We start from the raw sequence: 227959 nt of genomic DNA, 5'->3' as shown, positions 1-227959 counted from the left end.
CGAACGTCACGCGGCCGCGTCCGGCGTTACCGTTGGCGTCCTTTTCCATTGCGGCCCACACGGCGTCCCAGGAACCCAGGTCCGACCAGCCGGCATTCAATCCGACCACGACGCCGGCCGGTTGCGCCGGCGCGTTTGCGGCCGCACCGTCCGTCGAGTCCGGTTCGGCCGTCTCGGTCAGGCGCTCCATCACTGCGTAGTCGATCGAATTCGCGGGCGCACTGAGGAACGCGTCGACCAACGGCCGGAAATACGCGCCATCCTGGTGCCCGCCGGTGAATGCGCGTTCACAGGCCGCGTGCATTTCGGGTTGCAAACGCTTCAACGTATCGAGCCACACGCTCGCCCGGACAATGAAGATGCCGCTGTTCCACCAATACATGCCCGCCGCGACGTACTTCGCCGCGAGTTCTTCTGCCGGCTTTTCGACGAAACCGTCGATCGCATGGCCGCCGCCTGCCAACTCCGCACCGATGCGGATATAACCGAAACCAGTGTCGGGGCGCGTGGGCGGCACGCCCAGCGTCGCGATCGAACCCTGTTCCGCGTAGCGCGCGGCCAGTTCGAGCGCAGCCTGCAACGCGGGCACGTCGGCGATCGAGTGATCCGCCGGCATGACGACGAGAATTGCGTCGCCACTGTCCGCGCACGCGAGCGACGCCGCCAGCGTCAGCGCGGGGGCCGTATCGCGTCGCGCCGGCTCGACAATAAGACGAGCGTCGACGCCGTTTTCATGAAGTTGTTCGGCGATCACGAAGCGATGTTCTTCACCGCACACGATGATCGGCGACGCTTCCACTTGCCAGCCCGCGGGAAACCCGTCCATGCGTCGCGCGGTGGCTTGCAGCAGCGAGTCGGAACCGACTACGTCGATCAGTTGCTTCGGAAAGTTCTCGCGCGATACCGGCCAAAGCCGCGTGCCTGAACCGCCCGCCAGAATGACCGGGACGATGCGCGCGCAACGCCCGTGCGCCACTGCGGCACCCGCACCGTTAGGTTCGACCGACACGGCGCTCACAACTCCCTGAGTCAACATATTCGCATTCCTTATAATTCTCAAAGATCGGCGGAAATTCTGACCGGCTGCCGTATTGCCACACGGCCCCCGGCTGGCCCCGTCGCGCTATTCGCCGACCAGTCGGCGGCTTTGAATCCGAAACTCGGTTGGCGAAATTCTCATCCGCTTGCGGAACACCTTCGCCAGACGGTCGCCATTGCCCATGCCGGTGCGCCGCGCGATCTTGTCGACCGGCAATTCGGACTCGGTCAACAGGCTGCAGGTCACCGCCAGACGCTCGTGCAACAGAAAACTCGAGGGCGTAATACCCATTTCCATCTTGAAGCGGCGCAGAAAGTTGCGCTCGCTCATCGCGGCGAACTGCGCGGCGTCGGCAATCGAAATCGCCTGCTGGCAATTCTCCTGAAGCCAGCGAGCGGCCGCGCGCACCTTGTCGCCAGGGCTCAGTCCGCCGTCTTCACCTAGCAGCGGCGCGAGATTCGAGCACGAATCGGCCAGCAGGCGCTCGGCAACCGTGCGCGCTGTAGCGCTGCCCAGATCGCGCTTGATCATGGCGAGCGCGCTTCTCATCGATTCGAGGCGATCGCCCGCGTCGGCACCCTGTTCAGGCTGGCGCGCCTGCGCGGACTGTCCATTCAGGTCGGCGCTGTCCTTGCTGTCTTTGTTCTCAGGCACGTACGCGGCGTCGAGCAGCGCCCGGCCTTCCGCGATCGGCCGGATCATGCCGGTGTTGCGGCGCACGCGGCGCAGCCAGGCAATCAGCCGCTCGTCGCTTGCGGCGGCGAATGCGCCTTTACCGCCCGCCACGTACAACGCATCGAAACCGCCGTAATGCCGCGCGTCGAGTCCGTCTGTCCAGACCCGCAGCGCGGACGACGAAGTCACCATGCCGCCGTCGGCCGACAGGAACGAAACGTCGTATAACCAGCCGCCCGAACCGGACGAAGCCATTTCATTCGCGGCCTGGAACACCTCGGCAACAACCCCTGCTCCCTGCAGCGAGCAGTCGTTGAACATCAGTATCGCGATGCGACGCATACCCTTGTTCGGAGCGTGCACCCAGCGCAGCATTGCAGACTCGAGACTCGCGCAGGTCATAGTCATCCTCTCACCAGAAAACGGATCTACTTTTCACTCTCGGGCGGTCACAGAGAGGCCTCCTCTGTGCGGCGCATCATAGTCACCGGCAATCAAGCATTTAGCCGCCATGACCGAAAGCGCGTACATGTTGGCGTATTGACAGGGTGACCACCCAGGGATTTTCGGAACAACCCCGCTACCGCTGTCTTTTCAACGAATTAATTGCCGATTCCACATATGAATGAATTGGCATTCTGCGAATGTTAATGCAAATAAAACCGCGATTTCGTTCGGCACCGCACACACGGCGACTACTCGAAAAAGGCCGACTTACCAATCGAACTACCCAGCGCCAAACCGATTTGAAGTGACTTTTCCCCGCCGGAACGTCAGAATGAGCGCAGCTGGCTTCGCTATACCGGCACCTGCTCTGCGGGAACGCCAGACCGGCTATCTTCTGACGATAAATCTTCGGAGTGGCAATAAGTAAAACGAACAACCAATATAAGCACTTGAAGGCGGGACAAAATTATTTAATTCGTTGTAATTGGATCGCATGAATATAAAGCTGGCGATTAATGTTTCAAACGTGAAACACCGGAATAAGACAACTTTAGACCGAGCGGCAATAGACGGGCCAGTGGCGGAATCTGTCGAATGAGAAACGGGTCTTTTCCGCCAGGGGTTTGCGGAAATACACTATGCGGTTTCCGCAACACATTGCCTGAAGAGGTGCCACAAGGCGGGTCTGACCTGGCGAACTAGCAAATGGGCGACGCGTTTGTCGTCCGGGGGTAGTACAGCGAACGACACGGGGAACATATGTCGAATGTACGCGAACAGCGCGCGCTGCGAAAGCGCGCCGGCGGCTTGTCCGCCTTGCGTAGAGGACTGCGCATCAGCATGGTCGCCTCGGCGGCGGCCTTCATCTTGCTCGGCGTTTCAACGGTTCGATGCGCGGCGGCAGAGGCTGCACCGCAAGCGAATGGTGTGAGCAATGCCGAGTTCTCCGCGGACGGCAGAAAGTGGACACCGTGCGCGGCCGAATACGGTACCTGTCGGTTCAGTGGCACGCGCGACGTGCTGTATGGCACGCCGCAACAGCATGTCGTCAAGACGTTCTCGAATAGCGCCGAATGCAACAACGGCGTATTCGGCGATCCGGCGCCCGGTGTCGAGAAGCGCTGTGCAATGGCGCCCGCCGCAGTGGGCAGCACCCTCGCGCCTGCCACGAAGCCCGCCGTCAATAACGACATGGCATCGAGCGCCGCGGCGCAATCCGCCGCCCCTTCCGATCTGAAGGCGCCGCCCGGCCAGGGCTTGCGTTGCTCGGCGCCTTCGTCACAGGTGCCCACGGCCGCGAACGGCGATGTGCTCGAAGCCGACACGCCCAGCGACGGCACACGCCTGTTCGCCGTGGCCAAACCATTCGCGCTGGTTTTCACCTCACGCCCGAAGCAAAACGACACGCTCAACTGGCAAATACGCGACGCGTGGAATGTCGTGCGCGCCAGTGGACGCTTCCCCGTTGCGGCCGGCGCGACCCTGTCCACGCTCAGTTGCGCTTCCAGCGTCGCGGGCTACTTCGCGGTATCCGCGTCACTGGAGCGTGCGCATGGCCAGCTCGAATCGCGCGGCACACGTCCCGCGGGCATCGCGACATTCGGCGTGTTGCCCGATCCCTCCGCGGCGTTACCCGCCGTCCGTTTTCCGTATGAAGATCTGCACCGTTTCGGCGGGCAGGGCGCCGCCTATCTCGCACCCGGCCAGCACTGCTGCGACGGCGACGGTTACCGGCCGGTCTACACCGCGCTCGGTCTGACGTGGGTCAACGACAATCGCAACTGGTATATGGAAGAGCCGAAAAAAACCGGCACATTCGACCCCGCGGCCAAACAGCTCACACCATTCTTCCGGCGCGGCGACCTCTTGCGATTGATCCAGCTCGACGGGATTCCCCAATGGGCGAGTCCGACCGGCAAAGAGACGCACAGCTATGTGCCGACTTCGCTTGCGCAGATGAAGGACTACATGGCCAAAGTCGGCGCCGAATCGAATCGCGTTCGCACGACTTACTTTCCCAAACAGCGCGACAACTACTATCAGGTGACATGGGAGCCGGACGCCGACGGCGGTCTGCCGTGGCGCGACACCGACGCGAATTTCGTCGCCATGTACAAGGCGGTCTGGGAAGGGATCCATCAGACGGATCCGCATGCGGTGGTGATGGGGCTGACCTATTCCTCGGTGCAGGGCAATGTCACGTGGATGCGCAAACTCGGTCCGCTTGGAATCGGCCGCTATATGGATGGCATGACGATTCACGGTTATTACGACATCGGCACGACACCCTCGCATCCACCCGAACGGGTTGCGGACACCGGCAATCAGGGCACGGTGCCGGGCGCGCTGCCCGCTGCAATGCGGGCGCTGCGCCACGAGATGCGTCAATACCTGAAACCTGGCGCGCCTTTGTTCGTCACCGAAACAGGCATCAGCTACGACATCGGCCAATCGTATGGCAAGAACTATCCCGGCGCGAACGTGTTGTATGCCCAGGCGGCGGTAACGGCGCGCACGCATCTGATCCTGCTAGGCGAAGGCGCCGACATGACCTACGTGTTCTATCTGGCGGACATGCCGGACGCCGCGCCGGGCTACGGCATTTTCTTCGAACTCGATCATCCGACCGGCGCTTATGGTCCGACTCGCATCAGCCCGAAGCCCGCGGCGCTCGCGGTGGCGGCGATGACGCGCATCATCGACGGCACTGTGACGCTCGGCCCGCTCAAGGGCGTGCCCAAGGGCGTCTACGCGTACGCGTTCCGCCGGCTCGGCGGCGGCAAGATCGTGACCGCGCTGTGGACGCATGACAACGACGCATGGAGCGCGAAAACCGGTTTCGACGCGAGCCGGAGCGTGGACTATCGGCTGCGGGTCGATGCGCCGGGCACTACGGGCGAAGTGACGGTGTTCGACATGATGGGCAACGCGACGGCGTTGCCCTATCGCGACGGCGTGGCGAGCCTGAAACTCTCGCCCGCACCCGTTTATGTCGTCTCCGGCAACGCCGACGTCTTCAAGGAAGCGGTGACGACACCCGAGGGTTACGTGGCGCGCTAGCGGCGCGATGTGACGATACTTCGGCGTGATGTGACAGGCTCTGCGGCGACTGGCGCACATAGCATGCAGACGGGGGCACGTTAGCATGCCTATCAGCACGCTGGAGCCGAACGCCGGAGCGGATATATGAGCGGCCTTGCATGGACGATGCTGATACTGGCCGCAATGATCGGTGCGTTTCTCTTCGCGACGGTCGGCGCGATTCTGCTCGCTCTTTTTCTGGCGAGCGTGTCGCGCCAGCTCACACGGAACGATGACCATCATCGCGACTACTAGCGAATCGTGACGAACGCTCGATACCGCTTTGGGATCACGCCGATCGGGCACGTTCGAGCGGCGCAAAAAAAACCGGGGGAAATGACATGCTGACCGAGATCGATTTTCTGGACGTAGTCCGTCTCACACCGCTGGTCGCATTCGATCTGATCGTCAGCGATGCCAAAGGGCGCGTGCTGATCGGCCGCCGCCGCAATCGCCCGGCCCGTGGCACCTGGTTCGTTCCCGGCGGCCGCATTCACAAAGACGAAACACTCGACGCGGCATTCGCGCGCATCGCCGACGCCGAGCTCGGCATAGCGAATCTGGCGCGCTCGACGGCGCGCTTCGAAGGCGTGTTCGAACATCACTACAGCGACAACTTCGCGGGCGAGCCGGACGTATCGACTCACTACATCGTGCTCGCCTATGCGCTGACGCTCGCGGGCACGGCGCCCCTCGGACGGCCCGAGCAGCACAGCGAATATGCGTGGCTTACGCCGACGGAACTGCTCGCGCGCGCGGACGTCCACGACAACACCAAAGCCTATTTCCGCTAACGCGCGCGAGCAGACGCGCAAGCAGACGCGCGGGCACGATTCCGTGCCGGGCCGCATTCTGCCGCTGACTGTGAGTTCGGCAACGTGGCCGCCAGAGCCGCTACAGTATGATTCGAGCTCACCGTCAGGGCTCGAATCACTATGCGATCATCGGCAACCCGGCTCGTTCGCGATTCCATCATTGCGTGTCTCGCGCTGCTCTTCTTCACCTGCCTAACAGCCTCCGCACGCGCGGCCGAATGTGGCGCCGGCACGCTGGTCACCGTGGTCGCGCACCTCGACGACGATCTGCTATTCGTGGATCCCGCCATCAGCGAGCGTCTCGATGCGGGATGGTGCATCACCACCGTCCATCTGATCGGCGGAGCCAATGGCGCGGACTTCGCTTACGTTCAAACCCGCGAACGGGCTTCACGGCTCGCCTATGCGCGCATGGCAGGCGTGCCCGACGAGTGGCTCGAGTCCAACGTGACGATCGCCGGCAAGCTCGTGCATCAGATGCTGCTGAAGGCGAGGCCGCAAGTGCGCCTGCTGGAGCTGCGCCTGCCCGGCGGCGCCGTGCGCGGCGGCCGTGTGCCGCTCGGCCTGCTGTGGGAACAACACGCCACGCTCTCGACTTATCCGATGAACGCGGACGGCTCCGCGCGCGTGAAGTACGATCGCGATGCCTTGTCGGCCACATTGAAAGCGATACTCGCGCCGGCCACGCTGATCTATACGCTCAACCCGGATACCGTGCCGTTCATCGAGCATCCCGATCACATCCTCTCCGCGCGCATTACTCGCCACGTCGCCCAGACGCTCGGCAAAGGCGTGCCGATCGTCTATCACGTCACCTATCCGACCGGCAGTTGGCCGGGCAATCTGCCGGCCGCCGAAGTGCAGCGCAAGCGCGACATCGTCGCCAGCTATTTTTCGATCGACGGCAGCGAGTCGTCGCATGTATTCGGTGAATTTCAGTGGGACGGCAACTGGATTTCGCGCCGCTATGCCTTTGCCGACCGTACCGATCGCCGCGTGCCGGACTTCGTGTCGCATCCGATTCAGCTCTTCAACGCGGCGGCCAGCCGCTGTCTGAGCTCGGCTGGGCCCGGCCGTGCGCCAACGCTCGCGGCGTGCACGGACTCGCCGGTCCAGCAATGGCGCTGGGATCCGTTGAGCGTCTATCCGGGCAATACGCGCAACGCCGCGCTCGTGAGCGTCGCGACTTCGCAATGCATCGCCGAACGCGACGGCTATCTGATCGCGGAGACCTGCGATCAGTGGGACGTGGCGCAGCGCTGGACGCCGTGGGATTTCGGCCTCGTCTATACGCCAATGCGGCATTGCCTCGGCGAAAACGACGGCAAGCTGACCATGCGCGGCTGCACCGCGCTCACCACGCGCTATCGTTGGGCCACCACACAACACACGCAGGCGAACGATCTGCGGCTCGCCACCGTGATGGCGGGCGACGTCGCCGGCTCGGGCGAGCAGTCCGCAGTGTATGTCCAGCGGCAACACGACGGCCCAGGATTCAACGTGTATGCCGCCTCGCTCGCCAAGGTGTCGCCGCCCGCGCTGTGGTACGCGAGCGTCGTCCCGTTCGATCCGCGTGCCACCGCGGCAAGTTGCGCTGGCGACAAACTGTGCTTCGATAGCGTGCGCTTTCTGCTCGGCGATTTCGACGGCGACGGCAAGGCGGATCTGATGATCGTCGCGGCGCGCCAGGGCGGCACCGCCTTCTGGTTGCTTCGCAGTGCTGGCGACCACTTCGAGGCGCCGCGCCTCTGGCTGCAAACCAGCAATGCGTTTAGACCTGAACTGACGCAGCAATATGTGGCTGGAGACTTCACCTCATCGGGGCGGGCCAGCGTGCTGATCGCGCAAAAACGGGCCGACAGCGGGCTTGATCTGTGGGTCGCGTCGGCGCAAGGAGCAGGAGCCTCGGTGGCGTCAGCGCCCGCGCTCTGGGCACAGGCCAGAAACCTGCCGCAGAACGTCAATCTGCTGGTGCGCGAGACAGCCGGCGCGCGCGCCTCGCTGATCGCGGTGGACGGGGCAAACGGACGCCTCGCGCTCACTTCCATCGCCAATGAAGGTGCGCGCTTGAGCGTCGGCGAGCGCAACGTCTTGCCGGCGAGTTTCGTCCCCGGCTTCGTGAAAGTGACAATGGGCGCCGTGCGTGGCCGCGACAGCAACACGCTGATCCTGCTGACGCCGCATCTCGACGAAACGAGTGAGGAAGCCATGATCGATGTCGCCACGCTCGACGTGAGCGGCGCGACGAGTTCGCCGGTGCGGGCGGCGACATTGCACGATATGTCGTGGTCCGATGTCTTTCCGGCTTTCGCGCGCGACAAGCAGGGGGCTGCACTCGTGCTGTTTCGCCGGACCGACGCCACCCTCGGCGATTTCTATTTCACCGGCGGAGCGCCGGCGTTGTCGCGCTATCCATCAGGAAACGGACTCGCGCTGGGCGAAGCTCAGGAATTCGGCAACCTGCCGGGGCTTTTCTCGGAGACAGTGCGGATCGACCGGCTCGCGCAATAGCACGCGAGCCGGCCGGTCCGATTGGCGTCAGGCCGAAACCTGGAGCGGTTGAACGAACTTCCGCGCGATCGTCATGTAACGATCCGCCGTGTCGTGCAGCGTGTAGCCGGCTAGTTGCCGGTTCGCGCGCGGTGTGCCGAGCGCGCTCAGCAATGCGCCGCCGTAGGCTTGCGGGTCGGTCGTATCGACGAGGTTGACGCCGGCAAATGCGCTCGCAAAGCCAAAAGACGGAATCCGGCTCGCCACGACAGGAATACCCGAGGCAAGCGCCTCGAGAAAACCGATGCTCTGCGCTTCGAAACGCGACGGCATCGCGAAGACACGCGAGGCGCGCAGCAGCGCGGCCACGTCGGAACGCGGTCCGTTCACCGTCACCTTGCTTTCCAGACCCAGCTGACGGACGAGCGACAGGACCGCACGGTGATAGTCGAGGTCTTCGACGACCCCACACAGCAAGAGGCGCGCATCCGGTTCCGATTGCAGCACGCGTTCGAACGCGCGGATCGTGTCGAGCTGGCTCTTGCCTTCGATATACCGGCCAAGCTGGACGATCTGCTTCGGGTGCGCGTCGATATCCGGCGCGCCCGCGTCGCTGGCCTCGGCGAACAGCTGGGCATCCACGCCGTTCGGAATCACGACCATGGACGGATGGCGGCCGATCTCGCGGAGGTAATCGTCGATGTTCTGCTGCGACACGCCGATGATCGCCCGCGCCCGTCGCGAGAGCAGGCGCTCGGCCCGTTTGAGCGCGCCGTTTTCGAAGTCGTTGACGCCGGAATGCATGACCCAGGCAATCGGCGTATTCACCGGCAGAAGACGCACATACAGTGCGGCAAGCGTTGCGTGAGCCACGATGAAGTCGGGGCGAAAGCGCCGCACCACGCGATACAGGTACAGCAGCTTGCCTACCCTGCCGTAGCGCACATCGGGAAACAGACAGGTCACGCCCGCCGCCTGAAGCTCGGCGTGAATGTCGGCGAAGTCGTCCTGCTGCGGAAGCAGCGATGTCATGCAGACTTCATGGCCACCGCGCTGATGGTGAATGGCCAGCCCTTTTACGAGTACTTCTGCCCCGGACAATCGCGGTGCATGAACCAGTTGAAGAATCCTCACGATTGATCTCTCAGCCTTAACTGCCTTTTTGCGCAGCGGACGGGATGCCGCCCCCGTTATTGCAGACCCCAAATAACGTCGGCACCCATCTTCGTGTATGGCGCGCTCCTTTTTGCGGAGCGCATCAATGTCTCCGTAAAACAGCGACAGTTCCGCCGCGAACTCCATGTCGCGAGGAAACCTTACACCCAAGACCCAGCACTATTACGCCAAGCCCAAGACTTTTTCGGCTGAGCCATGAGCGCTAGCGCCCATTTCTCAGTCGATTGACGCTGCCGGATAGTTAGGCATCCATTTCAAATAATTACGACCCCAATTCACAGTGGCGGAAAAAGACTGGTCTTACCTGACAGATCTTTTTCATTCGATCAATGTAATTAGTACTGCATTAATGATCATACGTAACGACTCGTTACTTCTTTTAAGCACACTAATGCGTATTGTTGCGGTCGATTCTTCCCAAATTGAGCATTTCTAGCTTACGGAACAGTAAAAAGTTCATCGGCTAGCGCCGTGAACTCAAGTACTGCGATCTGAATCGCGCTGTTCCTCAACACGCTGGCCGGTTCGTCGTACGTTCTCAGGTCGCCCGATTCCGCCAAAGCCGCTCGCGTCAGCGGCCCGGTTTCGCGCGACAAGCGTTTCTCTGCAGAGAAATGCGTTCGAGGCCGACAACCCGGGAAGGCATCACCTTCGCGCAGCCGGAAATGCTGCGCATCCAGGACGCCAGTGTCGAAGCCTCGGTCATCGGCTGGCTTGCAAATGAACCCCGATGTTCGCTCCACCTCCTGACGCGCTTTGCGCGAGGAGCCGGACGAATGATCAGCCAACGCATTGCTTACAGATTGATGAAATCGCAACTACTCCTACTCTCGACACTGTCCCTCGCACTCGCCGCATGCGGCGGCGGCGGTGGCAGTAACGGCACCGTCAGCAACGCGGCATCCCAGTCCAACGGCAGCAGTGGCACCAGCAGCCCGGCCAGCGCGGCCACCACGTCCGCCGCTGGCAACGCCAGCACCGGCACCGCTGCGCTGAACGCCACGGGCGGCACCGCGGCCATGACCTGCGCCTCGCCGACCACATCCGCGGGTTCGGGCAGCGCGACGATTGCGGCGGATACGCCCAGTGCCGACGGCACGCGCATCTTCGCCTCCGGCAGCACGTTCCAGATCGCCTTCAACACCAATGCACCGAGCGCGGACACGCTGAACTGGGCCGTCACCGACACGCTCGGCCGCGTCGCCGCGAGCGGCACCACCGCCGTGGCGAGCGGTGCGAAGACCATCACGTTCAATTGCACGTCGACGCTCGCCGGTTATTTCGCGGCAACGGGCACGCTGGCCAAGAACGGCGGCCAGTTGCCGCAGGCCGGCACACGTCCGGTCGGCATCGCGACGTTCGGCGTGACGCCGAACCTGTCCGGCGTCGTGCCGGCCGTCACGTATGCGCGCCAGGAGCAGCATCGCTTCGGCATGCAGGGCGCGAACGACAACGGCCCGCTGCTGGCCGCGCTGGGCATTTCGTCGACCATCGACGACCGTCAGCTCTCGACCATGGAGCCGAACGGCCCGAACACCTTCAACCCGTCGGCCGACAATCTCGATCCGTTCTACAAGAGCGGCAACGTGATGCGGCTGATCCGCCTCGACGGCATTCCGGCCTGGGCGAGCAGCACCGGCGCCTTCCAGGACGACACCACGCTGCCGACCGATACGTCGTACTACCAGAGCTACATGAGCCGCGTCGGCACCGAATCGAACGCGATTCGCGCCGCGTACTTCCCGACCCAGTCGGCAAACTACTATCAGGTGACGTGGGAACCGAACCAGATGTGGACGGATACCGACGCCAACTTCGTCGCGCTGTACAAGGCCGTCTATCAGGGCATTCATTCGACCGATCCGCACGCGATGGTGATGGGCCCGGCCGATGCTTTCCCGAGCCTGACCACTTCGCACCTGAAACGCCTCGCGCCGCTCGGCTTCGGTCAATACATCGACGCCGTCGCCACCCACGGCTACTACGACGCGGGCACGTCGCCGTCGCATCCGCCTGAGCGCTACGACAGCGACCCGTCCACCGCCGACGGTTCGTTGCGCGGCCAGATGCGAAACCTGCGCGCTGAAATGGCCACCGACTACCGTACGGGCATGCATCTGTTCTCGACGGAAGCGGGCATCAGCTACGACCTCGGCTCGTCGTACGGTCCGAACTATCCGAGCGCCAACGTGCTGTACGCGCAAGCGGCGGTCGCCGCGCGCATGCACATCATCACGCTCGGCGAAGGCGCGGATCAGACCTACGTGTTCTACGGCGCGGACTATCCGGATGAAGTGGGCTACGGCACCTTCTTCGACCTGAGCGACGCGCAGGGCGCATTCGGCGCGACCAACATCAGCCCGAAACCGGTGGCGATGGCGATCAGCGCGATGACGCACACGCTCGACGGCACCACGACGCTGGGCCCGGTCAACGGCACGCCGACCGGCGTCTACGCGTACGCGTTCCAGCAGGTGGGCAACGGCGCGGTGATTACCGCTCTGTGGGCGCACAACAACAACGTGTGGAGCGCGAGCGCGGGCTTCAGCTCGACTTATAGCGTCGCGTACAGCCTCAACGTCGATCAACCGGGCACGAGCGGCACGGTCAAGGTGATCGACATGATGGGCAACGCGACCAATGCGAACTACAGCAACGGTGTGCTGACGCTCAACCTGACCGAATCGCCGGTGTATGTGGTGTCGAACAACGCGTCGGTCGCCAAGGCCAATGCGACGACGCCGGTCGGATACGTCGGCATGTAAGCCGCGCGTTCAAAGTACCCGGATTCGGGTACTGCGGCCGACATGAAAAACGTCAGCCGGCTCACGGGCCGGCTGACGTTATTTTTTTGGGCGTTCAAAACCTGCATCGCAAGTGCAGTGCTTCAACTCTCTCCCAACTGCCCCTCCATACCGCGCAATTCGCTTTCGCGTTCCGTGGACACCTTGCCGATCGGCGGCCCGGCGAAGCTCTTGCGCACGCCCGCGCCATACCAGATCGTCAGCAGCACCGCGAGCAAACCGGCAATCACGTAGACCACTTTCTGATTCGGCGGCTGCATGCCGACATACGCGAGCACCAGCGCGCCGATCACCGCCGCCACCGCGAACGGCTTCGACAGCATGCCCAACTGGAACGGGCCTTTCTCGTTCCACGTACGGCCTTCGGCGAAAATGCCCGCCGCGATCGGCATGGCGTACGAGATGAACAGGAACACCGCGCTACCGGCGCTCAGCACCGTGAAAGCGTCGCCATAGAGCGTGACGACGATCGCCAGCACCGCCGAGGTCCAGATGGCGGCGCCCGGCGTGCGATGCGCGGCATTCACTTTACGCAGCCACTTCGATGCGGGCAGGCCGCCGTCGCGAGCAAATGCGAACATCATGCGCGACGTGGAGGTCACTGCAGCAAGACCGCACACGTAGTTGATGAAGAACATCAGCAGTTCGATGACGATGCGCAACGGCCCCGGAATCGGCGCGAGAATCGCTTCGAAGAAACCCGTGCCCTGCTTCACGGCCGCGCCGATATCCGGCATGACCAGCACGAACGCGCACACCATCACGTAGCCGAAGGTCGTGGACCAGAACACCGAACCGACGATACCGCGCGGCACATTGCGCGCCGCCTGATGCGTCTCCTCCGAGGTATGCGCCGATGCGTCGAAGCCGGTAATCGTATAAGCGGTCAGCAGAAGGCCGGAGAGAAACGCCATCGCCATGGTCTGCTTCGGCCACGCGCCGCCGTCCACACCCGTAAAGTTGGTGAACGTGTAGAGCCGCGACAGATCGATCTTGACCGGCGAATACACCAGCAACGCCCCGACCAGCAGGATCGTCACCACGAAGATCAGATAGCCCGACAGGTCGGTGATCCTGCTCGTGATACGAATGCCGCGATGATTGAGGAATGCTTGCGACGCGGTGATTACGGTCAGAAACAGCGTCTGCTGCCACCAGCCGAGCGACTCGGGCTTAACGCCGAACATCGGCGCGATCAGCGTGCGGAAGAACGGATCATAGGTGCCGAAGTTGATCGCGGCGACCACGAACACGAGGCCGAGCAGATTCAGCCACGCGGTCAGCCAGCCCCACGTTTTGCCGCCGAGAATCGAACTCCAGTGATAGAGGCCGCCCGCAGTGGGATACGACGAGGCGATCTGCGCCATCGCCGCGGCCACCACCAGCGCGAACAGCGAGCCGAGCGGCCAGCCGAGTCCGATCGACGCTCCGCCCGCCGCCGACAGGCCCATCTGAAACGACGTGATGCCGCCCGACAGAATGCAGATCAGCGAGAACGACACCGCGAAGTTCGAGAACGCCCCCATGCGCCGGGACAGTTCCTGCGCGTAACCCATCTTGTGCAACAGCTTGACGTCGTTGTCGGCGGATTCCGCCGACGGCAAGGCCGTGTTGATGTCCATGACGCGATCCTTTGAACAGGGTTATGACGAAGCGGCCAACCGGCGAGCCGGTTCAACGGCGTGGCCGCGCCAGGCAAAGCGGCTCACGCGGCCGTGAAACAGTTATCGACGTACAGGTGTGCGCCGTTGACGAAACTCGCGTCGTCGCTCGCGAGAAAGAGCGCGGCGCGCGCCACTTCCTCCGGCGCGCACAGGCGGCCCTGCTGCACCGACAAGGCGGCTTCGCTCGCATCGAAGCCGTACTTGGCGAGCGCGCTGATTTCGCGGCGCCCATGCGGCGTGTCGATGAAACCAGGGCACACGGCATTGCAGCGAATGCCCCGGTCGCGATACTCGACGGCGATGGCACGCGCAAACATCGCGCATGCGCCTTTGGTGGTGCAATAGAGCACTTCGAGCGGCGTCGCCGCCACCGACGAGATCGACGCCGTGCAGACGATCGAGCCGCCGCCCGCAGCGAGCATGTGCGGCAGCACGGCCCGCGTCATCATGAACATGCTTTTCACGTTGACGTTCATGAGCCAGTCGTAGTCTTCGTCGGTGGTATCGACGAACGGCTTCACGACAATGCTGCCGGCGTGATTGAACAGCACGTCGATACGTCCGAAGCGCGCCATGATGCCGGCCACGGCCGCATCGACCGCCGCGCGCTTCGACACGTCGGCGGCAAACAGCTCGGCGCTGCCGCCTGCCGCGCGAATCCGCGTCACCACTTCCTCACCGGCATCCGTATTGATATCGACGACGGCGACCTGCGCGCCTTCCTGCGCGAACAGCAACGAGGCCGCGCCGCCCGCGCCCGTCGCGCCGCCCGACACGATTGCGATCTTGCCTTCCAGCCTGCCTGCCGATCTGCTCATACGTCACTCCCTTTCCTGTGCATTGCGTGATGCACAAAGTAGGGGCGGCAAAAAGTGGCGACTATCCAAAATTGGCAAAAAGATAAAAATCCCGTAAAAATTCCGCCTCCTGACAAATGCATTACGAAGGCTTCCAGCCGCGCAGAAGGTAAGCAAAGACGCTGCGCGCCAACCCTACGGCAGGGCTTTTTTTTCGCATACACTGGTCGGCACGAGGCTTTCGGGGAGCGCCATCAGAATCGGGAGAAGCTATGCAGGCGGTCAATCAGACGAGCGGCGCGGTCGAGATTCGTTGTTGCCGCAACATTGACGAGCAGGCCATGTTGCTCGACGCATGGAACCAGAGCTACTGCCAGATCTCACGCGGCGCCTTCGACGGCTCGGTGAGTTCATGCCACGCGGGCGGCGTTCGCGTGCTGGTCGAGCGCCTGAACCGCACGGTCTATCAGCGCGGCCAGGTAGCGGCATCCAGGGTCGCGGTGGGCATTCCGTTTCAACTCGAAGGCCATGCGTTGTTGTGTGGACAGACGAGTCATCGCGACGGCTTGCACGTGTTTTCCGGCGATGGCGGTTTCGAATTTCTGTCGCCCGACAAGCATGTGGTGGTGAACCTCGAAATCGAGCCGGGCGCGATCGGCGACCCGCTGTTGCGCTCGCAACTCCACGAAATAACCCTGCTGCTCGGCTCGAGACCCGGCGTATTGAACGTCGATCCCGCGAGACTGCAGGGCTTTCGCGAGGTGCTGAAGCAGTTGCTTGACGCCGTCGCGGCCACCCCCACTTTGCTCGACGACGCCGCAGTCGCCGCGGCGTTCGAAAAGTCGGTGATATTCGGTCTTGCCAATGTTTTGCAGGACCTGCGCGATGCCGATCCGCACGGGAACGTCGAGGCTCGCACTGCGCGCAACTGGCAACTGGTGCGTGGGGTTCGTGAGCTGATCGAGGAATCGCCGCAGTGTCCGCTTTCCGTGGCGGAGTTGTGCGCGCGGTTTCGCGCCAGTCGGCGTACGTTGCAATATGCGTTCGAAGATACGCTCGGCGTCAACCCTTCCGCTTATATGCGCGCCGTCCGGCTCGATCACGTGCGCCGTGAATTGCGCGGCTCCGCTTCAGTGACGGAGGTCGCCACGCGGTGGGGGTTCTGGCATTTCGGGAATTTCTCCAGCGAGTATCGCGGGCAGTTCGGCGAGTTGCCGTCCGAGACCTGGAGAAGGAGCCGGGCCGTTTAGATTGTTTCCCTGCGCGGACAAAAGTGGCGCACACTTGCCTACTGCTCCTATGCGGAGCAAAAACCGCCAATTGGGAGTCCATCATGGCAAAAGGTCAAATGCGTAGTAACCGCGAAGTCAAGAAACCGAAGCAGGCGAAGAAACCGCAGCCCGCCACTTCGCCATCGGGCGCGCCGCCGATCCGCGTAGCACCAAGCGCCTCGGCCACCGCGAAGAAGCATTAAAAGGCAAGACCGATTGAGCACGCCCGCCGCATCGAGGCGGGCATTCATCCAAAGCGCATTTCCTGCAGCGCCCCATCCCGCATCTTCGGCCTGAGCGTCCCGACGGCCATCCTCATCCGCACTACCAACGCCATAGCTCCGGGTGTCGCTACGCCTGCTTCGTTCATGGCGCGGCGTTTCCCACATATCACGCTCTTATTTCCGGGCTCATCAGCAACGCTATAGAAATGCGAGCCTGCGCGACTCGATCGAGCACGCTCCTCATGCGCGGACTTGCCCGGCGTTTCCGGTCTGGCTATGCTGAAGGGCTCGCCGATACCACGCGTGTCAGCGACACACGAATCGCAACACGAAACAGAACAATCGATCCAGGATAGCCATGTCCACCACCAGTCTCTTCTTCACCGCCGCGGGCGTTGGGCTCGCCATTGCCGCGCCGGTCGGCCCGATGGGCATGCTGTGCATTCGCCGCACGCTGACCGGCGGTCCGCGCGCGGGGCTCGCGATCGGCTTCGGCATCGCGACCGGCGACGCGGCCTACGGGCTGATCGCGGCGCTCGGCCTCGTCAGCATCTCGCAGTTCATGCTGGCGTATGACCGCCCCTTGCATCTGCTGGCCGGGTTGTTCCTGCTGTATCTGGGCGTGCGTACGTTGCTGCAGAAAGCCCCGGCCGACGCAGCGGACAGCACCGCAAACGGCGCGTCAGGCAGCAACGGCAAGCTCGCTCAGGTGGGCCGCGCCGGCGCGCTGCGCGCGTATGCGAGTTCGTTGCTGCTCACGCTGACCAATCCGCAGACGGTCATCATGTTCGCCGCGCTGTTCACAACACTCGCCCCGCGCGGCGCGTTTTCATCGAGCATTGCGCTGACCACCGTGGGTGGCGTGTTCTGCGGCTCGATTGCATGGTGGTGTTTCCTCGTGACCGTGGTGTCGCTCGCGCGCCATGCGATCGGCAGCAAAATGCGCGTCGCCATCGACCGGATTGTGGGCTTCACGCTGGCGGCGTTCGGCGTCGTGGAGATTCGCCGGGCGCTTTGAGGGCGCGTCGCGACCTTGGGGCTGGCCGAAGTTGCGCTTTCAGTCTCACGAGCGCCCGCGCAACGCCACGACCGCCTCGCCGGCAATCGCCCGCAGCGCAACCGGCAAAGAACCGGCAAAGCTTGGGCGCCGCCAGCCAGGTCACGTGAAAACCGCCCCGAAGTCCTTGCGCTGATCGACCGTATGCGGGCAGCGCAGCACACCGTTTCGTACGCGAACGCGGCAGTTTTGCGACAATAGCGGCTTTCGCCGCGCCGCGGCGGCCTTCCCGCCGCCCTTCACCGACTGTCGAAGGCAGGCGCACCGGCCTTGCGGCCTGATCCGTCCAACCCACCCGACCGTCAGCGGTCCGCTCAATGGCTCTTCCCCACATCGATCTGCTGTACTCCGTCTCCGGCCTGTTCGTGGGCTTTCTGGTCGGACTGACGGGCGTCGGCGGCGGCTCGCTGATGACCCCTATTCTCGTCCTGCTGTTCAACGTGCATCCGGCCACGGCCGTCGGCACCGACCTGCTGTACGCGGCGGCCACCAAGGCGACCGGTACGCTCGTGCACGGCCTGAAGGGCACCGTGGACTGGCAGATCACCCTGCGCCTCGCCGCCGGCAGCGTGCCGGCCGCCACGATCACGCTGATTCTGCTGCATCGTTTTGGCATGGATACGCCTGGTGCGAGCCGGCTGATCCAGATCGTGCTCGGCGCGGCGTTGCTGGTGACGGCGGTGGCGCTCGTGTTTCGTCCGCAACTCGCGGCGCTCGGCGCGCGCCGGCAACGCGCGCCGCGTCAGGGACGCACGCTCGCGCTGACCATCCTGACCGGCGCGGTGCTCGGAGTGCTGGTGTCGCTGACGTCGGTGGGTGCGGGCGCGATCGGCGTGACGGTGTTGTTGTTGCTCTATCCGCTTCTGCCGACCACGCGCATCGTGGGCTCCGACATCGCGCATGCGGTGCCGCTCACCCTGCTGGCGGGCGCCGGCCATTGGTTGCTGGGCTCGATCGACTGGTCGATGCTGCTGTCGCTGCTGGTGGGCTCGCTGCCGGGCATCGCAATCGGCAGCTTTCTGTCCTCACGCGCGCCGGACGCGCTGCTGCGCAACCTGCTCGCCGCCACGCTCACGCTGGTCGGCGTGCGCCTCGTGCTGGCCTGAACGGGCGCGCAGGCCGGCGCCGCGTATTGCCAAGCCACGCCTTGCCGCTCAGGCTCAGGGTCGACTCAAGCTGGCGGCTGCTATTTGAAGAACCGGCAGGTCAGATCGGCCTCGAACTGCCGGACCCATTGACCTTGACGGTCGTGATAAGACTGCGCCCAGCCGCCGCGCCGGATGGTGACGAGGCGCTCGTGCGCGGCATCGCTCGGATCCGCGCAGGCGCTGATGTCGAAATGCGCCGGTGCAAAACCGTGCCGCGCGCACACCAGTTCGAAGGCCGCCCGATCGCTGATGGGCAGATCGGTATAGCGCAAAAGCGAGGTTTCCATGGCGTTGACTCCGGTTCCCTACGCATCACAGTACGCTTCGGGTCGCGTCAGCAATGTGTCACAGCGCACAGTCGCACAGCGGCGGTTCCGCCGTGCTGCTTGCGACTGCCCGGACCCATCATCACCGCTTCAAAAATCGCCAAATTAAAATAAAAAAGGCTCCGGTTTTTTTGCCGGAACCTTGGTGCACAACTGCATCACGATGGCGCAAGGCGGCTTGGCGCCGCCCTCGCCTGATGCGACAGCCTGCTTACTGCTGCTGGACGTTCAGCTTGTTCGACACCGACGTCACGCCAGCGACGCCCTTGGCGACTTCGCCGGCAGCGTTGATCTGGCCTTGGTCAGGCACCGAGCCCGTCAGCGTCACCGCGCCGCCACGAGCGCGCACGGCGATGTTCGACACGTCGATACCTTGCGCCTTGGCGAGCGCGCTACGCACCTTGCGGCCCAGCTGGCTGTTCGCCTTCTTGGTCGACTTGGCGCTGGCAGTCGGCGCGGCGGTCGTGCCCGTTGCCGTTGCGTCGCTTGCCTGAGCGTACACATTGCACGCGACTACCATTGCCACCACCGAGCCCAGCGTTTTCAGAAAACCGACCGATTTCATACTTTTCTTCTCCTTAGCTTCACATTGGACCGCATATACAAGCGGCTTCGTACGACTTCCGGCAGCCACGCTGGACGCGCGACAAGGCGCGGCCCAGCGACGGCCGACTATGGCTGCAACACGGTGTGCGAGAGGCGAAGAGGCTGGCTGACATTGCCGCATGCGATGACAGGCATGCAATGCGGTACGACAGACCGGCAAGCCGTGAAGTCCGCGAGCGCGCCCAGTTCTTGTGTGTCTTGCCGGGTCGCGCTGCGCAAACGTCTGTTCACGGCAGCGATGCACAATTTAATCTAGCCGGGCCAGAAGCGCAAAGGGTTTAGTCATACGCGAGGGCTGAATCGCGTCGCCCGCACTGGTGTCACACGCCGTTCACGATTTGTTACGGCTTTGTCGGTGAGCGCAGCGGCCATGCGTGCCGCCGTGCGGCGAATCTCAGGTACCATCGGCGCGACGCGCGCTGCCGCGTGGCTCGCGCGCCATTCGCGGCAGCCGCCGTGGCGCGGCGTGAGCGCTTCACCCCGGTTCGCGCGCCGCAGAGCGCCGCCCCTGTTCACTTTCGACCGTAGCCGTCACGTCATCCGATGAAGCCAGCCACCGGCCGCAAAAGCCCTCCCCGTCTCGTCGCCCGATTCGTCGCGATCTCCTGGCGCGATCTCGCCGTCTCGTTCGGACCGATCCTGCTGATCGCCGCCGTCGCGATCTGGGTCGCCGTGCGTCTGATTCAGCCCGCGCCGCCCAGCACGTTGACGATCAGCGCCGGTCCGGAAGGCAGCACCTTCTGGAATGCCGCCCAGAAGTACAAGGAAATTCTGGCGCGCAACCGCATCACGCTGAATGTGCTGTCCTCGGAGGGCTCGCTGCAGAATCTCAAGCGCCTGTCGGACCCGAGCTCGAACGTGGATGTCGGCTTCGTGCAGGACGGCGTCGCGCCCGGCTCCGCGTCCAACGGCCTGATGTCGCTCGGCAGCGTGGCCTATGTGCCGCTGGCGATCTTCTATCACGGCCCGACTATCACGCGTCTCTCCGAGTTCAAGGGCGAGCGGCTCGCGGTCGGCGCCGAGGGCAGCGGCACGCGCGAGCTGGCGCTGGCGCTGCTCAAGGCCAACGGCATCGTGCCGGGCGGCGCAACCAAACTGCTGCCGCTCTCCGGAGACGACGCCGCCGACGCCCTCGTCTCCGGCAAGGTCGACGCGGCGTTCCTCGCCGGCGATTCGGCGCAACCGGCGGTGATGGGCAAGCTCTACCGCACGCCGAACGTGCAGTTCTACGATTTTTCGCAGGCCGACGCCTACACGCGCCGCTTCCCCTATCTGACACAACTCACGATGCCGATGGGCGCGTTCGACCTCGGCAAGAACCTGCCGTCCGCGCCAATTCATATGGTGGCGCCGACCGTCGAACTGGTAGCGCGCGACTCGCTGCACCCCGCGCTATCCGATCTGCTGATCGAAGCCGCGCGCGAGGTGCACGGCAAGGCGAACATCCTGCAGCGCGCCGGCGAGTTTCCCGCGCCGCTCGCGCACGACTTCCCCATCAGCGACGACGCCGCCCGCTACTACAAGTCGGGCAAGAGCTTCCTCTACCGGATCCTGCCGTTCTGGCTCGCGAGTCTCGCCGACCGGCTGCTGGTGGTCGTGGTGCCGCTGATCGTGTTGCTGGTGCCGGCCTTGCGTCTCGTGCCGTCGTTGTATGCATGGCGGGTGAAATCGCGAATTTACCGCTGGTACGGCGCGCTGATCGCGATCGAGCGCAGCGCCCTCAGCGACCATTCGCCCACCGAACGCGCGTCGCTGCTCGAACGGCTCGACGCGATCGAGGAATCCGTCAACGGTCTGAAGATGCCGCTGGCCTACGCGGATCAGTTCTACGTGCTGCGCGAGCACATCGGCTTCGTGCGCGCACGGCTCACGCAGGCTCGCGACGCGCAACGCGACGGCGCCGCGGATGAAGCGCCGGGCGTCGATAACGGGCGCGGTAAAGCACAGGAAGCTGGCGAAGCAGGCGCGGCGTCCGCATCACCCAATCCGTCCGGTCCATCCGCCGCGAACGAAGCGGCCGAGATCGGCGAAACGCCCAGCGACGACGCGGCGAAACCATATTGACGGATGCAAGCCGCGGCTGCTCCGCGTAAGATCATTACAATTTCGGCGGTCCGCGAGACGGGCCGTTCGGAACAGCAATCCGGGAGACATTTATGACCGTTGGCATCGACGCCAGACAACCGCTGTGGTTTTACGACTTTGTCTCGCCGTTCACGTACCTGTTGCTCGAGCAGCACGACAAATGGCCGGGCTTCGACTTCGTCTTCACGCCGGTCGTGCTGAACGACCTCTACCGTCACTGGGGACAGCGGCCGGCTTACGGCGTGCCCTCCAAACGCACCTTCATGTACCGGCACGCGCTGTTTCGCGCGGAACAGCTCGGCATTCCGTACAAGATGCCGCCCGCCCATCCGTTCGATTCCACAAAGCCGCTGTTGCTCGCCACCGCAGCGAACGGCGACGTCAATTTCGTGCGCGAGATTTTCCGCTTCATCTGGCGAGAGGGCCGCGATCCGTCGACCGACGTGGCCTTTGCGGAACTGTGCGAGCGCGTCGGTGTGCCCGACGGCCCGGAACTCATCAAGAGCCCGGAAGTGAAAGCGCAATTGCAGCGCAACACGGCGGACGCGATCGGCCTGGGCGTCTACGGCGTGCCGACCTTCCGTCTGAACGATCAGTTGTTCTGGGGCGAAGACGCGCTGCCCATGGTGCTGTACTGCGCGCGCACGCCGAACTGGCTCGAATCGAAAGAAGTCAAACGCATCAGTACGCTGCCTTCGGGGCTCGTGGACCAGCAGACGTAGGCGAGACGTAAGCTTGAAGCGGGCGCGGGGCGCGTCCCACGGCGCTTTCGCCGGTTCGTCGCGGTAAAACAGCCCTGCTGATGCCGGCCATACCTTGCCTGCTATGCCGCTACACCGCAAACCGGCCTAAGGTTATGACCTTTGCTTCGTGCGCGTTGGCGCCCCGCTCTCGCCGGCGGCTCCGTACGGCGCTTCATCGGATCCGGTCCGCTTGCCCCGCCTCGCTTAAATCATGGACGACACCGCCGCCTCCCTCGATATCTGGCTCGTGCGCGTGCTGCGCACGCTGCTGGTCGAGCGCAGCGTCACGCAGACCGCGCTGCGTCTGAATCAGACCCAGCCGGCTATCAGCACCGCGCTGCGCAAACTGCGCGAGACGCTGAACGACCCGATTCTGGTGCGCGGCAAGTCGGGCATGGTGCCCACCGAATACGGCGAATCGCTGCTCGCCTCCGCGCAACGCGTGCTGCGCGAGGTGGATTTTGTCGCGACGCCGCATGGCGACTTCGATCCCGGCCGCTCGCGCCGCACCTTTCGCGTGGCCGCGCCGGATTATCTGAACGACTTCTTCATGCCGACGGTGATCGCGCAATTTCGCGAGGCGGCGCCGCACGCGCGGCTCGAAATCGATTCGCTGAGTCCGATGCTCGATCATTCCGCCGCGCTCGATGCCGGCGAACTCGATCTGGTGATCGGCAACTGGCCGAAGCCCGACCCACGCTTCGAGCGCAGCGACCTGTTCTCCGATACGGTCGTGTGCATGATGCGCGCCAATCATCCGCTCACGCGCGTGCCGCTTACGCGTGAGGCGTATCTCGCCGCCGCGCATCTCGCGCCGACGCCGTATAGCGGAGCGAGCAGCGGCGCCATCGACATGGGCTTCACGCGGGCTCGCGCCGAGCGCCGCATCGTCGCCACGCTGCCCTACTTCGGCCTGGTGCCGCAGACGCTGCTGCAATCGGACCTGATCTTCACGACGACACGCCGTTTCGCGATGCACTACGCGGACATGCTGCCGCTCGCGGTGGTCGACGTGCCGATTCCGTTTCCGCGCATCAAGTGCTACCAGCTCTGGCATCCGCAGCCGGATCGACCGAGCGACGTCGGCTGGCTGCGTGCGCTGATGTCCCAGGTGTCGGACGGGCTGGTCGCGCAGAAGGTGCGGCGCGCAAAACGGGCGCCGAAAAAGGAAACGTCAGCCGCGACGGGCTGACGTTTAAGGTTGTTTGCGGTTCACAGGACGCTGCTCATGCGTTGCTTGTGCGTTGCTGGGGCGCTGCTTGAGCGCACCGTCCCGGCCGGCTGATTTCCGCCCATCAAACAGCCGCGCAGAGCTTCTGCGTTGCCACCTGCGCCACGACCTGCCGCGAACGGATCTGCAGCAACTCCGCGCATACCGCCACGGCGATCGCCGCAGGCGCCTTGTCGACGATACCGGCCACACCGATCGGACACGTCATCTCCACCAGGCGGTCCAGATCCACGCCGCGATCGAGCAAACGGCGCTCGAATTTCACGCGCTTCGTCTTCGAACCGATCATGCCGAAGTAGGTGAAATCGCGCCGCCGCATGATGCGCGCGGCCAGCGAGAAATCGAGCGCGTGGTTGTGCGTCATCACCAGAAAATAGGCGCCGGGCGGCGCCGTGTCGACGATCGCATCCGGCGTGTCGGTGGCTTCGACCTGCACGTTGGCCGGCGTTTCGTCGGGGAACAGCTCGTCGCGCTCGTCGACCCACTGGACCACGCACGGCAAGCTGCCGAGCAGCTTGACGATCGCATGCCCGACGTGCCCCGCGCCGAATAGCACGATATGCATCGGCGCCGGACGCGGCGTTTGCACGCCGCTGCGCCGGCCGATCTGAACGGACGAAAAATCGTTCATGGCGATCATTCCAATTCCAGTGAGTGTGTTGTTCACGCGTTGCTGTTCCGGCTCATTGCCGCGCCTATTTCGGTCCGCTGATTGATGCGCTTATCGATCCGCTTACTGCCGTGCCGCCGCGGTGGCGGCACGCACCGCGCCGACCGCCTTGAGGATTTCCTCGCTGGTCGCGGGCGCATTCAGCGGCGGATTGACCTTGTGGTCGCCCACTGCCGACACCGCGTCACGCACCGCGAAGAACACCGAGAACGGCAGCAGCAGCGGCGGCTCGCCGGTCGCCTTCGAACGATGGATGCTGTCCTCCGCATTGCGGTTCTTGAAGAGGCGCACGCGGAAGTCGGGCGGCGTGTCGTTGACGGTCGGAATCTTGTAGGTGGACGGCGCATGCGTCATCAGCTTGCCGCCCGCGTTCCACCACAGTTCTTCGGTCGTGAGCCAGCCCATGCCTTGAATGAACGCGCCTTCCACCTGGCCGACATCGAGCGCCGGATTCAGCGAGGCGCCCACGTCGTGCAATGCGTCCGCGCGCAGCACGCGCATTTCGCCGGTCAACGTGTCGATCACCACTTCCGACACCGCCGCGCCGTATGAGTAGTAGTAAAACGGCCGGCCTTGCAGCTTCGATTGATCCCAGTAGAGCTTGGGCGTCGCGTAGAACCCGTCCGACCAGAGCTGAATACGCGCGACGTAAGCCTTTGCGATGACTTCTTCAAATGGCACGACGATTTCGCCGACCACGACCCGGTCGTGCACGAAGCGCACTTCCGACGCGCTCACCTGCCCTGCGCCGAAGCGCTCGGCGGCAAACGCCGACAGGCGTTCGCGCAACTGGCGCGCGGCGTCCTGTGCGGCCTTGCCGTTCAGATCGGAGCCCGTCGAGGCCGCCGTCGCCGACGTGTTGGCGATCTTGCTGGTGTCGGTCGCGGTGACGCGAATGCGGTTGAAGCCGATGCCCAGTTCATGCGCGACGACCTGCGCGACCTTCGTGTTCAAGCCCTGGCCCATTTCGGTGCCGCCATGATTCACCAGCACCGAGCCGTCGGTGTAGATGTGCACGAGCGCGCCGGCCTGGTTGAAGTGGGTCACGTTGAACGCGATACCGAACTTGACCGGCGTGAGTGCCATGCCCTTCTTCAGTATTTCGTTGTTCGCGTTGAACTCGTTGATCGCGGCGCGCCGCGCGCGATATTCACTCGTTGCTTCGAGTTCGTCGATCAGTTCGTGAATCACGTTGTCTTCGACGATCTGGCCATACGGCGTCTGGTTACGCTCGGTCTTGCCGTACAGATTGCGGCGGCGCACGTCGAGCGAATCCTCGCCCACCGAGCGCGCCACGTTGTCCATGATGTATTCGATCGCGAACGCGCCTTGCGGGCCGCCGAAGCCCCGGAACGCCGTGTTCGACTGCGTGTTGGTCTTGCCGCAGAAGCCGTCGATCGTCACGTCCGAGAGCCAGTACGCGTTGTCGAAGTGGCACAGCGCGCGCGTCATCACCGGACCGGACAGGTCGGCGGAAAAGCCGCAGCGCGAGGTCATGTCGACCGTGACGCCGTCGATCACGCCCTTGTCGTCGTAGCCGACTTCGTACGTGTAGTGGAAATCGTGGCGCTTGCCCGTGACCATCATGTCGTCGTCGCGGTCCGGACGCAGTTTCACCGGGCACAGCAGCTTCCATGCGGCGAGCGCCGCGCAGCACGCGAACAGACCCGATTGCGATTCCTTGCCGCCGAATCCGCCGCCCATCCGGCGGCATTCGATCAGCACGTTGTGCGACGCCACGCCCAACGCGTGGGCGACCATGTGCTGCATTTCGGTCGGATGCTGCGTCGAACAGTAGACGTGCATGCCATCGTCGTCCTTCGGCACCGCGTACGAAATCTGGCCTTCCAGATAGAACTGCTCCTGGCCGCCGAGCAGCATCTCGCCGGCCTCGCGACGCGCGGCGCGGGCGATCTTGTTGCCGGCTTCGCCGCGCGCGAGTTTCATCGGCGGCAGGACGTGCTGGTTCGCGGCGCGCGCCTGCTGCGCGGTGAGAATCGCCGGCAATTCTTCGTAGACGATTTCCGCGCGGCGTGCCGCGAGACGCGCCGTTTCATGCGACGTCGCGACCACGATGAAGATCGGCTGGCCGACGTATTGCACGAGGCCGTCGGCGAGAATCGGATCGTCGCCGTGGATGATCGGACCCACGTCGTTGACGCCCGGGATATCGTCAGCGGTGAAGATCGCGACCACGCCAGGCGTGGCGCGCACCTTGTCGAGCGACATCGAGACGATCTTCGCGTGCGCTTTCGTCGACAGGCCGAGCGCGGCGTGCAGCGTGCCGGCGAGCGTCGGAATGTCGTCGGTATAGGTAGCTCGGCCGCTTACGTGCAGATGCGCGGACTCGTGCGGACGCGAGATGTGGACCTGGGTGAAGTCCTCGAGATCCTGAAGGTCTTTCAGGAACGGTTCGGCGTGCTGATTCATTGTTGTGTTCTCCGTATCCTTTCGTCGTCTCAGGCGCCGACCGGCGCGCAGGCCGCAGCGACCGCGCGCACATCCAGCGCGCTCTTCGGCAGCGGGTTGTTCGGACGCGTTTCGAGCCAGAATCGGTACAACGTGTTCTTCGCCGATTCGAGGCGATAGTTGCTGGTCGCTCGCATGTCCGACAGCGGCGCGTAGTCGTTGCCGAGCGCGAGCATCGCGGCCTGCGCAGTGGCTTCGTGCCATTCGGCGTCGCGCAGCACGGCTTCCGCGTGGGTCGCGCGCTTGGACGTGGCGGCCATGCCGCCGAACGCGATGCGCGGCTCGCGGATCAGGTTGCCGTCGGCGATGAACGCGAACGCGGCACACACCGCCGAGATATCCGAATCGAAACGCTTCGACAGTTTGTAGGTGCGGAATTGCAGGTTCCGACGCACGCCGGTGCGCGTCGGCACTTTCAAGCCGACGACGAACTCATGCTCCGCCATATCCTTCTTCTGATACGCGAGGTACAGGTCCTCGAGCGGCATCTCGCGCTCGATCTCGCCGCCGCGAACGATCACACGTGCGCCGAGCGCGATCAGGCCGGGCATCGAATCGCCGATCGGCGAGCCGTTGGCGATATTGCCGCCGAGCGTGCCGGCATTGCGAATCGGCAGCGACGCGAAGCGTTGCCACATTTCGTTCAATTCGGGATATTGCTTCGCGATCTCCGCGTACGCTTTTTCGACGCTGACGCCCGCGCCGATCTCGATCCATTCGTCGTTGGTCTCCAGCTTCTGCAACTCGGCGATCTGTCCCACGTAGACGATATTGCCGAGCTCGCGCATCTGCTTGGTGACCCACAGGCCGATGTCCGTGCTGCCGGCGAGAATCCGCGCGGCCGGTTCGGCTTCCTTGATCCTCGCGAGTGCTTCGACCGTGCGCGGCGCGTCGAACTGCTGGCCGGCGTGCTGGTAGTGGAAGGTGTCTTTGCGCTCGAGCGTGGCGAGCGTCGTGGCGAGCGCCTCGACATTGACCGGCGCTTTCGGCGCGGGCGCTTCGAACATGCGCACCGCCGCGTCGACGATCGGGCGGTAGCCCGTGCAGCGGCACAGGTTGCCCGTCAGCGCGTTGCTGATCGCCTCGCGCGACGGCACCGTCTTGTTGGCGCAACTGTGCTCGTGACCGTGCTTTTCGTAGAGCGACCACATCGACATGACGAAGCCCGGCGTGCAGAAGCCGCACTGCGAGCCGTGACATTCGACCATCGCTTCCTGCACGGGATGCAGCGACCCGTCCGGCTGGCGCAAGTCTTCGACGGTGAAGAGCGCCTTGCCGTCGAGCGTCGGCACGAACTGAATGCAGGCGTTGACCGCCTTGAAGTCGACGCCGCCCGCTTCGTTGCGCTCGCCGATCACGACCGTGCACGCGCCGCAGTCGCCTTCGGCGCAGCCTTCCTTCGTGCCCGTGCAATGCGCGTCCTCGCGCAGATACTGCAGCACGGTGCGGGTGACGGGCGCGTCCTTGATCTCACGGATCGCGTTGCGGTGATAGAAGCGAATCGGCTCAGTCATGTCTCGTTACTCTCGAATGTTCTGTGTCCGTGGGACGTGCAGCAGGGATGGTTCGAAAACTATCACCGTCAATAAATACAACCCATAGCGGCGATCGCATGCGGGACATATCCGCAGAACGATATAGAGATGGGTTTGAGGGGCGGCTGACTTATGGTGATCTGAACTTTTTGCCGTACTTTAGACTTTTATACGGAGTAAAAGCCAATCTGAGTTAGCGCGTGTCGGGCGGACTTGCTGAAAAAATAGGCGCCGAGGGGTCGAAAATGTCCCACTATGGAGTTCCCGGAAGGCGTTTTTGTCGGATGAATTATTAAGCAAGTTCTGCAAGAAAACCGGTTCCATGGGAAAATCACGCCTTCCCGCCGAATTCAAGTCTCGTTTTCCCCATGTCCACCGACTCAGCGACACCTCGCAGCGAATTTGCGACGACCATGCAGATCATTCCGGTCGTCTTTTTCACGTTTCTTTGCTATCTGACGATCGGAATTCCGCTTGCGGTGTTGCCGGGCTACGTCCACGACGACCTCGGTTACAGCGCCGTGCTGGCTGGTGCCGCCATCAGCGTGCAGTATCTGGCGACGCTGGCGTCGCGGCCGCTGGCTGGCCGTTCCGCGGACACGTTGGGGCCGAAGCGGACGGTGACGATTGGTTTGATGGGGTGTGGCGCGAGCGGGGTTTTGCTGTTGCTGGCTGTGCTGTGCGGGCGCTGGCCCGTGCTGAGCCTGGGGCTGCTGGTCTGCAGCCGGCTCGTGTTGGGATTCGGCGAGAGCTTGTGCGGCACGGGTGCGATTCTGTGGGGGATCGGCCGGGTGGGCACGAGCAACAATGCGCGGGTGATCTCGTGGAACGGTATCGCGACGTATGGCGCGCTGGCGATCGGTGCGCCGCTGGGCGTGGCGATTGAACACACGGTTGGGTTTGCCGCGTTGGGAATTCTGGTGATTCTGCTCGCGGCGCTCGGGTTTTATCTCGCTCGTCCGATTGCGCCGGTGCCGATCGTGCATGGCGAGCGGATGTCATACCGCAGTGTGTTTACTCGCGTGCTGCCACATGGGATTGGGTTGGCGCTCGGGTCGGCCGGGTTTGGGTCGATCGCGACTTTCATTACGCTGTTTTATGCGGCGAAGCATTGGCCGAATGCGGCTCTGTCGTTGACCGTGTTCGGAACGCTGTTCATCGGGGCGCGGTTGCTGTTTGCCAATACGATCAAGACTTATGGCGGGTTTCGCGTCGCGATTGCTTCGTTTTCGTTTGAATGCGCCGGGTTGTTGATGTTGTGGCTGGCGCCTGAGCCTCATGTTGCGCTTGCTGGCGCGGCTTTGACTGGCTTTGGGTTTGCTTTGGTGTTTCCGGCTCTTGGGGTCGAGGCGGTTGGGCTTGTGCCGCCCGCTAGTCGTGGGGCGGCTTTGTCGGCTTATTCGGTGTTTCTCGATCTCTCGTTGGGGATTACTGGGCCGTTGGCCGGGTATATCGCTGGTGAGTTTGGGTATGGGTCGGTGTTTCTTTTTGCGGCGGTTGCCGCTGCTGCGGGTGTTGGGCTGTCTACTCTTCTTTATCTTCGGAATGCTAAGGTCACTAATTTGCCTGCGGCGCTTTGAAGGGGTGCGATCGGCACGGTTTTGTTGTGGGCCTTGGGTGGTGGCCTTTCCTTGATTTGTTTGTGGTCTATTGGCGTTGCCCCTGTGCGGGGCGGCACCTACTTTCTTTGCCGCGGCAAAGAAAGTAGGCAAAGAAAGCCGCTTTGAACCGCCAACTCATAAGCGGGTCCCCCGCACAGCCGCAGTAGTGGTCCATCTGGAATCAGGGTTCTCGCGCATTCAGACTCAGTGACAAGGCCGTCATACCTCCCGCCTCGCGCTTCGCGCTCGTCGGAACGGTCGGCTTCCGGCCCCTGGCCCTTGGCCCTAGCCCTGACTCCGGTCCGGTCCGGCAGTGTTCCGTGACTCTCAATGCGCAGTCGCTCTCGTTCGAGCGATCGTTTTGAATCGTGCTGGTTCGCGGTGCTTGGCTTGCGTTTCGTTACGGTCTTCTCGGGTTTCGGATGCCCTCCGCGTCGCTTTGGCAAGAACCTTCGCTGCATGGCGCACTGTGATCCGGCTTTGCACCACTCCCCTCGCGTCCAGCGCAATGACCTGATATAGCTCACGGTCAGTCTCGACTTCGTATTGGTAGTCCTCAACGGTGTCCAGCAACAGTTCCAGCAATCGTCGCTGGCGATGTCTCTCCTCCATTGTCACAGCCGGACTCCTAACTATCGAGGCCACAAGCGTCGCCAATTTGTCTAATTGGCTTAATTGCCGTTCGATCAATCCGAATGCGGACAGCGCCAGTTTCTCGTATTGAACCGCGTCAACAGGCGGCCGCGTTGTGGTCCGTGAACGTTTGACAGATTTACTCATGGCGCGATCTCCCTAAACTTGTCTGGATCGCTCACCACGCGCTAGCACGGTGGTGAGCGGGCACATTGACGGGATTCGCAGACCGGCACACAGAACCAAGAACCGGCGAGCCGTAGGGCTCCCCCGCCAAGGCCCGCCCATTGTGATCAGGCGTGCAAAGGCAGCCGCGCACTTGCTAGTGCAAGCATGCGAGTTCAGTGTGAGGCAGGCTGCGAAACCTGTTGTCGTGAAGTACACGACAAAACGAGTTTAAACATATCGCGTTGCGAGCGATCACCCGAACGAGCTAAAACGCGTACGCGGCAACCAATTCCGAAATTGCCCAACGCTCTGCCAGAGTAAAAGACTACGACGCAGAAGAAACTTCCGCAAAAACTGCAGCGAATGATTCGCGAGGCGTGTGCCCAATCCGATTAGCGATATGCATGATCAATTCATGCCCGACGACATTTCTGGGAGGCGAGATGCGTCCAGTTGCCTTCAACAATCAGCGACCATTCATGGACCGACGTGCGCTGCTGAAGTACGAGCCACGTTTGGCGCTCGGAGCACATTGAGCTTTACCGTCCGCGTGACCTCTGCGAGTCGAAGCCGACGGCCTGCGGGCACACAAATTGGCATGGGCCATCTCAATTGTGCTGAAATGAGAGACGCGCTTGGCGCGCGGGGCGCTTTGAAGTTTATCGGCCGAGCGCCACCGCCGAGACGAAGCCGACAGTCCGGCCGCGCACAAATTGATGATGGGCCGCCGCGGTCCTGCTGGAATGCAAGAGGCGTTCGGCGCGCGGAGCGTACTAAACCTCACCAGCCGAGCGCCATCGCCGAGGCGAAGCCGACAGCCCCACGCGCCCCCCACGAAAACCACTGGTTTTGAAAAGCCCTTCCGGCGAGCGCGGAGCGCGAGGCGGGAAGTATGACGCCCTTGTCACTGCCGCCGAGTGTGCGAGAACGCCGATTCCAGATGGACCACTACCGTGACTGCGCGGGGGACCCGCTTCAAGGCTGGCGGTTCAAAGCGGCTTTCTTTGCCTACTTTCTTTGCCGCGGCAAAGAAAGTAGGTGCCGCCCCGCACAGGGGCAACGCTAATAGACCACTAAGAAAGCAAGAAAAGGCCAAAACCCCAAAACCACCCAAGCAAACCACCAAGCCGAGCAGGCAAACAAACCTTCACCTCCCCCCCGACAACCCTCTCTCCAAAGCCGCAACCCCTGCCGGCAAATCCACCTTAACCCCAAGATCAACCATAGTCCGCCCGAGCGCATGCACAGTCCGAAAAAGATTATGTTCCCGACACTGCTCCCCCATCTGCCCGACGCGAACAATCGGCAACCCAAACGACCCAGAAATCTCCACCTGATGCATCCGCGAGATATGCGCACAAACATCCGCAGGACTGAGCCCATCAGGCACCTCAATCCCGACAACAGAATTCAACCGACAAGCCTCCGGCGCATACAACCGAAGCCCCATCGCCACCACCCCATCCTGCAACGCCAGCGAACACCTCAAATGCCGGGCAAACCGCTTCTCGAGCGTCTCAGCACACACCAGCCGCAAAGCCTCATGCAAAGCCAGAACTCCAGAAACAGGCGCCGTATAGTGATACCCAGCGTTATGCCAAAAATTCTCAGCAAGCCTCGCATCCAGACACCAATGCGCGTTCGGCGCCGTGCGCCCCTTAACCCTCTCCCACGCCGCATCTGAAAACGCAATCAACGACACGCCCGGAATCGACGACAACCCCTTCTGCCCACCCGTAATCACCGCATCGATCCCCCAGGCATCCATCTCCAGCGGCATCGTGCTCAACGTGCAAACCGCATCGACGATCACCAGCGCGCCGGCCGCTTTCGCCAACGCGGCAATTTCCTTCAGCCGATAATTCCACACCGTATTGGACGTCTCGCCTTGCACCACCGTCACGATCTCGGGACGCTCGCGCCGGATCGCCTCGGCAATCTCTTCGAGGCTCGCCACCGTCCGGTCAGCAACTTCGAGCGTGCTCACCCGCGCGCCGACGCGCCGGCCCATCTCCGCCATCCGTTCGCTGAAAAAACCGTTCTTGATGGACAGCACCCGCGTGCCTTCCCACGCCAGGTTCGAGATCGCCATCTCCATCGCGGCCGAGCCGGGTCCGGCCACACCCAGCACCCATTTCGAATTCGTCTGGAACACATAGCGCGCCATCGACTTCACCTGCCCAATCACCTTCACCATCGTTGCGCCCAGGTGATTGATCACGATCGCGTTGGCCTTCGCCACGGCTGCGGGAATCGGCACGGGGCCGGCGCCCATCATCAGGAGCGGCTCTTCGGGAAGAATGGCGTCGAGCGACTCGACAACCGGACAGGGCACTGCGAACGAGGCGGATGTGAATGATGAAGTCGGCATGATGATCGGTACGTGAATGTCAGGACGCGAAGGAGCAAACGGCCCCGCCAGCATGGACGCTGGCGAGGCCGCCGGTTCGATCATTCACCGATCCGCGCAGTTGCGCAAGTTTTTTGACTATGCACGACGCCGCGATACCGTCGGCAACGCCGTCATTTCACCGCGGTCTTGTCGAGTTTCTTGCCGGTCGCCGCGTTGAAACGCTCGACATACTCTTCGATCAGCTTGCGCAACGCGCGCCCGATCTGACGGTAATCGGCCTCGTTCAGGTTCGCCAACGACACGCGCCCCGACGGATGCTGCGTGCCGAAGCCAAGGCCCGGCAGCAGCACGACCCGCGCCTCGCGAGCGAGGCGGAACAGCATTTCGGATGGCTGCGTGTTCTTCAGCAGCCAATCGACGAACTCACGCCCGAACATCCGCTCGCCGAGGAACTCGACGTCGAGAATCGTGTAGTAGTCGACCTGATTCGGATCGTCGTCCTCGAAGGAAATGCCGACCTCTTCGTAAAGCGCCTGCTTGCGCTTGCGAATCAAACGCTTCAACGCGTTCTTGTAGGCGTCCGGCGTGTCCATCAGCGAGAACAGCGAAAACAGCACCATCTGCACCTGCTGCGGCGTCGACAGACCCGCGGTGTGATTCAGCGCGACCGTGCGGCTGTCGGCCACCAGCCGGTCGATGAACTTGAGCTTGTCCGGCTCCGTCGTGATCGATTCGTAGCGCTCGTGCAACTGCTTCTTCGTGTCTTTCGGCAACTCGGCAATCAGCTTGTCGAGCACGTTGTCGCGATGCGTCGCGATCGTGCCGAGGCGCCAGCCGGTCGCGCCGAAATATTTCGAGTACGAATACACGAGGATGGTGTTCTTCGGCGCGAGCGCGAACAGCGACACGAAGTCGTCGGCAAAGGTGCCGTACACGTCGTCGGTCAGCAGGATCAGATCGGGCCGTTCCTTGACGATCTCGGCAATGTATTGAAGGCTTTCGTCATTGATCTTCACCGAAGGCGGATTGCTCGGGTTCACGAGAAAGAACGCCTTCACCTTCGGATCGCGCAGCTTGTCGAGTTCCTTCTTCGAATACTGCCAGCCATTGGCCACGTCGGCTTCGAGATTGACGACGTTCAACCGGTAGTCGTTCAAGCGCGGAATCTCGATGTACGGCGTGAAGATCGGCATGCCGAGCGCGATCGTGTCGCCCGCCTTGATCAGGTGATTCTCGCGCAGCGTGTTGAAGATATACGTCATCGCGGCCGTACCGCCTTCCACCGCGAATATGTCGAATTCGCCGACAAAAGGATGGTCGCCGATCATCTCCTTGCGCAGATACTGCCCGACGATCAGTTCGGACAGCTTCAGCATGCGGTCCGGCACCGGGTAGTTGGAAGCGAGAATGCCCTCGCACATTTCATACAGAAAGTCGCCGGCCGAGTAACCCAGCTGATCGCGCACGTACGACACCGCACCGCGCAGAAAGTCGATGCCGGCCACGCCCTTGTTCTCGCGCAGGAATAGATCGAAGCGTTCCTCGAGGCCGTCGTGCCGCGGAAAGCCGCCCACGCCCTCAGGCATGTAGGCAAACGAGCGCTCCGATTCGCGCATCGCAAAGAGACCGAGTTGCCAGAAGCCGTGGCGCGGAATCGTCGCGAGAAAATTCGGGTTGCCGCGCCCGGCGTTGAGCATCGACGCATTGGCGGGACGTTCCACGGCGCTGCCACCCGCCGCCTTGATCAGTTCATCCTTCAACTCGAACGGGCTGAGTGCCGACATGCCCGGTTGCGCCATATCCGCACGTTTCTTGTCGCCCTTCTCTTTTGCCATGATGCGTTCTCCAATGAGCCTGGTGAAAGATGCCGGCGCGGCGAACGATCGCCCGTTAGCGCCGGCGTAACAGAGATCGATAGACGCGCGCTACACGAGCCCGACCACGAGCGGGCCGAGCAGTGTCAACGCGACGTTCGCGATCGCGTACGTGATCGCGAACGGCACGGTCGGCACGGCGCTTTCCGCCTTGTCGAGCACGCCGCCGAAGGCCGGATTCGCACTGCGCGAGCCGGTTAGCGCCCCCGCGAGAATGGCCGCGTTGTTGTACTTCAGCACGTAGCGGCCGAACAGCATGGTGAGCAACAACGGAAACAACGTGACGAACACACCGAGCAGGAAGATCGTCAAGCCGCTCTGTTTGACGGTGACTACCGCCTGCAGGCCGGAGTTCAAACCGACCACCGCCACGAAGGCCGCGAGGCCGAAGTCCTTCAGCAGTTGCGAGGCCGCCGTCGGCATCACGCCATACATCGGATACTTGCCGCGCATCCAGCCGAACAGCAGACCGGCCAGCAGGCAGCCGCCACCCGAGCCGAGCGTGAGCGGAATGCCGGCGACATCGACGACGATCAGCCCGATCAGCAGACCGAGTACGAGGCCGACGCCCATGTAGATGAAGTCGGTCTTGTTGGTGTACGGCAGCTCGTAGCCGGCTGCCTCGACAGCGCGCTTGGTGTCTTTCGGCGAACCGTAGAAAGTGATGACATCGCCGTGCTCCAGGATGGTTTCCGGCAGGACCGGCAGTGGCTGACCGGCACGCGAAATACTCTGGATGTAGACGCCGTGCCGCATATCGCGATCCACCACTTGCCGCGCGGCGGCGATCGTCGTGTGATTCATGCCCTTGCGCGTGAACACACCTTCGCGTGTCTGCATGACGACGCCGACATCTTCGACGGCGGCAACCTCGCCGCCGGCCGCGCCGAATTCGACCACGGCCTCGCGGCGCCCCACCACGAGGACCACGTCGTTGGGCTTCAGCACCAGATCGGGCGCCGGGTCGAGCGGCTGGCCGTCACGCTTGATCCGTTCGATCGTCAACAGGTCTCGATGCTGCGTCTCGACGGCTTTCACCGTTTTCCCGGCGCTGACATCGATCGTGTACGCGCGGCCGACCATCTCGGGCAGCGCTGAGAGTTGCCCCGGCCCGCTGGCCGCCGCACCCGCGGTCAGTTCGCGTTCCACTTCGAGCGAGGCATCGCGCAAACTTTGGCCCATGAATTTGGGCAGGATATTCACGCACACGATGATCGCGCCCAACGAGCCGAACACATAGGTCACCGCGTAGGCGATCGCCACGTCCGATTGCAGCGACTTGACCTGATCGGCGGGCAGGCCGAGACGCGCAATCGCGTCGCCCGCCGTGCCGATAATCGCCGATTGCGTCAGCGCGCCGCCCGCGAGTCCGGCGGCGAGCCCCTTGTTGAGGTGGAACAGCTTCGCGCACACCACCACGGTGATCAGCGCGGTGACCGCCAGAAACACGGCCATGGCAATCTCACGCAGCGTCTTGCGGTTCAGCGAGTTGAAGAAGCCCGGGCCGGAGTCGTAGCCGACCGCGTAGATGAAGACGGCGAACATGACCGACTTCACGCCGTTGTCGATCGTCACGCCCGCCTGACTGATCACCACCGCAGCCAGCAGCGAGCCGCCCACGCCGCCCAACTGAAACTTGCCGAAGTTGATCTGTCCGATGAAGTACCCCGCCGCGAGCGACAGAAATAGCGCCATCTCCGGAGATTTCTGAAAAATGTGATGTAGCCAGTCCATCGTGCCCTCGCTGGATAGTTTGCGATACTGAGTACTGGTTGCTGCCTGCGCAGGCAAAGCGCAATCGTGTCGCGCCGCGCGTGCCGTCTGCTGCATCGGCCAAACGTGGCATGGCATGGCGCGCCACGTCCGGCACATCTGGCCGCCTAGTGGAATTTCCCGGCGAGGCCGACGACCACCGGCCCCATGAGCGGCAACAGAATGTTCGAGAGTGCGTACGTGATCGTGTAGCCGATCACCGGAGTGGAGTTGCCGGTAACGCCCACCAGTGCACTGATCGCAGGCGTGCTGCATTGCTGGCCGGCAATCGCGCCGAGCAGCATGGGCGCCTCGAGCTTGAGAAACATGCTGCCGATCCAGAGCGACAGCAGACCGGGCACGAGCACCATCAGAATTCCGGCCACCGGCAATGCGAGTCCGTACTCGCGCACCAGCTTGATGGCGTCCGGTCCCGCCGACAAACCCACCGCGGCGATGAAAGTGGCGAGACCGAAGTCCTTGAGGATTTGCGCCGCCGCCGAAGGCAGCGAGCCGATCACCGGATAACGCGAACGGATCCAGCCGAACAGCAGCCCCGACAGCAGACAGCCACCGCCCGTGCCGAGCGCGATCGACACGCCGCCGACCCGCCCGCCAAGATGACCGATCGCCATGCCGACCAGCACGCCCAGCCCCAGATAAACGAAGTCGGTCTTCTGAGTGGCCACGACCACGTAGCCCAGACGCTTCGCGCCGCGCAGAACATCCGCCTTGCCGCCCACCAGCGTGACCACGTCGCCGCGATTGAGTTCGGTGCCGGGCAGCGCGGGCACTGTGGTCTCGAGTCGCGTGACCGCCGCGATGTAGACGCCGCGGCCGTTTTCGGGCGTCGCCTGCTCGCGCACCTGCGCGACCGTGAGTCCGTGCAGGTCGCGGCGAGTCAGCACGACGTCGAGCTTCTCGGCCATCACCTGGCCGAAGTCCGCGCCGTCCACTTCGGCACCGAGACCCGCGGCGGCCGCCACGATCGCTTCGCGCCGCCCGCCCACCAGAATGACGTCGCCTCGCGCAAGCGTGAGTTGCGGTTCGGCGGGCACCTCCGCGCCATTGCGCCGGACCCGCTCGACCGTCAGGTTGAAGCCGTACTGCTGTTCGAATGCCCGGAGCGTCGTGCCGGCCGCCGCGCCGACTTCGAACGCGCGGCCCACTAGCGCCGGCGCGGCAGCGCGCTGACCCTCGCCATACGCGCCGTCGCCACCGAGCTTGCGCCACACGCGCTCGGCTTCGTCGCGCAGATTGACGCGCAACAGCAGCGGCGCGAACTGGCTCGTGAAGAGCACGATGGTGATCAGGCCGAACAGGTAGCTCACGCTGTACGCGGTCACGATGTTGGCCTGCAAGCGCAGCGTTTCGGAATCGCTGAAGCCGAGCTTGGAAATCGCCTCGGACGCCGTGCCGATCACGGCCGATTCCGTCGCCGCGCCGGCCAGCAGACCGGCTGCCGTGCCGGCGTCGAGCCGCATGACGACCACCGCGATCATGATCAGCGCCAGCACGGAAACGATCTCGACCACCGACAGCAGACCGTAGCGCCAGCCGCGCCCGACATTGGCGAAGAACTGCGGTCCGCCGGTGAAGCCCAGCGCGAAGATGAACAACGCGAACGCGATGTTCTTCAGATCGGGAGCGAGGCGTGCGCCTGTCTGGCCCAATAGCAACGCGACGATCAACGTGCCGCACACGCCGCCAAGCTGAATGGGCCCGATGCGGAACGAGCCAATGAAATATCCGATTGCAAGGCTTGCGAACAGCGCGATCTCGGGTTGAGATCTCAGCAATTCACCGATCATGTTGGTTCGCCGATTTTTGGGTTGATTAGCAGGATGCCGAAAGATTCATTCCCCAAATACCAATGAATTCATTTTCACCCAGTATGTCGCGCCACATTACTCAACCGGCATAGCGACTGAGTGAAAACACAATTTATGGCAATTGAATGACGCGAATCGCGTCCAAGGGGAGATGCCGCATTGCAACGGCGACCGTGGCGGTGGAACGGATTTTCGATAGCTCGACAGTCACTCTTTCCTCGCGAAGTAGCCCAACGCCGTGAAAAAGACTTAGTCTGCTGATGGCCAATTATTACAGCATGAGTGAACATGCTTTCTTAAGACTGCTTTTTTAATAAATATTGTAGTTCGGCGAAGCTGTCAATATTATTTTCAACTCCTGGCCAATTCATCTTCGCAAAAAATGATCTTTAGCATTGGCACGCCATCTTCGGAGTCCGACATGCGCATCATTCTTTTCAGCAGCCGCCAGTACGACAGCGACACGTTCAGCGAAGCCAATGCGTCACACTGCTATGAGCTGCATTTCCAGGAATCACACCTCGACAGCGAGACCGCCGTCCTCGCCCAAGGCTATGAAGTGGTGTGCCCGTTCGTCAACGACAGCGTCGATGCGGCGGTACTGGAGAGGCTCCATGCCGGCGGCACGCGCATGATCGCGCTGCGCTCGGCGGGCTTCAATCACGTCGATCTGGCCGCGGCCGAACGCCTCGACATCACCGTCGCGCGGGTGCCCGCCTACTCGCCGCACGCCGTGGCCGAGCATGCGGTCGGCTTGATCCTGGCGCTGAACCGGCGTTTGCCGCGCGCCGCCGCACGCACGCGCGAAGGCGACTTTTCGCTGCATGGACTGCTCGGCTTCGATCTGCACGGCAAGACCGTGGGCGTGATCGGCACCGGCATGATCGGTCGCGTGTTCGGCCGCATCATGGCGGGCTTCGGCATGCAGGTGCTCGCGCACGATCCCGGCACGCCCGCCGACGACCTGCTCGCGCTCGGCGCCCGCTATGTGCCGCTCGACACGCTGCTCGCCGAGTCCGACGTCGTCAGCCTGCATTGTCCGCTGGTGGCGGGCACGTACCACCTGATCGACGCCGCCGCGCTCGCGAAGATGAAGCGCGGCGCGATGCTGATCAACACGGGCCGCGGCGGTCTCGTCGAAAGCAATGCATTGATCGGCGCGTTGAAGGACGGCCAGCTCGGCCACCTCGGGCTCGACGTCTATGAAGAAGAAGGCGGCCTGTTCTTCGAGGACCACTCGAACCTGCCCTTGCAGGATGACGTGCTGGCGCGCCTGCTGATGTTCCCGAACGTGATCGTCACCGCGCACCAGGCGTTCTTCACCCGCGAGGCGATGAGCGAGATCGCCCAGACCACGCTCGCGAACGTCGCGGCGTGGCAGGCCGGCACGCCGCGCAACGTGGTGCGCGCAGCGGTTTAGATTCCACTGCTGTTGTTTTGCGGTGTCGCCTGGATTGCCATGCGCACGCCCGCTTAAACTCCGCCGCTGCCGTTCAGCGGCGTCGCGCGGACCGCCGTGCGCGCATCGTCTGCCGCGCCGCAAAGCTCACGCAGCAACATCGCTTCGCGCTCGTGCACTTCCACCGGAAACCAGCGCGCGCCCGCGTCGGCCAGATAGCGCGCGCGATGCTGGCCATTGCGGAAGGCCACCACGCCCTCGCGCTCCAGCCCGAACCAGCCGAGCAGACCCGGCCCGCGACGCGTCGAGATCGTCACGTACGGCATCTGCGGAATGCGCGGGTTCTCCGGATCGAGAAACTCGCGAATGCCGCGCACCTTGCCGGAATGCCATTCGGCGACCGGCTTCAAAACATAATCGGTGTTGTCGCGATCGGCGCACACGAGCAGCTTGCGCACGTCGACGAGAACGACCTGATGGCGCGTGCCATCCGTGACGAAGACGCGTTTCAGGCGCACATGGTCGTACCATGAATGCTCTTGCAGCGGCACGGTCCAGACCGTCTCGGCACAAGCCGGCGCGGCGGTTGACGATGAATTGGACAAGGGCAAAGGCAGGCTCGATAAGCCAGCGAAATATCGCCAGCGCGTTAGGAGAGCGCTAAAGCTACGAGCCGATTGTGAAAGAAGCATGACAGGCCACGGTATTAACTACGCTGCATGAATACACCGCGCGAAAACCCGAATGAGCAGGTAACGCGGATCGATACGGAGACAACGATGGTAACCACGCATAATTTCAATGACCACGTGCGCATCGAAGCTAATCAGGATATCGGCGTCGCCACGATCGTTCTTGAGCGGCCCGCGCGTCGCAATGCCGTCGACCGTCCTGTCGCGCAGGCGCTCAGCGCCGCGTTCGCCCGCTTCGAAGCGGAGCCGGCCTGGCGCGCGGCGGTGCTGTTCGGCGCGGGCGGCACCTTCTGCGCCGGCGCGGACCTGACCGCTCTCGCCGACGACACCCGCCGCAACGAGCTACACGCCGACGGTCGCGGCCCCGGCCCGATGGGACCGACGCGCACGAGCTTCAGCAAGCCGGTCGTTGCCGCGATTGCGGGCTATGCGGTCGCGGGCGGTCTGGAATTGGCCGCAATGTGCGATCTGAGAGTGGTCGAAGACGACGCGGTGCTCGGCGTATTCTGCCGCCGCGTGGGGATTCCGTTGATCGACGGCGGCACGATCCGCCTGCCGCGTCTGATCGGGCTGTCACGCGCGCTGGACCTGATTCTGACCGGCCGCGCGGTGAGCGCGCAGGAAGCGCTCAGCTTCGGCCTCGCCAACCGCGTCGTAGCCAAAGGCACGGCGCGCGCGGCAGCCGAACAGCTGGCGGCGGAGCTCGCCGCGTTGCCGCAGGCGGCGTTGCTCGCCGATCGCCGCTCCGTGCTGGAAAACAGCATGCTGGATGATTTCGCGGAAGCACTGCGTCGCGAAGGCGCGGGCGGCTATCACGCCGTCTTCGAAGAAGGCGTGGCCGGCGCGGCGCGTTTCGCCGGAGGCGCAGGCCGCCACGGCAACATCTTCGATACCGGCGACGGCCCGCGTTAGCCAAAAAGCGAGTTCGAGCCGCCGCGGTTTTCAGCGAAAAACAACAACGGCCCTGACGGTCAGCAAGGCTGTTTTGACTTAGGTAGAATCCCCTACTGCTTTGCCCCTTGTCCGGCGCACGCGTTCTCGCCCCGAAAACGCGCGCCGGCCGCGCGACGCTCCCCCGTCGCGCCGATTCACGCTCCTTCATCATGCCTTTGCCTCTGCTCGCCCTTGCCGTTGCCGCTTTTGGAATCGGTACCACCGAATTCGTGATCATGGGGCTGCTGCCCGATGTCGCGCGTGACCTGGCCGTGTCGATCCCGGCCGCCGGCATGCTGGTGTCGGCGTATGCGCTCGGTGTCACCATCGGCGCGCCGATCGTCGCGATCGCGGTTGCCAACATGCCGCGCAAGAAGGCGTTGATGAGTCTGATCGGCGTGTTCATCGTCGGCAATCTGCTGTGCGCGGTTGCGCCGGGTTACGCGGTGCTGATGGCCGCGCGCATCGTCACGGCGTTCTGCCATGGCGCGTTCTTCGGAATAGGTTCGGTGGTGGCCGCAGGCCTCGTCGCGCCGAACCGCCGCGCGCAAGCCATCGCGCTGATGTTCACGGGCCTCACGCTCGCCAACGTGCTGGGCGTGCCGCTCGGCACCGCGCTCGGCCAGGCGGTGGGCTGGCGCGCCACCTTCTGGGCGGTGACGGGCATCGGCCTCGTCGCGGCAGCCGCGCTCGCCGTGTGCCTGCCGGCGAAGATCGAAATGCAGAAGGCGAGCCTCGTCCGCGAATTCAGCGTGTTGAAGAACCCGCAAGTGCTGATGGTGCTCGGCATCAGCGTGCTCGCATCGGCGAGTCTCTTTTCCACCTTCACGTACATCACGCCGATTCTCGAAGACGTGACCGGCTTTACGCCGCATGCCGTGACCCTCGTGTTGCTCCTGTTCGGTCTCGGCCTGACGGTGGGCAGCACACTGGGCGGCAAGCTCGCCGACTGGCGGCTGATGCCTTCGCTGGTGGCGTTTCTGCTCGCCATCGTCGTCATCCTGACCATCTTTGCCGGCACCATGCATGCCGAAATTCCGGCGATGATCACGATTTTCGCCTGGGGCGTTCTGGCTTTCGCCATCGTGCCGCCGCTGCAAATGCTGATCGTCGACCGCGCGAGCCATGCGCCGAATCTGGCTTCGACCTTGAACCAGGGCGCCTTCAACCTCGGCAATGCGACGGGCGCGTGGCTCGGCGGCATGGCGATCGGCGCGGGCGCGCCACTCACGACGCTGCCGTGGGTCGGTGTGGCGACCTCGATCGGCGCGCTCGTGCTGACGCTGTGGTCGGTGTCGATCGACCGGCGCGCGCAACGGGTCGCCGTGGCGGGCTGATTGGCCTGATCGGCGCCCTTATCGCCGCTTATCCGTACCCTGCGCGACGACTCACGGCCACACTCGTGCCGGCGAGTTGGCGCAGCAACGGCTCACATCGCAACCTCGATCCAGACTGCGCATGACTCGCGGCCGTAGTAGCATCTCGGCCGATGAAAGTCATCCTCACTCGCGATTTCCTCGCTTTGATCCTCAGTGTCGCCGTTGTCGGACTCGGCAGCGGCGCGACACTTCCCCTCACGGCCCTCGCGCTCACGCAAGCCGGCTATGGCACCGACGTGGTCGGTCTGCTGACGGCCGCGCAAGCGGGCGGCGGGCTCGTCATCGTGCCGCTCGCCGGCTGGATCGCGGCGCGCTTCGGCGGCCGCCAGGTGATCGTCGGTGCCGTGCTGGTGGTGGCGCTCGCCACCGCGCTGATGCAACTCACCGCGAACCTGTGGCTCTGGGCCGTGTTGCGCGTGCTGTGCGGCGCGGCACTGATGCTCCTCTTCACGATCGGCGAAGCCTGGGTCAACCAGTTGGCCGACGACGCCTCGCGCGGCCGCGTCGTCGCCATCTACGCCACCAACTTCACGCTGTTCCAGATGGCGGGGCCGGTGCTGGTGAGTCAAATCGCGGGCTTCGCGCACTGGCGCTTCCTGCTGTGCGGCGCGATCTTCCTGCTGGCGCTGCCGATGCTTGCCGCGATCCGCACGACGCCCCAAGCCTCCGACGACGAGCACGCGGCGCACGGCAGCTGGCGTCGTGTCTTACCGCAGATGCCGGCGCTCGTGATCGGCACCGGCTTCTTCGCGTTGTTCGACACGATCGCGCTCTCGTTGCTGCCGCTCTTCGCGATGTCGCACGGCATCACGAGCGAGGTGGCCGTGCTGTTCGCCTCGGCTCTGCTCCTTGGCGATACGACGATGCAGTTTCCGATCGGCTGGCTCGCCGACCGGCTCGGCCGCGAGCGGGTGCATATCTGTTGCGGTGTGGTCGTCGTAGCGTTGCTGCCGTTTCTGCCTTGGGCGGCCACTTCACCGTGGCTTTGCTGGCCGCTGCTCTATGTGCTTGGCGCGGCGGCAGGCGCGATCTACACGCTCTCGCTGGTGGCCTGCGGTGAACGCTTTCGCGGTGTCGCGCTGGTGTCGGCCAGCTCGCTGGTGGGCGCCTCGTGGAGCGCGGCCAGTTTCGGCGGCCCGCTGGTGGCCGGTGCGCTGATGAAGAGTGTGGGTAACGACGCGATGGTCGGCGTGCTGCTCGCTGCGGCGTTGGCGTTTCTCGGCGCGGTCTGGTGGGAGAAGCGGCATGCGCCGGTGGGGGTTGCGGGGTGATTGGCGGGCTTTAGCGCGATAACGGTGCCATGGTCGAACCGTCATATTTGGTGAGTGGTTGACGAATGTTGGGCTGTTTTCCTACGTCATGCGCAGGCGCAAATGGAGAGCGGCACGTCATTGCGAAAACTAGCAGGAATTTGAGGAAATTTCGGATCTTCCGTTCATTGCGGTCCCTATAGGGTAACTGGGCTTGGAGAAAGCACAACCCATAGGGAGGACTATGAGCAGAAACACAACTGATGGGAGACCAGCGGAAGTGGTGGGCCGCCTGGTGGCAGCGCTCATGCTGCTGATGATTGCATTCGGGGCGAACGCCGAAAGCGGGGACGGAGTTTGCGCCCCGCTTTACGCGAGATCAGGAGCAATACAAGGAACCGCAACCTGCTTCGCAAACGCGTGGGGTAATACGCCCATCAATTTATCGAACCACTATTGCGTCAATGAGCCGTCTCGAATCACGAGGTGGTGTGGAATGCCACCCGACGACGCAAGTGCGGATAACAGTTGTTCAGTGGCCGATCCGGTCTACCCGGGTTCGGGTGCAACGACGATCAAGGAAGTCGATTTTCATAGCGGTGACGACCGCCCTTTTATATTCAGTCGTACCTACCGCGCTCGCCCGATTACTCGTCCGGATTCCGGCTTCGGCTCGCTCTGGTTTCACAACTGGCAGCGCCAGTTGAATCTTGCGGGCGTGAATGGTGTCCCGTCACGGGTAACCGCTTTCCGAGAAGACGGCCACCCAGCGACCTTTGCCAAAGGTTCAGGAGGATGGCGCTCCACCGACGGAACGCCGTTATCGTTGACTCAGGGATCGTCATCGTGGACGCTCGATGACCTGACCAATGGCAGCCGGGAAGCCTATTCCGCACAAGGCGTTCTGTTGTCCGTTACGGAACACGATGGCCGGGTCGCTACGCTTTCGTACAGCGATGCGAATACCCCAGGATCGGTGGCGCCTGCAGCGGGACTGCTCGTCGCGGTTACTGATCATGCTGCAGGATCAAACTCAAACTACGATCTTGCCATCCGTCTGACTTACGATGCGAAGTGGCGCGTTACTCAACTTGCAGATTCGACCGGCAATGTCACGAAGTACGCTTATGACGGAAATAACAACCTTATTTCCGTCACTTGGCCGGATGGGAGCATCCGCCGTTATGCCTATGAGGACCCGCGGTTCAACAGTGCTCTGACTGGCGTGATAGACGAGAGAGGGGCTCGTATCGCTACCTGGTCATACGATGCGATGGGACGTGCGACGTCAGTAACCCATCCGGACGCACAGCGGAACGTGACGTTTTCTTATGGCGCTAATGCATCGACCATAACCAGCAGCCAGCGCACGACAACGGTGAACTATTCCGGGATCGCCGGAAGGTTGCGCGCGACGGGAAGCGACGCCGGCTACAGCATGACCTGGGACGCGGGGGGCAATCTGACCAGCGATGTCGCGCCCTACGGGAAGAACATCCAATACAAGTACGACGACAACAATCGTCCTGTTCAAGCAACTTCTATCAGTGCTTCGGGCGGCACGGCGATCACGTCGGTACGCTACGCTGACTCCGTCAGTTTGCGTCCCTATATGGTCGCATCGCCAGGATGGCTCCGTACGTATGTTTATGACGCGAACGGCAATCCGACTGGCATCAGCGAACGAAGGACAACGGATGCGACAGGCGCCGACGGTTTTGCCGCGCTTCTAGCTCCCGGACCGAGCCGTACTTATGGGATGGTGTTCAACGCATCAAATCAGTTGACGTTCGCGCAGATGTATGACGACGGCCAGTTGACCGGAGAATGGGGGATAACCCAAGACTTGACAGGCAACCTCCGGTCGATCGTCGACCGGAAGTCTGGAAAGGTCTTTACGATCGAGCTTCGGGATTCAGCGCACCGGGCAATCCAGTTCGGCAGCAGCGGCTTCACCGCGAACCCCTATTACGATTCACGTGGAAGGGTGTCCGGTTTTCAATATTTTGAGAACGCAAGCCCGCTCAATGGCAATGTGAAGCGCGCGTTTAAAGTTAACTATACCTATGCGGACGATGGAACGCTGGTAGCGCGCGCCGGCACTGTGTCGACCAATCTCGGCCCCGACCTGTCCGTCAGCGATGACGAAATTGACACTTGGATTGACAACTTTGAATCCGCGGTCGTACCAGCTGGGCCAGCGCCTAACCTTATAGGCCCGAATAAGCTGTTGCGGTCTGCACAGGAAGCGGGACTAGCGCCCGTATGTCCCGAGTGCGCGATTTACGCGGGCGCTCGGTTTGCGTGGCTCGTGTTCCAACTCGCACGGGACCCGATGTGGACGGCGAAAAATGGTATTCAACAAGCGACCGAGGCAAAACAGTGCAAACCGTCCGGTGCCAACAGTACGCAAGGTATTGCATTCAAGCGCGACCACTATATCAACCGCGCGAAAGCTGATAATTTAGATTTGGATAAGGCTGAGGGTATGGTGGCCGACGAATTGAGCGCGACGCGTTCTGATATGGTTCCAGGAGAGAACAAACTGGGGCGCATAGAGGTGGATGGCAGACCGGTCCAATGGAGAGCATACATGCTGCCAAACGGCGAGATTAATGTCGGAACAATCTTTGTGATTAAGTGACATGAGACGGGAACTAACTGACAGCGAGAAGTCGTTTATCCGCGACGTGGCGGCACGGCTTGCCCCCACGAATGCAGCGAGGCTTTTAGATGACCTGACGAGTGCTCGCGCCGAGCCCATGCTGGATGACGGCTCGTTAGTCTTATTTCATATCCACGGTCACGATCGCCCAAATGAGCGAGGCCAACATACTTATCCGTATGAAGGCACCCTGAGAGATGCTGATGGCGCGGTGGTGGATGTTCTCCTTTTTGCTGATCCTTCGGATCGCCTGTTTCAGCTTGAATTCCTACGTTGGGGGGATGGACCTCTGCTAAAGCCAGACTGGACGACACTGAAGATCGTGCACGTCAGCGAGCGGGGAAAGCCAACCTGAATCTCGATACTTTTGAGACTTGCCACTCATCTGCATAGGGACAACCCCGCAGATTGCCGCTGGCCAAACCATCCGGCATGCGGGCACGCACCGTATTTTGATTGGCTTCGTGGGCAGGGTTAGATACAGCGCCGCTGCATAGTGACCAGCGCACAGCAAAACGGGGAAGCCACACTCAATGGCTTCCCCGTTCTTTATCGTGCGCCTTCCGTCCTCCCGGCGCGCATTTTCAGCGTCACTTCAACGCCGGCAAAATCTCCCCGGCGCACACACCGAAGCCCACTCGATAACCCTCGCCCTGGCACCAACCCGCGAGCGTCAACTCGTCGCCGTCTTCGATAAAACTGCGCGTGCCGCCTTCCTGCAACTCCAGCGGCTTCTTGCCGTTCCACGTCAACTCGAGCAGGCTGCCGAACGAATCTTCCGTCGGCCCGCTGATCGTGCCCGAGCCCATCAGGTCGCCCACGCGCGTATTGCAGCCCGATACCGTGTGATGCGCGAGCTGCTGCGCCATCGTCCAGTACATGTGCTTGAAGTTGGTCCGCGTAATCGTGCTCGCCCGCTTTGCCTGCTGCGGGCGCAGCGTTACTTCCAGCGTGATGTCGAAAGCATGCTCGCCGTCGTGGCGCAGATAGTCGAGCGGCTGCGGATCTTGCGCCGGCTGTGCGACGCGAAACGGTTCGAGCGCGTCGAGCGTCACGATCCACGGCGAGATCGTGGTCGCGAATGTCTTCGCGTTGAACGGCCCGAGCGGCACATATTCCCATTGCTGGATATCGCGCGCGCTCCAGTCGTTCAGCAGCACCATGCCGAAGATATGCGCTTCGGCATCCGCGCACGCAACCGGCTCGCCCAAGGCGTTGCCAGCGCCGATCACGAAGCCCGTTTCGAGCTCGATATCCAGCTTGCGGCACGCGCCGAACACCGGACGCTCCTGATCCGGCAGCTTCAACTGTCCGTTAGGACGACGCACCGGCGTGCCGCTCACCACCACCGACGACGCGCGTCCGTTGTAGCCGATCGGCATCTCCGACCAGTTCGGCAGCAGCGCGTTCTTCGGATCGCGGAACATGGAGCCGACATTCGTCGCATGCTCCTTCGACGAATAGAAATCGGTGTAGCCCGGAATCCGCACCGGCAGATGCAATTGCGCGTCGGCCTGCCGGATCAGCGCGCGGCTGCGCAGCTCGGCGTCGTCGCGCAGCGTCGCGTCACTGCGCGACAGCAGCTTGCTCAACTGAATGCGCACGCTGCGCCATGCGTCGCGTCCCAGTGCGATGAAATCGTTCAACGTGTCGCGTACGAACACGCTCTCGCCCGCACCCGATGAAGGCACGCTCAGCAGACCCGCGCTTTCGAGCGCGGCCAGATCGACGATGCTGTCGCCGATCGCCACGCCCACGCGACGCGTCGCATTCAGAGCGTCGCTGAAAATGCCGAACGGCAGATTCTGAATCGAAAAATCGTTGCTCGGCTCATTGGCCGACTCGACCCAGCTTTTGCGCGACGGATCGAGCGTCGCCTGAAGATCGCTCAATGCGTTCATCGTTGCTCCGGATTGAAGTGTTTCTTGAGACCTTGCCAGCACTCGTAGTAATGCGCCTGCAATTGCGCGGTTTCGAGCGCGAAGCGGGTCGGCTTGATCAGCGTGCGCGTCTCGAACATGAAGGCCATCGTGTCGCCGACTTTCATCGGCTTCGACGTGTCGCCATGTGAGGCTTTTTCGAACGTGTCCGCGTCCGGGCCGTGACCCGTCATGCAGTTATGCAGACTCCCGCCGCCCGGCAAGAAACCCTCGGCCTTCGCGTCGTACACGCCGTGCACGAGACCCATGAACTCGCTCGCGACGTTGCGATGGAACCAGGGCGGGCGGAACGTATCTTCGGCGGCCAGCCAGCGCGGCGGGAAGATCACGAAGTCGATCGCATCGACGCCCGGCGTGTCGCTTTGCGATTGCAGCACCAGAAAGATCGACGGGTCCGGATGGTCGAAGCTGATCGAGCCGATCGTGTTGAAGCGGCGCAGATCGTACTTGTACGGTGCGTAGTTGCCGTGCCACGCCACCACGTCGAGCGGCGAATGGCCAATGTCCGCGCGCCACAGGTTGCCGTTCAGCTTGGCGACGAGTTCGAACTTGCCTTCACGATCCTCGTAGGCCGCATGCGGCGTGAGGAAATCGCGCGGATTGGCAAGGCCGTTCGAGCCGATCGGGCCAAGATCCGGCAAACGCAGCAACGCCCCGAAGTTCTCGCAGATATAGCCGCGCGCCGTACCATCCGGCAGGCTCACCGCGAAGCGCACGCCGCGCGGAATCACCACGATCTCGAACGGCTCGACGTCGAGCCGGCCCATTTCGGTGGCGATATGGAGGCGCCCTTGCTGCGGGACGATCAGCAATTCGCCGTCGGCGCTGTAAAAGAAGCGGTCCTGCATCGAGCGGTTCGCCGCGTACAGATGAATCGCGCAACCGCTCATCGATTCCGCTGCGCCGTTGCCGGCCATCGTCACCCAGCCGTCGACGAAGTCGGTCGGCTCGGCGGGCATCGGCAGCGGGTCCCAACGCAACTGGTTCGGCGGTGTCGGTGGCACCTCGGCGAAGTTGGCGACGAGGCGCTCCGAAGGCAGCGGCGTGAACGGCTTGTGCACAGCCGCCGGACGAATCCGGTACAGCCACGAGCGGCGATTGTGACCGCGCGGCGCAGTGAACGCCGTGCCCGACACCTGTTCGGCGTAAAGACCATAGGGCGCGCGTTGCGGCGAGTTGCGGCCTTCGGGCAACGCGCCGGGCAGGGCTTCGGTCGCGAATTCGTTCGCGAAGCCCGACTGATAGCCCGGCTCGATTTCAAGCCGCGAACTGGCGGTGTTAGGCGTACGTGTTTGGGTATCCATGCAAGGTTCTCCGTTGATACTCGATCTCGTCAGCTCACGCGGTCCGCGCCTCGGACGGGCGGCCGCGTTGGCGCGTCGCCGCAGCCAGCGCGATCACCAGCAGCGCGGAGCACAGCACCGGCACGGCCGCCGCATGAAACAGCGACGCGTTCGACCAATTGAGCGCAATCAGTTGACCGCCGATTAGCGGCCCGATCACCGAACCGATCCGGCCAATGCCGAGGCTCCAGCCGATCCCGGTCGAGCGCAGCGTGGTCGGATAAAAATGGCCCGCCAGCGCGTTGACCGCCGGCTGTCCGCCGACCACGCAGAAGCCGCCCGCGAACACGACGATCAACAGCCACGGCAACGCATGCGCTACCGTGCCGATCGTGCCGACCGCCAGCGCCGCGCCCACAAAACAGACGAACAGCACGCGCACGAAACCGAAGCGTTCGATAAACCAGCCGAGCAGCAAGGTGCCGACCACGCCGCCCGTTTGCAGCACCGTCCCGACGATCACCGCCGTGCTCGGCGAATAGCCGGCGTCGCGCATCACGGTGGGCAGCCAGTTCGACAGGAAATACAGATCGATCAGGTTCATGAAGCTGATCGCCCACAGAATCAAGGTCACCGGGCCACGGCCGGCGCGGAACAGTTCAGCGACCGGCGCGCCGTCGTTGCCCTTCTCACGCACAACGAGACGCGTGTTCGCATCGATCGTCAACGCAGGGTTGAACTTCGCGAGCCAGCGCAAGGCGCGCTCGCTGCGGCCCTTGAGCACCAGGAATTGCAGCGACTCCGGCAGCGCGGCAAGCATGGCCAGCGCGAGCAGCAACGGCACTGCGCCGCCAACCCAGAAGACCGCGCGCCAACCGTAAGCCGGAATCAGCGCGGCGCTGATGAAGCCGCCGAGCGCCGCACCCAGCGTGAAGCCGCACGACACCAGCATCATGCGCTTGACGCGATGCGCGGGTGTCGAGAATTCGCCGACCAGCGCCATCGCGTTCGGCATGATGCAGCCGAGTCCGAGCCCGGTGATGAAGCGCAGTGCGATCAAGGCAGGGATCGTCGTGACAAAAGGCGTGGCGAGCATCGACAGCGCGAAGAAAAACGTCGAGCCGATCAGCACCGGACGGCGGCCGACGCGGTCAGCCAGCACCGACAGCCCGAGCGCGCCGAGCAGCATGCCGAACAGGCTGGCGCTGAACACCGGACCGAGCGCCGCTTTCGACACATGCCATTCGCCGATCACGCTCGGCGCGACGTAGCCCATGGCCTGCGCGTCGAAACCGTCGATCACGAGGCACAGCCCGCATAAAACGAGCAGCATCAACTGGAATGCCGGGTGATGCGTTTCGCCGAGCACGCGCTCGACTTCGATGACGTTCGCGGCGGCCGCCGCCGGTTTAGCGCTCATTGGATCGTCTCCCCTCTTGCTCATTGGGTGGTTGGGCGGCGGTGCGGCCGAACCGGCCCAAAAGCGCGCGTGTCCGGTACATGCAGGCCACGCGGCACAAATATTCCCGCCATCGCAGGCGCGCTACGATTTACGTATGGTAAAACGAATTACGGATAGTGAAATTAACGTATACCCTGAAAAACCGCTGCGCAAACGCGCCGTGGCCCGTAGATGCAAGCGTTCGGCGGATAACGTTATGAGCAATTTGTTCATGTGAGCGCGGTGCGGACTGCTACCATCAATGGATGCGGCAACCGGATTGCGTTGCCGCGCGCCTCTCCATCGCCATCCATACGTCTACATGATTCCGCCGACCATCCCCGCTCTCATTGCCCGCGCCGCCGATCATCCGTTTCTCGGCGCGCATCTGGCGATGGGGCAAGGCCTGCATCACGACGTCGCACTGGCGCGGTTCGAAGAGCTGGAACTCGCCAGCGCCTACGAGCCGATCTTCGATATCAGCGTGCATGCGTTGGCGCAGTCGCTTTCGTCCGGGGCCGAGGGGGTTGACCGGTTCGGCGACGAGCTCGGCTTTCAGGCTGTCACGCACCTGCTCGACGCTGCGCCGTCCGACGTGTTCGATCCGTTCGACCGGATCGCCGACGATCGGGAGCTCGTCGAACTCGACCGCATGTCACGCGCGCTGCACGCCATCAATTTCTTCGGCGCGCAGCGGCATGGGCTGCTCTTTCTTCGGGTACACGAGCGGCTGCTCAAGAGTGTGAAGTACGACCACGGGCGGCATTTTTCGACCGTGCTGGTGTCGTTCGGATTGAACCCGTCGCGGGTGGTGATCGAGTTGCCGGCTGCGGCGGTCGCGCACAAGACTTTTCTCGGCTATCTGACCAAGAGCTATCAGCACTATGGCTTCAAGGTGGCGGGCAATCTGTCCAACGCGGGGCAGATTCTGTCGGTGTCGGAGACCGCGCGGCTCGACTTCCTCAAGATGGATGCGGGCACCGCTTTGCGCGATGCGACGGTTAAACCGTTAGTGGGTTATGCCGGCCGCTTGCGGATTCCGCTGATCTTCAATCGTGTGGTGGATGAAGCGCAGTTCGATGCTTTGCAGCAATACGACGTGCGCTTCGTGCAAGGGCCGTTGTTCAACGCGCATTATCACGACCGGGCGGTTTGAGGCGGTTGGGCGGTTGGGCGGTTGGGCGGTTGGGCGGTTGGGCGGTTGGGCGGTTGGGCGGTTGAGCCGTTGAGCGGTTGAACTGGTTGATCTCGTCGAGCCCGGTCGAGCAGACGTACGCCAAGTCACGTAGCCGCACCCGCCGCTTCAGCCCGTATCGCCCAAACGCCGCGCGAGCGCCTTAAGCCGCGGCGCGACATTGTCACGAAACACCTCCTCTCCCATCGACGAAGCCGGCCCGCTGCAACTCAGCACCAGCCAGCGGCCTTCGCGCGGCTCGCGAAACGGCACCGCGACCGCATTGACATCCTCGTGCCACGCGCGGAACGAATAGCAGCAGCGGTGCGCGGCGAAGGCAGCGATTTCTTTCTCCGCATCGGCGACCAGTTCGTCGCCTTCCTTGCCCGCCGCCTTCCGCAGTTCGGCCAGCAGCGCGGCGCGCACGTCGAGCGGTTGCACGGCGAGATAGGCGCGCCCCATCGAACTCGTCAACATGGATAGTTTCGAGCCGGAAGCGAGTCCGAGCGTCAACGCGGTTTCACTGCGAATCGTCTCCAGATAAATCATGTCGAGCCCATCGCGGCAACCGAGCGAAACCGCCGCGCCCACCTCGCGCGCGAACGTGCGCATGTGCGGGCGAGCGAGTTCGAGCGTGTCCGTGCCCGAGAGCAGCGCGAAACCGAGCGACAGCACTCCGGCGTCGAGCGCATATTTGCCTAGGGTTTCGTCGAGCCGCAGATAGCCGAGCACCGTCAGCGTGTAGGCGAGCCGGTTGACGGTCGCCTTCGGCAAGCCGGTGCGTTCGACGAAATCGCGGTTGCCGAGCATTGTTTCTCCCGGCTTGAACGCGCGCAGCAAATCCAGCCCGCGTGCGAGGGCGACGACGAATTTGCGCTCGTCGAGCGGTTCGGTGGGAGTGGATGCAGGCGTCATGGGGTGATACACTCGGACGTGGTTTGCAAAACATTGTTTCGCATAGCGGAACTTAAGTCAAGCTTCACGCACGTTTAGTCAAGCAAGGAATCAGGAGATAAGCCATGGCCGAGGCCGCGCAGTTTCACTGGGAAGACCCGTTGCTGCTGGATCAGCAGCTGACCGAAGACGAACGCATGGTGCGCGACGCCGCTGCGGCTTATGCGCAGGACAAGCTGCAGCCGCGCGTGCTCGAAGCGTTCCGGCACGAGAAGACCGACATCGAGATCTTTCGCGAGATGGGCGAACTCGGCCTGCTCGGCCCGACGATTCCCGAACAATACGGCGGCCCCGGCCTGAACTACGTCGCGTACGGCTTGATTGCGCGCGAGGTGGAGCGCGTCGATTCCGGCTACCGGTCGATGATGTCAGTGCAATCGTCGCTGGTCATGGTGCCGATCCACGCATTCGGCTCGGAAGCGCAGAAGCAGAAATACCTGCCGAAGCTCGCCACCGGTGAATGGATCGGCTGCTTCGGCCTGACCGAACCGAATCACGGCTCCGATCCGGGCAGCATGGTCACGCGAGCCAAGAAGGTTGACGGCGGCTATTCGCTGTCGGGCTCGAAGATGTGGATTACCAATTCGCCCATCGCCGACGTGTTCGTGGTGTGGGCGAAGCTCGAAGAAGACGGCAAGGACGCGATTCGCGGCTTCATTCTCGAGAAAGGCTGGAAGGGCCTGTCGGCGCCGACCATCCACAGCAAGGTGGGCCTGCGTGCGTCGATTACCGGCGAGATCGTGCTCGACGAGGTGTTCGTGCCGGAAGAGAACCGCTTCCCGGAAGTCAGCGGTTTGCGCGGTCCGTTCACCTGTCTGAATTCGGCGCGCTATGGTATTGCCTGGGGCGCGCTCGGCGCGGCCGAAGCATGCTGGCATACCGCGCGTCAGTACGTGCTGGATCGCAAACAGTTCGGCCGGCCGCTCGCCGCGAACCAGTTGATCCAGAAGAAGCTCGCCGACATGCAGACCGAAATCACGCTCGGACTGCAAGGCGTGCTGCGTCTTGGCCGCATGAAGGACGAAGGCACCGCGGCCGTTGAGATCACCTCGATCATGAAGCGCAATTCATGCGGCAAGGCGCTGGACATTGCGCGGCTCGCACGTGACATGCTCGGCGGCAACGGCATCTCGGACGAGTTCGGCGTGGCGCGGCATCTTGTGAATCTGGAAGTCGTGAACACGTATGAAGGCACGCACGACATTCACGCGCTGATTCTTGGCCGCGCGCAAACGGGCATTCAGGCTTTCTTCTGAAACCTGCGGTGCGCTGATGCCGCCGATCGTGGGGGCGTTTGCGCAAGACGATAAAAAAGCCAGTTCATATGAACTGGCTTTTTTTGTTCGACGCAGCACGCCGCAGTGCACGGCGCGCTTTGTCACTCACCGCCGCTTACTTGTTCGGCTGCGGCGTCATGCGCAGATACGGGCGGAGCGCCTTGTAGCCCTTCGGGAATTTCTGCTTGATGACTTCCTCGTCCTTCAGCGACGGGACGATCACCACGTCATCGCCCTGCTTCCAGTTACCCGGTGTCGCGACCGAGTGATTGTCGGTGAGTTGCAGCGAATCGATCACACGCAGCACTTCGTCGAAGTTGCGGCCCGTGCTGGCCGGATAGGTGATGATGAGACGCACCTTCTTCTTCGGATCGATTACGAACAGTGAGCGGACGGTCAGCGTTTCGTTCGCATTCGGATGGATCATGTCGTACAGCTCGGAAACCTTGCGGTCGCCATCAGCGAGAATCGGGAAGCCGACATTGGCGGCTTGAGTCTCGTTAATGTCTTTAATCCACTCCTTATGCGACTCGGCGCTGTCGACCGACAACGCGATGGTCTTCACATTGCGCTTCTCGAATTCATCAGCCAGCTTCGCCGTCAAGCCAAGTTCGGTCGTGCAGACCGGCGTGAAGTCAGCCGGATGCGAAAACAGCACGCCCCAGCTATCGCCCAGCCATTCATGGAATTTGATCGGGCCGACACTCGACTGCTGCTCGAAATCCGGCGCGATATCGCCAAGACGTAGACTCATCATGCATCTCCTAAAGGTTTGGATATTGCCGCGACAGCATTCACCGACGGCGCCCCGCAAACATAAAGCATACGGGAGCGACGGTGTATGACGAACGAACATCGCGTCACTACTTTATGCGTTTTTGTAATTTTCACTGTTTTAGTGGAAACTTTGCGGGACAGATCAACTCCATTCTAAGCAAACTTTGCCGCATATTGTTCGGGCGGCGGGGGTTTTGTCGTTATGCTTCAACCGGGAACGGTTCGTGCGAAGTTGTGAACCAACCGAGCCCTGCGCTCGCCAGCGGCCGTTTCTTTGGTTACGATTCACGCGTGGCGTGAGACGAAGGGGAGCTGTCAATGTCGGAAGTCAACAAGGAGAGATTGATGTCGGATATCAAAACCGTCCTCGCGGACGCTGAAGATCTGCTGAAACAGGCCGCGAGCGCCACCGGCGAGCGCGCTTCGGAACTTCGTGAAAGGGCGCTGACGCGCCTGAAGCAGGCCAAGGAAAAAGCGGCTGACGTTCAGGTCGTAGTTGTCGAGAAAGGCAAGAAAGCGGCCCGCGCCACCGACGACTACGTGCATGAGCACCCGTGGGCATCCATCGGCATTGCCGCGGGCGCCGGCGTGCTGCTTGGGCTGTTGATCAACCGCAAGTAACACTGGCGAAGGCGTCGGACTTATCCGTCCGGCGCATCAGCGAATCGAGTTGACCGGCGCAAGCCTGGCCGGTCCGCTTCTTCTGGCGCGCGTGCGCGCCGGTTAGGCCTTCACGCGCAACGCCCACAGCCATGACGATCGACACACAATCGCAGCGCGGAGAACATAGTCCTTTGCGCCGCATCATCGGTTCCGTGTTTGCCATTTTGCAAACGCGGCTGGAACTGGTCGGCATCGAACTCGCCGAAGAAAAGGACCGTCTGCTCGGCGTGCTGTTTCTCGGCCTCGCCGCCATGATGCTCGCCACAATGGCGCTGATCGCGCTCACCGCGCTGATCGCCATCGCATTCTGGGACACCTACCGCTGGCAAGCGCTCGCCGGCATCACCGCGGTCTATGCGATTGCGGGCTTAGCCTGTGCGCTGAAAGCGCGCAGCGGATTGCGCAATGCCCCGATGGTGTTCGAGGCGACCATTGCCGAGTTCGAAAAAGACCGCGACGTATTCCGCAAACCGTGATCCGGAAGACGCAACGGCGTGCCCTGCGTCTTCCTTAAGAATCTCGCGCGATTTGCAGCGCCGTTCTACCGCCCCACCTTCACTGCCGCCGACACGCCATGAGCCAGATCCATTCCGATACCGCCTTCCGTAACAAGCGCCACCAGGCCAAAGATCTGAGCGCACCTCATTTGCGCGCGCTGCGCAAGGAACTGCTGCTCGTGCGCGCGGATGTCGAGCGCATGGAACTCGCTCAGGCGACTATCGAATTGCGGCAGGCAGTGACGCACTTCAGTTGGCTCAAGTTCATCTTGCCGGGCTTCGGTGGCATGCGTGTGGGCCAAGGCTCGAAGGCGAGCTTTATCAACGCCGGAAGCATCGGCGCCCTCCTCAAACAGTATCCGCTCATCAGTTCGATCGCTTCGATCCTCCTCGCCAAGCCACTGCGCGCAACGGTCGCAGCGGGCGCTAAACCTGTGCTCAAATGGGGCAGCCTCGCCCTTGCCGGATGGGAAGCCTATCGGATCTGGCAACAGATGAAGCAGGATTCCGCTGCGTCGTCTGACGACAGGGCCGACTCGACGAATAGCGGTTATTGAGGCGTGACGCTGATTGCCGGTTCGCTAGCTTGTATTCCAGCAATCGCCGCTAGCGGTTGTCGAACCGTTTGTTCCGCTGTTTGCACCGCCGGTTGCCCCACTCTTGTTGTTGCGTAATCCTGTCGCATCGAGCGTGAAAATGCCGCAGGTGTCGTCGTGCATCGGACCTGATTCGCTCGGCGCCGCCTCTATCGTGTAGCCACCGTTCGCATCGTCGCCAGGCAGAACATGCAGGCGATAAACGGGTGTGCCGAATTGCGGCGCCTGATCGAGACCTGGGGGCAATGCCGACAAGTTGTCGCTCGACGCTCCCTCGACGAATTGGGCCGCGCGATACAGCGCGGCCGCCGCATCGATTCGATGAGTTCGCGCGACATGGCTGCGGTACGAAGGCACGGCAAACACCGCCAGCGCGGCGACAATCGCTAGCGTGATCATCAATTCGAGCAGCGAGAAGGCGGATGTATGCGGCTTCATGACACCTCCAATCAAAAAGGTCGCGCGGCGACGCGGCGCCAATGACGTTCGATCTTCTCTCCATCGATTACCAGTTCCATCTGCAACCACACCTGCGACGCATTCGTCCGGCCGAAGCCGCGCGAAGTCAATAAGTACGCTCGAGCATCGGCGCGAGTTGCCAGGCGCCAGGCCTCGACCAGACATTGCGGCGCTCGTAGCGATCCGGGCCATTGCGCTACGGGCGTAACGGCGCCGGCTTCAAACGCGGCTTCGAGTTTCCATTGAATCGGTTCGCCGGATACGGTCGGCAGCGGCGCCGCGCTTTGGGTGGTTGCCCTCGCGATCACACTTCGGGTACACAAAGTCAACGCCGAATCCGCAGCATGGAAAGCCTGCAGGTATTCGCGAACGTTGGTGGCGCCACGCGCTGCCGCAATCGATGTCTCGAACCAGGCCGCGGAAGTGGCCAACATCATCGCTGAAATCAGCAGGACGATCGGCAGGATTGCCCCCAGTTGCCGAATGCGTGAACGGTTGTTGCGGGTCACTCGACTGAAGCACGGAAAGCTTTCCACTTGATTCCGACGCCTAACGCATCGCCTGACTGCCAGGTGCTGTTGCTGTTCGATTCGTCGTTTCGTCACGACCCATCCTCCGCGTGATTGCGTATCGCAACACGCCGCGAGAACGCCTGACGCGGACGCGAATCGCTAGCAAGAGCGCTGACGCCGTCACAATCGACATAGCGCGAACGCTGTCCTCGTGGCGCACCGCGCACGAGCACGCAGAGATCGACGGCGACGACCCTTGCCCATTGGTCGGCCGTCACGGCCGACGCGTCGCTTGCAGCCAGCGCACCGGCCAACCAGTACTTCACCCGCACGCGCTCGACACCTTCGACCAGCGGCTGCGCGGACCCCGTCTTGCCGTTGCCCTCGCAATAAAGCTCCGGCTCCCCGGTCGAAGCACTGACTCTGGCGAAGTACCGGTTGACGACCAGCACGCCCTTGTCGCCGAGCGCCGCGTTGCCGCCGGTTACGGCCTGCCCGAGGCAGTCGGTTGTTTGCCCGCTGGAAGACGGCCATGTGGACACGTTGTCACCGACATAGCGGACCGCGAAGCCGTCTGAATGACTGGGCAAGGTCTCGCAGGCAAGGCTATCGTCAGCGCCGGTCGGGCGGCCACCCGAGCATCCGAACAACGGTGCGGGAGTGTTGTACCGTACAACGTCCGCGGGTACGAAGCCGGCCATTTGCAATTGCTGGCCGATCAGCGTCAGTGCAATGAGGCCGGATTCGCGGATCCGCATTGCATCGCTCGCGTGTTCGAATGCGCTGCGCTGGGCCGTATATAGCGAGACAGCACCCGCGGTCACCAGCAGTCCCAACGCCATGGCAATCGCGAATTCGATCAGCGTGTGGCCGCGAGAGGGATTCGATCGCCGCATCATTGTGCAAACGCCAGCGCTACGCATGACGACCCCACGGGAAGATCCGCTCCGCCGCAGGGCACGGGCTTGTCGATCACATCGTCGGAATGCGGCATGTCGTGCAGCGCTGCCCACGTAACACGCGCAAAGGACACACCGCCGTTCTCACGCACCGAGGCTTCGCCATGCGGCAAAACTACCGCTGCCAGCGCGCTCCATTGCCTGATTGCGGCGTCGCCCGCGGAAGGCGCGTACGTCGCCTCCACAACGGAGTCGCCTATCCAGGCGGCGTGTTCGCGCATCGACATCGCGCGGGCTTCACGCACGGTCCACAATTGCCCGGCGATCAAGCCCAGCGCTGTGACCGCCATTAACGCGACAGCCAGCATGACCTCGATCAATGAGCTGCCACCACACGCCGACCCGCAACAGCGCGAGTAACGGTTCTGCGGGTATCGGTTCATGACGCCGCTCCGCAAGCGCCTTCGGCGATCCGCGCGCGACCGCCCGCTGCAATACGAATGCAGCGCCGCCACGTGGCCCCTTGCATGGCCTTGGACGGCGCACGCGGTGCAATATCAAAACTGCGGAAAGTGCCGATCAATTGCCCCGCTGGCGGCGTGAACGTGAGATTCGTCTGCGTGCCGGTGATACTCACCGCTGCAAAGAGAGGCTGCGCGCGCAATAGCGATGACGATCCGCCTCGTTCAGCGAGGACCGCCCAGCCGCAGGACCAGTCAGCCACACCATTGCCGCACGGCTGCCCCGCCGCAAGACAATGCCGGGCCGCATCGGTCCGACAGACGGTGACTCGCGCGCCCTGGCGCAACGCTTCACTACGCGCATAGGCAAGCGTCGAGGCAAGCGCCTTCGCGCGGGCGTCGACCTGATCGCGCACGTACCACGCGACGAACGAGGGCGTACCCATTACGGCGATCACGGCAAGCAGCGCGAGTACGGCCAGCGTTTCGACAAGCGTGAAGCCGCGGCGTCGCGGCGGACAGACTGCATTCCATTTCATCTGCATCCCTGATCGATTCGAAGAATGCAGCCAATCTAACGATTTGCAAATCGCTCAACAATCGGCCGAATGGCCAGGTGGCACTCAGACGCTATCCCGCGCAAGAATGCACGCGACGAACCATAACGGCAACGGGAGATGCGGATGCGCGAAACGACGCAGGGGAAAACGGCTATTCAGACGCAACGCGAGATGCGACTGCGTTCAGCGTTTGCGGGGAGGCTTGGGAGGAGAAGAGGCGCGGCGAAATTCTTCGATCACGTCTTCGAATTCGGAGACGTCTTCGAAGCGCCGGTAGACAGACGCAAAACGAACGTAGGCAATGGTGTCGAGCGCACGCAACTCGTTCATCACGAGCTCGCCGAGGCGCTCACTGCGCACCTCGCGCTCGCCGCTGCCGAGCAACTGATACTCGATGCGGGCAACCGCCGCGTCGATCGCGTCTGCGGCCACCGGGCGCTTGCGCAGCGCCAGTTGCATGCTCGCGACGATCTTGCGGCGGTCGAATTCCGTGCGGCTGCCATCCTTCTTGACGACCGACGGCAACGCCAGCTCGACCCGCTCATACGTCGTGAAACGTTTGTCGCAGGCCGGGCAGCGGCGGCGCCGGCGAATCGTTGCGCCGTCTTCGGATACGCGCGAGTCGACAACCTGCGTATCGGCGTGACGGCAGAAGGGGCAGTGCATGGCGGCTTAGCGGTAAACCGGGAAACGCTGGGTCAGCTCGGCGACTTGCGCGCGCACGCGTTCGATCGTGGCGGCGTCTTCCGGGTTGTCCAGCACGTCGGCGATCAGGTTACCTACCTGCTCGGCTTCCTTGACACCGAAACCGCGCGTGGTCATGGCCGGCGAGCCGAGACGCACGCCGCTCGTCACGAACGGCTTTTCCGGATCGTTCGGAATCGCGTTCTTGTTGACCGTGATGTGAGCAGCACCCAGCGCGGCTTCCGCAGCCTTGCCGGTAATCTTCTTTGCGCGCAGGTCGACGAGCATCACGTGGCTTTCGGTGCGGCCCGACACGATGCGCAGACCGCGCTTGACCAGCGTTTCCGCCAGCACGCGCGCGTTTTCTACGACTTGCTGCTGGTACGCCTTGAACTCGGGCGACAGCGCTTCCTTGAACGCGACGGCCTTGCCGGCGATCACGTGCATCAGCGGTCCACCTTGAATGCCCGGGAAGATGGCCGAGTTGATCTGCTTTTCGAACTCGGCTTTCATCAGGATCACGCCGCCGCGCGGGCCGCGCAGGCTCTTGTGCGTCGTGGTGGTAACGAAATCGGCGTGCGGAACCGGGTTCGGATAGACGCCCGCGGCGATCAGGCCTGCGTAATGCGCCATGTCGACCATGAAGTACGCGCCGACCGACTTGGCGATCTTCGACAGGCGTTCGAAATCGATACGCAGCGCAAACGCGGAGGCGCCCGCCACGATCAGCTTCGGCTTGTGTTCCTGAGCGAGCTTTTCTGCGGCATCGTAGTCGATGTCTTCAGCTTCGTTCAGGCCGTAGCTCACCACGTTGAACCACTTGCCCGACATGTTGACCGGCGAACCGTGCGTGAGGTGGCCACCGTGCGCGAGGCTCATGCCCATGATCGTATCGCCCGGCTTGAGCATGGCGAAGAACACGCCCTGGTTGGCCTGAGAGCCGGAGTTCGGCTGCACGTTGGCGGCTTCGGCACCGAACAGTTGCTTCACGCGGTCGATCGCCAACTGCTCGGCAATATCGACGTACTCGCAGCCGCCGTAGTAGCGCTTGCCCGGATACCCTTCTGCGTACTTGTTCGTGAGTTGCGAGCCTTGCGCAGCCATGACGGCCGGGCTCGTGTAGTTTTCCGACGCGATCAGTTCGATGTGCTCTTCCTGACGGCGGTTTTCCTGCTCGATGACCTTCCAGAGTTCAGGATCGACATTGGCGATGGTGCTTTGGGCTCTGTCAAACATACGGATTCCGTTGAATGTGTTCAGGTTGACCGGATCGTGCGCCGAATCTTGCGTAGAGGGTACGCAGCGCTGCTGGCGGCTGGGCCAGCCCTGACGTGGCGGATGGAGAGTCGCCGCACACGCGAGGCAGGACAGCCACCGCCAGCGCAGATCAATGCGCGCGGATCACGGCTGCCCAGGCGAACGGCAAAACGGCACCCTGCGCTTCACGGTGGGTTGCTCCACCTTGAATCCGATTGCTTGAACCGGTTCTATCGCCAGTCACGCAGGGATGAGCGCGTTAGTTTATTGGAAGAGGATCGAATAGGCAACCGGCTTCCGGCCGCCGCCGGAGGTGCCGGCCGGACGGCCCTCAGCACCGCCTTGTGCAGCGCGCAAACGTCTGACGGAACAGCGCCGGTGAGCCGCGGCGCGTCCCTTCCAAAGCCTCTCGTACGGCTGGTTTACCCTTGCCGCAGCGCGGCAATGGAAGTAGGCTTGGGGCCTTTCTCTCCTACCAGCCAGGGAATCACAGCAATGATCGTGTTCGTCACCGGAGCGTCCGCGGGATTCGGCGCCGCTATCGCTCGCGCCTTCGTCAAGGGCGGCCATCGTGTGGTCGCCACAGCTCGCCGCAAGGACCGTCTGCAGGCACTCGCCGATGAACTCGGCGACGCGCTTCTGCCGTATGAACTCGACGTACGCGACCGCGCCGCCGTCGAGGCCGTTCCTGCCTCCCTGCCGGCGGAATTCGCCCCAATCGACGTGCTGGTCAATAACGCCGGCCTCGCACTCGGCATCGAACCGGCGCAGAAGGCGAGTCTCGACGAGTGGAACACCATGATCGAGACCAACTGCACAGGTCTCGTGCAGGTCACGCACGCGTTACTGCCGGGCATGGTGGAGCGCAATCGCGGCCACATTTTCAATCTGGGCTCGGCAGCCGGCAGCTGGCCGTACGCGGGCGGCAACGTCTACGGGGCCACCAAAGCGTTCGTGCATCAGTTCAGCCTGAATCTGCGCGCCGATGTGGCCGGCACCGCGCTGCGGGTGACGAACGTCGAACCCGGCCTGTGCGGCGGCACCGAGTTCTCGAACGTCCGGTTTCGCGGCGACGACAATAAAGCCGCCAAAATGTACGAAAACGTGCAACCGCTCACACCCGAAGACATCGCGGACTCGATCTACTGGATCGCCACGCGCCCGGCGCACGTCAATGTCAACACGATCGAGTTGATGCCCGTGGCGCAATCGTTCTCCGCTTTGTCCGTTCATCGCGGCTAACGCCCGCCAGACGGGGCGCACATCTTGAAACAGACCTTGGGGTGTGCGTTCCGGTAAAATGCGCCGCATGAATATGTCGACCAGCCAGCCCGGCACGGAAATCGGCTACACGTGGCCCATCCGCGTGTATTACGAAGATACCGACGCCGGCGGCATCGTGTTTTACGCGAACTACTTGAAATTTTTCGAACGGGCGCGCACCGAATGGCTGCGCGCGTGCGGCGTCGACCAGAATCGGCTCGCGGAAGAGTCGGGGGCGATTTTCATCGTCCGCAGCACCGCGGTCGATTACCGGGCGCCGGCCCGGCTCGACGACGTGGTCAACGTGGTCAGCCGGATCGAGCGCCTCGGCCGCGCTTCGGTCGATTTCGCGCAGGAAGCGTGGCGGGACGGCACGCTGCTTGCTACCGGTTCCATCCGGGTCGGCTGCGTGGACCGCATCGCGCTGCGGCCGGCCGCGATTCCTCCGCCGGTTCTCGCCGCCTTGCGGCGCGGCCCGGGCGTGAGCGACAGCGGCGTGTCAACGGACAATGACTGAACCCCGTTGTTACGGGGCCAGTGAACTCGTAACGATCAAGCAACACAAAGCATGGTTCGGCTTGCAATATCGCCGATGCTTCCGTTTTGCTCACGGCAAGCTTCGAGCGGCCTTGCAGCCGGACGCCCCCTTCCGGGACGTTAAAACGAACCTTTATGAACACTACACAAGATCTGTCGATCGTTTCCCTCGTACTCAATGCGAGCCTGCTGGCGCAGGCCGTCATGGCCCTGCTGCTGCTGTTGTCGCTGTTGTCGTGGACCTTCATCTTCCGCAAGTGGTTTGCGATCCGTCGAGCGCGCGCGCAGACTGAACGTTTCGAACGCGATTTCTGGTCGGGTGGCGACCTGCAGGCCCTTTATCAAAGTGCCGCGAACAACCGCCACACGATCGGCGCCCTGGAGCGGATTTTCGAGTCCGGCATGCGCGAGTTCCTGAAGGGCAAGGAAAAGCGCCTGAATGATCCGGGCGCGATTCTCGACGGTGCGCGGCGCGCCATGCGTGCCGCGTTCCAGCGTGAAATGGACGTGCTCGAAGCCAATCTCGCGTTTCTCGCGTCGGTCGGCTCGGTCAGCCCGTATATCGGTCTGTTCGGCACGGTGTGGGGGATCATGAACGCGTTCCGCGGCCTCGCCAACGTGCAGCAGGCCACCCTGGCGAATGTCGCGCCGGGCATCGCCGAAGCGCTGACGGCTACCGCAATTGGCCTGTTCGCTGCGATTCCGGCCGTGGTTGCCTACAATCGCTACGCGCACGACATCGACCGTCTGGCGATCCGCTTCGAGACCTTTATCGAAGAATTCTCGAACATCCTGCAGCGTCAGGCACAGTAAGGAGTCCACGATGGCAGGCTCTCGCTCCTCCAGCATGCGCGGCAGCCGCTCGCGCCGCGCGATGGCCGACATCAACGTCGTGCCGTATATCGACGTGATGCTCGTGCTGCTCGTGATCTTCATGGTGACCGCGCCGCTCGTCGCGCCGTCGATCGTCAATCTGCCGACCGTCGGTGGCGCAGCGCCGCAGCAGCAAACGCCGCCCGTCATCGTGAACATTCGCGCGGACGGCAACATGAGCGTCAAATACAAGGACGATTCGGGTGCGCAGCAGCAGGAAGACATGACCAAGGCCGATCTGAACGGCTTCATCGCCGAGCGCGCGCAATCGCATCCGGATCAGCCGGTCGTCATCGCCGCCGACAAGACCGTGAAGTACGAAGTCGTGATGAACGTGATGTCCGAGCTCAAAGCTCGCGGCGTCAAGCGCGTTGGATTGCTCGTCAAATCGCAATGATCCGCAAGAACTCCGAATACCCGCTCCAGCCACCGCGTGAACGCGGCACCGGGCGAGCCTTTGCGTTCGCGCTGGTGATGCACGCGCTGCTCGGATTCTTCCTGTATCACGGCATTCAGTGGCAAAACAGTACGCCTGAGGGCGCTGAAGCGGAACTGTGGACCGAAGTGCCCGACGCGGTGATCCCGCGTCCCGTCCCGCCACCGCCCGCGCCCGTGCCGGTCGCCCCTGCCCCGCCGGTGCGCGACGAGCAGGCCGACATCGCGCTGCAGGAAAAGAAGCGCCAGCAACAGGAGGCGGCTCGTCAGGCTCAGTTGGCCGAGCAGCAACGTCAGCAGAAGCTGCAGGCCCAGCAGGAAGCCGAGGCGAAGCGACAGCAGCAACTGGCGGCCGAACAGGCAGCGCAACTCGCGGCGCAAAAGGCTGCCGCAGCGAAACAGAAACAACAGCAGCAACAGCAGCAGCAGGAGGCCAACAAGCTGAAGCAACAGCAATTGGCCGAGCAGCAAAAGCAACAGCAGTTGAAGGAACAGCAGCAGGAACAGCAAAAGCAAGCCGAGGCTGAAGCGCAGAAGAAGGCCGACGCGCAGAAAGCCGCGAAGGCCAAAGCGCAAGCCGACGCGGCGGCGCAAGCGAAGAAACTGGATGCGGAACGTCGCGCACGCCTCGCGCAGATGCAAGGCCTCGCGACCGGCGGCACCGGCTCGACCACCAGCGATGGCCTCGGAAAGAGCGGCACGGGCAGCGGCTCGGGCGGCACGGCGACCTCGCCGGGCTACTCGGACAAGGTGCGTCGCGCAGTGCGCCCGAACATCACGTGGGGCGGTGAGACCAGCGGCCTGGAGACGGTCGTCTCCGTGCGCTGCTCGCCGACGGGCACCTTGCTTGGCGCAACGATTTCACGCAGCAGCGGCAACGCAGCGTGGGACGACGCGGCGCTGCGGGCCGTCCAGCGTACTGATCCGATGCCTCAGGACATCAATGGCAAGACACCGACCAGCTTCCTGATTACGTTGCGCCCGGCCGGTTGATTGCAGCAGTTCGACAGTCAGTCGACAGCAGACGCAGCGCCCCGCCGATCGGGGCGCGCTCGGGAACGAATTAGTTGTTTTCGGGTCTGTCTGCTGTCTTGAAGCGTTAGTAAAACCGTTTTTGGGGAATCCATACAGCATGAGTTTGATGACCAAGCTAGGCCTGCGGACACTTGTAGCGTCGTGCCTGATCGCCGTAGGTGGCGCCGCCAACGCACAACTCAACGTCCTCGTCACGGGCGTCGGGTCCACCCAGTTTCCGATCGCAACGGCGAATTTCGCCAATGAAGCGAACTCGCCGCAGCAGGTCAGCACGATCGTGCGTCAGGATCTGCAGCGCAGCGGCAAATTCACTAACATCGACGCGGGTTCCACCCCGGTCGCCGAAACGGATTCCGTCGACCTCGGCAGCTGGAAGGCCAAGGGCGCCAACGCGTTCGTGTCGGGCAGCGTGAACCGCCTGCCGAACGGTCAATATGAAGTGCGCTTCAAGCTGTACGACACCGTCAAGGGCGAAAGCCTCGGCGGCCTCGTGCTGGTGAGCCCGGAAAGCGGCTTGCGCATGAGCGCGCACAAGGTTGCGGACTACATCTACGCGAAGCTCATGGGCGGCCGCGGCGTGTTCGCCACGCGCCTGTCGTACGTCATCAAGACGGGCGGCCGTTATCAGTTGCAGATCTCCGATTCGGACGGCCAGGACGCGCACATCGCGCTGTCGAGCCCCGAGCCGATCATCTCGCCGGCATGGTCGCCTGACGGCACCAAGGTCGCTTACGTTTCGTTCGAAAAGAAAAAGCCGATCGTCTACATTCACGATCTGCCCACGGGCCGCCGCATCGTGGTGTCGGACCAGAAGGGCAATAACAGTGCGCCGGCGTGGTCGCCGGACGGGCGTACGCTGGCGGTCGCGCTCTCGCGCACCGGCAACACGCAGATTTTCGCCGTCAATGCAGACGGCAGCGGCCTGCGCCGTCTCACGCAAGGCAGCTCGATCGACACCGAACCGTGCTTCTCGCCTGACGGCCAGTCGATCTATTTCACCAGCGACCGTGGCGGCCAGCCGCAGATCTACAAGATGTCGGCCCAAGGCGAAAACGCCGGCGCCGCACAGCGCGTCACGTTCACGGGCAGCTACAACACCAGCCCGCGCGTGAGCCCGGACGGCAAACAGCTCGCTTATATCTCGCGCGTCGGCGGCGGCTTCAAGCTTTATATCCAGGACCTGCAAGGCAACACCGCCACAGGCCTGACGGACACGACACATGACGAATCGCCGAGCTTCGCGGCGAACGGTCAGTACATTCTTTACGCCACACAGGTGAACGGCCGTGGCGTGTTGGCCGCAGTATCGACCGACGGTCGCACTCGGCAGGTCCTGTCCGTTCAGGGTGGCAGCGTACGCGAGCCGTCCTGGGGCCCGTTTATGCAATAACGTTTATGCAATAACACAAGGAGAGTAACCAAATGATGTCAAAACTTCGCTTCGCTTTTGCTGTATTGATGGTCGGTGCGCTGGCCGCATGTCACTCGGGCGTCAAGCTCGACGAGAACGCTAACAAGGGTGGCACGGTTTCGGCACAGCCGAACCCGAACGATGTCGCGACGGTCAACGTCGACCCGCTGAACGATCCGAACAGCCCGCTCGCCAAGCGCAGCATCTACTTCGACTTCGACAGCTACTCGGTGAAGGACGACTACCAATCGCTGCTGCAACAACACGCGCAATACCTGAAGAGCCATCCGCAACGCCACGTCCTGATCCAGGGCAACACCGACGAACGCGGCACCAGCGAGTACAACCTGGCACTCGGCCAGAAGCGTGCTGAAGCTGTGCGCCGTTCGCTGTCGCTGATGGGCGTGACGGACTCGCAAATGGAAGCCGTGAGCCTCGGCAAGGAAAAGCCGCAAGCTACGGGTCATGACGAATCGTCGTGGGCACAAAACCGCCGCGCCGACCTCGTATACCAACAGTAAGTAACGGGTGATGAGCCGAATGACGCATCGTTTCTCCTGGCTGCGGCTTGCCGCAGCGGCCTGCGTCGCGGGCACGGCCTTCACGGCTGTGCCCGCGCATGCGGGCATCTTCGACGACGATCAGGCCCGTCAGGCCATTCTCGATCTGCGCTCGAAGACCGATAGCCTGTCGAGTCAGTTGTCGGCCGCGCAACGCACGATCCTCGATCAGTCCAATCGTCTCGACCAGCTCAATCAGCAGGTCGCGACGTTGCGTGGACAGAACGAGGACATGGGCAATCAGCTCGCCACGCTGCAAAAGCAGCAAAAGGACTACTACACCGATCTGGATACGCGCCTGAAGAAATTCGAGCCGCAGCAGCAAACGGTGGACGGCGTCCAGGGCGAGGTGCAGCCGGGTGAGACCGAGTCGTTCAATGCGGCTTCGCAGCAGTTCCGCAACGGCGACTTCAAGAATGCGGCGGCGTCGTTCCGCACCTTCATCTCCAAGTTTCCGAACAGCCCTTACCAGCCGACCGCGCAGTACTGGCTGGGCAACGCGTTGTATGCGTTGCGCGACTACAAGGGCTCGACGGCGACCTGGCAAGGTGTGGTGCAGAAATATCCGCAGCATCCGCGGGCGCCTGAAGCATTGCTGGCCATTGCGAACAATCAGCTCGAGCAAGGTCAGAAGGCCGCGGCCAAGAAGACGCTTGAGCAGATCGTCGCGCAGTACGGCGGCTCGGATGTCGCGCAATCGGCCCAGAGCAAGCTCTCGCAGATCAAGTAGCTGGCAGTAACGCGCAGTGTCCGAAGTCATAGCCACGCGCGCCTCTCGCTGAAAAGCCCGGGTAGTGATACCTGGGCTTTTCACTATCTGAAGTTGTGATTGCTGACGTAGGCTCGATGGGTTGACAGCTCGCCGCGGCTATCGCTATAATTTCGCTTCTCTTTTGGGTCGTTAGCTCAGCTGGTAGAGCAGCGGACTTTTAATCCGTTGGTCACAGGTTCGAATCCCGTACGGCCTACCAAAAGATTCAAGGGCTTGCACGCGTCAGCGTGCGAGCCCTTTTCTTTTTGCGGCACGGTTTCTTTACGCTATGCGTCCCCGCGTTGCGTCGCGGTCGGCATTTAGGGTTTCCGTACCGTCTCTTCTGTCCCTCCCCCGTCTTTCCGCCCATCACTTCCGGTCTCAGCCCCATGACGCGAAACCCGCCGCGCCCGGCCTGCGATGACCAGTCACTTACACGGCTCGTCAATCCACACAACTACCCTCGCACCAATTTATATCACAATCACATATAATCTCACCCACCGCAGCCTCGCTGCCCATCCACTGAACCCTCGCGCCACCCCACAAACCCTCACCCAACGCAACCGACCTTGCCCCGCCCTACCCTCAACCGCTGGCTCGCCCGCCTCGCACCACCGCCCGTCGCTCTCGCGTGGAAGGAGCGTTTGCGTTCGTGCGTCGGTGCATTGATAGGCATTGCGTTCACTGCCGCCATCACGCATCTGCTGCTGGGTTCGGGCGGCAATATCCCGTTGCTGGTGGCGCCCATGGGCGCTTCGGCCGTGCTGCTGTTCGCGGTGCCAGCGAGTCCACTTGCGCAACCGTGGTCCATCATCGGCGGTAACCTTGTTTCGGCGACGGTCGGCGTTGCTTGCGCAAGCTGGATCGGCGATCCGCTGCACGCGGCTCCCGTCGCCGTCGCCGCCGCAATCTGCGCCATGTTCGTGCTGCGCTGCGTGCATCCGCCATCCGGAGCGGTCGCGCTCACGGCCGTGCTGGGCGGACCGGCCGTGCATGCGCTCGGCTACCGCTTCGTGCTCGAGCCGATCGCGCTTCAGTCCGCGGCGCTCCTCGGCGCCGCAATCGTGTATCACGCGCTCACTGGCCACCGTTATCCCCATTCGGCACGGCCAGGCGCTAGCAAATCAGATCCGGACGCTCAGCCGCGGCCCGGCTTCACGCGTGCGGATCTCGACGCCGTGCTCAGGCGGCAAAGCGAACTGCTCGACATCGCACCTGACGATCTGGAATCCCTGCTGCGCGCCTTGCAGTTGCACACCTACGCGCGCAGCTTCGACGAGATCACCTGCGCGAACATCATGTCGCGCAACGTGATCACCGTCTCGGCGCAGACGCGCGCAACGACCGCGTGGAGCATCCTGCAACGTCACGGCATCAAGGCGCTTCCGGTCACGAACGAAGAGCGGCACGTGATTGGCATCGTCACGCGGGCCGACCTTGGCGGCGCGCGGCAAGCGGGGGCGTTCACACGGCTTCGACACCGGTTGTTCGGCCGGCGCCGCGCGAAAGAACCGACCGTCGGCACGCTGATGACAACCCCCGTCCGCACGGTCGACACCACCACGCCGATCGCGAACCTGGTGCCACTATTCGCTGACTTTGGACACCACCACATTCCAGTGCTGGACAGCCAGACAAGAGAACTCGCGGGGATGGTGACTCAGGCAAATCTGATCTCCGGTTTATACCGCCAGCCTCGCATGCCACAGCAAGCGTCGCAGCGCGCGGCCTGACAGCCCGTCTCGACTTGCGCCATCGTCACGCCCAAATACATCACGTTGTGATATAAATAGCATTTCCCGATAAAGCCACGCTTCAATGAAAACCCCACGCCGCGAACTGGAAAAGTCCGATTTCGAGCAGTTGTCCGAGTTCCGCTATCAGATGCGCAGATTCGAACGCTTCTCCGAACAGGCCGCCCAAACCGAAGGCATCACGCCTTTGCAGTATCTGCTGCTTCTGCACATCAAAGGCTATCCGCGGCGGGACTGGGCGACCATCGGCGAATTGGCCGAACGGCTGCAAGCCCAGCATCACGGTGTCGTGGCACTGGTATCGCGATGCGAAGCGCTCGGCCTCGTCAAACGCAAGGTCAGCGAGACCGATCGCCGCCAGGTGGAAGTACACCTGCAAAAGCCCGGCGAAAAAACCCTGGCCAAACTGGCCGCGCTGCACCGCGCCGAATTGAAGTCGCTCGAAGGCGCGTTCAACGTGCCGCAAATCGATCTCTAGTCCGCGCCACGCCGCTCACTGCCCACTCACCTCAATCTCGTCCCGATCATGACAGCCGACACCCACAAGCGCGACTTCGCCGAAAACCGCCGCTTGCCCGGCATCGCCTTGCTGGCGGCGTGCATCGGCGTGATCAGTACGGCGGCGGCTTTCGTACTGCTGAATCTGATCCACCTGTTCACGAACCTGTTTTTCTTCGGCACGCTTTCGTTCGCGGATCGATCGCCAGCGCACAACACGTTAGGCATGTGGGTCGTGCTGGTGCCGGTGGCGGGCGGCCTGATCGTCGGCCTGATGGCGCGCTACGGCTCGGAGAAGATTCGCGGCCACGGCATTCCGGAAGCCATCGAAGCGATCCTGTTCGGCAAGAGCCGTATGTCGCCGAAGGTGGCGATCCTCAAGCCGCTGTCATCCGGCATCGTGATCGGCAGCGGCGGGCCGTTCGGCGCGGAAGGTCCCATCATCATGACGGGCGGCGCTTTGGGTTCGTTGATCGCGCAGTGCGTGCGCGTGAGCGCGGCGGAGCGTAAAACGCTGCTGGTCGCCGGCGCCGCAGCCGGCATGACCGCGGTGTTCGGCACGCCGGTCGCGGCAGTGCTGCTCGCGGTCGAGTTGCTGTTGTTCGAATGGCGGCCACGCAGTTTCTTGCCGGTCGCGCTCGCCTGCGCGGTGGCAGGCTTCGCTCGCGGCGCACTGTTCGGCGCGGGGCCGCTGTTTCCGCTCGAAACGGCGCCGCCCGGCGCGTTGTCGCTGTTCACCTGCGTCATCGCCGGCTTACTGTCAGGCGCGCTGGCAACGGGCCTCTCCGCCGCGCTCTACAAGACCGAAGATCTGTTCGGAAAACTCAGTATCCATTGGATGTGGTGGCCCGCGCTCGGCGGACTCGTCGTGGGAATTGGCGGCTTTATCGAGCCGCGCGCGCTGGGTGTCGGCTACGACGTCATCGGCGACCTGCTGCATCTGCATCTGGCACTTCAGGTTGCGCTCGCGCTACTGCTCGTGAAGGCCGTCATGTGGGTCGTCGCGCTCGGCTCGGGCACCTCGGGCGGCGTGCTTGCGCCGCTGCTGATGCTGGGCGCCGGTCTCGGCGTGGTGTTGAGCCATCTGATGCCGGGCAACGATCCGGCGCTGTGGCCGCTCGTGTGCATGGCAGCCACGCTCGGCGCGACCTTGGGCGCTCCGCTCACCGCAATCGTGTTCGCCTTCGGCCTGACCCATGACAGCAACGCGTTATTGCCGCTACTCGCCGCCACGCTGGTCGCGCACGGCTTTGCGACAGTCGTGATGCGCCGCTCGATCATGACGGAAAAAATCGCGCGCCGTGGATATCACATCTACCGCGAATATGGTGTCGATCCGCTGGAGCGCCACTACGTCGACGAGGTCATGACGCGTGACGTCGAAACGATCGACGCGCACGCGACTATCGACGACATACTGGCACGACACTTCGGCCCGGCGCAAAAGCATCGAGCCTATCCGGTGATTCGGGACGGCGCGGTGACTGGGGTTATCGACCGCGCGACCCTCGAGCGCATGAGTGCCGCTCACGACGTCGAGCACGCCGCGGCAACGCTGCTTGAACTGATGGGAACGCACACACCCGTGGTCGCATTGCCGGGCGAAACCTGCCGCCTCGTTGCAACACGGCTCGCCGTTCACGGTCTGGAGCGCATGCCCGTCGTGGACGACGTCAACACACGGCGACTCATCGGCATCGTGTCGCGCAGCGATCTGGTGAAACCGTCGCTTGCCCACTTCGAAGAAGAGCATAAGAAGGAGCGCTTCCGGCGTCTGGGTACGCGTGCAGCGAAGCGACGCCTTTCGCCGCTTCGCTGAGCCGGTTAGCGTGGCTTGCGAAGCGCCGTGTCGATCGAGAGAGATTGCAATGAGGCGAGGCAATGTCGAACTACGTGGCAACACGTGATCAAAGGATATTTCCGACAGCCTTTGCCGCCATTTCGCGCGACTTGACCGGCATTTTCCGTAGCCAATTTCACGGCTCAGCCAGGAAACAACGGACTCCGAACCTGAACATTTATTGAGACATAAAGACGTGCAATGATCGCCGCCGGTCCAGCAAGACACGCTGTGACTCTGCGTAAGCAGACGCTTTGACAACGCCGCAGCCCCGCGCTTTCATTCCACCCATATGACCAATTTTCTGTTCGATCTCCTCTCGAACCTGGCTCTGCTGGCTTTCGTGCTGGCCGCCTGTCATCTGTGCAACCGCCGCATACCTGGCGCGTCGCTCGATGGTTCACACATTTTCGGCGCGTTGGCGTGTGTCGCGTTCCTGCTCGATGCCGCGCTGACCTTCCTGGTGTTCGCCGACTCGCAGAGCCGCTATGGCCACCTCAGCACATCGATAGCGTTCTTCGAGCGCGCCTGCGCATACTGGCTCGCGATCATCGTCGCGCTCGCCTGGCGCCATGTGGCACGCCGCTCGCACTTCGCGAAAGTCGGTACCCGCGCGACCCTTGTCATTCAAACGTCCCCGTATTCGAAATCCCATCTGCCGATGTAGCGGGCACCAATCACAATCGCTGTGAACGCGTCCGCCAAAGCGGCCAACTTTTCCCGCCAGACAAGCCTTATCGAACCATCAGGGAACTGGAACGGTCCTTGCGGATGCGCGCGCCGTCGCCTATAACTTCCGAACACCGAGTGTTACCGTTTGCGCCCGCCGCCGGGCATTTGCCGCTGTATTGCACCACCGTTGTTCAATCAGTCGAAGGCAACTTACCCAACGAGGAACATCTTGGATCTCGAAACCGTTCGCGTCTTCATCATGACCCGGGGCATCGACCTCGGCACCAAGGTCGTCGGGGCGATCGTCCTGTGGATCGTCGGCCGATGGCTCATCGGCCTGATCACTGGCCTGCTGCGCAAGGTGCTGGCGCGCAACGGACGGGTCGATCCCACGCTGGCGCATTATCTCGGCTCGATTCTCGGCGCACTGCTGAACCTGCTGCTGATCCTCGCGATCCTGCAGGTGTTCGGTGTACAGACCACATCGTTCGCCGCGCTGCTCGCCGGCTTAGGCCTCGCGATCGGCACCGCCTGGGGCGGCCTGCTTGCCCACTTCGCCGCGGGCGTATTCATGCAGGTGCTGCGGCCGTTCAAGGTCGGCGATTTCGTCACCGCGGGCGGCGTGACCGGCACGGTCTCCGAGTTGGGTCTGTTCGGCACCACCATCGTGACGCCGGACAACGTGACGACTATCGTCGGCAATAACAAGATCTTTTCCGACACGATCTCGAACTACAGCCTCTTGCCCGTGCGCCGCGTCGAGTTGACAGCGAAGATCGCCAATGGCGTCGATCCAACGGATGCAATGAACCGGCTGAAGGCGGCCGTCACGCAAATTCCGAACGTGGCCGAGAGTCCCGCACCGGACATCGAAGTGCTGAGCTTCACGCCCGAAGGCCCGCTGCTCTGCGTGCGGCCCTACACGCACAATGAGAACTATTGGCAGGTCTACTTCGACACTAATCGCGCGATCATCCAGACGTTCAAGGAAGCCGGCTACCCGACGCCGGAAACGCCGCTCGCGCCGCGTGCAGTGAGCTGAGCGTTGCCGCGCGACGAGCATCGCCACCGGCTGAGACGGCGCGGATTAATCGCATTGCCAATTGTTAATTGTCAAATCCGTGCGATTCAGAAAGACCAAACAAAAACGGCGTCGCGAGATTCGCGACGCCGTTTTTTTATCGGGCTAGCCCTGCGGTAAAACCTCAGCGGCTTCCCGCATTCGATGCGTTCTTGCGCATCATCTTCCACAACGCGCCGAGCACGACCGGTACAACCGCAGCACCGATACCCACCAGCACGATCACATTCAGATACTGACGGATAAACGGAATGTTGCCGAAAAAATAACCGAGCAACGTCAACAGCAGCACCCAGAAAAAGGCGCCGGCAAAATTGAACAACTGGAACCGGCTCACCGTCATTTCGGATGCACCCGCAACGAACGGCGCGAAGGTGCGCACCACCGGAATGAAACGCGCCAGCACGATAGTCTTGCCGCCATGCTTCTCGTAGAAGTTGTGCGTCTTCTGCAGCGCGCTGCGATCGAGAAAACGCTCGAGAAAAGGAATGTGCGAATTGAACACTCGCGGCCCAATGGCCCGCCCGATCATGTAGTTGACGGTATTGCCGCTGACGGCCGCCACGAGCAGCAACACGATCAGCAAGCCAATGTTCATTTCTCCGGTCGCACAGAAAGCCCCGCCGATGAACAGTAGCGAATCGCCCGGCAGAAACGGCAGAATCACGAGCCCGGTTTCGCAGAACACGATCAGAAACAGCACCGCGTAGACCCAGGCGCCGTACACGTGAATAAAGTCTCCGAGGAACTTGTCGATGTGCAAGACAAGGTTGACGAAATGTAGCAACGTGTCCAAAGAGAATCCTTTATTAAGCGAATGTGACGGTGGCGGAAATGGCCGTATGGGCAGACCAGCTGGCGATGGCGACAAACGCTCACTCGCCGCGGCAAATTGACCGCGTCATGATACAGAAAGTGCCCGGCGGCGATTAAAAATCTCCCGTGCTCCGGCGCGATCGGGCGCATCGCGAGCCTGCCGCGCCGAATCGCTATAATTTCGCCATGTCCGAATTCTCCGAAACGCCTGCCGGCCTCGACGCCGCGACCGCGGTTTCCGCCACCGCGCCCGCACCACGCCCGTTGCGGGCGATCCAGCCCCTTCCCGATCAGCTGATCAGTCAGATTGCCGCCGGCGAAGTGGTCGAGCGACCGGCGTCGGTCGTCAAGGAACTGCTGGAAAACGCGCTCGACGCGGGCGCGCAGTCGCTGCGCATTCTGCTCGACGAAGGCGGCGTGAAGCGCATCTCGATCACCGACGACGGCTGCGGCATCCCCGAGAACGAACTCGCGCTAGCGCTGATGCGCCACGCGACCAGCAAAATCCGCTCGCTTGCCGAACTGGAAGCAGTGGCCACGCTGGGGTTCCGCGGCGAGGCGTTGGCCTCGATCGCTTCTGTCGCGCAGATGACCATTACGAGCCGCACGGCCGACGCGGCGCACGCGGTGCGCGTGGATGCGCAAACCGGCGTGCTGAGCCCCGCAGCGGGCACGCAAGGCACCACGATCGAAGTCCGCGAGTTGTACTTCAACACGCCGGCGCGCCGCAAATTTCTGAAGAGCGAGCAGACCGAACTCGGCCACTGCCTCGAACAGATCCGCCGCGCGGCGCTGGCACGGCCGGATGTCGCGATTTCGGTGCTGCATAACGGCAAGGCCGTCGAACACTGGAACGCCAGCGAGCCGCCCGTGCGGGTCGCGAAGATTCTCGGCGACACGTTTGCCACGGCGCATCTGCCGCTCGACGAATCCGCCGGCCCGCTGGCGGTCTACGGTTGCGCGGGCTTGCCGACCGCGAGCCGCGGGCGCGCCGATCAGCAGTACTTCTTCGTCAATGGCCGCTTTGTGCGCGACAAGCTGCTCACGCACGCCGTACGCGCCGCCTATGAAGACGTGCTGCACGGCGAGCGCTATCCGTCCTATGTGCTGTTTCTCGATCTGCCGCCTGAAGCGGTCGATGTGAACGTGCATCCGTCGAAAATCGAAGTACGGTTTCGCGATTCGCGCTCGATTCACCAGTTCGTGTTTCACGCCGTGCAGCGCGCATTGGCGCGGCATGCGGGCGCGTCGCCGGAAACGACAGCGGGCGGGCATGCGGCGCATCTGGCGCCATCCGCTGGCGGGCCGGCTTCGTTCGGCGCGACGCCGCTCGGCGGTGCGGGCATCGGCGGAGGCAGCCCCGGTGCGGGTGCAGGCGGCTTCGGTAGCGGTTTCGGTGGTGGATCAAGCGGTACATCAGGCGGCTTCGGATCGTCGCCACAGTCCGGCAATACCTGGATGCGCCAGGCCCGCATGACGCAAGGCACGCTGCCGGTTGCCCAACCGCTCGCGTTCTACGACGCGCTCTTCGGCCGCAAAGACACGCATGCCGGCACAGCGGAAGGCGCCACGCTTTTCGAGGTCCGCGATTCGGCCGGCGAAGCGCCGTCGCCGTACAACGCATCTGCGCCGTACTCCACGCCCGCTTTCCACGCCGCCGACGAGCAACCGCTCGGCTTCGCGCTCGGCCAGATCCACGGCATCTACGTGCTGGCGCAGAACGCGCACGGTCTGGTGATCGTCGACATGCACGCCGCGCACGAGCGCATTCTGTACGAACAGTTCAAAAACGCGTTGGCGGACCGCACGATTGCCGTGCAACCGCTACTGATCCCGCTGTCGATGCAGGCCGACCCGATCGAAATCGGCACCGTGGAAGAAGAGCGCGACACGCTCGACGCACTCGGTTTCGACCTCGCCGTGCTGTCGCCGACCACGCTCGCGATCCGCGCCGTGCCGGCGTTGCTAAAAGACGCGGATCTGCAGGCGCTGGCGCGCGCGGTCCTCTCCGACCTGCATGCATTTGGCGGCTCGCGCGTGTTGACCGAACGTCAGCACGAACTGCTCGGCACGCTCGCGTGCCATCACGCGGTGCGTGCGAACCGGCGCCTCACGCTCGATGAAATGAACGCGCTGCTGCGTCAGATGGAGGCGACCGAGCGTGCCGATCAATGCAATCACGGACGTCCTACGTGGTATCAGTTGACGCTGTCCGATCTCGATCGGCTGTTCATGCGTGGTCAGTGACGTGACGCTGCCGCGACACGCGACCGCCTGGCCTATGACTTCACGCATACCCACGACCGTCCCTTGCCTGCTCGGGCCGACCGCGTCCGGCAAAACCGCCGCCGCGCTGGCGCTGGCCGCGCGGCGTCCGGTGGAAATCATCAGTGTCGATTCGGCGCTGGTCTATCGCGAGATGGATATCGGCACCGCCAAGCCAACCGCTGAAGAGCGCGCGGTGGCGCCGCATCATCTGATCGATATCGTCGATCCGACCGACGCCTACTCCGCCGCGCAATTTCGCGCCGACACCTTGCGGCTGACCAGTGAGATCCACGCCCGCGGGCGTTTACCGGTGCTGGTCGGCGGAACCATGCTGTACTACAAGGCGCTCACCCAGGGGCTCAACGATCTGCCTGCCGCCGACGCCGACCTGCGCGCCACGCTCGATGCCGACGCCGCACGCGAGGGTTGGCCGGCCATGCACGCCCGGCTTGCCGCGATCGATCCCGTGACGGCCGCGCGCCTCGCACCGAACGATTCACAGCGCATTCAGCGGGCGCTGGAGGTTTTCATGCTGACCGGGCAGGCCATGTCCGCCTTGCTGGCCGCGCCGGCCCGAGTGGATGACGCCGCCGCCGCATGGCGCTTCGTGCCGATTGCGCTGGAGCCGTCGGATCGCGGTGTGCTGCATGCGCGGATCGAGAAGCGCTTCGATGCGATGCTGGCCAGCGGTTTCGTCGATGAAGTCGTGAAGTTGCGCGAGCGCGGCGACTTATTGCCCGAGATGCCGTCCATGCGTTGCGTGGGCTATCGGCAGGTCTGGGAATATCTGGATGGCGCGGTCGATTATTCGACCATGCGCGACAAGGGGGTCTTCGCAACGCGGCAATTGTGCAAGCGGCAGCTCACATGGCTGCGCAGCATGTCGGAGCGAGTGGTGGTGGATTGCTGCGATCCGCACGCGACAGCGCGGGTGCTTGAGGCGATTGAAGCGTTGGATTGAAACTTTGATGCTTTGATGCGTTGATGCTTTGACCCGCGCGGCGCACTCTGAAAGCGCGCCGCGCAGACTCCGAAGCCTTTAGACCACTACGGTCTGAGCCTCACCGGCCGCGCTTTCGCGAATCACGCCGATCTTCCAGACCTGCTCGCCGGCGGCGGACAGCAAACCGATTGCAGCGTCAGCATACGCAGCCGACACGACCACGGCCATGCCGATACCGCAGTTGAACACACGGTGCATTTCCGCATCCGCCACGCCGCCGTGCTTTTGCAGCCACGAGAACAGCGGCGGCAGCGGCCAGGCGCGATGGTCCAGCTCAGCCGTCAAACCTTCACGCAGCACGCGCGGAATATTCTCGACCAGCCCGCCACCCGTGATGTGCGCCATACCCTTGACGGCGACTTGCTGCATCAGCGCCAGCAGCGGCTTCACGTAGATATGTGTGGGCGCCATCAGCGCGTCGGCGAGCGAGCGGCCGTCGAAATCCGCGTTCAGATCAGGCTGCGCGCGCTCGATGATCTTGCGCACCAGCGAAAAACCGTTCGAATGGATGCCGCTCGAAGCCAGACCGAGCACCACGTCGCCCGGGGCAATCGTGCTGCCGTCGATAATCTTGCTCTTTTCCACCGCGCCGACCGCGAAACCGGCCAGATCGTATTCGCCGTCGGGGTACATGCCCGGCATTTCCGCCGTCTCACCGCCGATCAGCGCGCAACCGGACAGTTCGCAGCCGTGCGCGATACCCTTCACGACCGTTGCCGCCGTGCCGACGTCCAGCTTGCCGCAAGCGAAATAGTCGAGGAAAAACAGCGGCTCGGCGCCTTGCACGAGAATGTCGTTCACGCTCATCGCCACCAGATCCTGGCCGACGGTGTCGTGTTTGTTCAGTTGAAAGGCGAGGCGCAGCTTGGTGCCGACGCCGTCGGTGCCGGACACGAGCACCGGCTCTTTATACTTCTTCGGCACTTCGAACAGCGCGCCGAACCCGCCGATGCCGCCCAGCACGCCGTCGCGCATCGTCTTTTTGGCAAAGGGCTTGATCGCGTCGACAAGGGCGTCGCCCGCGTCGATGTCCACGCCGGCGTCGCGATACGACAACCCTTGGGCCGAACCAGTTGAATTCGGGGCGGATTTCGGTTGATTCATGGGGACGAGCTCGAAGGTCGGTAAAATGCGATTTTACCCGATGCCGGCCGACTGGCTGGAATTTGAATCATCCGGTCCCGAACGACACCTGGGAAACAACTTTGCAAGAGAACTCCTCGATTACGACGCCTGTCCAGCGCCGCGCCTTCACCTGGCTTGCCATTGCGCTAGGCATCGGCATACTGCTCTGGCTGCTGAGTCCGGTTCTCACGCCGTTTCTGCTCGGTGCGATTCTCGCGTACATTCTGCAGCCGGGCGTCGCTTGGATGGTACGCCGGCGCGTGCCGCGCGGTCTTGCGGCGTTGCTCATGATGCTGCTCTTCACGCTGCTCATGACCTTGCTCGTGCTGCTGGTGCTCGCCGTCATCCAGAAAGAAGGGCCGCAGTTGCGGCAGCAGGTGCCGGTGCTGTTCGCGCACGTGAACGCCTGGCTGCAACCCAAGCTGGCCATGCTGGGCCTCGCCGATTCGCTCGACTTCGCCAGCATCCGCGATCTCGTGATGGGGCAGCTCGAAGGCAGCGCGCAGACGGTGGCGATGTATGCGTGGACCTCCATCCGCACGAGCGGCAATGTCATGATGACGGTGGTCGGCAACGTGGTGATGGTGCCGCTCGTGCTGTTCTACCTGCTGTACGACTGGAACCGCATGCTCGCCCGCATACAGGTCGTGGTGCCGCGCCGCTGGCTCGACAAGACGCTGCAACTCGCGCGCGACATGGACCAGATGCTGTCGCAATATCTGCGCGGCCAGTTGCTCGTCATGGGCGTGCTCGCCGCATACTATGCGATTGCGCTGAGCCTCGCGCGCTTCGAGATCGCGTTGCCGGTCGGGATCTTCACGGGGCTCGCGGTGTTCATCCCGTACATCGGGTTTGCCACAGGTCTCGCGCTGGCGCTGCTCGCGGCGCTGCTGCAATTCGGCGACTGGTACGGCTTCGGCGCGGTCGCGCTGATTTACGGTGTCGGCCAGATCCTGGAGAGCTTCTTTCTCACGCCGCGTCTGGTGGGCGAACGGATCGGCCTGCACCCGCTCGCGGTGATTTTCGCATTGCTCGCGTTCGGGCAGCTCTTCGGCTTTTTCGGCGTATTGCTGGCGTTGCCGGTCAGCGCGATCCTGTCGGTCGCCATGCGCGAGTTGCGCCAAAGCTATCTGGCGAGCACGCTTTATAAGAACTGACTGCTTGTTGACTATTCCGGCCCGCGTGACGGGCCATTTGCGGCTTGGCCTCATTTTCGGCATTAACCTACTGTGCTTCGTCAACTGACGCTCGATCTCGGCACCCCGCCGCCATCGACATTCGACAATTTCTTCGCCGGCGCCAACGCCGAGCTGGTCACGCGCCTGCGCGAGCTCGAAAACGCGCTCGCCGCCGGGCCGGTCGCCGATCGCACCTTCTACATCTGGGGCGAGTCCGGCAGCGGCCGCACGCATCTGCTGCAGGCGCTCGTGCACGAAGCGTCGCCGGGGCACGCGCGTTTCGCCGGACCGCAGAGCAGCCTCGCCGCCTTCAGTTTCGACCCGCGCGTCGCCCTGTATGCGATCGACGATTGCGACGCACTCTCCGCCGCACAGCAAATCGCCGTTTTCAACCTGTTCAACGAAGTGCGCGCGCATCCCACCAGCGCACTCGTCGCCGCGGGCAACGCGCCGCCCATCGGTATGACGGTGCGCGAGGATTTACGCACGCGCCTCGGCTGGGGCCTCGTGTTCCATCTCGCGCCGCTGCCCGACGAAGGCAAGGCCGCGGTCCTCAAACACGCGGCGCGTGAGCGCGGCATCATGCTCGCCGACGACGTGCCGGCCTACCTGCTCACGCATTTTCGCCGCGACATGCCGAGCCTGATGGCGCTGCTCGACGCGCTCGACCGCTTTTCGCTCGAACAGAAACGCGCGGTCACGCTGCCGCTGTTGCGCACCATGCTGGCCTCGCCGGACGCCGAAGAACGGCGTGCCGCGCCCAACTCGGCGAGCTCATCCGCTTCATCCGCCGCTTCAAGTAAAATAGGCCCCCATGGCTAACCTCGCACTCTTCGACCTCGACCACACGCTCATCCCCACCGACAGCGACCACGAATGGGGCCGCTTCATGGTGAAACACGGCATGGTCGACGCCGAAAATTTCGCCCGTGAAAACGACCGCTTTTTCGCCGACTACAAAGCCGGCCGGCTCGACATTCACGCCTATCTGATCGCCATGCTCACGCCGCTGTCGAAGTACACGCGCGCGCAACTCGCCGACTTTCACGCGCAGTACATGCACGAAGTCATCAAGCCGGCGATCTTCCCCGTGGCGCAGGAGTTGGTGAAGCAGCACCAGGAAGCCGGCGACCTGTGCTGCGTGGTCACCGCCACCAACGAATTCATCACCCGCCCGATCGCGCAGGCATTCGGCGTCGACACGCTGATCGCCTGCGAAGCGGAAACCGTCGACGGCGAGCCGCATTCGCCGTACACCGGGCGCCCCACCGGCACGCCGAGCTACAAGGAAGGCAAGATCGTGCGCACCGAAGCGTGGCTCGCCTCGCTCGGCAAGACGTGGAGCGACTTCGAGCACAGCTATTTCTATAGCGATTCGCACAACGACATCCCGCTGCTCGAAAAAGTCACGGACCCGATCGCGACCAATCCCGACGACACATTGCGCGCCCATGCGCAGGCCAAAGGCTGGCGCATCCTCGAACTCTTCCAACCCTCGTGATCAAAAAATTTATCCGCAAGCTATTCGGCCAGGACGCGGCACCCGCTGACGACACCCTGCCCGCCGAAGCCGAAGCAGACGACACCGGCAACGCGCCGGCGCGCACTCCGTCAGGCGCGAGCAAAGCGCGCCGCAAGCCCACCCGCGCCAGCGCGCCCGCGAAAACCGTACGCGACCCGGACGTGCCGGTCATCATTCCGCACGACGTGCACGGCATCGACCAGTCGCTGATCTCGCGGAACGCAATTCGCGTGACCGAGGGTCTGCAACAGGCCGGGCACCGCGCGTTCATCGTCGGCGGTGCGGTGCGCGATCTGCTGCTCGGCATCAAGCCGAAAGACTTCGACGTCGCGACCGACGCCACGCCTGAACAGGTGCAGAAGCTGTTCCGCCGCGCGCGCATCATCGGACGGCGGTTTCAGATCGTGCATGTGCAGTTCGGCCAGGAAATCATCGAAACCTCCACGTTCCGCGCGTTGGTCGATCCGCCCGCGGCAGACGCGGCGCCGCCGCGCCGCCTGAAGCGCGACGAACTCGACCGCCGCACCCACGCCGTGGATGCAAGCGGGCGCGTGCTGCGCGACAACGTGTGGGGCGAGCAGCACGAAGACGCCACGCGCCGCGACTTCACGATCAACGCGATGTACTACGATCCGGCCACGCAAACCGTGCTGGATTATCACAACGGCATGGCCGACATGCGCGCACGCCTGTTGCGCATGATCGGCGACCCGGCCACGCGTTACCGCGAAGATCCGGTGCGCATGCTGCGCGTGGTGCGTTTCGCGGCGAAGCTCGACTTCGAGATCGAGGACAGCACCCGCGAGCCGATCGCCAACATGGCCGATCTGATCAACAACGTGCCCGCCGCGCGCCTGTTTGACGAGATGCTCAAGCTGATGCTCTCCGGCCATGCGCTCGCGTGTTTGAAACGCCTCCGGCAGGAGGGCCTGCATCATGGCCTGCTGCCCTTGCTAGACGTGGTGCTCGAACAACCCATCGGCGAGAAATTCATCACGCTTGCTTTGAACAACACGGATGCCCGCGTGCGCGCCGGCAAACCGGTGTCGCCGGGCTTCCTGTTCGCCACGTTGTTGTGGCACGACGTGCAGCAGCGTTGGCAAAAATTCGAAGCGAACGGCGAATATCCGGTCCCCGCCTTGCATCGCGCAATGGACGACGTGCTCGACATGCAAACCGAGAAACTCGCGATCCACAAGCGCTTCTCATCGGATATGCGCGAGATCTGGGGTCTGCAGTTACGCCTCGAGAAACGCTCGGGAAGAAGCGCGCTGAAGCTGCTGGAACACCAAAGATTTAGAGCGGGGTATGATTTCCTCCTGTTGCGCTGCGAATCGGGCGAACTCGACGAGTCGGTCGGTGCGTGGTGGACGGAGTTCATAGACGGAGACATCGCCGCACGTGAGACATTGCTCACGCAAGGCGGGAAGGACCGAAGCCCCAGAAAACGACGGCGGCGCAGCAGTGGCGCGAGAAGCCGCAAGCCGGGCGACGGATTGGAGGGCGGCACGCCAGCCGAACGCACAGCCGACGAAGCAGGCCATAACGGCTCGCACGAAGACTGACACAGCGTTGGCTGTTGCCGTCGAACGATAGTTGCAGGAAGTTATGCCATGACGGTTGCTTATCTCGGCCTCGGCGCGAATCTCGGGGACGCGCGCCAGACCCTGAAAGACGCGGTGGTGTGCCTCGCACAACAGCACACCATCACCGTGCTCGCCAAGTCGAGCCTGTATCGCACTGCCCCGATCGACGCGGGCGGTGACGACTATTTCAACTGCGTCGTGAAGGTCGATACGACGCTCCCCGTGCGGCATCTGCTTGCGCTATGCCACAAGATCGAACATCAGTTCGGCCGTGAGCGGCCGTTTCGCAACGCACCGCGCACGCTCGATCTGGACATTCTGCTGTTCGGCGATCAATCGATCGACGAAGCCGATCTGATCGTGCCGCATCCTCGCCTGACTGAACGCGCCTTCGCGCTGGTGCCGCTCGTCGAGATCGACGCCGCACTGGTCATTCCGCAACATGGCCGCGCCGAGGCGCTGCTCAGCGGCGTGAGCGATCAGCGCATCGAGAAGGTGAAAGGGCCTTGCCAGTGTCCTATGCTCAATGCATTGACCGCCGGTGAAGGCACTGCCGGCAAGGGCCCCTGCGAATGAATTCATCGCCGCTCACCGTCACGGCACCGCAACTGCGGCCGCCGTTCGGCTATCTCGCGATCGAAGGGCCGATCGGCGTCGGCAAGACGTCGCTCGCACGGCGCCTTGCGCAGCGCTGGTCGATGCATGAACTGTTCGAACGGCCGCAGGACAATCCTTTTCTCGAACGTTTTTACCGCGATACCGCGCGTTACGCGTTACCCACACAACTGCACTTCGCGTTGCAACGCGCGCAGCAGGCTCAGGACGTAAGCGCGGCGCACCTGTCGGGCACGCCGCTGATCGCCGATTTCATGACGCAGAAGAACGACATCTTCGCGCGTCTGACGCTGCAGGAAGACGAGTGGCAGTTGTACCGCGCGCTTGCCGCGCGTATCGAAGCCAGCGCGCCGGCGCCAGACTTCGTCGTCTATCTGCAGGCGAGCCCTGAGGTGCTGTTCGCGCGTATCCAGAAGCGCGCCGTGCCGATGGAGCTGCAGATTTCCGACGCCTATCTGCACGCCCTGTGCGATGCGTACAACGAGTTTTTCTATCACTACGACCGCACGCCCGTGCTAACGGTCAACGCCGAACACCTGAATCCGCTCGACTCCGACGCGGACCTTGCGCTGCTCGCCGAACGCATTGAAACCATGCGCGGCCGCAAGGAATTCTTTGTCAAAGGCACGTCGCTCTGAGCGGCGTGGCCTCCTCTTTTTCTCAACGGATTGACCCATGACCTATTTGCAGGAAGCGAGCCGGAACGCTATCACCGTGCCGAAACTGCAGGCAATGCGCGACGCCGGCGAAAGAATCGCCATGCTCACCTGTTACGACGCGAGCTTCGCCGCGCTGCTGGACCGCGCGGGCGTCGACGTGCTGCTGATCGGCGACTCGCTTGGCAACGTGCTGCAAGGCCAGACGACCACCCTGCCCGTGTCGCTGGCCGACATCGCGTATCACACGGCTAGCGTGGCACGCGCGCGGCCCGCGGCGCTGATCGTGGCCGACTTGCCGTTCGGCACTTACGGCACGCCGGAAGAGGCATTCAGAAGCTCGGTTGAATTGATGCGCGCCGGCGCGCAGATGGTGAAGCTCGAGGGCGGAGAATGGCTCGCGGACACGGTGCGCTTCCTCGTGGAGCGCTCGATTCCCGTGTGCGCGCACGTCGGCCTGACGCCGCAATCGGTGCATGCGTTCGGCGGCTTCAAGGTGCAAGGCAAGACCGAAGCGGGCGCGACGCAGTTGCTGCGCGACTCGCTCGCCGTGCAGGCGGCCGGCGCGCAATTGATCGTGATGGAAGCGATCCCGACGCTGCTCGCAAGCGACGTCACAAAGCAACTGCGCATTCCGACGATCGGTATCGGCGCGGGACTGGATTGTTCGGGTCAGGTGCTGGTACTGCACGACATGCTGGGCATTTTCCCCGGCAAGCGCCCGCGCTTCGTGAAGGATTTCATGCAGGGGCAGCCGAGTATTCTCGCGGCCGTGGAAGCTTATGTGGCTGCCGTGAAGGACGGTTCGTTCCCTGGGCCGGAGCACACGTTCTGAGTTTCGAGCGTTAGAGGATCGAGCGGAACGGGCCGTTTCGTGCCCGTTGTCGTTCGCTTTGGCGCGTATCCGATATCGCGTTCAAACGCATACAAGGCCGGTTATCTTTCTCTGGCGACCGGTCGACCTGTCCCAGCCAGTGGCGGCGCGCCTCTCTCAGTCCACGATCCGCGCCGGCAGCGCGCCTCGCAGTGCATTGCACACCATCAGCGCTTCGGCGTTTTGCAGATCGGTCCGGGTGAGCACACGTTCGGCCGCCTGCAGACCCGACGTTTCCTCGAGCAACACGCTGCGCATCACGCCTGGCAGCACGCCCGACGCAAGCGGCGGCGTCCACCAGCGCCCAGCCGACTTCACGAAGACATTCGACCGGCCACCTTCGGTCAATTCGCCCTGCGCGTTGAAGAACAGCGTGTCGAATGCGCCCTTCGCTTCGGCTTCGCGCCAGCCGCGATCGTATTCGGCGCGGCGAGTGGTTTTGTGACGCAGCAGCAAGTCATAGGCGTCGGTTGCCGGGAAAGCGTGATCGGGTCCGAGCAACACGCCGACGGTGGAGTCGGCTAGCGGCGTCAGCACGGCCGCGGTGATGTTCGCCGTGCCGTTCTTGCTCAACGCGAGACGCATGCGATGCGGAGTTTGTGCCGGCAGGGCCGCGCACTTCGCCGCGATCTCCGCGCGAAGGGCGTTGGCGATCGTTTCGTCGAGTTTGAAGCCAAGTACCGCCGCGCTCGACGAGAGCCGCGCAAGATGGCGCGACAGATGCCGCACGCCCTCTTCGCGCGTCGCATACATCGTTTCGAAGAGTTCGAAACCCGGTTCGGCATGGGTCAGAAAGCGGGCTTTCAACTGGCACTCCGCGTATTCGTCGGCGGCGACGCTGTCGAGCACGATCCCCGCGCCGATGCCCATTTTGCCTTCCAGTTGCCCGGTTTGCGCCGACCGGCTCAGCGTCAACGTGCGGATCGCGACGGACAGGCAGAAGTCACCGCAGGCGGTTTCGTTCGCAGCCGGAGCGGGTGTGCCCGCACCCGTTGCATCCGCAACCGCCGAGGGCGCATCCAGCCAGCCGATGGCGCCGGTATAGAGCCCACGCGGCGTGCTTTCGAGTTCATCGATCAATTGCATCGTGCGATGCTTCGGCGCGCCCGTGATCGAGCCACAGGGAAACAGCGCGCGCAGTATCCCGGCGAACGATGTGCCGGGCCGCAACGCCGCATGCACAGTGGACGTCATCTGCCAGACCGTCGCATACGGCTCAACCGAAAAGAGCGCCGGCACCTTGACCGAGCCCGTTTGCGCCACTCGCGACAGGTCGTTGCGCAACAGGTCGACGATCATCACGTTTTCGGCGCGGTTTTTAGGATCGTTGCCGAGGAATTCGGCAGCGCGCCGGTCCGCCGCCGGGTCGTCGGATCGCGGCGCTGTGCCTTTCATCGGCCGCGCATGTAACGTCTCGCCCTGCTTTTCGACGAAGAGTTCCGGCGAACACGACAACACCCAATCGCCGTCCGGCAACGCGATCAGCGCACCGTAGCGAACCGGCTGGCGTGCTCTCAGCCGCCGATACAGCGCGACCGGCGAGCCGAACACGTCGAAGCCGAGCCGGTACGTGTAGTTGACCTGATAGGAATCGCCCGCGCGCAGGGCTGCGTGGACCCCGTCGATCGCCGCGTTGAACTGCAGCGGATCGACGCTCGCGCGCACGTTCGCCGTGCCCGCCACCGATGGCTCGGCCGCGCCCTGGTCGCGTGCCATGAGCCACGCGTCGACCTCTTCACGCGAACGCTTCTCGCAACGTTCGAACAATAAAAAACGCAGCGTGGCATCGCCACGCTGCGTTTTCAGAGACCAATGCGCCTCGGCGCCGAGGAGATCCCGGCCGAACTCATAGTCGGCGAGCACGACGGCATGCAAACCACGCAGGGTTTCCGCAGCCACGCGCTCGCACACGGCTTCGAGTTGCGCGGCATCCGCACACACCCATTCCTGCACAAAGCCCGTGTACAGACGACTCGAAGGGCGCGCCGGCAACGCGTCGCAATCGTCGAGCAATGCGAAAACCGCGCCGTGCTCATCTGCCGTCATGCTTACCGCCAAAATCAAACTGTCATTAATCGAAGAAGCTCTTCACCCGGTCGAACCAGCTCTTGCTTTGCGGGCTATGCCGCGAACCGCCCTCGACCAGCGCCTTTTCGAACTGCTTGAGCAAATCGCGCTGCGGCTCGGTCAGCTTGACCGGCGTTTCGACTTGCACGTGCACGTACAGATCGCCGGCAATGCTCGAACGCAGCCCCTTGATGCCCTTGCCACGCAGACGGAACGTCTTGCCCGATTGCGTGCCCTCCGGCACGGTGAAGCTCGCGCGGCCCGCGAGGGTCGGCACTTCGATCTCGCCGCCGAGCGCCGCGGTAGTGAACGGAATCGGCATCTGGCAATGCAGATCGTCGCCGTCGCGCTCGAACACCGAGTGCTGCTTGATATGAATTTCGACGTACAGATCGCCCGACGGGCCACCGTTGATGCCCGGCTCGCCATTGCCGGCGGAACGGATACGCATGCCGTCGTCGATACCTGCCGGGATTTTCACTTCCAGCGTCTTGGTTTCCTTCACCTTGCCCGCGCCGTGGCAGTGGCCGCATGGGTCGGGAATGTAGGTGCCGGTGCCGTGGCACTTCGGGCAGGTTTGCTGAATGCTGAAGAAGCCCTGCGACATCCGCACCGAACCCGAACCGCTACAGGTCGGGCAGGTTTCCGGCTTGGTGCCGGGCTTGGCGCCCGAACCGTGACAGATTTCGCACGAGACCCAGCTCGGCACGCGGATCTGCGTGTCGTAGCCGTGTGCGGCCTGTTCGAGCGTGATTTCCATGCTGTAGCGCAGATCGGCGCCGCGATACACCTGCGGGCCCGCGCGACCGCCACCGCCGCGTGCGGCGCCACCGGCCGCCTGGCCGAAGATGTCGCCGAAAATATCGCCGAATGCGTCGGCAAAACCGCCAAAGCCTTGCGCTCCGGCACCGCCCATGTTCGGATCGACGCCCGCGTGGCCGTACTGGTCGTACGCGGCACGCTTTTGCGAGTCCGACAGCATTTCATAGGCTTCCTTCACCTCTTTGAAATGCCCTTCCGCATCCTTGTTGCCCGGATTGCGGTCGGGGTGGTGCTTCATCGCGAGCTTGCGATAAGCCTTCTTGATTTCGTCGTCGCTCGCGTTCTTCGCGACGCCCAGAACCTCGTAGTAATCCCGTTTCGCCATATCGGTTCAACGCCACTCGCGCAATGCGACGCGGTGGCTCCTCTTGAATGCTGGAGTCTAACGACTCGTCCGGCCGCTGTTTCACGCCCGTTCAACACGGCCTGAAAACAACGCCCTCCATAAAACAAATGTGCCCGGAGAGCCCCGAAAGGCTCGCCAGGCGCGATAACCGCTTTCGCACGTTCATGTCGTCCGGTTGGACGCAATCCCTTGTGCAGCCGGGCCGCACACATTGCTGTGTGCGGCTTTACGGTCGAAATGCGACCTGGCTTTAGTCTTTCTTGACTTCCTTGAACTCGGCGTCGACCACGTCGTCCTGCTGCTGGCTCGCGCCACCCGCCGATGCACCCGCGCCGCCCGCACCCGCCGCGCCTGCTGCCGCGGCTTCCGCGCCTTGCGCAGCCTGCATGTCGGCGTACATCTTCTCGCCCATCTTCTGCGAGGCGGTGGCCACCACTTCGATCTTGGCTTCGATCGCGGCCTTGTCGCTCGAACCGCTCTTCAGCGTTTCTTCGAGGTCCTTGAGCGCGGCTTCGATCTTTTCCTTTTCGGAAGCTTCCAGCTTGTCGCCGTATTCGGTGAGCGCCTTCTTCGTGCTGTGGACCAGCGCGTCACCCTGGTTGCGGGCGTCGGCCAACTCACGCAGCTTGTGGTCTTCTTCCGCGTTCGCTTCGGCGTCCTTCACCATCTTCTCGATTTCGGCTTCGGATAGACCCGAGTTCGCCTTGATCGTGATGCGGTTTTCCTTGCCGGTCGCCTTGTCTTTCGCGCCGACGTGCAGAATGCCGTTCGCGTCGATGTCGAAGCTCACTTCGATCTGCGGCGTGCCGCGCGGTGCCGGCGGAATGCCTTCGAGGTTGAACTCGCCCAGCAGCTTGTTGCCAGCTGCCATTTCGCGTTCGCCCTGATACACCTTGATCGTCACGGCGCCCTGATTGTCGTCGGCCGTCGAGTAGACCTGTGCGTGCTTGGTCGGGATCGTGGTGTTCTTGTTGATCATCTTCGTCATCACGCCGCCGAGCGTTTCGATGCCGAGCGACAGCGGGGTCACGTCGAGCAGCAGAACGTCCTTGCGGTCGCCCGACAGAACCTGACCTTGAATCGCGGCGCCAACAGCCACAGCTTCGTCCGGGTTCACGTCACGGCGCGGGTCCTTGCCGAAGAATTCCTTAACCTTTTCCTGCACCTTCGGCATACGGGTCATACCGCCGACCAGAATCACGTCGTCGATTTCGCCGACCTTCACGCCTGCGTCCTTGATGGCCACGCGGCACGGTTCAATGGTGCGTTCGATCAGCTCTTCAACCAGCGCTTCCAGCTTCGCACGCGTAATTTTCAGGTTCAAATGCTTCGGACCCGACGCGTCTGCCGTGATGTACGGCAGGTTGATTTCGGTTTGCTGGCTCGACGACAGCTCGATCTTGGCCTTTTCAGCCGATTCCTTCAGGCGCTGCAGCGCGAGCACGTCTTTCGACAGATCGACACCCTGTTCCTTCTTGAACTCGCCGATGATGTAGTCGATGATGCGTTGGTCGAAGTCTTCACCGCCCAGGAACGTATCGCCGTTCGTGGACAGCACTTCGAACTGCATTTCACCGTCAACGTCGGCGATTTCGATGATCGACACGTCGAACGTACCGCCGCCCAGGTCATACACCGCGATCTTGCGGTCGCCCTTTTCGGCCTTGTCCAGACCGAATGCCAAAGCGGCTGCGGTCGGTTCGTTGATGATCCGCTTCACTTCCAGACCGGCGATGCGGCCTGCGTCTTTGGTGGCCTGACGCTGGCTGTCGTTGAAGTACGCGGGAACCGTGATCACGGCTTCCGTGACCGGCTCGCCGAGGTAGTCTTCAGCGGTCTTCTTCATCTTGCGCAGCACTTCAGCCGAAATTTGCGGCGGAGCGAGCTTCTGATCGCGCACTTCGACCCATGCGTCGCCGTTGTCGGCTTTCATGATCTTGTACGGCATCAGGCCGATGTCTTTCTGCACTTCTTTTTCTTCGAAGCGGCGGCCAATCAGGCGCTTGACCGCGTACAGCGTGTTTTTCGGGTTCGTGACCGACTGACGCTTCGCGGGCGCGCCGACGAGAATCTCGCCGTCTTCCATGTAAGCGATGATCGACGGCGTGGTGCGCGCGCCTTCCGAATTCTCGATCACCTTGACCGAATTGCCTTCCATGATCGCCACGCACGAGTTGGTCGTGCCGAGGTCGATGCCGATGATTTTGCCCATTTTTACTAATCTCCTGACTTTGATCGCTGCGGGAAGCGCCTTGTTTGCCCTGCTGGCGGTAAGGCGATCCGCTCTCAATTCCTACCTGCACTCAACATAAGTGCGTCCGCATCGTTTTCAAGACCTCTTTTGCGATGCGGTCTTTAATTTTTTTCAATCGGGCGAACTTTCGCCCGAATTTGTTCCATCGGCTTGCGGGCCGGCGGTTTTTGCAGCATCAGCCACCCGGATTTTTTCCCGTGCGACCGCAACCGCGGCCTGGAACTGCCCGAGGCCATGCCAGCCGGTTGCCCGGCCGAGCCGCTTGCCGCGGTAAAAAAAGAACCATGTGGGCACGCCGTGCAGCGTGAAGCGCCGCCCCAGTTCGCGATGCTCGTAAACGTTGCTGTGAAACCATTTGAGACCGAGCGCGCGAATCGCGTCCGGCTGCGCCAGCATGGCCTTCTTGGCAATCTCGCAGTTGAAGCAGTCGAGACCCCAGAAAAACACCACGGCCAGTTCATCCCCCGCTCCGGCGAGCCCGGCGTCGAATGACTCGGCGCTGAGCGCCTGCATCTCGAAGGCGGCGAACGCGGTGGCGTCGACGGGAATATTAGCCATGGCAACGCCTGCCAGACTAAACGGCTTCTGAACGCCTCGTTGCGCTTACTTCGGGGCCGCGACGGTCACGAGTGCCGGACGCAGCACGCGATCGGCGATCACAAAGCCCTTTTGCAGCACGGCCACCACAGTGTTCGGCTCCTGGTCGGCCGGAACCATGGAAATGGCCTGATGGCGATGCGGGTCGAACTTCTCGCCAACCGGATTCAGGGCGACGACGCGACCCTTTTCCAGCGCGCCAGTGAGCTGGCGCAGCGTGAGTTCGACGCCTTCGCGCACTTTCGGCAGATCGTCGGTGGAGTGCGCGACAGCTGCTTCGAGGCTGTCGATCACCGGCAGCAGATGCTCGGCAAAAGTCTCGATCGCAAACTTGTGCGCCTTGGCGACGTCTTCCTGAGCGCGGCGGCGCACGTTTTCGGTCTCAGCCTTGGCCCGCAGGAAGCTTTCCTGCAACTCGGCGATCTTTGCCTGAGCCTCGGCCAGTGCCGCTTGCTCGGCGCTTGCCGACGAGTCGGTCGCCGCGTTCGCAGCGGCTTCCTGCTGAGGTGCCGCGGCCTCGGCGGCCTGGCGCGCGGTTTCGTCGGCGGGCTTGGAATTCTGGCTCGTCGGGTTCTCTTGCGTGTTTTCCATGTCGCTGAAAGTCGTTAAAAAGTGAAAGCGAGGTAAAAGCCGAGGGCGGCGGCAGCGCATCAAGCCTGGTGCGGTTTGTGCGTTGCAAAATCGCGACAGACAACTTCACGAGTCACCGCAAATCAACACGGCAGATGAGGCCGGAAAGAACCATTTCAAGCGGTTCTCCCGGATCTTTTCGCACCACGGCCGGGCAGCGGAAATGCCTGGTTACAACCATTAATGCGACGCAATCAGATTGAGATTGAGTGCGGGCGGCAAGTGGCCTATGCTCCAACAAAGCATCGGAAAAGACGCGTTAACCCTAATCTGACGTAAGCCTTTCCGATATCTTGCAATTTCACCCGATTCGCCCGTCTTTATCCTGAACCTTCCCGAGGGGAGTACCGTGAAACTGACCTTTGCAATCTCGGTGGTCGCATTGGTTCTGATTGCGGGCACCACGACCATCTGCATGTCCGGGGCTGTCAACGATCACACTACCGAATATGGTGGCGTGCACGCGACCATGGAACAGCTGTTCAATCCCCACCTGAAAGTTTGTCGATAGTGCGCCGGTCGCGCTTGGTCGGTCGGCCGTGCAATGCGGCCGCCGGCTCGCGATACGTCTTGCGCCGCTCCTGTTCGACCTGCCGCTTCACCTTGCTCTCTTCGGTTTCCGCATAAAGCGTTTGCGCGACACTCGCCGGGCCGCGCACGTCGCACACGCCCAGCACCTCCACTTGCCACACGATCCGTTCGATCTCGATCTCGACCAGGTCACCGACCCGCACGTCTTTGGCCGGCTTGACGCTGGCGCCGTCAATGCGCACATGTCCTTTTTCGACAGCCGCCGCCGCGAGCGAACGCGTCTTGAAGAAGCGCGCCGCCCACAGCCATTTGTCGATGCGCAGCTTGGCGCCCGCTTCCGTTGAGATCCTGTAATTCATGAGCCTGCTCAAGCTCCTGTCGTGTGCGGCACCGGCAGCGCCTGCACCGGCCAGCCCTGCAAATTCTGCGCGACGATTTCGCCTAGCGCGGCAATCCACGCCTGCGAGGCGTTCAGGCAGGGAATCCGATGGAATTCCTGCCCGCCCGCGTGCAGGAATTCGTCGCGCACTTCCATGCCGATTTCCTCGATGGTTTCAAGGCAGTCGGCCGTAAAGCCCGGACAAAACAGATCGGCGCGCCGCACGCCCGCCGAGCCCAGCTCCTTGAGTGTGGGCGCGGTGTACGGCTGCAGCCACTCGGCCTTGCCGAAGCGCGACTGGAACGTGATGCGGCATTCCACCGGCGTCAGTTCGAGTGCCTGCATCAGCAGCGCGCCGGTTTGCTGGCATTGCTCGTGGTACGGGTCGCCAAGATCCAGCGTGCGCTTGGGCACACCGTGAAAACTCAGCACCAGCTTGTCACCGGAGGCGAAATCCGGCCGGCCGTGCTGATGCCAATAGTGATGAACCTGCGCGGCCAGCGCCGCAATGTAGGCCGGATGGTCGGCGTACTGGCGCACCGTGCGGATTTCCGGCTGATTACGCATGCGCTTGAGCGCCGAAAAGGCGTCGTCGAACGCGGTGGCCGTGGTGGACGACGAATACTGCGGATACATGGGCATCAGCAGCACGCGTTCGGCGCCCGCCAGCTTGAGCTGGTTCAGCATGGCCGGAATGCCCGGCGTGCCGTAACGCATCGCGTAATCGACGAGCACCGTGTAGTCGTTCAGTTGCAGCAGATGACGCAAGGCTTCCGTCTGCTTCTCGGTGTACACGCGCAGCGGCGAGCCTTCAGGCATCCACACTGTGGCGTACTTCTTGGCGGAGGCGCGGCCGCGGAACGGCAAAATCAACAGGCGCAAGATGATCTGCCAGAGCAGCGCCGGAATTTCGACCACCCGCGGGTCGGACAGAAACTGCGCGAGATAGCGGCGAACCGCACGCGGCGTCGGCGCGTCGGGCGTGCCGAGATTGATCAGGAGCACGGCGACGCGGTGTGATGTGGCGTTCTGTGAAGGCCGCTCGAGGTCGAAGCGCATAGGCAGCAGAAGTAACCGGTTAGGCGGAGTGGCGGTTCAGGTGGAAACCATTATAGCGGCGTGCTTCATGTACCGGTCCGCCGGACACCCCTGGCCATTCGGCCAATTGGCAAGCCGCGCGCCGTGACGCATTATTTGCGGCAGGAACCGGCGCGGCGAGGAGTCGAAGAAAGCTATTTACTGCTGGCTGAGCGTGAGGGAAAGCAGGCGCGCGGTGATGTCCACAATCGGAATCACGCGGTTGTAGGCCATGCGGGTCGGTCCGATCACGCCCAAGGTGCCGACAATCTTGCCGTTCACCTCGTAAGGCGCGGTGACCACGCTCATTTCCTCGATCGGCACGAGATTCGACTCGCCGCCAATGAAAATCTGCACGCCCGCCGCGTGACTCGACACGTCGAGCAATTGAAGGAGACTGGTCTTTTGGTCGAACACATCGAACAGCTTGCGCAAGCGCGCCATGTCCGACGAGAGGTCGGCCACTTCGAGCAGGTTGCGCTCGCCGGAAATCAGCACGGTCTCGCCCGTGTCGGCTTCGTCGGTGCTGGCCGTGACGGCGGCGTGCATCAGCGTGGTCATGTCGCCGCGCAGTTCGTCGATTTCTTCGCGCAGGCGGCGGCGCACGTCGTCGAACGAGAGGCCCGCGAAGTGCGCGTTGATGTAGTTGGAGGCTTCGACCAGTTGCGACGGCGAGAAATCGCGCTGGGTCGCCATGATGCGGTTCTGCACATCGCCTTCCGGCGTGACGATGATCAGCAGAATGCGTTTGTCGGACAAACGCATGAACTCGATCTGCTTGAACACGTGGCTGCGCCGCGGCGTGAGCACCACGCCGGCGAACTGCGACAGGTTGGACAGCACGCTCGCCGCAGCAGCGACGACTTTCTGCGGCTCGCCCGCCTTCAGCGTGGTCTTGACGGTACGCATCACGGCTTCTTCGTCCGCGGCGGACTCCACCGTCAGCATGGTGTCCACGAACAGGCGGTAGCCGCGCGGCGTGGGAATGCGGCCCGCGGAAGTGTGCGGGCTGATCACGAGCCCCAGGTCCTCGAGGTCGGACATGACGTTGCGGATGGTGGCGGGGCTCAGTTCGAGGCCCGAATAGCGCGACAACGTGCGCGAGCCGACCGGCTGACCTTCGGCGATGTAGCGCTCGATCAGCGTTTTGAGGAGGGTTTGTGCGCGAGGATCTAGCATGACGGAAAATTTTAGCTCAATGGCACGACTACCGCGAGCGCTAGGGGCGCCCATCCCTGACGAACGCGCCACCGCTTGCCGCTGCGGCACGTTGCCTTCGGTCCGGCACATCATTGGCCGGCGTTCAGTCCGGCGCGTTGCGGAGCACCTTGCGGGCCGCCTTCCGGGCGGCCCGGCTGGCGGCACCCCGCCGCACTTTAACCGGCGCGCATGTCATCAAGGCTTCACCATTCTAACGATAATCGCGAGAGGCGCTGGCGGCCCGCGCGCGCCGGCCCGTCACCGGGTCTGTCTACGGTTCTTTTCAGGCCCTACCTATGGTGTAATGCCGGCATGCAAGTGACCAGCCAGTTCAAGACCGTCGCGCTCGTCGGGCGCAACAATACGCCGGGTATCGCCGAGCCGTTGACCGCGCTCGCCTTGTGCATCGCGAAGCGCGGCTTCGAGGTCGTGTTCGAAGCCGACACCGCTGCCGAGATCGGCGTCACCGACTACCCGGCGCTGCGTCCCGCCGAGATCGGCGCGCGCGCCGACGTGGCCGTGGTGCTGGGCGGCGACGGCACGATGCTCGGCATCGGCCGACAGCTCGCGCCGTACCGCACGCCCTTGATCGGCATCAACCATGGGCGGCTCGGCTTCATTACCGACATTCCGATCTCCGACATGCGCGAGATCGTGCCGCAAATGCTGTCCGGCAATTTCGAGCGCGAAGAACGGGTGTTGCTCGAAGCGCGCATCATGCGCGACGGCAACCCGATCTATCACGCGCTGGCCTTCAACGACGTAGTGGTCAACCGCAGCGGCTTCTCGGGCATGGCGGAACTGCATGTCTCGGTGGACGGCCGCTTCATGTATAACCAGCGCTCGGACGGGCTGATCGTGGCCACGCCCACCGGCTCGACCGCTTACGCACTGTCGTCGCAAGGGCCGATTTTGCATCCGCAGTTGCAGGGCATCGTGCTGGTGCCGATCGCGCCGCACGCGCTGTCGAACCGTCCGATCGTGCTGCCGGACGATTCCAAGGTGAGCATCCAGATCGTCTCGGGCCGCGAAGTGAACGTCAATTTCGACATGCAGTCGTTCACCTCGCTCGAACTGAGCGACACGATCGAAGTGCGCCGCTCGCGTCATACGGTGCCGATGCTGCATCCGGTCGGCTACAGCTACTTCGCCACGCTGCGCAAGAAGCTGCACTGGAACGAATACCCGTCGCACGAAGAAGACCCCAAGCCCTGAGCGGCAAGGACACCCGGAACGCGAACGCCGCCGCTGCCGAACCCTGACTACCCAGCTCACCAGACGACCTCCATGCTTCGCCACCTCTCGATACGCGACTTCGTCATCGTCGCCGCGCTCGATCTCGAATTCGACAGCGGCTTCACTGTTTTCTCCGGAGAAACCGGCGCCGGCAAGTCGATCCTGATCGACGCGCTGGCGCTCGCGCTCGGCGCCCGTGCCGATGCGAACGTCGTGCGCACTGGCGAAAGCCGCGCGGACATCACCGCGGAGTTCGAAACGCATGCGCAGGTCGAGCACTGGCTCGACGAGCAGGCGCTCGGCACAATCGGCGCCGACGGCCATCACGGCAGCACCGTCATGCTGCGGCGCGTGGTGGATGCCAACGGCCGCTCGCGCGCCTTCATCAACGGCACGGCGGCGACGCTCGCGCAGTTGCGCGAGGTCGGCGAAATGCTGGTGGATATTCATGGCCAGCACGCGCACCAGTTGCTGATGCGCCCCGACGCGCAACGCGAACTGTTCGACACCCACGCCGGCCTGTCCGACACGGCGGCCATCGTCACGCGGGCATGGCGCACATGGCGCGAGAAGGTTCAGGCGGTGGAGCATGCGCAAACGCGTGACCGTGAACTGCAACTGGAACGCGAGCGCCTCGCCTGGCAGCTCACCGAACTGGACAAGCTCGCGCCGCAGCCGGGCGAGTGGGAAGAGGTCAACGCCGAGCATCGGCGGCTGTCGCATTCGGCCAATCTGATCGACGGCGTGCAAGGCGCGCTCGGCGCGCTGTCCGAATCGGACGAGGCCATGATCACGCATCTGGCCTCGATCGTGTCGAAGGTGCGCGATCTGGCGGAGATCGATCCGGCCTTGAACGACGTGCTGGCCGCGCTCGAACCGGCCGAAATCCAGTTGCAGGAAGCGGCTTATTCGCTGAGCCATTACGCGCAAAAGCTCGAACTCGACCCGGACCGGCTGGCACAGGTCGAAAAGCGTCTGGATGCATTGCATTCGGCCGCGCGAAAATTCCGTCTGCAGCCGGAAACGCTGCCTGAAGAACACGAGGCGCGTCGCGCGCAACTGGCCGCGCTCGACGCCGCCGCGGACCTCGACAGCCTGCACGCCGCCGAGGCCAAAGCCAAAGAAGACTTCCTGACCGAAGCAAAGAAACTGTCGAAGGCGCGCGCCAAGGCCGGCAAGGCGCTGGGCGCGGCGGTCACCACGGGCATGCAGGAACTGTCGATGAAAGGCGGCAGCTTCGAAGTAGCGCTGGTGCCGCTGCCCGAAGGTGGCGCGCATGGGCTCGAACAGGTCGAGTTCCGGGTCGCCGGTCATGCGGGCGTGCCGCTGCGGCCGCTCGCGAAGGTCGCCTCGGGCGGCGAGCTGGCGCGTATCAGCCTCGCGTTAGCGGTAATCGCGAGCGCCGCCAGCCCGACACCCACGCTGATTTTCGACGAAGTGGATACCGGCATCGGCGGCGGCGTCGCCGAAGTGGTCGGGCGGCTTCTGCATCAGCTCGGCCAGCAGCGCCAGGTGCTGTGCGTCACGCATTTGCCGCAAGTCGCCGCGCGCGGCGACCACCATTTCCAGGTGGCCAAAGCGGGCAATGGCAAAGGCGGCACGGTCAGCAGCGTGACTTCGCTCGACAAGGCGAACCGCATCGAAGAAGTGGCACGGATGCTCGGCGGCCTGGAGATCACCCCGACCACCCGCAAGCACGCGAAGGAAATGCTGGCAGCCTAATTGCTGATCAGCCGGGGGGCATCCCCCCGTCGCCGCGAGCCGATCAATCCGCGCGCCCTCACCCGAACACGCGCTTCCACAACCCAAGCACGGCTTCCCGCTCGTTGGCCACCAGCGCGGGCTCGACGCGCGCCTTTTCCATGCCGTCCAGCCGCAGCTTATGTTGCAATTTGCGGTAAGTGCGATAGGCCGCGCCGACCGTCTCGGCTTCCGCCTCGCTCATCAGGCCGAAGCGCGACACTTCCCGCAGCAGCGCAATGTTGCCGGTATTGCGGATCAGCTCGGGGTCGCTTGCCGCGTGCAGCAAGACCCAGTACTGCACGGTGAATTCGATATCCACCATCCCGCCGCGGTCGTGCTTCAGATCGAACAGCGCCGTATGGTTCGGATGCCCCGCCCCGACGCGCTCGCGCATCTCGACGATCTCCTTCGCGAGCGGTGCCGCTTCGCGCGGCGTGGTCAGCACCTGTTCGCGGATAGCCTCGAATTTCGCGCCGATCTCGGCGTCGCCCGCGCAATAACGGGCGCGGCTTAATGCCTGGTGTTCCCATACCCACGCCGTATTGGCCGCGTCGCCCTCGCGCAGCTGGTAGCGGCGGAAGGCATCCAGATCGGTGACGAGCAGGCCCGACTCGCCGTTCGGCCGCAACCGCAAGTCGACGTCGAACAGCGTACCCGCGCCGGTCGCGGTCGTGAGCCAGGTGATGAGGCGCCGGGTGTAGGTGGAGTAGACGTCGGCTGCGACGTCGTCGGTGTCGTCGTAGAGGAAGATCACGTCCAGGTCGGATGCATAACCCAACTCCTTGCCGCCCAGCTTGCCGTACGCGATCACCGCGAAACGCGGCACTTCGCGATGGCGCTTCGGCAACTGCTTCCAGACCGCTTCGAGCGTGACGTCGAGCACGGCGTCGGCGAGTTCGGACAGCCGGTCGCTCACATGCTCGACACTCAGCTTGCCGGCCAGATCGATCAGCAGAATGCGGAACACCTCGGCCTGGTGCGCGTGGCGCAGCAGATCCATCTGCTGTTCCACGCCGTCGGCGGCGGCCAGACGCAGGCGCAAGGTGCGCTTGAATTCGGGCCAGTCGAACGGACTATCCATCGCTTCGTCGTCGAGCAACTCGTCGAGCAATTGCGGATGGCGGATCAGATAACCGGCCGCCCAGCGCGATCCGCCGAGCACTGACAGCACGCGGTGCAGTGCCTGCGGATATTCGGTCAGCAGCGCGAGATACGCGCCGCGCCGGCTGACCGCTTCCAGCAGGTCGAAGAAGCGCGCCACCGTATCGCCGCGCCGCGCGGCAGGCTCCAGCGTGCGCGCGGCTTCGAGCGCGCGTTGCGCGACGATGTCGAAGCGTTGCCGGCTGCGCTCGGCCAGCCCCGCGTAACGCGACGACTGCCATACCGCGCGCAGCCGCGCGAGCAGTTCGCCCGGCTCGGCCACGCCGAGTTCGATCAGGCGCGCCTGCAGGACTTCGTCGGCGCTGTCGTCGGCGAGTGCGCTGCTCCAGACCCATGCGGCAGCGCCGTCTTCGGGTGCGCCGCAGCCGTCGCGACCGTTCACCTTGTCGGCGAAAATCTGATCGAACTGCTGTTCGACGAACTCGCGATGCTCATCGAGCTTCGCCATCAGCGCGGCGTAATCGTCGCAGCCCATGGCGCGGGCGAGCGCCGCGCGTTCCTCTGGCGCGACCGGCATGGCATGGGTTTGCGCGTCGTTGCGGTATTGCAGACGGTGTTCAAGTTCGCGGAGGAAACGATAAGCCTGCGAGAGCTTCACGCAGACCGACGTATCGATCAGCCCGTGCGTCGCCGCATGACGCAGCACGGCGAGGGTCGGCCGCACGCGAAATCCCGCGTCCTGACCGCCACGGATCAACTGGAATACCTGCGCGCTGAATTCGATTTCGCGGATGCCGCCGCGCCCGAGCTTGATGTCGTCGGCCTTGTCGGGCCGCATGGACGCGCGACGCTGCGCCTCCTGGCGAATCTGCAGATGCAACGCGCGAATCGCGCTGATCACGCCGAAATCGAGATAGCGGCGGTAGACAAACGGCGTGACGATCGCGTCGAGCTGTTTCTGTAGCCGCTGCGCCGCGTCGCTCGTACTTTCGGACACGAGACGGCCCTTGATCCACGCGTAGCGCTCCCACTCGCGGCCCTGCACGTAGAAATACTCTTCGAGCATGCCGAGGCTGCATACGAGCGGCCCCGAATCGCCGTTCGGCCGCAGCCGCATATCGACCCGGAACACGTAGCCGTCGGCGGTGACTTCGGCGAGGGCGCCGATCAGGCGTTTGCCGAGGCGTGTGAAAAAGTCCTGGGTGGCGATCGAAGAACGCTGCCCGCCCGCGGTCTCGCCGTCCTCTTCATAAATGAAGATCAAGTCGATATCCGACGATACGTTCAGTTCGCGGCCACCGAGCTTGCCCATGCCTACCACGCCGAGCGCGAGCCGCTCGCCGTGCGGTCCGCGTGGCTCGCCGTACAGCGCTTCGAGTTCGGCGGACAGGACGGCGAGAGCGCGCTGGATCGTCGTCTCGGCCAGATCGGTCATCGTGCCCGTGACTTCGGCGACATCCGCCGCGCCGGCGAGATCACGCTCCATCACGGCGCAAAACACCTCGGTGCGCAACTGGCGCAGCGCCCGTTTGAGTGCATCCTCATTCAATGGCGCACCGGTCGCGCCGGCTGCCTCGGCGCACAACGCGTCGAAACGGGCATCGATACGGTCTCGGGTCAGCGGCAAGGAAGCGAGCGCCGCCACCTGCGCGACGAGTTGGGGGCGGGCCGCCGCGGCGCGCGCCGCGTAGTGTGAATAGCTGGAACTCAGGAGAGTGGCGTCTGTCATCAAGGGTCTGGCTCGCTCGTTGCTTGATCAGCTTGGTTCAATTCGCAGCAGCACACGGCGCGACAGCCTCGCGCAGGTCGCGAGACGGCGCGCAGACAGGGTTTGCAGGAAGTCCGCCCACGCTATTCCGTGTGTTACATTTCGTCGTTAATTCGCAAAACTACCATACGCCCACCCGCCGCAGCATGTCCGAGCGAAACGAATCCGCCGACCCTCACGAAACCGGGCAGGTCCGGCCTGTGAGCGGAAGCGACCACATCGTGCTGCGTCGGACCTTTCACGTGGTCCTCGCGATCGCGCTCGTCCTCTACTTCGTTGCCACGGGTCTGTTTCTCGCATTGCGCTATGTGGTGCTGCCGCGCGCCGACTCGTTCCGCCCGCGCATCGAGGCGATCGTTTCAGAAAAGCTCCATGCGCAGTTCACCATCGGCAAGCTCGCGCCATATTGGAGCGGCTTCCAGCCGGGCCTCGACGTTACCAACCTCGTGATCCGCGATCACGAAGGCAAAACCGCGCTGACGATTCCGCACGCCACCGCCACGCTCTCGTGGAAATCGCTCTGGCAGTTTCATCCGGCGCTCTCCAGCCTGATCGTCGATCAGCCGGACGTGCTGGTGTCGCGCAGCAGCGACGGCGTGCTCTCGGTGGCGGGCGTGCCGGTGCCGACGCGCCACAGCGGCAACGATGTCCTGTCCACCTGGCTGTTGCGTCAACAGGCGATCGTGGTGCGCGGCGGCGTGCTGCGCTGGCGCGATGCGCAGCGTGACGCACCCGAGCTTGCCCTGCGCGATATCCGGATCGCGATTCTCAACGACGGCTACGATCACCGGCTGGCGCTACAGGCGCCCGCCGAAGGGCATGTCCTGCACGGTCCGCTCGATTTCCGCACCCATTTCAGACACGCGCCGCTCTCGGCAATCGGCAAGCCGATCAACTGGACGGGCCAGGTGTACGTCTCGACCGGCCCGGTCGATCTGCCGACGCTCGCGCGTTACGTCAATTCGCCGTTCGAGATGTATGCCGGCCGGATCGACAACGCGATCTGGATCGACTTCGCCGAAGGCCGCATGAAGTCGGCCGGCGGACAGCTCGCCGGCGCCGACGTCGCCATGCGGGTACGTCCGACCCAACCGAAGCTGCTAGTGCCGGTGGCCAACTTTTCGTGGCGCCTCGAGGCCGAACAGGGCGACTACAGGTTGAAACTGAGCCAGCTGCACGCCGAACTCGGCCAGCCGCCGCTCGACGACGGCACGCCGCTCACGCGCATGCTCGCGTTCGACACGCTGAACGGACGCTTCCGGACTGCCTCGCAGCAGCATGGACAACTCGTCAGCGTGAGCGGCGATCGCGTCGACCTAGGCGTCCTCGCCGAATTCAGCCGTGCGTTGCCGCTGCCGGGGCGCCTCCTGAACAATCTGGTGCGCTACAACCCACGCGGTCTGGTGGCCAACTATCTGATCGAAGTCGAGCGCGGCAAGCCAGAGTCCGGCGAAGCGGGTAGCGACCATCGCCCGAGCGGCGCCGAGCCGATCGAGCGTTATCGCTTCAAGGGCGATCTGCAAGGCATCAGCGTCGCCGCGCAGGAACCGCCGCCGGGGCTCACGCCGCTGAATCACCCGCGCGCGGGGATCCCCGGTATCGAGAATCTGTGGGGCAGCGTGGACGCCGACGAAAACCACGGCACCGCCCTGCTCGACACCTCCAACGTCGCCATTACGCTGCCGGGCGTGTTCGACGACCCACGACTGAAGCTCGATCGCCTGCACGGCCGCGCCGACTGGACGATTACGCCGAAAGCGCCGGGCGAGAACCGCCCTGCGTTCACCGTGAAGCTGGCCGATTTCGGCGTCTCGAACGCCGACGTCGCAGCCACCGCCAGCGCCGACTACAGCAACCCGGGCCACGGGCGAGGCTCGCTCGATCTGAAAGCCGACTTCCAGCGCGCGAAGGTGACGCGCATCACCCGCTATCTGCCGACCAGCATCAGCGAAAAGCTGCGCATCTATCTGGGCCACGGTTTGCAGGCCGGCATGTCGCACGGCGCGACGATCGAGGTGCACGGCGATCTCACCAAGTTCCCCTATTCGCGCGACCCGAGCGCCGGGCAGTTCCATATCGTGGCGCCGTTCAAGGGCGGCAAGTTCGATCCGACGCCCTACCCGCCGCGCAAGATGAAGAACGGCACGCCGAACGTGTGGCCGGCGCTCGACGGCATCGACGGCGTGTTCGAGCTCAAGCAGAACGTGATGCGCTTCGACATTGACCGGGCGCATTACAAGCAGGTCGCGCTCACCGGCGTCAACGGCCGGATCGACGACCTCGGCACCAAGGCGTCGAGCCTCGTCATCAAAGGCGATGGCCATGGTCCGCTCGCCGACATGCTCGACTATGTGAACGCCAGCTCGCTCGGCATCATGGCGAAGCACGAGACCGAGAAGGTGCGCGCGGAAGGGCCCGCGTCGCTCGCGCTCAAACTGACGGTGCCGCGCACGCCCAAGCCGCATATCGCCGTGGAAGGCGCGGTCGGCTTCCAGAACAACCGCCTGAGCGTCGAGAACGTGCCGCCGCTGTCGCAACTGAAGGGCAAGGTACATTTCACCGAGCACACGGCGCAAGTGGACCGGCTCTCCGGGCAATTCCTCGGCGGCGATATGCATGCCAATGGCGGTCTGAAGCAGGACGGCACGTATGCGCTCGACCTCGGCGGCCATATCGCCGTCGACGCGGCACGCGGACTCAACCTGCATGGCCCGACCGCGCAGGTGCTGACGCGCATGAGCGGCAGCGCGCCGTACGCGCTCAACGTGCGCGGCGCCAAGGGACGTTTGCCCGAAGTAACGGCGAACTCCGATCTGACCGGCCTCGCGCTCGACTTCCCCGCACCGTTCAACAAGCCCGTCGGCACGCCGATGCCGCTGCGCTTCGCCGTCGGCCCGTCCACCACGCCGGGCGAAACGGAACTGGAGCGCGCCGATCTCACCTTCGGCCCGATCGCCGCCGCCTATCTGCTGCGCTATCAGCCGAAAACGCCGCCCACGGTCGTGCGCGGCGCGGTGGGCGTGAACAGACCCGCCGACCTGCCGTCCGAAGGCGTGATCGCCGCCGTCGACCTGGACGCATTCGACGCGGACGCGTGGCGCGCGCTGGTCACGCAATTACGCAGTAAAGATGCGCCCGCGCCCGCCACCGCGACACCGCCCGCGCCGAATCCGGTTGTCGCGCAATTCCTGCCGAGCCGCTTTGCGGTGCACATCGACACGCTGACGCTGCTCAAGCGTCACTGGGACAGCGTGATCGTGGGCGCGTCGCATGCGGATCGCACGTGGCAGGCGAACATCGCCTCGAATCAGGTGTCCGGCCACGTGTCCTGGCTGCCTGGCCCGACCAAAGACTCGCCCGGCACGCTGCAGGCGCGCTTTGCCCGCGTGGTGATTCCGTCGGCCACCGACAAGGATCTGCTCGGCCAGGCAATTTCGGCGCCCGCGCAGAACATGCCGTCCATCGACCTGGTGGTCAACGAATTGATCGTGCGCGACCACAACATTGGCCGTCTCGAAGTCGACGCGCACAACTTCGACGAAGACGGCGTGCCGGTCTGGCAACTCGACAAGCTCGACATCACCAACCCCGCCGCCACGCTGACCGCCACCGCCAACTGGCGGACCTCGACCGAGCTCGGCAGCAGCGCCGACGAAGCCACGCCGCGCCGCACCGTGTTCGATTTCAAGCTGGACATCAAGGACGCCGGCGCGCTGCTGGAACGCTTCGGCCAGCCGCGCACGCTCAAGGCGGGCAGCGGCTCGCTCTCGGGCAAGATGATGTGGCAAGGCGGCCCGGCCAGGATCGACTATCCGACCTTCAACGGCAATCTGGCCGTCGATCTGCGCCACGGCCAGATCCTCAAGGTCGATCCGGGCGTCGCCAAGCTGCTGGGCGTGCTCAGCCTGCAAAGTCTCGCGCGCTTCGCCACCCTGAACTTTCGCGACGTGATCGGCGAAGGCCTGCCGTTCGAGCACGTCACCGGCACGGCGCAGATTCACAACGGCATTGGCCGCACCGAGAACTTCGAGATGGTCACCGCCCCGGCGCGCGTCGAGATGAAGGGTTCGGTCGATCTCGCCCAGGAGACCCAGGATCTGCACGTTCAGGTCGTGCCGACGGTCAGCGCCGGCGCTGCCGTGATCGCCGCGACGGTCATCAATCCGCTGCTCGGGCTGGGCGCGCTGGTGGCCGATCTGGCGTTCACCCAGTCGGTCTCGCACGCCTTCGCCCGCGAGTATGCGATCACCGGTTCGTGGTCGAAACCGCACGTCGAGCGGGTGAAGAGCGATCGCGGTAAGATGGACGCTCCGGCTTCGACCGTGGAAGCGCACTGAACCTGTCTCCGACCCTTTGCCCGGTCAGACAGGCGCCGTACGGCACGATCGGTCCCAGCCAGCCTTGAACGACGTATGCGGCGCAAGCGGTTCGCGCCGCCGCCTTGCCGGGAGTTTTCCGAAACGCTCATGAGCGAAACACACGTCTCTTCAACCGTCTCCAGCGGTTCCCTGGAAAGCGCCTTCCGGGTCGCCGCGCTGCAAATGGTGAGCACCCCGGATCGCGATCGTAATCTCGCCGAAGCCGGGCGCCTGATCGCCGAGGCCGCCGCCGGCGGCGCGCAACTCGTCCTGTTGCCTGAGTACTTCTGCTTCATGGGTTTCAAGGACACGGACAAGCTCGCCGTGCGCGAACCCTATCAGGACGGCCCGATCCAGCGCTTTCTCGCCGACGCCGCGCGCCGCCACCAGGTCTGGGTGATCGGCGGCACGCTGCCGTTGATGTCGCCAGAAGCGTCGCGCGTGCTGAACACCACGCTGGTGTTCGATCCGCAAGGTAACGAGGCCGCGCGCTACGACAAGATTCACCTGTTCAACTTCGAAAAGGGCGAGGAATCGTTCGACGAAGCGCGCACCATCTGCCCGGGCGGCGAAGTCCGCAGCTTCGAAGCGCCGTTCGGCCGCGTCGGCCTGTCGGTCTGCTACGATTTGCGCTTTCCGGAGCTGTACCGGCGCATGGGCGACTGCGCGCTGATCGTGGTGCCGTCGGCGTTCACATACACGACCGGCCGCGCGCATTGGGAAATGCTGCTGCGCGCCCGGGCGGTCGAAAACCAGTGCTATGTGCTGGCCGCGGCGCAAGGCGGCAAACATGAAAATGGCCGCCGTACCTGGGGCCACAGCATGCTGATCGACCCGTGGGGCGAAATCGTCGCGGTGCGCGACGAAGGCGCAGGCGTGGTCGCCGGCAATCTCGAGCGTGCGCGTATCGACGAAGTGCGACAGAGTCTGCCCGCCTGGCGTCATCGCGTACTCAGTTGACTGAGTTGACTCCCCTGACCACATTGATCAACCCACTCGTGTGACATTGAAAGTGCGGCGCCCTGGACTCATCTGGTGAGTGACAGACGCGCTAACCGAATCCTTCGTATCGAGCAGAACATACTTCGCATGAACATCATCGAACCCGGTATCCGTAATCTCGCCACCGCCAAGGACATTCTCCTGACGCCCTACGGTCTCGACGAAGCCCTGCTCACCCGCACGCTCGCCGAAATCTTCACGCACAAGATCGACTACGCCGACCTGTATTTCCAGTACACGCGCAGCGAAGCGTGGAGTCTCGAAGAAGGCATCGTGAAGTCCGGCAGCTTCAGCATCGACCAGGGCGTCGGCGTGCGCGCCGTGTCGGGCGACCGCACGGCTTTCGCCTATTCGGACGACCTGTCGCCCGAAGCGATCCGCCAGGCGGCGCTCGCCACCCGCTCGATCGCCAAGGCAGGCGGCGGCAAGCAGAAGATCAAGGTGGCCTCGTCGCTGACCGGCATCGCCGGGCGCGATCTGTATCTGCCGGCCGATCCGCTGCATTCGCTCGACGCCACCGCCAAGGTCAAGCTGCTCGAGCGCATCGAAAAGATGGCGCGCGGCCGCGATCCGCGCATCCAGCAGGTCATGGCCGGCCTCGCCGGTGAATACGACGTGGTGCTAGTCGCACGCAGCGACGGCGGCTTCGCGGCCGACATCCGGCCGCTCGTGCGCGTGTCGGTCACGGTGATCGCCGAGCAGAACGGCCGCCGCGAAATCGGCAGCGGCGGCGGCGGTGGCCGCTTCGACTACGGCTATTTCACCGACGACGTACTGTCGGGCTACGTCGACGACGCTGTGCATGCGGCGCTGGTCAACCTCGACGCGCGTCCGGCGCCGGCTGGCGCGATGACTGTCGTACTCGGACCGGGCTGGCCCGGCGTGCTGCTGCACGAAGCGATCGGCCACGGTCTCGAAGGCGACTTCAACCGCAAAGGTTCGTCGGCATTCGCGGGGCGCATCGGCGAGCAGGTCGCCGCCAAGGGCGTGACCGTGGTGGACGACGGCACGCTGCCGAACCGCCGCGGCTCGCTCAATATCGACGACGAAGGCAATCCGACCCAGTGCACCACACTGATCGAAGACGGCATTCTGAAGGGCTATATCCAGGACACGCTGAACGCGCGTCTGATGAAAATGCCGGTTACGGGCAACGCGCGCCGTGAGTCGTACGCGGCGCTGCCCATGCCGCGCATGACCAACACGTACATGCTCAACGGCGACAAGGACCCGCAGGAAATCCTCGCTTCCGTGAAGAACGGGCTGTATGCGGTGAACTTCGGCGGCGGCCAGGTCGACATCACGAACGGCAAGTTCGTGTTCTCGGCGTCCGAGGCGTACATGATCGAAAACGGCAAGGTCACGTACCCGGTGAAGGGCGCGACGCTGATCGGCAGCGGCCCGGAATCGCTCAAATACGTGACCATGATCGGCAACGACATGAAGCTCGATTCGGGCGTCGGCGTGTGCGGCAAGGAAGGCCAAAGCGTTCCGGTGGGCGTCGGCCAGCCCACGCTGCGCATCGAGAAGATGACGGTCGGCGGTACTGCCTGATTTCGCAGCAAACGCATACTTCGTGCATGCATTGCGCGAAGTATGCGGATTTCCCGCATTTTTACGCCCCGCGGCTTGCAAGCGCAGCCTGCCCGGGTTATAAAGTCACTCACCCTTTTTGACCTGCGACCTCATTCGTCATGTCCGCCAAGTTTTATTTTTACTTTTTTTGGCATCTCAGACCGCTGGCGGATCGAGAGGGGTGTTAGTGCACGCAGAACACCGAGAATTCCCGAAAAACCGCCAGCCAGCCTGGCGGTTTTTTTTTCGCCTCATGTCTTTGAAACTTTATTTTTGACGATTGTCCGCTCTGGCATCGCTGCTTCATCGCAATCCTGACTGCCCGCGCGAACACGCTACGAACCGATTGGAGAACACCATGCCCCCGCACAATACCGACGATGTCCGCATCCGCGAATTGAAAGAACTCACGCCGCCCGCTCACCTGATCCGCGAATTCGCCTGCGACGAAACGGTGTCCGACGTGATCTACAACTCGCGCACCGCGATGCATCGCATTCTGCACGGCATGGAAGATCGCCTGATCGTCATCATCGGACCGTGTTCGATTCACGATACGAAGGCCGCGATGGAGTACGCGGGGCGGCTGGTCGAGCAGCGCAAGCGCTTTGCCGGGGAACTTGAAATCGTGATGCGCGTGTACTTCGAGAAGCCGCGCACGACGGTGGGCTGGAAGGGTCTCATCAACGACCCGCACATGGACAACAGCTTCAAGATCAACGACGGCCTGCGCACCGCGCGCGAGTTGCTGTTGCGCATCAACGAACTCGGCCTGCCGGCCGGCACCGAATACCTCGACATGATCAGCCCGCAGTACATCGCCGACCTGATCTCGTGGGGTGCGATCGGCGCGCGCACCACGGAATCGCAAGTGCACCGCGAACTGGCTTCGGGCCTGTCGTGCCCGGTCGGCTTCAAGAACGGCACGGACGGCAACGTCAAGATTGCCGTTGACGCGATCAAGGCCGCCTCCCAGCCGCACCATTTCCTGTCGGTCACCAAGGGCGGCCACTCGGCGATCGTCTCGACCGCGGGCAATGAGGACTGCCACATCATCCTGCGTGGCGGCAAGACGCCGAACTACGACGCGGACAGTGTCAACGCCGCGTGCGCGGACATCGGCAAGGCGGGTCTCGCCGCGCGTCTGATGATCGACGCGAGCCACGCGAACAGTTCGAAGAAGCACGAGAATCAGATTCCGGTGTGCGCGGATATCGGCCGCCAGATTGCTTCGGGTGACGAACGGATTGTCGGCGTGATGGTGGAATCGCACCTGGTGGCAGGCCGCCAGGATCTGCAGGAAGGCTGCGCGCTGACGTACGGCCAGAGCATTACCGACGCGTGCATCGGTTGGGACGAAAGCGTCGCCGTGCTGGAGGGCCTCGCCGACGCAGTGAAGCAACGTCGTGTGGCGCGGGGCAGCGGCAACTGAACCGACACTGATTGCAGCAGCGGATGCACGGAAAAACCCGGCTCGATGGTGAGCCGGGTTTTTTGTTAGCCGAACGGACGAATGGTGTTCCCTTAAACGCCTCTGTACCGTAACAACCTATGGCCGGGTCCAATGCGACTTGACCGGGATGAAGGTTACGTATAAGATTTTGTACATGAAAGGCGGCTATGGAGCAGGAAAAAGAAATTCGCTGGCTAGGCTCCAGCTATAGCGATTTACTCGCTTTTCCCGAGGAAATGCGTCGTCGAGCGGGGTTTCAACTCGGCAAGATTCAAGCAGGCCTCGACCCTGACGACTGGAAGCCGTTTGACTCGATCGGCCCCGGAACGCGCGAGATTCGCATCAGGGAAGCAGACGGCATTTATCGCGTCATGTACGTGACCAAGTTCGTGGAAGCACTGTACGCGCTGCATTGCTTCCAGAAGAAAAGCCAGAAGCTGGGTCCGCGCGACAGGAAGATTGCTGAAACGCGGTATCGCGCAATCAGGGCACACCACCTCTGGTCACACCACCATTAACAATAGGAAAACTAACAATGACGATCGACACCAAAATTCGTCACGTAAGCAGGCCCGGCGCCAATCTGTTCCTCGAGCTCGGCTTTTCCGCTGAAGAGGCGAAGCGGCTGCACGCGGCGTCGCAGAAACAGATCAACGACACGCGGCTGCTCAAGGAGCAGCTCATGACAGAACTGTCCACGTGGATCGAACAGCATCATCTGAAACAGGCCGAGGCGGCCGAGATCCTGATGGTGTCGCGCCCGCGCGTGTCCGACGTGGTCAACAAGAAGACCACCAAGTTCACTATCGATACGCTGGTGGAAATGATGAGCCGGATCGGCAAGCCGGTCACGCTCGCGGTCGGCTAACGTGTATGGATCGCCAATGCGAATGGTGTTGCATGCGCCATCGCGCTGTCATACACCTATCGCCGCGGTTCGGCTCTAGCTCGCGCCGCGCTCGTGTTGCCACAGCACGTCAGTGCCGCCGTCCGCACGGTTGAGCACGCGCGCAAGCACGAACAATAGATCCGACAGCCGGTTCACATACTGGCGCGGCGCGGCGTTGATGGTCTCGTATTCCCCCAACGCAACTATCGCCCGTTCGGCACGCCGGCATACGGTGCGGCACACATGCGCGAGCGAAGCCGCGCGCGAGCCGCCGGGCAGAATGAACTCCTTCAGCGGCGGCAAGTCGGCGTTGTAGTCCGCAAGCCAGTCGTCGAGTTGGGCGAGATGCCCGTCGGTAATCATCGTATAGCCGGGAATGCATAGCTCGCCGCCAAGGTCGAACAGGTCATGCTGAATCGCGACCAGCGCCGCACGAACCTTGTCCGGTAAGGTTTCACACAGCAGTACGCCGAGGTTGGAGTTGAGTTCGTCCACGTCGCCGATCGCGGCGATCCGTGCGCTGTCTTTGCGCACACGGGTGCCGTCGCCGAGACCCGTAGTGCCGTCGTCGCCCGTTCGGGTAGCGATCTTGCTCAAGCGGTTGCCCATCATATCTCCCATGCATTCAGTGACGATGCGCGGCCCCATGCATCCCAACGCGGCTCATCGGGCACCGCGTTTATCCATATTGCGCGCATCGTGAAGTCGCCGCCATTATAGAAGCGCCCGCCTGCTCCAACGCCGGCCCGTGGACGATCGGCGTAAAATGAAACAGATGCTGCAAACCAGCATTGCCCCACCTATCAGGAGACATGCGTGAATCATCCCGTGCCGCCGGCCCCGCTGCGCCGGCCGTTTCCCGCCGAGTTGCTGAGCGCGCTCAAAGCCGCGTTCTCCGACCGCGTGTCCGTATCCGAAGCCGTGCGCGCGCATCACGGCCGCGACGAGTCGCCGTTCGATCCCCAACTGCCTGACGCCGTCGTGTTCGCCCGCACCACCGAAGACGTACAAAACGTCGTCAGACTGTGCGGCCAGTACAACGTCCCGATCATCCCTTACGGTAACGGCTCTTCGCTGGAAGGGCATTTGCTCGCGGTACAGGGCGGCGTATCGATCGATCTGTCTGAAATGAACCGGGTGTTGTCAATCAACGCCGAAGACCTGACGGTCACCGTCGAGCCCGGCATCTCGCGCAAGCAGTTGAACGAGGCATTGCGCGATACGGGCCTGTTCTTCCCGATCGACCCGGGCGCGGACGCGAGCATTGGCGGTATGTCGGCCACGCGCGCGTCCGGCACTAACGCCGTACGCTACGGCACGATGCGCGAGAACGTGCTCGGGCTGACCGTGGTTCTGGCCGATGGCCGCGTGATCAAAACCGGCACCCGCGCCCGCAAGTCGTCCGCGGGTTACGACCTCACGCGTCTGTTCGTCGGCTCGGAAGGCACGCTCGGCGTGATTACGGAAATTACAGTCCGCCTGTATCCGCAACCGGAAGCGGTGTCCGCCGCGGTGTGCGCGTTCCCGTCAATGGGCGACGCGGTCCGCGCGGTCATCGAAACGATCCAGATCGGCGTGCCGATCGCGCGCGTCGAATTCGTCGACTCGCTCGCTATCCGCTCGATCAACCGCCACTCGAATCTCACGCTGCGTGAAGCGCCCACATTATTCTTCGAATTCCATGGGACCGAGGCCGGCGTGAAAGAGCAGGCCGAACTGGTCCAGGACATCGCCGCGCAAAATGCCGGCGAAGGTTTCGAATGGGCCACGCGGCCGGAAGACCGCAGCCGTCTGTGGAACGCGCGCCACAACGCCTATTTCGCCATGCTGCAACTGAAGCCCGGTTGCCGTGCAGTCACGACCGACGTCTGCGTGCCGATCTCGCGCCTCGCGGAATGCGTGGAGGAAACGGAACAGGACCTGAAGGACTCGCCGCTGCCCTGCCCGATCGTCGGCCATGTCGGCGACGGCAACTTCCACGTCGCGATCCTGATCGATCCGAACAAGCCGGAAGAACTGGTCGAAGCCGAGCGCCTTAACCATCGCATCGTGCAACGCGCGCTGCGCATGGACGGCACCTGCACGGGCGAGCATGGCGTCGGCTTGCACAAGATGGGCTTCCTGCTCGAAGAACACGGTGAAGTCGCGGTCGACACCATGCGCTCCATCAAGCATGCGCTCGATCCGCACAATCTGATGAACCCGGGAAAGATCTTCACCTGGGCAGCTTGAGGCGTCTGCAGGCGCGGCTGCATAAGACAAGCAGCCGCGTGGGACTTGAAAGGCACGAGGAGACAAGTCACATGAACGCACCCGCTGAACTGACGGCCGAAGTACTCGCCCAGCGCCAGCGCGAAGTCGTGCAGGCGCTGATGGCCGTATTGCCGACCCATTGTTTGCTGTATCGCGAAGAAGACACCGTCGCCTACGAGTGCGACGGTCTCGCCGCCTACCGGCGTCTACCACTCGCGGTCGCGTTGCCGGAAACGGAATCGCAGGTGCAGCGCATCGTGCAGATCTGCCATCGTCTCGACGTGCCGATCGTGCCGCGCGGTGCCGGCACCGGCCTTTCCGGAGGCGCCATGCCGATCCGTCACGGCGTGGTGGTCTCACTCGCGCGTTTCCGTAAGATCGTGGAAGTCGATTCGTACGCGCGAACCGCCACGGTCCAGCCCGGCGTGCGCAATCTGTCCATCTCCGAGGCCGCCGCGCCTTACGGCTTGTATTACGCGCCCGACCCGTCGTCGCAGATTGCCTGCACGATCGGTGGCAACGTCTCGGAGAATTCCGGCGGCGTTCACTGCCTCAAATACGGCCTGACGGTACACAACGTGCTGCGCGTGCGCGCCGTCACCATGGAGGGCGAAATCGTCGAATTCGGCTCGCTCGCGCCAGATGCGCCCGGCCTGGATTTGCTGGCCGTGCTGATCGGCAGCGAAGGCATGTTTGCGATCGTCACAGAAGTCACCGTCAAGCTGATCCCGAAGCCGCAAACCGCACAGGTCATCATGGCGAGTTTCGACGACGTGGTGAAAGGCGGCGACGCGGTGGCCGGCATCATCGCGGCGGGCATCATCCCGGCGGGTCTGGAAATGATGGACAAGCCGGCCACCCGCGCCGTCGAGGAATTCGTCAACGCGGGCTACGATCTCGACGCGGCGGCGATCCTGCTGTGCGAATCGGACGGCACACCCGAAGAAGTCGCCGACGAAATCGTCCGCATGACCGCGGTCCTGCGCGAACACGGCGCGACGCGCATTCAGATTTCCCGCTCGGAGAACGAACGTCTGCGCTTCTGGTCGGGGCGCAAAAACGCGTTCCCGGCAGCCGGGCGCATTTCGCCCGACTACTACTGCATGGACGGCACCGTACCGCGCCGCAGTATCGGTCCGCTGCTGACGCGCATCGAGGCCATGGAGAAGACTTACAACCTGCGCTGCATCAACGTCTTCCATGCGGGCGACGGCAACATGCATCCGCTGATTCTGTTCAACGGCAACGATCAGGACGAGTGGCACCGGGCCGAAGCATTCGGTTGCGACATCCTCGAAGCGTGCGTGGAACTGGGCGGCACGGTGACCGGCGAGCACGGCGTGGGCATCGAGAAGATCAATTCCATGTGCGTGCAGTTCTCGCCCGAGGAGCGCGACGCGTTCCACGCGGTAAAACGCGCTTTCGACGCACCCGGCCTCCTCAACCCCGACAAAGGCATTCCCACCCGAGCGCGCTGCGCTGAGTACGGCAAGATGCACGTGCGCGGTGGCTTGCTGCCGCATCCGGACTTGCCGCGTTTCTAGCATTACCCCGCCCGCCGACGCATCGCGCATAGCCCGCGCGCGCGCCGCTTTGCCTGCTTTCACCCTGATTACCCGATGCGGGTCCGCTCCTGGTTGCCAGAGCGCCCCCGCCCGGTACAATCAACCGAAACACAACGAAGCAGGACACCATGGAAGAGGACGACATCGTCGCCGGGTGGTCGGAACGTGTGCGTTCGGCCAGCGCCGAAGGGCACGCGTTGCGCATCCGTGGCGGCGGCACCAAAGACTGGTACGGTCAGACGCTGGAAGGTGACATCCTCGACACGCGCGCTTATCGCGGCATCATCGCGTACGACCCGGCGGAGCTGGTCATCACCGCGCGCGCGGGCACGCCCCTGCTGGAGATCGAGGCCACACTCGCCGAGCACCATCAGATGCTCGCTTTCGAACCGCCGCACTTCGGGTCACAGGCCACCTTCGGCGGCTGCATCGCGGCAGGAATCGCGGGTCCGCGTCGGCCCGCGGCCGGCGCCGCGCGCGACTTCGTGCTCGGCGCCGTGATCATGAACGGCCAGGGTCAAAAGCTGCATTTTGGCGGCCAGGTGGTGAAGAATGTCGCCGGCTACGACGTCTCGCGCCTGATGGCAGGCTCGCTCGGCACCCTCGGGCTGATCCTCGAACTGTCGATCAAGGTGCTGCCGTTGCCGCAGGCCGAAGCCACGCTCAAATTCGACATGAACGGCACCGACGCGGTCCGCAAGCTCAACGAATGGGGCGGCCGGCCGCTGCCGATTACCGCGAGTGCCTGGCGTCATGGCACGCTGGCCGTGCGCCTCGCGGGCGCCGAGGCGGCGGTCAAGTCGGCGCGCACATCGCTGGGCGGCGAAGTCGTCGACGCGGTCGAAGCCGAACGCTTCTGGGCAGGACTGCGCGAACAGACCGACTCGTTCTTCGCCGCCATTCCGCCGAAAGCCGCGCTCTGGCGCCTCGCGTTGCCGTCCATTACGGAGCCGCTGCAACTGCCCGGCGCGCAGCTCATGGAATGGGGCGGCGCCCAGCGCTGGTGGATTACGGATACGGACGCGCAAACCGTGCGCATCAGCGCCAAGCAGGCCGGCGGCCACGCCACGATCTTCCGCACCGGCCACGGCTACGACCGCGGCGCGGGCGTATTCACTCCTCTTCCCGCGCCGATGATGAAAATCCATCGCGGCCTGAAAACCGCTTTCGACCCGGCCCGCATCTTCAATCGCGGCCGTCTCTACCCCGACTTCTGAGCGACGCGATGCAAACCAACCTCGCGGACTTCATTCGCAACACGCCGGACGGCGACGAAGCCGAAGGCATTCTGCGCAATTGCGTGCACTGCGGTTTCTGCACGGCCACCTGTCCGACGTATCAGATATTGGGCGACGAACTCGACGGTCCACGTGGACGGATCTACCTGATCAAGCAAATGGTGGAAGGCGCGCCGGTCACGCGTAGCACCCAGGTTCACCTGGACCGTTGCCTGACCTGCCGCAACTGCGAAACGACCTGCCCATCCGGCGTGAAATATGGCCGGCTGGTGGAAATCGGCCGCAAGCTCACCGAAGAAAAAGTCACGCGGCCGCTCGGTCAGCGCCTGACGCGCCGGCTGCTCGCGAGCTTCGTGCCGAACAGCGCGCTGTTCACGCCGACCATGCGCATCGGTCAGCATTTCCGGGCGCTGCTGCCCAAGAAGCTGCGCGACAAGGTGCCGGCGCGCCAGCGTCCACTCGAATGGCCGACCGCGAAACATCCACGCAAGATGCTGCTGCTGGCGGGCTGCGTGCAACCGTCGATGATGCCGAACGTCAACATCGCCACCGCGCGCGTGCTCGACGCACTCGGCGTCGAGACGCTGATCGCGCCGGACGCCGGCTGCTGCGGCGCGATCCGTCTGCATCTGGGCTACAACGACGACGCGCTCGACGACCTGCGCGCGAACATCGACGCATGGTGGCCGTACGTCGAACAGGGCGTGGAGGCGATCGTGATGAATGCGTCCGGGTGCGGCGCGACGGTCAAGGAATACGCGCACCTGTTGCGCCACGATCCGTCGTATGCGGAAAAAGCGCGCCGCGTGGTGGAATTGACGCGCGACATCGCGGAGATCCTGCCTGAGTTCGAAGAACCGCTGGTCTCGGTCACGCGGCGCCGCTCGGTTCATACGGTCGCGTTTCATCCGCCCTGCACGTTGCAACATGGTCAGCAGATACGCGGCAAAGTCGAGCATCTGCTGACCGCGCTGGGTGTCGAAGTGCGCCTGCCCGCTGACAGCCATCTGTGCTGTGGCTCGGCCGGCACCTATTCGCTGACCCAGCCCAAGCTCTCGTATGCGTTGCGGGATCAGAAGCTCGAGCGGCTACAGGCGCAGGAGCCGCAGGTGATCGTATCGGCGAATGTGGGCTGCATTGCGCATCTGCAAAGCGGCACCTCCACGCCGGTCGCGCACTGGATCGAACTGGTCGAGCACATGCTGTCCGTATAATCGGGTAATCGACTTTCGCTGGACTTCCGGATCCGTCATGCCCGATCTGATTCACAACCTCGAAGCGGTGCGGCAGCGCATCGCCATGGCCGCGCACGTGGCCGGACGCGATACGCGCTCGATCCATCTGCTCGCGGTCTCGAAGACTTTCCCCGCCGAAGACGTGCGCGCCGCCTACGCAGCCGGCCAGCGCGCGTTCGGCGAGAACTACGTGCAGGAAGCCATCACCAAGATCGAGGCGCTCGCCGATCTGCGCGCCACGATCGAATGGCATTTCATCGGACCCTTGCAATCGAACAAGACACGGCCCGTCGCCGAGCACTTCGACTGGGTACACTCGGTCGATCGGCTGAAGATCGCGCAGCGGCTCTCCGAGCAACGCCCGGACAACCTGCCGCCGCTGAACGTGTGTCTGCAGGTCAACATCAGCGGCGAGGCGTCGAAGAGCGGCGTGAGCATTCCCGAGGCGGTGGAAGTCGCGCACGCGATCGCTGCCCTGCCGAAGCTGAATTTGCGCGGCCTGATGGCGATTCCCGAACCGGCCGGCGGCATCGACGAGCAACGCGTGCCGCATCGGCAGTTGCGTGAGTTGTTCGAGCGTCTGCGCGACGACGGACTCGAACTCGACACACTGTCCATGGGCATGTCGAGCGATCTCGAGGCCGCCGTGCTGGAAGGCGCGACGATCGTGCGCGTCGGCACTGCCATCTTCGGCGCGCGAGATTACTCTAACTGAGCGCTAGCTGCGCTCTAACTGAGCCTCACGAGCCTCTTCCGGCTGCTGGGCTCTTCACTGCACTTCCTTCGGAACATCATGAAAATTGCTTTTATCGGCGGGGGCAACATGGCTGCCGCGTTGATCGGCGGCCTCATCAAGCGTGGCGTCGCGCCCGCTGACCTCTACGCAATCGATCCCAACGAAGACGCACGCAAGCGCAATGAGCAGCAATTCGGTATCAAGACCGGCGCTGCGGCGGATGCCGCACTCGCCGCCTACGACGCCGTCGTGCTGGCAGTGAAGCCGCAAATCCTGAAGAGCGTCGCGGAGTCTTTGGCGCCGCATCTGAACGCGTCGCAACTGGCTGTGAGCATCGTCGCGGGTATTCGCATGGGCGACATGTCGCGCTGGCTGAACGGCCACAACCGTATCGTGCGCGTCATGCCGAATACGCCGGCGCTGATCGGCATGGGCGTAACGGGTCTCGTGGCGACCGCAGGTGTGGACGAAGCGGGCCGCGCGCTCGCGTCGCAAGTGCTCGGCGCGGTCGGCGAAACGGTCTGGTTCGACGACGAAGCGAAGATCGACGCCGTCACCGCAATCTCGGGCAGCGGGCCGGCCTACGTGTTTTATTTCATCGAGGCGTTGCAGGAAGCCGCGCGCCAACTCGGCATGGATGAAGCGCAAGGCCGCGCGCTGGCCGTGGCGACCTTCACCGGCGCGGCGCAACTGGCGGCGAATTCCGACGAGCCGCCGAGCCTGCTGCGCGAACGCGTGACATCCAAAGGCGGCACCACGGCGGCGGCGCTGGCGTCGTTCGAGGCGAGCGGTATCAAGGATGCGATCGTGCGCGGCGCACTCGCCGCCGACGCCCGCGCGAGAGAAATGGGCGACGAACTCGGCAAGCAGTAGGCGCGTAAGCAGCGCATTGGAACTGGACGCCGCAGCGGTTCGATTCAAGCCGCCGCGGCGCTAGCGACGAAGAAACCCAAAGCGCTTGGGGAAAATCAAACCCACGCCGCCGCGTAATGCGCGGCGATACCGGCGAACAGCGCGCCGCCAAGCCAGTTGTTATGCCGGAACGCCGCGAAGCACGCCATCCGTTCGCGATGGCGAATCAGCGTGTAGTGATAGATCGCGCAGCCCGCGGCCGCCGCCCAACCCAGCCAGTACAGCACGCCGAAACCGAGCATCAGGCCGATACCCACGTAGATCCCCAGCGTCATCGCGTAGCAGAGCATGATCGCGGCCACGTCGAAGCGGCCGAACGTCAGAGCCGAAGTGCGGATGCCGATCTTGATGTCGTCGTCGCGGTCGACCATCGCATATTCGGTGTCGTACGCCACCGACCAGAACACATTGGCCAGCAGCATCACCCAAGCGAGCATCGGCACGTGGTTCTGAATCGCGGCGAACGCCATGGGAATGCCGAAGCCGAACGCGATGCCCAGATAAGCCTGCGGTATCGCGAAGAACCGCTTGGTGAACGGATACGAACCGGCGACGAAAAGCGCCGCCACCGAGAGTTCCTTGGTCAGCGTATTGAGCGGCAGGATCAGCAGAAAGGCCAGCAACGACAAAGCGGCGGCGAGCGCCACCGCTTCCCACGCCTTGATCTTGCCCGACGTGATCGGACGATTCTCGGTGCGCTTCACGTAACGGTCGAAATCGCGATCGGCGTAGTCGTTGATCGCGCAACCCGCCGAGCGCATCAGCACCGTGCCCACCGTGAAGATCACCAATAGCGGCAATGACGGACGACCGTCCGACGCGATCCACAGCGCGTTGAGCGTCGGCCACAGCAGCAACAGGCTGCCGATCGGCTTGTCCATGCGCACGAGGCGCAGATACAGGGGAAGTCGGGCGAACATGGGCGGAATCGGTGAAGTGCGAGACAGTGCGGCTATTTTACGGGATGCGGACGGCGGGTCGCCGCCGCGTGAGCAAGTCCGACAAGCCGGCGGCGCAAAAAACAAAGCCTCCCGCGCGGGGAGGCTTTGTTTGCCTTGCTTTGCATCATGTTTCAACGCCGGCGCGGAACCGAAGCACCGCGCTGAAACCCGGGCGAAACGCCCGCTGCGCGCACCGCTTACGCCAGCATCGAGCGCAGCATCCACGCGGTCTTTTCGTGCGTTTGCATGCGTTGCGTCAGCAGGTCGGCGGTCGGCTCGTCGTTGGCGGCTTCCGTCGACGGGAAAATCGCGCGTGCGGTGCGCACCACGGCTTCCTGACCTTCCACCAGTTGGCGGATCATTTCTTCCGCAGCCGGTACGCCATCTGCTTCCGGAATGGACGACAGCTTGGCGAATTCCTTGTAGCTGCCCGGCGCGTGCACGCCCAGCGCGCGAATCCGTTCAGCGATCGAATCGACCGCCAGCGCCAGCTCGTTGTATTGCGTTTCGAACATCAGGTGCAGCGTATTGAACATCGGACCCGTCACGTTCCAGTGGAAGTTGTGGGTCTTCAGATACAGCGTGTAGGTGTCGGCGAGCAGGCGCGACAGCCCTTCTGCAATCTTCTTGCGATCCTTGTCGCTGATCCCGATATTGACGTGCTGTACGGCTGCTGCGGCTTCTTTTTTGGCCATGATGACTCCTTCAAAGAGTGATACGAACCGGTCGGCAAGTGACGGTTTGCGGATAGCAAACTCGACATAACGAACGCCCGACAGTTTAGCTTAGAAAGCTGCTGCGCCCGTATGACGCGTAGCCACTTGCCGCAACCACGGCACGCCTTCTATCAGCCGCCCAGCGCGTGTTGCAGCGCCTGCGCGGCGATCACCGCGAACCCGCTCGTGACGATCGCAAAACCCACGGCCTTACGCGCCATCAACGCGTACTGCTGTTGCGCGCCGCGCGCGGCTCGCGTGCCGCCCAATGTGGCCATCATCATCTGCATCATGATCGTGCTCCTTCGGTTCGTATCGATACCGGCGGGACGCAGATGCGTCCCGCTTTGCTGCATCACTTGAACTGCTGCGTGGCGGCTTACTTGTTGTTGCCTTCCGCCAGGTCGGCCAGCGCCGCGATCACGCCTTGTGCATAAGCCGGGTCGATGCGGCGGAAATGTTCGATCTGCCGCGCGACGATCTCCTGCGGCACGCCGTTGATATGGCGTGCGATGTTGCCGAACAGACGCTCGCGCTGAGCCGTATCGAAGAGCGCGAACAGCATGGCGGGCTGCGTGTAGTAATCGTCGTCGAGACGATGATCGTAGCGATCCACCGCGCCCGCCGCGAGTGGCGGTTCGGACGCGTTGGCGTCCTGCGCGAAGTCGCCGAACCGGTTCGGCTCGTAATTCACATTGCCGCCGAGATTGCCGTCCGCGCGCATCGCGCCGTCGCGATGGAACGAATGCGGGCTCGGCACGCGCGATGCGTTCACCGGAATCTGATGGTGGTTCACACCGAGGCGATAGCGCTGCGTGTCGCCATACGAGAACAGACGACCCTGCAACAGACGATCCGGCGAGAAGCCGATCCCAGGCACCACGTTGGCCGGCGTGAACGCCGCCTGCTCCACGTCCGCGAAATAGTTGGCCGCGTTGCGATTCAACTCGATCGTGCCGACGTCGATCAGCGGATAGTCCTTCTGCGACCACACTTTCGTGATGTCGAACGGATTGAAGCGATACGTTGCGGCTTCGGCTTCCGGCATCACCTGAATGGCGAAGCGCCATTTCGGGAAGTTGCCCTGCTCGATGTTCGTCAGCAGATCGCTTTGAGCGCTTTCGCGGTCTTGCGCGACCACTTGTGCGGCCTCGGCGTCGGTAAAGTTCTCGATGCCTTGCATCGACTTGAAATGGAACTTCACCCAGAAACGCTCGTTGGCCGCGTTGATGAACGAGTACGTGTGCGAGCCGAAGCCGTGCATCTGACGGTAGTTTTGTGGAATGCCGCGATCGCTCATGAGGATCGTCACCTGATGCAGCGACTCCGGATGACGCGACCAGAAATCCCACGCGGCCACATTGCTGCGCATGTTCGTGTACGGGTCGCGCTTTTGCGTGTGGATGAAGTCAGGAAACTTCAACGGATCGCGGATAAAAAACACGGGCGTGTTGTTGCCGACCACGTCCCAATTGCCTTCTTCCGTGTAGAACTTGATCGAGAAACCGCGCACGTCGCGTTCGGCGTCGGCCGCGCCGCGCTCGCCGGCAACCGTCGAAAAGCGCATGAAAAGCGGCGTTTCCTTGCCGACCTGCGCGAACACCTTCGCCTTCGTGAAACGCGAGATATCGTGCGTGACCTTCAGCGTGCCGAAAGCGCCCGAACCTTTGGCGTGGACACGGCGCTCCGGAATCACTTCGCGATCGAAGTGGGCGAGTTTTTCCAGCAGCCAGACGTCTTGCAGAACAACCGGGCCGCGCGCGCCGGCGGTCATCGAATTCTGGTTGTCGGCGACGGGTGCCCCGGCGGCATTGGTGAGATTACGTTCGGACATGCGTGACTCCTGAATGGCTTTTAACGAAACAGAATGGGGGAGAGGCGCGCGGCGCACTGATGTCAGAGGCTCATGCGTTGTGCGTGATGCGTCATGCGGACAAGGCCCGATCGACCAGCAGGGACAACGCGACGGTGCGCATGCTGAGCATCGACACGGCAAAGCCACCGGACGCGACGACCGGTTGTGCGGCGAGGGCTTGAGCGGGCTGCGGGTTCAGTTGCGTCATGATTTCCTCCAGGTCTTGTGGGATCGGGCGATCCATGGAGGAAACTATATCAACACTATCGAATAATCGTGTTTGATTAATTTTATCTATTCGATAGGCGCTGCAGCTATCGACACCCATGACGGGCGCCGGGCCGGCTGCCGCAGATGCGCGGCGAACCGGCCTGGAAGCGGGTGTGACCGTTAGTTGACGGCGACCGGCAAGTCGAGCTTTTTGACGCCTGGCAGATCGCAGGCGCTGATAGCATCGCAAATCGCGTCGATGGCGGGCATGCGCGTGAAGCTTTTGCGCCAGGCCAGCACGACGCGGCGATCCGGTACGGGTTCGTCGAAGGCGACGTAGCTGAGCAGGCCGGCGTCGATGCCGCCGGCGTGCGGCTTGACTTCGTGCACGGACATGCGCGGCAGCACGGTAATGCCGACGCCGCTCGCCACCATATGGCGAATGGTTTCCAGCGACGACCCTTCGAAGGTCTTCTGAATACCGTCCGCGTTTTGCGAAAAGCGCATCAGTTCCGGGCAGACGCCCAGAACGTGGTCACGGAAGCAGTGGCCGCTGCCGAGCAGCAGCATGGTTTCCTGCTTCAGATCGTCGGCGTCGATTTTCGGGCGGTTTTCCCAGGCGTGACCGGACGGCAGCGCGACCACGAACGGTTCGTCGTACAGCGGGCGCAGCATCAGGCCGGTTTCCGGAAAAGGCAGCGCCATGATGGCGACGTCGATTTCGCCCTGTTTGAGCAGTTCGATCAGCTTGAGCGTGTAATTTTCCTGCAGCATCAAGGGCATTTGAGGGACGCGCTTGATCATCTGCTTGACGAGCGTGGGCAAGAGGTACGGCCCGATCGTGTAGATGACGCCGAGGCGCAGCGGCCCGATCAGCGGGTCTTTGCCCTGTTTGGCGATTTCCTTGATGGCGAGCGTCTGCTCGAGGACACGTTGAGCTTGCGTGACGATCTGTTCGCCGATCGGCGTGACGCTCACTTCGCTGGTGCCGCGCTCGAAGATCTGAACGTTGAGCTCGTCTTCGAGCTTTTTGATGGCGACCGACAGGGTCGGCTGGCTAACGAAACACGCTTCGGCGGCCCGGCCGAAGTGCCGCTCGCGGGCAACCGCGACGATGTATTTCAATTCGGTGAGCGTCATTGGGGGACCAATCAGTGCGATGAGTTTGATAGGTTCTAGTTATACACCTATAGGGTCGGTTCGCCAACCTCCTGGGGTTGTGTGGGGGGCTTTTGGGGGTTTGGGTTATGGGTCTTTGGCCTTTCCTTGCTTTCTTAGTGGTCTATTGGCGTTGCCCCTGTGCGGGGCGGCACCTACTTTCTTTGCCGCGGCAAAGAAAGTAGGCAAAGAAAGCCGCTTTGAACCGCCAGCTCATAAGCGGGTCCCCCGCGCAGCCACGGTAGTGGTGCATCTGGAATCCGTGCCCTCGCACATTCGGCGTTCGTGACAAGGCCGTCATACATCCTGCCTCGCGCTGTGCGCTCGCCAGAACGGTGCGCGGTAAAACAAGTGGTTTGATCGTGTTTGCGGGTCCTCCGCTTCGCGTCGACGAAGTGCCGACAAGCGTGGCGAGTGGGGCGAGGTGCGGCGGTATGCCACGACAGCGCCTAACGGGCAAACGCCCGTGAACAAACGCATCACCGCCAGATGAACGACCGCCACGGCGCGCGCAGCGCCGCCGGAAGAATGACGGCCGTGTCACGAAGGCCAAATGTGCGAGGGCACGGATTCCAGATGCGCCACTACCGTGGCTGCGCGGGGGACCCGCTTATGAGCTGGCGGTTCAAAGCGGCTTTCTTTGCCTACTTTCTTTGCCGCGGCAAAGAAAGTAGGTGCCGCCCCGCACAGGGGCAACGCCAATAGACCACTAAGAAAGCAAGGAAAGGCCAACAAACCCCAAAGCGGGCCACAAACGGAGCCTGTCAGAATTTTAGTGTGCCGAGGTCATGAGACGATAGCGGAAACAACGTTCTATGACCGAAGCAACCGTGAACAAGAAGAGCAAGAACCCGAAGGCGCCGAAGCTGTTCCCCGACGAGCTGATTGATCAATTGCTGGCGCAGATTCANAGGAAAGGCCAACAAACCCCAAAGCGGGCCACAAACGGAGCCTGTCAGAATTTTAGTGTGCCGAGGTCATGAGACGATAGCGGAAACAACGTTCTATGACCGAAGCAACCGTGAACAAGAAGAGCAAGAACCCGAAGGCGCCGAAGCTGTTCCCCGACGAGCTGATTGATCAATTGCTGGCGCAGATTCAGAACAAGGACGCCGAGTCGGTTCTCGGCGAATCGGGCCTGGCCGGGCAGTTGAAGAAGCAACTGGCTGAGCGCATGCTGGCGGCGGAGCTCACGCATCACCTGGAGAACGAGCCCGGGCAAGGCAAGGCCGGCAACCACCGCAACGGCACGAGCCGCAAGACGGTCATCACGCCCAACGGCGAACTGAATCTGGACATTCCGCGTGACCGGCAGGCGACGTTCGAGCCGCAACTGGTGGGCAAATATCAGCGCCGGCTGCCGGGCTTCGACGATCACGTCATCAGCATGTACGCGCGCGGCATGAGCGTGCGCGAGATACAGGGCCATTTGCTGGAGCTGTACGGCCTGCAAGTGTCGCCCGACCTGATCTCCACCGTCACCGATGAAGTGCTGGCTGAAGTCGAGCAATGGCAGCAACGACCGCTTGAGGCGATGTATCCGATCGTGTATTTCGACGCTCTGCGGCTGAAGATTCGCGACGAAGGCACGGTCAAAAACAAGGCGGTGTACCTGGCGCTGGGTATTCGCGCCGACGGCCGCAAGGAAGTGCTGGGTTTGTGGATCGAGCAAACCGAGGGAGCCAAGTTCTGGCTGAAGGTCTTCAACGAACTGAAGAATCGTGGCCTGCACGACATTCTGATCGCGGTGGTTGACGGTCTGCGCGGCTTCCCGGAGGCGATCGAGGCGGTCTATCCGGCCGCCCAGATTCAGACCTGCATCGTGCATCTGATCCGCAACTCGCTGAATCTGGCGAGCTGGAAGGACCGTAAGCCGCTGGCTGCCGCGCTCAAGCCGGTCTATCAGGCCGCTACCGCCGAAGCCGCCGAGGCGGCGCTGCAAGCCTTCTCTCAAAGCGAATGGGGCAGGAAATTCCCCACGGTCGCGGCCATGTGGCAACGCCAATGGGAACAGGTGATTCCCTTCTTCGCCTATCCCCCCGAGGTGCGTCGAATCGTTTATACGACCAACGCGATTGAGAGCATGCACATGCAGTTGCGCAAGATCGTCAAGAACCGCGGTCATTTCCCCAGCGACGAAGCCGCCAGCAAACTGCTGTATCTGGCCTTGCGCAACATCGAAAAGGATTGGAAGATGCCGCCTATCACCTGGCGGCAAGCGGTCAATCAGTTCGCCATTCTGTTCGGCGAGCGATTCACCTCCGCCATGAGCTGAGATTTTTTAATCGACCTCAGCACACAAAATTCCTGACACCTCCCACAAACGCGCCGCGCAGGCAAAAAAAACCACNCAGCGACGAAGCCGCCAGCAAACTGCTGTATCTGGCCTTGCGCAACATCGAAAAGGATTGGAAGATGCCGCCTATCACCTGGCGGCAAGCGGTCAATCAGTTCGCCATTCTGTTCGGCGAGCGATTCACCTCCGCCATGAGCTGAGATTTTTTAATCGACCTCAGCACACAAAATTCCTGACACCTCCCCGTCTCGGGGAAACATGGCCACTCACCCCTCATGAATTCAGACGAACCTTCGCAGTCTATGTTGCCCGACATGTATTGGGAGACATCCGATACCTACGGGAGCACTTCAAACACTGGTCTCTAGACATGACGCTTTACTACGCGCGACACGATAGCGGCGCGGACCGATCACTTATAAACGACATCATGACGGAGCGTGATGAGCTGCAAAGCCTGATTGTCCAGAGCTGGATGCATCCGCATACCAGTCTCTCGGGCGTGGGAGGAAACCGCATCATGGCGTTCCGCAGCCGGGGGGAACTCAAAACCGTTCGCGACATGCGCGACTTCTGCCGCAAACTGGGCGAAAGTGTCTTCATCCGGGGAACCGGCCACTCCTGGTGCATGGCAAGCGGCAATGGTTGCGGGGGCCAGGGGCTTTACGATGCTGTGAGATGTACGTCGTGCGGCGAGGCCGTGATTGATTCGACACACGTAGACATCTGGAAAGGGATACGACAGCAGCAGATCGACGTGTTGGAATGCCCTGACCTTGGCGTACCTTCGCGCCAACGGTGCCTCGATCATCTTCGGAAGGCTGAGCGTGTACTCGCAGACCTGGGGGCAGAGGTGGCGCCCTTCAAACCATCCCTGAAGGTGCGTGGTGGCAACTGAACACAAAAGCCCAACGCGCCGTCGGCTCGAGCTTGCGCTGCGCCGGCTGCAGCAGGGGAAGATGCAATCAAGCTCCGACGACAGGATCAGCATTGCGGCCGTTGCCCGGGAAGCCGGAGTGAGCAATGCGACCATTCATAACCGTTATCCAGACATCGCCGAGCGCGTTCGGGCGCTTCACGTCAAGGCGAGCAGGTTCAGGACAAAAGCGATGCCCGACACGATGGACATCCTTCACAGCAAATTGCGGGAAGCGCACAAGGAAATCGGCCAGCTGAAAACCGATCTGGTGAGATCACAGTCGATCAACCTTCGCTTGACGAGAGAGAATGAACTGCTCCAGTCACGCCTGCTAAAACAGAAATAAGGTCACCGTGAACAGCTAGCGTTCAGTGGCGAATGCAGCGCTCAATTGCTGCATCCGAAGCAGTTCATCGCCATGAACGTATTGCGACGTGGTCGCGATCGAGGCATGCCGGAGGTTATCCCGGACGCTGCGCAGTTCCACCCCACGCGCGAGAGCGCGCGTGGCATGCGTGTGCCGAAGCCAATGCGGGCTCGCTCGCTCCAGTCTGTGAGCAGCCGCCGAATCTGTGTTGGCGATTTGCTGCGCAACGAGACGAAAGAATCGCTTCAGCACGGCCCGCAGACGTGTCCCGGAAAAGCTCACCGTATGGTCCCGGCTTAACGAAGGCACGAGAGGAATGTTCCGGTTACAACGACGCGGGTCTGCAGGTAAGCCTCGTTGTTGAAGATACGTTTGCAGGGCCTGCATCGCAAGCGGCGGCATGGCAACCCTGGCGATACGTCGGCCCTTCCCCGTCAGGCGCAGCCAGATGTCAGCAGCGTCACCGAAGTATATGTGGCCAAGCCTCGCCTGAACGAGTTCGGTAGCACGAAGCCCTGTTGCCAGCTCGAAGTCAAGAATGAAGCAAAGTCGCTGGGCCGCCTCGACCGACCAGCCATGAACTGTCGATAATTCGCTGGCTACATGTCGGGCAAAGCGCCACTCATCATCTGCAAGTGATCGTATCCGCACATGTCCGGCTGATCGTGCGTTACCCGCCGTTACACCGGCGAATGGATTGGCAACGACATACTGCTGTTCAACAAGCCAGCGGAACATTGCAGAGAGCACCGACAGAGCGTACGCCACAGATGACGGCCGCAACCGGCGGAAAAAAGGCCGCCAGTCGTCTGATTGACGGCTGCGCCGCGGACCAACCCATTGGCTCTCTGGTTCGGGAAAGCGGAGAAACGTTCTGTAGGCGATCGCATCATCGGTGTTTAACGATGAAAGTGGTCGCTTGCGTTCGACGTTCGCCCACAGTAATAACCGTTCCGCTTCCTTGCGGTATGCCCTCGATGTGGCGTCGACCTCATGCATGGCAAGCCAGGCCTCGATTGCCTGCCGGTCAGTGGTCGCGCTCAGAAGACACCTCGCCCTGGGCGCGCGATACTTACCTTTGGAACCGTCCTTGTTACGTACAGTTGTGATGTGGCGCCAAAGCACAGGGCCGCGCGGCTCGAAACGTTCCACAAGTTGGCGCGCAGCTTCTGTCAGCACAGGATTGTGCGCAAAGAACGTTTCGATATCGCGTGCTAACGCCGGCCCAATGCCGGCGAGGTTGGTCCACCAAAGATGGCGACGGGGGACACACAACGTCAACTCGGCGAGCGTGGAAATTCCCTGAGCCTTCAACGCTGCAATTGCGCGCGTTGGCAACCATAGCGCGATGTCATCGTTGATCTGAGGTTCTCGCCCAACCACTGCACGTAGGGCCTCGATCGCTCTGTGTACTGCCGACGCCCTACGAGTACGTTCCGTGCTGTGATCTTCGAAGACTAAAGCGAGGTCGCTTCGCCCATGCACCTCTGCGATGCTGGCCAGGCGTCGTCTGATTCGTCCAAGCACGCCACGTGAGGACTGCGTCCGGACACGGGCGTGAGCAAGGTAGCGGTCGACCGCCGCTCGCGCGGGAATTCCCTCATACCACGCGCGCAAAGCAGCGAGCGATGCATGATCGGGAAACGCAATGAACGCGCGTCGCAATTCGTCGCCCTGGCTGGAGTGCTTCACGTTTGCCTCCGAACGTATGCAGCCCTCCCGGAAGCGTAAGGCACGGACACTATGCTTGCCTAGCCCGTACCCTCAGCGACACGATTCCGATAACCGCTCTTATCGATATGCCATCGCGCCATGCGAAAAGTGCTGTCTTACAGATCGCCCTGAAGCCTTGATCGCGATGTAACAGGTTCAAAGATTACGGTTGATCTGAACACAGCCCTATGTTTGGGCGATTGCCCCTTCGCCGCCTCGGAATGGCGTTGTTTTATAGCCCGCACTTAATCAGGTGCGGGCTTTTTTATTGCTGTTTTCGGCGTAAAAATATCCAATACCGCTGGATATTTAGGCGATGGCGGATTATTTCCTGTTCTGCAGACTTTCTGGGACCCTCGTGAGCAATAACGTTTGCAGGGCAATCAGGCGAGCACGCGAGCGCGTTGATTTACGGGTGTGCCGCAGGCACGCGCGTAAATCTTTTATCGCGCACTTAGGGATTCGGCGGCCGTAGGTCGGCGTAGCCCTTAGTGCCTGCCCCGCAGAAGTCCCGATAAACGGTTTTGGTTCCGTCCGTCCTCTCTGAGGACTGGATAGAAGCGTGCGTAGCACGCGCAGGCCGACGCGGAGCGTCGGGGCGGAGGACCGCAGGTCCGGAGGGTAGGCGCTTTTTCACCGGCCGGTAGTGAAAAGAGACAGTGATTAAGAACCGACAGTTAAATCGCGGCTTTCCCGACACTTATTTGATTGGGCATTGCATCAACTGTGGATAACTCTGCGGGTGGGTTGCGAAATTGCCTTTCAGGCGGTGCGGTGCGTACGCGAATCCGCCGCAAATAGTCTAGGGGACGCACGGCGGCCGCTGACCAGCGAAATCCGGACGAGCCGATGCCTCGCGCGGCGTTAGGCTGGTCGTGCGAGAGGGCTAGCTGCGCGGAGGCGCGAGCTGCTGTCGCGCGAGCCTGAAACAGGTTTCGTGGTCCAAGGAAGGATCGGCCTGTTTGATCTGGCCCGCGCGGATCTGGATCTGCCGCTCGAACTCGGCTTCAGCCTCAACGGCCATGCCGCGGGACGCCCCGGACGACGCGGCCCGTGAGCGGTCGGCGCGTTCCACCGCGCCGTTTTTCAAGCCTGCCAGCCAGAGCTGGCCACGGGCGCGCTCGCGCTCGTCACGTGCATCGCACCGGCGCTGTTTGACGTCGGCGGCCACCCGCATCTGGTGACGGAGCGCCGCCTTACTACGCTCGTGCCGCAGCCATTTCGCAAGGCCAAACGCGCCGAAGAGAGCCGGCGGCACATACTTGATCGCGGCCAGTCCCCTGTAGTTACCATCATTGATGCGCTCGCAGCGCCGCCGCACCGAGGTCAGCCCTGCCTTCTGCAGGTCGTGCATTGCACGCTCCGCGCGCCGCTGATCAAGTCCAGCCTGCTCGGCCAGGAACGGCAGCGTGAGGTTCTGCATGCTACCGTCCGTCGACGGAATACCCACGCGCAAGGTCAACAGATCGAAGTATTTGAGGCTTGCGCGCAGCAACTGCATGCACGCGACGCTGCGTTCAGTGCGTTGCTGACGCGTCGAACCGTTCGCGCGGTTCAGGCTCGGCAACCACTCGTCGGGCGCATCGAGATAGCGCCCGAGGCGGTGCATCAGTTCGGTCAGCACGCGCGGGTGTCCGCCCGCCCCGGTTCGGGGCGGGTTCGGCAACCCTGGCGGGAGCGCCGCGACGCGACGTGCGTGCAACTGACCGGACATGCCGGAGGGAGTCCGGGCTTAACGTGGCATCAGGAACACCCAGGGAAGAAACGGCTTTCGCCTGCATCGCCCTGTCCGGCAGGGCGGCGCAGATATTGCGAATGGAACGGGGATGGGCCGTCCGGCCCAGTTGGCTAGTCGTCGATTCATGCAGTCACTCATTTTTTTACGATCGAACGCCCACGGGCGACGCTTGACACAGAGTGAAGAGTTGCTAGAATCGAAACGCGCTGAATTCGATGTCTCTAGCACTTCTCCCTGTGCTGGCTGTCGTCAAGAACTACCCTCGCTGCCAGGCGGGGGTTTTTCTTTTGTAGGTTCGGTTTTGTCGTGTGCTACGCAGTCATGCTGAACAGAAATAGAAATCTTCCGACCGAAGCGGCTCATGACTTTTGTTTGCAACAAAAGCGGTGAGCCGGCTCAGTAACCCTCGCCTCACCATGCAGACTCCTGCGCCTCTGATGATCCGGATGCATCCGCCGCAGCTGCATTGACTTCGTCCAACGTATTGCCGGCGGGCGTCGATGGTTTTGCCGCACGGGCCAACGTCGGCGCTGGCAGCTCTGGCATCTCCTCATCCGCACGCCAGATCCACGACGGCATGTCGCTTTCCTCGATCATGCTCGACAGCGCATCCTCGTCTTCCTGCTCAACACCCGGCGGCTGCACATACAACGCAACAGGCTTCGGCGACACGTCAGCCAGCACCACGCACGCGAGCGGCTTGTTCTCCGCCAGGTTGTAGCGCAGCCCCTTCACGAAGCGGCGCTTCTGTGCCGTGAGCGCATCGAGCATCAGCTTGTCGTATGCATGCTCGAACGGGATCCAGTTGCCCGACACCACCATGACGGCCAGCGTTTCGATTGTCGCGATACCGGTAGAAGACAGGCCGAACGTCGCGATGAAGACGAGGTGCGAGTCTTCTATGCTGTCCCACAGCGCCAGCTCGTTCACAAAGCGCTTCTGCAGGCGGCGGTGCAGATCTTCACTAAGCATGAGCGGAAAATCCGGCAGGTGCTTTGCGACGATCTTGAAGCCGTAGCGCGACTCGGTGATTTCCTTTACCTCGCCGATCGCAATCATGAGCTTGCGCGTCTTTTTGCTGGTGGCCAGCTCAGCCATGTGCGCGATGCGCCGTTGCGTGATGCCCCCTGCGTGTTCCGTCGAAAACGACTCGGGCACGTACAACGATCTGCCAAGCGGCTCGCCTTTCGACACCTTGCCGGCCGCGGCCTGCAGGAGGAATTTACGCACCACGTACCAGCTGCGCTTGCCGGCCATCGCCGGATACCAGCGGTTCAGTGCTGCCTCTTCCCACAGGTAATGCAGCGTGCCGCGCAACGTCAGCTTCGCGCCATCCGTTCTCACCGTGTCGGCCGCCCCGCCCGACGGTGCAGGCGCTGTACGTCCACCCGTCTTCGAGAGGCTGAAATCGAGCCTGAGTGTCGTGATGCCATCCTCGATGTTCTCCTGAATAGCCTCACCTTTGACCTCGCCGAGGCCTGACAGCTCCGCTGGCGGCTCGTAGGACGAACAACGGCCTGGATCCGGGGAGTGCACGCTACCGGTGTTCGGCATGCGCTTGATCGCGTAGTGCTCGCCTACCTTCGCAACGTACATCGGGACACCAACCGGCGTACACATGCACAGCGGCCGAATCTTCCCGCCGTGCGCATCGGCCAGGTACGTCTGCAGGTCATCGGCATTAGCCGCGACGATTACATCGTCAAATCGATATTCATGCATGATGCCCTCCACGTGTCAGAGCCGCCCCATATTCACTTCCCGAATACCCTTGTAGTCGCGCAGCGCGATCGCAGCGCGGTTGAGCGCGTTACGCATCTCTTCCGCGTTGACCATGCCCGGCAGACACCAGCGCGGGTTGTTCGAATCGCTCGTCAGGATGACGACCGTCCCCACGTTAAACACGCGCTGCCACCACGGATGAAGCGAGATCACATCCTGAATGCGGAACAGCTCGAGGCTCGAAACCTTCCGGCTCAGAATTCCCTGTCGGCAGGTAATCCGCTCCATGTCGATCACGATTTCCGTGAGCGCCGTTTCGACGAATACAAGCGCGAGCCGCGCCAGGCAGACCAACACAGGCGCAACAACTACGACGGGAGACACAGTCCATCTCGAGGCTGCCCATGAAAAGACGACGGCCAGCCCGCCGATCGCGACGCTAATGCCAAACAGGTCCGGCACGTTGATAACCTGCGACGGCGTACCGTGAAAAATCACGGTGGGCTGGGCAGATGCCGGCATGAGATTGGTCGTGCGCCCAGTCATGATCTAATGGCGCCGATAATGATTGCGGCTGTGCCGCCACCCTCCGGCGCAGGCGCTGGATTGACCGGCGGGGGGATCGCGATCGACAGCTGGGTCTCGCGCGGCGGCGCTTCGATGTAGGCAGGCACGCGTACCGGATAGTCACGCGCACCGAACCTGATTTTCGTGAGCGGCCAGTCCTTGCCGTATTTCAGATAACCGTTAAGGTCGGGCAGATTCGAGAGTTGCGACGACGTGACGACGAGCTCCGGATCGCGCTTGCGCTCGCGTGTGTTGATACGCCACTGGCCCTGCACGCCGATTGGGTGGCGCTCTACTTCGTGCCAGCCGATCATCTCCGCAACGTTTTTGGTTGTCAGTGCGTTGGCCCCTCCCAACGCAAGCAGACTGCGAAAACACGAGAGCGTCGCTTTCGCCGGTAGATCTCCCAGTTGCTGATGCAACTGAATCAGATCCTGCAGATCCCCCACGACACACAGGCCATGCTTGCGGCCCTTCGATACCGCAGCCTCGAAACTGTAGAGGCGGCCTAGGGATGCCAGTTCGTTCTTGAACACCCACAGCCGCCGGTCGAACGTCGGCGCCTCACTCAGAATCATCGCGTAGATCAAGTCAAGCCAGACGGGGATCGTCGGGCCCAGAGCCGTGCGCTGATCCTCACGCCACGTAATCCAGATGTTCCCTCCGTTTTCGTCGCCCATCCAACGCCGGATCGAGAAATCGCCATCAGGAATGCGACGTAGCGGCCGGATGTACTTGTTCAGCGTAAAGATGATGCTGGCCGTCGCCCTATCCGCATCCTTCGCGAAGAAACCCACTGCATCCGTATCCTCAAGGTACTTTTGCAACACTGGGCGCTGCTCGCGCACCAGCAAATCAGTGAGCGTCACCATGTCGCGCATGTCGTCGCCGGCGAGCTTGTTCATCGTGTCCGCGAGCAGCGCGCGTGCATAGCCCGCCCACTCTTCGGCCTGATCGCCGTTCTGCGGTGGAATCGCCGAATGTGCGAGCCGTTCGAAGTCGAAACCGTGATCGACCTCGTTGAACAGCGACCAGCCGACGCACCGGGCATCGTACGGGTTGATCACGATGTCGCCTGGCAAATAGAAACGCGACATGAGCGAGCCGTTCGGATCAACCACCACCATGCGGTCATCGCGGCGCAGTGCCGATGCGATCAATCCATTAATCGCCTGACTCTTACCGGAGCCTGGCGCACCCACGACGATCAGGTTCTGCGTTTCGAGATCCGTCGGCATCTCGACGCCACAAACGGCGACTGGCACGCGCGGCGCATCGCCGTGTTTCGCGGCCTGTTTGCGGTACTGATTGTTATGTCGCGCGATGCGGCTGCTCAGCTGGTGCCGATTTTCCATCTTCGTGCCACGAATGAATTTGGCGTACCGGTAGCCTTCGAAGCCATTGAACAGGTATTCGTGGCATGCCCACGCGGCACCCGCTGCAAGCGCCGCACCCGGCACCGCGCCCCAGAAAAGCAAGGGATCATGCACGGCGGCCGTGAAGCCGTGAATGATCCCAGCAGGAAACGGCAGCGGCGGATAACCTGCCAAAGTGAAGGACACGCAAAGGCCAAGAACGAGCGCGAGCACCGCTCCCGTCCACTGCATCATCACGATTTCGTGCTTTTGCATGATCAGCCGATCCCGTGCCCTTCACGTTGCTTTCCCGGCCTGACGGCCTCCTTGGCCAGCTCCGAGACTGCCTGCTTGCCATCGCGCGTAAAGCCGGCCGACTCGCGCAGGTTCCCGAAGAACTCGGCGCGACGCTCAAGCTTTTCATGCGCATTCAGCTCGGAAAATTTCTTACGCGGCCCCGTCTCTACACGCACGACGCTGGCACCTTCCGCCTGCTGCGTCTTGCCCGCGTCAGCCGAATTGCCGGCACCTGGAGCATCCCTGTCGGCGGCATCCTTCGTTTTGTTTCGACCAAGTTTCTTGAAACCCGCAACCCCGTCGACGGACTTCTTTGCCTCGGGTGTCTGGCTACTGTTCTCAACTGGCGCAGCTGACGGCGTTCGCTTGCCGGTTCCCATTTCGATGACATTGGACTTTTCCGCCGCCGGTTTCACCGCTGCCTTCTCTGCCACCTTCTCGACCGACGCAGTGCTTTTCCCACTGCCGCGCGAGAAGAACGCATTGCGCGCGGCTTCAATCGCGGCCTTGTCAGACGCCGCCGCATCCGGCGCCCTGCCGGCGTTGGCCTCTTTCGTTTCACGCAGCATTTCGAGTGTGGCTTTGGCCTGTTCAGCACTAACCCCCGTGGTCTTCGCGACCGTATCGACCGTCGCCGCAAATTTGGCCGGATCTTTCAGTGTCTCCAGAGACGTATCAATACTGACGTTCTCTTTCGCACCCGCTGCCGCCTCCTTACCCACTGCCACATCAACTGTGCGGTCTGCGACCTTCTGCGCGGCCGGCTCGGCGACGGGCTGCGCCGCGGTCTTCTCCGGCCCCTCGATCGCGCGACGCACCTGCGCCCGTAACGCCTGCTCCTGCGCATCGAGCTTGATCTCGGCAAGCTCCAGCTCACAATTGCGGGCTTCCAGCGATTTCGCCCAGCCATCAAGCGTCTTGGGGTAGGTGTGCGTCGCGCCCTTGTCGTCGACGCGCGCCTGCGCTTTCGCGAACATGTCGGCAACTTCCTGCCGGCTCCACTCACGCTGCACATTCAGATCCTTGTTCGCGTGCAGGATCTCGGCAGTCTTCTTCGCATCGATCAACGCCAGCTTGTTCAGACCCGACAGGAGCGACGCACGATCGGTAATCTGCTCGGCCCGCTGTTCCTGCTCGACTTCTTTTTCGGCTAACGCCTGCTCGAGCGCGCCTCGCATCGCGGCCGTGTCGATCAGCTCACCGTCTTTCAGGCCGAAGCGCGTCTTCAGCGCCTTGGCATCGGTCGCGAGTTGCTTGTCTTCACGGCGCTGCTGGTCCTCGCGCTCGACCGCCTGCGCGACTGCGTGCGGCTCCCTTTTAAGCCAGTCCTGCCGGTATGCAAGATTCTTCTGACGCGCCTCGAGGCTCGCGCGACGCTGCGCAAGCGCCTGTTCCTGCTCCGCAAGCTGTTGCTGACGCTCCTTGTCGCTAAACCGCAATACGGTGTCTTCAAACATAAAAACCTCCGTCAGTTCGACGCCTGCCCGGACCAGGGGCGCCCTTGGTTAAACCGGCTTTGCCAGTGCTGCTGATACGCCTGCGCGACGACCGGCACATGCCATATCACCACAGCGTTTTCGCTGTTGTACCTGGCCGCCGACGTCGTGTAATTGAAGCTGCCCGTCTCGACCGATTCACCGTCGATCACCATGAATTTGTCGTGATGGATCGGATACACGTCGATCGTCCGGACACCGACGCCCGCACCCGACAGCAGATCGAGCGCGATGCGGCCTTTGCCACTGCGATCCTCGACCAGGTTGCTCTTCCGATCGGCAACCACTGCAACGTCAACACCGCGCCGATGCGCGTCGATCAACGCCTCGACGATCGCCGGCGAAGTGAAGCTGTACGCCGAGAGGTGAACAGAGTGTCGGGCCGTGCAGATGGCTTTAAGTACGAGACGTTCGGCAGAACCTTCCGGCGAAAAACCCGTGTCAATCGCGGGACCGTCAGGGGCTACGCATGCGGCCTGGGCACCGCTCGAGTACGTCAGAAGGGGAAAGCCAACGACCGTCAGCGCCGCCGTGACGACCGCAGACATGAGAGGACGATGGAGTTTGATCATCCTTGCCCTCACCGGCCCTGACCCAATAACTCGAAGTGCTTCGCGACGGCGACGTCAACACTGGGAAAATTGCCCTGCGTCTCGGCACCGTGCCAGAGAATGTGTCTAGGCTTACCCTGAATAATGCAGCTGGCAATTCGCCATCCAGTCGGATGAACCAGTTCATACGGACCAACCCGTGTCCAGCCATGCGCTGCCGCGTAAGTCATCCCCGCCACCCTGTTAGTAATGAATTCGTGTCTGGAACTGGCCGGCCTCGTACACGTCGACCGCATTCGACGACTGCGGCTGCTGCCAGACGATGTGGTCATACACCGCGACGGTGACTGGATCGCCGTCGTAGCCACCACCGTCACGCCCATTTCGCCAGCTCACCGCTGACGCATCGACCGAGGGATCGCCATACACCTGATACGCACCGACCTGGCTGCCCACACAGGCCTGCGGTCCGTAATACGCGTAACCGCTATTGAGATCCGCCACGGAAGGCTTCGGCGTTCCGACAAGTGCGAAACCACCCATGCCGCTGTACGGACGAGCTCCGACCTTACGTTGCCCTTCGGCCACCCAGGCGCCAGCCGCCGCGGCCGTTGTGCCAGCAGGGCATGGATCGTACGGCGTGTTGTTCTGACGGACGGTCATGTCCGAGTCTTTACACTGCGGCCAGCCACGCCCGTGGCGGAGATCGTCCATCAGATGATCCATTGCCGGCCCGCAGGTAGACGGCGCCCACGGTCCGCCATTCGATGAGGGGTTGCCCAGACAGATCACAATGCGGCATCTGTAGTCGTCATCGGCACGGGCCATGCCGGCGTGACCGCCAGCAGCGAGCACCGACATGACCAGCATCAGCCTGACTCCGTTTCTCATCGTCATACCCCACCCCCTTTCCAGGTAAGCGCGCTGCGCCCGCCCTTCATGTATCGCCAGGCACTCCACGTATTGCGCACGGCCAGACCCAACAGACAGAACGGCGACGCAGCCACCGCACCCAACCACATCAAGGTAAGCACGGGCGGCAGCAGGACCCAGCCACCGCTCTCCCGCACCAGCCGGGCTACCAGATAAAAAGACATAGGCACCATGAGCGACGCGAATTGCACTCCGGCCCCAGGCTGGTGATGCCACCATTGCGATGCAGCCACGCCCGCCGTGACGGCATAGACGTCCAGCACCAGAGCCGCAGCAAGCATGCGAAATTGGTCACTGGTCATCGACGGCTCCAGACGCCTTTACTGCCTTGCGCGAATCGCTGCTCCGGCCATTGACCTGACCGTCTTCGTCGTCGTCCCCATAGGTCGTGAACCAGTCGTCTTTGGTCGCAGACTTTGCAGCGCGCTCCGGCCGTGCCGCCGCGCGTCGTGCGGGTCCACCTGCAGGGCGAACGTCCGGAACAACCTCGATCGGCTGCGCCCCCTGCACACCGGACGCCGGGACGGCAGCCGCCACCTTTTGTGCATAGGCGGCGCCCCGCGTCAGATCGCCGCTGTAATAACAGGAGAGCGCCGCACGTACCGCGTCATCAGCCTGCGCAAAATGCGGCTTCGCCCGGGCGTAGCACGCCTTAAGAATCGCAGCACCGGTCTTGAGGTTCGTGCAGGGTTCGAAGATGCTCTCTGCGGTCTGTCCGTAGCGCGCCAGATTGTGTACGTTGACCTGCACCAAACCCATGCTGTAATTCCAGCCGCCGGCGTCGAGCGCCTTGACGGTGGCCAGCGCTTCCGGAAGGTTCTTTGGCTGTCGCGCAAGATGGCCGCCGACGACGCCGATCGCGAACGGATTTCCGCTGCTCTCGACTGTCGCCACGCGCCCCAACAGCGCGTGATGAACATCAGGGGCGCACTCCTGGGCCAGCGAGACAAAGGAGGCTGCAACCGGCGGGGAAGCGACCTGCATCTCCGCTTGTGACGCTTGCGCGGACAGCAGCATCACACCCAGCGCCAGAGGCGCGACGAGCGATTTAATGGGAGACATAGAGCACCTTGCTGATTCCCCGCACCCCATCGTCATAGCGATGCATCTGCACCACGACATCGATGAGACTGCGGGCATAGTCGATAATCTCGGCACGCTGCAAGGTCGAACCGAAGCGCATGACCATCTGCGCAAGCCGTTCGAACATGTGTTCGGGGCTGGTTGCGTGCAGCGTCGTCATCCAGCCGCCGTGACCGGAATTGAGCATTTCGAGCGCGACGTATGCTTCAGCGCCACGAAGCTCGCCCGGAATCACGCGATCAGGCGACAACCGCAACGACGCTTCCATCAGTTCAACTGGCGTCACATTTGCCGTGCCCTGATTGCCCCGCGAATACAGCAGGTTCACCGTATTGGCCTGCGGCGGGCGCAGCTCGCGCGCGTCTTCAATCGTCACGATCCGCTCAGCCAGCGATATCTCTTTCAGGAGCATGTTGATGAACTCCGTCTTGCCAGCAAAAGTCGGTGCACTCACAACGATGTTCTTTTTCGCCTTGACGGCGAGCCGCAGGAAGGCTGGCCAGTTGCCGTCGCGGTATAGCATCGCCAGCTTCCTGCCAGTGTCTTCCGCATCGGGCAATGGTTCATTGACTCGCCTGAAAGCACCGCTCTCCTCGTAGTACTGCATCGTCAAATCAAGCGTTGACGGTTTGCGGATCGCAATCGCGATCGTGCCGGGCGGCACCGCAGGGGGTTGGACAACCTGAATACGGAAATCGCGATTCCCCGGCCCCGTCAGTTCCGAGGGGATCGAGGCCGCGAGAAGCGGGCGCTTCGCATCCGTCTCCTGGTCGGAGTGATGCGCCACCAGTTCGGCAAAGTCCCGCAACGTGCTTTCGGTCAATACTGGCGTATCCACCCGCTCCATGAAACGCATGCCCTTCCGGCCGGCCCATACGACGCCCGGACCATTCACAGCGATCTCCGAGACATCGACGTCATCAAAGAGCGGCCGGATGGACTCGGTGCGGTTGAAGAATGCCGGCACGATCGACATGTCAGCGCCCCCGGATACGTTCGGCGCGAGCCACCGCGCCGGCCTGCTGCACGGACGGGCGATCGAGGCACACCTGCGCATCGAAACACTGGCGGGCAACGGCCTTAAGCTTTGCCTGCGCGAGCATCAGATACCGTCCGTCATCCCGGGTGAAATCCCTGAATATCTGTGCCTGCAACGCGTCGGCAACCGCCTCGTCCAGCTGGCGGCGCAGTTCGCCTGCGGCGACTTCGCATTGAACGTGCGAGATATCCGTTGTCATCATTCCTCCCCGTCGCCCGATTTGCAGTAGTCGGAGAAGTCCAGCTCGTGTTCGACCTGAATGCGCACGCGCGTGCCCTGGTCGTTTTTGAGTGTCGGCGGGATGTTGACGTAGCCGCCCAGCAGCTGCTGCGAAGACTGCGCCATCGACTGCTGCACCCCCGCGCGGTACATCGCCATCGAGTTGTTCTGGTCTGACGACGACACACCGTAGGTCGATGAACCCGCGCCGAGCAGCGACAGCGCCGCGCTCATACCGAGGATCTGGCCAACGTGGTTATCAACATCGGCGTCGATGCCCGCCGATCCGAGCTGATCGGCAACCGGTGAGTCGACATGGATCTTGACGCCATCCGGGCGCAAGGCGACAGCGCTTGCAATGAAGGTTCGTTCCTGCCCCTTGCGCACAGACGAATTCGGTTTGCCTGTAATGCGCGTGCCCCACGGCAGCAGCGCAATCCTGCCCTGCTCCCCATAAGCATCCCGATCCAGCATGATCGTGATTGAACCTGGCAGGTCCGAGATAATGCGCGGCACCAGATGGCCCTCGAGGATGGCCCCCGGCTCCATCTTGCATTGCAGGTTGTCGATCTTTTGCGCCTTGACCGTCGAATCGTCGGCGTTCGCAACGCTGCGCGCAAAGGCCGAATTCGGATCATTCGGATCGTCACCGCCAGAACGGCGTCCCAGCCCTGCCTCACCCTGCTGTGCGTCGGCGGAAGCGGCGCCTGCATCGTCTGAGCCATCCCCTCCCGTGTCAGAACCAAAGATGCCTGATTTCATCCGCGCCTCGTGCATTGCCTCGGCTTTTCTGCGTGCCTGCTCAGCTGCTGCGGCCGCCTGGCGTTGACGCTCCGCAGCCCGTCGCGCTTCGTCCGGATCCACGCCCGAGCTTGCCGCTGGTGCCGACGCAGCTGCCGCCATCGACGCCGGAAGTTTCTGCCGGCCAGCATCCAGCGGCGCGGCCTTCGTCGTGTCTTCGTCGATCTTCGGTTTGTCGGAACTGCTCGATGGCGCCGGCGCGTCATGCTTCATCGCATAGAACCCACCGGCACACAACAGGAACAGAATCGCGCCGGCGACCGTAAAAAAAGTCTGACGCCGGCCGCGGGCAGGATCGGCCGCGAGCGACGTCTGCCTTAGCACGTCAGCTGCACGCCGGCGCTCGTTCAGGCTGTCGCCTGCGTCGCCCGGCTCGCCCCCTGGCTGCCCGCTGTCACGAGGCAGATCATTCGGGTTATCAGGCGTATTCAATTTCCGCCTCCCCAGGGTGAGCGCTGCGCCTGCGTCGCCGTACCCTGTTGCAACCGGATCACACACAAGGTGCGATCGCCATCGCGCAGCGTAAAGCGGTCAGCCATCTGCTCGATCACCAGATATGGCCCTTCCCTGCGCATGGGCGCAAGCGCCTCGGTGCCGTCCCGGTCAACGACGTAAATGCTCGGCTTGGGCTTGCCGATCGTGGTCAGAAAGTAAGTGAACTGCCCGTCGTCAAAAACGCGCTGCAGACCGAACGAATTTTCGTCACCCGACACCTGATAATTCTTGTTGACCACGCGAGGCTGCGAATACGATGCGTCAGAAACGCCGCCCGAATCGTCGCCCCATCCATCGTTTCCGTCGGCCGGATACAGGAAGCGCACCGCATAGGTCGCGCGTTCCGGATTCTTCGAACTGGACAGGCGGAAGTAATAGACGTGATTGCTGGTCGTGACCGTCAGATTGGTTCTCGCATCAGGCTCGACCGGCTTGAGCACAAGATGATTGCGAAACTTCAGAACCTGCCAGCCGATCGAATCGCCGATCGCCTTGTTGAGGATCTTTTCCCCAGGTGCAAACTCGATCGTCGTCGCATAACCATAGACACCGGTGATTTCGTACACCTGATTCGGATCGAACTGAAGCTGGCATACCCGGCTGTCCGTGATCACGCAGCGTGGATTCTTGGCCGCTTGCGCATTCACACCCATAGCGGCGCACGCAATACCCACTGACCATGCCAGCATGCCGCGGCGAATCGTTTTCATGTCGTTCCCTCTCCTGGTTAGTACGCCGAGGGCGTCACGAAATGCACGATATGCGCGGCCTGCAATGCATCGTCAATCGACGCTATCTGCAGGTGGTAGGTGCCGCGCGTCGTCGTGACATTCAGCCCCATCTTTTCGCCCGGCCTGTCGGCCGTCACCTGCAGCGTGTCGCCCGTTCGCTGAACATGAAAGACCGGTGCCGTGCTCTGCGCGATGGCCTTGATGTGTTCGTCGCGCGGAAAGTCAATCGCGAGCAAGGTCCTGTCGGCAACCGTCAGGTCGTAGATCTGGTCCGGCATGTACGGCAGGCGCTGCACATTGCCTTCCGTGCCCCGCAGGACTGGATCAGCAGCTGTTACTGCATGAGCCACGGCCGACAACGCAACTGCTATCGCTACTGCCGTCAAGGCGCTCCCGGCTGTTCGCATCTCAACCTCCAGATGGAGCCGGCGCACCCGGCTCTGTGTTCGGCTCGAAGCCAGTTACCATGAAACCCGTACCGTTGATGTAGCGGTTCTGTGGCGTTAGCGCCTGCTTCACGAAGTCATAGCGGAACAGCACATGCCAGTACACCGTCTTGTTGTCATCGTTCCCGTCGTTGTAGGTCGTGAAAGTTGCTTCCGCCTTGTGGTCGTCACGATCGAGAATGCGGATGCGCTGATCCTTCACGCGGCGAACCGTCGTCTCCGCGATCGCGTAGTACGGGTTGTCCTTGTTCTTCGCGTCCATCTCGTGATTGAAGCGGTCCGCCACGTCCGATGCTGAATGCAGCCTGACGTAATCAATATGGTCCTGGCGAAACGCGCGATCGAGCGTGTAGCGTTCCGTCACGTAACGGGCAAGTTCGCTCTCGATCACGGCATCTTTCGAGCTGAGCACCGCAGGTGTGCCGATCTCGCTTTTTGCGACGTGATTGTTTCTGTCAAGGGTCAGCACCACAGGTGGCACATACTCCTGATTGGCCTTGTCATAGGCCATTGAAGCCAGTGCGACACCCGCGATCGGCCACGCTGCCAACGCGAGCAGATATGCGCGATTCCGGGATAAGCGAATCGCCTCAAAGGATTCGGCTGGCGGTGCGTCCGGCGCTGCCGCCCGACGCACCTTGGAAGATTTCTGGAAAATCGCGTTCACCATTGACCTCCATCAGATGTGCCGCTCGACGGCGCTGTGCCGCCTGGGCCGCCCGGCTGACCGGCACCCGATGGGCTCGACATGCTTGAAGGGTTCGTAGCGCCGCCCGAGGAAAGAGCCCGCTCGATCCGGGCAAGCTGATTGCCGTGAGCAGTTTGGGTGTTGCTGATACTGTTCAGCGCAGTCGCCGCGCCCGGATTTGCTCCGGCGCCGCCTCGCCCACCGCCGGAAAACTTCGACATGATCTGGGACATCATGAAGCCGCCGATCATGTCCGCCATGCCGCTGCCGGCGGCGCCGCTCGATGTCAGGGCGGACGCCAGGGGGCGAATGGTAAAGGCCATGAAAAGCGCTATCGCGCCTGCGATAATGATTGCGGCGAAGGCATCCTGGGCCGTCATCGCATTGGGATCCATCTTCGAGACAAACTGGTCGGTGATATCGAAGCTGAACTTCACGATGACGCCGAGCAGGATTCCGACCAGAGCGAACTTCGCCATTGCCGCGAACCAGCTCATGCCGAATCCGCGCGTGCTGTTCCACATCAACGTCGGCACGAACAATGGGAACAGCAGCATCGTGACCGCAAAGCCCATGTCGGACCCAACCTTCAGGACCAGGGCGATCAGGACCATTGCTGAATTGACGATCTGCAAAGCCAATCCGAGAAGAACGATACCAATATTGAGCATCGACTGCTTCATCATCTGGCCCGATGCGTCTGAAAACTTGTTGTAGTCGTTCTCCAGATATTGCGTCATCGACTGCCCACCCATCAGCGAACTTACGGTGTCGTCACGCAGCTCCTGGAATGAGTGAAAGATTTGTCCGGCCAGCCCGCCCCAGTTCAATGCTGCAAACACGAACATGATCGTGAGCAGCATCCTCACCAAAGGCCATACGTCCGCTGGATCGCGCCCGGAATGAACCCGCATCACCTTCACCGCCACCCAGATCATCGCGAGGTACAACGCGGGTTGCGTGACCGCGTGCCCAAGCACCGGGTAGTTGGTCGACAGAAACGCTTCCGTCCGCGAGGGGATGCTGTCGAACAGCGTCTGGATGAATTGATCTACCGGATCGGCCATGTCACTTACTCGCGCCGAAGAACCTATCGTTAAGCGCTGCGGCCGCCGCCGTGCAATCCCTTGCTTCCGGCGTGTCGGCGCCGACCCCGATACCGTGGTTCTTGCATTCAGCCAGTCGTTGCTTCATCTCGCCCTGATGCGCGAGGTAATAACCTTCGGTCTTCGGCTCGAACGCCGGCACAATCTGGGCGGGGGGTTCGATAGTGCTGCCACCCGTGCCACTGGTATGCACGACGTAAACGATCAAGCCGCCGCATCCAACGACTGCGACCGCAAGAAGGAACCAAGTGAGTTTGCTTGTCCAAGTCATATGCCTGTCTCCAGTTTCAGTCACCCGTGCGCCGGCAGGCCCACGGTGCTCCTGTTACGCCTGCTGCCCGATCAGATGAAAATCGCATGCGCACGGCGATTTTGATATCGCGCCGGAATGCGCACAACCGGCGAGACACGTGGCCCCGGCGATCAGTAGGTAAAAAGCGATGCGTCGCATGTTGTCCCTCACTTCGATAGTTTCTGAAAAAACTTCGTGCGAGCCGCCGTCGCCTGATTACTTTCATTCACCTGGTTCGCGGTCAGATTCGCATTGATGGCCTGCAATTTCGTTTGCGCGGACTGCGCCATGCCGAGCTCGGCCGACATACGGTTCTGCAGATCGGCTGCATCCTTGACGTTCTGCGTCGTGTCGACCTGCTGCGACAGGTTCTGGAAGTTAAGCAGGTGCGTTTGCGCCTCGTCGTACAGCGACTCCCCGCCGGCCAGTGCCGAGCGAACCGAGTCGGTACTCATCTTGTAATTCGCGCCCTCGCCCTTGTCCGCGAAGTCATCGGGTGACATCGTGTTCATCACCTTTTCGTACGTCGCCTGTCGGCTGCCGTAGACGCCGCTCTTCTGCTGCGATACAACGTCCTGCCAGCTGCCCGGCACGATGGACGACGCGTCGATTGCATCGGTCAACCCCTGTCCGCCCCGCCCGTACGAACCGGTTACCGCGCCGTATTGCTGCTTGAGCGTGTCGTATTCCTGCTTGAGCTGGGCGAGTTGCGCGGCCAGCGCTGTCCAAGTCCCGGCGTCGCCGACCGGGACGCCCGTTGCGAAAGCTGTCGTCGACATGACCATCATTGCGATGGCCGCTACGGATATACCTTTCATTTCTGCACCTCCGCTTCCTGTTGCACGGTTGACATCCGGACGAAGACGCGCAAAGCATCGCGCTGCACGTCGTCGAGTTCGTTATCCGCCACCACGCGATGGTCAGCGATCGTCTCGCCATAAAGTCGCGCCAGCGCGCATCCCACGACGCTGCCGGCAAACCCGGCATCCGATGACGCGCGCACACGCCACCAGTGGATCGCCCCTTCTATCTCACCGAGCGTGAACTGCATGCCGCCGCTCTTGGTTGGCCATCCAGTACACCCTGAAGCCTCGCGCCCACGACCACGCATACACAAAACAAAGCGCGAGCACGCCGTACTGCTGCGATTCCCACGCCATCCAGAACCAGAAAGGTTGCCCTGCAAGCCCACAGATGCAGGCCCACCTCCGCCAGTGTTCGCGTCGGTCCTGCGACAGGAAAACGCTCGCAGCACCAAGTACACCGATTGCAATCTGTCCGATCACAGGTTCACCCCACGTCTCAAGTCAAACGTTGTGCGTCCGTTCAGATAGCGCGCGCGCCATGAACACCGGGACCCACCGGCTCGGGTCCGTTGTGCCCAACTCGGCGCGAACACGATTCATCAACTCAACCGACTTGTCATTCGACGACAGCACGGCCACGAGCTCAGGCATGTCCGACATATCAAACGAGGCGCGCACACTGACTCCACTGCCCTTCTTGATGAGCACCTTGTAGTCCTCTGGCACCGCACGTTCGATAAACTCGAACTCGCTCTGAGAAAAGTCCAGGTTATCGACGTAGTCCCGTCGATCGGCCTTGTCGTTGGCGAGATAGAAGCTCGTCACCGCCTGATTCTTGACGGCCACCACAGGTCGATAGAGCGCGCTAGGCTCCGGCGTGATGAAGAGCGTCGCGCAGTTACGGCGGCGGAATGTCTCTCGATATGTTTCGATCTTCTGTTGCCAGAACGGATTGCGGATCAGCATCTGGGCTTCATCCCACACGATGATTGCGGGCGATCCGTCGAGCGATTGTTCGATACGATGCGTCAGATAGTTGAGCAGGACAGGAAGCTCCGGCTTCGCTTCCTTGTCCTTCATCAGCTCCCGCATCTCATAGCGGTAGTGACGGTGTGTTGCCACATCGAGCGTGTCATATTCGTTATCGAAAACCGCTGCATTCGCGCCATCACCGTGCCACACGGCAATCGCCCGATACAGATCCGAATTCTTCCCTCCGAAGCGCCACGAGAGATTGCGCAGGCGACGGTCCTCGAACCGGGTCTTGCTGTTATCGAAGTTGTCATTGACCGCTATTGCTATGCGTTCGATGTCGTCGACGGTGAGCACATAGCCGTAACACGTCGCCATCATCTGCAGCAGCTCGCGTAACATCGCGCGATTCTGTTCTGTGTCTTGCATCTTGCAGGGATTGCCAAGGGACCGTGACAGGCTGAGTACGATGTCGGCTCCGCCCATAGCCTGCATGAACACGGTGCTCCCGTTCTCCCGGTCGAACCAGTGCACCCGGGGCTCGAACTTATCGGCCTGGCTGGTGATCATCGCAACAAGCAACGTCTTGCCCACCCCCGTTTTCGCCCCGAAATTGCCGTGTGCGGGCACCATCCCCGCACGCTCCTCATGCAGGTTGAGGTAGTAGCCGGTCTGACCTTCTGTCGGCAAAACGATGAGGCATTCCCCCCAAAGGTTCCCGTCGAAGCGTCCTTGTGGAAAGCTGTGCAGCGATGCAAAGGCGGCAAACTGGATCGTCTCGACCTTGCCGACCCGGCCGTTGTGCCGCTTCGTGGCGCCCGGTATCTGAGACCAGACGGCGCGCTCCATTCCGGTCGTCTCTACAACAGGTTTCACGCCCCAGCTCTTGAAACACTCGCCCGTCTTTCCCACGGCATCGTCCAGCGCCTCAAGCGCCTTCAAAGCAGCTTCCTGCGAGCGCCCTTCTACCGGCACGTGAACGAGGACACTCATGTGATGCGTGCCGAGCACGGCCTTGTTGGCCGCTTGCCGCATGCGTAGAGCGGTGATTTCCGCCGACATGCCGGCTGTCGTCCGGTCGTGCGACAGCCGGGCTTCGCTGGTCGACGTCGCCATGCTTGCGTCAAGCTTGTCGATCGGGAAAAACTTCTGCGTAACGATCAGTTCGGCGTGCAGCCGCTGGAACCGGTCTGCCATCCCCGCGACAGCGCCATCGGGCCAGCGCGACATGGCGAGCACCTGTCCGATGCGGCGATGGTTGAGCCCGTTGACCTCAAAAACATCTTTCCCCAGGATCGGGTTGCGGCCGAAATGCAGATACGAGCTCGCGATCGCCTGGGCCAGGTTGTATGAGTCAGCCAGCACCGGGCCGTCTTCCTGGGTGAGCAGATAGCGCAGGAAACGCGCCATCTCACAACATGGTCCGATTTCCGTTTCAACGCGACCAAGTCGGCGAGGCGCGTAGTGCGTCAACGATTTCATCAGCGAGTTGACCTTCTCTTCAAGGTCACGCACCTGCCTCGACTCCGTTTCAAGCTTGTCGTTGGCGCCGGAGGGATTGAACGCATTGAATACGCGATCGAGCCGGCCCACTACCCCGCTGTAGTGCCGGTAGCGCACGATGGCAATATAGATTTCGTGCTGATACAGCGACCGCGTCCGGAAACGCGCCTTCAGCTTTTCATTGAGGAGATTCGGAAACCAGTTCGAATACTTGCCGGCGGGCCACCGGTTGGCCTTGCGCCGGATCTCGTACACGTAGATGCCCACGTTGCTGTCAGCGATCGACTCCAGCGCGGTGTTCCGCTGATGCTTGTACGCATCGACGCCGGTGTCATCCAGCATTTCAGCGTAGAGCCCCTGGAGACGCACAATCTGCACCAGTCCGCTGTCGAGCGTGCGCAACGTATGACCGTTGTAGTACGCGTTCAGGCCGAACGGAAGTTCGCGCGATGCGTGCAGATCGGCCGCATCATCTTTGTCTGCCTCGCTCCGCTGAACGAATGGCGACGCGCCGAAATGATGATCAAGAAAGTCACCGAGGGGCATAGGTCTTCGCTCCGCCCCAGTATTTGAGGCTGCGTGGCTTCGCCGTCGCGCCAAAACTCTGATACGCGACCGAGAACGCGAACATGTCTTTCGCGGTGATCAGATAGGCGCCGATGGCCAGGAAGGGCACGGCGAGCATCACCGGCCACCATTTGAGGAACATGAAGACAACCGCGGGCAATACGAACGAACCGAGGAACAGCTCAGCCAGGCAGCCCCATATCATCCAGGGTTGCACCATACCTTTCGGGATTTCGTGTACTTCACGCATGACCTCACCTCAGATCTGCGAGGAAGCGACCGACGCCGCATAGCGGACGATGGAAGGGACCGCAAAGAACACAAATGAGCAGATAACTGCGATCACGGCACCCTTCATCGGAATCCAACCCTTCGGCACCCCGAGCACACAGATGCCGAGAATCGCCATGAAGACATAGGGACCCGCGTCGACGAACAGCCAGCTAACGAAATCGCGAACCAGGCCAGTGCCTGTGCTGTAATCCATCGCATAGGCGTATTCGGGGAACACCGCAGCAACGAACAACAGGGCCAGCGTGGCCACCGACTTTGTTTGCGAGCGCATCCGCGAGGGTGACTTGCTAAAGAAGAAGTGCTGAATTGCAGGGGCGAGCGTGACCGCGCCTATAATGGCGGTAGCCATAGTTAGTCCTCACAGGGTTGCGAAATGGTTAGGTTGGTGTCAGTGTTGGTAGCACCGACATCAACCGCTCTTATCGCTCTCCGGGTGCCATCAACAACCTGGCCGGATCGCGATGCGAGCCAAATTAATCTCCTTCTGACACCTCCTCCTGTCGCGACGTTGGCGACGCCGGCGCATCCGATGCGCATCCCTTGCAGACCGCCTCATCTTCCAGTTCGGCCCGACGGGTACGAAGCTCAACAACCAGCTGCGCATTTTTCGACCGCGCCTCCTGCTTTGCCCGCTCGATGAGCCACTCATTTAGCTCTCGGGGGAGTCGACACTGCGAGCGAACGATGTCACCCATTCCCTCTCCTCTAGTGCTTTTTGTCACTACTATATAGTGACACTGTGTCACTATATTCCAGCGCCACCATAGTGTCAAATGTCACTATGAAAGACAGCTACCGCTCACAATTCCGGCTACCGTGGTCCCTCTACTACCAGTTGAAGGAATCCGCCACGAAGAATCGGCGCCCACTCAACGCTGAGCTGGTCGCTCGTTTGGAGTCGACCTATCCCGGGCTCAGCGTCCTCCGCGACGATACCGATGTCGACGAAATGCGTGAAACCGTCACTACCATGTCTCTCGCCGAACTCATGACCCCAGACGAGATAACGATGTTCGCCGAACGCATGCTCGCTATTGCCGCACGCAAGCGCACTACCAAGACAACACCGTAGTGACACTTTCCGGCAGATGGTGTGACGAATTCAAGAGGCCCACTTAGCCTTGCTACCGGCAGCGTTTTATGCTAGTCATTTGCGTTTGGCAGCCTCTGGTTCATGACCGAGAACCAGAGCGGTGGAATTAACGCCAGGCCGAACATGTGCAGATAGCCGCCAGGAAGCGCTCTCCCGGCGTGAACCAGGCGATCATAGGTACGCGTCTGCTCTAGATGGTGGTGAGTGTGAAGACCGTTATTTACGAATAACCGGTTGGACAGCCAGAAATTAACATCCCACGCGACCTGATTTTCCAATTGATCAGGACTGCCGCACAGGCCATAGTGCTGCAGATAGCCAACCGTTTCTACGACGAAAACGGAGACTACGCCTTGCCCGACGTAGAAGACGGCCCCATGCCAGCCACCAAACCACGCGAAAAGAGCCACTACCGCTACGCTGACCAAGACGATCTGCAGGAGCCGGCTTTCCCTCCAACTGCGGGCCGGGCCCAGCTCGTAAGCGATAGCGGATCTCAGCGCTGAGAAAAAGGAGCGGCCGACGTGACACCAAACCGACAGGCCAACATGGGCCGTTGAGCCGTATCGCGGATCTCCGACGTGACCATGGTGGAGTTGATGTACGACTCGGTAGTGAGGGTATCCAGCGACAGCTAGCGCTACGTCGGAGATCAACTTGGACCGACGCCCGCCCCGGTGCATTACCTCATGAATGTGCGCCATCGCAAAAGCACTCACCACTCCGGAGGCAATCACCAGTCCGGCAAACTCCAGCGGTCTCGCGCTCATCGCTCTTTCGACGGCAGCAAGCACCGCGACGCCCCACACGCAAATGTAAGTGACCGGAACCACAGCCCCGATCGGCGCCTGGCTCGCCCTCTGGTTTCTGCCCCCCACGTCCTGCCCGATAAGCGCGTCAGCGGCCGGAACCACCGCAACCAGGAGCAGCAAAAACAGCCAGGGATGCCGGTAAAAGAACAATGCCGCCGCAGTCGCTGGTAATAGCGTCGATAGCCAGAACCCGCCCTTACTGGTGCGTAAAGATGTCATTTTCTTCTGCAAACCGCACCGCCGCGGTAATGTGCGAAACGCCAATCTTTTCGTTGATCCGTTGGAACTGCCTATAGACAGTTGTGGAAGACACCTTCAGCTCGTCGGCGATCGCACCCGCGTTGAAGCCAGATCTGACGAATCCAATCAACTGCACGTCCTGGTGCGAAAGGCCGCATTTCCTGATCGCATCTTCTCGCACTGCTCGCGATGACCAATCGAGAAGCTCCAGTGCCAGGGCCCGGAAAAATGCTCTCCCCTCCCTGAGTTTCGGCTCACCTTCCTCGGGCTTCGTGCTCGAGCCGAGGTAGAGAGCTCCAATCCGCCCTTTCTCGCTAGCGTGCGCAGGAATGAGGAATGTGCTGCAAAACCCGTGTTCCGCGGCCACCTCAAGCATCCGCTTTTGCCCAACGGTCCGGACTGGCAACTCCGAACCCAACACTGGCGCCGTGTTCGATCGTGCGTAATCGAGACAAGGGTCCGTCAGATACCATCTGTTCGCGTTGTACAGTTGACACCATTCAGGGCGACAACCGATCAAGAATCGATGGGTGGAACGGCTGGCTGAATGATCGGTAGGATGCAACGAAACGAACACAAACCATTCGGCCCCCTTCGAACGAATCGCGTCCCTAACAAGCGGTATCAACTCCAATTCATCCGCTGCGTTTATAACGGCATCAAAGCTCAGTTCCATTACGATCGATCCGTCTAGATTACTTCACCAACCCCATCCGCCCAGACAATGTTTCGCACTTCCATATAAATTGCCCGCATCACCGAATGATGCGGGTCCGAAAGCACGAACTTTTCAAACTCGCCTTTTGATGAAACCGGCAAAATCTGAACCAGCATCAGTTCGTCACCCTGAATCAGATACCTTTCCGCAATGAAACCGGTTGGCACCTGATAGAGGCGAATGCCCACCTTCTCGGCATCGGCGCTAACAGCTCGCTCATAGACAAGGTTCTTCATAATCCTCGCCTTCGATCTCGGGGCGATGTCCACACGCACGACACGTCCTATTCTTGACTTCATGATCGGACAGAGCCGAAATCACATTGTCTGCCACACATCTTTCGCACTCGAAGATCGAGACGAAAAATTCCGCGCGGCAGACTTCGCACTTCATCCGATGGACTTCGTTTTCCTGCAAAACTTCCCATCCATCATCACCGTGATCGGCCCCACAAGAAGGGCACACAATGCTAATACAGTCGCTCATAGTTCCCAATCCAAGAAATCACCTTCGCTCCGGCGAATCGCCGGGCCACCTCATGCACCCAAGCGCAGCGCCAGCCTTCATCCAGCCCGTGCTGGATACGTATCGCACGGTCGACTCGAACGAAGTCTTTGCACGTAATTGACGAACCGGTCTATCTCGGACTCGGCCATCCCGAGCCACGCGAATCGTATGGTTCCGGGCTCCCACGGGAAAATCAACTCGCGGTCGATGCCATGATGCTCGAGATACTGAAAGAACACGGACAGGTCATCGTCCTGCAGCTTCTTCAGCCACGTGCGCAGACACTCCAACTCCTCGCCAGTCAACTCCGCCGGCGATGTGTTTAGAACGCTCAATGCGAAGCGCGTTGGGCAAGGCGCTCGCGGAACGTAGTAAAGATCGCAGTGGTCCTGGTGCGCTGTGCGGGGATCGACGCCGAGTATGGGAAACGAAAGCCCCTGTTCCTTTGCATCCTTGGCGCGCTGAACCCACGGCCGATCGTCAGGGGATGTTGGCCAAATGCGTTTCAGGTCATCAGCCCGGTACTTCTCGCGGGACTCCCAGATCTCACGCAGTTCGCAGTACTCCCTCGATTGAGAGATCCGGTAAGCCGCATCGACAAGCGGGCTGTCGTGCCAGTGAGCGAGCGGCCTGGTGCGCTCCGCCGCATACATGCGCTGATGGTCATCTTCCAGATTGACGCCCGACTCCTCGAACAGTCTGCGAAATAGAACCAGTGATTTGCGGAAATACTGGGATGCGCCATCTGACTGCGGATACAGGCGCTCCGGAAATGTTTGCGCGTTATCCGGTGCAACATGGCCATTAGCCGCGTCTGTAATGCCCGTAACAAGCCAAAAAGCATAGTGCGGGAAAAGACGTGCCAGCGCCTCGATCATGTCTGGCGTGGGTCGTTGTCGACGATGAAACACCTTACGCCAGCGCTGAACGGAAATACGAGTGTATTCCGTCAGCCGTTCCAAGTAACCCCGGCCAGGCTCGGGCCTCGGGAGCAGAGTACCGAATGCCCTGCGCAACGCCCCCTCTGGCCTTTCGTCTTCACCTGGCGCGAGGCGTGCCTGCTCATTCAGGAGCAAGATCATGCGGTCTTCGATTGTCGTGGTCATATTCCGAAGAAATCCCAATCAGTCAATCTGTCCCGATTAGATCAATTCATAAGATATGACCATACGCGCCCTTCCTTTGCCTCCGCCAATTCAGTTACAAACGGAAACACGAAGAAAGGTGCCTACTGCTATAAGGCGGAAATTTCTCTGCACACCTATGTTTATTGCATAAGTGATGTGGCAAATATGCCCTATCCCACCCGTATCGCTGGCGTAATTGGCGATGAGACAGTTTCAGCGAACGGGCCGGTTAGCCGAAGCGCTGAATGAGCGCAAGCGCCACGGCGCGGAGACTGTCAGGCGACAGTTCCTGCAAGTCAATGACTGGTGCATCTGCAAGTTCGGAATAACTGCGCCGCGTCGACCGCGCATAGGCGGGATCGTAGTGCGCGACCATGATCCGCTCGAACAACTCGGGTATTTGCCGTGATCTGGCCATTTCCTGCCACATCGCAAACTCTTTGCCTCCGACATGGCTCCGTAGAGAGGCGAGCTTCGATACAAAGGCGTCCGGATCTTGCTCGAAATGATGATAATCCTCGCGCCACAATATGACTCGCTGGGCCATCGGCGTATTCACGCAGACAAGCTTGCCCTTCATATGCATTGTTTCGAGCAGCGCCGGCGGTAACTGTACATTGCCAATCTTCTTGCTCTCTGCTTCCACCCACACCGGGCGGCCGGGCGAGAAGGTACTAAGCTTCTGTTGCAGCAGGCTATCAAAGTATCTCTGCGTCGGCTGCGGCGTACCAGGTATCGCACCAATGACCGAACCCCGGTGAGACGCGAGCGCCTCCAGATTCAACACCTGCGCACCGACGGCTTCGAGTTGATCGAGCAATCGAGTCTTTCCACAACCAGTCGAACCTGACAGGACCACATACGAGAACTCGCGTGGCTGCGTTGCCAGTTGCTCGTTGACCCAACGTCGATAGCCCTTCCAGCCACCCGGCAAGCGGTCCACCTTATAGCCGATCGTATCGAGAGCATCAAACCAAAGGCGACTGCGCTTTCCGCCGCGAAAGCAATACACAAGCACCCTGCCATGACGTGGGCGGGCCGCAATTACGGTGTCAAGGTGACGTGAAATGTTTTTCAGCGAATAGGAAACGCCGATCAGATAGGCCCGCATTTTGTCGGTCCGATGCAGGGTGCCGACCTCGGCGTATTCGTCATTGCTGACCACGGGTAGGTTGATCGCCCCGGGGATGTGATCCACGGCGTATTCGCGTTCGCTGCGCGCGTCGATGATAAGGTCGTAATCTTCGAATCGGTACATGCCCACCTACCCTGTAGTTTTTGGCGTACAACTAATGTGCTCTATGCCAATCGGTTAAGATCCAAGGCGTCGAGCGATTGAGCACCCGCGACGATGTGCGTGTACTGAATGCCTCTCGCGAATATCGCGTGGCTTCAAGGATTCTTTAGATCACCTCGACGGCTCAAACAAACAGCGGGAGTGGCTTCGCCGATATAGTTGTTGTGGAGCGTGGGCGGAAAACCTTGCAGGCTGAGTCAGGAGTCGTCGGTGTCATCCTGCAAGACCGTCTCGTAGTCCTGTCCGCCGTAGAAAATGCCGATCACAGAGACCTGCTCCGCGTCGACGTCGAAAGCTATGACTACCCTCTTGCGGTAATTCGTGACGCGCGGGCCCTCGCGAATGTCATCCCGGCGATTGCCCCGATGCGGAAATGTCCGCAACTCTTCGCAGTACGTAATGATTGCGCTGATATAGCGTTCCGCGGTCACCGGCGAGGCTGCGGCCGCAATGTAGCGATAGAGCTCGAGCAGCTGTTCCTGCGCTTCCGGTGTAAAGACGACGGTATAGGACATTACGCTTTTTCGATGGCCTTGCGGTGTTCAGCGGCAAGCGATGCGCGCAGCTGGTCGACGCCGATGGCGCGAGACGGATCAGCCTTTAGCGCATCGTAGGCGGGCGCGACTTGCTCGCGCAGCCAGCTTTCCACTGCACGGTCACGCGCGAGCAGCGCCCGGAGTCCATCGCGGATCACTTCGCTCTCCGTCGCGTATTCGCCAGCCGCCACCTTGGACCTGACTGCCTCGGCCATTTCGTTGGGCAGCGTGATGCTGAATTGTTGGGTTGATCGCACGGGAAGTCTCCCTTCTGAGAGTAGGATTTAATCCTACACTTTGCCTTCCACACCTGCAAGGCGTCTGCATGTCGACAAGTACCCACACACCCTCACGGCGTCAGTGTGCACGAACTCCGGCAACGGTTGCACGCAGCAAGTTCTTCATCTGGGCAAGCCGTTCGCCTGCCTCCTCGGTGAGAATCCGCGGCATCGCGTGGGTGGGTTGAAGACGCGGTGCCGCCTGCCGGTCTTCTCTGCCCCGCTGCCGCTTGCTTTCGAATGCCGCCTCCCGCTCCGTCGTAGCCGGAACGAGGTGTCCGCTTTCGATCGCGGCAACGAAATTGACCTGCCAGTTTCCGGCGCTAACGCGTGGTGCGGCCTCCCCGCATTCGTGGGCGATGACCATGCTGGCGTCGCTGGCGACGCTGATCCGTCGCGAGGAATTACAGTCGAAGAAGATCCCGCCGGCATTCTGCTGGACCACGGTGGCGACCCGGAGCGCTTCCTGGTCGGCTTCGTGGCGTCGGGCCGCAGCCTGCCGTTTGTTGCGAGCCTGCCAGGCGAAATCAGCGGTCGAGCGCAGCAGCGCGCGCAGGTAGTTGATGGGACGCTGGGCTTTGCGGAGGTGGTCCCAGGCAACGTCAACCACATCGGAAAGTAGCTTCTGATGCTCGCGGGCTTCGCGCATGAGTTTGAAGATCAGGAATTCATGAAATCCCAAGCGGCGAAGGCGCTCGAGGTCGCTGGGGAGCTGGCCCGGTTGTCTCTTCTGAGAAGAAGCAGGGTAAAGATGCTTATATATAGCACCGTCTGCCACGCTGGCAGACGGCTGCTGCAAGGAAAGGACCTCAGGGGTGACTGCGTCATGGTGATCAGGTTCGGGGGCGCTGGCGATGGCCGGCGCGTTGACGAGACCGAGCAGCTGGGCAATCTGTTCAGTGCGGTGGAGGTAAGCGCGACCAAACAGGCCTGCCTCGCCATAGCGTCTCTGTGGAGGGCGGACGATCAGGCCGGCGGCTTCGAGATCATCGAGGCTACGATAGAACGCGCATGGATTACGTCGCGGCCGGTTAGCAGTTCGCGGCGCGCGTAAACCGCAGCGTAAGGGTGATGAGCGTCGGCAGTGCGGGCGAGGACGGAGAGCAGGCGCGGGGACGCCGTGCAAATGTGCAGCGCGAAAGATGATCCACGGGGAGATTGGCGGTGGCCAGGTGAATTCGGCTAATGCATAGCTACTGGTTGCGGGTTTTGTGATTGAAAACGTAAGAACTCGACTGACGGGGTTGCAAAGCCGAGCGGATGGGAACCGACGACACGAACGAGGAGTGATTGCGTCGCCCCCGGTGTGTTTCGGCATGGTGTGGGCGAGCGAGAAGCTGAACGACGAGTGCAGAGTGACGGACGCGGCCATAAAGTCGCCCGTGCGGGAGCCAAGGAAAGCACACCGAACACGGCTAAAGACAGGTGTTTCCGAAAAAATAGTCCCAAATAAATCAACGACTTTGAACTTTGAATCCGATCGGGGCGAGCGCACGTTCCAGTCTTGCGCGCGGTTTTCTTACATTTTTATTACTTCGGTTCGGCGATTTCCAACCTCGGCCAACCTACCCGCGCGGAGACTCGGAATCCTTGTGTGACTGGTTTCGCAACAAATACCTAAAGTAAACCTTCAAGTTTACGAGTTTACCGGCTATTATTCGCCGAAATCGCGCGTCATCGAACTTTGGTGATTTTCGCGGTTTTCGATGACAACACCAATTCGCAGGTACCTCATGGTTACTAAGGAACTACCGCCGCCTCGCAAGGCAATTGGTATCGACCAACTGATCGCCATTGCTGACCGGGCAGAGGCGACGCTCGCGCAGCTACGCGACGATCTCCTAGAGCCTTGGCCCAGAAAGATGGCGCCCATGCTCACGGCGTCGCGCGTGGCCAAGCTTTGCAAGATCGAGCGCACCCAGATCCAGTACCTGTGTACACGGGGTAACAAGAAGGGAGAGTATCCCACGGGCACCCTTACCGGCAATGGACGCAATCGTGAGTTCACGCTCGCGGAAGCACAGCAGTTCATTCGTCTCGCGGCGCCGTACAAGCGCCGTCCGGAAGGGGCGCTCGGCCTCGCGATGGCCATCGGGAATTTCAAGGGCGGCGTTGGCAAAACGACCAGCGCTGTGGCAATCGCTCAGGGCCTGACCCTTCATGGTCACAAAGTCCTGCTGATCGACCTCGATCCACAGGCTTCGTCGACAACGCTCATGGGCTACGTTCCGACGCCGGAAGTCACCGAAGAAATGACGGTGATGCCGCTCGTCTACGAGGAACAGCCGGACCTGAACTACGCCATCCTTCCGAGCTACTGGGACAACCTGGATTTCATCCCGGCTTGCCCTGCTCTGTTTGGCGCGGATTTCTACCTGCCGAACCGGCAGTCGAAGGATCCGAACTACCAGTTCTGGCAGGTTCTGGAACGGGCGATGGGTCCGATCCGCGAGAAGTACGACGTGATCGTGATCGATACACCGCCGAGCCTTGCCTACCTCGCGACTAGCTGTTTCATGTCGAGCGACGGCCTGATTGTTCCGCTGCCGCCCGAGACTCTCGACTACGCCTCGAGCGCGTCGTTTTTCCGGCAGTTTGCAGATCTGTTCAAAGCCTTGGCCGACGACCGCGACGTGCAGAAGGAATTTGCATTTATCAGCATCTTCCTCTCGAAGGTGAAGCCGCGGGTTGACGCCACCGACGTCGTTCGGTCATGGATTCAGCAGACCTACCCGGAGTTGCTGGGTCGGGCAGAGATTCAGGATTCGGACGTGGTCAAGAACGCAGCAGCTGAGTTCAAGACCATCTACGACGTTCAGGCCTTGGGACAGTACAGCCGCGCCATTGATTCGTTCGATGCCATGGTCGACGAGATCGAAGGACATATTCAAGGTGCGTGGGCCGCGCAGTTGCTGAAGGAGAAGGAGAAAGCGAATGTCGAGTAAGTTGAAGGAACGCCTGATGGCGCGCACGGCTGGGGTCGCTGACAGAGCAGAGTCTGCGGCTGCGGCGCGCCCTCCCGAGGCAGCGCTGCGCGCTGCGACCATGCCGGCGCAATTGGGCGCCTTCCGCCTCGAAGCACGTGAGTATCAGGAGCGGATCCAGCAACTGCAAGCAGAACTGGAAGCGGCCAAGCGTAGTGGCAAGGGCTCGATGAAAGTGCCCTTGACCGACCTACACGAAGTCCCGGGCCGGCGGCGTTACAAGTCGCCAGAGGCGTTCGTCGAACTGCGCGAGAACCTCCGGCACAACAAGTTGGCCACGCCTGTTGGCATCCGGCCTCGCGTCGAAGGCGGCTTTGAAATCGTCTCGGGACACTGGCGCACGGACTCCTATCGGGAGCTAGGTCGGCTAGAAATCGACTGCGTACTGGACGACGATTCGAGCGAGGCCGAAGCGGCGCTCGCTGCGTTCTACGCGAATCTGTTGCAGTCGGACCTGACCGACTACGAGAAGTACCTCGGCTTCAAGGACATCCGCCAACGCTTCCCGGACATGACCCAGGCCAAGATGGCAGAGCAGGCCGGGGTGAACGAATCGATGGTTTCCGCACTGATGGCGTTTGACGATCTCCCGGCCGAAGTTCTGGCCCTTCTGAACGAGAAGCCTGCCCTCATGGGCGCGACTTCTGGCTATGCGTTGGCGCGCTTGGTCAGAAGCGGAAAGGCAGATCGGGTTGTGCTCGCAGCCCGGCGGCTGGCGAACAAAGAACTGGATGAAACACAGGCGGTGAAGTTCGCAAGCGCGGACCCCGCGAAGCAGAAGGCGACGCCTGCGGCGACGTCTTTCAAGATCAAGGCAGGGCGGGGCACGTACTGTGATGTGCGTCAGGCCAAGAATGTGGTGCGGTTGGAGTTCCAGTCGGAGGCTGAAGCTCAAGCGGTCCAGTCGGCGCTAAAGGAAGTTCTAGAGCAGCGCGCAGCGGCGACTCAGACGGAGCAGACAGAGGTCGCCGAAAAATAGTTGTTTAAAATCAACGACTTTGAACTTTGAATCTTTCGCGAACGGCTTCAGCTCGACGCAAAAAGGGATCGCAAGATGAATTGATCGCAGGGCATAAAAGACAAAAGCCTCCAGTTGGCGCTGGAGGCTTTTGAATACGGGCTTGCTGTTCACTCGCCCGGCTGCACTTCCCGACGGCAAATCGGGTTGAGCGTTGACACCTCGAAGTGTAGCCGATCGAATCAGACAGTCAAGCGTACTCCATCCATTTTTCAAGAAATGGACGCTGGATATGTCTATCGCGCAACACTTCGTTGCTGGCGAGGTAGGGTTACGCCCGGACTTCCCCGAAACCGAAAACGTCGATGCTTCCCCTGCTCCTCAGGCAACCGAGGACAGCAACGCGATCGCTCTGAGTTCCGATTCCGTCAACCTGCCTTGGGCCATCCTGCGGGCCGTCCATCGCGCTTCGCGCCTCGATGGGATCCCTGCCCGGGCGCGCTCCGTGTTGGCTGCACTTGCACGCACCGTTGACGCCTCTAACCCCTACGGTCATATTTACGCCCGACGTGAGTTGCTGACGGAACGGTCGATGCAGTCGGAGCGGACGTTCTACCGAAGCCTCGATGATCTAGAAACCGCAGGTCTGATCGACCGGCCACCGCAACGCCGATACGTGCAGGCGGGTCTCTTTGGTCGCGCCTATCTTCACCTGACCGAACGTGCCGCCATCATTCTCGGGCTGGCAGCAGAGCCAATCCCGGCTGTTCAGCTAGTCGAAGCAAAAAAGGCTGATTCGGTGGATTCATCCAGCACCAATGTCAGAGTTCAGCAAGCCGGTACTGCAGCGGCTGAAGCATTTTCCTACCGGTCTGCCAAGGTGGCAGACGGTGGTATATATAAGAATCTTTTCCCCACCTCTTTACAAAAGAGACAACCGGGGCAGGTGCCTGTGGACCTTCAGCGTCTGCAGTCCCTGGGTTTTCGGGATTTCCTGATTTTCAAACTGATGCGCGAAGCACGTGAGCAGGGCAAGCGTCTGTCTGATGTTGTCGAAGCAACGTGGGAGCATCTCAAGAAAGCCAAGCGGCCCATCTGCTATCTGCGCGCCCTCCTGACCAGCACCGCCGATTTCTCATTCCAGATCCGCACCCGCTACGCAGAGCAAATCGCCGCGCGTGCTGCGGTCGAGGACCAAGAGGCGGCCGAGTCGCTGGTTCGCGAGGTCGCGGGTCAGTCATTCGTCGACGCTGTCGGTGAGCGCAAGCTCGTCGTCGATGCTGACGGACTGTCGCTGGTGGTCTACAACGTGGAGGAGGGCGTCGCACGTCGCGAGGCGGGTGAATGGCAACTGCGATTCGCGAAGGCACTCCAGAACGGTCAGATCCGACCAGCACAGCCGGATGATCTCGAAGCATTTGCCCAAGCGCGCTGTCGGGCGACCTCGTCGGTTCTCCCGGCTGTCGATGCTCCGCGCATCGCCACCGAGGCTGTCACGGAGAACCTGGCCCTTTTAAAAGGAGCGTTGCGTAGGTTCTCCCCGGCGCTGGCACGTGCAGTGTGAGTAGGGCTAATCGTTTGAAAACTGGCGGTTCGCCCCAAAAAAGTCTTTGACGATCGCCGATTTACGCATTCTTCGATTACACGAAACCGCTTCGTCGCCGAACCTTGTTGCGAGCCGCGGCGCACGTGACGCCGCCGGAATTCGCACGGAAAGGACGATAACCCCGGCTCGCATCCTTTGCCTGCCACGCCCTGACGCAACAGGGCCGCCGACAGCGGCTTCGTGCAGCTATGGCATAACCACGTCGCGCGGCGGATCTTCCTCACGACGTCGCGGGTCATAGCCGCTGTTTGGGTTATAGCCAATTTGGCCACGCCTGACAGAGGTGGCGAAAACCCTGACAGCGATCTGGATTGGCCCGGCAATTCCGACATGGCTATCCGCGTGCTCAAACGAGCCAAACAGTCAAACACCCTGCAGGGCAGCGACCGCACCTGGTAATTAAAACGTATATACTTGGTCAGTATTTATTGCTGGAGATTGTCCCATGTCGAAAGAAGCCGTATTCACCATGAAGCTCGAACCGGAGCTACGAGCCGAGTTCATGGCCGAAGCCGAAGCCGCGCATCGGCCGGCGTCGCAGGTTCTGCGCGAGCTGATGCGCGATTTCGTGCAGCGCCAGCGCGAGGCGCGCGAATATGATGAGTTCCTGCGTGGCAAGGTCGAAGCCGGCCGCGCCTCGATGCGTGCCGGCCGCGGCCGCCCGGATGATGAGGTTGAAGCGAGGTTCGCCGCCCGGCGCGCCAGTGCGGCAGGCAAGGCGTGAGGGTCGTCTGGACGCCAGAAGCGGAACAGGACCGCGATGACGTGTGGGACTACATCGCGACCGACAACGTGGGCGCTGCTGCCCGGATGGATGAGCTATTCAGCGATGTTGTCGCGCAGCTGGCCGACTTCCCCCTGATGGGTCGCGCCGGAAAAATCGCCGGCACGCGTGAGCTGATATTGCACGAAAGCTATCGCCTGGTGTATGAGGTCGAAGGCGAAACAATCTGGGTGCTGGCACTGGTTCACACCGCGCGCCGGTGGCCGCCAATCCGTGATTAGCTAGGGCGACCCGGATGAGCCGATCACCGCCATCGCGCCGGAAACCAACGTCGAAGGTGGCGCACGCGCGGTCGACAGCGGATGAACACCACATTTGTCGAAATCTGGCCACAACTTTAGTTGTGCGAGCGGGTCCCGCACCAATGCGCCGGGCGGAGCTGGCGGGCAGACTGGCCGCCGTCTCCGCTCCGGTCCGCGCTCATACCACTGAGGCGGACCGTTTTTCTGTCCGCTGTCAATGCCGCTAACTCCTGTTAGCGGCGTTGGCAGGCGAGAGTGGTCGCCAGTGCGCGTTTCAGCGGCTCGTCGTCGACGTACTGGTTGAAGGTCCGCGCGTCCGCGTGTCCCATGTTGTCGAGCGCCGCGCGGGCGTCGAGTCCGTTTTTCATCCCTTCGGCCAGGCCCTTGGCGTAGCTGTGCCGCAGCCAGTGGGTCGACGCCTGTTCGAGGCGGGCGGCGTCCGTTGCCCGGCCCGACGCGCGGGCGTAGTCAGCGGTTTCGCGACAGAGACCAGTCACGAGGTCCCAGACCGCAGTGCGGCTACGCACACCTTTCCACTGCCCCCACTTCGTGCGCCGCACCGAAAGCACGAGTGGCAGGGTTTCGTCCGGCGCCGGCACCGGCGGCAGGCCGAAGGCGAGCCGGTACGCCTGTAGCGATAGCGCGATCGCGTCGCACGGCACCCAGCGTGCCTTGCCGCCCTTGCCACGCTCGATGCGCAGTAGCCACTGGAAGGGCGGGGCACCCGGAAACTCGCGCTGCAACGCTTCCGGTACCGGCTCGATGCGCACATGGCCCATCGCGCAATGAACCGCCTCGCTGGTGCGCACGCCCGTGTGCTCGAACAGGTCAACCAGAAACAGGTCTCGCGCGCGGGCGAGCCGCGCCTCGGTGGAAGGCTCGTGACGCGCGCGGATTGCCTCGCGCAGCAGCGCGCAGTCGTCGACTGACAGGAAGCGTGACTGCTTTTCCGGATCGCGGCGGCCCACGGTGGGCAGGCCGGATGCCGGGTTCAACTGCAGATACCCCACGTCGCGCAGCCAGTCGAACAGGCTCGTGACGATTTTCTGGGTCTGGCCGGCCGAGCGGTCGGTCAGCGGCCCCAGGAACGGCCGCCAGTCGGGCGAACCGCGCCGCACCCCGCGGGCCCGGACCGCCCATGGCGCGGGCGCCTGCAGGAATCCGACGTAGGCGGAAAACTCATCCAGCGTCCAGCCCGAGATCGGCACGCCCACGTGCCGCGCATACCAGAACAGCCGCTCCGCCTCGATCCGGTACTGCGCGAGGGTGGTCGCTGCCAGGCGCCCCCGGCCGGTCGCCTTCGCGGTCAGCCAGCGGCCGACGATCGCCTCGTCGGTGAGCCCGGGCGGCAGGATCGGGCTCGCGAGCCGGTTCGAGGGCAGGGCACCCGCTGGCAGGATGACGGAAGGTGTTGTCATAGCGGAAAAAAGTACGCCACCTTGTACAGGCTCGTCAGCGCGGCCAGTGCGGCCGTCGTGTACGGCAGCCCGATGTCCACGCCGGCGCGGGAGGCGGTCGCGGCCCGCAACGCGCCCACTGCGCTGACCCATATGCGGTCGGCGCGCGGCAACGTGTACGCCGGCTGGTTGCCACCGTACCGGCCATACGCGCCACCCGGCCAGATCGCGTGGAATTGGACGCCGACCCGTCCCTGCCACCACGGCTGCCCGGCGGTCGGATCGGCGGTGCCGATCTGCAGGTCATCCACCTCGCTGGCCCGGCCATCCCGTGCCATGTGCTTCTCGATGTCACCGTCGAGGAATTCGACGGAGTCATCGAAGAGACTGACAGGCACACCTTGCAGAAAATACCGTCGGACCGCCGATTCGATCCGGTGGATGATCGCCACGCGGCGCAGTTCGCGGAACTGCTCGGCCACGTAGGCACGCTCCTTCCGGGTTTCGTCCGAATGGTGATACCGCATCACGACGTAAAGCAGCGTCAACGTCAGCGCCAGCCACACCTTGAACGGGCTGACATTCCCGACCTGGGCGAAGCCGAGCAGCGTGCCGGTTGGACTGAACGACAGGTGGAACAACGCGATCGCGAGGATCGCGGCCGCGAGAACGATCACGTTACGGCGCAGCTTGTCGGGGGTGTCGTCCATGCGGTTTTGTCGTCGTTTTTTCGGGGTCGGGACGCCCGTCGGGCGGCAAAAGCACTATAGCAAACTGCTGGACATTATGGCGGTAATGTCCATTAGATGAAAGTAACGTAATTGATAAGGTTATAAAAATTACGCCATGATGTGGCAAAATCGCGGCATGGCGCCGATTACAGCGGCCGCCACCGATGCGGCCGGCAGCCGAAGAACCCAACGCATGAGCAGTCAACCGTCCCACGTGGCCATTCGCGATGCCATCTTTCAGCATGAGATGTTCGCCCCCGACATGATCCGCAACGTCGAAACAGGCAACCGGAAATGGCAACCGAACCCGGTCGCTGCGCAAGAGGTCGCTTGGGGGTTCGAGATACCTCAGATCCGGGCGGAAATGCAGCAGATGGAGGCCGAGGGTTTGCTGGTCGGCAATCGTTCCAACTACTGGTATGCGACGCGGGAAGGGATTCTTGCCGCCGAACGACTTCGGCAGGCGCGAGGTGAACGTCACCCGGCGCTGAAAAGAGGAGATGCCGATCTGGAGGATGTGCTGCTGGCACTGGTACGCAGTGGTGGTGAGGTCAGCGTTGCCAACCCCGACTACCCGAGTTTCCATGACTCCCTGCCAGGGGTCTACTTACCCGACACACCGGCGACAAGGATCGAAGCAGCGATCGACGCCCTGGTCCAGAAAGGCATGATCACGACGAATCGCCATTTGCAAGACCCTGCTGCGCGCAACATTTCGCTGTCCATCGAGGGCCGCAAGCAATATGTACAGGCCGTGATTGGCCGGCTGGGCCTGCACCCGCCGCGTACGGTTTTGGCGCCTGTGGAGATTCCCTCACCGCCGTTCATGGAGTTGGGACTGTCTGCAAGCGAGGCCGACACTCTGCAATTTCTATGGGATGAAGCCACCCGCTGTGCCGGTGCACGCGCGTGGCTGGCGACGACCGCGCTGTATGGATCGATCATCGAGGCGGTTTTGCAGGCGTGGCTTAGCCGTAACGAGGCCGCCGCGTTGGCGGCGCCCACCGCTCGACGAATACCGCGAAGGGGCGGCCATACTCCGGCAATCAGAGAGTGGCAGCTAGTGGATCTGATCAAGGTCGCGGCCGAACTCGGTTACATCGACGCCGCTTTGAGAAAGCACGCAGACGTACTGCGTTCGTCGCGCAATCTGATACATCCGGGAGTACAACTGAGGGAAGGCTCGCGCCCAACCGAGGGCCTTGCTCAGATTTCGCTCGAGGTGGCACGGGCGCTTTCGGACCTTTTCGCGCGTGCTGCTCGTACGTAGGGCAAGACGGGACAGAGCGAATCGCGGACTGACTCGTATGTTAGTGAAAACATGGCCGATACGTTTGAACTGATCGCGCTGGCTTTGCCGGCGCATGTCGAGCCCGAAGCGCTGCCTGCTGCCGTGAGGCGTCTGGTAGCTGACTGCTGGCCAGGCATGAGCCGCGCGCAGCTGATCGCCCGTGCGCGACGCCACGCGCTGCACCCGTCGCTGCGCGCCCATGGCGCCAGCGCGCCGGGCGAAACCGGTCACTTCAGCCTGACCCTCGCGGTCGACGGTGCGCCCGTGCAGCTCATCGCGCATCTGCGCCGTGTCGCGAAGCGCCGTGTGTCCGCACGTGCAGACCGGGCGAAGAAGGTGTCGCGTCCCCCATTGCGGGACCCGCGCCAGGCATCACTGTTCTGACCGACGGTGAGCCGGTGCGCTGAACGTATTTATGGTTGCGGGGTTCTTCGAGGGTCCCTACCAGCCGGCGCGCGCCCTTCGCGATTATCAAGCGGCGAGGGGCGCGCGAGTCAAACAAGGAATGAGGAAGCACAGTCAGTATGGCAAACATCAATGTCTATCAATACCGTGTCTCGGGCCAACCCGAAATCAACCTGCGTGGCTTGCAGCCCCGGTACGGCACGCGACCCGCGATCGAACGCATCGGACACATCCCGCTGCTGGACACGGTGCTCGAGCTCGATGAACGACTGCTCGATGCCGACGGGTTCTCGGTGCCTGAATACCTGACGTACCGGATTCACCTCAAGCACTCGCATGGATATGCGGGATGGACGGCGCCGGTCGGGTCACTGGCCGGCGCGCGGCTCCAGGTGATGGCCGGGGACTACGATGCGCGGCTGACGATGCGGGAATTGGATCCGGCTTCCGGCGCCACGCCGTGCCTGCGCATCGTGAACGCGAACCAGCGGGCCGGCGGCGATCTCTGGGTGCGGCTCGATAACGAGCCCGAACTTGCCCGCTTTCCAGAGCTCGCGCCTACCGCCGCGCTCGTGATCAACGGCCGGCGCCTGACGGATCCGGATGAGCTCGATGCGCGCCACTAGACAGCGCGAGGCGCTCGCGGGCCAATGTGCGGCCGTCTTGGCGAGCACCGTCAACGAGCGCGCCATGGGGCGTGCCGTACCAACCGGACCAGAACGGACCAACAGGGGGAGAGGGTGTCGCGTCCACGCCTGAGCTGGCCTGACGAACAACTGCGCGAGATCATGGACGCGATCGTGGCGCGCGACCGGGATTTTCCGCTGGATAACGCACGCTTCCTGGATAGCGTGGTTGACGACGTGCGCGCGGTGACCGGACGCCTGTATGGCGCGACGACCTACGTGCGGCTGCTACGCGATCTGTCGGCGATGACGGGGGTGACGCGATGCCCAAGTGCGCCGACCATCCAGAAGGCGATCGCGCGCGCGCAGGCGCTCGCGCCCACACGCGGCGGGCCGGTCAGTGAGCCGGGTGATGGGCCGGGGCTCGACGTGCATACCCTGCGGCGCATGCTCGAACCAATGCTGCGCGAGACCGTCGCGCCATTACTTGCCCAACAGGTGGCCTCGGTCTCCGCGCAGCAGGGCGGTGCGAAGTCATCGGGGATTACTGGCGAGGCAACGCTGCGCCTTCAGCTCACCGAGGCAGCGCTCGAGGATGCACATGCCCGGATCCGCCGTGTCGACGACGAAAATGCGCGGCTGCGACGCGAACTGGGCGAGACCCAGGCTGCCCGCGATCTTGCGGGCCAGCACGTGAAACAGATGCTTGCGGAACTGCATCAGGTGATCGCTGCGTCGGCCAGCGGGTCCGGCGCGCTGGCCAAGGTGGCCGAACAGTTGTCCGGCACAGAACGGTTCCTGAAATCGCAGAACGACTCGGTCCGCTTGCAGGCGTCGGCCGACGCCGATGCCCTGCGTGCACAAGTTCGCCAGCTGCGCGAGCGCGTCGATCATCTGATGTTGGACAACGACCAATACCGGCGCGCGCTGGCTGCACAGCGTGGCAACCTGCCGTCGGCTCGATAACTGCGGCGCTCTGCTAGGACAAACGCTCAGGGTCGGCGCATTCGTGGGATTCAGATCGGCGCACCGTAGCGTTGAACTTGTCGATCCCACGGGGTCAGAAAAAGGTGGACACGAGGGCGGACAGCGGTCAAAATGTCCGCAAAAATACCTAGCGAGAAAAAGCAACATGACCATGGCCGAATCGCACGACCTCCTCAAGCAAGTCCTGCAGGTTTACAGTCAGGGAGAGATCGCCCAGCGCATCGGAAAAAACCCCAGAACGATCCGTCGATGGGAAGCCGACAAGAACTGCCCGGTTATCGCAGAAGCGGCGTTGCGCGAGATGCTCGAAGCGAAGGGCAAGAAAGCTCCCGCGGAGGGCGAGTCCGAATTCCGCTTCATTGACCTGTTCGCCGGCATTGGCGGCATCCGCCGCGGCTTCGAAGACCACGGCGGCCAATGCATCTTCACGAGCGAGTGGAACGACTTTTCGAAGAAGACGTATCTCAAAAACTATTCGGATCACGGCGACTCGCATCAGTTCGTCGGTGACATCGTGCAGTTCGAGTCCGAGTCCGTGCCGTCGCATGATGTGTTGCTTGCCGGTTTTCCGTGCCAGCCGTTCAGCATTGCCGGCGTGAGCAAGAAAAATTCGCTGGGCCGCCCCCATGGCTTCGAGTGCACGACCCAAGGCACGTTGTTCTATGACGTGGCGCGCATCATCGACGTCAAGCGACCAGCTGCGTTTTTGCTGGAGAACGTGAAGAACCTGCTGTCGCACGACAAGGGCAACACGTTCAGAACCATCTTGCGCGTGCTAGAGGACGACTTTAAATATGACGTGCACTACCGCGTTATCGACGGTCAGCACTTCACGCCCCAGCATCGCGAACGGATTGTCATTGTGGGCTTTCGAGAGAAGACGGCCTTTTCGTGGGATGACCTGCGCCTGCCGGCCGAGGGGCCGCGCCTTGCATCGATCCTGCACAAGACGGACGGTACCGAACCGGAGCTCGAGCACGATGGCGACCGGTTCTTTGACCACGCCAAGGGAAAGGTGCAGCCGAAATACACCCTCACACCGAAGCTGTGGGCGTACCTGCAGGCTTACGCCGAAAAGCATCGCGCGGCGGGTAACGGCTTCGGCTTTGGCCTTGTACAGGCCGAGAGCGTGACGCGTACCCTCTCTGCCCGCTACTACAAGGATGGCTCCGAAATCCTATTGGCGCAAAAAGGCAAGCGGCCACGTCGCCTGACGCCTCGCGAGTGCGCGCGCCTGATGGGTTTTCCGGATGACTTCGTGATTCCGGTGAGCGATACGCAGGCCTATCGCCAATTCGGCAACAGTGTCGTGGTGCCGGTCATGCAGGAAGTGGCCCGCATCATGGCACCGCACGTCAAGGCGTTGATTGCAAAGCAACGCGACGGCGCACCTCAGACCCTGCCGCTGTTTGCCTGATGGTCGACGTGGTCGACAGCGCGACCCGAAGCCGGATGATGTCCGGCATTCGGGGGCGCGACACACGGCCCGAAATGTTGATTCGCTGCCTGTTGCACCGACGGGGGTTTCGGTTTCGGCTCCATGCGCGCGATCTACCGGGCAAGCCTGATCTGGTTTTGCCTCGCTATCACGCCGTGGTGTTTGTGCATGGCTGTTTCTGGCACGGACACGATTGCCGGTATTTCAAATGGCCCTCGACACGGCCTGAATTCTGGCGCGAAAAGATTGGTCGCAATCAGGCGAATGACCAACGTGCGCGTGAGGCTCTCCTCGCGGCGGGCTGGCGGGTCGGCATCGTCTGGGAATGTGCGGTCAGGGGCAGGGGGCGCGATCTCGAGGCCGTTGCTGGGGCGCTCGCGGGTTGGCTACAGAGCAATATAAACGAATGGGAGCAGCGGGGATGAAGCCAGGGTACCTGTCGGAATACTTCGAAGGTGTGGCCGCCAAGCGACTCAGTACAGTCGAAGCTGATGTGATCCACTCGAACCAGCACGAGTTCAATGGTGTCGAGGGGCTGCGCACCATCCTGGGGGAGCCGGACGGCAAGGTCCGCTACGACGCGAAGCTCCTCTATCTGTCAGATCAGGACGATGAGCCCATCATGGAGGACGCGGTCTTCACTTGGTATGACGCCCGTCAGCGTGCGCGGATCGAGCGCAACGTTCAACGATGGGAGTATCGCCTTTACTTCCCGACGACCAATGTGTCGCTCAACGCGGCAGCGGGCGACCTTCTCGTGATCGCCAAACGACGTGATGGTGGCCTGCTGGTCGTGATTGCCGAGAACGGGTCGAGCATCGGGCGGCAGATCGAATGGCTGTTCGGCTTTGCGGATCTTGCGCATCCGGGATTTTCCATCAAGTCGGAACTGGAAACCGAACAGGACCGAATCGAATTTGCGTCCCGATTCATTCTGGAGAGTATCGGCGTTGCCGTCGAGACGTCGGAGGAAACCTATCTTGAGGAGATGCTCAAGCGCTTCGGTGGCAAATTTCCAACGACCCGGGTCTTCTCCGAGTACGCACGCTCAACCATTGCGGACCTGAGTCCACATGATGATCCGGACGTCGTCGTGATGGCCTGGATGGAACGGGAGGAGATCCTGTTTCGAACACTGGAGCGCTATCTGATCGCTGACAGGCTTTCGACCGGGTTTGGCGCGGACCGCGACAACAAGGTCGACGTCGACGGGTTCCTGACTTTCTCGCTCTCAGTGCAGAATCGCCGGAAAAGCCGCGTTGGCCTCGCACTCGAGAACCACCTCGAACTACTGTTTGCAGAAAGTGGCATTCGTTATGCACGCACCGCCGCGACCGAAAACAAGTCGAAACCCGATTTTTTGTTTCCCGGCGTCGTCGAGTATCACGATGCGAACTTCGATCCAGTGCGTCTCACGATGCTCGGCGTCAAGTCGACCTGCAAGGATCGCTGGAGACAGGTTCTCGCTGAGGCTGACCGAATCAATGAAAAGCACCTGCTGACACTTGAAACGGCGATCTCCCAACCGCAGACTGACGAGATGCGCGCCAAGCGCCTTCAACTCGTACTGCCTACGCGGTTACACGACAGCTACACAGCCACGCAGCAGGCGTGGCTCATGAGCGTGGCAGACTTTGTTACGTTGGTCCGCGGGAGGCAGGATGTGTAGTCAAATTATGCTTGCCACCGGTGGGTGAGCCGTCGTTGTTCGATGATCCGCCGTGTCGTTGGTAAAGCAGGCGGCAATGGGAGTACAACGAGGATACGCGGTGCGCCACGCCTGACGACCTCGGCACAGACATGAAGGGATGGTCCGATGACAAATCGCTTGTTGAAGCGCAGTGGTCCGAGTGCGGCGAGCCTGCTGGCTCTTATCGACGAGCTTGAGGCAGTGCTTCAGGGACTCCCGGGTCATGTATCGTTGGAGCGCAGTCTCTCTGAAATCTGCCGCCGTTTGGACCGCGTCAACTCGGCGCTAGAAGGCGCTGCAGTTCCACGCGTACGTGTGCGCCGCACCAGGCCGACGGTGGTGCAACCACTGCCACTACCGCTGTTCGTTTGAAAGGACGATGTTCTTTGCGACGTATTCATGCCGCGCTTCGGTGATGGCTCGATCGAGCAATTCGGGTAACGCGGCGGAATTCGGTGCTCGGGCGAGATACGGCAGGCCTATGAAAACGTTCGCCGCCCTGATTGCGGTGCGCCGGCTGCGGCGAGGACGGTCGTGCCTCACCGGGAACAACCTCGCGGGGTCTTACCTCTGAATCAAATCAAACCGGAAGCGCCAAAGATAATAGCTGAGCACGCCACTCCGCGGTAACTCCCGTCGTCCGCGCCCCGACGAAAATTGGAGCCGTCACGAACGTGCGATTACGATCGTTATCGCGAGCGTACGTTCGGTGGGGCATTTTTATCTGCGACCGCTACTGTGGCGGGGCGATCAGGTGCACAACCAGTCTCCGCTCCTCCCTATCCGCGCTTTGCTTGGTGTGGACTTTGTGCGTGCGAAGAGACGGGTGAGGCATCAGTTCCTTCCTGGATGACGGTGAACTTTAGACTGTCAATGATCCATTCGCTTCGTGGTTCGTCGTGGTGAGATTGCGGCCCTCCGGGCGCTTCCATTCTCTTCAGCATCGCCACAAGATCGTCCAACGTGCGTCCACTACGCGTCTCCAACTTGACAAGCTCGATTGAATTGAAGAATTGATACCAATTGGCGTGCGCCGTGGCCGCATCCTGTGCCAAATCTCTCAACGGATAGCTGTAGTGCCTCGATATAACGAGGCGATAAATGCGCAAAGGCGGGAATCGCCGGGGCAATCTAAGAGACGCACGAACACCAGCGTCTCCGACCGCCCCGATCCATTCGTCCAACGACGCTAGCCACTTGAGCGTTTGCTCTCTAAGTCTAGTCGTCCGGCTGTGCTTCGACTGAAGATCTGCCCCAAACAAATCCTGGAATTTGATCTGGCAGAGGAAGACCGTACCGGTGCCTTCTTCCATCACCACAAGATCGATATCGGTGAGCTCGCGCCTGCCCAATCTGACTTTGATGTTTTCGAGACATGCAAGCCCGGAGAACGCGTCACCCAACACGCGTTTGATGGCCATCTGCATCGACTTCTCGCGAGACTGCTGATGCTTGTCGTAGTCTCGCGGATAATGATGTCTCAAAGAATCGAGCAGGAACTGCATCGGGCTAATGTGTGCAGCGGCTATAGAACGGATGAATCCTTGATCCGATGACTGAACCATCATAGGCAGTGGCGACGCGGGTCGGCTGAGAACAGCGGTATTCCTTCGGCTAACAGAAAGGACCTCAAAGACGCGCCGGGCGTCTTCCAGTGTCGCGTCTTCAAATCCGTCATACACTTTGCCGAACTGGTTGATCGCGTCCCTGATGCTTTGGATGAAGGACTCCGTCTCGGACGTGATGGTCAGGACGTCTTCCAATCTGACGTTAGGCACCTTTTCGACAAGCGCTTCAGCGAATCGCTCATGGCGTATCGAAATTGCGACGAAGAAGGTCAGAGCCAGAACATACTTTTGGAAAGCTACTCCGCCAAACTTCACTGAGCCATGAAACGAATCGTATCCGTCAGTTAGTTGAATTTCGCTGAAGGCAACCGTGAAGAAGTAATCGTCTAGGATGGGATCCGCGTGGTACCCGATGAAATGACGCTGGAAAGGGTAAACCAGTTTTTTAAGCGTCTCCCCGACTTCTTCTTTTACATCCCGCGCGTGGTCCGATTCAAAGAGTTCCTCGATCCGCCTGCGCGATTGAGCGCGGTAGTGCTCTCCGATGGCTCTTTCATAATATTCGTCGTCGGGAACAACGGATGGCAAACGAATCAGGAATTCGTTTTCCGCCGTACGTTCGATGCTGCAAAGTCCGGTCGATGCTGACTGCGCAATGCGTCTGCCATGTTCGATCATGCCCAATCCCCCTACGATCTGCAGAACGGGAAGGGTAATTCCGGGGTCGCGCTGGAACATCACACTCGGAACGCTGAAAGCCGGACGGGCTTCTAGGGACAGCTTAATGAGACGTGCGAGACCCAGTTGCAGCAGGTAGAACTGTTCAGTCTGGTCAAAAGTCGCAACCTCGCGCCGCGACAGGTTGTAGTAGTACCAGTCGAGTTCGTTGATCGCGGCTTTCAGGATCAAACCGCGGCTATCCGAGGCAAGCTCGAGAATAAAGGCCGCCTCTTGAGCGGTGAGAGCGGCGAAGAATTGACTAACTGCAGTACTCATTATTAGTGACCCAGTATTGCGTGGATTGTTTCGCTTGCGAATGAATACCCCGGTCGCGTATTACTTTACCTGCCCGCGTCTGCACATGTCGGACTTCCAGCCAGTTTTTGTTTCGCGCATCCGCGCGGTGATTTTCATTGAATGGCCGGCAATGCATTTCCGGTGCCTGCCCGGTGGGGGACCGCGTCACGCGTCGTCGGCCTCGGGAAAGAGTTTCAACTGGCCGTTACTTCGGACCGTTACTGACGTCGGATAGGGCAAATGGACAACACCCCACAACGTTCGATGGATGTCGATTACGCAGCAGATCTTATTGGGGCTTCGGGGAGCGCGCACAAAAATGTACGAGAACACGTGTGGCTGAACAACCCGCCATTTCTTGGTGCGAAAGCGTTCCGTGAAAGTGGCGATGAAGGTCGGCCACGGCCGCTCATTCGCGACTTGGTATGGAAATGTGCCCACATGTTCTACCGCGGCTAACCCAGGGACACGCCCATATTGCAACGCAAAAAGACCCACGGCGATTTTCTTAACGACGCGGGACACTCGATCCATCTCGGGGCGAATCAGTACACGTCCATTCTCGTCATCAACTTCCAGCGCCGCAATAAGGCGCTGTTCGAGCGCTGGGGAACGCGCCAAGGTCCGATCAATGATGCCGCCGTCGCAGATCTTTGCTGTAATCGTCGGCGACGACGAGATCTGCCCAAGCATGGCAAGGAAATACTGCTCATCGAGCGAAGCTCTGTTATTGCATCGAAAGCAACTGGGCACCGTGCGAAGGTTGCTGGGGAACGGCCGCTCTAACAGCAGTTTTGGGGGTACGTGATCGCGGGTCGTCGCGCGCTGACCACAATAAATGCAATCGGCATGTATGAGTGACGATCTGGTTGCACGGGCGAACGTCATGAAAAATCTGCTCCTCTTCGCTGTAGGAGCGCGCAGACTGCCAACGTCCACGCTCGGTCGCGATGTTCACAAAATGGCCGAGATGGAATGGACACCGCAACCTGCACGACGTGCCGCTCAGGCCGCGATTCGATGTTCGTAGTAAGGGCGATAGCGGTCGTCCAGAATCGAGTACTGTGCGGCGAGATTGCCGTGCTCGGGGCAGAGCCAAGCGTCGATGTTTACCGGCTTGATCGGGATGATACAGCGATCATGGCCCGCGGCGGCAATCTCCGGCGGCGGCTCATCGGTGATGGCTGCGAACGACAGAAGGTCTGGCTCGCCAGGGGCCTGCCAGTGTGACCACAGGCAGGCGACGAGCATGTCCTGAGCGGGCTGCGGCTTGAACTCCAGGACCACGTTTTCCTCCAGTTCGCCTTCAGCGAGCTCGCGCTCTTCAAGGTGATGTCGTTTCACGTTTTCATAGAACGCATTGGCGACGATAAGACCGTGCGAATACCCAAAAACTCCCTTCCAGAAGCCTTCGAGGTTGTCACGCCTGGCGTTGTAGAGGCCGGGATATTTCTTGTCGTAGAACGCAGGCTTGCCGGCCGGGCGGCAGTGGTACCGCATCGGCTTGATGACACGCTTGCCGTCTTCCATGACCATCACCGGAGCATAGTTGCCCGGGAAAATTCGCGAGTCGCTGTCTTTCAGTTCGGTGCGCCGGAGATCGTCGAGCCCGCGCAGCGCCGACTCGATCTTGCTGGTCGCAATGCGTTTGCTCTCGGAGGCCGCCTTCGTCGTTTTGCCCTGAAGGGTGCGCTGCGCGTCAGCGAGTCGCTCGCGCTGTTTGAACAATTCCTGCTCCAGCCTGGTTGCCTGCTCGCCGTTGAACCGGTCGATCGCTTCCCTGATCCGCCGTTCCTCGTCGGTATGGGGAACCGAGAACGGGGCGTCCATCGCCTTCGGAGTCCCGACATTGCTGCCCTCGGCGCGCTCCCAGTACAGCTGCGCGAACTCCCGGATGCTCATGTGCGCGCCAAACATCCTGACGTACTTGCGGTAGTCCGCCTGGATCTGGGCTGAATAGCACATGGTTGCTCTCCCTGAAGAAAGGTGCGCCAATATGGTACGCCGGTTCCTAATGGAAGTTACGCGTCGACGTGGCGAGTGAGCCGAGCAGGTGTGACATATCGACCAGCCGCTGTGCAACCAGGTGTCGTACTTCCCCCTGGCATTGCCACGTGCCATAGACGGCGAGCAGTGACGCACCCAGCGCTTCCTGCCGCTGTTTTTCAAGCAGACTCGGCCACACGATCACGTTCACGTTGCCGGTCTCGTCTTCCAGCGTCACGAACATCACACCCTTGGCGGTGCCCGGACGCTGACGTACAGTGACGAGCCCGCAGCCACGGGCGAGTCGTCCATCGCGATAGGTGCGCAGCGTCGACGCCGGCATCAGCCTGTTGGCGAGTAGTTGCGGCCTGAGCAGTTCGAGTGGATGCCGGCCAAGCGTCAGGCCCACTGAGCGGTAGTCAGCAACGATGTCGTTTGCCTCAGTTGGTGCGCCGAGCGCTGGTGTCTCGTCCTGAACAGATGCTGTCACGAGCATGTCCTTGTCTGGATCCGCTGCGACGGATTGCCAGAGTGCTTCACGGCGATTTCCGGCAAGGGCGGCAAGCGCATTGGCATCTGCCAGCACGTGAAGATCCTTGCGATCCAGTTGCGCGCGGCGGGCAAGATCGTTGACGCTTTCAAAGGGCCGAACCGCGCGCGCGTTCTCGATGCGTTCCGCAGCGCCGTCTTTCATGCCTCGCAGTAGCGACATACCGAGCCGGACGGCAGGTCTTCCGGCGCCGGGCAGATTCACCAGTGCGGAGTCCCAGCCACTGATTGTCACGTCGACGGGCAGAACTTTGACACCGTGGCGTTGTGCGTCCTGCACTAGCTGCGACGGCGAATAGAAACCCATCGGCTGTGAATTCAGCATGGCCGCCAGAAACGCCGCCGGCTCGTGGCACTTCAACCAGCTGCTTGCGTACACAAGCAACGCAAAACTGGCCGCGTGACTCTCCGGAAAACCGTATTCACCGAAGCCCTTGATCTGTTCGAAAATGGATTCGGCGAAGGCGAGGGTATAGCCCCGCTCCTGCATGCCATGAACGATCCGGTCGTAATATTTTTCCAGTCCGCCTTTACGTTTCCAGGCGGCCATCGCGCGGCGCAGCTGGTCGGCTTCGCCGGCGGTAAAGCCGGCCGCCAGAATCGCGACCTGCATGACCTGCTCCTGAAAGATCGGCACGCCGAGGGTTCGTCCAAGTGCGGTTTTCAGCGCGTCGCTCGGATAGGAGACCGGCTCGAATCCCTGGCGTCGCTGCAGGTAGGGATGCACGGCGCCGCCCTGAATCGGACCTGGGCGGACGATCGCCACCTCGATCACGAGGTCATAGAAAGTCCGGGGCCGCATCCGCGGCAGCATGCTCATCTGGGCCCGGGATTCGATCTGGAAAACACCAACCGTGTCTGCAGCCGAAATCATCTCGTAGGTCTGCGGATCCTCGGCAGGTATGTCCTGCATTTCGAAACGCTCGCCGCGCTGCTCCGACACAATATCAAGCGCGCGCCGGATGGCCGAGAGCATGCCGAGTGCAAGGACGTCGATTTTCAGCAGGCCGAGCGCCTCGAGGTCGTCCTTGTCCCACTCGATGACAGACCTGTCCTCCATTGCAGCATTCTCGACAGGCACCAGACGTGTCAGCTTGCCGCGACTGATGACAAAACCACCCGAGTGCTGGGAGAGATGGCGCGGGAAGCCAAGCAATTGCGATGCGAGCTTCGCCCACGCCTGAATCAGCGGCTTTTCCGGATCGAGGCCGGATTCCCTGAATCGCGCAAGCAGATCCTGACTCGTATCAAACCAGTGATGCGACTTTGCAACGACATCAACGATCTGGGGATCAACGCCGAGCGCCTTCCCCGTTTCACGCAGCGCGCCACGCGGTCGATAGGTAGAGACTGCCGCCGCGATTGCTGCGCGGTTGCGACCGTACTTGCGATAGATGTACTGGATGACTTCTTCGCGCCGCTGATGCTCAAAATCGACATCGATGTCCGGCGGCTCGCCGCGCTCCTTCGAGATGAAGCGCTCAAAAAGCATGTTGCCGCGAGCCGGGTCCACCTCGGTTACGCCGAGGCAATAGCAGACGGCAGAGTTAGCTGCGGAGCCGCGCCCCTGGCAGAGGATGCTCTGGCTACGTGCAAAACGCACGATGTCGTATACCGTGAGGAAGTACGGTTCGTATTGCAGCTCCGCTATCAGTTCAAGCTCATGTTCAATCTGTTCCTGCACCTTGTGTGGAATACCCGAGGGAAAGCGTCGCTGTGCGCCAATGTACGTTTCCTGCCGCAGATAGGCGGCGGGGGTGAAGCCCGTTGGCACGAGTTCGTCCGGATACTCGTAGCGCAGTTCATCCAGTGAAAAAGTGCAGCGGCTTGCAATATCAACGGTTGCGGCAAGTGCGTCGTCGGGGTACAGATTAGCGAGCCGCAGTCTGGAACGCAGGTGCTGCTCGGCATTCTGTGTCAGGTCATAGCCGCACTCATGCACCGGCCTGCGAACGCGGATCGCGGTCATGGTGTCCTGCAGCGGCTTTCGCGAGCGCACATGCATGACGACGTTGCCGAGCGCGACAACCGGAACGTCGTGATTGCGTGCTACAAATTCGACCGAGCCCCGATGGATGTCATCCATCGCACGCTGGTGCAGCACAAGTCCCACCCAGGCGCGACCCGTGAACGTGTCATCGAGCCATTCGACCTGTGCGGCCAGCACGTCTTCTTTCGCCGGAAAGTCCGGTACGAGAATGGCCAGGCAGTCGGGTAGGCCGCGCAGGTGCCGGTTTTCCCTGTCGGGCCGCGACAGGTCCTGCGGCGTCAGGCGGTATTCGCCTTTCGGTGCGCGTGTACGGGCCAGCGTAATCAGCTCGGACAGGTTGCCGTATCCCTCGCGGTTTCTGGCGAGGAGAATCAGCCCGAACGCGGGTGATCCGTCAGCGTTCACCAGACGGAAGTAGGAGCCAACGATAAACGGCAGCTTTGCCTGCTTCGCTGCAACGTGTGCGCGCACGACGCCAGCCAGCGAGCACTCGTCGGTGACGGCCAGCGCTGAATAGCCCAGTTGCTCCGCACGCTCGGCCAGTTCTTCCGCATGAGAGGCGCCGTGCAGAAAAGTGAAGTTGGAAAAGCAGAACAGCTCGGCATACGCCGGCAGGGTGGAAAATGTGGAATCCATGGCATGTCACCCGAACAGGCCGTGAAGGAACCACCGCTGGTCTTCTTCCGCGTCGCGACTGCTGACGCGTTCGCGGTATATCCAGAAGCAGCTCTGGTCTTCACCTTGCGCGACGAAATAGTCGCGCGTCACCAGTTCGCCATCGAACCATCCGGCCTCGATGCGCTCGCCTGGCGACACCATGCGCAGCGGCGAGCCGTAAAACGGCCGGTGTTTGCGCATGAGCAGACGCACCGGCTTTGCCAGAAGCCATGTGGGTCGCGGAAGTCCTTCAGGCAACACCGTGCTTTTCGACGCACTTGCGACAGGCACCCATCGATTGGCAATTTCAGGTCGGTAATCCGCGGTTGGCGCAGGCCGGAGTACGTTTTCCTCACCGAGCCGTGCAACCAGCAATTCGACAAGACGGGCGTGGTCCTCGACCGAGCCGCCGGGCTCCGGAAACAGCGTGTCCGAGGCAGGCACTGCAGGTTGCACGTTGGACGCATCGAGCCGCAAGGCAATGACTGGTGCAGTCAGCTCGATCCGTCCAAGGCGCTCCCTGATGAGCCGCACAAGATGTTCCTCACGCCACGTTGGCTCGCCGAGCGCGATCCCGATCGGGGTCGGCTCAATTGCCTGCCGTCCGCGCTCGTGCTCCAGCAGGAGGGTCGCGCCTGTGAGGGCCAGCTGTTTTGCGCACAGCCAGCCACATAGCTGGACGACGAGACGATGTGCGCCGAAGAGCGCTGCTTCCGCATGCTCGATGCGGTTGGGCATTTCAATGCGGGCGGAGAACGTCGGGGGCAGTTCCAGCCAGTCAAACAGCTCGGGCGCCGTGCCGAAGGCCCGGTCCAGCGAATCAAGCAGGTGCTCGCCGCAACGGCGCTGCAGTCCGGCGCGCGGCAACCGTCGTACATCGGCGATCGTTTCGCAGCCCAGTCCCGCGAACCAGTCAGCGAACGGTCGAACCTCCGGCACCGACAGCAATGGCAATGCGGACAGTTGCCGCTCAAGCGATTCCATCTTGAGTACACGCCGGCACCGGTGTTTCGCGAGCAGCCATGCGCCTTGACCTGTAGGTGCGGCACTTATCCGCGCGGTCAGTCCTATTGCATCGAGTATCGCTTTGGCCTGACGGCACACCGCAAGCAGACCGCCGAACAGACGCAGGCTTGCGCCGATGTCGATCACAACAACAGCCTCCTCGAGCACCGCGACATCGGGCGAGAACTGCATGAGCGCCACTGCCACTTCGCGTTGCGCGGCATGTTCACGGACGAGGTCGCGCTCGAACATCTCTACCTCCGGCGCGAGCGTCAGCACACCGCCGCGCTTCATGCCAACCCGCACGCCCGCAGACCTGGCTACCCCGTCTGCGATGAGCACCGTGTCCCTGTCCAGGACCACGCAGCCATGTGTTGGCTCAGGCAGCCACTTTGGTCGGAAGACCTCGAGCTGCAACCGGGGCAAGTGGACGGCGAGAAATACGCGCATGGTGCGAAAACAGGACAGGGGTTGGTTGAAGTGGGATGGACAGAGGTTCCGCGCGTGCTGGACCTCGTCGCTTCGCAATATCGACGGTCAGACCGTCGCGTTCTGGCCTGAGCGCCAGTCGTAAAACGGCAGGGGACGCATCCTGCGCGGCCGCCAGGGGACGAACCATGAAAAAAAGCGTCTCCGAAGACTGCGCGGCCAGATGTAGCCGCCGCAGTGAGGCCGTCTGGACGTACTGCGTCCAGAACAGCAACGCGCCGCAACTTCCGGCACGCAGAATCTGCTCGGCGGACCACAATGCGTCGGCCGTCTTTGCGGCGCGAATCTGCAGCAGCTGTTCCGGAGAAAGACCGATGTACTCGAGACCGAGGCCGTTCGGAACATGCGGCGGCTGAACCATCGCAACTGGCCGTTTGCCCAGTGTGCTGAGCGCAGGGCGAAGCAACCGCATCTCTCCCACGCCAGCCTGCTGGACCAGCAGGTCGATGAGCGCGCCGATCGGCCATCCGCCGCCGGGCAGCTCTGCTGAAAGCGCCGCGTAGCCGGTATCGACCGTCCTGCCACGACCGCGCGCAAGCTGCGCCGCCCGCCACAGGGACGGGTGAATTGCTTCCGGATTGGGGGACGGGACAGTCATTGAATTGCGCAAATACCTGTATGGATGTACAGTATCCTACACGGAAATTCGTAGCGGCGAACAGGTACTTTTTTGGGGAGAAGCTCCATGGATACGCGCGTTCGCAAACCCGTCAGCCATCCGATGCCAGAAATTGCGGCGTTTGTCGCCGACATGAAATCTGCGTTTGGCGAGCAGGAAATCGATGAAGCCATTCGTCGCGGACGAGCCGGGGAGCCGACGTTCTTTGCGTGCGAAAATGGCCGCTCGGTGGGTACCGCTAGTCCGGTGGAAACGGATGTCTGGCTTGTTGACGGTGCCGTGCGCGACCGCCACTACTGTGACGGCTGCGACGGGTCGTGCGTCGGAGGGGAGGTATCCTGCAGCGACAGATTGAATCGCATCGCCAAGGAGAAACGATAGTGAAACTGGTTGGATGCGGGTTGCTTTTACTGGCGTGTACTTCGCCCGTGTTTGCAGGTGAGCGCTACATAGAAATCTGGAATCCGCCCGAAACTCGAGGTGGATTGCTTCAGGGAGCGGGCGCGACGAATTCGCTTACGCACAAGCGGCGTGTGCCCCATTTGTTAAAAGCACGGGCGCATCGCACGCCGACCACCGCCGCCAGGCTCGCCTTGAAGCAGGGAGCTGCCGGTGCAGGTACGCGACGCGTTACGCCTGACGTCTCGGAAATCCCCCGTCTGATAACGCCCGAGGGGAATGTGCTGCGCGTTGATGCTCACGACTCGTATGTTGAGGTCGTGCGCTGATGGAATCGGGAAGCTACAAGGGATACCGCATCTTCGGTCACGCCATCCTTCAGCAGGAGGACATCCTTTCACCTGAGCGATACGCAGGCAGCGGAACCATCACCCGCGACACAAAGATGGTTGAAGCTTCCGGGGTACTCGGTGTTTTTGATACGGAAGAAGAGGCTCAGCTCGCCGGACTAGGTTGGGCACGTGCGTGGGTCGATAATCACGGCTAGTACCTCGCTGGCGTTGGTCCGCGGCAACCTTTGCAGGGGCGAATGTCACTGCTCCAACATCGGCGATGTGTGTGAAGCTAGTTCTCGAAGACACAGTGCTCCACGCGCGGTTGCTTATGCTCCAGGGCCAGCAGGTCGACGTGCGATCACTGTTGACCCCGTCTACACTCGAAGGCAAACCGTAAGTCAGCCGTGCGCTTCTTGAACTGCGGAGAGTTTATTTCGGGGCCAGACGTCCCGCAAACCGCATGGCCAACAGACTTTACAACGTCTTCATCATGCATACGGCACTCGCCGGACAGAGTTGCGCAAACTGCGTACTCGCCTGCAGTCCAGAGGACGCGCTGCCCCGATTCACCGCTACATATCCGGCCCGCGGGAAAAAATCCGCAGCCGTCGTTGTAAGCAACCACAACTCCGATATGCCGGATGCGCGCGCCAGGTTTTCCGCGTGAGCCAGCAGGCGAGCTCCCAGTCCCGCATTGCGCGAAGTTTGCACAACCGCCAATGACCGCAACAGCGCATCCGTTCCAACCCGCTCAAGACCCACACTGCCAACAATCCTGCCGCTGGCGTCTTCTGCGACCAGGAAGTCCACGAGCAAGGCTGCACCCACATCAGCGACCGGCAGTTCGTTCTCGGCGAGCAATGTTTTGATGGCATCGAGGTCATCACTTCGTGCGGCCCGTATCGTCATGGCGAATGTATCAATGCTGGTCTATGACAAAGGAAGTATCAGGCTACGCTGGTCGCCGCATGGCGGCTCACCCGAACAGCCACAAAGAACGCGATTGCTGACACTATCGAGACGAGAAACACCGTCCATTCGACGGCCACGTATCCGTGCGTGAAGCTCCAGATGCTGGCTGCGGCGATCGGCGCTATGCCCTTCGAGACGTTTGACGGGAAGGAAAGCATACCGCTGACCGCGCCATATCCTTCAGTCCACATCAGGTCCTGGACAATTGTGCCGCGCAGGATTGTCATCATGCCGTTTGCAGCGCCGTAGCAGAGCGCAAACAACCACAGCAGCACCGCCGCGTGTCCAGCGCTTATCAGGACAATGGTCGACAGCGGGAAAAGCGTCACGACGATGATGCCCACGGTACTGACGTGGACAGTCCGGCCGAACGTGAACCACACCGCACGAGCGGCGACCTGAGCTGGACCGATGAGCGCCATGGTTGTGACCAGCACTGCGTTCGATATACCGCGCTCGACCATGAGCGGCACCAGATGGAATGTGAGTGCCGCGAACGTCGCGTAGTAGGCCGTGAAGCACACCGCGAGCGCCCAGAAAACCGGAGAACGGAGCGCGCGACGTGTGGCTGCGTCGTTGGCCAGCTTTACTGAACCACTGGTTGGCCGGGAGCCCGGGTCCGCGCGCGAGGAGCGGATTGCCAGCACATGGACAGGCAGGCAGATAATCAGGTTCAGTGCTGCAAGCACAACAAGCGATGTGCGCCACCCGACCGAGCCAACCAGTAACTGGGTCAGTGGTATGAAGACCGTGCTGGCAAATCCTGCGACCAGCGTGATGAGTGTGATTTTGGTGCGGAAGCTTCGCGGATAACGATGTGTCACAACGGCGAAGACCGGGTCGTAGAACGTGGCCGCCATTGAGATGCCAAGACCTATCCACGCGACGAAGAGCGCCGTCAGCGACTGCGCGTCGGCCCAGAGCAGCAGCATCGCCGCCGCGATAACCGAGCCGACGGCCATCACCCGGCGCCCGAGTCCGTGGTCAATCCAGCGGCCGATGGGATACGCAGCAAATCCCGAAACCAGGAGCCCAACGGAAAGCGCGGCGTTCGTGGCTGTCCGGCTCCACCCCATGGACTGCTCCATCGGCACTACCAGCAGGGAGAACGAGTAGTAGACGGAGCCCCATGAGACCAGTTGCGCCAGCGCCAGGGCCCATGTAACCAGTCGGTCCTGGCTGTCTGCCGGCGCGTTGTCTCCGCTGGCGTTCTCGGTTCGACTCGACATCGTGCTCAATTTGTTCAGCCTCTCAACTTGCTCAGGTTAGGGACGATGCCGGTGCGAAACGCGTCGCAACAGAAGAAAGTCGCCGAGGCGAGCCTCTGCGCCAAAGCGACGGCAAGGCGCTCGGCCTCAGGACCTATCCGAGGCATGGCGATCAGGCTCGGCGCTTCGTTGACGGTACCTAAAAAGCCGATGCCCTCCCGATTGCAGAAATGCTCAACACGTCGCGAGACAAATTTCACGCGTACCCGTCGGAGCATTGCCGCCATTCCGCTTTTCTGACCCTGCGTTGTCAATGCGACGAAGAATTTCAAACCCTCGTCGGCCAGACGATTGCGGACTCGCATCAAGGGCGTTTCCCAGTCGCATGGTGGACGCCAACTGCCGAGCGCTTCCGCATTCATCACCAGCACCGCGGCGGCGGAGCCCCCCGCGGCGAGGAAGCGCGCTATCGCAAGGTTCTCGTCGGCGGCAGCCGTGAGCGCAATGGCAGACGCCACGTAACCGGTTTCCCTCTGAAATGCCGACGATAGGCCGGCTGCTAGTGCCGCGCTCCCGGATGCAGACTCAGTGCGTGCATCCTTCGTTCTCTGTCGTGACACATCTGCACGCTCGTGTGCGGCCAGTAGGAGAAGTCCCTGCGCGGAGCTGCATTGCCACCCTCCCGACGCCGGCAGGAGCCATTCAGACGAAACCCGGTCATCGCAGCTCATGGCACTTCTCCAAAGATTTCACATTTCCAGAATACCGGAAATGTTGTAGAATGCAAGTAACGAGTGAGGGTTGGTGCTCCAGGGGCGGAGCAAAGCCGCTTGAATGCACCCAATGCCTCCATATACTTGGAAATATCAAATTGCAGGGTAATGAAATGACAGTTCACGCAATCAAGGGCGACCAGACATTCCCGGCTGCCAAACCAGATTTTTTCGACACTGACATCGCCGCGCGTCTTGGAATGGAAGGCCAGCCGCCAGTGCGGATACTGCTGCTCTACGGCTCGCTGCGTGAGCGTTCGTACTCGCGTCTGCTCGTTGAAGAGGCCGCACGCCTGTTGCAGACGTTCGGCGCCGAAACGCGGATTTTTGACCCGCGTGGTCTGCCGCATGCCGATGATGTTGATGTGAAGGACCATCCGAAAGTGAAAGAGCTGCTCGAGCTGTCCCTTTGGTCGGAAGGACACGTCTGGTGTAGCCCGGAGCGCCACGGCACCATCACCGGTCTGATAAAGACGCAGATTGACCATCTGCCGCTGGTCAGCGGCGGTATCCGGCCGACGCAGGGGCGCACGCTTGCCGTCATGCAGGTGAGTGGCGGCTCGCAGTCGTTCAACTCAGTCAATCAACTCCGTCAGCTCGGACGATGGATGCGCATGTTCACCATCCCCAACCAGTCGTCTGTTGCCAAAGCTTTTGAAGAATTCGAAGAGGACGGCCGGATGAAGCCGTCGTCCTACTACGACCGGTTGGTCGACGTGATGGAGGAGCTCGTGAAGTTCACTCTGCTGCTGCGCGGCCGTGCCGAGTATCTTGTTGACCGCTACAGCGAACGCGTGAAAGAGGACCGTCCGCTCGACCCGGCAACCGACCTCGCTTCTCGTGCAATTGCCGACTATTCCCCTCAGGAAGCGAAAGCGAGTAACCAATAAAGGACTGTGATGGCAACCCTGGATTCGAAGCTTGCAGTCAAGGCGCTGGCAGCGCTCGCGCACGAGACCCGTCTCGCGGTATTCCGCCTTCTGGTCACCGCTGGACGTTCGGGTATGAGTCCGGGTGCCATTGCCGAAAAGCTGGGCCTCCCTGCGCCGACGCTGTCATTCCACCTCAAGGAGCTTGCACACGCGGAGCTCATTGAGGGCAAGAGTCAGGGCAGGTTCATAATCTACTGCGCCAGCAATGACCACATGCAGACGTTAATGGATTTCCTGATGGAAAACTGCTGCGCGGCGGAGCAAGCAGAGCAATGCGGCTGCGCGACCAACGAAACGGAGGCGTAAATGAAGCGATTTCATGTGCACGTTATTGTCCCGACACTCGACGAAAGCGTGCGTTTTTACAGCAGCATGTTCGGCGCGCAGCCCACCGTGCTCAAGGACGATTACGCGAAGTGGATGCTGGAAGACCCGCGCGTGAACTTCGCCATTTCGGCGCGTGGCGGTGAAGCAGGTGTCAATCACCTTGGTTTTCAGGTCGATAGCGACGAGGAGCTGACAGCTCTCCGCGAGCAGGTCGTCGCCGGCAGCGTCGCGATACAGGACCAGCCTGGCGCGCAGTGCTGCTACGCAAGCTCGAACAAATACTGGACGCAGGACCCGGCCGGTGTACCTTGGGAGACGTACCACACGCTCGGCGGCATCCCGATGTTCGGAGCGGATAGCCGGGACTCGGCGGCCCCTGAAGCGGGCGGGGCCTGCTGTGCCCCGGTTACCTCGATTCCAGCTGTGATTGAGAAAAAAGTCGGCTGCTGCTGATTCGCGGCCACAAAAGCAAACGGCCGCCCAAGGTCACGAGGCGGCCGTTGCAACTGGAATCCTTCTGGCGCACATCCAGGTTTTCACCGACCGCGACTGCGCGGCGCTTTGAGCTCAACCTAACACTTCACCTTTTTGCGGGGTTTGCAGTCCGCCGTCTCAACACCCTGGCAGCAGTTCTCCGTCAGGAAGTCGACCAGGCCATTCATATGGTCTATCTCCGCTGCGTAGTAAACGAATCGGCCTTCCTGCCGGGACGACACGAGACCCGCGTGGGTCAGTTCCTTGAGGTGAAAGGACAGCGTGGCGCTCGCAAGGTCCAGTTGCTCCTGAATAACGCCGACGCTCAATCCGTCGGGTCCGGCCGTCACTAGCAGGCGGAATATACCCAAACGCGTCGGCTGGGCCAGCGCTGACAGGGCTTTGATTGCGTCTTTTTCCTTCATGGTGCACAGGTCGTCGAGATTAGCCGACGATTCTAAACCTATTGAGATGACAGCGGCGCGACAACGATGCCCGGCATCGATCGCCATCACAATTTGCGACCGTCACGTCCGCCGCGGCCACGGTACAGCAGGCGACTGAGCAACGTTGCAATGCTCGACACCGCAGCACAACCGAGAGCAGTTGGCGAGAGTCCATGGAGCAGGAGTTCCGCGATGGCTATTAGGGCGAACGCCATCTGTACCATGCCCAGGAGAAATCGAACCGGCCCCCAGAGTAGAAAGTGCGTTTTTTGTGTGCCCGGCACCGCCGCCGCAGACGGTCTGTGATGACCGTGCCGATGGCCACCAACAGTTCTAACGCGATGACTGGAGAATTTCATGAACGTAGCGGCGCTTTCGCCTGGATGTGCATCGCATTCGTTGACGAGCAAAATCGGCCGGCGTTACGCAGCCTTTTCCATTCGTCGCGGCTGCGGCTCTCGAGACAGCCTGTAACCACTACCGCGAACGGTTTCGATGATGGCGTCGTAGCCGACCGGCTTCAGTGCCGCCCGTAGTCGCTTGATGTGCACGTCGATAGTTCGTTCCTCGATGAACACATGGTCGCCCCACACCTGATCAAGAACCAGCGTACGGCTGTGTACACGCTCGGGATGCGTCATGAAAAAGTGAAGTAGTTTGAACTCGGTCGGCCCAAGATGCACAAGAAGTTCCGCATCGTCGTCCTTCACGAACAACCGCCGCGTCGCCGGGTCCAGGGTGAGGCTGCCGATAGTGACCGCGTCGTCCGTCAACTGTGGGGCTCGCCGGCGCAGGACCGCCTTGATACGGGCGACAAGCTCTTTGGGCGAGAACGGTTTGGCAAGATAGTCGTCAGCGCCGGCTTCGAGGCCATCCACTCGGTCCTGCTCTTCATCCCGGGCCGTCAGCATGATGACCGGCACGTCGCGAGTCCTGAAGTCAGCGCGAAGCAGACGCATGAACTGGAGCCCAGACATGCCGGGCAGCATCCAGTCCAGCACAATCAGGTCGGGCAGAACTTCCGCTATCAACGCGCTCGCGACCGTGACGTCTCGAGCTGGCAGCGGGTGCATGCCGGCATGCTTCAGGTTGGCAGCAAGCAACTCGATGATGGCGGGTTCGTCTTCGACTATCAGCACGCTGATTTGCATAATGGCTGCCCGTTAGTCCTTGGTATCCAGCGCACGGCGCTCGAGTTCTTCGTGTGGCAGGTGGCGCACGTCCGTACCTTTGACGACATAAATAATGAATTCAGCGATGTTCGTCGCATGGTCGCCAATACGCTCGATGGCCTTGGCGACGAATAGATAGTCGAGCCCAACGGAGATGCGCCGGGGGTCTTCCATCATGTACGTCACAAGCTTGCGAACAAACCCGCGAAACTGCTCGTCGATGGCCTGGTCGTCGCGAACAATCTGAGCTGCGGCGACGGTATCAAGCCTTGCGAATGCGTCCAGCGACCGACGCAGGATGTGCGTCGCCATTTCACCCGACAGCTTGATTTCTGCGATGTTGATTGTTCGCGCCGCGCCGTCTTCTGCAATGCGTCGCGTACGTTTCGCTATCTTTCGCGCTTCGTCGCCCGCGCGCTCGAGATTAGTGATGGTCTTCGAGGCGGCCATCAGCAACCGGAGGTCTTTGGCGGCAGGCTGGCGACGAGCGATGATGTTGCTCAACTCCTCGTCTATCTGGACTTCCATCGTGTTTAACCGATGCTCGTCGGCGATAACCTGCTCAACAATATCAAGGTCGAAGGTGTCCAGCGCCTGCATCGCACGGGCAATCTGTTGTTCCACGAGACCGCCCATCTCGAGCAGCCGTCTGGATACCAGATTGAGGTCAGCGTCGAACTGGCTGGAGAGGTGCTTATCGGGCATTTTCACTCCCTAGCCGAAGCGGCCGGTGATGTAGTCCTCAGTCGCTTTCTGGGTCGGCTTCGAGAAAATCTGCTCGGTGGAGCCGAACTCAATGAGCTTCCCCAGATGCATGAACGCAGTATGCTCCGAGACGCGGGCCGCCTGCTGCATGTTGTGAGTGACGATGACGACCGTGTAGTGTTTTCGCAGCGCATGCAGCAGGTCTTCAATCTTGCCGGTTGCTATCGGGTCCAGCGCGGAAGTCGGTTCGTCCAGCAGCAGCACTTCCGGGTCGATGGCTAGCGCACGGGCAATACAAAGACGCTGCTGTTGTCCACCAGACAGGGCTAGCGCGCTCTGGTCCAGCTTGTCCTTTACCTCATCCCACAAGGCAGCCTGCCGTAGCGCAAATTCGACGCGCTCTTCGAGTTCGCTGCGCGTCAATGCCTCGTGGTGAGTGATAGCCAACGCGACGTTGTCGTAAATCGACATCGTGAATGGCGTCGGCTTCTGAAAAACCATCCCGACCATCAGCCTCAACTCGTTGAGCTTGAATTGTGGGTCGAGGATGTTTTTTCCATCCATCTCGACTTCGCCAGTCGCTTTCTGCTCTGGATAAATAGAGTACATCCGGTTCAGAACCCGCAGCAGTGTCGACTTGCCGCAACCTGACGAGCCGATGATGGCGGTCACTTCCCGGTCCGGGAAATCGACGTTGACGTCGTACAGCGCCTGACGTCGGCCGTAGTGAAAATTCAGTCCGCGCACAGAGATGCGCGCTTTGGTCGTCCGGGCGGTTGGCATCTTAACGGGAGGCATGAGCGCGATTGAAGAAGGTGCGGGACAGGATGGCCAGCGCCAGGACAAAGACAGTCATCAGGAATGCGCCGGCCCACGCCAGCGTGTGCCACGCCTCGTATGGGCTCATCGCATACTGGAAGATAACGACCGGAATATTGGCGAGCGGACCGTTCGGCGTCGTTGACCAGTACTGGTTGTTCAGTGCGGTAAAGAGCAACGGCGCGGTTTCCCCGCTGATGCGGGCGACGGCGAGCAACGCGCCAGTCACGATGCCGGCGCTCGCAGCTTTCAGCAGAATGCGAGAACTGATTTTCCAGCGTGGGATGCCGAGCGACAGTGCGGCCTCACGCATGCTGTCCGGAATCAGCTGGAGCATCTCATCGGTGGTCCGGATGACGACCGGCAACATGATGATGGCAAGTGCCACCGCTCCAGCCCAGCCTGAGAAGTGGCCGATCTGACGCACGATGAGCTCGTAGGTGAACAGGCCGATGACAATCGACGGTGCGCTCAGAAGGATGTCGTTGACGAAGCGCACGACTGCACCAAGGCGCGTACGGCGTGCGTACTCGGCCAGATAGATTCCTGCCATCAATCCGAGCGGTACGCCGATGAGAGATGCGATACCTATCATCAGGAAGCTACCGTACAGCGCGTTCAGAAGCCCCCCTTGTTGACCTGGTGGCGGTGTCATCTGCGTGAAAAGGCTCGGCCCTAGCGCCGCGAAGCCGTTTATCACCGTAGTCGCGAGAATCCAGAACAGCCAGAACAAGCCAAAAAGCGTCGACAGGACCGACAGGACGAAGACAACGTTGTTCGTCATACGCCGCCGCCGGAATTTCTTCATGTCGAAGGTTGTGTCCATCACTTCGCTCCTTCCATGCTGTTCAGGCGCAGCAGCAATATCTTTGCCAATGCCAGGACAATGAACGTGACCACAAAGAGGACGAAACCCAGCGCGATGAGCGACGACAGGTAGATGGGCGAATCGGCTTCGGTGAACTCATTGGCGAGGGTCGCCGCGATGGAGTTGCTGGGGTCCATCAGCGAAACGCTCAGGTCGTGGGCGTTGCCCAGCACGAAAGTCACCGCCATCGTTTCGCCCAACGCTCGACCGAGACCCAGAAAAATGGCCCCAATGACCGCTGAGCGCGTGTACGGAAGAACGACCTTTCGAATCACTTCCCACCGCGTTGCCCCGAGCGCGAAAGCAGATTCTTTGAGCATCTGTGGCGTCGCGGAAAAGACGTCGCGCATCACAGCGGTGATGAAAGGGATAATCATGATGCCGAGAATCAGGCCGGCCGGCAGCAGGCCGAGACCGATGGGCGCGCCCGAGAACAGCCGGCCAATCAGCCACACGTTGCCAAACGTGTTGATGAGCCAGGGCTCAACATGGTCGGCGAGCACCGGGGCGAACACGAACAGGCCCCACATACCGTAGATAATGCTGGGAATCGCAGCGAGCAGCTCGATTGCTGTGCTGACAGATCCCTTCATCCAGCGCGGTGCGATTTCCGTGAGAAACATCGCAATGCCGAAGCTGATGGGGACCGCGATGAGCAACGCCAGGAGCGAACTCACCAGCGTGCCGTAGATTGGGATCAACGCGCCGAATTTGTGGGCCACGGCATCCCAATCGGTGCTGACGAGAAAGCGCCAGCCGAAGGTCTGGAACGCGAGCCGACCACCCCAAAGCATCGAGAGCGCGACCCCAGACAGGAGGACCAGGACGAATATCGCTGCGCTAAAGGCCGCAAACCAGAACATGCGGTCCGCTGCTGCGTCGGGTAACCAGCGCCGCTTGCGGGCCCGAAACGTCAGCTCGGTTCCGAGGACAGTGCCTTTTCGGCGCTCGCCCTCTAACCCTTTGGCCACTTCTTCAGCAGTAATAGGCATTAGCATTTCCTCTACTGGTGGCGGGCGCCATCGGCCCCGCGCCACCGTGGGCGGGGACCGTCAGAACTTGAAGTTGGTCGACCAGTACGTCTCGATTTGCTTGACCAACGGCTCCGGCAACGGAACGTAGTCGAGAGACTGTGCCTGCTGCTGGCCCTTCTCGAGCGCCCAGCGGAAGAAGTCAATGGTCGCCTTCGATTGCGCGGCGTTCTTCGGCTGCTTGTACATGACGATGAATGTCGTCGCGGTCACCGGATAGGCGTCCGGACCGGCCGCGTCGGTCATCACGAGGTCAAAGTCCTGCGCCTTGCTCCAGTCTGCGGTGGCTGCTGCGGCCTGGAACGATTTCGCATTCGGCTCGACGAAGTTGCCGGCCTTGTTCTGCACGGAACCGTAGGTCATCTTGTTCTGCAGCACATAGGCGTATTCGACATAGCCGATGGAGTTCTTCAGCCGATTCACATAAGCTGCGACGCCTTCGTTGCCCTTGCCACCAACACCCGTAGGCCACGCAACGGAAGTGCCTTCACCGACCTTGCTCTTCCACTCCGGGCTGACCTTCGACAGATAGTTGACCCAGTTGAATGTGGTGCCCGAGCCGTCCGAGCGATGCACCACCGTGATGATTGCGTCCGGCAATTTCAGACCCGGATTGATTTTCGTGATGGCCGGGTCGTCCCACTTCCTGATTTTGCCAAGATAGATGTCGGCGAGGACCGGACCCGTAAATCGAATCTTACCGGGGGCCACACCTTCGATATTTACGACTGGAACGACACCGCCAATGACGGAGGGAAACTGCCCCATCTCCTTCGCCTTCAGGTCCTCGATGGACATCGGCATATCAGTCGCGCCGAAGTCGACCGTCGCGGCCTTGATTTGCGCGATACCTCCGCCTGAGCCGATGGACTGATAATTGACCTTGGTGCCCGAAGACTGGTTGTAGTCGGAAGACCACTTCGAGAGAATCGGGTACACAAAGGTGGAACCGGCGCCGGTGATTTCCACTGCCTGGGCGGCGACCGCGAAGGTTGCCACCGCTACAGCACCCGCCAGACGTTGCACGAACCGCTTGTTCATCTTGGTCATCCTCAGAAGGTAAACATTATTTCTATAAAACTAGATACGTTACGACTGTCGGGATGCTAAGTATAGTTCGTGACATTCTGGTGACAAGGATTCCCTTTATGAAATTTACGTGACGCGCGAGTTGTCATGTGGCTGCTGAGGCATCATGTGGGCGAGGCAGCTTGCCGCCAATCTACATTTCCATTATATTAGAGATATCGATATAATATTTCGCTGCCTGAAACAGGCTGGAGAACCTCGTGACCGAGCACCGCAAATACAACGTCCTGTTCCTCTGCACGCACAATTCCGCGCGCTCTATCCTTGCTGAGGCGGCACTCAATCAGCTCGCTGGCGACCGCTTCGTCGGCTATAGCGCAGGTAGCCATCCTGGAACGGTCCCAAACCCTTATGCGATCGCCCTGCTTAACTCACAGGGCATTCACACGAAAGCGCTGCGTAGCAAGAGCTGGGACGAGTTTGCCGAGGACGGCGCGCCGCAGATGGACTTCATCTTCACCGTCTGCGACGATGCAGCGGGCGAGGTCTGCCCGATCTGGCCGGGCCACCCCGCGAAGGCGCATTGGGGTGTTGCAGATCCGTCGAAAGTCGAAGGTTCTGACGAGGACAAGCGGAAGGCATTTTTGCAGGCCTTCGTGCAGATGAAGAAGCGCATCGAGCTTTTCACGAATCTTCCGCTCGAAAAGCTCGACCGCCTGGCCGTCCAGCAGCAAATGCAGAACATCGGCACGTCGCTCCGCGAACAAGGCCAGTAATAGAGGTAACGGTCAGCCATCGGGTGGCTGGCCGGCACAAACCGCCCCGGACGCGCCTCCCGCGGGCGCCATAAAGCTTATGTTTCAACACGCGTTCGCGTCGATGCTGCTGGCTGCCTATCAGGGCAGCCATTCGCGCATTTAAAGGAAGCCATTAATGCTCACAGCAGTACTCATTTTCATCGTCACCCTCGTCTTTGTCATCTGGCAGCCTAGGAAACTCGGCATCGGCTGGAGCGCCACTGCTGGAGCAGTCGTAGCGCTTCTCGCCGGCGTGATTCACATTGCGGATATCCCTGTCGTCTGGCACATTGTCTGGAACGCGACGCTGACATTTATCGCCGTAATTATCATCAGCTTGCTGCTTGACGAGGCGGGGTTCTTTGAGTGGGCCGCCTTGCATGTCGCACGGTGGGGGAACGGTAGTGGCCGCAAGCTGTTCGCGTTTCTGGTTCTGCTTGGCGCAGCTGTCGCGGCGTTGTTCGCAAATGACGGTGCAGCCCTCATCCTGACGCCCATCGTCATGGCAATGCTGCTCGCACTTCGATTCAGTCCGGCCACGACTCTCGCGTTCGTCATGGCGGCAGGATTCATCGCAGATACGGCAAGCTTGCCGCTAGTCGTTTCAAACCTCGTCAACATCGTGTCGGCCGACTTCTTCAAGATTGGGTTTGCGGAGTATGCAAGCGTCATGATTCCGGTCGACATCGTCGCGGTCGCGATGACCCTCGCCATGTTGCTGTTCTACTTCCGCCGCGACGTCCCAGCAGTGTATAACGTGGCAGAGTTGAAGCAGCCCGCCGAGGCCATCCGGGACGTCTCCACTTTCAAGGCAGGCTGGTGGGTTCTGGCGCTGCTGCTCGTTGGCTTTTTCGGTCTCGACCGCGTCGGCGTCCCGATCAGCGCGGTCGCTGCAGTCGGAGCCGTTGTCTTGCTCGTTGTCGCAGGACGGGGTCACATTATTTCCACAAGGAAAGTACTGAAGGAAGCCCCGTGGCAAGTCGTCATCTTTTCGCTTGGCATGTATCTCGTTGTGTACGGATTGCGTAACCAGGGTCTCACAGGCTATGTCGCTCAGATCCTTAACTACCTGGCATCTCACGGTGTCTGGGCGGCAGCGCTTGGCACCGGACTTCTTACGGCCTTTCTGTCGTCGGTCATGAACAACATGCCGACCGTGCTTGTTGGCGCGTTGTCTATCGATGCAAGCAACGCCAGTGGAATCGTCAGGGAGGCGATGGTGTTCGCCAACGTGATTGGGAGCGACCTCGGCCCGAAGATCACGCCCATCGGCTCTCTTGCGACCTTGCTCTGGTTGCACGTGCTTGCCCGCAAGAACGTAACCATCACATGGGGTTACTACTTCAGGACAGGTATCGTGCTAACGCTTCCAATCCTGGTTGTCACGCTGGCTGCGCTTGCTGTGCGACTGCAGGGCTGATAGAGAAGACCGCCGGTTGGTGCTGCGAGCGCTGGGGGACAAGCGGCGCGTTATGCCGGATTAGTACCTCGAGTACTGTCCGATTAAGCAAAACCAGGCGACCGTATTCCCCAACGACGGTCGCTTTGTTTCATGGGTTCGATGATTCCTGCCCGGCAATCCGATGACGCCGCATGCGTTCCCATAAGCTTTTCCGCGAGATGCCGAGCGCGAATGCCGTTTCTGCGATCCGCCCGTGGTGCTGAACTAGCGCGTTGTTGATATACAGTGTCTCACACCTGTCCATGTAGGCAGACAGGGTCGGGGTGCCCGTTGGCTCGACATCCCCGTAAGCGGCGTGGTCGCTGAAGACATCGGCCGGCATCAGGAGCCTGCCCGCCGACATCAGACACGCCCTTTCCAGGCGGTTGCGCAGTTCCCGCACGTTCCCGGGCCAGCCGAACGCGACGAGCGCCGCCTCGGCGGCCGGGTGAAGCGCCTTCACGGGTTCGTCGTTCGCTTCAGCATACGAAGACAGAAATCGGCGTGCAATCCACAAGACGTCATCGCTGCGCTCACGCAAAGGCGGCACTCGCAGCGTGACGACGTTCAACCGATAGAACAGGTCTTCCCGGAACTGCCCTCCTGAAACTAGCTGCTGCAGGTCCCTGTGCGTTGCGCACACTAGGCGGAAGTTGCATTCCAGGTCCCGTTCAGCGCCTACACGGCGAACACGCTTTTCCTGAAGGACGCGCAGCAGCTTTACCTGCATTGCAAGCGGCAGTTCACCGATCTCGTCGAGAAACAGAGTGCCGGCGTGGGCGAGTTCAAAGAAACCCTTTTTCTGTCGATCTGCGCCAGTGAATGCGCCCCGCTCGTACCCGAAGAACTCTGACTCCATCAGGGTCTCGGGCACTGCACCGCAATTCACGGCAATGAATGGCTCAGCCTGCCCACAGGCAGCGACATCGTGGATATATCTTGCAAGCACTTCCTTGCCTGAACCGGACTCGCCATTGATGAGGATTGAGGATGCGCGTCTTGCGATTTTTGGAACCACGTCTGCAAGCTTTCGCATCGCCATGGAAACGCCGAGCGCGCTATGCGCAGGCACTGCCTCTTGGGGAATGTCTGACATCGAGAGCACGCGGATTTTCTGTATCAGTTCCGCGATGTCGAAGGGCTTCGTCACATAGTCGGCCACACCTGCCTTCAGCATCGAGACGGCCTTATCAAGCGAAGCGTACGCGGTCACGAGCATGAATGGGGGAACTTTCGCCGTCGTTGAGCTCAGTCGTGTGTACAGCTCGTCGCCAGGAAAGTCCGATAAGCGCACGTCGCTCACAACGACTGCATAGCTCTTACGGAGAATCGCTTCGAACGCCGCAGCCGCGCCGGTGTGCCAGTCGACTCCGAACCCCTCAAGCCGGAAGCGCTCCACCATGGATTCACCCATGATAGGGTCGTCTTCGACCAGGCATATCAATGATTCACTCATGATAGGTCTCCACATCTTTGATTGGTAGTACGGCTTCGAATGTCGTTTCGCCGGGGACGCTGCTGACCGCGATTGTCCCCCCGAGCTGCGTGGCAATCTGATAGCTCACCCAGAGTCCAAGCCCGTAACTTCGCATGAGGCCATGCGCTTTCTGGCTCGGCCAGTAAGGCTCAAATAACTGACCGACCACGTCAGCTGGTATGTGCTCCCCTGAGTTCCATACCGTCACTCTCAATGCGGAAGGAACCATTGCGGCGAGACACCGGACGCTGCCCCCCGTTTCGGCCGCCTTGATGGCGTTCAGGAGCAGATTCAGTACGAGCTGGCGAACGAGATGCGACGGAAGTGGGACATCTTTTGCAGGCATCGACCACTCGAGGGCAATCTGCTTTGACGCCAGTTGTGGTTGGATAAGGATATTGAGGTCATCCCAATCGGCCGCACGCATTGCTGGCGAATCAAGTCGTGCCTCAAAGAGCAGCGCGCCGACCGTTGCTCGAATCTGCGCAAGTCCGCGTTTGAGCAAAGCCAGCGTACGGGTGGTCAACCCATCCGGGCTGCCGTGCGTGACGAGCGTGTCAACTGCGTTAATCATGCCGCCAAGCGGATTATTGATTTCGTGCACGATGCCCGCGGCCACCCGCCCCACCGCAGCAAGCCGCTCGGACACAACCATGTCGCGCTCCAGTTGCTGTTTTTGCGCCAGGTCGTCCAGCATTTCACGGAAGCTCGCGGACAAACGGCCGATTTCATCACTGCCTTGGGCCGAGACCTCCTGTTTGAGCGTCTCGGGGTCTTCCTTGTGTACCCGTGCCATCGCATTGCTGAGCGTATGCAACGGATTGGCCATTCGATTGCCCCACCACCAGCCGATGGGCAAAAGCACAAGCAGGCTCGTGAGGTTGATCAGGACCATGCGCTTAACGAGCGTATTTACGCTGTCGCGAAGTTTTTGGGGGGCGTATGTGATGGCGACGTAGCCGAGTGGGCTCCCGTCTTCGGCTGTCACCGCTTGCGAAGCGACTATGTCGTCCGCTCCCAGCAGGCTCGGAAAGCTGAAATAGAAATTGCGTGGCTGCGCCTTCACGGAGCTGATCGCATGACTGATGGCGTGGCCCAAGCGGGTCGCGTCCGTCAGGGTCGCGTAATACTTTGGGTCGGTCGCTGCATACACGCGTCCGTTCGCGTCGAAGACAATCAGCTCTTTTAAGGGGTTGGCAGGCTCCTTCGCGGCGACAGGCGCACGAAGGACCTCGAATACATGAAACAGGTCATCGCGTACGATTGAGTCCCGGACCGAGAGTGCCGTGACATTGGCAAGGTTGCGGGCACCGCTTTCCACATTGCGGCGCGCGTCTGAAAGCATGAAAGAAATCAGCACCGCCGTGACGGCGACCTCAGTGAGCACGATGGCCAACGTCAGCGCTGCTGGAATCTTGTATCGGTAGCTGACATTCTCCAGCATGGTCGTCTCACACAGGCATGGTGTCGGACAGCTTGACCAGATTGCGGATGTCGTCAAAAATCGCATCTGGGCCGATAACAAACCGGTCGAGGTTCAGGCGATTCAGCAGGTCGCGTCCCACCGTGTCTTCTGTCATGCCAAGCAGTGCCGCCTGCAACGGCGCGAACGTGTCAACGCTGAGGCTTCGCCGTGCAACGATAGGAGGAAACCCATAGAGCGGTGACTTCCACGCCACCCGTACTCCAGTCACGGCATCCGGTACCTGTTTGGCGAGCGTGTCAAATACGTAGCCGTCGATTTCGCCGGCGGATGCAAGCCCGGAACTGACGGCCTCTACGACCTTCCGATGAGCGAACGTGAAGAAGGCCTTGCTGAAGAAGCGCCGGGGATCAATGCCATCCCTGATGAGTTCGGTGCGAGGCACCAGGTAACCCGAGTTCGACTGTGGGTCGCTGTATGCGAAAACCCGGTCTCCGAGCGACACGATATTCGTCGTAGATGTATCCGAAGCAGGGACCAGCAAGTAGGACCGGTATAGAGGCTTGCCCTGGTATTGCGGCACGACAAGCAGCTTCATCCGGTCGGCGTGCGTGACGTATGGGTAGCCGCACACCCATGCGACGTCTAACTGGTCGGCAAGCAGCATCTCGGTGATTTCACCATAGCTGCCTCGCTGGACGAAATGAACCTCCATGCCCAATTGCTCTTCGAGACGCGCGCGCCACTTGCCCAGCAGGCGCACCTGGTTATCGAGGAAAACCGCTGTGGTTCCAAACAAAATCTTTTGCCGCGATGCAGCATTAATAGCACGCGCAGGTCTCCACGCCGCGACCAGCCCGGCGCTGGCGGCGCAGAGCACCTTGCGTCTCCCGTTACTGAACGGTAACCCTGACATAACCCCGTCCCCTCCGGCCGTTACCGGTGCGAAACTCATTCCGATGTCTCTAGCGACGTCGAATCGTCGATTGCCGCGCCAGATGGCGTTCTGGTCGTTTTGGCATAGAGCTTGCCCTTGTCATCAAATAGTAACGGTTGCCCATATGGGTATCAAGGAGCAGGCATGTCCAAAGAAACACTTAGTCGGCGCACCTTTCTTAAGGTGAGCAGCACGAGCATGGCAGCGACAGCTGCGGTGATAGTCAAGCCTGCCTGCGCCGCGACAACAGCGCCAGCCGCCGCGCCGCAAACAAGTCACACATTGCTGCCGTACGTACCGAAGTCCGTAGCCAGCGCCAGTCAGATGATCGAGGGCCAGCCCATGGTTTTTAGCTATCCGGACGCCGCCTCTCCGTGCGTCGCCGTAAAGCTTGGTGTAGCAGCGCCGGGCGGCGTCGGACCCAACCAGGACATCGTTGCGTACAGCATGATGTGCACGCACATGGGATGTCCCGTTGCGTTCGACCCGGGGACGAACACGTTCAAGTGCGGTTGCCACTACAGCATGTTTGACGCGGAGAAGTCTGGCCAGATGATTGCCGGACAGGCCACCGAGAATCTGCCGCGCATCCGGTTGAGCTACGACGAGAAGACGGGGCGGATATCGGCGACAGGCATCGACGGCATGCTGTATGGCCGTCAGGCCAACGTACTCTAACCAGGGGAGCGACATGGACAACCAGAGCGACCGCATCACGTTGCCGCCGGCAAACGCACAGCGCACGAACATGACGTGCCATTTCTGCATCGTCGGTTGCGGATACAACGTGTTCAAGTGGCCAGAGAACGTGGAAGGCGGGCGTGCACCTTCCCAGAACGCGCTCGGGCTCGACTACAACAAACAGCTCCCGCCACTGGCGGTGACGTTGACGCCGGCAATGACAAACGTCGTGACAGACCGCGACGGAAGCCGGCACCGTATCATGATCGTTCCCGACCGCGAGTGTGTCGTGAACAGCGGCCTCAGTTCGACGCGCGGTGGCAAGATGGCGAGCTACATGTACAACGCCGACGGTCTCACGCGTGAACGGCTGAAAAATCCCCGTCTCTATGCCGGCGACCAGTGGGTCGATACCGACTGGGACCATGCGATGGCCATCTACGCTGGCCTGCTCAAACGCACCCTCGATAAGGATGGTCCGAGCGGTATCGTCTTCTCGGCATTTGACCACGGTGGTGCCGGTGGTGGCTTCGAAAACACATGGGCCACTGGAAAGCTGATGTTCACCGCACTGCAGACGCCGATGGTCCGCATTCACAACCGTCCTGCGTACAACTCGGAGTGCCATGCCACGCGCGAGATGGGTATCGGCGAGTTGAACAACTCCTACGAGGACGCCGAGCTGGCCGACCTCATCATGGCTGTCGGCAACAATGCCTATGAAACTCAGACCAACTATTTCCTGAATCACTGGGTGCCCAACCTGCAGGGTGGCACCGCGGAGAAGAAGAAACAGCGGTTTGCCGGCGAGGCCACACCCGCGGCGCGGATTATCTTTGTGGACCCGCGGCGCACGCCCACGATAGCCATCGCCGAGCAGGTTGCCGGTGTCGGCAACGTGCTGCATCTCGACATCCTGCCTGGCACCGACGTCGCTTTGTTCAACGGCCTCTTCACCTATGTCGTCGAACAGGGGTGGATTGACCGTGACTTCATTAACCAGCACACGAACGGCTTTGATGATGCCGTGAAGACCAACAGGATGTCGCTGGAAGATGCAAGCAAGGCGACGGGCATTCCTGTTGAAAAACTGCGGACCGCCGCAGAATGGGCATACAAGCCGAAGGCGTCCGGCCAAATGCCGCGGACGATGCATGCGTACGAGAAAGGCATCATCTGGGGCAATGACAACTACCTGATTCAATCGTCGCTGGTTGACCTCGTCCTCGCGACGCATAACGTTGGTCGCCGGGGCACTGGTGTTGTTCGCATGGGCGGTCATCAGGAGGGCTACACGCGCCCGCCCTATCCGGGTGACTCAAAAATCTATATTGACCAGCAGCTCATCCACGGAAAAGGCCGAATGATGACCTGGTGGGGCAGCAATAACTTCCAGACGAGCAACAACGCAGAGGCGCTTCGCGAAGCGGTGTTGCGCCGGTCGCAGATCGTCAAGGAGGCCATGCAGAAAGCGAAAGGGGCAACAGACGCCCAACTGGTCGACGTCATTTTCGACGCGACCAGTAAAGGTGGCCTGTTCGTAGCATCGGTGAATCTGTACCCGACGAAGCTCGCCGAGGCGGCCCATCTCATGCTTCCCGCGGCGCACCCAGGCGAATCAAATCTCACGTCGATGAACGGTGAGCGCCGCATGCGGCTGTCCCAGAAGTTCATGGATGCGCCGGGGAGCGCGATGCCGGACTCACTCATTGCCGCACGCATCGCAAACTCGCTGAAGGCAATGTATCTGGCCGATGGCAACGCCACCATGGCAGCCCGCTTCAATGGATTTGAATGGAAGACCGAGGAAGACGCGTTCAATGATGGCTTCCGGCAGGTTGGCCAGCCAGGCGTCGCGAAGATTGATAGCCAGGGTGGTCCAACAGGCAATCTCGTCAGCTACGAGCGGCTCCGGGCCGCCGGTAACAATGGGGTGCAACTTCCCGTCCAGTCATACACCGGTGGAAAACTGATGGGTACCGAGATGCTTTACACCGATTCGAAGTTTGATACGCCGGACGGTAAGGCGCAGTTCAAGCCCGCGCCGTGGAACGGCTTGCCGAAAACGGTCGCCCAGCAGAAGGACAAGTTCCGTTTCTGGATTAACAACGGGCGGAACAACGAGGTCTGGCAAACGGCTTATCACGACCAGTACAACGAGTTCATACGTGCACGCTACCCGATGGCATACATCGAGGTAAATCCTGAGGACGCGAAGGAACTGAATCTCGCGGCTGGTGACATTGTGGAAGTGTTCAACGATTTCGGCTCGACCTACGCGATGGCCTATCCGGCAAAAGAAATCAAACCGAACCAGACCTTCATGATGTTTGGTTACGTCAATGGCATCCAGGGCGACGTGACTACCGACTGGACCGACCGCAACATCATTCCTTACTACAAAGGTACGTGGGCGAACCTTCGCCGCGTTGGCAGCATGGACGACTACAAGCGAACCGTGAGCTTCAAGAGCCGGCGCTTCGCCTGATTTCCATTGACCGCGAGACAACAACTCGCGGTCTCTTTTATATGCATAGGACTTGAAAATGAATCGACTGTTTATCGCCAGCCTAACGATGTTTGCCGCCACCCACGCTTCTGCCGATATCGATGCCGCAAAGGCGCAGGGAATTGCCAGCAAGAATATGTGCTTCAGTTGTCACGCCGTCGACCACAAGGTCGTTGGTCCCGCTTATCACGATGTCGGGGAAAAATACAAAGGAGATGCTGCGGCCATGGCCACCCTCATGAAGAAGGTTAAGGGCGGTGGTTCGGGCGTGTGGGGCGCGGTTCCGATGCCACCCAATCCGGGTATCAGCGACGCTGACCTGAAGGTGGTGCTGACGTGGGTGCTAGCCGGCGCCCCGAAACAATAATGCGTGAAGAGCGATTATGTCGTTGACAACACGGCGGGTCATTCCCATTCACGTGACAACGCGTCTGCCTGTCGCGATACGAAGTGTATTGGTGTCAATCGAACTAAACATGGAACCCCCTGACGCACGGCAAACCTATGCCACTTAAGGAATGGCCGGGCTCCTGGTGTCAAGTTTGTGTCGATCCGGGTTGACCTAAATTTGGAACTTTTCGAGAAATTCAACTAAAGTTGGAACATTGCTTTCGGCCCGACTTGCTGCGATGAGAGAGCCTGTTCCCCTTCCAGTTCAGCGTCTTCCCAAGCAGACACTACACCACGTCTGGGCGCTGAAGCTGCGACGTCCCGTCATGTTTGTCTCGGCGACGCAAGTTCGCCTGTGGATCATGCTCGAGGCCAATCCTGGCGTGACGAATTACTGCGAGCGACCTGCGCTATCTGTCGAGCCGGCGACAGAGCCGACAGCTGACTTCTGGGTGATGCGTGACGGAGCAGAACAGTGGCTGATCGTTGACGGAAATGTCGATGGAGTGCGTGCTTCCGATCCGCGCATAGCGAGCCAGACCATGCAAGCTGCAGCTTGTGTCGAGACCATTTCCAGCAAGGAGATCGAACGCCATTGCATCTGGATCCAAAACTGGATGGCATTGCTTCCCTATCTGGGAACGGGGAGTCACCTGATCGACCCGGCATTGCTCGCGAACGTAATCCAGTTCTTCGATCGCCCCGCGACCATTGATGAGGCCGAGCGGTACTTCTCCCACATCGATTCTGTACTTGTGCGGACAGCGATAACCGCTGGACTGCATGGCGGTCAACTCATCAGCCCCGACCTGACCAGGCTTGCATTCAGCCGGCACACCCTGGTAAGCAGATATCGTCGCGGGGAGTCACATGAGACGCAGTGACATTCCCGAGCCGCTGACGGACTGCAGCTCGTGGCCGGGCGTCGATCCAGATGCGATCGGTCCGGGGCGCCTAGCAGTTTGAGGCCCTGGGGCTTGCCCGCAGTTCCTACTTCTATCACCGTGCACGTCAGCTCGTTGCTGACAGGCACGCTGACGCGCGACGCATCATCGCGGATATCTTCAAACTCAATCACCGTTGTTACGGATATCGCCGGATCCACGCGGCGTTGGGCAGGCAGCAGATCGTCATCTCGGAGAAGGTGGTGCGACGTTTGATGCGACAGGAAGGTCTGGCGGTTGCCACGACCAGGCGACGTCGCTACGGCTCCTATTGTGGAGAAATAAGCCCTGCGCCGGAGAACATTATCAATCGTGACTTCCGCGCCGCTGCCCCGAACCAGAAATGGCTCACGGACATTACCGAATTCCAGATTCCGGCCGGCAAGGTGTATCTGTCGCCGGTGATTGACTGCTTCGACGGTCTCGTTGTGAGCTGGTCAATCAGCACGCGGCCGGATGCCGAACTCGTCAACACCATGCTGGAATCGGCGATTGAGTCGCTGGTGTTAGCGGCGGTGCAAATCCGACACTAAACGGCGGCGTCAGGTTAAGTAAAGCGACAACGCCCAAGGGGCGCTTATCGCTGACTCGTTGTTGTTGCCTGCTCGTGCTCAGAATGGATCTTCGACGTCGGTCGGGTGAGTGTTCACGGGAGGCGCACGTTGTTCGCGCTGTAGCTCGTGCAATGCGAGTTGGTAGTGCGTGCAAATCCGCCAGCGTAGATCGTCGATGAGTTCGACGACGGCGAACGCTTGCTCGGCGGACCAGTTGTCTGGGATCAGGAAGTCGAGCCCGCAGGCGACCCCGGAAGGCAGTTGACGGCGCGTCATGTTGCCTTCTTCTCAGCCTTCGCCGCACTACGTTTCTTCGTGCGCTGCTCGGCGCGTTCACGTGCCTCCTTCACACGATAGGATTCGCCCTCGATCACGACGACCTCCGCACGATGCACGAGTCGGTCAACGAGGGAGACGACGCAAGCCGCGTTCGGAAACACCTCATGCCATTCTTTAAATGGTCTGTTTGTCGTAACCACGGTCGAGGTGACTCCGTACCTTCTGCTGACGAGTTCGAACAGCAGATCGGCGTGGCGGTTTGAGTACGAGAGGTAGCCAACCTCGTCGATTACAAGCACGTCGGGCGAGGCGTAGCGATTCAGTCGGCGGCGCAGGGCAGAATCGCTATCGAGCGCGGCCAGTTCACCGAGCATCTGGCCGGCGGTGGTGAACAACGCGGTGTGGCCGCCCGCGATTGCCTGATAGGGGTCGCTTGAGAAAACGGAAAATAAAGCACGTTTAGCCGGCGACGCCCTGTCGGAAAGGGCGTGGGCTACGGCGCGGCGAACGCTTCGTCCATCTGGCGGGAGCGTTTAGCCTCGTCGCTTAGCAGGTAGATCGAGGTCGTTGCGATAGAGGCGTGGCGCAGGTTGTCCCGCACGGTCGTCAGCTCCGCGCCGCGAGCAAGCGCATGGGTGGCGTGGGTATGGCGCGTCCAGTGGGGGCTGGCGCGATGCAACTTNTACGACCAACGCGATTGAGAGCATGCACATGCAGTTGCGCAAGATCGTCAAGAACCGCGGTCATTTCCCCAGCGACGAAGCCGCCAGCAAACTGCTGTATCTGGCCTTGCGCAACATCGAAAAGGATTGGAAGATGCCGCCTATCACCTGGCGGCAAGCGGTCAATCAGTTCGCCATTCTGTTCGGCGAGCGATTCACCTCCGCCATGAGCTGAGATTTTTTAATCGACCTCAGCACACAAAATTCCTGACACCTCCCACAAACGCGCCGCGCAGGCAAAAAAAACCACCAACCTCACGCCTTCAAATACTGCTCCCGAGCCCCCAGCCACCTGGCCAGATGCTGCACCACCACCTCGGGATACTTCTCCAGCAAATCAGCCGCCGCCTCCCGCGCAGGCTCAATGAGCCACTGATCATTCTCAAGATCCGCAAACCTGAGCATCGCCGCACCTGACTGCCGCGCCCCCAAAAACTCCCCCGGCCCGCGAATCTCCAGATCCCGTCTGGCGATCTCAAACCCATCGGTCGTCTCGCGCATAGTCTGAAGCCGCGCGCGCGCAGTCATCGACAAAGGCCCCGTATAAAGCAGCACACAAACCGAAGCCGCACTCCCACGCCCCACCCGCCCACGCAACTGATGCAACTGCGCAAGCCCAAACCGCTCGGCATGCTCGATCACCATCAACGACGCATTCGGCACATCCACGCCCACTTCGATCACCGTCGTGGCCACCAGCAACTGCACCTCGTTGCGAGTAAACGCATCCATCACCGCCGCTTTCTCAGCCGGCGCAAGTCGCCCATGCACGAGGCCAACCTTCAGCTCGGGCAACGCGGCCACCAGCGTTTCATAAGTCTCGACCGCGGTCTGCAACTGCAAGGTCTCGCTTTCCTCGATCAGCGGACACACCCAGTACACCTGACGCCCCGTCAACGCGGCCTCGCGCACGCGCCCGATCACCTCCTCGCGCCGCGTGTCGGACACGAGCTTGGTCAGGATCGGCGTGCGCCCGGGCGGTAATTCGTCGATGGTCGACACGTCGAGGTCGGCGTAATACGTCATGGCGAGCGTGCGCGGAATCGGCGTCGCCGACATCATCAGTTGATGCGGCTGAAAGTCACGCGCGCCGTCGGCGGCGTTCTGCGCCTTGGCGCGCAACGCAAGCCGCTGCGCCACGCCGAAACGGTGCTGTTCGTCGACGATCACGAGCCCAAGGCGCGCGAATTCGACCGCGTCCTGGATGATCGCGTGCGTGCCGATCACGAGTTGCGCCGTGCCGAGCGCGGCGGCTTCGATCGCGGCGCGTTTTTCTTTGGTCTTCAGACTGCCTGCGAGCCACGCGACGCTCACGCCAAGCGGCTCCAGCCAGCCACGTAATTTGCGCGCATGCTGTTCGGCAAGAATTTCGGTCGGCGCCATGAGCGCGGCCTGATAGCCGGCGTCGATGGCCTGCGCGGCGGCCAGCGCGGCGACGATTGTCTTGCCGCTGCCGACGTCGCCCTGCAATAGCCGCTGCATCGGATGCGGCTGAGTCAGGTCGAGCGCGATCTCGCCGCCCACACGCTCCTGCGCCGCCGTCAGCGAAAACGGCAACGCCTTCAGCAAGCGCGCGACCAGCGCGGATTCGTCGCCCAGCTTGCGACGCGGCATGGCCGGCGCCGCGCGAGTGCGGCGCTCTTCGTGTGCGCGCTTGAGCGACATCTGCTGCGCGAGCAGTTCTTCGAACTTGATACGCACCCAGGCCGGATGCGTGCCGTCGATCAACGCGGTCTCATCGGACTGCGCGCCCGGATGATGCAGCGTGCGCACGGCCTCCATCAGCGACGGCACGCCGAGCGGCTGCAACCACGTGCGCGCAACGGCCTCAGGCAACAACTCCGGCAATGTCGTACGCGAAAGCGCGTTATCGATCGATTTGCGCAGATAGGCCTGCGTCACGCCCGCCGTGCTCGGATACACCGGCGTCAGCGCCTGCGGCAGCGGCGTGTCTTCGTCGACCACGCGCACCGCCGGATGCACCATCTCCATGCCGAAGAAACCGCCGCGCACGTCGCCGCGCACCCGCAGCCGCGCGCCGATCGCCATCTGCTTGACCTGCGAGCCGTAGAAGTTCAGGAAGCGCAGCACGAGTTCGTCGCCGGCGTCGTCATGCAGCTTCACCAGCAACTGACGGCGCGGACGATAGGCAATCTCGTTGTCGAAGACCACACCTTCGGTCTGCGCAATGCCGCCGGGCAGCAGATGCCCGATCGGCGTCAGCGAAGTCTCGTCCTCGTAACGCATGGGCAGGTGCAGCACCAGGTCGATGTCGCGCGTGAGGCCGAGCTTGGCGAGCTTGTCGGCGGTTTTTTCGGCGGGTTTGGCGGCGGACTTGGTGGAAGATTTCGCAGCGGCCTTGGGTCCGGACTTGCCAGCAGGTTTGTCGCCGAATATGCCGGCGGATTTGTCGGCAAGTTTGCCGGCGGACAGCTCGGCAAGGCTGTCGGCGCGCGCGCCGCCAGATGCGTCAGCGAGCTTGCCTACGCGTTGCCCGCTAATTTCGTCAATGGTCTTGCCATCCGATTCGTCGCGTTGTTGCGCAGCTTTTTCAGCGCTCGACTCGGGATCCGCGCCAACACCCTGGCCCGCATCGCTCCCCGCCGCCACCGCCTTGCCCCGCGAGCCGCGGCGCCTGGGTTCGGCGCTCACTTCATCGGTAACGGAGGGCAATCGGCGGTCGGACAAAGGCATGGGCTGCTTCGCAAGTACAATATCGGCTGTCAAAGGGTTCGCCGCCATACGGCGCGCGCTCTCGCGGGCCGCTCCGGCGTCCCGCAATCATAGCCGCCCGGCTCCGGCTTCGGCTCAATTCAGTCTCAATTCGCTTCCAGTCGTTCATGTTGACGCTTTCCGATTTCGATTTCGATCTGCCTCCCGAGTTGATCGCACAAGTCGCGCTGCCCGAGCGCAGCGCGAGCCGTCTGCTCGAGGTGGACAACCCGGCCGACGCCACCGGCGCGGCGCGCCTGATCGACCGCCGCTTTGCCGAGTTGCCCGAGTGCATCGCGCCCGGCGATCTGCTGGTCTTTAACGATACCAAAGTCCTGAAGGCGCGGTTCCTCGGCCAGAAGGCCAGTGGCGGCAAGATCGAAGTGCTGGTGGAGCGCCTCACCGGCGAGCGCACGGCGCTCGCGCAGATTCGCGCCAGCAAGAGCCCGCAACCCGGCACCACGATCCGGCTGGCGGATGCCTTCGACGTCACGATCGGCGAACGCGTCGAGCCCTTCTACACGCTGCATTTTCCGGACGACTGCCTGACGCTGATCGAACAGTTCGGCCGTCTGCCGCTGCCGCCGTACATCGAGCACGATCCCGACTCGACCGACGAAACCCGCTACCAGACAGTGTTCGCGCAGAATCCCGGCGCGGTCGCCGCGCCCACAGCGGGCCTGCATTTCGACGAGGCGCTGCTCGCACGCCTCGACGCCGCGGGCGTGCAGCGCGCGACGCTAACGCTGCACGTCGGCGCGGGCACGTTCCAGCCGGTGCGGGTGGAAAACCTCGCCGAGCACAAGATGCACAGCGAGTGGTATCACCTGCCGCAAGCGCTCGCCGACCAGATCGCGGCGACGCGCGCACGCGGCAACCGCGTGATCGCGGTGGGCACGACCTCGATGCGCGCGCTCGAAGCCGCCGCGCGCGACGCCGAAGCCGCGGGCCGGCCGCTTGCCGCCGCCAGCACGGAAACCGACATCTTCATCACGCCGGGCTATAAATTCCGCGTGGTTGACCGGCTAGTGACCAATTTCCACTTGCCCAAGTCGACGCTGCTGATGCTGGTGTCGGCTTTCGCGGGCGTTGAAACCATTCGCGAGGCGTACCGCCATGCGATCGAGCAGCGTTACCGCTTCTTCAGCTATGGCGACGCGATGCTGCTCACCCGGCGCGACGTTTGAGCCCAAGACCAGCCGTTTAAAATTCGCAGTTCCAGGAGCCGCCGAGAACCCTTCCGGCGGCATTCATTATTTGCGCCGGACTGTTTTCCGGTAGCACAGGAGTTATTTCATGACCGACGGTCACACCGTTAGCACGCGTGCCGATCACGGCGCTTATCTCGGCGACCACGTTCGCCCCGAAAACGGCCTCAAATTCGAACTGCTCGGCACCGACGGCCAGGCCCGCCGCGGCCGCGTCACGCTGAATCACGGCGTGGTGGAAACGCCGATCTTCATGCCGGTCGGCACGTACGGGACCGTGAAGGCGGTGCAGCCGCGCGAGCTGGAGGAAATGCACGCGCAGATCATTCTCGGCAACACTTTCCATCTGTGGCTGCGTCCGGGTCTTGAAACGATCGAGGCGCACGGCGGCCTGCACGGCTTCATGGGCTGGAAAAGGCCGATCCTGACCGACTCGGGCGGCTTCCAGGTGTTTTCGCTCGGCGATCTGCGCAAGATCACCGAAGACGGCGTCACATTCGCGTCGCCGATCAACGGCGACAAGCTGTTCCTGTCGCCCGAAGTGTCGATGCAGATCCAGAAAGTGCTGAACTCGGACATCGTCATGCAGTTCGACGAATGCACGCCGTACGCGACCAATAACGTGCCGACTTCGCACAAGGAAGCGGCCGATTCCATGCGCATGTCGATGCGCTGGGCGCAGCGCTCCATCGACGAATTCAACCGGCTGGGCAATCCGAACGCTCTGTTCGGCATCGTTCAGGGCGGCATGTTCGAAGACCTGCGCGACGAGTCGCTGGCAGGGCTCGCGGAGAAGGATTTCCACGGTCTGGCGATCGGCGGGCTGTCGGTCGGCGAACCGAAAGAAGACATGATGCGCGTGTTGAACCACATCGGCCCGAAGCTGCCGGCCAACAAGCCGCACTATCTGATGGGCGTTGGCACGCCGGAAGACCTGGTGGCGGGCGTCGCCGCCGGCGTCGACATGTTCGACTGCGTGATGCCGACCCGCAACGCGCGCAACGGCTGGCTTTTCACGCGGTTTGGCGACATCAAGATCCGCAACGCCACGCACAAGAATTCGCTGCGCCCGCTCGACGAGCAATGCGGCTGCTACACCTGCCGAAATTTCACTCGCGGCTACCTGCACCATCTGCATCGCGTAGGGGAAATCCTCGGTGCGCAGTTGAACACGATCCACAACCTGCACTACTACCTCGAACTGATGCAGGAAATCCGCGATTCGATCGACGCGAAAATGTTCGAGCCCTTCCGCAAACGCTTTCACGAGAACCGCGCGCGCGGCACCGCCGAGGCGCCGTAACGGCGCGGGGGCCGCGGATTCAGCGGAAGAATCCGTCGGCCTCGCCGGGAAAACCTTACAATCGACTTTCGCGAACGGCGCTAAAAACGGCAAACCAGCCTTTAAACGGTTGATCCCAAAGCCGATTCGCCGCGCCGACGCGCGTCAGGCCGGTGGTAGAATAACCGGCTGATTTTTTTGATCGTTTTGACTTATAACGGAGAGACCAACGTGTCGTTCATTTCCAATGCCTTCGCCCAAGGCACCGCAGCAGGTGGCGTTGAGTCGAACCTGATGAGCTTCCTGCCGCTGATCCTGATGTTCGGCGTGCTGTACTTCATCATGATTCGCCCGCAAATGAAGCGCCAGAAGGAACATCGCAACATGCTCGCCGCCATGGCCAAGGGCGATGAAGTGGTGACGAATGGCGGCATCGTCGGCAAGGTGACCAAGGTGGGTGAAGCTTACGTCGGCGTCGAGATCTCGGAAGGCACGGAAATCACCGTGCAAAAAGCGTCGGTCACGACGATTCTCCCGAAGGGCACGATCAAGTCGCTGTAAGGCCTGCTCTCTCGCGTCCGGCGCGGCCTCGCCCGCGATTCATGCAATCCAGCGCTGAATCGCCCGCGCTCATCGCCGGACGCATCGCTTCCAAGCCAACCTTCCCGTTGGACCACTCATGAATCGTTACCCCCTCTGGAAATACGCCGTGATGCTGGTGGCTCTGGTCATCGGCCTCGTGTACACGCTGCCCAACCTGTTCGGCGAAGCGCCGGCGGTGCAGGTGTCGAGCGGCAAGGCAACGGTCAAGCTCGACTCGACCACGCTGTCGGCTGTCGAAGCCGCGCTCGCCGCGAATCAGATCAAGCCGGACGACGTCACGTTCGACAACGCGTCGACCAACGCGAACATCCGCGTGCGTCTGCCGGACACCGACACGCAACTGCGCGTGAAGGACCTGCTGCAGAAGTCGCTGAACAGCGACCCGACCGACCCGCAGTTCATCGTGGCGCTGAATCTGCAAAGCGCGTCGCCGCGCTGGCTGACCGCCCTGCACGCGCTGCCGATGTACCTCGGTCTCGATCTGCGCGGCGGTGTTCACTTCCTGCTGCAGGTCGACATGGCCGGCGCGCTCAACAAGAAGCTCGACTCGGACGCTTCGGACGCGCGCACGCTGCTGCGTGACAACAATATCCGCGACGGCGGCGTGAACCGCGTCAACCAGACGGTGGTGATCAATTTCGCCGACCAGGCGAGCGCGGACAACGCATCGAAGCAACTGAGCCGCAGCATCAGCGAACTCCAGTGGGCCTCGCAAGCGAGCCCGGACGGCAGCGTGCAACTCGTCGGCACGTTCACGCCGACGGTGCAGAAAGCCGTGCAGGACGCCGCGCTCAAGCAGAACATCACCACGCTGCATAACCGCGTGAACGAACTCGGCGTGGCCGAGCCGGTGATCCAGCAGCAAGGCTCCGACCGCATCGTGGTCGAACTGCCGGGCGTGCAGGACACGGCGAAGGCGAAGGACATCATCGGCCGTACGGCAACGCTCGAAGCGCGCCTCGCCGATCCGGTCAACACGCATCCGAATCCGTCCGATCCGGTGCCGCCGGGCGACGAACTGTTCACGCAAGGCAACCAGACGCCGGTGCTGCTGAAGAAGCAGATCATCTTCACGGGCGACCGGATTATCGACGCGTCAGCGGGCTTCGACGAACACCAGCGCCCCTCGGTCAATATCCGCCTGGATTCGGCCGGTGGCCGCGCGGTGCGCAGCGTGTCGCGCGACAACATCGGCAAGCCGATGGCCATGGTGCTGTTCGAAAAGGGCAAGGGCGAAGTGCTGACGGTGGCGACCATCCAGTCGGAACTGGGCGACCGCTTCCAGATCACCGGCCAGGCCACGCCGCAAGGCGCCGCCGACCTCGCGCTGCTGCTGCGCGCCGGTTCGCTGGCCGCGCCGATGGACATCATCGAAGAACGCACGATCGGCCCGAGCCTCGGCGCGGACAACATCAAGAAGGGCTTCCACTCGGTGGTGTGGGGCTTCGCGGCGATCGCCGTCTTCATGATCGCGTACTACATGCTGTTCGGCGTGATCTCCATGATCGGCCTGTCGGTCAACCTTCTGCTGCTGATCGCCGTGCTGTCCATGCTGCAGGCCACGCTCACCCTGCCGGGTATCGCCGCTATCGCGCTCGCGCTCGGTATGGCGATCGACGCCAACGTGCTGATCAACGAACGGGTGCGTGAAGAACTGCGCAACGGCGCGCCGCCGCAACTGGCGATCCAGAACGGCTACGCGCACGCCTGGGCAACGATTCTCGACTCGAACGTCACCACGCTGATTGCCGGTATCGCGTTGCTCGCGTTCGGCTCGGGCCCGGTGCGCGGGTTTGCGATCGTGCACTGTATCGGCATTCTCACGTCGATGTTCTCGGCCGTGTTCTTCTCGCGCGGCATCGTCAACCTCTGGTACGGCGGCAAAAAGAAGCTGAAGTCGCTGGCCATCGGTCAGGTGTGGCGTCCGGATACGGCGCCCGCGGGCTCGGCGGCTTACCTCGGTAGCGAAGACGCCGCGACCGACACGGCGCAAGCCGTCGCCGCGGTCGCCGCCAAGCCGTCGAAGGCGAGAGCTGCGGTCGCGCAGGCTCGCGCCGGCAAGCCGACCGTACGCCGCCGCAACGCGCCGGGTTCGTCGACTACGTCGAATACGTCGAATACGCCGCAGAAACCGGGTTCATCCCGCTGAGTCCCGGAGAACAAGACCATGGAATTTTTCCGTTTCCGCAAAGACATTCCGTTCATGCAGCGTGCGTTGATCTTCAACGCGATCTCGCTGCTGACGTTCCTTGCTGCTGTGTTCTTCCTGCTGCATCGCGGGCTGCATCTGTCGGTGGAGTTCACCGGCGGTACGGTGATCGAAGTGCAGTATCCGGGCGCCGCGCCGCTCGAACCGGTGCGCGGCACGCTAGGCAAGCTCGGTTATGCCGACGCTCAGGTGCAGAACTTCGGCACCTCGCGCGACGTGCTGATCCGTCTGCCGCTCAAGCAGGGCTATACGTCCGCGCAACAGAGCGATCAGGTGATGACCGCACTGAAGGCCGAAACGCCGCAGGTGCAACTGCAGCGTGTCGAGTTCGTCGGCCCGCAGGTCGGCAAGGAACTCGCCACCGACGGCCTGCTCGCGCTGGCCTGCGTGGTGGTCGGCATCGTGATCTACCTGTCGTTCCGCTTCGAATGGAAGTACGCGGTGGCCGGCGTGATCGCGAACTTGCACGACGTGGTGATCATTCTCGGCTTCTTCGCGTTCTTCCAGTGGGAGTTCTCACTCTCCGTGCTGGCTGCGGTGCTCGCGGTGCTCGGCTACTCGGTGAACGAATCGGTTGTTATCTTCGACCGGATTCGTGAGACCTTCCGCCGCGAACGCAAGCTGAGCGTGATCGAAGTGATCAACCACGCGATCACCAGCACGATGTCGCGAACCATCATCACCCACGGCTGTACGCAGATGATGGTGCTCTCGATGTTCCTGTTCGGCGGCCCGACGCTGCACTACTTCGCTCTCGCGCTGACGGTCGGTATTCTGTTCGGTATCTACTCGTCGGTGTTCGTCGCCGCGGCGCTCGCCATGTGGTTTGGCGTGAAGCGCGAAGACCTGATCAAGGACAAGAAGGAACGCAGCGACGCGGACGATCCGAACGCGGGCGCGCAAGTCTGATCCTGTTTTAGCGTCAGACCTCGGAATGCAAAAGGCCGGTTCATGATGAACCGGCCTTTTGCGTTTACCGCCGCCCTGCCTTACCGTCGCCCTGCTTCACCGCCGCGCCGCGCCCATCCGCGGAGGCAACTGCAAGCGTCCACCTCAGCGGAACCCAAGCTTGCGCCGCGCCGCCATCAGCGCGACGAGGCTCACCACCGCGGCGAAAATCAGGTAGTAACTCGGCGCGGTCTTCGAACCCGTCGCGCTGATCAGCCACGCAATGATGAACGGCCCGAAGCCGCCGAAAATCGTCACGGCAATGTTATAAGCCAGCGACATGCCGGTCGTACGCGTTTGCACCGGAAACATCTCCGAGAGCAGACCCGGCAGCGCCGCGAAGTAACCGGTCATCAGAAAGCCGAACACGATCTGCATGGCGATCAAGGTGCCGAAAGTCGGATGCGCGACCAGGTACGCGAAGGCCGGGTTGATCAGCACGAGCAGTAGCAGCGCCGAGATCAGCATGATCGTGGTGCGTCCGTGCCGGTCGGACAGATGGCCGACCAGCGGCGAGAACACCATCTGGATCACGCCGGTCAGTGCGATCGCCGCGAACGCGACCGAAGGCGCCAGTCCCAATTGCTTCACGCCGAAGGTTGGCATGAACAGCACCAGATACGTCGATACCGTGCCGAGCACCACCACGCCGATCGCGATCAGCAGGCGCAATTTCTGGCTGGTGAAGGTGTCGCGCAGCGGCGTCGTGGTCGTTTCGGCAGCGAGGAATTCGGGCGTCTCATCGAGCCTGGTGCGGATGTACCAGGCGACCGGTCCGATGAGGAGGCCAAAGAAGAACGGTACACGCCAACCCCACGAGGCCATCTGCTCAGGCGAAAGCTTGCCGGTGAGCAGTACACCGAAGCCGGCGGCAAGCAGCGTGGTGAGCCCCTGACTCGCCACCTGCCAGCTCGCGAAAAAGCCGCGCCGCCCCGGCACGTGTTCCGCGAGAAAGGCGGTGGCGCTGCCGAACTCGCCGCCCGCCGAAAAGCCTTGCATCAGACGGGCCAATACGAGAATCACCGGTGCGGCGAGGCCGATGCTCTGATAAGTCGGCAGGACCGCGATGATTAACGTGCCGGCCATCATCAGCAGGATTGAGAGTGTGAGCGCCGCCTTGCGGCCGGCGCGGTCGGCGTAGGCGCCGATCACGATCGCGCCGAGCGGCCGCATGAAGAACGACACACCGAAGGTGCCGAGCGTGAGAAGCAGCGAGACCGTGTCGTTACCGGCCGGGAAAAACAGCTTTGCGATGACCACCGCGAAAAAACCGTACACCACCAGATCGAACCATTCCAGCGCGTTGCCGATCGAGGCCGCGACCACCGCGCGCCACGAACTTTGCCGGCTCCCCGTGAGGCTTGCTGCTGTCGTTGCGTTCATGCAGATCTCCAATTCGCGCGGAATATTATTCATGTGGGCGTGACGCCCTGAATGCCCGACTGGATGCGCGCACAACCAGTGCGGTGCCTGCGCTCTATGTACCCGAAAAATTAATACGGCGCGAGTGCGAAATTGCGCTATGCCGCTGCATAAGGCTTCCGGCGTCTCAGGCGGCCAATAAAAAACCGCTTCGTCGCCAAAGCGAACGAAGCGGTTTTTTTGTTGCGACGCAACGGTCGTGCGATTCAATACCCGCACGCGGCAGACGCGTTAAGCGTTTATTGCTTGATGCCTTCGGCCTGAATATGCAGCTTGGTATCCATATTGAAGCCGTACTTGGCGCCGAAATCCATGCCGTAGTCAGCACGGTTGAAATGGGCGCTCGCTTCCACGCCGCACACTTCGCGCTTGAGCACCGGATGCGGCATGCACTTGAACGACTCGATCTTCAGATTCAGCGGCTTGGTGACACCGTGCATCGTCAGATTGCCGATCACTTCGACCGGCTTGTCGCCGTCGAACTTGATCTCGGTGCCCTTGTAGGTTACCGAAGGATATTTGGCGACGTCGAACAGCGCATCCGTCTTCAGATGCTCGTCGAGCTTGCTGTTGCCGGTGTCGATCGAAGCGGGATCGACCGTCACGTCGACGGTACCGGTTTTAGCCGAACGGTCGAGCGTGACCGTGCCGGAGCTCTTGGTGAACTTGCCGCGCCACACCGAAAGACCGCCGAAGTGATCCGCCTCGAAGCTCGGATACGTGTGGGTCGGGTCGAGCTGATAGGTATCGGCCGCCGCGAACGCGCCCAATGAGAAAGAAGAAGCGAGCGCGCCGATGGCGATCAACATGGATGTTTTCAATTCGTGCTCCTAGGTTCCAGAAAAAAGCTGCCCCGCCCGAGCGGCGGGGCGAACGTCACTTATGTGCTGCAACGATATGAAACTTGATGACCACTTCGTCGGCGACCACCGAGGTGTCTTTCCATTCGCCGGTGCCGATATCGAACTGCGAGCGCTTGATCGGCAATGAACCGTCAAAGGTTTGCACCGCGCCCTGCTGGGACACGGTGACCGGCACCACCACGGTCTGCGACTTGCCCTTGATGGTCAGCTTGCCGGTCACCTTGAACTGGTTGCCGCCGGCCGGCGCAATCGCGCTCGAAACAAAAGTGGCGCTCGGATACGTCTTCGCGTCGAACCAGTCCTTGCCGCGCACCTGGTCGTTGTAGCTTTCGTCGCCGAGATCGTAGCTGGCCACGTCGATGCTGAACTGCGCACTGCCGTCGGCCGGTTTTGCCGGATCGAACTTGACCTGCGCGGTGAATTTACCGAATTTGCCTTCCACCGGCACATTCATCTGTTTCGACGTGGCCGTCACCGAACTCTTCGCGACGTCGACTTGCGCCATGGCGCTGCCGGCCACGGTCAACGAGGCCGCGGCAAAGGCGGCGAGCATGTAGCGATAAAACGAAACCTTCATGGTTGTCCTTATTTGAGGAAAGGGAGCATGCGCGAAAGCAGACCGTCGCGATCCAGCCATTGATGCTTGAGCGCGGCCGCGACGTGCAGCGCGACGAGCACGAGCAGGGTGTAATTCAGCGTGATATGCACGTTCTTCAGCAGTTCCTTGAGGTGCGGGTCCGGCGCGATCAGGCGCGGCAGCGGAATCAGCCCGAGGTACACCACCGGCACGTTGGCCGCCGAACTATAGAGGTAGCCCGAAGCGGGAATCGCGATCATCAGCACGTACAGCAACACGTGTACGAGATGCGCCGCGCCGCGCTGCCAGACCGGCATGCGGCGGGGCATCACGGGCGCCGCGTGCGTGGCGCGCCACAGAATGCGCAGGACGGCGAGCGCGAATACCGTCACGCCGATCCACTTGTGCCACGAAAAATACTTCAGCTTGGTGGGCGTGAAGCCCGGGATATCGGTCATCACCCAGCCGAGCGCGAAGCCGCATACGATCAGCAGCGCGATCAGCCAATGCAGGGCAATGGCAGTCGGCGAATACGATTCCCGGCTACTGAATGAAGGATTGAGTGCCATGACAGGTCAACGCAAGCTAAGAGAGGTTAACGGCGCAGTCCGCATGAATATTCCGGATGCCGATGCGCAAGGCATCGGTTCATCTGAACGGACAATGCCTGCGGCGACACGCGCCAAGGCGGCCATGCTACCCGAACCGGAAAAAACTGGCAGAACGTTGCCGCAGGCCACCCACGCGGAGTTTCAGCGCCGATACTGCACGCATTGAACAATTAGGGACGGAGGCTGTCAGAGCTAGACGGATGCAATGTAGGATTAACCGCCCGCCGTCGTGCGCCCCGGCTCACAATCGTCACAATCCGACCTCGGCGCAACAGCCGGTGCGACGGCGGGGCGCCTTTGGTACTATTGCTCCACACTTTCATCAGACCTGCCAAAGAAACGGGCATTGCACGCTTCCCCTCACACTGTCAGCCCTTTGCCCTATGGAACATGACAACCTGATCGCGTGCCATGAGTGCGATACGCTGTTCCACAAACCCCGGCTTGTCGGGCGCACGCTCGCGCGCTGTCCGCGCTGCGGGGCTACGCTTTATCGCGGCGTCTCCCGCAAGCTCGACGCCATCAGCGCCATGACGCTGGGCGCGCTGATCACCTTCCTGATCGCGCAGGGCTTCCCGATCGTCGAACTCGAAACCAACGGCATCACGTCGCAGACTACGCTATTCGGCGCGCTCGTCGCGCTGTGGGACGAGGACATGCAGATCGTCGCGGTCATGGTGTTCTGCTCGACCATCCTGTTCCCGCTGACCGAACTCGTCGCACTGCTCTATGTGCTGATTCCGTTACGCGCCGGCTATGTGCCACGCGCCTTCAACCGGGTGCTGCGCGCCATTCAATTCGTGCGCCCGTGGGGCATGATTGAAGTCTTCATGCTCGGGATACTGATCACCATCGTGAAGATGGTGAGTCTCGCGCGCGTGATTCCCGAGGCGGCGTTGTTTGCGTTCGGCGTGCTCACGCTGATGCTCGCCGTGGTGGTCACGTTCGATCCGCGCATTCTGTGGGACCTCGCCGACGAACTGGGCGCCCGCGACCAACGGCCGCTGCCGCGCACTTCCGCCGACAGCGCGGCCGCCGCCGTCAACTCGGTCGCCGGACCGCCCGCGCCGCCCGACGTGCGTAGCGCGGAGCCAACCGCGTTGCCGCCGGTGCCGCCGGCGCCACGTCGAGGATGAGCACATCATGAAATACATCACCGCGAGACGCGCGGGCCTCGTCAGTTGCCACGCGTGCGGACGCGTCGAGCCGCGCATTCGCTCCGTCACGGCGCAGCACTGTTCACGGTGCGGCGCGCACCTTCACTCGCGCAACCCCGACAGCCTGATGCGCACGTGGGCGCTGCTGATTGCCGCCGCGCTGCTGTATATTCCCGCGAACCTGCTGCCGGTAATGCACACGGCGTCGCTGCTCGGCTCCGAAGACGACACCATCATGAGCGGCGTCGTCTATTTCTGGACCTCGGGCGACTGGCCGCTCGCGGTGATCGTGTTTATCGCCAGCATCATGGTGCCGATGCTCAAGCTGAGCGTGCTGGTGCTGCTCACCATCACGGCGCAGCGCCGTTCGCGCTGGCGGCCCGACCAGCGCATCACGCTTTACCGGATGGTCGAGCGGATCGGGCGCTGGTCGATGCTGGACGTGTTCGTCGTCACGCTGACCGTCGCGCTGGTGCGCTTCAAATCGCTTGCCGTCATTACGGCCGGCCCGGGGGCGATCGCCTTCGGCTCGGTGGTGATTCTGACCATGCTGGCCTCCATGCAGTTCGACCCACGGCTCATCTGGGATCACGTGGAAGGCAGCGTGCAAGGCGGCGTGAAGCGCAATACCCAAAAACCTCAGGACCTCAAACATGACTAGCCCGCAAGAACCGACGCCCGCCTCCGATGCGCCGCGCAACGATTCGAACGGACCGAAGCTGCCGCCCCAACTCCCAGACCCGGAAATCGAACCGCGCAGCCGCTGGCTGCCGTCTCTCGTCTGGGTGATTCCGCTGATCGCCGCGCTGATCGGCATCGCGCTCGTGATCAAATCGGTCACCGCGAAAGGCCCGACCATCACGATCAGCTTCGTCAGTGCCGAGGGGCTCGAACCGGGCAAGACCAAGGTGAAGTACAAGGACGTCGACGTCGGCTCCGTGAAGACCATCACGCTGTCGAAAGATCTGTCGCACGTACTGGTACAGGTGCAGTTGACCAAGGAAGGCGAAGACTTCGCGGTCAAGGATTCGCGCTTCTGGGTGGTGCGGCCGCGCGTCGGCGCGAGCGGCGTGTCGGGTCTCACCACGCTGCTCTCGGGCGCGTATATCGGCGCGGACGCCGGGCACTCGCCGGATAGCGAGAAGGACTTCGTCGGCCTTGAAACGCCGCCGCCGATTACCGGCGACCAGAAGGGTCACCAGTTCGTGCTGCACGGCGACTCGCTCGGCTCGATCGACATCGGCTCGCCGATCTTCTACCGGCGCGTGCAGGTCGGCCAGGTGGTCGGCTTCTCGCTCGACAAGGACGGCACCGGCGTGACCATGCAGGTCTTCGTGTCCGCCCCGTTCGACCAGTACGTCGGCACCAATTCGCGCTGGTGGCATGCGAGCGGCGTCGATCTGCGGCTCGATTCCAGCGGCTTCAAGCTGAACACGCAGTCGCTCGCCACGGTGATCGTGGGCGGACTGTCGTTCCAGTCGCCGCCGGGGCAAGGCGTGGGCGCGCAGGCACCGAACAACATGACCTTCCGCCTCGGTTCGGATGAAGCCGATGCGATGCGCGAGCCGGACGGCGTGCCGCTGCGCGTGGTGATGAACTTCAACCAGTCGCTGCGCGGCCTGTCGATCGGCGCACCGGTCGATTTCCGCGGCATCGTGCTGGGGCAGGTGACCAACATCGGCATCGACTACGATCCGAAGACGCGCAGCTTCACCATGCCGGTGACGATGAACCTTTATCCCGACCGCCTCGGCAGGCGCTTCCGCGAAACCGCGCCGGCACCGGGCAGCCTCGCGGGTCAAACCATGCTGCAACAGCTCGTCAAACACGGTTTGCGCGGCCAGTTGCGCACCGGCAATCTGATTACGAGCCAGTTGTACGTGGCGGTGGACATCTTCCCGAAGGCGCCGCCGGCAACCGTCGACGTGGCGAGCGATCCGCTCGAACTGCCGACCATTCCGAACACGCTCGACGAGTTGCAGCTCCAGGTCGCCGACATCGCGAAGAAGCTCGACAAGGTACCGTTCGACCAGATCGGCAACAACCTCAACAGCGCGCTGAAGAACGCCGATCAGCTCTTCACGCGACTCGACAAGGAAGTGGTGCCGCAGGCCCGCGATACGCTCGCGGCGGCGAAGCAAACCTTCGGTTCGGCCGAGGCGACATTGCAGCAGGACTCGCCGTTGCAGTCCGATGTTCATCAGGCGTTACAGGAACTGACGCGCACGTTGCAGTCGCTCAATGCGCTGTCGGATTATCTGGAGCGCCATCCCGAATCGCTGTTGCGCGGTAAAACAGGAGATAAACCATGATGTTTGCCCGGCTCCCTCGTCCGCCGCGCGGGTTCGCGCGCGGCGCCGTTCTTGCCGGCGCTCTGGCCGGACTGGTGACGCTGGCGGCGTGCTCGTCGCCGTCGAGCCGCTTTTATACGCTGGGAGCGGATAGCGCTGCCGGAGCCGCCGCGCCGGTCAGCGTCCGCACGGCGGCTGCGCCCGCGTGGCTGATCGAAGTCGCGCCGATCGACGTGCCGCCGCAGGTGTCGAAGAATCAACTGGTCGTGCAAACCGGACCGACGCAGGTCAAAGTGCTCGAGGAAGAGCGCTGGGCCTCACTGCCCGGCGACGAGATCCGGCGCGCGTTGTCGACGAGTCTGACGCAGCAGCTCAACACGATCGACGTGTTCGGCACCGCGCACCCGGATGCCACGCCGGTGTATCGGGTCAGCATGAATGTGCAGCGCTTCGAGTCATGGCCGGGTTCGCATGCGTTGATCGACGCGGTGTGGAGCGTTCGCGCGGTACGCAGCAACACGGTGATGACGTGCCGTAGCGTGGTCAGCGAACCGGTGAGCGGCGGGTATGACGCGCTGGTCGACGGGCATCGGCGCGCGCTGCAGCGGATTTCCGCGCAGGTGGCTGCGGCGGTACAGGCCATGGCTGCCGCTGCTCCGCAAGGTCAAGGCGCCAAGGCAACCTCTTCCTCGGCCAAAGGAGCGACTGTGAGCGTGGCCGTGCCGGCGTGTCCTTCAGCGGACAGCGCTGCGGGAGCCGGCGCCTGAAGTGTTCGATTCGCTCAAACGTCTCAACAGGAAATGGCGCGCTTCGCGCGACGGCGGTCACCAGCCCGATGCGCTGCTGGCGATCGCCGACCGCACTGCACCTTATCCGGAGCGCAGTGAGTGGCTGATCGAACTCGCTCACTGGATTCGCCGGGGCCGCGTGGTCCAATCCGGCGCCACCGCTGAAGACACCGCTAGCCACTCGATCCCTGCGCACACGCGAATTCGCTACCTCCTGCATGTGCTGGATCGCAACCCCGTCTGGAAGGCCAACGTCGCCGGCACTCTGCGTGCTCTGCTGCGCGAGAGCGACGGCCTTTCGCTGCTGTGCGACGCCGGCATGCCCGTGCATTCGGGCTTCTTCGGTGCGTTGTTCGAGCGGCTCGAAGCAGCATTGATTCCGCCCGCGCCGAACCGGCGCGACCTCACCGCGATCGTCACGCTCATGTTCAGCTCGGAGCGGGACGCCGAATGGATCGGCGCGCTTCCCACCGATCTGCTGATCCGCATTCACGCGCTTTTCGACTACGCGGCGGACGAAGACGAACAACGCGACGCCACGCCGTTTTCGCTCGACCTGCTGGCCGCGCTGCATAACCTGACCTGCCAGATCAGCTCGACGGGCCTGTCGCAAACCGTGCGCAGCCGTTTGGGCGGAGCCGATCCGGACGAGCACGGCTTCGATCACGCGCACCGTGGACGCGACGGCCATGACGCCCACGAGGCCAGCGACATGCGCGTCGCGATGGAAAAGCAGCCGTTCTACCGGCTCACGCGTGCGATGCTCGCCGTCGAAGCCGCGCATCAGGCGTTCGTGGCGGGCGCCCCGCAAGACCCGCTGCTGCACGAGGTCAACTATCTGCGGCTGCTGCTCGACGAATGCCGCGGCGCGACCGACAACGTCTTCGCGCACCTCTATCGCAACGGCGTGAGCGTCGACATCGTGTTCCAGGTCGAACGGATGCGCATGCGGATCGTGCGCGCCGAGCATCTGCTCAATGCATGGATGGCGCACGACGATCCGCACGCCGGCGCGCGTCTTACCGCCGAACTCGTCGACGCGAATCATGCGAGCCAGAGCGTCGCGCATCTGATGCGCAGCAACTTTTCTCTGCTGGCGCGCAAGGTCGTCGAATACAGCGCCGATACGGGTGAGCACTACATCGCCCGCGATCGCACCGAATATCTGAAGATGCTGCGCATGGCGGCCGGCGGCGGCCTCGTCACCGTCGTCACGGTATGCGTGAAATTCGCTATTACGGGCGCGCATTTTCAGGCGATGTTCGAAGGGCTGCTCGCCGGCATCAACTACGCGGCCAGCTTCCTGCTGATGCACTTTCTGCATTTCTCGCTCGCCACCAAGCAGCCGGCCATGACCGCGCCGACGCTCGCGCGGGAACTCGACGGTGTCGGCACGCCAGCAGGGGTCGACAGTTTCGTCAGTTCGGTGACCGCGCTGATGCGCACACAGGCCGCCGCGGTACTGGGCAACGTGCTGCTGGTGTTCCCCGTGAGCCTCGGCGTGCAACTGCTGTGGCACGCGCTGTTTCACGCCGACATCATTTCACCGACGAAGGCGCACGCCACGCTGCATTCCTTCTCGCTCTGGGGGCCCACGCCGTTCTATGCCGCGTTGACCGGCGTGCTGCTGTGGTCGTCCAGCCTGCTCGCGGGTTGGGCGGACAACTGGTTCGTGCTGCATCGCGTCGCCGACGCCCTCGCCTACAACCGCCGTCTGCGCCTGACGCTCGGCGCGGCCGCCGCCAACCGGATCGCACGGTTCTGCCGCGCGAATGTGGCCGGAGTCGTTGGCAATATCACGCTCGGTCTGATGCTCGGCCTGGTGCCGGCGATTCTCACCGCGTTCGCGTTCTCCTTCGAAGTGCGGCACGTGACGCTGAGCGCCGGTTCGATCGGCGTCGCGCTCGGCGTGCTCGGCAAGGACGCGCTGAAGCTGCCGGAGTTGTGGTGGGCGGTGGCGGGTGTCGGCAGCATGGCGATACTCAATGTGGCGGTGAGTTTCGCGCTCGCCTTCTATATGGCGGTGAAATCGCGCGACTTGCGGCGCAACGCGGTGCGCTCGCTGCGCGGCGCGATCTGGCAACGGGTGTTCCGGCATCCGCTGGAGCTGGTCTGGCCGGCAAAAACGGCGCGCTCGGTCAGATAGCGCGTCGCGGTGGAAACCGCTCGCCGCGCCGCCGCGCAAGCGGGCGCGGCTTGCCGCCAGACGATCGCGCATGGGCGGCTCAGCCCGACCGCGTACAATAGCGCCTTATTCAACGCCTTCCGGCAACCTCAATGTCCTTCGATTTCTTCCTCCCTTGCCCACGCGGCCTTGAAGCCTCGCTCGCGGCTGAACTCGCCGAAATTGCCGCCCAGCACCTGAACGGCGCGCCGTTCACGGCCGGCGCACAAGTGCCGGGCGGCGTGCATTTCCGCGGAGGCTGGGCTGCCGGCATGGCCGCCAACCTGTATTCGCGCCTCGCGAGCCGCGTGCTGCTGAAAATCGCGCATCGCCCGTATCGCAGCGAGCAGGACATTTACGCGCTCGCCGTCGAACAGCGTTGGGAACAGTGGTTCTCCGCGAACGAAACGCTGCGCGTGGACGTCACCGCGATCAAATCGCCGCTGCGCAGCCTGGAATTCACCACGCTGCGTGTCAAGGACGCGATCTGCGACCGTCTGCGCGAAGTCAGCGGCGCGCGTCCGAGCATCGACACCGCCATGCCCGACGTGCGCGTGTTCGCGTTTCTTACCGCCACCGACTGCACGCTGTATCTCGACACCTCGGGCGATCCGCTCTTCAAGCGCGGCTGGCGCCTCGACAAGGGCGCGGCGCCGCTGCGCGAGAATCTGGCCGCGGGCATTCTGCGTCTGACCGGCTGGACCGCCGGCACGCCGCTGTACGACCCGATGTGCGGCAGCGGCACGTTCCTCGCCGAAGCCGCGCAGGTGGCGCTGAAGATCGCGCCGGGCGCGGAACGCCGCTTCGGCTTCGAAAAGCTCAAGCAATACGAGGCCAAGACCTGGCAAGCGCTCAAGGCCGCCGCGCTCGACGCGAAACATGCCGCGCGTAGCTCGCGTGCCGATCTGCAGATCTTTGGCAGCGATATTTCCGGCGACATGCTCGACAAGGCGCGCGCCAACTTCCAGCGTGCCGGCCTGCCGTCAATTCCGCTCAAGCAGATCGACGCGCGCAACATGACGCCGCCCAGTTCCGCCGCGGGCATTCTCGTCGCCAACCCGCCCTATGGCGAACGGATCGAAGTGCGCGGACGTAACGCGCGCGGCGAGCTACGCGAAGGCCGCGGCAATCGCGAGAGCCGCGAAGATGAGGGCTTTCGCCGCGCTCAGGAAGAAACGCCGGATAGCGAATTCTTCCATTCGCTCGGCGACGCGCTCAAGCAACGCTTCACCGGTTGGCATGCGTTTATCCTGACGTCGGATCGCAAGTTGCCGGGACAGTTGCGCCTGCGTGAATCGACCAAGACGCCGCTCTTTAACGGCGCGCTCGAATGCCGCCTGTTCCGTTTCGACCTGATCGCGGGCAGCGTCCGGCAACGGCCGCAAACCGATACGCCGGCGGCTTGAGGCATACCGTCTCCTGTACCGCTGCAAGGCGATAAAAACCGCGAGCCGTGAACCGGCCTCGCGGTTTTTTTTCGCCTGCCGCGTGCTTTAGCCCCGCCACTTCTTTGCTCGCTCCTGCCACCCCTACTGACACCACGCTGTCAGTAGCGCCCCCGCACACTCCTTCTCACGCCATCCGGCGCTTTGCACGGCTTACCCGCCATCCATAGGAGAGTGACATGTCCGCAGCATCCAAAGTTGTTGCATGGTTCGAGATTCCGTCCGTCGATTTCGATCGCGCCGTTCGTTTCTACGAAGCCGCGCTCGACGTCAAACTGAACGTGCAGGACATCGGCGGCCAGCCGATCGCCGTGTTCGGCTATGAAGAACCGGCCACCGGCGGCGCGATCGTCCACAGTCCGTCGATGACGCCGACCGGCGACGGCGTGCTCGTCTACCTGAACGCGCAGCCGACCGTCGACGCCGTCCTCGCGCGAGTCGAGAAAGCCGGCGGCAAAACCGACGGCCCGGTGATCAAGCTGCCGCAAGACATCGGCTATATCGCATTCTTTACCGATACCGAGGGCAACCGCCTCGGCCTGCATTCGCGGACCAACGGCTAAGCAACTCGACGTCCGTGCGCGGCGGCCGCCACGCGCCACGCACGGACGCTGACCGGAGCACGGCATGCGGCGCTATCATCGCGGGACTGCCCCTGCCCTCCTCTACCCAACGCCTACGATGACGCGCCGCGCCGACCGCCTGTTCCAGATCGCCGAGTTGCTGCGCGGACGGCGTCTGACCACCGCGCAGCAGCTCGCCGACTGGCTCAACATCTCGCTGCGCACGGTCTATCGCGATGTACGCGATCTGCAACTGTCAGGGGTGCCGATCGAAGGCGAAGCCGGCATCGGCTACCGCTTGAGCCGCACGGCGAGTTTGCCGCCACTCACCTTTACCGCCGACGAACTGGCCGCGCTCGCCGCGGGCGCGCGCATGCTCGAATCGTGGGGTGGCGCCGGCTTCGCGGGCGGCGCGCGTGGGGCGCTCGCCAAAATCGCCTCGGCCATGCCCGCCGACAAACGCGCGGCGCTGGAAAGGCTGGCCGTCTTCGCGCCGTCGTTTCACATCAAAGGGGATTTTTCCGCGCAACTCGACGCGCTGCATCGCGCGATCGACACGCGGCACGTGGTGAGCTTTGCTTACGTCGATGTGAACGGCGCGGCGACCGAGCGTCGTGTCTGGCCGCTTGCGCTCGCCTACTGGGGCGCGCGCTGGACGCTCGGCGCATGGTGCGAACTGCGCGGGGATTTCCGCAATTTCGGACTGGAGAAGATCCAGAATCTTCAGGTGCGCGAACAGTATCCGGATCAGGAAGGCAGACGGCTTGCGGATCTGTTGCGGCATGTGAATGCGAAGCCGAAGTGACGATCGCGGTTTGCCGTGGCGAGGCAAACCGCGAAATCATTTCAAGCCGCTTTACTCGACCGCCTTCACCATATCCTCAATCACCTTCTTCGCGTCGCCGAACACCATCATCGTCTTGTCCATGTAGAACAGGTCGTTGTCGAGCCCGGCGTAGCCTGCTGCCATCGACCGCTTGTTGACGATCACCGTGCGCGCCTTGTACGCCTCGATAATCGGCATGCCCGCGATCGGCGATTTCGGATCGTTCTTCGCCGCCGGGTTCACCACGTCGTTCGCGCCGAGCACCAGCACCACGTCGACCTGCCCGAACTCGCCGTTGATGTCGTCCATTTCATAGACCATGTCGTAAGCGACTTCGGCTTCGGCGAGCAGCACATTCATGTGCCCAGGCATGCGGCCGGCCACCGGGTGAATCGCGTACTTCACCTCGATGCCTTTCTCCACCAGCTTGTCGGTCAGTTCCTTCAACGCATGCTGCGCACGTGCGACGGCGAGGCCATAACCCGGCACGATCACCACGGTTTCGGCATTGCCGAGCATGAACGCTGCATCATCCGCCGAACCGGATTTCACCGGACGCTGCTCAGCCGACCCGCCCGCCGCCGCCGCGCCCGGCTCGTTGCCGAAGCCGCCCAGAATCACGTTGAAGAACGAGCGGTTCATCGCCCGGCACATGATGTACGACAGAATCGCGCCGGACGAGCCGACCAGCGAGCCCGCGATGATCAACATCGGATTGTTCAGCGAGAAGCCGATGCCCGCCGCCGCCCAGCCCGAGTACGAGTTCAGCATCGACACGACCACCGGCATATCCGCGCCGCCGATCGGAATGATGATCAGCACGCCGAGCACGAACGCGATCAGCGTCATGATGATGAACGGCAGCCACGATTGCGTGAGAAAGAAGATCACGCCGAAGCCGAGCATCGCGAGCGCGAGCAGCAGGTTGATCAGATGCTGCCCGGCATACACGACCGGCGCGCCCTGGAACAGCCGGAACTTGTATTTGCCCGACAGCTTGCCGAACGCGATCACCGAACCGGAGAACGTGATCGCGCCAACGAACGTGCCGATGAACAGTTCGACGCGATTGCCGTACGGCAGGAAGCCCGGCGCGGTGTTCTCCGGATCGACCAGACCGAACGCGGACGGCTCCGACACCACCGCATACGCGATACATACGGCGGCCAGACCGATCAGCGAGTGCATCGCCGCGACCAGCTCCGGCATCTTGGTCATCTCGACGCGCGCGGCGACGAACGCACCGACCGCACCGCCGATCACCAGCGCGACCAGCAGCAGACCGAGACCTAGGCCGAGGTTCGAGCCGAGCCCGTTCGCCTGCTTGACGATCAGCGCGATGGTGGTGAGAATCGCGATCGCCATCCCGGCCATGCCGAAAGTGTTGCCGATGCGCGCGGTTTTAGGATTGGACAGCCCCTTGAGCGCCTGGATGAAGCAGACCGACGCGACCAGATAAAGCAGCGTGACGACGTTCAGACTCATTACGCGTTCTCCTTGGC

At 62.1% G+C, this 227959-nt stretch carries 209 protein-coding genes, 1 tRNA gene, 5 pseudogenes and 1 riboswitch (1 of these 216 cut by a window edge); of the genes and pseudogenes, 107 read left to right on the top strand and 108 right to left on the bottom strand.

From position 1 onward, the window contains the following. Together AC57B1_RS07890 and AC57B1_RS07885 are read right to left on the bottom strand one after the other, a co-directional pair. On the bottom strand, positions 1-1036 hold the 5' portion of the coding sequence (locus tag AC57B1_RS07890) for a mannose-1-phosphate guanylyltransferase/mannose-6-phosphate isomerase (protein ID WP_496417166.1). 524 nt of this gene lie to the left of the window's left edge; only the first 1036 of its 1560 coding nucleotides appear in the window; its start codon is at positions 1034-1036; the stop codon falls past the left edge of the window. Between the two features lie 87 nt (positions 1037-1123). Beyond that, positions 1124-2116 carry a helix-turn-helix domain-containing protein gene (locus tag AC57B1_RS07885; protein WP_091796606.1) on the bottom strand — a complete coding sequence of 331 codons (993 nt, stop codon included), beginning with the start codon at positions 2114-2116 and terminating at the stop codon, positions 1124-1126. 804 nt (positions 2117-2920) lie between these two features. Here AC57B1_RS07885 and AC57B1_RS07880 point away from each other — a divergent pair. From AC57B1_RS07880 to AC57B1_RS07865, 4 genes are all read left to right on the top strand, one after another. Then, positions 2921-5221, top strand: coding sequence for a hypothetical protein (locus AC57B1_RS07880; RefSeq protein WP_496417165.1), 2301 nt, complete (start codon positions 2921-2923; stop codon positions 5219-5221). Positions 5222-5347: 126 nt separating this feature from the next. After that, on the top strand, positions 5348-5497 hold the full coding sequence (locus AC57B1_RS07875) for a hypothetical protein (protein ID WP_408344380.1): 150 nt from the start codon (positions 5348-5350) through the stop codon (positions 5495-5497). Positions 5498-5583: 86 nt separating this feature from the next. Continuing rightward, on the top strand, positions 5584-6036 hold the full coding sequence (locus tag AC57B1_RS07870) for a GDP-mannose mannosyl hydrolase (protein WP_496417164.1): 453 nt from the start codon (positions 5584-5586) through the stop codon (positions 6034-6036). 141 nt (positions 6037-6177) lie between these two features. Beyond that, positions 6178-8568 (top strand): PIG-L family deacetylase, encoded by a 2391-nt coding sequence (locus tag AC57B1_RS07865; protein WP_496417163.1) that lies wholly within the window; start codon positions 6178-6180, stop codon positions 8566-8568. Between the two features lie 27 nt (positions 8569-8595). On the opposite strand, the gene AC57B1_RS07860 is transcribed toward AC57B1_RS07865, so the two are convergent. The 3 genes from AC57B1_RS07860 to AC57B1_RS07850 form a co-directional block, all read right to left on the bottom strand. Further along, complete coding sequence (locus AC57B1_RS07860; RefSeq protein WP_408344371.1) at positions 8596-9681, bottom strand: glycosyltransferase family 4 protein; 1086 nt, start codon at positions 9679-9681, stop codon at positions 8596-8598. Positions 9682-10160: 479 nt separating this feature from the next. Next, positions 10161-10511 (bottom strand): hypothetical protein, encoded by a 351-nt coding sequence (locus AC57B1_RS07855; RefSeq protein ID WP_496417162.1) that lies wholly within the window; start codon positions 10509-10511, stop codon positions 10161-10163. Positions 10512-10519: 8 nt separating this feature from the next. After that, a complete protein-coding gene (locus tag AC57B1_RS07850) occupies positions 10520-10972 on the bottom strand; it encodes a hypothetical protein (RefSeq protein ID WP_496417161.1) in 453 nt (150 codons plus the stop codon). Between AC57B1_RS07850 and AC57B1_RS07845 the strand changes: the two genes are divergently transcribed. After that, positions 10947-12488, top strand: coding sequence for a glycoside hydrolase family protein (locus AC57B1_RS07845; RefSeq protein WP_496417160.1), 1542 nt, complete (start codon positions 10947-10949; stop codon positions 12486-12488). The genes AC57B1_RS07850 and AC57B1_RS07845 overlap by 26 nt on opposite strands. A 122-nt stretch (positions 12489-12610) precedes the next feature. Here the strand turns inward: AC57B1_RS07845 and AC57B1_RS07840 are convergent, their stop codons facing one another. Together AC57B1_RS07840 and AC57B1_RS07835 are read right to left on the bottom strand one after the other, a co-directional pair. After that, entirely contained in the window at positions 12611-14149 is a 1539-nt protein-coding gene (locus AC57B1_RS07840; RefSeq protein ID WP_408344359.1) for an amino acid permease, read from the bottom strand. Between the two features lie 83 nt (positions 14150-14232). Continuing rightward, entirely contained in the window at positions 14233-15009 is a 777-nt protein-coding gene (locus AC57B1_RS07835) for an SDR family NAD(P)-dependent oxidoreductase (RefSeq protein ID WP_408185946.1), read from the bottom strand. 251 nt (positions 15010-15260) lie between these two features. On the opposite strand from AC57B1_RS07835, the gene AC57B1_RS07830 reads away from it, so the two are divergent. From AC57B1_RS07830 to AC57B1_RS07815, 4 genes are all read left to right on the top strand, one after another. After that, entirely contained in the window at positions 15261-16238 is a 978-nt protein-coding gene (locus tag AC57B1_RS07830) for a helix-turn-helix domain-containing protein (RefSeq protein WP_496417159.1), read from the top strand. A gap of 83 nt (positions 16239-16321) precedes the next feature. Further along, positions 16322-16462, top strand: coding sequence for a hypothetical protein (locus tag AC57B1_RS07825; protein WP_177205024.1), 141 nt, complete (start codon positions 16322-16324; stop codon positions 16460-16462). A gap of 379 nt (positions 16463-16841) precedes the next feature. Beyond that, positions 16842-17501, top strand: coding sequence for a LysE family translocator (locus AC57B1_RS07820; protein ID WP_496417158.1), 660 nt, complete (start codon positions 16842-16844; stop codon positions 17499-17501). 356 nt (positions 17502-17857) lie between these two features. After that, entirely contained in the window at positions 17858-18646 is a 789-nt protein-coding gene (locus AC57B1_RS07815) for a sulfite exporter TauE/SafE family protein (RefSeq protein WP_091796616.1), read from the top strand. Between the two features lie 80 nt (positions 18647-18726). Here the strand turns inward: AC57B1_RS07815 and AC57B1_RS07810 are convergent, their stop codons facing one another. Both AC57B1_RS07810 and AC57B1_RS07805 read right to left on the bottom strand, forming a co-directional pair. Continuing rightward, on the bottom strand, positions 18727-18975 hold the full coding sequence (locus AC57B1_RS07810) for a hypothetical protein (protein WP_091796617.1): 249 nt from the start codon (positions 18973-18975) through the stop codon (positions 18727-18729). A gap of 250 nt (positions 18976-19225) precedes the next feature. Beyond that, complete coding sequence (locus tag AC57B1_RS07805) at positions 19226-19579, bottom strand: BON domain-containing protein (RefSeq protein WP_496417157.1); 354 nt, start codon at positions 19577-19579, stop codon at positions 19226-19228. A 584-nt stretch (positions 19580-20163) separates the two neighbouring features. Here AC57B1_RS07805 and AC57B1_RS07800 point away from each other — a divergent pair. From AC57B1_RS07800 to AC57B1_RS07790, 3 genes are all read left to right on the top strand, one after another. Beyond that, positions 20164-21684 (top strand): TAXI family TRAP transporter solute-binding subunit, encoded by a 1521-nt coding sequence (locus AC57B1_RS07800; RefSeq protein WP_496417156.1) that lies wholly within the window; start codon positions 20164-20166, stop codon positions 21682-21684. Positions 21685-21776: 92 nt separating this feature from the next. Next, positions 21777-22427, top strand: coding sequence for a 2-hydroxychromene-2-carboxylate isomerase (locus tag AC57B1_RS07795; RefSeq protein WP_408300991.1), 651 nt, complete (start codon positions 21777-21779; stop codon positions 22425-22427). A 232-nt stretch (positions 22428-22659) separates the two neighbouring features. Continuing rightward, complete coding sequence (locus AC57B1_RS07790; protein WP_496417155.1) at positions 22660-23640, top strand: LysR substrate-binding domain-containing protein; 981 nt, start codon at positions 22660-22662, stop codon at positions 23638-23640. Between the two features lie 103 nt (positions 23641-23743). Here the strand turns inward: AC57B1_RS07790 and xdhC are convergent, their stop codons facing one another. The 3 genes from xdhC to xdhA form a co-directional block, all read right to left on the bottom strand. Then, entirely contained in the window at positions 23744-24310 is a 567-nt protein-coding gene (xdhC, locus tag AC57B1_RS07785; protein WP_408344349.1) for a xanthine dehydrogenase accessory protein XdhC, read from the bottom strand. Between the two features lie 102 nt (positions 24311-24412). After that, entirely contained in the window at positions 24413-26779 is a 2367-nt protein-coding gene (gene xdhB, locus AC57B1_RS07780; protein ID WP_496417154.1) for a xanthine dehydrogenase molybdopterin binding subunit, read from the bottom strand. A gap of 29 nt (positions 26780-26808) precedes the next feature. Continuing rightward, positions 26809-28332, bottom strand: coding sequence for a xanthine dehydrogenase small subunit (xdhA, locus tag AC57B1_RS07775; RefSeq protein ID WP_408185955.1), 1524 nt, complete (start codon positions 28330-28332; stop codon positions 26809-26811). Positions 28333-28721: 389 nt separating this feature from the next. On the opposite strand from xdhA, the gene AC57B1_RS07770 reads away from it, so the two are divergent. Further along, entirely contained in the window at positions 28722-29933 is a 1212-nt protein-coding gene (locus AC57B1_RS07770) for an MFS transporter (RefSeq protein ID WP_408300999.1), read from the top strand. Positions 29934-30281: 348 nt separating this feature from the next. Here the strand turns inward: AC57B1_RS07770 and AC57B1_RS07765 are convergent, their stop codons facing one another. The 5 genes from AC57B1_RS07765 to aspT (AC57B1_RS07745) form a co-directional block, all read right to left on the bottom strand. Continuing rightward, on the bottom strand, positions 30282-30734 hold the full coding sequence (locus tag AC57B1_RS07765) for a hypothetical protein (protein ID WP_496417153.1): 453 nt from the start codon (positions 30732-30734) through the stop codon (positions 30282-30284). Positions 30735-31902: 1168 nt separating this feature from the next. Next, positions 31903-33126 (bottom strand): pyridoxal-phosphate-dependent aminotransferase family protein, encoded by a 1224-nt coding sequence (locus AC57B1_RS07760; protein WP_496417191.1) that lies wholly within the window; start codon positions 33124-33126, stop codon positions 31903-31905. Between the two features lie 152 nt (positions 33127-33278). Beyond that, complete coding sequence (locus AC57B1_RS07755; RefSeq protein ID WP_496417152.1) at positions 33279-34943, bottom strand: bifunctional aspartate transaminase/aspartate 4-decarboxylase; 1665 nt, start codon at positions 34941-34943, stop codon at positions 33279-33281. Between the two features lie 90 nt (positions 34944-35033). Continuing rightward, positions 35034-36716 carry an aspartate-alanine antiporter gene (gene aspT, locus AC57B1_RS07750; RefSeq protein WP_496417151.1) on the bottom strand — a complete coding sequence of 561 codons (1683 nt, stop codon included), beginning with the start codon at positions 36714-36716 and terminating at the stop codon, positions 35034-35036. Positions 36717-36862: 146 nt separating this feature from the next. Next, positions 36863-38545 carry an aspartate-alanine antiporter gene (gene aspT, locus AC57B1_RS07745; protein ID WP_496417150.1) on the bottom strand — a complete coding sequence of 561 codons (1683 nt, stop codon included), beginning with the start codon at positions 38543-38545 and terminating at the stop codon, positions 36863-36865. A gap of 442 nt (positions 38546-38987) precedes the next feature. Between aspT (AC57B1_RS07745) and AC57B1_RS07740 the strand changes: the two genes are divergently transcribed. After that, the gene (locus AC57B1_RS07740) at positions 38988-39986 is read left to right on the top strand and encodes a 2-hydroxyacid dehydrogenase (RefSeq protein WP_496417149.1); all 999 of its coding nucleotides are present in this window, start codon (positions 38988-38990) and stop codon (positions 39984-39986) included. 53 nt (positions 39987-40039) lie between these two features. On the opposite strand, the gene AC57B1_RS07735 is transcribed toward AC57B1_RS07740, so the two are convergent. Next, complete coding sequence (locus AC57B1_RS07735) at positions 40040-40657, bottom strand: plasmid fertility inhibition factor family protein (RefSeq protein WP_091796632.1); 618 nt, start codon at positions 40655-40657, stop codon at positions 40040-40042. 87 nt (positions 40658-40744) lie between these two features. Here AC57B1_RS07735 and AC57B1_RS07730 point away from each other — a divergent pair, with 87 nt between their 5' ends. The 5 genes from AC57B1_RS07730 to AC57B1_RS07710 all read left to right on the top strand — a co-directional run bounded on the left by AC57B1_RS07730 (position 40745) and on the right by AC57B1_RS07710 (position 47239). Further along, a complete protein-coding gene (locus AC57B1_RS07730) occupies positions 40745-41569 on the top strand; it encodes a crotonase/enoyl-CoA hydratase family protein (protein WP_496417148.1) in 825 nt (274 codons plus the stop codon). Between the two features lie 191 nt (positions 41570-41760). Continuing rightward, complete coding sequence (locus tag AC57B1_RS07725) at positions 41761-42927, top strand: MFS transporter (RefSeq protein ID WP_091800783.1); 1167 nt, start codon at positions 41761-41763, stop codon at positions 42925-42927. A gap of 152 nt (positions 42928-43079) precedes the next feature. Beyond that, positions 43080-44240 carry an MFS transporter gene (locus AC57B1_RS07720; protein WP_496417147.1) on the top strand — a complete coding sequence of 387 codons (1161 nt, stop codon included), beginning with the start codon at positions 43080-43082 and terminating at the stop codon, positions 44238-44240. Between the two features lie 475 nt (positions 44241-44715). Beyond that, positions 44716-46863: a DUF6531 domain-containing protein gene (locus AC57B1_RS07715; RefSeq protein ID WP_496417146.1), complete on the top strand. Its 2148-nt coding sequence runs from the start codon at positions 44716-44718 to the stop codon at positions 46861-46863. A 1-nt stretch (position 46864) separates the two neighbouring features. Next, positions 46865-47239: a DUF6984 family protein gene (locus AC57B1_RS07710; protein WP_496417145.1), complete on the top strand. Its 375-nt coding sequence runs from the start codon at positions 46865-46867 to the stop codon at positions 47237-47239. 235 nt (positions 47240-47474) lie between these two features. Here the strand turns inward: AC57B1_RS07710 and fahA are convergent, their stop codons facing one another. The 3 genes from fahA to AC57B1_RS07695 are packed head-to-tail and all read right to left on the bottom strand — an operon-like array spanning position 47475 to position 51527. Beyond that, entirely contained in the window at positions 47475-48785 is a 1311-nt protein-coding gene (gene fahA / locus AC57B1_RS07705) for a fumarylacetoacetase (RefSeq protein ID WP_496417144.1), read from the bottom strand. Beyond that, positions 48782-50128, bottom strand: coding sequence for a homogentisate 1,2-dioxygenase (gene hmgA / locus AC57B1_RS07700; protein ID WP_496417143.1), 1347 nt, complete (start codon positions 50126-50128; stop codon positions 48782-48784). The genes fahA and hmgA overlap by 4 nt, the downstream gene beginning before the upstream one ends. A gap of 34 nt (positions 50129-50162) precedes the next feature. After that, the gene (locus tag AC57B1_RS07695) at positions 50163-51527 is read right to left on the bottom strand and encodes an MFS transporter (protein WP_496417142.1); all 1365 of its coding nucleotides are present in this window, start codon (positions 51525-51527) and stop codon (positions 50163-50165) included. Between the two features lie 343 nt (positions 51528-51870). Between AC57B1_RS07695 and AC57B1_RS07690 the strand changes: the two genes are divergently transcribed. Further along, positions 51871-52704 (top strand): EAL domain-containing protein, encoded by an 834-nt coding sequence (locus AC57B1_RS07690; RefSeq protein ID WP_496417141.1) that lies wholly within the window; start codon positions 51871-51873, stop codon positions 52702-52704. A gap of 147 nt (positions 52705-52851) precedes the next feature. Here AC57B1_RS07690 and AC57B1_RS07685 read toward each other — a convergent pair whose 3' ends face one another. Further along, on the bottom strand, positions 52852-53637 hold the full coding sequence (locus AC57B1_RS07685) for an IclR family transcriptional regulator (RefSeq protein ID WP_496417140.1): 786 nt from the start codon (positions 53635-53637) through the stop codon (positions 52852-52854). A 104-nt stretch (positions 53638-53741) separates the two neighbouring features. Here AC57B1_RS07685 and AC57B1_RS07680 point away from each other — a divergent pair, with 104 nt between their 5' ends. Continuing rightward, the gene (locus AC57B1_RS07680; protein ID WP_091796639.1) at positions 53742-54932 is read left to right on the top strand and encodes an acyl-CoA dehydrogenase; all 1191 of its coding nucleotides are present in this window, start codon (positions 53742-53744) and stop codon (positions 54930-54932) included. A gap of 136 nt (positions 54933-55068) precedes the next feature. Here AC57B1_RS07680 and AC57B1_RS07675 read toward each other — a convergent pair whose 3' ends face one another. Continuing rightward, positions 55069-55707 (bottom strand): peroxiredoxin, encoded by a 639-nt coding sequence (locus AC57B1_RS07675; RefSeq protein ID WP_091796640.1) that lies wholly within the window; start codon positions 55705-55707, stop codon positions 55069-55071. A gap of 341 nt (positions 55708-56048) precedes the next feature. On the opposite strand from AC57B1_RS07675, the gene AC57B1_RS07670 reads away from it, so the two are divergent. From AC57B1_RS07670 to AC57B1_RS07660, 3 genes are all read left to right on the top strand, one after another. Beyond that, positions 56049-56351 (top strand): ElaB/YgaM/YqjD family protein, encoded by a 303-nt coding sequence (locus tag AC57B1_RS07670; protein WP_496417139.1) that lies wholly within the window; start codon positions 56049-56051, stop codon positions 56349-56351. A 131-nt stretch (positions 56352-56482) separates the two neighbouring features. After that, complete coding sequence (locus AC57B1_RS07665; protein ID WP_011486908.1) at positions 56483-56869, top strand: phage holin family protein; 387 nt, start codon at positions 56483-56485, stop codon at positions 56867-56869. A 98-nt stretch (positions 56870-56967) separates the two neighbouring features. After that, positions 56968-57447 (top strand): DUF3318 domain-containing protein, encoded by a 480-nt coding sequence (locus AC57B1_RS07660; RefSeq protein ID WP_496417138.1) that lies wholly within the window; start codon positions 56968-56970, stop codon positions 57445-57447. A 24-nt stretch (positions 57448-57471) separates the two neighbouring features. Here AC57B1_RS07660 and AC57B1_RS07655 read toward each other — a convergent pair whose 3' ends face one another. The 7 genes from AC57B1_RS07655 to glyA form a co-directional block, all read right to left on the bottom strand. After that, the gene (locus tag AC57B1_RS07655) at positions 57472-57924 is read right to left on the bottom strand and encodes a type IV pilin protein (protein WP_496417137.1); all 453 of its coding nucleotides are present in this window, start codon (positions 57922-57924) and stop codon (positions 57472-57474) included. A gap of 11 nt (positions 57925-57935) precedes the next feature. Further along, positions 57936-58382 carry a pilus assembly PilX family protein gene (locus AC57B1_RS07650; protein ID WP_496417190.1) on the bottom strand — a complete coding sequence of 149 codons (447 nt, stop codon included), beginning with the start codon at positions 58380-58382 and terminating at the stop codon, positions 57936-57938. Between the two features lie 164 nt (positions 58383-58546). Continuing rightward, the gene (locus AC57B1_RS07645) at positions 58547-59356 is read right to left on the bottom strand and encodes a PilW family protein (RefSeq protein WP_496417136.1); all 810 of its coding nucleotides are present in this window, start codon (positions 59354-59356) and stop codon (positions 58547-58549) included. Continuing rightward, positions 59353-59799: a type IV pilus modification PilV family protein gene (locus tag AC57B1_RS07640; protein ID WP_496417135.1), complete on the bottom strand. Its 447-nt coding sequence runs from the start codon at positions 59797-59799 to the stop codon at positions 59353-59355. Before AC57B1_RS07640 ends, AC57B1_RS07645 begins: the two co-directional genes overlap by 4 nt. Beyond that, entirely contained in the window at positions 59796-60356 is a 561-nt protein-coding gene (locus AC57B1_RS07635) for a GspH/FimT family pseudopilin (protein ID WP_496417134.1), read from the bottom strand. Before AC57B1_RS07635 ends, AC57B1_RS07640 begins: the two co-directional genes overlap by 4 nt. 204 nt (positions 60357-60560) lie before the next feature. After that, positions 60561-61043 carry a transcriptional regulator NrdR gene (nrdR, locus tag AC57B1_RS07630; RefSeq protein ID WP_091796645.1) on the bottom strand — a complete coding sequence of 161 codons (483 nt, stop codon included), beginning with the start codon at positions 61041-61043 and terminating at the stop codon, positions 60561-60563. A 6-nt stretch (positions 61044-61049) separates the two neighbouring features. Beyond that, positions 61050-62297: a serine hydroxymethyltransferase gene (glyA, locus tag AC57B1_RS07625; protein WP_408301028.1), complete on the bottom strand. Its 1248-nt coding sequence runs from the start codon at positions 62295-62297 to the stop codon at positions 61050-61052. A gap of 166 nt (positions 62298-62463) precedes the next feature. Then, positions 62464-62572, bottom strand: a riboswitch (ZMP/ZTP riboswitch). Positions 62573-62813: 241 nt separating this feature from the next. Between glyA and ydfG the strand changes: the two genes are divergently transcribed. From ydfG to AC57B1_RS07555, 14 genes are all read left to right on the top strand, one after another. Further along, positions 62814-63560, top strand: coding sequence for a bifunctional NADP-dependent 3-hydroxy acid dehydrogenase/3-hydroxypropionate dehydrogenase YdfG (gene ydfG, locus AC57B1_RS07620; protein ID WP_496417133.1), 747 nt, complete (start codon positions 62814-62816; stop codon positions 63558-63560). Between the two features lie 58 nt (positions 63561-63618). Then, positions 63619-64098, top strand: coding sequence for a tol-pal system-associated acyl-CoA thioesterase (gene ybgC, locus AC57B1_RS07615; protein WP_408186712.1), 480 nt, complete (start codon positions 63619-63621; stop codon positions 64096-64098). A 155-nt stretch (positions 64099-64253) separates the two neighbouring features. After that, positions 64254-64931, top strand: coding sequence for a protein TolQ (gene tolQ, locus AC57B1_RS07610; protein ID WP_007179119.1), 678 nt, complete (start codon positions 64254-64256; stop codon positions 64929-64931). Between the two features lie 10 nt (positions 64932-64941). Continuing rightward, on the top strand, positions 64942-65388 hold the full coding sequence (gene tolR / locus AC57B1_RS07605) for a protein TolR (RefSeq protein ID WP_007179120.1): 447 nt from the start codon (positions 64942-64944) through the stop codon (positions 65386-65388). Beyond that, entirely contained in the window at positions 65385-66419 is a 1035-nt protein-coding gene (gene tolA, locus AC57B1_RS07600) for a cell envelope integrity protein TolA (protein WP_496417132.1), read from the top strand. Before tolR ends, tolA begins: the two co-directional genes overlap by 4 nt. Before the next feature lie 139 nt (positions 66420-66558). Further along, positions 66559-67851 (top strand): Tol-Pal system beta propeller repeat protein TolB, encoded by a 1293-nt coding sequence (tolB, locus tag AC57B1_RS07595; protein ID WP_091796650.1) that lies wholly within the window; start codon positions 66559-66561, stop codon positions 67849-67851. A gap of 32 nt (positions 67852-67883) precedes the next feature. Next, positions 67884-68393 carry a peptidoglycan-associated lipoprotein Pal gene (gene pal / locus AC57B1_RS07590; RefSeq protein WP_012431817.1) on the top strand — a complete coding sequence of 170 codons (510 nt, stop codon included), beginning with the start codon at positions 67884-67886 and terminating at the stop codon, positions 68391-68393. Between the two features lie 19 nt (positions 68394-68412). After that, a complete protein-coding gene (gene ybgF / locus AC57B1_RS07585; RefSeq protein ID WP_496417189.1) occupies positions 68413-69162 on the top strand; it encodes a tol-pal system protein YbgF in 750 nt (249 codons plus the stop codon). A gap of 165 nt (positions 69163-69327) precedes the next feature. Next, positions 69328-69403 (top strand) — tRNA-Lys (locus AC57B1_RS07580). A gap of 352 nt (positions 69404-69755) precedes the next feature. Further along, on the top strand, positions 69756-70919 hold the full coding sequence (locus AC57B1_RS07575) for an HPP family protein (RefSeq protein WP_496417131.1): 1164 nt from the start codon (positions 69756-69758) through the stop codon (positions 70917-70919). 85 nt (positions 70920-71004) lie between these two features. Continuing rightward, positions 71005-71418, top strand: a complete 414-nt coding sequence (locus AC57B1_RS07570; RefSeq protein WP_496417130.1) for a MarR family winged helix-turn-helix transcriptional regulator — start codon at positions 71005-71007, stop codon at positions 71416-71418. A 48-nt stretch (positions 71419-71466) separates the two neighbouring features. After that, a complete protein-coding gene (locus AC57B1_RS07565) occupies positions 71467-73257 on the top strand; it encodes a chloride channel protein (RefSeq protein WP_496417129.1) in 1791 nt (596 codons plus the stop codon). A gap of 313 nt (positions 73258-73570) precedes the next feature. Further along, a complete protein-coding gene (locus AC57B1_RS07560) occupies positions 73571-73945 on the top strand; it encodes a hypothetical protein (RefSeq protein WP_496417128.1) in 375 nt (124 codons plus the stop codon). 234 nt (positions 73946-74179) lie between these two features. Continuing rightward, positions 74180-74992 carry a mechanosensitive ion channel family protein gene (locus AC57B1_RS07555; protein ID WP_496417127.1) on the top strand — a complete coding sequence of 271 codons (813 nt, stop codon included), beginning with the start codon at positions 74180-74182 and terminating at the stop codon, positions 74990-74992. 163 nt (positions 74993-75155) lie between these two features. Here AC57B1_RS07555 and AC57B1_RS07550 read toward each other — a convergent pair whose 3' ends face one another. Next, on the bottom strand, positions 75156-75827 hold the full coding sequence (locus AC57B1_RS07550; RefSeq protein ID WP_496417126.1) for a DedA family protein: 672 nt from the start codon (positions 75825-75827) through the stop codon (positions 75156-75158). 206 nt (positions 75828-76033) lie between these two features. Between AC57B1_RS07550 and mutL the strand changes: the two genes are divergently transcribed. Together mutL and miaA are read left to right on the top strand one after the other, a co-directional pair. Continuing rightward, positions 76034-78094, top strand: coding sequence for a DNA mismatch repair endonuclease MutL (gene mutL, locus AC57B1_RS07545; RefSeq protein WP_496417125.1), 2061 nt, complete (start codon positions 76034-76036; stop codon positions 78092-78094). A 34-nt stretch (positions 78095-78128) separates the two neighbouring features. Then, positions 78129-79076: a tRNA (adenosine(37)-N6)-dimethylallyltransferase MiaA gene (miaA, locus tag AC57B1_RS07540; RefSeq protein ID WP_496417124.1), complete on the top strand. Its 948-nt coding sequence runs from the start codon at positions 78129-78131 to the stop codon at positions 79074-79076. A gap of 78 nt (positions 79077-79154) precedes the next feature. On the opposite strand, the gene purM is transcribed toward miaA, so the two are convergent. After that, entirely contained in the window at positions 79155-80222 is a 1068-nt protein-coding gene (gene purM / locus AC57B1_RS07535) for a phosphoribosylformylglycinamidine cyclo-ligase (protein ID WP_496417123.1), read from the bottom strand. 101 nt (positions 80223-80323) lie between these two features. Here purM and AC57B1_RS07530 point away from each other — a divergent pair, with 101 nt between their 5' ends. The 7 genes from AC57B1_RS07530 to panB all read left to right on the top strand — a co-directional run bounded on the left by AC57B1_RS07530 (position 80324) and on the right by panB (position 86635). After that, a complete protein-coding gene (locus AC57B1_RS07530; protein WP_496417122.1) occupies positions 80324-81400 on the top strand; it encodes an AI-2E family transporter in 1077 nt (358 codons plus the stop codon). A 72-nt stretch (positions 81401-81472) separates the two neighbouring features. Then, the gene (gene hda / locus AC57B1_RS07525) at positions 81473-82243 is read left to right on the top strand and encodes a DnaA regulatory inactivator Hda (RefSeq protein ID WP_408301050.1); all 771 of its coding nucleotides are present in this window, start codon (positions 81473-81475) and stop codon (positions 82241-82243) included. Next, the gene (locus AC57B1_RS07520) at positions 82236-82922 is read left to right on the top strand and encodes a histidinol-phosphatase (protein WP_091796662.1); all 687 of its coding nucleotides are present in this window, start codon (positions 82236-82238) and stop codon (positions 82920-82922) included. Before hda ends, AC57B1_RS07520 begins: the two co-directional genes overlap by 8 nt. After that, a complete protein-coding gene (gene pcnB / locus AC57B1_RS07515) occupies positions 82919-84508 on the top strand; it encodes a polynucleotide adenylyltransferase PcnB (protein ID WP_496417121.1) in 1590 nt (529 codons plus the stop codon). Before AC57B1_RS07520 ends, pcnB begins: the two co-directional genes overlap by 4 nt. Positions 84509-84556: 48 nt before the next feature. Then, a complete protein-coding gene (gene folK, locus AC57B1_RS07510; protein ID WP_091796664.1) occupies positions 84557-85105 on the top strand; it encodes a 2-amino-4-hydroxy-6-hydroxymethyldihydropteridine diphosphokinase in 549 nt (182 codons plus the stop codon). Continuing rightward, on the top strand, positions 85102-85782 hold the full coding sequence (locus tag AC57B1_RS07505) for a deoxynucleoside kinase (protein WP_496417120.1): 681 nt from the start codon (positions 85102-85104) through the stop codon (positions 85780-85782). The genes folK and AC57B1_RS07505 overlap by 4 nt, the downstream gene beginning before the upstream one ends. A gap of 37 nt (positions 85783-85819) precedes the next feature. After that, entirely contained in the window at positions 85820-86635 is an 816-nt protein-coding gene (gene panB, locus AC57B1_RS07500) for a 3-methyl-2-oxobutanoate hydroxymethyltransferase (protein WP_408186796.1), read from the top strand. Positions 86636-86791: 156 nt separating this feature from the next. On the opposite strand, the gene pabB is transcribed toward panB, so the two are convergent. The 8 genes from pabB to hrcA form a co-directional block, all read right to left on the bottom strand. Next, entirely contained in the window at positions 86792-88720 is a 1929-nt protein-coding gene (pabB, locus tag AC57B1_RS07495; protein WP_496417119.1) for an aminodeoxychorismate synthase component I, read from the bottom strand. Between the two features lie 25 nt (positions 88721-88745). Continuing rightward, the gene (dnaJ, locus tag AC57B1_RS07490; RefSeq protein WP_091796668.1) at positions 88746-89888 is read right to left on the bottom strand and encodes a molecular chaperone DnaJ; all 1143 of its coding nucleotides are present in this window, start codon (positions 89886-89888) and stop codon (positions 88746-88748) included. Between the two features lie 271 nt (positions 89889-90159). Then, positions 90160-92121 (bottom strand): molecular chaperone DnaK, encoded by a 1962-nt coding sequence (dnaK, locus tag AC57B1_RS07485; RefSeq protein ID WP_091796669.1) that lies wholly within the window; start codon positions 92119-92121, stop codon positions 90160-90162. Positions 92122-92274: 153 nt separating this feature from the next. After that, complete coding sequence (locus tag AC57B1_RS07480) at positions 92275-92721, bottom strand: thioredoxin family protein (RefSeq protein ID WP_496417118.1); 447 nt, start codon at positions 92719-92721, stop codon at positions 92275-92277. 45 nt (positions 92722-92766) lie between these two features. Next, positions 92767-93351, bottom strand: a complete 585-nt coding sequence (gene grpE, locus AC57B1_RS07475; RefSeq protein WP_496417117.1) for a nucleotide exchange factor GrpE — start codon at positions 93349-93351, stop codon at positions 92767-92769. A gap of 521 nt (positions 93352-93872) precedes the next feature. Next, positions 93873-94280, bottom strand: a complete 408-nt coding sequence (locus AC57B1_RS07470) for an RNA-binding S4 domain-containing protein (RefSeq protein WP_408350352.1) — start codon at positions 94278-94280, stop codon at positions 93873-93875. An 8-nt stretch (positions 94281-94288) separates the two neighbouring features. After that, complete coding sequence (gene hemH, locus AC57B1_RS07465) at positions 94289-95359, bottom strand: ferrochelatase (protein ID WP_091796673.1); 1071 nt, start codon at positions 95357-95359, stop codon at positions 94289-94291. 177 nt (positions 95360-95536) lie between these two features. Then, positions 95537-96556 (bottom strand): heat-inducible transcriptional repressor HrcA, encoded by a 1020-nt coding sequence (hrcA, locus tag AC57B1_RS07460; RefSeq protein ID WP_091796674.1) that lies wholly within the window; start codon positions 96554-96556, stop codon positions 95537-95539. A 333-nt stretch (positions 96557-96889) separates the two neighbouring features. Between hrcA and AC57B1_RS07455 the strand changes: the two genes are divergently transcribed. Further along, positions 96890-97792, top strand: a complete 903-nt coding sequence (locus AC57B1_RS07455; RefSeq protein WP_091796675.1) for an NAD kinase — start codon at positions 96890-96892, stop codon at positions 97790-97792. Between the two features lie 72 nt (positions 97793-97864). After that, positions 97865-99535: a DNA repair protein RecN gene (recN, locus tag AC57B1_RS07450; RefSeq protein ID WP_496417116.1), complete on the top strand. Its 1671-nt coding sequence runs from the start codon at positions 97865-97867 to the stop codon at positions 99533-99535. Positions 99536-99593: 58 nt separating this feature from the next. Here recN and glnE read toward each other — a convergent pair whose 3' ends face one another. Next, positions 99594-102386, bottom strand: a complete 2793-nt coding sequence (gene glnE / locus AC57B1_RS07445) for a bifunctional [glutamate--ammonia ligase]-adenylyl-L-tyrosine phosphorylase/[glutamate--ammonia-ligase] adenylyltransferase (protein WP_496417115.1) — start codon at positions 102384-102386, stop codon at positions 99594-99596. A gap of 185 nt (positions 102387-102571) precedes the next feature. Between glnE and AC57B1_RS07440 the strand changes: the two genes are divergently transcribed. The 6 genes from AC57B1_RS07440 (at position 102572) to AC57B1_RS07415 (ending at position 111681) form a co-directional block, all read left to right on the top strand. Further along, positions 102572-106762 (top strand): YhdP family protein, encoded by a 4191-nt coding sequence (locus tag AC57B1_RS07440; RefSeq protein ID WP_496417114.1) that lies wholly within the window; start codon positions 102572-102574, stop codon positions 106760-106762. 129 nt (positions 106763-106891) lie between these two features. Further along, complete coding sequence (locus AC57B1_RS07435) at positions 106892-107743, top strand: carbon-nitrogen hydrolase family protein (protein WP_408350361.1); 852 nt, start codon at positions 106892-106894, stop codon at positions 107741-107743. A gap of 129 nt (positions 107744-107872) precedes the next feature. Then, on the top strand, positions 107873-109339 hold the full coding sequence (gene tldD, locus AC57B1_RS07430) for a metalloprotease TldD (RefSeq protein WP_091796678.1): 1467 nt from the start codon (positions 107873-107875) through the stop codon (positions 109337-109339). 379 nt (positions 109340-109718) lie between these two features. Then, complete coding sequence (gene aroG / locus AC57B1_RS07425; protein ID WP_408186804.1) at positions 109719-110792, top strand: 3-deoxy-7-phosphoheptulonate synthase AroG; 1074 nt, start codon at positions 109719-109721, stop codon at positions 110790-110792. 188 nt (positions 110793-110980) lie between these two features. Next, complete coding sequence (locus AC57B1_RS07420) at positions 110981-111331, top strand: type II toxin-antitoxin system RelE/ParE family toxin (protein WP_496417113.1); 351 nt, start codon at positions 110981-110983, stop codon at positions 111329-111331. A gap of 17 nt (positions 111332-111348) precedes the next feature. Continuing rightward, positions 111349-111681 (top strand): helix-turn-helix domain-containing protein, encoded by a 333-nt coding sequence (locus AC57B1_RS07415; RefSeq protein ID WP_408186806.1) that lies wholly within the window; start codon positions 111349-111351, stop codon positions 111679-111681. Positions 111682-111756: 75 nt separating this feature from the next. Here the strand turns inward: AC57B1_RS07415 and AC57B1_RS07410 are convergent, their stop codons facing one another. Further along, positions 111757-112311 (bottom strand): cob(I)yrinic acid a,c-diamide adenosyltransferase, encoded by a 555-nt coding sequence (locus tag AC57B1_RS07410; RefSeq protein ID WP_496417188.1) that lies wholly within the window; start codon positions 112309-112311, stop codon positions 111757-111759. A 207-nt stretch (positions 112312-112518) separates the two neighbouring features. Here AC57B1_RS07410 and AC57B1_RS07405 point away from each other — a divergent pair, with 207 nt between their 5' ends. The 6 genes from AC57B1_RS07405 (at position 112519) to proC (ending at position 119602) form a co-directional block, all read left to right on the top strand. After that, the gene (locus AC57B1_RS07405) at positions 112519-113934 is read left to right on the top strand and encodes an FAD-linked oxidase C-terminal domain-containing protein (RefSeq protein WP_496417112.1); all 1416 of its coding nucleotides are present in this window, start codon (positions 112519-112521) and stop codon (positions 113932-113934) included. A gap of 71 nt (positions 113935-114005) precedes the next feature. Next, a complete protein-coding gene (locus AC57B1_RS07400) occupies positions 114006-115499 on the top strand; it encodes an FAD-linked oxidase C-terminal domain-containing protein (protein WP_091796683.1) in 1494 nt (497 codons plus the stop codon). Between the two features lie 149 nt (positions 115500-115648). Next, the gene (glcE, locus tag AC57B1_RS07395; RefSeq protein WP_091796684.1) at positions 115649-116737 is read left to right on the top strand and encodes a glycolate oxidase subunit GlcE; all 1089 of its coding nucleotides are present in this window, start codon (positions 115649-115651) and stop codon (positions 116735-116737) included. An 8-nt stretch (positions 116738-116745) separates the two neighbouring features. Continuing rightward, a complete protein-coding gene (gene glcF / locus AC57B1_RS07390) occupies positions 116746-117972 on the top strand; it encodes a glycolate oxidase subunit GlcF (RefSeq protein ID WP_496417111.1) in 1227 nt (408 codons plus the stop codon). Between the two features lie 37 nt (positions 117973-118009). Then, on the top strand, positions 118010-118708 hold the full coding sequence (locus AC57B1_RS07385; protein WP_091796686.1) for a YggS family pyridoxal phosphate-dependent enzyme: 699 nt from the start codon (positions 118010-118012) through the stop codon (positions 118706-118708). 78 nt (positions 118709-118786) lie between these two features. After that, positions 118787-119602, top strand: a complete 816-nt coding sequence (gene proC, locus AC57B1_RS07380) for a pyrroline-5-carboxylate reductase (RefSeq protein ID WP_496417110.1) — start codon at positions 118787-118789, stop codon at positions 119600-119602. A 95-nt stretch (positions 119603-119697) separates the two neighbouring features. Here the strand turns inward: proC and ubiA are convergent, their stop codons facing one another. The 6 genes from ubiA to AC57B1_RS07350 form a co-directional block, all read right to left on the bottom strand. Continuing rightward, entirely contained in the window at positions 119698-120561 is an 864-nt protein-coding gene (gene ubiA, locus AC57B1_RS07375; protein WP_496417109.1) for a 4-hydroxybenzoate octaprenyltransferase, read from the bottom strand. A gap of 218 nt (positions 120562-120779) precedes the next feature. Beyond that, positions 120780-121277, bottom strand: coding sequence for a Dps family protein (locus AC57B1_RS07370; protein ID WP_012431774.1), 498 nt, complete (start codon positions 121275-121277; stop codon positions 120780-120782). Positions 121278-121429: 152 nt separating this feature from the next. Next, complete coding sequence (locus AC57B1_RS07365) at positions 121430-121591, bottom strand: hypothetical protein (protein WP_408301072.1); 162 nt, start codon at positions 121589-121591, stop codon at positions 121430-121432. An 86-nt stretch (positions 121592-121677) separates the two neighbouring features. After that, entirely contained in the window at positions 121678-123132 is a 1455-nt protein-coding gene (locus tag AC57B1_RS07360; protein ID WP_496417108.1) for a catalase, read from the bottom strand. 91 nt (positions 123133-123223) lie between these two features. Next, the gene (locus AC57B1_RS07355; protein ID WP_177205027.1) at positions 123224-123361 is read right to left on the bottom strand and encodes a hypothetical protein; all 138 of its coding nucleotides are present in this window, start codon (positions 123359-123361) and stop codon (positions 123224-123226) included. Between the two features lie 182 nt (positions 123362-123543). Next, positions 123544-124503 carry a LysR substrate-binding domain-containing protein gene (locus tag AC57B1_RS07350; RefSeq protein ID WP_091796691.1) on the bottom strand — a complete coding sequence of 320 codons (960 nt, stop codon included), beginning with the start codon at positions 124501-124503 and terminating at the stop codon, positions 123544-123546. A 1024-nt stretch (positions 124504-125527) separates the two neighbouring features. Here AC57B1_RS07350 and AC57B1_RS07345 point away from each other — a divergent pair. The 4 genes and pseudogenes from AC57B1_RS07345 to AC57B1_RS07330 all read left to right on the top strand — a co-directional run bounded on the left by AC57B1_RS07345 (position 125528) and on the right by AC57B1_RS07330 (position 128082). Then, positions 125528-126796 carry an IS256 family transposase gene (locus tag AC57B1_RS07345; RefSeq protein ID WP_408349303.1) on the top strand — a complete coding sequence of 423 codons (1269 nt, stop codon included), beginning with the start codon at positions 125528-125530 and terminating at the stop codon, positions 126794-126796. Positions 126797-126873: 77 nt separating this feature from the next. Further along, positions 126874-127017, top strand: a pseudogene (locus tag AC57B1_RS07340) (IS256 family transposase); the annotation flags it as partial. Positions 127018-127187: 170 nt separating this feature from the next. Beyond that, positions 127188-127715 carry a hypothetical protein gene (locus tag AC57B1_RS07335; protein WP_496417107.1) on the top strand — a complete coding sequence of 176 codons (528 nt, stop codon included), beginning with the start codon at positions 127188-127190 and terminating at the stop codon, positions 127713-127715. Next, the gene (locus AC57B1_RS07330) at positions 127705-128082 is read left to right on the top strand and encodes a TetR family transcriptional regulator (protein WP_496417106.1); all 378 of its coding nucleotides are present in this window, start codon (positions 127705-127707) and stop codon (positions 128080-128082) included. The genes AC57B1_RS07335 and AC57B1_RS07330 overlap by 11 nt, the downstream gene beginning before the upstream one ends. Before the next feature lie 15 nt (positions 128083-128097). Here the strand turns inward: AC57B1_RS07330 and AC57B1_RS07325 are convergent, their stop codons facing one another. From AC57B1_RS07325 to virB11, 11 genes are all read right to left on the bottom strand, one after another. Next, positions 128098-129795 carry a site-specific integrase gene (locus tag AC57B1_RS07325; protein WP_496417105.1) on the bottom strand — a complete coding sequence of 566 codons (1698 nt, stop codon included), beginning with the start codon at positions 129793-129795 and terminating at the stop codon, positions 128098-128100. Between the two features lie 907 nt (positions 129796-130702). After that, positions 130703-131440: a hypothetical protein gene (locus AC57B1_RS07320; protein WP_496417104.1), complete on the bottom strand. Its 738-nt coding sequence runs from the start codon at positions 131438-131440 to the stop codon at positions 130703-130705. Between the two features lie 525 nt (positions 131441-131965). Beyond that, entirely contained in the window at positions 131966-133276 is a 1311-nt protein-coding gene (locus AC57B1_RS07315; protein ID WP_496417103.1) for a DUF1173 domain-containing protein, read from the bottom strand. A 15-nt stretch (positions 133277-133291) separates the two neighbouring features. Then, positions 133292-133798, bottom strand: a complete 507-nt coding sequence (locus tag AC57B1_RS07310) for a PH domain-containing protein (RefSeq protein ID WP_496417102.1) — start codon at positions 133796-133798, stop codon at positions 133292-133294. A gap of 20 nt (positions 133799-133818) precedes the next feature. Beyond that, the gene (locus AC57B1_RS07305) at positions 133819-135474 is read right to left on the bottom strand and encodes a type IV secretion system DNA-binding domain-containing protein (protein WP_007182904.1); all 1656 of its coding nucleotides are present in this window, start codon (positions 135472-135474) and stop codon (positions 133819-133821) included. 2 nt (positions 135475-135476) lie between these two features. Next, the gene (locus tag AC57B1_RS07300; RefSeq protein ID WP_496417101.1) at positions 135477-136952 is read right to left on the bottom strand and encodes a hypothetical protein; all 1476 of its coding nucleotides are present in this window, start codon (positions 136950-136952) and stop codon (positions 135477-135479) included. 11 nt (positions 136953-136963) lie between these two features. Further along, complete coding sequence (locus AC57B1_RS07295) at positions 136964-137563, bottom strand: phospholipase D family nuclease (protein WP_496417100.1); 600 nt, start codon at positions 137561-137563, stop codon at positions 136964-136966. Between the two features lie 222 nt (positions 137564-137785). After that, on the bottom strand, positions 137786-138439 hold the full coding sequence (locus AC57B1_RS07290) for a hypothetical protein (protein WP_157187858.1): 654 nt from the start codon (positions 138437-138439) through the stop codon (positions 137786-137788). Then, a complete protein-coding gene (locus AC57B1_RS07285; protein WP_007182899.1) occupies positions 138436-138777 on the bottom strand; it encodes a hypothetical protein in 342 nt (113 codons plus the stop codon). Before AC57B1_RS07285 ends, AC57B1_RS07290 begins: the two co-directional genes overlap by 4 nt. Next, complete coding sequence (locus AC57B1_RS07280) at positions 138767-139537, bottom strand: lytic transglycosylase domain-containing protein (protein WP_496417099.1); 771 nt, start codon at positions 139535-139537, stop codon at positions 138767-138769. Before AC57B1_RS07280 ends, AC57B1_RS07285 begins: the two co-directional genes overlap by 11 nt. Beyond that, entirely contained in the window at positions 139524-140534 is a 1011-nt protein-coding gene (virB11, locus tag AC57B1_RS07275) for a P-type DNA transfer ATPase VirB11 (protein WP_496417098.1), read from the bottom strand. The genes AC57B1_RS07280 and virB11 overlap by 14 nt, the downstream gene beginning before the upstream one ends. Here virB11 and AC57B1_RS07270 point away from each other — a divergent pair. Then, the gene (locus AC57B1_RS07270; protein ID WP_157187857.1) at positions 140509-140826 is read left to right on the top strand and encodes a hypothetical protein; all 318 of its coding nucleotides are present in this window, start codon (positions 140509-140511) and stop codon (positions 140824-140826) included. The genes virB11 and AC57B1_RS07270 overlap by 26 nt on opposite strands. Here the strand turns inward: AC57B1_RS07270 and AC57B1_RS07265 are convergent. From AC57B1_RS07265 to AC57B1_RS07215, 11 genes are all read right to left on the bottom strand, one after another. Further along, positions 140796-142115, bottom strand: coding sequence for a TraB/TrbI/VirB10 family type IV secretion system protein (locus tag AC57B1_RS07265; protein WP_496417097.1), 1320 nt, complete (start codon positions 142113-142115; stop codon positions 140796-140798). The two genes, AC57B1_RS07270 and AC57B1_RS07265, sit on opposite strands and share 31 nt — an antisense overlap. Next, positions 142046-142822 (bottom strand): TrbG/VirB9 family P-type conjugative transfer protein, encoded by a 777-nt coding sequence (locus AC57B1_RS07260; protein WP_007182894.1) that lies wholly within the window; start codon positions 142820-142822, stop codon positions 142046-142048. Before AC57B1_RS07260 ends, AC57B1_RS07265 begins: the two co-directional genes overlap by 70 nt. A gap of 17 nt (positions 142823-142839) precedes the next feature. Continuing rightward, on the bottom strand, positions 142840-143250 hold the full coding sequence (locus AC57B1_RS07255) for a TrbG/VirB9 family P-type conjugative transfer protein (protein ID WP_007182893.1): 411 nt from the start codon (positions 143248-143250) through the stop codon (positions 142840-142842). Position 143251: 1 nt separating this feature from the next. Beyond that, positions 143252-143959 (bottom strand): VirB8 family type IV secretion system protein, encoded by a 708-nt coding sequence (locus AC57B1_RS07250; RefSeq protein ID WP_007182892.1) that lies wholly within the window; start codon positions 143957-143959, stop codon positions 143252-143254. Then, positions 143953-145044 (bottom strand): TrbL/VirB6 family protein, encoded by a 1092-nt coding sequence (locus AC57B1_RS07245; protein WP_496417096.1) that lies wholly within the window; start codon positions 145042-145044, stop codon positions 143953-143955. Before AC57B1_RS07245 ends, AC57B1_RS07250 begins: the two co-directional genes overlap by 7 nt. 1 nt (position 145045) lies before the next feature. Then, complete coding sequence (locus AC57B1_RS07240) at positions 145046-145291, bottom strand: EexN family lipoprotein (protein ID WP_496417095.1); 246 nt, start codon at positions 145289-145291, stop codon at positions 145046-145048. A gap of 251 nt (positions 145292-145542) precedes the next feature. Then, on the bottom strand, positions 145543-146193 hold the full coding sequence (locus tag AC57B1_RS07235; RefSeq protein WP_007182889.1) for a TrbJ/VirB5 family protein: 651 nt from the start codon (positions 146191-146193) through the stop codon (positions 145543-145545). Further along, positions 146190-146426, bottom strand: coding sequence for a DUF3717 domain-containing protein (locus AC57B1_RS07230; protein ID WP_007182888.1), 237 nt, complete (start codon positions 146424-146426; stop codon positions 146190-146192). Before AC57B1_RS07230 ends, AC57B1_RS07235 begins: the two co-directional genes overlap by 4 nt. Before the next feature lie 256 nt (positions 146427-146682). Continuing rightward, the gene (locus AC57B1_RS07225) at positions 146683-149202 is read right to left on the bottom strand and encodes a VirB4 family type IV secretion/conjugal transfer ATPase (RefSeq protein ID WP_007182887.1); all 2520 of its coding nucleotides are present in this window, start codon (positions 149200-149202) and stop codon (positions 146683-146685) included. Continuing rightward, positions 149189-149473, bottom strand: coding sequence for a VirB3 family type IV secretion system protein (locus AC57B1_RS07220; protein ID WP_007182886.1), 285 nt, complete (start codon positions 149471-149473; stop codon positions 149189-149191). Before AC57B1_RS07220 ends, AC57B1_RS07225 begins: the two co-directional genes overlap by 14 nt. A gap of 9 nt (positions 149474-149482) precedes the next feature. Next, positions 149483-149866 carry a mating pair formation protein gene (locus AC57B1_RS07215; protein ID WP_496417094.1) on the bottom strand — a complete coding sequence of 128 codons (384 nt, stop codon included), beginning with the start codon at positions 149864-149866 and terminating at the stop codon, positions 149483-149485. A 432-nt stretch (positions 149867-150298) separates the two neighbouring features. Here AC57B1_RS07215 and AC57B1_RS07210 point away from each other — a divergent pair, with 432 nt between their 5' ends. Beyond that, a complete protein-coding gene (locus tag AC57B1_RS07210; protein WP_007182883.1) occupies positions 150299-150589 on the top strand; it encodes an Arc family DNA-binding protein in 291 nt (96 codons plus the stop codon). Positions 150590-150660: 71 nt separating this feature from the next. Here the strand turns inward: AC57B1_RS07210 and AC57B1_RS07205 are convergent, their stop codons facing one another. From AC57B1_RS07205 to AC57B1_RS07170, 8 genes are all read right to left on the bottom strand, one after another. Next, positions 150661-151653, bottom strand: coding sequence for a fatty acid desaturase (locus tag AC57B1_RS07205; RefSeq protein WP_157187856.1), 993 nt, complete (start codon positions 151651-151653; stop codon positions 150661-150663). Next, a complete protein-coding gene (locus AC57B1_RS07200; RefSeq protein ID WP_084747882.1) occupies positions 151619-152338 on the bottom strand; it encodes an autoinducer binding domain-containing protein in 720 nt (239 codons plus the stop codon). Before AC57B1_RS07200 ends, AC57B1_RS07205 begins: the two co-directional genes overlap by 35 nt. A 14-nt stretch (positions 152339-152352) precedes the next feature. After that, positions 152353-152616 (bottom strand): hypothetical protein, encoded by a 264-nt coding sequence (locus tag AC57B1_RS07195; RefSeq protein WP_035518300.1) that lies wholly within the window; start codon positions 152614-152616, stop codon positions 152353-152355. A 327-nt stretch (positions 152617-152943) separates the two neighbouring features. Further along, complete coding sequence (locus AC57B1_RS07190; protein WP_496417093.1) at positions 152944-153993, bottom strand: hypothetical protein; 1050 nt, start codon at positions 153991-153993, stop codon at positions 152944-152946. A 250-nt stretch (positions 153994-154243) separates the two neighbouring features. Continuing rightward, positions 154244-155272 (bottom strand): tRNA 2-selenouridine(34) synthase MnmH, encoded by a 1029-nt coding sequence (mnmH, locus tag AC57B1_RS07185; protein ID WP_496417092.1) that lies wholly within the window; start codon positions 155270-155272, stop codon positions 154244-154246. A gap of 236 nt (positions 155273-155508) precedes the next feature. Continuing rightward, entirely contained in the window at positions 155509-155826 is a 318-nt protein-coding gene (locus AC57B1_RS07180) for a type II toxin-antitoxin system RelE/ParE family toxin (RefSeq protein ID WP_007182878.1), read from the bottom strand. Then, on the bottom strand, positions 155826-156104 hold the full coding sequence (locus AC57B1_RS07175; protein WP_007182877.1) for a ribbon-helix-helix domain-containing protein: 279 nt from the start codon (positions 156102-156104) through the stop codon (positions 155826-155828). The genes AC57B1_RS07180 and AC57B1_RS07175 overlap by 1 nt, the downstream gene beginning before the upstream one ends. Before the next feature lie 100 nt (positions 156105-156204). Continuing rightward, on the bottom strand, positions 156205-156807 hold the full coding sequence (locus tag AC57B1_RS07170; protein ID WP_157187855.1) for a hypothetical protein: 603 nt from the start codon (positions 156805-156807) through the stop codon (positions 156205-156207). On the opposite strand from AC57B1_RS07170, the gene AC57B1_RS07165 reads away from it, so the two are divergent. The 6 genes from AC57B1_RS07165 to AC57B1_RS07140 all read left to right on the top strand — a co-directional run bounded on the left by AC57B1_RS07165 (position 156796) and on the right by AC57B1_RS07140 (position 162678). Continuing rightward, positions 156796-157179, top strand: coding sequence for a hypothetical protein (locus tag AC57B1_RS07165; protein WP_157187854.1), 384 nt, complete (start codon positions 156796-156798; stop codon positions 157177-157179). The genes AC57B1_RS07170 and AC57B1_RS07165 overlap by 12 nt on opposite strands. 652 nt (positions 157180-157831) lie before the next feature. Further along, complete coding sequence (locus AC57B1_RS07160; protein ID WP_408293154.1) at positions 157832-159070, top strand: ParA family protein; 1239 nt, start codon at positions 157832-157834, stop codon at positions 159068-159070. Next, on the top strand, positions 159060-160088 hold the full coding sequence (locus tag AC57B1_RS07155) for a ParB/RepB/Spo0J family partition protein (protein WP_007182875.1): 1029 nt from the start codon (positions 159060-159062) through the stop codon (positions 160086-160088). The genes AC57B1_RS07160 and AC57B1_RS07155 overlap by 11 nt, the downstream gene beginning before the upstream one ends. A 271-nt stretch (positions 160089-160359) precedes the next feature. Further along, entirely contained in the window at positions 160360-161631 is a 1272-nt protein-coding gene (locus AC57B1_RS07150) for a hypothetical protein (protein ID WP_496417091.1), read from the top strand. Between the two features lie 487 nt (positions 161632-162118). Then, the gene (locus AC57B1_RS07145; RefSeq protein ID WP_007182873.1) at positions 162119-162397 is read left to right on the top strand and encodes a hypothetical protein; all 279 of its coding nucleotides are present in this window, start codon (positions 162119-162121) and stop codon (positions 162395-162397) included. After that, positions 162394-162678, top strand: coding sequence for a type II toxin-antitoxin system RelE/ParE family toxin (locus AC57B1_RS07140; RefSeq protein ID WP_007182872.1), 285 nt, complete (start codon positions 162394-162396; stop codon positions 162676-162678). The genes AC57B1_RS07145 and AC57B1_RS07140 overlap by 4 nt, the downstream gene beginning before the upstream one ends. A 254-nt stretch (positions 162679-162932) precedes the next feature. Here the strand turns inward: AC57B1_RS07140 and AC57B1_RS07135 are convergent, their stop codons facing one another. Then, complete coding sequence (locus AC57B1_RS07135; RefSeq protein ID WP_367840983.1) at positions 162933-164117, bottom strand: tyrosine-type recombinase/integrase; 1185 nt, start codon at positions 164115-164117, stop codon at positions 162933-162935. Then, on the bottom strand, positions 164114-164806 hold the full coding sequence (locus AC57B1_RS07130) for a hypothetical protein (protein WP_367840982.1): 693 nt from the start codon (positions 164804-164806) through the stop codon (positions 164114-164116). The genes AC57B1_RS07135 and AC57B1_RS07130 overlap by 4 nt, the downstream gene beginning before the upstream one ends. A gap of 136 nt (positions 164807-164942) precedes the next feature. Between AC57B1_RS07130 and AC57B1_RS07125 the strand changes: the two genes are divergently transcribed. From AC57B1_RS07125 to AC57B1_RS07095, 7 genes are all read left to right on the top strand, one after another. After that, the gene (locus AC57B1_RS07125) at positions 164943-166097 is read left to right on the top strand and encodes a hypothetical protein (protein WP_496417090.1); all 1155 of its coding nucleotides are present in this window, start codon (positions 164943-164945) and stop codon (positions 166095-166097) included. A gap of 51 nt (positions 166098-166148) precedes the next feature. Then, positions 166149-166502: a hypothetical protein gene (locus tag AC57B1_RS07120; RefSeq protein WP_496417089.1), complete on the top strand. Its 354-nt coding sequence runs from the start codon at positions 166149-166151 to the stop codon at positions 166500-166502. A gap of 140 nt (positions 166503-166642) precedes the next feature. Then, entirely contained in the window at positions 166643-167149 is a 507-nt protein-coding gene (locus AC57B1_RS07115) for a hypothetical protein (RefSeq protein ID WP_496417088.1), read from the top strand. A gap of 162 nt (positions 167150-167311) precedes the next feature. After that, positions 167312-168115 carry a hypothetical protein gene (locus tag AC57B1_RS07110; RefSeq protein ID WP_496417087.1) on the top strand — a complete coding sequence of 268 codons (804 nt, stop codon included), beginning with the start codon at positions 167312-167314 and terminating at the stop codon, positions 168113-168115. A gap of 166 nt (positions 168116-168281) precedes the next feature. Beyond that, on the top strand, positions 168282-169553 hold the full coding sequence (dcm, locus tag AC57B1_RS07105; RefSeq protein WP_496417086.1) for a DNA (cytosine-5-)-methyltransferase: 1272 nt from the start codon (positions 168282-168284) through the stop codon (positions 169551-169553). Then, positions 169553-169999, top strand: a complete 447-nt coding sequence (locus AC57B1_RS07100) for a very short patch repair endonuclease (protein ID WP_496417085.1) — start codon at positions 169553-169555, stop codon at positions 169997-169999. The genes dcm and AC57B1_RS07100 overlap by 1 nt, the downstream gene beginning before the upstream one ends. Continuing rightward, on the top strand, positions 169996-171243 hold the full coding sequence (locus AC57B1_RS07095; protein ID WP_496417084.1) for a type II restriction endonuclease: 1248 nt from the start codon (positions 169996-169998) through the stop codon (positions 171241-171243). The genes AC57B1_RS07100 and AC57B1_RS07095 overlap by 4 nt, the downstream gene beginning before the upstream one ends. A gap of 800 nt (positions 171244-172043) precedes the next feature. Here the strand turns inward: AC57B1_RS07095 and AC57B1_RS07090 are convergent. The 6 genes from AC57B1_RS07090 to imuA form a co-directional block, all read right to left on the bottom strand. Continuing rightward, positions 172044-173828, bottom strand: coding sequence for a hypothetical protein (locus AC57B1_RS07090; RefSeq protein ID WP_496417083.1), 1785 nt, complete (start codon positions 173826-173828; stop codon positions 172044-172046). Between the two features lie 186 nt (positions 173829-174014). Continuing rightward, entirely contained in the window at positions 174015-174737 is a 723-nt protein-coding gene (locus tag AC57B1_RS07085) for a hypothetical protein (RefSeq protein ID WP_496417082.1), read from the bottom strand. Between the two features lie 117 nt (positions 174738-174854). Then, the gene (locus AC57B1_RS07080) at positions 174855-175814 is read right to left on the bottom strand and encodes an SOS response-associated peptidase family protein (RefSeq protein ID WP_496417081.1); all 960 of its coding nucleotides are present in this window, start codon (positions 175812-175814) and stop codon (positions 174855-174857) included. Between the two features lie 46 nt (positions 175815-175860). Then, positions 175861-179010, bottom strand: a complete 3150-nt coding sequence (locus AC57B1_RS07075; protein WP_496417080.1) for an error-prone DNA polymerase — start codon at positions 179008-179010, stop codon at positions 175861-175863. Between the two features lie 6 nt (positions 179011-179016). Then, positions 179017-180486 (bottom strand): Y-family DNA polymerase, encoded by a 1470-nt coding sequence (locus tag AC57B1_RS07070; RefSeq protein WP_496417079.1) that lies wholly within the window; start codon positions 180484-180486, stop codon positions 179017-179019. Continuing rightward, complete coding sequence (gene imuA / locus AC57B1_RS07065) at positions 180416-181123, bottom strand: translesion DNA synthesis-associated protein ImuA (protein WP_496417078.1); 708 nt, start codon at positions 181121-181123, stop codon at positions 180416-180418. The genes AC57B1_RS07070 and imuA overlap by 71 nt, the downstream gene beginning before the upstream one ends. A gap of 87 nt (positions 181124-181210) precedes the next feature. On the opposite strand from imuA, the gene AC57B1_RS07060 reads away from it, so the two are divergent. Together AC57B1_RS07060 and AC57B1_RS07055 are read left to right on the top strand one after the other, a co-directional pair. Then, entirely contained in the window at positions 181211-181525 is a 315-nt protein-coding gene (locus AC57B1_RS07060; protein WP_496417077.1) for a hypothetical protein, read from the top strand. 346 nt (positions 181526-181871) lie between these two features. Further along, on the top strand, positions 181872-182090 hold the full coding sequence (locus tag AC57B1_RS07055; RefSeq protein ID WP_007182810.1) for a hypothetical protein: 219 nt from the start codon (positions 181872-181874) through the stop codon (positions 182088-182090). Between the two features lie 262 nt (positions 182091-182352). Here the strand turns inward: AC57B1_RS07055 and arsN2 are convergent, their stop codons facing one another. Genes arsN2 through AC57B1_RS07040 form a run of 3 tightly spaced genes read right to left on the bottom strand, consistent with a single transcriptional unit; the run spans position 182353 to position 184576 of the window. Continuing rightward, positions 182353-182787: an arsenic resistance N-acetyltransferase ArsN2 gene (gene arsN2 / locus AC57B1_RS07050; protein WP_496417076.1), complete on the bottom strand. Its 435-nt coding sequence runs from the start codon at positions 182785-182787 to the stop codon at positions 182353-182355. Positions 182788-182825: 38 nt separating this feature from the next. Then, positions 182826-184079, bottom strand: coding sequence for an MFS transporter (locus AC57B1_RS07045; RefSeq protein ID WP_496417075.1), 1254 nt, complete (start codon positions 184077-184079; stop codon positions 182826-182828). A 14-nt stretch (positions 184080-184093) separates the two neighbouring features. Then, a complete protein-coding gene (locus AC57B1_RS07040; RefSeq protein ID WP_496417074.1) occupies positions 184094-184576 on the bottom strand; it encodes a hypothetical protein in 483 nt (160 codons plus the stop codon). A gap of 455 nt (positions 184577-185031) precedes the next feature. Between AC57B1_RS07040 and arsH the strand changes: the two genes are divergently transcribed. The 3 genes from arsH to AC57B1_RS07025 are packed head-to-tail and all read left to right on the top strand — an operon-like array spanning position 185032 to position 186543. Beyond that, a complete protein-coding gene (gene arsH, locus AC57B1_RS07035) occupies positions 185032-185721 on the top strand; it encodes an arsenical resistance protein ArsH (RefSeq protein WP_496417187.1) in 690 nt (229 codons plus the stop codon). A 9-nt stretch (positions 185722-185730) separates the two neighbouring features. Continuing rightward, positions 185731-186069, top strand: coding sequence for an ArsR/SmtB family transcription factor (locus AC57B1_RS07030; RefSeq protein WP_496417073.1), 339 nt, complete (start codon positions 185731-185733; stop codon positions 186067-186069). Next, positions 186070-186543, top strand: a complete 474-nt coding sequence (locus tag AC57B1_RS07025) for an ArsI/CadI family heavy metal resistance metalloenzyme (protein ID WP_496417072.1) — start codon at positions 186070-186072, stop codon at positions 186541-186543. Between the two features lie 119 nt (positions 186544-186662). Here the strand turns inward: AC57B1_RS07025 and AC57B1_RS07020 are convergent, their stop codons facing one another. The 7 genes from AC57B1_RS07020 to pstS all read right to left on the bottom strand — a co-directional run bounded on the left by AC57B1_RS07020 (position 186663) and on the right by pstS (position 192646). Continuing rightward, positions 186663-186989: an ArsR/SmtB family transcription factor gene (locus tag AC57B1_RS07020; RefSeq protein WP_165190121.1), complete on the bottom strand. Its 327-nt coding sequence runs from the start codon at positions 186987-186989 to the stop codon at positions 186663-186665. 443 nt (positions 186990-187432) lie between these two features. Then, the gene (phoB, locus tag AC57B1_RS07015; protein WP_496417071.1) at positions 187433-188161 is read right to left on the bottom strand and encodes a phosphate regulon transcriptional regulator PhoB; all 729 of its coding nucleotides are present in this window, start codon (positions 188159-188161) and stop codon (positions 187433-187435) included. Between the two features lie 12 nt (positions 188162-188173). Further along, a complete protein-coding gene (gene phoU, locus AC57B1_RS07010) occupies positions 188174-188887 on the bottom strand; it encodes a phosphate signaling complex protein PhoU (RefSeq protein WP_496417070.1) in 714 nt (237 codons plus the stop codon). Between the two features lie 9 nt (positions 188888-188896). Further along, positions 188897-189685 (bottom strand): phosphate ABC transporter ATP-binding protein PstB, encoded by a 789-nt coding sequence (pstB, locus tag AC57B1_RS07005; protein ID WP_496417069.1) that lies wholly within the window; start codon positions 189683-189685, stop codon positions 188897-188899. Further along, positions 189672-190532 carry a phosphate ABC transporter permease PstA gene (gene pstA, locus AC57B1_RS07000; protein WP_201142204.1) on the bottom strand — a complete coding sequence of 287 codons (861 nt, stop codon included), beginning with the start codon at positions 190530-190532 and terminating at the stop codon, positions 189672-189674. The genes pstB and pstA overlap by 14 nt, the downstream gene beginning before the upstream one ends. Next, positions 190532-191566, bottom strand: coding sequence for a phosphate ABC transporter permease subunit PstC (pstC, locus tag AC57B1_RS06995; protein WP_496417068.1), 1035 nt, complete (start codon positions 191564-191566; stop codon positions 190532-190534). Before pstC ends, pstA begins: the two co-directional genes overlap by 1 nt. Positions 191567-191626: 60 nt before the next feature. Continuing rightward, complete coding sequence (gene pstS / locus AC57B1_RS06990) at positions 191627-192646, bottom strand: phosphate ABC transporter substrate-binding protein PstS (protein WP_496417067.1); 1020 nt, start codon at positions 192644-192646, stop codon at positions 191627-191629. A 248-nt stretch (positions 192647-192894) separates the two neighbouring features. Between pstS and AC57B1_RS06985 the strand changes: the two genes are divergently transcribed. Together AC57B1_RS06985 and AC57B1_RS06980 are read left to right on the top strand one after the other, a co-directional pair. Beyond that, positions 192895-193410: an arsenate reductase ArsC gene (locus tag AC57B1_RS06985; RefSeq protein ID WP_496417066.1), complete on the top strand. Its 516-nt coding sequence runs from the start codon at positions 192895-192897 to the stop codon at positions 193408-193410. Between the two features lie 157 nt (positions 193411-193567). Then, positions 193568-194851 (top strand): arsenic transporter, encoded by a 1284-nt coding sequence (locus AC57B1_RS06980; protein WP_496417065.1) that lies wholly within the window; start codon positions 193568-193570, stop codon positions 194849-194851. Between the two features lie 130 nt (positions 194852-194981). On the opposite strand, the gene AC57B1_RS06975 is transcribed toward AC57B1_RS06980, so the two are convergent. The 3 genes from AC57B1_RS06975 to AC57B1_RS06965 are packed head-to-tail and all read right to left on the bottom strand — an operon-like array spanning position 194982 to position 198727. Continuing rightward, on the bottom strand, positions 194982-196328 hold the full coding sequence (locus AC57B1_RS06975) for a sigma-54-dependent transcriptional regulator (protein ID WP_496417064.1): 1347 nt from the start codon (positions 196326-196328) through the stop codon (positions 194982-194984). Beyond that, positions 196321-197793: a HAMP domain-containing sensor histidine kinase gene (locus AC57B1_RS06970; RefSeq protein ID WP_496417063.1), complete on the bottom strand. Its 1473-nt coding sequence runs from the start codon at positions 197791-197793 to the stop codon at positions 196321-196323. Before AC57B1_RS06970 ends, AC57B1_RS06975 begins: the two co-directional genes overlap by 8 nt. 7 nt (positions 197794-197800) lie before the next feature. Continuing rightward, positions 197801-198727 carry a substrate-binding domain-containing protein gene (locus AC57B1_RS06965; RefSeq protein WP_496417062.1) on the bottom strand — a complete coding sequence of 309 codons (927 nt, stop codon included), beginning with the start codon at positions 198725-198727 and terminating at the stop codon, positions 197801-197803. Positions 198728-198853: 126 nt separating this feature from the next. Here AC57B1_RS06965 and AC57B1_RS06960 point away from each other — a divergent pair, with 126 nt between their 5' ends. From AC57B1_RS06960 to AC57B1_RS06940, 5 genes and pseudogenes are all read left to right on the top strand, one after another. Further along, the gene (locus AC57B1_RS06960; protein ID WP_496417061.1) at positions 198854-199387 is read left to right on the top strand and encodes an arsenate reductase (azurin) small subunit; all 534 of its coding nucleotides are present in this window, start codon (positions 198854-198856) and stop codon (positions 199385-199387) included. A gap of 13 nt (positions 199388-199400) precedes the next feature. Continuing rightward, positions 199401-201878 carry an arsenate reductase (azurin) large subunit gene (locus AC57B1_RS06955; RefSeq protein ID WP_496417060.1) on the top strand — a complete coding sequence of 826 codons (2478 nt, stop codon included), beginning with the start codon at positions 199401-199403 and terminating at the stop codon, positions 201876-201878. Between the two features lie 58 nt (positions 201879-201936). Further along, on the top strand, positions 201937-202266 hold the full coding sequence (locus tag AC57B1_RS06950; RefSeq protein WP_496417059.1) for a c-type cytochrome: 330 nt from the start codon (positions 201937-201939) through the stop codon (positions 202264-202266). Between the two features lie 349 nt (positions 202267-202615). Beyond that, positions 202616-203173, top strand: coding sequence for a hypothetical protein (locus tag AC57B1_RS06945; RefSeq protein WP_496417058.1), 558 nt, complete (start codon positions 202616-202618; stop codon positions 203171-203173). Between the two features lie 86 nt (positions 203174-203259). Continuing rightward, positions 203260-203736: pseudogene (locus AC57B1_RS06940) on the top strand (IS3 family transposase); the annotation flags it as partial. Between the two features lie 108 nt (positions 203737-203844). On the opposite strand, the gene AC57B1_RS06935 reads toward AC57B1_RS06940, so the two are convergent. From AC57B1_RS06935 to AC57B1_RS06925, 3 genes and pseudogenes are all read right to left on the bottom strand, one after another. Beyond that, entirely contained in the window at positions 203845-204063 is a 219-nt protein-coding gene (locus AC57B1_RS06935; RefSeq protein ID WP_496417057.1) for a hypothetical protein, read from the bottom strand. Then, positions 204060-204491, bottom strand: a pseudogene (locus tag AC57B1_RS06930) (ATP-binding protein); the annotation flags it as partial. The pseudogene AC57B1_RS06930 and the gene AC57B1_RS06935, both read right to left, overlap by 4 nt. A 68-nt stretch (positions 204492-204559) precedes the next feature. After that, positions 204560-204748 (bottom strand): annotated as a pseudogene (locus AC57B1_RS06925) (tyrosine-type recombinase/integrase); the annotation flags it as partial. On the opposite strand from AC57B1_RS06925, the pseudogene AC57B1_RS06920 reads away from it, so the two are divergent. Further along, positions 204736-204963, top strand: a pseudogene (locus AC57B1_RS06920) (transposase); the annotation flags it as partial. The pseudogenes AC57B1_RS06925 and AC57B1_RS06920 overlap by 13 nt on opposite strands. A gap of 80 nt (positions 204964-205043) precedes the next feature. Here AC57B1_RS06920 and recG read toward each other — a convergent pair. Next, positions 205044-207482, bottom strand: coding sequence for an ATP-dependent DNA helicase RecG (recG, locus tag AC57B1_RS06915; protein ID WP_496417056.1), 2439 nt, complete (start codon positions 207480-207482; stop codon positions 205044-205046). 146 nt (positions 207483-207628) lie between these two features. Here recG and queA point away from each other — a divergent pair, with 146 nt between their 5' ends. The 5 genes from queA (at position 207629) to secF (ending at position 213711) form a co-directional block, all read left to right on the top strand. Further along, a complete protein-coding gene (gene queA / locus AC57B1_RS06910) occupies positions 207629-208687 on the top strand; it encodes a tRNA preQ1(34) S-adenosylmethionine ribosyltransferase-isomerase QueA (protein WP_496417055.1) in 1059 nt (352 codons plus the stop codon). A 109-nt stretch (positions 208688-208796) separates the two neighbouring features. Then, positions 208797-210011 carry a tRNA guanosine(34) transglycosylase Tgt gene (gene tgt / locus AC57B1_RS06905; RefSeq protein ID WP_496417054.1) on the top strand — a complete coding sequence of 405 codons (1215 nt, stop codon included), beginning with the start codon at positions 208797-208799 and terminating at the stop codon, positions 210009-210011. Positions 210012-210221: 210 nt separating this feature from the next. Continuing rightward, entirely contained in the window at positions 210222-210551 is a 330-nt protein-coding gene (yajC, locus tag AC57B1_RS06900; protein WP_013587151.1) for a preprotein translocase subunit YajC, read from the top strand. A gap of 118 nt (positions 210552-210669) precedes the next feature. Continuing rightward, positions 210670-212742: a protein translocase subunit SecD gene (gene secD / locus AC57B1_RS06895; protein WP_408301082.1), complete on the top strand. Its 2073-nt coding sequence runs from the start codon at positions 210670-210672 to the stop codon at positions 212740-212742. A gap of 18 nt (positions 212743-212760) precedes the next feature. Then, positions 212761-213711: a protein translocase subunit SecF gene (secF, locus tag AC57B1_RS06890; protein ID WP_091796696.1), complete on the top strand. Its 951-nt coding sequence runs from the start codon at positions 212761-212763 to the stop codon at positions 213709-213711. A gap of 144 nt (positions 213712-213855) precedes the next feature. Here the strand turns inward: secF and AC57B1_RS06885 are convergent, their stop codons facing one another. The 4 genes from AC57B1_RS06885 to AC57B1_RS06870 form a co-directional block, all read right to left on the bottom strand. Then, on the bottom strand, positions 213856-215133 hold the full coding sequence (locus AC57B1_RS06885) for an MFS transporter (protein ID WP_408187557.1): 1278 nt from the start codon (positions 215131-215133) through the stop codon (positions 213856-213858). Between the two features lie 278 nt (positions 215134-215411). Beyond that, positions 215412-215981 (bottom strand): YceI family protein, encoded by a 570-nt coding sequence (locus AC57B1_RS06880; RefSeq protein ID WP_091796697.1) that lies wholly within the window; start codon positions 215979-215981, stop codon positions 215412-215414. 67 nt (positions 215982-216048) lie between these two features. Beyond that, entirely contained in the window at positions 216049-216612 is a 564-nt protein-coding gene (locus tag AC57B1_RS06875; protein ID WP_091796698.1) for a YceI family protein, read from the bottom strand. Between the two features lie 8 nt (positions 216613-216620). Continuing rightward, positions 216621-217181, bottom strand: a complete 561-nt coding sequence (locus tag AC57B1_RS06870) for a cytochrome b (RefSeq protein WP_091796699.1) — start codon at positions 217179-217181, stop codon at positions 216621-216623. Here AC57B1_RS06870 and AC57B1_RS06865 point away from each other — a divergent pair. The 9 genes from AC57B1_RS06865 to AC57B1_RS06825 all read left to right on the top strand — a co-directional run bounded on the left by AC57B1_RS06865 (position 217180) and on the right by AC57B1_RS06825 (position 226436). Continuing rightward, entirely contained in the window at positions 217180-217389 is a 210-nt protein-coding gene (locus AC57B1_RS06865) for a hypothetical protein (RefSeq protein ID WP_496417053.1), read from the top strand. The genes AC57B1_RS06870 and AC57B1_RS06865 overlap by 2 nt on opposite strands. A gap of 217 nt (positions 217390-217606) precedes the next feature. Continuing rightward, a complete protein-coding gene (locus AC57B1_RS06860; protein ID WP_496417052.1) occupies positions 217607-218359 on the top strand; it encodes a paraquat-inducible protein A in 753 nt (250 codons plus the stop codon). A 7-nt stretch (positions 218360-218366) separates the two neighbouring features. Further along, complete coding sequence (locus tag AC57B1_RS06855; protein WP_408301089.1) at positions 218367-219041, top strand: paraquat-inducible protein A; 675 nt, start codon at positions 218367-218369, stop codon at positions 219039-219041. Further along, positions 219034-220692 carry a PqiB family protein gene (locus AC57B1_RS06850; RefSeq protein ID WP_496417051.1) on the top strand — a complete coding sequence of 553 codons (1659 nt, stop codon included), beginning with the start codon at positions 219034-219036 and terminating at the stop codon, positions 220690-220692. Before AC57B1_RS06855 ends, AC57B1_RS06850 begins: the two co-directional genes overlap by 8 nt. After that, complete coding sequence (locus AC57B1_RS06845) at positions 220689-221438, top strand: PqiC family protein (protein WP_496417050.1); 750 nt, start codon at positions 220689-220691, stop codon at positions 221436-221438. Before AC57B1_RS06850 ends, AC57B1_RS06845 begins: the two co-directional genes overlap by 4 nt. 1 nt (position 221439) lies before the next feature. Continuing rightward, complete coding sequence (locus tag AC57B1_RS06840; RefSeq protein WP_496417049.1) at positions 221440-223605, top strand: site-specific recombinase; 2166 nt, start codon at positions 221440-221442, stop codon at positions 223603-223605. A gap of 131 nt (positions 223606-223736) precedes the next feature. Next, positions 223737-225029, top strand: coding sequence for a THUMP domain-containing class I SAM-dependent RNA methyltransferase (locus AC57B1_RS06835; RefSeq protein ID WP_408187549.1), 1293 nt, complete (start codon positions 223737-223739; stop codon positions 225027-225029). A 218-nt stretch (positions 225030-225247) separates the two neighbouring features. Then, on the top strand, positions 225248-225631 hold the full coding sequence (locus tag AC57B1_RS06830) for a VOC family protein (protein ID WP_091796706.1): 384 nt from the start codon (positions 225248-225250) through the stop codon (positions 225629-225631). Positions 225632-225695: 64 nt separating this feature from the next. Continuing rightward, positions 225696-226436 (top strand): helix-turn-helix transcriptional regulator, encoded by a 741-nt coding sequence (locus AC57B1_RS06825; protein WP_496417048.1) that lies wholly within the window; start codon positions 225696-225698, stop codon positions 226434-226436. A gap of 51 nt (positions 226437-226487) precedes the next feature. Here AC57B1_RS06825 and AC57B1_RS06820 read toward each other — a convergent pair whose 3' ends face one another. After that, positions 226488-227942, bottom strand: a complete 1455-nt coding sequence (locus tag AC57B1_RS06820) for an NAD(P)(+) transhydrogenase (Re/Si-specific) subunit beta (protein WP_095417458.1) — start codon at positions 227940-227942, stop codon at positions 226488-226490. Positions 227943-227959 lie beyond the last annotated feature (17 nt).

This window comes from Paraburkholderia sp. BGA-UO-ETr-F21, from assembly GCF_059567925.1.
This window is presented reverse-complemented; position numbering and strand designations above follow the sequence as displayed.

Excerpts from the sequence above, each read along its gene's own strand:
- AC57B1_RS07885 (WP_091796606.1), bottom strand. The coding sequence starts at position 2,116 with ATGACCTGCGCGAGTCTCGAGTCTGCAATGCTGCGCTGGGTGCACGCT.
- AC57B1_RS07880 (WP_496417165.1), top strand. The coding sequence starts at position 2,921 with ATGTCGAATGTACGCGAACAGCGCGCGCTGCGAAAGCGCGCCGGCGGC.
- AC57B1_RS07875 (WP_408344380.1), top strand. The coding sequence starts at position 5,348 with ATGAGCGGCCTTGCATGGACGATGCTGATACTGGCCGCAATGATCGGT.
- AC57B1_RS07870 (WP_496417164.1), top strand. The coding sequence starts at position 5,584 with ATGCTGACCGAGATCGATTTTCTGGACGTAGTCCGTCTCACACCGCTG.
- AC57B1_RS07865 (WP_496417163.1), top strand. The coding sequence starts at position 6,178 with ATGCGATCATCGGCAACCCGGCTCGTTCGCGATTCCATCATTGCGTGT.
- AC57B1_RS07840 (WP_408344359.1), bottom strand. The coding sequence starts at position 14,149 with ATGGACATCAACACGGCCTTGCCGTCGGCGGAATCCGCCGACAACGAC.
- AC57B1_RS07835 (WP_408185946.1), bottom strand. The coding sequence starts at position 15,009 with ATGAGCAGATCGGCAGGCAGGCTGGAAGGCAAGATCGCAATCGTGTCG.
- AC57B1_RS07830 (WP_496417159.1), top strand. The coding sequence starts at position 15,261 with ATGCAGGCGGTCAATCAGACGAGCGGCGCGGTCGAGATTCGTTGTTGC.
- AC57B1_RS07825 (WP_177205024.1), top strand. The coding sequence starts at position 16,322 with ATGGCAAAAGGTCAAATGCGTAGTAACCGCGAAGTCAAGAAACCGAAG.
- AC57B1_RS07820 (WP_496417158.1), top strand. The coding sequence starts at position 16,842 with ATGTCCACCACCAGTCTCTTCTTCACCGCCGCGGGCGTTGGGCTCGCC.
- AC57B1_RS07815 (WP_091796616.1), top strand. The coding sequence starts at position 17,858 with ATGGCTCTTCCCCACATCGATCTGCTGTACTCCGTCTCCGGCCTGTTC.
- AC57B1_RS07810 (WP_091796617.1), bottom strand. The coding sequence starts at position 18,975 with ATGGAAACCTCGCTTTTGCGCTATACCGATCTGCCCATCAGCGATCGG.
- AC57B1_RS07805 (WP_496417157.1), bottom strand. The coding sequence starts at position 19,579 with ATGAAATCGGTCGGTTTTCTGAAAACGCTGGGCTCGGTGGTGGCAATG.
- AC57B1_RS07800 (WP_496417156.1), top strand. The coding sequence starts at position 20,164 with ATGAAGCCAGCCACCGGCCGCAAAAGCCCTCCCCGTCTCGTCGCCCGA.
- AC57B1_RS07795 (WP_408300991.1), top strand. The coding sequence starts at position 21,777 with ATGACCGTTGGCATCGACGCCAGACAACCGCTGTGGTTTTACGACTTT.
- AC57B1_RS07790 (WP_496417155.1), top strand. The coding sequence starts at position 22,660 with ATGGACGACACCGCCGCCTCCCTCGATATCTGGCTCGTGCGCGTGCTG.
- xdhC (WP_408344349.1), bottom strand. The coding sequence starts at position 24,310 with ATGAACGATTTTTCGTCCGTTCAGATCGGCCGGCGCAGCGGCGTGCAA.
- xdhB (WP_496417154.1), bottom strand. The coding sequence starts at position 26,779 with ATGAATCAGCACGCCGAACCGTTCCTGAAAGACCTTCAGGATCTCGAG.
- xdhA (WP_408185955.1), bottom strand. The coding sequence starts at position 28,332 with ATGACTGAGCCGATTCGCTTCTATCACCGCAACGCGATCCGTGAGATC.
- AC57B1_RS07770 (WP_408300999.1), top strand. The coding sequence starts at position 28,722 with ATGTCCACCGACTCAGCGACACCTCGCAGCGAATTTGCGACGACCATG.
- AC57B1_RS07765 (WP_496417153.1), bottom strand. The coding sequence starts at position 30,734 with ATGAGTAAATCTGTCAAACGTTCACGGACCACAACGCGGCCGCCTGTT.
- AC57B1_RS07760 (WP_496417191.1), bottom strand. The coding sequence starts at position 33,126 with ATGCCGACTTCATCATTCACATCCGCCTCGTTCGCAGTGCCCTGTCCG.
- AC57B1_RS07755 (WP_496417152.1), bottom strand. The coding sequence starts at position 34,943 with ATGGCAAAAGAGAAGGGCGACAAGAAACGTGCGGATATGGCGCAACCG.
- aspT (WP_496417151.1), bottom strand. The coding sequence starts at position 36,716 with ATGGACTGGCTACATCACATTTTTCAGAAATCTCCGGAGATGGCGCTA.
- aspT (WP_496417150.1), bottom strand. The coding sequence starts at position 38,545 with ATGATCGGTGAATTGCTGAGATCTCAACCCGAGATCGCGCTGTTCGCA.
- AC57B1_RS07740 (WP_496417149.1), top strand. The coding sequence starts at position 38,988 with ATGCGCATCATTCTTTTCAGCAGCCGCCAGTACGACAGCGACACGTTC.
- AC57B1_RS07735 (WP_091796632.1), bottom strand. The coding sequence starts at position 40,657 with ATGCTTCTTTCACAATCGGCTCGTAGCTTTAGCGCTCTCCTAACGCGC.
- AC57B1_RS07730 (WP_496417148.1), top strand. The coding sequence starts at position 40,745 with ATGGTAACCACGCATAATTTCAATGACCACGTGCGCATCGAAGCTAAT.
- AC57B1_RS07725 (WP_091800783.1), top strand. The coding sequence starts at position 41,761 with ATGCCTTTGCCTCTGCTCGCCCTTGCCGTTGCCGCTTTTGGAATCGGT.
- AC57B1_RS07720 (WP_496417147.1), top strand. The coding sequence starts at position 43,080 with ATGAAAGTCATCCTCACTCGCGATTTCCTCGCTTTGATCCTCAGTGTC.
- AC57B1_RS07715 (WP_496417146.1), top strand. The coding sequence starts at position 44,716 with ATGCCACCCGACGACGCAAGTGCGGATAACAGTTGTTCAGTGGCCGAT.
- AC57B1_RS07710 (WP_496417145.1), top strand. The coding sequence starts at position 46,865 with ATGAGACGGGAACTAACTGACAGCGAGAAGTCGTTTATCCGCGACGTG.
- fahA (WP_496417144.1), bottom strand. The coding sequence starts at position 48,785 with ATGAACGCATTGAGCGATCTTCAGGCGACGCTCGATCCGTCGCGCAAA.
- hmgA (WP_496417143.1), bottom strand. The coding sequence starts at position 50,128 with ATGGATACCCAAACACGTACGCCTAACACCGCCAGTTCGCGGCTTGAA.
- AC57B1_RS07695 (WP_496417142.1), bottom strand. The coding sequence starts at position 51,527 with ATGAGCGCTAAACCGGCGGCGGCCGCCGCGAACGTCATCGAAGTCGAG.
- AC57B1_RS07690 (WP_496417141.1), top strand. The coding sequence starts at position 51,871 with ATGATTCCGCCGACCATCCCCGCTCTCATTGCCCGCGCCGCCGATCAT.
- AC57B1_RS07685 (WP_496417140.1), bottom strand. The coding sequence starts at position 53,637 with ATGACGCCTGCATCCACTCCCACCGAACCGCTCGACGAGCGCAAATTC.
- AC57B1_RS07680 (WP_091796639.1), top strand. The coding sequence starts at position 53,742 with ATGGCCGAGGCCGCGCAGTTTCACTGGGAAGACCCGTTGCTGCTGGAT.
- AC57B1_RS07675 (WP_091796640.1), bottom strand. The coding sequence starts at position 55,707 with ATGAGTCTACGTCTTGGCGATATCGCGCCGGATTTCGAGCAGCAGTCG.
- AC57B1_RS07670 (WP_496417139.1), top strand. The coding sequence starts at position 56,049 with ATGTCGGAAGTCAACAAGGAGAGATTGATGTCGGATATCAAAACCGTC.
- AC57B1_RS07665 (WP_011486908.1), top strand. The coding sequence starts at position 56,483 with ATGACGATCGACACACAATCGCAGCGCGGAGAACATAGTCCTTTGCGC.
- AC57B1_RS07660 (WP_496417138.1), top strand. The coding sequence starts at position 56,968 with ATGAGCCAGATCCATTCCGATACCGCCTTCCGTAACAAGCGCCACCAG.
- AC57B1_RS07655 (WP_496417137.1), bottom strand. The coding sequence starts at position 57,924 with ATGAAGCCGCATACATCCGCCTTCTCGCTGCTCGAATTGATGATCACG.
- AC57B1_RS07650 (WP_496417190.1), bottom strand. The coding sequence starts at position 58,382 with ATGATGTTGGCCACTTCCGCGGCCTGGTTCGAGACATCGATTGCGGCA.
- AC57B1_RS07645 (WP_496417136.1), bottom strand. The coding sequence starts at position 59,356 with ATGATGCGGCGATCGAATCCCTCTCGCGGCCACACGCTGATCGAATTC.
- AC57B1_RS07640 (WP_496417135.1), bottom strand. The coding sequence starts at position 59,799 with ATGAACCGATACCCGCAGAACCGTTACTCGCGCTGTTGCGGGTCGGCG.
- AC57B1_RS07635 (WP_496417134.1), bottom strand. The coding sequence starts at position 60,356 with ATGAAATGGAATGCAGTCTGTCCGCCGCGACGCCGCGGCTTCACGCTT.
- nrdR (WP_091796645.1), bottom strand. The coding sequence starts at position 61,043 with ATGCACTGCCCCTTCTGCCGTCACGCCGATACGCAGGTTGTCGACTCG.
- glyA (WP_408301028.1), bottom strand. The coding sequence starts at position 62,297 with ATGTTTGACAGAGCCCAAAGCACCATCGCCAATGTCGATCCTGAACTC.
- ydfG (WP_496417133.1), top strand. The coding sequence starts at position 62,814 with ATGATCGTGTTCGTCACCGGAGCGTCCGCGGGATTCGGCGCCGCTATC.
- ybgC (WP_408186712.1), top strand. The coding sequence starts at position 63,619 with ATGCGCCGCATGAATATGTCGACCAGCCAGCCCGGCACGGAAATCGGC.
- tolQ (WP_007179119.1), top strand. The coding sequence starts at position 64,254 with ATGAACACTACACAAGATCTGTCGATCGTTTCCCTCGTACTCAATGCG.
- tolR (WP_007179120.1), top strand. The coding sequence starts at position 64,942 with ATGGCAGGCTCTCGCTCCTCCAGCATGCGCGGCAGCCGCTCGCGCCGC.
- tolA (WP_496417132.1), top strand. The coding sequence starts at position 65,385 with ATGATCCGCAAGAACTCCGAATACCCGCTCCAGCCACCGCGTGAACGC.
- tolB (WP_091796650.1), top strand. The coding sequence starts at position 66,559 with ATGAGTTTGATGACCAAGCTAGGCCTGCGGACACTTGTAGCGTCGTGC.
- pal (WP_012431817.1), top strand. The coding sequence starts at position 67,884 with ATGATGTCAAAACTTCGCTTCGCTTTTGCTGTATTGATGGTCGGTGCG.
- ybgF (WP_496417189.1), top strand. The coding sequence starts at position 68,413 with ATGACGCATCGTTTCTCCTGGCTGCGGCTTGCCGCAGCGGCCTGCGTC.
- AC57B1_RS07570 (WP_496417130.1), top strand. The coding sequence starts at position 71,005 with ATGAAAACCCCACGCCGCGAACTGGAAAAGTCCGATTTCGAGCAGTTG.
- AC57B1_RS07565 (WP_496417129.1), top strand. The coding sequence starts at position 71,467 with ATGACAGCCGACACCCACAAGCGCGACTTCGCCGAAAACCGCCGCTTG.
- AC57B1_RS07560 (WP_496417128.1), top strand. The coding sequence starts at position 73,571 with ATGACCAATTTTCTGTTCGATCTCCTCTCGAACCTGGCTCTGCTGGCT.
- mutL (WP_496417125.1), top strand. The coding sequence starts at position 76,034 with ATGTCCGAATTCTCCGAAACGCCTGCCGGCCTCGACGCCGCGACCGCG.
- miaA (WP_496417124.1), top strand. The coding sequence starts at position 78,129 with ATGACTTCACGCATACCCACGACCGTCCCTTGCCTGCTCGGGCCGACC.
- purM (WP_496417123.1), bottom strand. The coding sequence starts at position 80,222 with ATGAATCAACCGAAATCCGCCCCGAATTCAACTGGTTCGGCCCAAGGG.
- AC57B1_RS07520 (WP_091796662.1), top strand. The coding sequence starts at position 82,236 with ATGGCTAACCTCGCACTCTTCGACCTCGACCACACGCTCATCCCCACC.
- folK (WP_091796664.1), top strand. The coding sequence starts at position 84,557 with ATGACGGTTGCTTATCTCGGCCTCGGCGCGAATCTCGGGGACGCGCGC.
- AC57B1_RS07505 (WP_496417120.1), top strand. The coding sequence starts at position 85,102 with ATGAATTCATCGCCGCTCACCGTCACGGCACCGCAACTGCGGCCGCCG.
- panB (WP_408186796.1), top strand. The coding sequence starts at position 85,820 with ATGACCTATTTGCAGGAAGCGAGCCGGAACGCTATCACCGTGCCGAAA.
- pabB (WP_496417119.1), bottom strand. The coding sequence starts at position 88,720 with ATGACGGCAGATGAGCACGGCGCGGTTTTCGCATTGCTCGACGATTGC.
- dnaJ (WP_091796668.1), bottom strand. The coding sequence starts at position 89,888 with ATGGCGAAACGGGATTACTACGAGGTTCTGGGCGTCGCGAAGAACGCG.
- dnaK (WP_091796669.1), bottom strand. The coding sequence starts at position 92,121 with ATGGGCAAAATCATCGGCATCGACCTCGGCACGACCAACTCGTGCGTG.
- AC57B1_RS07480 (WP_496417118.1), bottom strand. The coding sequence starts at position 92,721 with ATGGCTAATATTCCCGTCGACGCCACCGCGTTCGCCGCCTTCGAGATG.
- grpE (WP_496417117.1), bottom strand. The coding sequence starts at position 93,351 with ATGGAAAACACGCAAGAGAACCCGACGAGCCAGAATTCCAAGCCCGCC.
- AC57B1_RS07470 (WP_408350352.1), bottom strand. The coding sequence starts at position 94,280 with ATGAATTACAGGATCTCAACGGAAGCGGGCGCCAAGCTGCGCATCGAC.
- hemH (WP_091796673.1), bottom strand. The coding sequence starts at position 95,359 with ATGCGCTTCGACCTCGAGCGGCCTTCACAGAACGCCACATCACACCGC.
- hrcA (WP_091796674.1), bottom strand. The coding sequence starts at position 96,556 with ATGCTAGATCCTCGCGCACAAACCCTCCTCAAAACGCTGATCGAGCGC.
- AC57B1_RS07455 (WP_091796675.1), top strand. The coding sequence starts at position 96,890 with ATGCAAGTGACCAGCCAGTTCAAGACCGTCGCGCTCGTCGGGCGCAAC.
- recN (WP_496417116.1), top strand. The coding sequence starts at position 97,865 with ATGCTTCGCCACCTCTCGATACGCGACTTCGTCATCGTCGCCGCGCTC.
- glnE (WP_496417115.1), bottom strand. The coding sequence starts at position 102,386 with ATGACAGACGCCACTCTCCTGAGTTCCAGCTATTCACACTACGCGGCG.
- AC57B1_RS07440 (WP_496417114.1), top strand. The coding sequence starts at position 102,572 with ATGTCCGAGCGAAACGAATCCGCCGACCCTCACGAAACCGGGCAGGTC.
- AC57B1_RS07435 (WP_408350361.1), top strand. The coding sequence starts at position 106,892 with ATGAGCGAAACACACGTCTCTTCAACCGTCTCCAGCGGTTCCCTGGAA.
- tldD (WP_091796678.1), top strand. The coding sequence starts at position 107,873 with ATGAACATCATCGAACCCGGTATCCGTAATCTCGCCACCGCCAAGGAC.
- aroG (WP_408186804.1), top strand. The coding sequence starts at position 109,719 with ATGCCCCCGCACAATACCGACGATGTCCGCATCCGCGAATTGAAAGAA.
- AC57B1_RS07420 (WP_496417113.1), top strand. The coding sequence starts at position 110,981 with ATGGAGCAGGAAAAAGAAATTCGCTGGCTAGGCTCCAGCTATAGCGAT.
- AC57B1_RS07415 (WP_408186806.1), top strand. The coding sequence starts at position 111,349 with ATGACGATCGACACCAAAATTCGTCACGTAAGCAGGCCCGGCGCCAAT.
- AC57B1_RS07410 (WP_496417188.1), bottom strand. The coding sequence starts at position 112,311 with ATGGGCAACCGCTTGAGCAAGATCGCTACCCGAACGGGCGACGACGGC.
- AC57B1_RS07400 (WP_091796683.1), top strand. The coding sequence starts at position 114,006 with ATGAACGCACCCGCTGAACTGACGGCCGAAGTACTCGCCCAGCGCCAG.
- glcE (WP_091796684.1), top strand. The coding sequence starts at position 115,649 with ATGGAAGAGGACGACATCGTCGCCGGGTGGTCGGAACGTGTGCGTTCG.
- glcF (WP_496417111.1), top strand. The coding sequence starts at position 116,746 with ATGCAAACCAACCTCGCGGACTTCATTCGCAACACGCCGGACGGCGAC.
- AC57B1_RS07385 (WP_091796686.1), top strand. The coding sequence starts at position 118,010 with ATGCCCGATCTGATTCACAACCTCGAAGCGGTGCGGCAGCGCATCGCC.
- proC (WP_496417110.1), top strand. The coding sequence starts at position 118,787 with ATGAAAATTGCTTTTATCGGCGGGGGCAACATGGCTGCCGCGTTGATC.
- ubiA (WP_496417109.1), bottom strand. The coding sequence starts at position 120,561 with ATGTTCGCCCGACTTCCCCTGTATCTGCGCCTCGTGCGCATGGACAAG.
- AC57B1_RS07370 (WP_012431774.1), bottom strand. The coding sequence starts at position 121,277 with ATGGCCAAAAAAGAAGCCGCAGCAGCCGTACAGCACGTCAATATCGGG.
- AC57B1_RS07365 (WP_408301072.1), bottom strand. The coding sequence starts at position 121,591 with ATGATGCAGATGATGATGGCCACATTGGGCGGCACGCGAGCCGCGCGC.
- AC57B1_RS07360 (WP_496417108.1), bottom strand. The coding sequence starts at position 123,132 with ATGTCCGAACGTAATCTCACCAATGCCGCCGGGGCACCCGTCGCCGAC.
- AC57B1_RS07355 (WP_177205027.1), bottom strand. The coding sequence starts at position 123,361 with ATGACGCAACTGAACCCGCAGCCCGCTCAAGCCCTCGCCGCACAACCG.
- AC57B1_RS07350 (WP_091796691.1), bottom strand. The coding sequence starts at position 124,503 with ATGACGCTCACCGAATTGAAATACATCGTCGCGGTTGCCCGCGAGCGG.
- AC57B1_RS07345 (WP_408349303.1), top strand. The coding sequence starts at position 125,528 with ATGACCGAAGCAACCGTGAACAAGAAGAGCAAGAACCCGAAGGCGCCG.
- AC57B1_RS07335 (WP_496417107.1), top strand. The coding sequence starts at position 127,188 with ATGACGCTTTACTACGCGCGACACGATAGCGGCGCGGACCGATCACTT.
- AC57B1_RS07315 (WP_496417103.1), bottom strand. The coding sequence starts at position 133,276 with ATGCATGAATATCGATTTGACGATGTAATCGTCGCGGCTAATGCCGAT.
- AC57B1_RS07310 (WP_496417102.1), bottom strand. The coding sequence starts at position 133,798 with ATGCCGGCATCTGCCCAGCCCACCGTGATTTTTCACGGTACGCCGTCG.
- AC57B1_RS07305 (WP_007182904.1), bottom strand. The coding sequence starts at position 135,474 with ATGCAAAAGCACGAAATCGTGATGATGCAGTGGACGGGAGCGGTGCTC.
- AC57B1_RS07300 (WP_496417101.1), bottom strand. The coding sequence starts at position 136,952 with ATGTTTGAAGACACCGTATTGCGGTTTAGCGACAAGGAGCGTCAGCAA.
- AC57B1_RS07295 (WP_496417100.1), bottom strand. The coding sequence starts at position 137,563 with ATGATCAAACTCCATCGTCCTCTCATGTCTGCGGTCGTCACGGCGGCG.
- AC57B1_RS07290 (WP_157187858.1), bottom strand. The coding sequence starts at position 138,439 with ATGACGATGAGAAACGGAGTCAGGCTGATGCTGGTCATGTCGGTGCTC.
- AC57B1_RS07285 (WP_007182899.1), bottom strand. The coding sequence starts at position 138,777 with ATGACCAGTGACCAATTTCGCATGCTTGCTGCGGCTCTGGTGCTGGAC.
- AC57B1_RS07280 (WP_496417099.1), bottom strand. The coding sequence starts at position 139,537 with ATGTCTCCCATTAAATCGCTCGTCGCGCCTCTGGCGCTGGGTGTGATG.
- virB11 (WP_496417098.1), bottom strand. The coding sequence starts at position 140,534 with ATGTCGATCGTGCCGGCATTCTTCAACCGCACCGAGTCCATCCGGCCG.
- AC57B1_RS07260 (WP_007182894.1), bottom strand. The coding sequence starts at position 142,822 with ATGAAAACGATTCGCCGCGGCATGCTGGCATGGTCAGTGGGTATTGCG.
- AC57B1_RS07255 (WP_007182893.1), bottom strand. The coding sequence starts at position 143,250 with ATGCGAACAGCCGGGAGCGCCTTGACGGCAGTAGCGATAGCAGTTGCG.
- AC57B1_RS07250 (WP_007182892.1), bottom strand. The coding sequence starts at position 143,959 with ATGGTGAACGCGATTTTCCAGAAATCTTCCAAGGTGCGTCGGGCGGCA.
- AC57B1_RS07245 (WP_496417096.1), bottom strand. The coding sequence starts at position 145,044 with ATGGCCGATCCGGTAGATCAATTCATCCAGACGCTGTTCGACAGCATC.
- AC57B1_RS07235 (WP_007182889.1), bottom strand. The coding sequence starts at position 146,193 with ATGAAAGGTATATCCGTAGCGGCCATCGCAATGATGGTCATGTCGACG.
- AC57B1_RS07230 (WP_007182888.1), bottom strand. The coding sequence starts at position 146,426 with ATGCAGTTCACGCTCGGTGAGATAGAAGGGGCGATCCACTGGTGGCGT.
- AC57B1_RS07225 (WP_007182887.1), bottom strand. The coding sequence starts at position 149,202 with ATGCCCCTCGGTGACTTTCTTGATCATCATTTCGGCGCGTCGCCATTC.
- AC57B1_RS07220 (WP_007182886.1), bottom strand. The coding sequence starts at position 149,473 with ATGCGTGAAGTACACGAAATCCCGAAAGGTATGGTGCAACCCTGGATG.
- AC57B1_RS07215 (WP_496417094.1), bottom strand. The coding sequence starts at position 149,866 with ATGGCTACCGCCATTATAGGCGCGGTCACGCTCGCCCCTGCAATTCAG.
- AC57B1_RS07210 (WP_007182883.1), top strand. The coding sequence starts at position 150,299 with ATGAAAGACAGCTACCGCTCACAATTCCGGCTACCGTGGTCCCTCTAC.
- AC57B1_RS07200 (WP_084747882.1), bottom strand. The coding sequence starts at position 152,338 with ATGGAACTGAGCTTTGATGCCGTTATAAACGCAGCGGATGAATTGGAG.
- AC57B1_RS07195 (WP_035518300.1), bottom strand. The coding sequence starts at position 152,616 with ATGAAGAACCTTGTCTATGAGCGAGCTGTTAGCGCCGATGCCGAGAAG.
- AC57B1_RS07190 (WP_496417093.1), bottom strand. The coding sequence starts at position 153,993 with ATGACCACGACAATCGAAGACCGCATGATCTTGCTCCTGAATGAGCAG.
- mnmH (WP_496417092.1), bottom strand. The coding sequence starts at position 155,272 with ATGTACCGATTCGAAGATTACGACCTTATCATCGACGCGCGCAGCGAA.
- AC57B1_RS07180 (WP_007182878.1), bottom strand. The coding sequence starts at position 155,826 with ATGTCCTATACCGTCGTCTTTACACCGGAAGCGCAGGAACAGCTGCTC.
- AC57B1_RS07165 (WP_157187854.1), top strand. The coding sequence starts at position 156,796 with ATGAAATCCCAAGCGGCGAAGGCGCTCGAGGTCGCTGGGGAGCTGGCC.
- AC57B1_RS07160 (WP_408293154.1), top strand. The coding sequence starts at position 157,832 with ATGACAACACCAATTCGCAGGTACCTCATGGTTACTAAGGAACTACCG.
- AC57B1_RS07155 (WP_007182875.1), top strand. The coding sequence starts at position 159,060 with ATGTCGAGTAAGTTGAAGGAACGCCTGATGGCGCGCACGGCTGGGGTC.
- AC57B1_RS07150 (WP_496417091.1), top strand. The coding sequence starts at position 160,360 with ATGTCTATCGCGCAACACTTCGTTGCTGGCGAGGTAGGGTTACGCCCG.
- AC57B1_RS07145 (WP_007182873.1), top strand. The coding sequence starts at position 162,119 with ATGTCGAAAGAAGCCGTATTCACCATGAAGCTCGAACCGGAGCTACGA.
- AC57B1_RS07135 (WP_367840983.1), bottom strand. The coding sequence starts at position 164,117 with ATGACAACACCTTCCGTCATCCTGCCAGCGGGTGCCCTGCCCTCGAAC.
- AC57B1_RS07130 (WP_367840982.1), bottom strand. The coding sequence starts at position 164,806 with ATGGACGACACCCCCGACAAGCTGCGCCGTAACGTGATCGTTCTCGCG.
- AC57B1_RS07125 (WP_496417090.1), top strand. The coding sequence starts at position 164,943 with ATGATGTGGCAAAATCGCGGCATGGCGCCGATTACAGCGGCCGCCACC.
- AC57B1_RS07120 (WP_496417089.1), top strand. The coding sequence starts at position 166,149 with ATGGCCGATACGTTTGAACTGATCGCGCTGGCTTTGCCGGCGCATGTC.
- AC57B1_RS07115 (WP_496417088.1), top strand. The coding sequence starts at position 166,643 with ATGGCAAACATCAATGTCTATCAATACCGTGTCTCGGGCCAACCCGAA.
- AC57B1_RS07110 (WP_496417087.1), top strand. The coding sequence starts at position 167,312 with ATGGACGCGATCGTGGCGCGCGACCGGGATTTTCCGCTGGATAACGCA.
- dcm (WP_496417086.1), top strand. The coding sequence starts at position 168,282 with ATGACCATGGCCGAATCGCACGACCTCCTCAAGCAAGTCCTGCAGGTT.
- AC57B1_RS07100 (WP_496417085.1), top strand. The coding sequence starts at position 169,553 with ATGGTCGACGTGGTCGACAGCGCGACCCGAAGCCGGATGATGTCCGGC.
- AC57B1_RS07095 (WP_496417084.1), top strand. The coding sequence starts at position 169,996 with ATGAAGCCAGGGTACCTGTCGGAATACTTCGAAGGTGTGGCCGCCAAG.
- AC57B1_RS07090 (WP_496417083.1), bottom strand. The coding sequence starts at position 173,828 with ATGAGTACTGCAGTTAGTCAATTCTTCGCCGCTCTCACCGCTCAAGAG.
- AC57B1_RS07085 (WP_496417082.1), bottom strand. The coding sequence starts at position 174,737 with ATGACGTTCGCCCGTGCAACCAGATCGTCACTCATACATGCCGATTGC.
- AC57B1_RS07080 (WP_496417081.1), bottom strand. The coding sequence starts at position 175,814 with ATGTGCTATTCAGCCCAGATCCAGGCGGACTACCGCAAGTACGTCAGG.
- AC57B1_RS07075 (WP_496417080.1), bottom strand. The coding sequence starts at position 179,010 with ATGGATTCCACATTTTCCACCCTGCCGGCGTATGCCGAGCTGTTCTGC.
- AC57B1_RS07070 (WP_496417079.1), bottom strand. The coding sequence starts at position 180,486 with ATGCGCGTATTTCTCGCCGTCCACTTGCCCCGGTTGCAGCTCGAGGTC.
- imuA (WP_496417078.1), bottom strand. The coding sequence starts at position 181,123 with ATGACTGTCCCGTCCCCCAATCCGGAAGCAATTCACCCGTCCCTGTGG.
- AC57B1_RS07060 (WP_496417077.1), top strand. The coding sequence starts at position 181,211 with ATGGATACGCGCGTTCGCAAACCCGTCAGCCATCCGATGCCAGAAATT.
- AC57B1_RS07055 (WP_007182810.1), top strand. The coding sequence starts at position 181,872 with ATGGAATCGGGAAGCTACAAGGGATACCGCATCTTCGGTCACGCCATC.
- arsN2 (WP_496417076.1), bottom strand. The coding sequence starts at position 182,787 with ATGACGATACGGGCCGCACGAAGTGATGACCTCGATGCCATCAAAACA.
- AC57B1_RS07045 (WP_496417075.1), bottom strand. The coding sequence starts at position 184,079 with ATGTCGAGTCGAACCGAGAACGCCAGCGGAGACAACGCGCCGGCAGAC.
- arsH (WP_496417187.1), top strand. The coding sequence starts at position 185,032 with ATGGAAGGCCAGCCGCCAGTGCGGATACTGCTGCTCTACGGCTCGCTG.
- AC57B1_RS07030 (WP_496417073.1), top strand. The coding sequence starts at position 185,731 with ATGGCAACCCTGGATTCGAAGCTTGCAGTCAAGGCGCTGGCAGCGCTC.
- AC57B1_RS07025 (WP_496417072.1), top strand. The coding sequence starts at position 186,070 with ATGAAGCGATTTCATGTGCACGTTATTGTCCCGACACTCGACGAAAGC.
- AC57B1_RS07020 (WP_165190121.1), bottom strand. The coding sequence starts at position 186,989 with ATGAAGGAAAAAGACGCAATCAAAGCCCTGTCAGCGCTGGCCCAGCCG.
- phoB (WP_496417071.1), bottom strand. The coding sequence starts at position 188,161 with ATGCAAATCAGCGTGCTGATAGTCGAAGACGAACCCGCCATCATCGAG.
- phoU (WP_496417070.1), bottom strand. The coding sequence starts at position 188,887 with ATGCCCGATAAGCACCTCTCCAGCCAGTTCGACGCTGACCTCAATCTG.
- pstB (WP_496417069.1), bottom strand. The coding sequence starts at position 189,685 with ATGCCTCCCGTTAAGATGCCAACCGCCCGGACGACCAAAGCGCGCATC.
- pstA (WP_201142204.1), bottom strand. The coding sequence starts at position 190,532 with ATGGACACAACCTTCGACATGAAGAAATTCCGGCGGCGGCGTATGACG.
- pstC (WP_496417068.1), bottom strand. The coding sequence starts at position 191,566 with ATGCCTATTACTGCTGAAGAAGTGGCCAAAGGGTTAGAGGGCGAGCGC.
- pstS (WP_496417067.1), bottom strand. The coding sequence starts at position 192,646 with ATGAACAAGCGGTTCGTGCAACGTCTGGCGGGTGCTGTAGCGGTGGCA.
- AC57B1_RS06980 (WP_496417065.1), top strand. The coding sequence starts at position 193,568 with ATGCTCACAGCAGTACTCATTTTCATCGTCACCCTCGTCTTTGTCATC.
- AC57B1_RS06975 (WP_496417064.1), bottom strand. The coding sequence starts at position 196,328 with ATGAGTGAATCATTGATATGCCTGGTCGAAGACGACCCTATCATGGGT.
- AC57B1_RS06970 (WP_496417063.1), bottom strand. The coding sequence starts at position 197,793 with ATGCTGGAGAATGTCAGCTACCGATACAAGATTCCAGCAGCGCTGACG.
- AC57B1_RS06965 (WP_496417062.1), bottom strand. The coding sequence starts at position 198,727 with ATGAGTTTCGCACCGGTAACGGCCGGAGGGGACGGGGTTATGTCAGGG.
- AC57B1_RS06960 (WP_496417061.1), top strand. The coding sequence starts at position 198,854 with ATGTCCAAAGAAACACTTAGTCGGCGCACCTTTCTTAAGGTGAGCAGC.
- AC57B1_RS06955 (WP_496417060.1), top strand. The coding sequence starts at position 199,401 with ATGGACAACCAGAGCGACCGCATCACGTTGCCGCCGGCAAACGCACAG.
- AC57B1_RS06950 (WP_496417059.1), top strand. The coding sequence starts at position 201,937 with ATGAATCGACTGTTTATCGCCAGCCTAACGATGTTTGCCGCCACCCAC.
- AC57B1_RS06945 (WP_496417058.1), top strand. The coding sequence starts at position 202,616 with ATGTTTGTCTCGGCGACGCAAGTTCGCCTGTGGATCATGCTCGAGGCC.
- AC57B1_RS06935 (WP_496417057.1), bottom strand. The coding sequence starts at position 204,063 with ATGACGCGCCGTCAACTGCCTTCCGGGGTCGCCTGCGGGCTCGACTTC.
- recG (WP_496417056.1), bottom strand. The coding sequence starts at position 207,482 with ATGCCTTTGTCCGACCGCCGATTGCCCTCCGTTACCGATGAAGTGAGC.
- queA (WP_496417055.1), top strand. The coding sequence starts at position 207,629 with ATGTTGACGCTTTCCGATTTCGATTTCGATCTGCCTCCCGAGTTGATC.
- tgt (WP_496417054.1), top strand. The coding sequence starts at position 208,797 with ATGACCGACGGTCACACCGTTAGCACGCGTGCCGATCACGGCGCTTAT.
- secD (WP_408301082.1), top strand. The coding sequence starts at position 210,670 with ATGAATCGTTACCCCCTCTGGAAATACGCCGTGATGCTGGTGGCTCTG.
- secF (WP_091796696.1), top strand. The coding sequence starts at position 212,761 with ATGGAATTTTTCCGTTTCCGCAAAGACATTCCGTTCATGCAGCGTGCG.
- AC57B1_RS06885 (WP_408187557.1), bottom strand. The coding sequence starts at position 215,133 with ATGAACGCAACGACAGCAGCAAGCCTCACGGGGAGCCGGCAAAGTTCG.
- AC57B1_RS06880 (WP_091796697.1), bottom strand. The coding sequence starts at position 215,981 with ATGTTGATCGCCATCGGCGCGCTCGCTTCTTCTTTCTCATTGGGCGCG.
- AC57B1_RS06875 (WP_091796698.1), bottom strand. The coding sequence starts at position 216,612 with ATGAAGGTTTCGTTTTATCGCTACATGCTCGCCGCCTTTGCCGCGGCC.
- AC57B1_RS06865 (WP_496417053.1), top strand. The coding sequence starts at position 217,180 with ATGACAGGTCAACGCAAGCTAAGAGAGGTTAACGGCGCAGTCCGCATG.
- AC57B1_RS06870 (WP_091796699.1), bottom strand. The coding sequence starts at position 217,181 with ATGGCACTCAATCCTTCATTCAGTAGCCGGGAATCGTATTCGCCGACT.
- AC57B1_RS06860 (WP_496417052.1), top strand. The coding sequence starts at position 217,607 with ATGGAACATGACAACCTGATCGCGTGCCATGAGTGCGATACGCTGTTC.
- AC57B1_RS06855 (WP_408301089.1), top strand. The coding sequence starts at position 218,367 with ATGAAATACATCACCGCGAGACGCGCGGGCCTCGTCAGTTGCCACGCG.
- AC57B1_RS06850 (WP_496417051.1), top strand. The coding sequence starts at position 219,034 with ATGACTAGCCCGCAAGAACCGACGCCCGCCTCCGATGCGCCGCGCAAC.
- AC57B1_RS06845 (WP_496417050.1), top strand. The coding sequence starts at position 220,689 with ATGATGTTTGCCCGGCTCCCTCGTCCGCCGCGCGGGTTCGCGCGCGGC.
- AC57B1_RS06835 (WP_408187549.1), top strand. The coding sequence starts at position 223,737 with ATGTCCTTCGATTTCTTCCTCCCTTGCCCACGCGGCCTTGAAGCCTCG.
- AC57B1_RS06830 (WP_091796706.1), top strand. The coding sequence starts at position 225,248 with ATGTCCGCAGCATCCAAAGTTGTTGCATGGTTCGAGATTCCGTCCGTC.
- AC57B1_RS06825 (WP_496417048.1), top strand. The coding sequence starts at position 225,696 with ATGCGGCGCTATCATCGCGGGACTGCCCCTGCCCTCCTCTACCCAACG.
- AC57B1_RS06820 (WP_095417458.1), bottom strand. The coding sequence starts at position 227,942 with ATGAGTCTGAACGTCGTCACGCTGCTTTATCTGGTCGCGTCGGTCTGC.